Source organism: Burkholderia sp. BCC1993 (assembly GCF_905339865.1).
GTDB lineage: Bacteria > Pseudomonadota > Gammaproteobacteria > Burkholderiales > Burkholderiaceae > Burkholderia.
The window spans coordinates 1-225286 of the sequence record NZ_CAJPGZ010000014.1 but is presented as its reverse complement, the minus strand read 5'-3'; the positions used below and the strand labels follow the sequence as shown (position 1 = coordinate 225286).

Genomic DNA, 225286 nt, shown 5'->3' with positions numbered 1-225286 from the left:
GATCTCGTACACGCGCTTGAGCGTCGCGGGGCGCGCGGTCAGCACGAACACGCGGTCGGCGAGCGCGATCGCCTCCTCGAGATCGTGCGTGACGAACACGACCGAGCCCTTGTTCGCGGACCACAGCTGCAGCAGTTCGTCCTGCATCAGCGTGCGCGTCTGCATGTCGAGCGCGGAGAACGGCTCGTCCATCAGCAGGATTTCCGGCTGGTTGATGAAGGTCTGCGCGAGCGCGACGCGCTTCCTCATCCCGCCGGAGAGCTGGTGCGGGTAGTGTTTCGTGAATTTGTCGAGGCCGACCTTGCGGATCCATTCCTCGGCCTGCGTATACGCGACGTCCTTCGAGCGGCCGCGAAACAGCGGGCCCGCCGCGACGTTGTCGATCACGTTGCGCCACGGGAACACGGCGTCGGCCTGGAACACGAAGCCGATGCGCGGATCGATCCCGTCGACCGGGCGGTTCATCACGCGCACCTCGCCGGAAGCCGGTTTCAACAGCCCGGTGATCAGGTTCAGCGTGGTCGACTTGCCGCAGCCGGTCGGCCCGACGATCGCGATGAACTCGCCGCGCGCGACGCTCATGCTGAAGTCGCGCAGCGCGACGGTGGCCTTGCCTTCCGGCGAAATGAAGCGGCACGACACATTGCGAAACTCGATCGCCGGTGTGCTCGGAGAAACTGCCTGGGTCATCGCATTCGTCCTGCGGGTGAGGAGGGCGCCGCATCGTGGCGGCGCCGGGCCGGTCAGCCGGGCCGGAACGGGGAACGCGCGGCGACGGGATCGCCGCCGCCGGCGCCGATATCGATTACTTCGCGTTCACGAAATCGTTGGTGTAGGTGCGCGCCAGGTCGATGTGCTTGCCCTTCACCGACGGGTTGAACGCCGACAGCACCTTCAGCACGGTCGCCGGGCCGTCGGCCGGCATCTTCGCATCGGCGGTGTACATCGGCAGCGATGCCTTCAGCGCGGACACGTACAGCGCCTTGTCCTTCTGGTAGTCGGCCGGCATCTTCGCGGCGATCTCCTCGGCGCTGTGCGTGTGGATGAACTGCATCGTCTTCGCGAACGCGTGCGCGAGCTTGGTGGCTTCGGCCTTGTGCGAATCGGCCCACGCCGACTGCACGTACAGGCTCGCGGCCGGATAGGTGCCGCCGAGCGCGGCGCGCGTGCCTTCCAGCGTGCGCAGGTCGACCAGCACCTTCGCGTCGCCCATCTTCTCGAGCGCGGACACCGTCGGCTCGGTCGTCATCCCGGCGTCGATGCGGCCCTGCTTGATCGCGGCGATGAAGCTCGCGTCGGCGCCGACCGGCAGCATCGTGTACTGCGTCGACGGCACGCCGTGCGCGAGCGCGAGATATTGCGTGAGGAAGCTCGTCGACGAGCCGAGGCCCGTCACGCCGAGCGTCTTGCCCTTCGCGTCGGCCATCGACTTGAACGTCGGCGCGGCCTTGGTCGACACCATCTCGACCTCGCCCGGCACCTGGCCGAACACGGCGATCGCCTTCACGTCCTTGCCCTTGCTCTGGAGGTCGATCGTATGGTCGTAGAAGCCGACGACGCCCTGCACGGCGCCCGCCAGCAGCTCGTTCTCGGCGTCGACGCCGGCCGGCTGCGACAGCAGCTCGACGTCGAGCCCTTCGGCCTTGAAGTTGCCGAGCTCCTGCGTGAGCCGCGCGGGCAGGTAGATCAGCTTCGCGATCCCGCCGACCATGATCGTGATCTTGCCGCCGTCGTCGGCGAAAGCGGGGTGAGCGGCGAGCGCGCAGTTCAGGCTGGCTGCCACGGCGAGGGTGCGCAGGATGGGTCGCATCGGGGTCGTCTCCTTCGTTGTATTCGTATGGCGCGATGCTTGCTGCATCGTCCTGACGAGTATAGGAAGGCGAAACCTTCTGCAACCTTTCGCGGGGTGGCGGTTCTTTTAGGGGTTTTCCAGCAATCGGCGGCTCAAGCGGCCTGGCGCCACCCGATCAACACCCGCCCCATCGCATCCAGCCCCATCTCGAACAGATGCGACACGAACGGCACGAGGTTCGGGATCATCAGTTGCACGAGCAACAGCCCGACCAGCATCGTGACCGGAAAGCCGATCTGGAAGATGCCGATCTGCGGTGCCGCGCGGTTCAGGATCCCGAGCGCGAGGTTCGCGATCAGCAGCGCCGCGACCACCGGCAGCGCGAGCAGGAGCCCCATTTCGAACACGGTCGCGCCGAACGCGGCCAGCGTGCGCCAGCCGGGCGCGTGCAGCAGGTCGGCCGACACCGGCAGCGTCTGGAACGACGCGGCCAGCGCCGCGAACACCTGCAGGTGGCCGTCCACCGCGAGAAACGCGAGCATCGCGATCGCGTTCAGGAAGCGGCCCATCGCCGGCGTCGCGCCGTTCGAATGCGGGTCGAAGAAAGTCGCGAAGCCGAGCCCCATCGACAGGCCGATGAAGTCGCCGGCCGCCTCGACGGCCGCGAACACGATCTGCATCGTGAAGCCCATCGCGGCGCCGATCAGGAACTGCGTGACGACGATCCAGATGCCCTGCGCGGAGAACACCGTGACGCCCGGCATCGCGCCGAGCGTCGGCGCGACGACCAGCGCCATGAATGCGGCGATGCCGATCTTCACGCGCACCGGCACCGCCGCATGGCCGACCACGGGTGCCGTCGCGACGAGCGCGAGCATCCGCACGAACGGCCACAGAAAGGCCGTCAGCCAGCCGTTGAGCTGCGCGTAGGTAACCGAGAACATCGTGGCGGAACGGAGCCTGGCGCGCCGCTCAGCCGGCGCCGAGCGTCGCGACGTGCAGCAGCGTCTGCCGCAGGTAGTCGAGCATCGTCGTCAGCATCCACGGGCCGGCGATCACGAGCGTCGCGGCCACCGCGAGCAGCTTCGGGATGAACGACAGCGTCGATTCGTTAATCTGCGTCGCGGCCTGGAACAGGCTCACGACAAGGCCGACCGCGAGCGCGACCAGCAGCAACGGGGCGGCCAGCAGCAGGCCGACCATCATCGCCTGGTGCGCCAGCGTCATCACCTGTTCGGGTGTCATCGTGCGCTTCCTCCGCTTACGTGAAGCTCTGCGCGAGCGAGCCGATCAGGAGCTGCCAGCCGTCGACCAGCACGAACAGCATCAGCTTGAACGGCAGCGACACGGTGGACGGCGACACCATCATCATCCCCATCGACATCAGCACGCTCGCGACGACCATGTCGATGATCAGGAACGGGATGAAGATCGTGAAGCCGATCTGGAAGCCGGTCTTCAGCTCGCTCGTGACGAACGCGGGCACCAGCAGCGACAGCGGCACGTCTTCCGGGCCCTGCATCGGCGCGGCCTTCGAGATCTTCGCGAACAGCGCGAGATCGGTCTCGCGGGTCTGCTTCAGCATGAAGGTCTTGAACGGCGCGACGCCGCGCTGCACGGCCTGCTCCATCGGCATCGAGCCGTCGGAAAACGGCTTGTAGCCGTCGCTGTACGCGCGGTCGAGCACCGGCGACATCACGAAGAAGGTGAGGAACATCGCGAGGCCGACCAGCACCTGGTTCGGCGGCGTCGTCGCGGTGCCGAGCGCCTGGCGCAGCAGCGACAGCACGATGATGATGCGCGTGAAGCTCGTCATCATCAGCAGCATCGCCGGCAGGAACGACAGCATCGTGAGCAGCAGCATCGTCTGCACGCTCAGCGAATAGGTGGTGCCGCCGTTCGGGCCCGGGCTGGTGTTGAACGCGGGCAGGCCGGCCGCCTGCGCGCACGCGAGCGCCGGGGCGGCGCAGAGGATCAGCGCGGGCGCGAAGCGCGCCGCGCGACGCAGGAATTCGTGTTTCATCGGAATGCGAGTACGGAAAGAGGGCGCGACGCCATGTCAGCGGTCCTTGCCGCGTCCGAAGCGCTTCGCGGCTTCGCCCGCGAGCGCGTCGCGAAACCGCGCGCCGAACGTGCCCGGCTGGCCGCCGCCGGATGCGGTGCCCCCGACGGGTGCCTCGACCGTCGCGGTGGCCGCCGCCGAGCCGGCCGGCAGCGTATGCAGCAGCCGCACGTTGCCCGGCGCGACGCCGAGCACGAGCCAGGTGTCGCCGATCTCGACGATCGTCGCGCTTTCCTTCGCGCCGAGCCCTACGCTCGACACGACCTTCAGCGGGCCGCCGCGCCGCGCGGGCTGGAACCCGAAGCGGCGCGCGAGCCACGCGCAGCCGAACACGAGGCCGATCACGAGCGCGAGCCCGACGAGCGTCTGCAGCACCGCGCCGACGCCGAGCGACGGCACGGCCGAACCGACCGTCACGCTCGATGCGATGGCGCCGGCGTTGTTCACCGCGTTCATGTCGGCGGCGCCGGCCGGCGCGCACGCAAGCGACGCGGCAACGGCTGCCGCCGCCGCGATCGCGAACAGGCGCGCGCGGCGGCCGGACGTCACGTCGTTCATCGATTCAGCTTCCGGATCCGTTCGGCCGGCGTGATGATGTCGGTCAGCCGGATGCCGAACTTGTCGTTGACGACCACGACCTCGCCCTGCGCGATCAGGCAGCCGTTCACGAGCACGTCCATCGGCTCGCCGGCGAGGCCGTCGAGCTCGACGACCGACCCCTGCGCGAGCTGCAGCAGGTTGCGGATCGCGATCTTCGTGCGGCCGAGCTCCACGGTCATCTTGACCGGGATGTCGAGAATCATCTCGATGTCGTTGTGCGTCGAGCTGGCCGCGGCCTTCGACAGCGGCTGGAACACGCCGGCGCCGGTCGCGCCCGCCTGCACCGGCTGCTGGTTCTGCTCGGCGAGCGCGGCCGCCCAGTCGTCCAGGCCCGAATCCTCTTCCGCGGCGGCGGGTGCCGCCTGCACGGCCGCGGCCGATTCCGCGAGGGCCGCGTCGGCGAGTGCCTGCGGGTCGAGTTCGGTCGTCGGGTTCAGCTCACTCATATCCACCTTCCTTCATCGTGTCGCCCGCGCTGATCATCTTCTGTACGCGCAACGCATATTGACCATTGAAAATGCCGTAGCCGCATTCCATCACCGGCACGCCGTCGACCTTCGCGGTGATCGTGTCCGCGATCTCCAGCGGCAGCACGTCGCCCGCTCGCAGGTTCAGGATCTTCTCGAACGTCGACGGGATCTCGGCGAGATCCGCGGTCAGCTCGACCTCGGCCGACTGCACCTGCTGCGACAGCACGCGCACCCAGCGGCGGTCGACTTCGAGCGCCTCGCCCTGGATCGGCGACGCGAGCACGTCGCGGATCGGCTCGACCATCGAGTACGGCATGCAGATGTGCAGCGTGCCGCCCGTCGGCCCGAACTCGATCGAGAACTGCGTGACGATCACGATCTCGTTCGGCGTCGCGACGTTCGCGAACTGCGTGTGCATCTCCGAGCGCACGAATTCGAACTGCAGCGGCCGCACGCTCTTCCACGCGGTCGTGTAGTGCTCGAACACGAGGTTCAGCAGCTTGCCGATGATCCGCTGCTCGGTGGCCGTGAAGTCGCGGCCCTCGACGCGGGTGTGGAAACGCCCGTCGCCGCCGAACAGGTTGTCGACGACGAAGAACACGAGGTTCGGGTCGAACACGAACAGCGACGTGCCGCGCAGCGGCTTCACGTGCACCAGGTTCAGGTTCGTCGGGATCGGCAGGTTGCGGGTGAACTCGCTGTACTTCAGCACCTTCACCTGGCTCACGGAGATTTCCGCCGTGCGCCGCATGAAGTTGAAGATGCCGATCCGCAAGAGGCGCGCGAAGCGGTCGTTGATGATCTCGAGGCCGGGCATCCGGCCGCGGACGATCCGCTCCTGCGTCGCGATGTTGTAGGGGCGGACGCCCGACGTATCGCGCTGCTCGTCGATTGCGTCGGTTTCGCCCGTGACGCCCTTGAGGAGGGCGTCGACCTCCTCCTGGGACATGAACTCCTGGTGGCCCATGCGCGCTCCTTTTCCGGCCGCGTTACTGGACGACGAATTCGGTGAACAGCACGTCGTCGACCTTCGCGCGCTGGTTGCCCGGCTGCGTCGGCTGTTCGATCAGCTCACGCAGCTCCTTCGCGAGCGAACGCTTGCCGTCCGGCGTCGCGAGATCCTCGGGATGCTTGTTCGACAGCGCGAGCAGGATCCGGCTGCGGGTCTCCGGCATGCGCGCGGTCAGCTGCTCCTGCGCCTTCGGGTCGGTGAGCTTCAGCGACAGGCCGACGCGCAGGTAGTGCTGCACGCCGTCGTCCGACTGCAGGTTGACGGTGAGCGGGTCGAGCGGGAAGAACACCGGGGCGGCCAGCGGCGCCGGTTCGGCGGGCGCGCTCGCATGGCCGACGCCGGTCTTGCTCAGGAACACGTACATGCCGCCCGCGGCGGCGGCCGCTGCGCCCAGTGCGATGACGGCGATGAGCGCGATGCGCTTGAACTTGCCGGACGAAGCCGGCTTGTCGGCAGTCGGGTTTGCGGTCGTGGAGGCCATGTGAATGCGTGCGTGATGTCTCGTAGCATGCATTGTTCGGCATCCGGGCCGAGCCCGATGGGCGGAAAAGAGGGGGGAATTGCGGCTATCTCAGCCGATTGTCGGCCGGGTGTCGGCCGGGTATCGGCGCGTTGCAGGGTGCGAGCGGCGGGAAAAAAGCGTCTGCGAGGGGTGAGGCAGGCGACCGGCGGGCATCCGGGCCTTCAGGCGGGAAGGGCGGGCAGCGGCGCCCGCCCGCGCATCGTCAGATCGGCAGCAGCGACAGCAGCGGCGCGATCAGCACCATCGCGACGCCCGCGATCATCATCGTGAGGCTCGACACGACGCCTTCCTCGCTGCCAATCTCGCGTGCCTTCGCCGTGCCCACGCCGTGTGCGGCCGCGCCGAACAGCGCGCCGCGCGCGAGCCGCGTGCGCATCGGCACCAGCGCAAGAACGATCTCGCCGAGCAGCATCCCGCAGATGCCGGTCGCGATCACGAACAGCGCGGTGAGATCCTTCGGCGCGTGGATCTTGTCGGACACGGCGAGTGCGAACGGGGTCGAAACCGAGCGCGTCATCAGCGAGCGCTGCAGCTCGGGCGACAGGTGCAGCAGCTTCGCGAGCAGCAGCGACCCGCACACACCCGCGCCGATCCCGACCGCGACGCCGACCGACAGCGACAGCCAGTGGCGGCGGATCAGGTCGCGATACTCGTAGATCGGCACCGCGAACGCGATCGTCGCCGGGCCGAGCAGCCACATCAACCAGCGCGTGTCGCGGAAGTAGACCGAATACGGGATGCCGGTCAGCACGACGAGCAGCGCCAGCACGCCCGGCACGAACACGAGCGGCGAGAACAGCAGCGTCTTCCTGTATGCGTAGAGCCGCTTCGACACGAAATACAGGACGACCGTCAGCACGAAGCAGCCGACGGAAATCGCGGTATTCACCCGGTCGGCGGACAGGTTCGACAGCAGCGCAAGCATCGCAGGCTCCGGCTCAGTGGGCCGACACGGTCGCGAGGCGCGCGCGGCGGCGCTCGGCGAACACACGCTGCGCGGCGAGCCGGCGCTCGAGCTTCGCGGCGAGGTCGACCGCCACCGCCACCGCGACCATCACGAACGCGGTGCCGGCGAGCATGACCAGCGCGATGCGCCAGCCGTCCTCGCGGAACAGCCCGCCGTACTGGACGGCCGCGACGGCGGCCGGCACGAAGAACAGCAGCATGTCGGACAGCAGCCAGTTCGCGCCGTCCTTCACCCACGCAGGCGCGACGCGGCCCGAGAACAGCAGCGCGAGCAGCACCGCGAGGCCGACGACGCCGGACGGCACCGGCAACCCGACCGCGCGCACGGCCCAGTCGACCGCCATCCACAGCACGCCGAGCGCGGCGGCCTGCAGCACGATCCGGCCCGTACGCGCAACGTTGCCCGCGGCGGCGGCGGGGCGGGCGGCGGCAGTAGCGATCGGCTTGGTCATGGCGGGCTCCATACAGATATTGCGTTGATGGTGTGAGTATAGGGTTTCCCCTAACCATAAATAAAATGACTTGTCTCTATCCTTGTCATTCCAATTCGGAATTCATCTTGGTTCGTTGCACCAACTTGGGGAGTCATCGATGGAATTGCGCGCGCTGCGGTACTTCGTCGAGGTGGTCCGTCAGCAGAGCTTCACGGCGGCCGCCGACCGGTTGTTCGTCACGCAGCCGACCATCAGCAAGATGGTGAAGGCGCTCGAGGACGAGATCGGCTCGCCGCTGTTGCTGCGCGACGGCCGGCAGATGGTGCTGACCGACGCGGGGCGGATCGTGTTCCAGCGCGGCCAGGACGTGCTCGCCGCGCAGGCGCAGCTGCAGTCGGAGTTGAAGGATCTGGGCACGCTCGGGCGCGGCGAGCTGACGATCGGCATTCCGCCGCTCGGCGGGTCGCTGTTCACGCCGATCATCGCCGCGTACAAGCAGCGTTATCCGAACATCGAGCTGAAGCTGTTCGAGCAGGGCGCGCGGATGATCGAGGCCGCGCTGATGTCGGGCGAGCTCGAGCTCGGCGGGCTGCTGGAGCCGGTCGATCCCGCCACGTTCGAACGACTGCCGATGGTACGCGCGCCGCTGTGGCTGGTCGCGCCGCGCGAGTCGCGCTGGGAGGATCACACGGCCGTGCCGCTCGCCGATCTGGCGCGCGAGTCGTTCGTGTTCTACGCGGAAAGCCTCGCGCTGCACGACGCGGTGCTCGACGCGTGCCGGCAGGTCGGCTTCACGCCGTCGATCGTGAGCCGCAGCGGTCATTGGGATTTCATGGCCGCGCTGGTGCACGCGGGGGTCGGCATCGCGCTGTTGCCGGAGCCGTACTGCCGGCGGCTCGATGCGCGGCAGTTCACGTGCCGGCCGATCGTCGAGCCGGAGATCACCTGGGCGATCGCGCTCGGCTGGCTGAAGAAGGGTTACCTGTCGCACGCGGCGCGGGCGTGGCTCGACGTCGCGCGGGCGACGCTGCCGATCGCGTCGGGCGACGATCTGGCCTTCGGCGGGTTGCGGGCGCGGGAGTGAGGCGCGCGGCGCGGGCAGAAATCAGACGTGCTGAATCGGGCCCGCGTACCGCGCAACGGTGTGGTCGTGCGTGAGCAGCGATACACCTTCCGAAATTGCCTGCGCGATCAATAGCCGATCGAACGGATCGCGATGGACCGCCGGCAACTGCTCGACGCAGAGAACGTGCGCGCTCGTGATCGGCAATTCCACGTAGCCGACATCGAGCAGGTTGCGACGGAGCACATGGGGGTCGACCTGGAAATCGTCCCGATCCAGTCCACGCTTGATCACGATTTCCCAGAGGCTCACGACACTGAAAAACAGGGTATGAGCCGGATCCTGAATGATCGACCGGGCGCTGCTCGGTAGTTCCGCAGCGTCGGCCGCCGCCCAAAGGAGCAGATGGGTGTCGAGCAGGACTTTCACGCGTCGCCCTCGAACAGCTTCCGAATGGCCTCGTCACCCATCGTGTCGAAATCGTCGGGAACCTGAATCTGTCCCTTCATGAAGCCGATCCGAGCCGGGGGAACGGCTTCAGGCGCATTGATCGGCACCACCTTGACGAGCGGCTTGCCGGCTTTCGCGATCACGAATGGTTCGCCCGCGTGGACGGCTTCGTCAATCAAACGCGACAGATTCGTCTTCGCGTCATGCATGTTGTAGGTCTGCATTACCTCATCCCGTGTGAACTAAGTTCAGTAATTCACTTAGCTTAGTCCGAATGGAACGGGCTTGCAAGACGGACAAGGTCAAGCGAAAACGGTCCAGCCTCCGCGTTCAGTGCCCCATCGCCGGCCCCGCGCCTTTCCTCGGCTTCGTGATCCACACGAGCGCCGCGAGCGCGATGAACACGCCCGCCGACAGATGGAAGAAATCGTTGGTCGCCATCATGAAGCCCTGCTGCGTGACGAGCTGGTTGAGCTGCGCGTTGGCCGTCTGCCCGACGATCCCGAGCTGCGCGAGCGCGCCCTGGTAGTCGGTCGTGTTCTGCGCGTAGATGCTCACCGATTCCGACAGCCGCGCGTGGTGATAGATCGCATCGTTCTCCCAGAACGTCGAGCTGGCCGCGGTGCCGATCGCGCCGGACAGCGTGCGCAGGAAGTTCGACAGCCCGGACGCGCTCGCGAGCCGCTCGTCGGAGATGCTCGACAGCGTGATCGTCGTCATCGGCACGAAGAAGCACGCGACGCCGATCCCCTGCACGAGCCGCGGCAGGATCACGTGGTTGAACGGCACGTCGAGCGTGAACGTCGAATTCCAGACCGACACGCCCGCGAACACGATGAACGCGAAGCTCGCGACCATCCGCAGGTCGAGCCGGTGCATGTTGCGCCCGATCAGCGGCGACAGCACCAGCGCGAGCAGCCCGACCGGCGCAGTCGCGAGGCCGGCCTTGCCGGCCGTGTAGCCCATCACCGTCTGCAGCCACAGCGGGAAGATCACGACCGAGCCGAAGAACGCCATGAAGCCGAACGAGATGATCAGCGCGCCGAGCGCGAAGTTGCGGTCCTTGAACAGCGACAGGTCGACCACCGGCTCCTTCTCGGTTGCTTCCCACACGAGCATGAACGCGATCGACACGACCGCGATCAGCGCGAGCGCGACGATGAAGCTCGAGTTGAACCAGTCGCGGTCCTTGCCGAGGTCCAGCATCATCTGCAGGCACGACACGCCGATCACGAGCAGCGCGAGGCCGATCGCGTCGATCCGCTGCTTCGTCGTCTTCGTCTCGCGGCCGCGCAGCAGGAAGTACGCGCAGGCCGCGGAGAAGATGCCGATCGGCAGATTGATGTAGAAGATCCACGGCCACGTGTAGTTGTCGCTGATCCAGCCGCCCAGCAACGGGCCGAAGATCGGCGCGACGATCACCGTCATCGCCCATAGCCCGAGCGCGAGCCCGCGCTTCGCGGGCGGGTAGCTGCGCATCAGGATCGTCTGCGACAGCGGCACCATCGGCCCGGACACGAGGCCCTGCAGCAGCCGGAACGCGATCAACGTCTCGAAGTTCGACGCGAGGCCGCACAGCGCCGACGCGATCGTGAACGCCAGCACCGACATCGTGAACAGGCGCACCTCGCCGACCCGCCGTGCGAGCCAGCCGGTCAGCGGCACCGCGATCGCGGACGCAACCGAATACGACGAGATCACCCACGTGCCTTCGCTCGTCGCGACGCCGAGGCTGCCCGAGATGGTCGGCACCGCGACGTTCGCGATCGACGTGTCGAGCACTTCCATGAAGGTGCCGAGCGCGAGCCCGACGGTGAGGAGCGCGAGCGCGCCGCCGGTGAGCGGCGCGGGTTGGGCGGCAGGTGGCGCGGCGGATGCCGTGGTGGCGGACATCGGAATCTCCTAGACGCGGCGCGCGCAGCGCGCCGGCACAACACACGGGCGCGCCCTATCGCACGGCCCGGACGGGTGGAACGGGTGAGGGGAGAGACGGAGCACGTGCCTTGTCATCTTCTGCCCAGACAGAGAAATAAGCGAATGCTTAACCTAGACATCGGGCCTCCTGCGCTCAGCAATCCGGTTCGTCGGGCTTCGGGCAGCCGGCGTCGCCGGGCCCGTTCGCGATGAACCGTTGCAGCAGGCCGGTGAGCAGCGCGAGTTCGTCGGCCGAGAAACCGGCGAGCTGCGCGTTCAACGCGGTCGCGATCAGCGACGGCAGCGCGCGGGCCGCCTCGGCGCCGCGCTCGGTCAGCGTCAGCTCGATCACGCGGCGGTCCTGTTCGCTGCGCGAGCGCGCGACCAGGCCCTTGCGCTCGAGGCGGTCGAGCATCCGGGTCATCGAACCGCTGTCGTACGACATCTTGCGCGACAGCTCGAACGGCGTGCGCGCATAGCCGCGCGACAGCAGCAGGATCACGCCGATCTGCTGCGCGGTGAGGTCGTACGGCTCGAGTGCGCGGTCCATTCGCTCGACGAGCGCCTGCCGGGCCTTGGTCAGGTAATAACCGAGGCTCGTTTCCAGTGCGATGGTGTCGGGATCGTAGAGGCCGCCGTTCATGCGAATTGCGCGCGCAGCAACAGTGCGTTTCAGGTCAAAACGCGCCCAGTATCTTGAAAAATGATTGCTTAGTCAATATTATTTCAGGCAACCAGTTACGACGTGCATGCTGCACTGCCGGAGACGATGTTCTGACCGCTCAGCCCGCGCTGCCGGGCACCCCGAGGATGTTCGCGATGCTGTTCCTGAAAAATGCCGCCGGCGCGCTGCGCCGCAACCTGACCGATACCGCTCATCATGTGTTCTCCGGGCCGCATCGCGGCTGGAAGATCGCGCTGTACGTGACGATGCTGGTGGTGCCGGGCGGATCGCTCGCGGCGCTCGGGTTCGCCTGGTTCGATCATCGCCGGCAGCGCAACGCGAAGGGCGCCGCCCGCCGCACGAGCCGGCCGGCGGCCACGGAGCCGTCGACATGGCGGTCCGCCGCCGATCCCGTCCCGGTACCCGCGCGCTGCCACTGACACCGCCCGCTCCCGTCATCCCGACCGAATGCCGGCCGCACCCCGCGGCCCGGCGTCGTCTGCGCCGCATTCGTCGCCTGCCTCGAGCGCAAGCGATCCGTAATGACCGGTAAACCGGCCGGCCGCGCCGGTAACACATTCGTGCCGCCGCGCACCGTACCCTTAGGGCTGCGCGGCGTTCCCGCCGTCAGTTACCATTTGTCCGCCAGCGGCACGACGACCGCATCGCGCGACGCCGCTCGCCGGCCGCAGCATCCCGACAGGAAAACCACCATGCCGTACGCTCCCCTCCCGCGCGCCCTTCGCCCGCTGAGCGCCGCCGTCGCCGTCGCGACGGCCGTGCTGCTCGCCGGCTGCGCCGTCGGGCCCGACTATCACCGGCCCGACACGTCGATCCCCGCCGCCTTCAAGGAAGCGCCGGCCGGCTGGAAGGTCGCGCAGCCCGCCGATCGCACCGACCGCGGTCCGTGGTGGAGCGTCTACCACGACCCGCAGCTCGACGCGCTGGTCGGCAAGCTCAACGCATCGAACCAGACCATCGCGCAATCGGCCGCCGCGTACCGGCAGGCCCGCGCGCTCGTCGCCGAAGCGCGTGCCGCGTACTTCCCGACCGTCGGGCTGACCGCGTCGGGCTCGCGCTCCCGCACGGGGCGCGCGTCCACGTCGTCGAGCGCGTCGGGTTTCGGCAGCAGTTCGTCGATCAGCAACAGCTACAGCGTCGGCCTCGATGCGAGCTGGGAACCCGACCTGTGGGGCAAGGTGAGCCGCACCGTCAGCGCGCAGCGCGCCGGCGAAGCGGCCGCCGCGGCCGATCTCGCGAACGCGCGGCTGTCGCAGCAGGCGCTGCTCGCGCAGACTTACTTCCAGCTGCGCACCGCCGATGCGCTGCAGAAGCTGCTCGACGACACCGTGAAGTCGTACGGCGAATCGCTGAAGCTCACGCAGAACCAGTACGCGCAGGGCGTCGCCGCGCGCGCGGACGTGATCCAGGCGCAGACGCAGCTGCAGAGCGCGCAGGCCGCGGCGATCGACAACGGCGTCGCGCGCGCGCAGTACGAGCATGCGATCGCGACGCTGATCGGCGAACCGGCATCGACGTTCTCGCTGGCGCCGAACCCGCTCGCGGCGGAGCCGCCGATCACGCCGGTCGACGTGCCGTCCGCGCTGCTCGAGCGCCGGCCCGACATCGCGGCGGCCGAGCGCCGCGCGGCGGCCGCGAACGAGCAGATCGGCGTCGCGATCGCCGCGTTCTTCCCGACGCTTACGCTGTCGGCCACCGGCGGCTTCCAGAGCTCGGTGTGGTCGCAACTGTTCACGCTGCCCGCGCGGTTCTGGACGGTTGGCCCGCAACTCGCGGCGACGCTGTTCGACGCCGGCCTGCGCGCCGCGCAAACGGATGCCGCGCGCGCGACCTACGACCAGGACGTCGCCGCGTACCGCCTCGCGGTGCTCACTGCGTTCCAGGACGTCGAGGACAACCTCGCGTCGCAGCGCATCCTCGCGCAGGAAGTCGACGTGCAGCGGCAGGCCGTCGACAGCGCCCAGCACGCGCTCGCGATCGTCACGAACCAGTACAAGGCCGGCACGGTCGCCTACCTGAACGTGCTGACCGCGCAGACCACCGCGTTCACCGCGCAGCAGAAGCTCGCGACGATCGCCGGCCAGCGGATGGTGTCGTCGGTCGGGCTCGTGAAGGCGCTCGGCGGCGGCTGGGATGCGTCGGACATGGCGCGCGAAACGGGCGACGTGGCGGCACCGGCACCGGCATCCGGTGCGGCGGCGCCGGCCGCGACCGCACCGTCGGCCGCCGTGCCGCTCGCGCAGAAGTAAGACGGAAAGGAGAGGGTGGCGCGCGTCAGCGCGTCGCGTCGCCGAAGATCAGCGACACTTCGTTGTTGCCGATCGGATGGCCGAGCAGGTTCAGCAGCCCCGCGAGGTTCGCCTGCTGCTCGGGCGCCGCATGCGCGGTGCCGCGAAACGAACCCTGGCCGGGGCCGAAGCTGCCGTGCCCGTCGAGGAACAGCGGGCCCTGCGTCGTCGACAGGTCGAGATCGGCGCCCGGGCCCTTCGCCTGCAGCACTGCGCGATACGACCCGAGCGGCTTCACGCGCGACACGCGCGAACTCATCGAATCGATCGTCACCGTCAGCTGGCCGAACGCGTTGTTGCCGATCATCCGCCAGTCGGTCCAGCCGAGCCGCACGTCACCCTGCAGGTCGAGCGTGTTGAACGGCGTGCCGAGCCCGGCAAGCAGCGACGCGGGCACGGCCATCGCGCCCGCCGACAGCACCGCGCCACGCCACGTCGCGTCGAGCGTGACGGCGTCGGGCATCGCCTCGGTCTGCCGCATGCGCATCTGCACACGCCCGGCCAGGAGCGGCCAGAAGCCCGTGGTCCATTCGACCCGGCCCGGCAGCAGCGTTGCCGCGCTCTGGTCCGCGCCCGGTGCGAGCATCAGCGTGCCCGACCCGTGCCACAACGATCCGTCCGGATCGACGAGGTTCACGTGGCCGCCGGTCGCGCGCGCGAACTGCGGCGCGATCCACGCGGCCGGCGCGAGCGCGACGAGCGTCAGCGCCGTCGCGAACCCGCCTGCCACCACCCACGGCAATGCGGCGACGAGCCGCCTGATCCCTGGCCTCATCGGCCGACCGTCGCTGGTTTCATCCACTGCGTCATTTCTGCGTCGAGGGTTGCATCACGGCCGTCAGGTCGACCTGGCCGTCTTCCTTCAGTCCGGTCACGTGCGCTTCGCCGACCTGCACCTTGAACTGCCGGCGCGCGTCGTCGAGCCACTGCGTCCACACCGGAAACGATGCGTTCTTCATCTGGACCTGCACGCCGTTGCCGACGACCTGCACCTGTGCGCCCTGCAGCCCGTGATCGGACAGCGACGCGGTGAGCGCGTCCTTCAGCGCAAGACCGGTCGGCGCGACGCCTTGCGCCGCGGCCGTCAACGACTTCGCCTCGTTGGCCTGCGCGGTCATCTGCGCGAGCTCCTGGCGCATCGTCGGCAGCGCGCGCCGAATCCGCGCACGGCCTTCCTCCGCGGGCGACCACAGCACCGAATACGCGATCGCGACGGCCAGCACGGCGCCGCCCCAGCCGAGCAGCGTCCGCTCGCGCGGCGTGCGCTCGCCCCAGAACTGGGCCAGCGTCTGGGTCAGTTGTTCCGTCTTCATGAGCGGCTCCGGATCGTCCATTTGCCGGTGCTGCTGTCGACTTCGCCGGTCAGCCCGTTGCGCGCGAGACGCTGCGGGAAATCGGGGTCGACCTTGACCTCCGGCTTGAAGCCGACGTCGAGCCGCCGGTCGTGATAATCGAGCGACGCGATACCGTTCAGCGGCAGCGCGCCCATCGAACGCGACAGCCCGCTCGACAGCGCGAGGAAATCGTTCGGCGACAGCTCGCCCGCCGCGAGGCGCAGCTGGTCGAGCTGACGCTGCATCTGCGCGGGCGGATCGAGCACCGTCGTCGTCTTCGGGAAGGCCGACAGCAGCGTCTCGGTGATCTGCGCGGACAGCGCGTCGCGCTCGCGCGACAGCTTCCACCAGTGCAGGTTCATCCCGATCACCGCGACGCCGAGCGTAGCCGCGGCGAGTGCGATCGGCACGCGCAGGCGCTTCAGCGTCGCGCGGTCGAAGCGCCACGGCTGCGATTCGAACTCGAACTGGCACAGATCGAAGCGCTCGGTCAGCGCACGCCGCGCGAACGCGTCGAACGGCAGCGGCTGCGCGCCCGGCAGCAGCGGGCCGTCGGCGCGACCGACCGACGCGAGGCGCGGCTCCGCGCCCGGTTCGCCGAGTTCGTACAGTTCGACGTCGCCGCCGCCCGCGAGCGCGGCAAGCGTGCCGCCTGCGCGCGACGCGGGCGCCGCGAACCCTTCGCCGAGCGCGCCGCGCGCGACCGCGAATTCGAGACGCGGCGCACCGGCCGCGGCCGGCTGCGCGCCGGCTTCCACGAGCACCGGTTCGATCGCCGTCGTGAGGCCGAGCACCGCGGCCACCGCGGTCGGGCGCGCGAGCGGCTCGACCGCATCCGTGATCGCGTCGGCTTGCGTGGCCTCACCGTCGGCATGCGCATCCGGTGCTGCTTCCGCCGCCGGCGCGCGCGGTGCGGGCAGGCAGCGCGTCGCGGGCACCGCGCTCAGGTGCCGGTGGCCGGCCGCGGTGAACGCATCGCAGATCGCGCGGAACCACGCGCGGTCGACGACGGCCAGCACGCGGCGGCCGTCGGGCAGCGCGACCGGATCGAGCGCGATATGGCAGCCGAGCGGATCCTGGATCAGCTGATCCTCGACGATGTTCGGCAGCGCCTGGCGCAGCTTCGGCCCCTTGAGCGGCGGCACGGTCGCGGCCAGCAGCAGCACGTCGCGCGCGGCGACGATCAGCACCGTCGCGTTCGCGCGCGGCAGCAGCGCGAGCGCGGCGCGGCCCGCGCGCTGCACCTGGCCGGCCTTGTCCACGAGCGTGAACGGCAGCTCGGGCCACTGCCATTCCTGCAACGGCACGGCCGGCTCGCGCGGCGGCAAAGAAACAATCAGCGTGCTCAAGAGCTCCTCTCCCGGATGGCGTCGTTATAGCTGGTCGCGGATGCGCACGACCCGCGTCGAGTGCGTGGTCGGATCACGATACACGAGCGAGGTGCGATCGACCTCCGCGCGATCGTGCTGAATCCGGCCATGCACGATGAAGTAACTCGAATTGACGTCGACGAGGCTCGAGTCGATCGTCACGTTCGGCGCGCCGGCGCCGCGCAGCGCGAGCTGCACGTCGCCGACGTTGCGGAAAAACACGGTCTCGCGCCGCGATACGAGCGCCTGCGCGGACGACACGCTCATCCCCGGCATCAGCGCCGCGATCACCTCGGCCGGCGCGGTGTTCATGTTCACCGGCGTCGTGGTCGGCAGCACGGTGACGAACGGGCGCAGCCGCGCGACCATTTCGGGCGTGACGCCGTCGACGTCGAGCAGGCTGTCGACGCCGGTCATCACGAGCGGCGCGGGCCCGCGGTCGCTGTCGGACATCCCCGGCTCGTCGGTGACGTTGCCGGTCATGTCGCCGCCGGGCACCGGCGCGGTCGCGGCCGTACCGGCGCCGGGCAGCGCCGGCGTCTGGAAACGCGTCGCCGAGTGCATCAGGCCCGCGCGCATCTGCAGCGCGATCCGCTTCGCGAGCGCGCCGTCGTAGCCGAGGGTCGTCAACAGCCGCTGGAACGCCTTGAGCTGCATCGCGTTGAGCTGCAGCACGCCGGGCGCCGGCGACGACACGAGGTTGCGCAGGTTGTACTTCGCCTGCGCGTCCTCGATCGATCCGGAGATGTAGGTGTCTTCGCCGCCGTTGTCGTTCGGCGCGCCGATCCGGCCGAGGAAATCCGACAGCTTGGTCTTCGCGATCGGCACGGCCCAGATCCCGCCGAGATAGGTGATGCCGGGCGCCGTGTCGCCCTCGGAGCGCAGGATCATGCGCGTCCAGTCGAGCGCGCCGCGTGCGACCCACTGCGCCTGCGCGATCACGCGCTGGTTCTCGATGCGGCGAATCTGCACCTGCTGGCGCCACAGCATCCCCGACACGAGGATCGCCGACAGCGCGACGACGAGCAGCGCGGTGATGATCGCCGCGCCGCGCTCGCGGCGGCCGCGTGCGGCGCCACGCGCGGCGAACCGGGTACGGTGAGGGCGCGCGCGCATCGTCATTCCCCGACGAGGAAGATGCGCGTGACGGGCACGCGCAGCGACGTCGCGCCGATGCTGACCTGCAGCCCCGTCACCGCCCGCGCCGGCGGCGCGTTGCCGATCTGCGGCACCTTCAGCGCATCGTTGTTCTGCGTGAGCGCGTCGTTGGCCGTCTGCAGGTTGGTGGTCCAGCCGACGCGCGGCACGTACAGCTTCGCGTCGATCGCACCGACGCCGCCCATCAGCGCGACCCAGCTCCAGCCGTCGACGCTGCTGTCCTTCAGCACGTCGCGCAGGCGGTTCGCGTCGTCGAGCGGCGGCGATGCATAGCGCACGACGCGCCCGCCGGCGATCCGGTAGCGGACCACCTGCAGCCGCGGCGCGGCGCCCGGCACGTCGAGCTCGCGGACGATCTGCAGCGTGTTGCCGGCGACGCCGATCGCCGGCTGGCCGGCTTCGTCGTCGGTCGCGGCGAGCCGCGCGTCGATGCGCATCTGGTCGAACATCTGCGCGAACACGCGCTCGTCTTCCATCGCGGCCGCAACCTTGTCGCGGCCGCGCATGATCTGGTCGAGCCCGCGCCACGACAGGATCGCGACCACCGCGAGGATCGCGATCGCGATCATCAGTTCGATCAGCGTGAAGCCTCGCACGCGGCGCGAGCCGGCGGCGCGCAGGGGCCGGCGCGGCATCGGCGCGTCAGAGCGGACGGCTGGTTTCATTCGCGACCACCGTCACCATTTGCGCGAGCACGCCGGCGCGCCCCGGCGTGCTCACCGACATCTGCACGCGCCGGAACACCGGGTTCGGCGTCGTGCTCACGCGCTGCGTGCAGACCAGCTGCAGGTTGCCCTGCGAACAGTCGAAGCTCTGTTCGCCGACCTCCGGCCACGCATGCGTGAGGCGCAGTTGCGCGAGCGCGTTGTCGGCACTCCAGCCGGCGAGCAGCCGGCGGTGGAGATCGGATGCATTGGTCGCCATCGTGCCGACCGCGCGGATCGACGCGGCGAGCGCGACCGCGATGATCGCGAGCGCGACCAGCACCTCGATCATCGTGAAGCCACGCGCCCCGACGAGGCCGGCCGCAGGCCGGTCTCCGGAGGAAGTGCTCCTGGGGTGCCCCGAAGGAAGTCCCCTTGGGGGGCGGGAAGCGGCCGGAAAGGGCAGGCGACGACGCATCGTCATTGCACCTCGTAGCGGCCGTTGCCGGTGCCGACGATCGTCGCGCTGCCGACCGCCGAATGCAGCGTCACGCGCACCGGCGTGTCGATGCTTTCCGTACCGAACACGACGCGGCTCGCGCGCGTGTCGGATCCGGGATAGTCGACATCGGCGCCCGTGACGCCGCCGTCCCAGTCGCGCGGACGCAGCACGTCGTCGCGCAGCGTGTGCCAGCCGTCGGGCGAGCTCACGTCGAAACGGAAACCGTGCGCGGTCGGCTGCCACGCGATCGGGCGCGCGCGTACCTGCGCTTCGTCGCCGGCCGTCTCGAACAGCAGCGCGATGCGCTGCGCTTCCTCGCGCAGGTCGGTGCGCGGATTGCGCGTCAGCGACAGCGACGCGAGCGACACCAGCAGGCCCGCGATCACGAGCACGACCAGCATCTCGAGCAGCGTGAAGCCGCGTGCGTGCGCGCGTGCCGCGGTCACGGCCGCGCCGCGCCGCACGCGGCCGTCGCGGCCGTCGCGGGCATCGCGGCGAGCGCGAGCGGAGCGCAAGGGCGTGCGAAGGGCGGGCATGAAGTGAAGAACGGGGAGAACGTCGGGACGGTCAGCGCAGGCTTACTGCCACGAACCGATGTCGGAATCGTTGCTCTCGCCGCCTTCCTTGCCGTCGGCGCCGTAGCTGAACACGTCGATCTCGCCGTGCACGCCCGGGTTCAGGTACTTGTACCCGTTGCCCCACGGATCGTTCGGCAGGCGCTCGAGATAGCCGCCGTCCTTCCAGTTGTTCGGGATCGGATCGGTGGTCGGCCTCTGGGTCAGCGCGTTCAGGCCCTGCTCCTGGGTCGGATAGCGGCCGTTGTCGAGCCGGTACAGCTTGAGCCCCTGCATGATCGTGCCGATGTCCTGCTTCGCGGCGATACGGCGCGCCTCGTCGGGACGGCTCATGATCTTCGGCACGATCAGTGCCGCCAGGATCCCGAGGATCGCGACCACCACCATGATCTCGATCAGCGTGAAACCGCGCTGACGGCGCACGGCCGCATTACGGCGAGTGATCCACGTTTGCATGACTGACTACCTCTTCCAAAAAATGTCGTCGATTAAGTGACGCACCCGGCGCATTCCGGACGTTTGCCTGACGGCCAGCTTCCGTTTCCCCCGGGCGCGGAGCACGCATTGTAAGGCGCGCACTGCCGAGGGCTTTCACCCAACGCAAATTTCATATACATCCGTACAATAGCGCGCATGAACGCGCTCTCGATCCGGATCCTCTCCCTAGCCCTCTTCGCGGGTTTGTGCGCGACGGCCACCTACTGGGTCGTCACGCTGTCGGCCCGCGAAGCGCCGCTGCCCGCCGCCGCCGCGCGGTTGCCGATCCGCACCGAGGACGCCGCCGCGCTCTTCGGCGGCCAGCTCGACAAGAATCCCGTGCAGGACATCCACCTGTTCGGCATTCTCGCGCTCGATCATGGCGGCGCCGCGATTGTCGGCATCGGCGGCGAGCCGCCGCGCGCCGTGTCGCTCGGCGCGGAGCTCGCGCCCGGCGCGAAGCTCGCCGAAGTGCGCAGCCGCTCGATCATCGTCGACCGCAACGGCGCCCGCGCCGAAGTCCAGCTCCCCGCGAACACGCCGTCCCCCGCGATCTACATGCGTTGAACGGCGGTGGCCTGACCGGCGGTCAGGCCGTCACTGCACCATGTTGTTCAGCTCGATGATCGGCAGCATCACGGCCAGCACGATCACGAGCACGATCCCGCCCATCGCCAGGATCAAGAGCGGCTCGAGCAGGCTCGTCAGGAACATCGTGCGCCGCTCGAGCTCGCGTGCCTCGCCTTCCGCCGCGCGATCGAGCATCGTCGTCACGTCGCCCGTCGCCTCGCCGGAGCGGATCAGGTGCACGAGCACCGGCGGAAACGTCTTCACGTTGTTCAGCGCGCGCGACAGCGCGGAGCCTTCGCGCACGCGCACGATCGCGTCGTCGATGTTCGCGCGCATCGCGCGGTTCGACAGCGTCTCGCCGGCCGCCTGCAGTGCGCGCAGGATCGGCACGCCGGCCGCGGTCAGGATGCCGAGCGTGCTCGCGAAGCGCACGGTGTTGTAGCCGCGCACGAGCTTGCCCGCGAGCGGCGCGGTCAGCACCCAGCGGTCGAACGCGAGCCTGGGCCCGTCGCGCGACAGCGTCGCCTTCACGACCCACACGACGAGCGCAGCCGCGATCAGGATCGCCCACCACCAGTGCCGCACGAAATCCGACAGCGCCATCATCACGACCGTGAGGATCGGCAGCTGCTGCTTCGTGCTCGCGAACACGTTGACGACCTGCGGCACGACGTAGCTCAGCAGGAACGTGACGATGCCGAACGCGATCAGTGTGACGATCCCCGGATACGTGAACGCGAGCAGGATCTTCTGCTTCAGCGCGTTGCTCTGTTCGATGTAGTCGGCAAGGCGCGACAGCACGATGCCGAGCTTGCCGGTGTGCTCGCCCGCCGCGACGAGCGCGCGATAGATTTCCGGAAAGTCGCGCGGATGCTGGCCCAGCGCATTCGCGAGCGAGTGGCCGCCGAGCACTTCCGCGCGGATCGCGGCCATCAGTTCGCGGATGTAGTCGCGCTCGGCCTGCTCGGTGAGCACGCCGAGCGCCTCGTCGAGCGGCAGCCCCGCGATCAGCAGGCTCGCGAGCTGGCGCGTGAGGATCGCCTGCTCGCGCTGCGACAGCTTGCGGCCGAACGCGAGGCGCTGCGAGCGCGCGCCGCGGCTCGCGCTGGCGGCCGGCTCGACCACCAGCGGCGTGAGCCCCTGCGTGCGCAGCTGGCCGCGCGCGGCGCGCGCGCTGTCGGCATCGATCACGCCCTTCTGCGCGCGCCCGGCCGAATCGATTGCTTCGAAACGGAATGCCGACATCGCGCTATGCGCCTCCCGTCACGCGCAGCACTTCCTCGAGCGACGTCGCACCGGCCGCGAGCCAGCGCTCGGCGTCGTCGCGCAGCGTGCGCATCCCTTCCGCGCGGCCCGCGGCGAGAATCTCCGCGTCGGCCGCGTTGCGGTGGATCAGCGTGCGGATCGAATCGTCGACCACCAGCAGTTCGTATACGCCGCGCCGGCCCGTGTAGCCCGAATGCCCGCACTTGTCGCAGCCGACCGGATGCCACACGGTGCGGCCTTCCTCGTGCCGTTCTTCCTTGCAGACCGGGCAGAGCTGCCGCACCAGGCGCTGCGCGAGCACGCCGAGCAGCGACGACGCGAGCAGGTACGGCTCGACGCCCATGTCGGTCAGGCGCGTGACGGCGGACGCCGCATCGTTGGTATGCAGCGTCGCGAGCACGAGGTGGCCCGTGAGCGACGCCTGCACCGCGATCTGCGCGGTTTCGAGGTCGCGGATTTCGCCGATCATGATCACGTCCGGGTCCTGGCGCAGGATCGAACGCAGCGCGCGGGCGAAGGTCATCCCGATCCGCTCGTTCACCTGCGTCTGGCCGATGCCGGACAGGTCGTATTCGATCGGATCCTCGACGGTCATGATGTTGGTCGTCGCCGTTTCGAGCCGCGACATCGACGCATACAGCGTCGTCGTCTTGCCCGAACCGGTCGGGCCCGTCACCAGCACGATGCCGTGCGGGCGGCCGATCAGCTTGTCGAACTGGACGAGCGTGTCGCGGCCCATCCCGAGCGCTTCGAGGTTCAGGCGCTGCGCATCCTTTTCCAGCAGACGCAGCACCGCGCGCTCGCCGTGCCCGGTCGGCAGCGTCGACACGCGCACGTCGACCGGCCGGCCGCCGACGCGCAGCGTGATGCGGCCGTCCTGCGGCAGGCGTTTCTCGGCGATGTCGAGCTGCGCCATGATCTTGATCCGCGAGATCAGCGCGCCGTGCAGCGCCTTCTTCGGGCGCACGACGTCGCGCAGCGTGCCGTCGACGCGAAAGCGCACGACCGATGCATTCTCGAACGGCTCGATGTGGATGTCCGAGGCCTGTTCGCGCGCCGCTTGCGTGAGCAGCGCGTTGATCATCCGGATGATCGGCGCATCGTCTTCCGATTCGAGCAGATCCTCGACTTCGGGAATGTCCTGCATCAGCCGCGACAGGTCGACTTCACCCTCGACCTCGCCGACGATCTGCGCCGCGCTGCCGTCCTGGCGCGCATAGGCCTGGTTGATCGCCTGCGCGAGCTCGTCGGCCGGCACACGATGCACGGAGATCGAGCCGAAGTTGCGCGCGATTTCGGCGAGCGCCGCATCGTTCGTGCGTTCGCTGATCCACACCTCGAGCGTGTCGTCGAGCTGGTGCGCGATCAGCACCTGGCCGCTCTTCGCGAAGCCGTACGGCAACAGGCGCGCGGCGAGCGGCGACGGCGGCTGCCGATCGCCGGGCGTGCCGTCGTGAGCGGAGGACGCGAGCACGTCGCTCACTGCGAGGCTCCCGGCGTGGCGGTCAGCGGCTGTTGCGGCACGCTCCGCGGCTGCGCGGGCGTTGCCTCCGGCAGCGGCTGGGCCGGCACCGGCGCCACCTGGCGTTGCAGCTGCTGACGGCGCATCTTGTCGAGATCGAACAGGTTCCCGGCCGGCGTGCCGCCCTGGCTCGGGCCGAGCGGCATCGGCGGGACGACCGGATCGTCCTTGTCGCGGATCACATTGTTGTCTGACTTGTACGCGCCCGTCACGCCCTGGATGTAGTCATAGCGGTTGGCCGTGACTTCCTGCGCGGTGCCGCGATCGGAGATGATCACGGGGCGCAGGAACACCATCAGGTTGGTTTTCGCGCGCACCTTCGATTCCGAACGGAACAGCTGGCCGATCCATGGAATGTCGCCGAGCAGCGGGACCTTGCTGTTCGATACCTGATAGTTGTCCTGCATCAAGCCGCCGAGCACGATGATCTCGCCGTTGTCGGCCAGGATCGTCGACTGGATCGAGCGCTTCGTGAAGGTCGGGCCGGTCTGCGCGCTGGTGGTCCCGCTGACGACCGCCGAATCCTCCGTATAGAGTTGCAGCTTCAGAATCCCGCCGTCGGTGATCTGCGGCTTCACGTGCAGCGTCAGGCCGACGTCGCGACGGTCGTAGGTATTGAATGCGTTGCTCGTCGTGCCGCTCGTCAGGTTCGAATACGAGCCGGTTGCGATCGGCACGTTCTGGCCGACCACGATCTTCGCTTCCTCGTTGTCGAGCGTGATCAGGTTCGGCGTCGACAGCACGTTCGCATCGCTCACCCCCGCAAAGTATTGCAGCAGCGCGCCGAGCCCCTGCACGCCGAACATGTTGTGCAGCCAGCCGATGTTGAGCCCCTGGGACAACTGCCCGAGGTTGGAGGCCAGCCCGCCTCCGGTGATCCCGCCGGCCGCGTTGGCTACACCGCCGGCCGTCAGGTTGATGATGCTGTTGCCCAGGCCCAGCCCGGGGTTCAGGTTCGTGCCGCCGAGAAACTGGCCGCTCGCCACCTGCCACTGGATGCCGAGGTTGCCCTGCGTCGTCGAGTTCAGCTCGACGATCAGCGCTTCGATATAGACCTGCGCACGCCGTGCGTCGAGCTGGTCGATCACCGAGCGCAGGTTGCGGTAGACCGGGTCGGACGCGGTGATGATCAGCGAGTTGGTCGCCGAGTCGGCCTGGATCATCCCGCCCGGCTGGTTGTCGTCGCTCTTTTCCTTGTCGCCGCCGAGCAGGCCGCCCGTGCCGAGGCCGCCGCTGGACGAGCCGCTGCCGCCGTAGGCCGACGAAGACGAACCGCCGAGGCCGCCCGACGGCAGCGGCGGGGTGCCCGACGTGCCGGTCGAGAAGTTGCCGCTCTGCGACGAGCCGCCGCCCTGGTTGAAGCTGTTCGCGTCGTTGGACGACGCCGACGAACCGCTGTCGCCGCTGCTCTTGCCGAGCATCCCGCGCAGCGTCTTCGCGAGCTTCACCGCGTCGGCGTTGCGCAGCGGCACGACGTGCATGTTGCCGGGCACCGCGCTCGGCGCGTCGAGCTGCTGCACGAGGCGCTTCGCGGCCGCGAGGCGCGACGCGCTCGACGCGCGCAGCATCAGCGAGTTGGTGCGCGGGTCGGCCGTGACCGACACCTTCAGCGTCGCGTCGCTGTTGCCGATCGCGCCCGGGTCGAGCATCTTCTGCAGCTGCGCGGCGAGGTCGATCGCGTTCGCGTTGCGCAGCGGCACGACCTGGACCTGCGCGCCCGCGGCGCTGTCGACGCCCGAGATGATCTGCGCAATGCGGCGCACGTTGTCCGCGTAGTCGGTGACGACGATCGTGTTGTTCGCCGGGTAGGCGGTGACCGTGTTGTTCGGCGAGATCAGCGGCCGCAGCACCGGCAGCAGGTTGTTCGCCGATTCGTTGCGCAGCTCGAACACCTGCGTGATGACCTGGTCGCCGCGCGCCTGCGGCGCATTGCCGACATAGGTCGGCACGCCCTGCAGCTTCGCGTCGGCTTCCGGCACGACCTTCAGCACCCCGTGATCCTGCACGAGCGCGAAACCCTGCATGCGCAGCGCCGACTGCAGCGTCTTCAGCGCCTGGTCTTCCGGCACCGGACGTTCGGCCACGAGATTGAGCTGCCCCTTCACGCGGGGGTCGACGATGATGGTCTTGCCGGTTGCGGCACCGATCGCCTTGGCGACCTGGTCGATGTCCGCATTCACGAAATTGAGCGTGACCTGAGCGTAGGCGGCCTGCGAGACGATGATGCCGGCGACGATCAGGGTCGTCGCGATGCGCCGCATAACGAAGCGATTTCTTGTCATGGATGATTGGGTCGATGCCGGCTCAGGCCACTTCCGGCGGTAGTGCTGGGATCCAGGTCCTAAAGAGGCGACATTAGCAGCTTTTCATGTCCGAAATATCACATTGAGCCGAGGACTGTCTCACAAACGACATGTATCCGGCGCACCGTATGCAATATGTAAGATTTAGGCGCCGCCTCGGCATGCCGTCCATCGCCGTCGTTTATGCGATGAATCGACACGAAAATGCGGTATAAACGGGCAGCCGTGGTTCGCATCTCGCCACGTGACGGACTCTCGGTATGATACGGGCGGCACGTTTCCAGTCGCACGAATAACGGACACGGGTTTTCCCGGTCCTTGCGCCCATTCCTTTCGTTTTCCGCACCATGAACAGACGGTTCGCTTCGATCGCGTTGATCGCCGCCGGCGTGTGGTTCGCCTGCGGAAGCGCACGCGCGGATTGTTTCGACGAGGCCGCCCGCTACCAGAAGGTCAATCCGCTGATCCTGCGCGCGATCGCGTGGCAGGAGTCGCGCAACCGGCCCGACGCGCTGAACAAGAATACGAACGGCTCGGTCGACTACGGCCTGATGCAGATCAATTCGATCCACCTGCCGACGCTGTCGCGCTACGGCATCGGCCGCGACACGCTGATGCAGCCGTGCAAGAACGTCTACATCGCCGCGTGGCACCTGCGCCAGAAGATGAATCGCTACGGCAACACATGGCAGGCCGTCGGTGCCTATCATTCGGAAACGCCGTCGCTGCGCGACAAGTATGCGCGGCAGATCGCCGGGATCCTGACGCAGTGGAAGCTGATGCCGCCCGAGCAGTGACGCCGCGCCGCAGCGCGGGCCGACGCCGTGCCGCTCGGCCGGCGCGCGTTTGATGCACAATGCGGATCTCACGCCGCGGTTTCGACCGGCTCCGGGCCGATCGCGCCCCGTCAGGACGCCGCGGCCGCTTTTCCCTCTTTTCCGTTGGTGCAAATCGTTATGAATCCGGCAATGAACCAGCCGTTGCCCGTCACCGTGCTGTCCGGTTTCCTCGGCGCCGGCAAGACCACGCTGCTCAATCACATCCTCGCGAACCGCGCAGGCCTGAAAGTCGCCGTGATCGTCAACGATCTCGCGGCGGTCAACATCGACGCGTCGCTCGTACGCGATGCGCAGGCGCTGTCGCATGTCGAGGAACGCCTCGTCGAGATGTCGAACGGCTGCATCTGCTGCACGCTGCGCGACGACCTGCTCGTCGAGATCCGCAATCTCGCGGCGGATGGCCGCTTCGACGCGATCGTGATCGAATCGACCGGCATCGCGGAGCCGATGCCGATCGCCGAAACCTTCACGTTCGTCGACGACGACGGCGCATCGCTGTCGAACGTCGCGCGGCTCGACACGCTCGTCACCGTGGTCGACGCCTACAATTTCCTGCGCGACTACGGTTCCGACGACGCGCTCGCGACACGCGGCATCGCCGCATCGGACGAAGACGATCGCACGCTCGTCGAGCTGCTGATCGAGCAGATCGAGTTCTGCGACGTGCTCGTGATCAACAAGACCGACCTCGTCGGCGCGGAAGAACTCGCGCGCCTGCAGCACATCCTCGCGCGGCTCAACCCGCGCGCGCATCAGGTCGTGTCGACGTTCGGCAACGTGCCGCTCGAGGAAGTGCTGAACACCGGCCGCTTCGATTTCGACGAGGCCGCGAATGCGCCGGGCTGGCTCGCGTCGCTCGATCACGATCACACGCATTGCGACGATCCCGAGTGTCACGATCCGCATCATGCGCACGTGCATGGCGAAGCCGACGAATTCGGCATCGGCAATTTTGTTTACCGCGCGCGCCGGCCGTTTCATCCGGCACGGCTCTGGGCGCTGCTGCATCAGGAGTGGCCGGGCGTGCTGCGCAGCAAGGGCTTCTTCTGGCTCGCGACGCGCAACGACATCGCGGGCTCGCTGTCGCAGGCGGGCGGCGTATGCCGGCATGGCCCGGCAGGCCTCTGGTGGGCCGCGCAGGATCGCGCGGAATGGCCGGACGACGACGAGTTGCTCGCCGAAATTCGCACGGAGTGGCAGGGCGACCTCGACGACCGCTCGGTCGGCGATCGTCGTCAGGAACTGGTGCTGATCGGCATCGGGCTCGATGCCGACGCATGGCGCGCGAAACTCGACGCAAGCCTGCTCACCGATGCGGAATTCGCGCTCGGCGCGGCGCAATGGAGCGCGTTCGACGATCCGTTCCCGGTGTGGGATGTCGATGCGCACGACGACGACGATCCCGGCGACACGCAGATCGTGCACGCGTAATACGCGGTAAAAACGGCCTGCGAAAGGCAACCGTTAAATCTTGCAAGAGTGGCGCGAACTGTGGCGAAAATGCCGCGCGCGCCCAACAAAAAACCCGCCGAACGGCGGGTTTTTTTCCTGGAACAGGCGCTGGATTAACGCTTGTTGACGGCGTCCTTGAACGCCTTGCCAGCCGTGAACTTGACCGTCTTGGCTGCCGGGATCTTGATGGTTTCGCCGGTCTTCGGGTTGCGGCCCGTACGTGCTGCGCGCTTGCCCGAACCGAAGCTGCCGAAGCCGATCAGCTGAACCGCATCACCCTTCGACACGGCCTTCTTGATGACTTCGAGCAGCGTGTCCAGCGTTTCGCCGGTTTGAGCCTTGCTGGCGCCCGTTTGGGCGGCGACGGCGTCGATCAGTTCCTGTTTGTTCATTAAGGTTCCTTTTTCAGGTTAGGTTTGACACGAACAGCGCGAACGCGCCGATTATACGTGCGCGAACCGTGCCGTCGAGAGTCAGACTTCGACGGCACAGCGCCGAATCCTGGCCCGCGCGACGTGCCGTCCGGTTTGCCGGAAGGCCACCCCGCGGTACGGCGTTGCTATGATAGCGCAGCGCAAACCCAATAACGACAAGGGTTTCAAAGATTTTCATCGGTATTTCGCCGAATGAATCGTCGATTGCCCGTTTTTTGACCTGCGCCAACCTGACGGGATACGCAGCCGGGTCCGCCGCCGCGCAACGCCGTTGGTTTTTGCCAACGGCCCGTCGGACACCTCCGCGCAATCCCTTGCCAGGCTTGGCTACCACGTTTTTTGTTTCGCATGCCAGACCGACTCGTTCCCGCCACGCTCGCCCGCCGCGACGACGGCATTCTCGTCTCGCCCGAGTACGGCGAGCTCCCTCGCGACGCGTCGCGCGCACGCGCGCACGCGAACCGGATGCTGGCCGGCAACCGGCTGCCGGCCCGCTGGCAGGGCCGCCGCACGTTCACGATCGTCGAGACGGGATTCGGCGCGGGCGGCCATTTTCTCGCGACGTGGGCCGCGTGGCGCGACGATCCCGCGCGCTGCGAGCGGCTGCATGTCGTCGCGGTCGAACCGCATCCGTTCTCGCGCGAGGACCTGCGCCGCGCCGTTTCGCATATCGTTGCGGACGCAACCATATCGGAAAATGCAGACGCGCTGGTCGACGCGTGGCCGATGCAAGTGCCCGGCCTGCATCGGCTCGAATTCGACGAAGGGCGCGTGGTGCTCACGCTTGCATTCGGCGATGCGCGCGACCTGCTGCAACGGCTCGTCGCGCGCGCCGATGCGTTCTATCTCGGCAACGTCGTGTCCGCCGGGTACGGCGATCTGCTGTCGGCCGACGTGGCGCGCACACTCGCGCGCCTCGCCGGCGAAGGCGCGACCTATGCAACGCATTCGCGCGACGATGCCGTGAAACAAGCGCTCGAGGAAACGGGTTTCACGAGTCGCGACGTCGACGATTGCGCCGGCGAACCCGCACTGCGCGTCGGCGAATACGCACCGCGCTGGCGGATGCGCCGGCACGAACCGCCGCGCGCATTGCCGGTTGCCGCGCGCGACGCGATCGTGATCGGCGCGGGCCTGGCCGGCTGCGCGGTCGTCGAACGGCTCGCCGCGCGTGGCTGGAACGTCACGCTGATCGAGCGGCACGCGCGGATCGCGAGCGACGCATCGGGCAATCCGGCCGGCGTATTCCATCCACTGATGACGCGCGACGACAACGTCGCGAGCCGCCTCACGCGCAGCGGTTTCCTGCATGCGCTCGCACGCTGGCGCGCGCTCGAGCATGCGGGCCATGGGTTTGCGCGCAGCACGCGCGGGATGATCCATCTCGCGGAATCGGCCGACGATTTCGTGCGGATGCGCGATGCGTTCGACGCGCTCGGCGCACCGTCCGACTACGTGTCGCTGCTCGACACCGGCGCCGCGCGCGCGCATCTGAACCTGCCGGTCGCACATGGCGGCCTGCTGTTTCCGCACGGCGGCGCCGTCTGGCCGGCCGGGCTCTGCGCCGCACAAGTCGCGGCGGCCGCTGAACGCGTGACACTGCTCGCCGGCACCGAAGTCGCGCGACTCGAGCGCGATGGCGACACGTGGCGCGCCGTCGATGCGGCAGGCGCGACGCTCGCCGAGGCGCCGGTCGTCGTGCTCGCGAACGCGGGCGACGCCGTGCGTCTCGCGGGCCTGCGGCACGTCGCGCTGCAGCCGGTGCGCGGCCAGCTCACGCTGCTGCCGCCCGGCAGCACGGCACCGCTGCCGTGCCCCGCGATCGGCGACGGCTATGCGGTACCGCTCGACGACGGCACGCTGCTGATCGGCGCGACGTTCGAACCCGACGACCTCGATCCGGCGATGCGCACCGCCGGACATGTCGAAAATATCGAGCGCGTCCGGCATCTGCTGCCCGGCCTGATCGGCGAGCTACCGGACGTCGATACGCTGCGCGGGCGCGTCGCGTTTCGCTGGGTCGTCGCCGACCGCGTGCCGGTGATCGGCCCGCTTGCCGACGAAGCGCAGGCCGTCGCGAACGCACGCGCGCTGAGCGGTGCGAAGGCGCGCGACCTGCCGCGCACCGCGGGCCTCTACGGCGCATTCGGCTACGGTTCCCGCGGCCTCGTGTGGGCCGCGCTCGGCGCCGAACTGATCGCGTCGCAACTCGAAGGCGAGCCGCTGCCGCTCGAGCGCGAACTCGCCGATGCCGTCGACCCGGCCCGGTTCCTGATCCGCGCGCTGCGCGGCCGCCAGATCGGCTGATCTCGTCAGCCGAATCCTCACAGACCTTCGATTTTTCCGCGCAAGGTTATCCACGCGACACTGTGGATAACCGCGCGGAATCCGCACGCACTTCGTGTGCAATCACAGTGGACGTAAACTGGGCAACTCGGCACAGCTGTGAAACGGTCGAAAGTTGCCCAACTCAAACCCCTGTGAGCAAACAGCCTGTGCAACGGGTTATGGCCGCGCCAACACCTTGATCTTGTTGCGTAAACTGAAGTTATCCACAGAACTGTGAGCGCCTTGTTAACTTCTACTACGTATATATACAAGTAAACCATTGAAACCAAAGACCTGTGGCGCCTCACAGCGCCGCGAGTCGATTCAATCGGTTCCGGAGCTAAAAAGCTGTGGCACAATCGGTTTCCTTCGCGTTCGTTCGGCCAAGCGCCGGACATGCTTCAATGGAACGGTCGGCTCGATTTCGAATCTGAATCATCGAGACTGCGCAGTCCGTTCACACACCAGGCCGACAATCCAGATCGGCAGCCTGAACGACAGTTCCGCCGGACGGCGGAAAGAGGCGGATCCCATGTCCCGCCGTCGTCGACCACAACATTCACACTCGGGGCGATACCCAGCCGGCGCGCATCTCATTTCTGACGCTTGACCCGCGCCGCTGGCGATTGCTTCCAAAGGAGAAGTCACCACGATGAAGTCGGCGTTCTCATTCCTGCCCAATTGGCCGCTCGCGCCGGATGCCGTGTTCTGGGCCGGGCTCGCGTTGTTCGCGGCCGGTCTGTGTGGCGAGCTGTGCTATCGCGCATGGCGGCTGCCGCGCATCACCGGGTATGCGGTGATCGGTCTCATCGCCGGTTCGTTCGGATTCGGCGTGATCGACGCGAGCACCGACGAAACCTCGCGGCTGCTGATCGACGTCGCGCTCGGCCTGCTGCTGTTCGAGCTCGGCAGCCGTCTCGACCTGAAATGGATCCGCCGCAATCCGTGGCTCATTGCGTCGAGCCTGGCCGAGGCGACGCTGACGTTCGTGCTCGTGCTGTTCGTGATGCTCGCGCTCGGCGTGTCGGGCATGGTCGCGCTCGTGTTGTCGGCAATCGCGATCGCAACGTCGCCGTCGATGGTGATCCAGCTCAAGACCGAGCTGCGCGCGGAAGGGCAGGTGTCGCAGCGCCTCATCACGCTGACCGCGCTGAACAGCGTGTACGCGATCGTGCTGACCAAGCTCGTCACGAGCTGGCTCCACCAGGAAGCGTACGGGAACGTTTTCGCGACGATCCTGCAACCCGCCTACCTGATCGCCGGTTCGTTCATCGTCGCGTACCTGGTCGCGCGGGCGTGCAATTACCTGTTCCGCCACATGACCGCGACGATGCGCGACGAGCATTCGTTCGTCGCGCTGTTCGGGCTCGTGATGCTCGCGATCGCGGTCGCGCAGGCGCTGAAGCTGTCGACGCTGCTCACGCTGCTGCTCGCCGGCATCATAGTGAAGAACCTCGAAGCGCGGCCGCAGCTGTGGCCCGAACATTTCGGCACGGCCGGCTGGCTGCTGACGGTGATCCTGTTCGTGCTGACGCTCACGTCGTTCACGTGGGGCGACATCGCGCTCGGCGGCCTGCTCGCGATCGCGCTGATCGTCACGCGGCTCGCCGCCAAGCTCGCCGGCGTCGTCGCGTTCGCGAAGCCGAGCGGGCTCGGGATGAAGCAGGGCGTCGCGCTCGGCATCGCGCTGACACCGATGTCCGCGCTGTCGTACCTGCTCGTCGACGACACCTACCAGCTCTATCCGAATTTCGACCCGCACCTGCGCGCGATCGTGATGTGCACGATCGTGATCCTGCAGCTCGTCAGCCCGTTCGTCGTCTACCGCTGCCTGTCGGCGGTCAGCGAACGCAGCGACAGAAACTGATTCCGGAACCTGCCATGGCACTCGAAACCTTCGTCAATTCCGAACCGTTCACGTTCGGCGTCGAACTGGAGATCCAGGTCGTCAACACGCACAACTACGACCTGACCAAGGCTGCATCGGACCTGATGCGCCTGATCCAGGGCGAGACCTTCCCCGGCAACATCACGCCGGAAATCACCGAGAGCATGATCGAGCTGTCGACCGGCATCTGCCATTCGCACGAGCAGGCGGTCTCCGAGCTGCACGCGATCCGCGACGTGCTCGTGAAGGCGGCCGACCAGCTCAACGTCGGGCTCGCCGGCGGCGGCACGCACGCGTTCCAGCAGTGGAGCGACCGGCAGATCTACGACGCGCCGCGCTTCCAGTACATCTCCGAGCTGTACGGCTATCTCGCGAAGCAGTTCACCGTGTTCGGCCAGCACGTGCACATCGGCTGTCCCGATCCGGACAGCGCGCTGTTCCTGCTGCACTCGATGTCGCGCTTCATTCCGCACTTCATCGCGCTGTCCGCGTCGTCGCCGTTCGTGCAGAACGTCGACACCGGTTTCCATTCGGCGCGCCTGAATTCGGTGTTCGCGTTCCCGCTGTCGGGCCGCGCGCCGTTCGTGCTGACCTGGGACAGCTTCGAGGAGTACTTCACGAAGATGGTCAACACGGGCGTCGTCAACTCGATGAAGGACTTTTACTGGGACATCCGGCCGAAGCCCGGCTACGGGACGATCGAGGTGCGCGTGATGGACACGCCGCTATCGGTCGACCGCGCGGCCGCGATCGCGTGCTACATCCAGACGCTCGCGCGCTACCTGCTGACCGACCGGCCGCTGAAGCTGTCGGAGGACGACTATCTCGTCTACACATTCAACCGTTTCGAAGCCTGCCGCTTCGGGCTCGAGGGCACCTGCGTCAATCCTCAGACCGGTGAGCGCCGCACGATCGCGGAAGACATCCTCGACACGCTCGACCGGATCGCGCCGCATGCGGCCGCGCTCGGCTCGCGCGCGGCACTCGACGAGATCGGTGCGCTCGCGAAGGCGCGCGTGAATGACGCATCGTGGTTGAGAACCGTTTTCAAACAGGAAAAATCGCTGAACGAGACGGTCCGCCAGCAGTGCCTGCGCTGGCGTGAATGAAAAAATGTTTTGCAGATTACAGGCTCGACCGCGCGGCGATTCGCTGAATGCTGGTCGACGCCGATTCGGGCGTTCCGCGTCGCCAGTCCTCCTGAAAATCTGTGGATAACTGGATATTCTGCTGCAAAGTCAACGCACTGCGGTATGGATAACCCGGTGGATCGGCACCAGCCGCACGATGGCCGATTCGAACAGGAAAATGTTTGCGCGTTGCGCCGTGGAGCCGGCAGAGATTGCCGGCACAACGAAAAAATCTGGTTATCCAGCGATTTTCCACAGAATGAAGGGGATAACTTAGCTGTGCGATTTTCCGCTCTCGCTTAGAATGTCGGCTTTGCGGACACCGGAACGACCTGTGTCTCACCGGTCGCCGCGAACGCGACCGCCGCGTGTGCCTCGCGACGGCCGTGTCGACGCTCCTCAGCGAGCGTCTGTTTTGAGATAGACATTCGATCTCCACACTACGGCTGCTCGGCAATCCGGGCGGCGGCAAAGCGAAAAGACTATGAGCGAAGGCGTTTACGGGAATCAGGCTTCGGGACGTGTGACCCACAGCTTGCTGCGGTTGAGTACGGCCATGCGAAGCCAGGCATGGGATTGGGCGGAAGGCGCGGGCCTCACGCCGACGCAGGGCGAGATCCTCGTGCTGCTGCTGCAACGCAAGGGCCCGATGCGGCTCGGCGAGATCGCGCGCGAGACGCAGCTCACGGCTGCGACCACCAGCGATGCGGTCAGCACGCTCGAGACGAAGGGGCTCGTCGAGAAGCGCCGCGCACTGGACGACGGCCGAGCGCTTGCCGTGCGCCTGTCGGCCCGCGGCCGTACCGCGGCGAAGAAGGCGCTGCAATGGCCGGAATTCCTGACGAAGGCGGTCGGCAAGCTCGGCGCGGACGAGCAGGGCGCGCTGTACCGCGCGCTGCTGAAGACGCTGCGCGAACTGCAGGTGGCCGGTGCGACGCCGCCGCAGCGCATGTGCCTGACGTGCGCGCATTTCCAGCCGGGCAAGCAGTCGAAGAAGACCGTGCATTACTGCGCGGCGCTCGACCTGTCGATGGCCGACAGCGATCTGCGTCTCGACTGTTCGGTGCAGGAAGAAGCCGACGCGGCAACGCAAAAGAAGACCTGGAAGGTATTCGCCGGCTGACGTCCGTCGATCGACCGGGAGGCCGATGATGAACGCTGAAGTGGTGGCGATCCGCCACGTGCATTTCGAGGACCTCGGCAGCTTCGAGCAGGTGCTCGGGGAGCGCGGGCGGCGGGTGCGCTACGTCGACGTCGGCGCGTCGCGCGTCGAGGTGCTCGACGCGCTCAAGCCGTCGCTGCTCGTGATGCTCGGCGGGCCGCTCAGCGTGTACGAGGACGCGCAGTATCCGTCGATCGCGCCGCTCGCGGCGCTCGTGCGCCAGCGTATCGACGCCGGGCTGCCGATCCTCGGCATCTGCCTGGGGGCGCAGTTCATCGCCCGCGCGCTCGGTGCGCGCGTCTATCCGGCTGCGCAGAAGGAACTCGGCTGGGCGCCGCTGACGCTCACCGACGCAGGCCGCGCGTCGCCGCTGCGCCATCTCGACGGCGCGGCGACCTCGATGCTGCACTGGCACGGCGATACGTTCGACCTGCCGGGCGGCGCGATCCATCTCGCTTCGACACCGGCCTGCCGCCACCAGGCGTTCGCGTGGGGGCAGCACGTGCTGGCGCTGCAATGCCATCCCGAAATCCGTGCCGACCGCTTCGAACCCTGGCTGATCGGCAACGCCGGCGAAATCGCGTCGACGCCCGGCATCGACGCACGCCAGCTGCGCGCCGACACCGTGCAGCACGGTCCCGCGCTGGAGACGGCCGCGCGACGCATGTTCGCGGAGTGGCTCGACAGCGTCGGGCTTTGATCCCGAGCGAGCGGCACCGCGCGTGACCGGCCCGCAGGCCTTGCCGGCCGGCGCGCCGCTGCATGCCGCGTGCGCGCGGCATCGCTGCCGGCGGCACGCCGGCGCCACCTGACCATCCGCTTACTGCCGAACCGGCCGCCAGCAGGCTTCGAGCCCGCATGCTACGCTCGTCCGCTGTTTCCCTTTCCTGGCGAGCGGCATCCATGACTGCGCTGTTTTCTCCGTTCACGCTGCGCGGCGTGACCCTTCCGAACCGGATCGTGATCTCCCCGATGTGCCAGTACTCGGCCGAGCGCGGCGAGGCGACCGACTGGCACATGATTCACCTCGGCCATCTCGCGCTATCGGGCGCGGGCCTGCTCTGCATCGAAGCGACCGCGGTCGAACCGGAAGGGCGCATCACGGCTGGCGACCTCGGTTTGTGGGACGACGCGACCGAAGCAGCGCTCAAGCCCGTGCTGGCGGCGATCCGCAAGCATTCGCCGGTCCGCATCGCGATGCAGCTGTCGCACGCGGGGCGCAAGGCGTCGAGCGAGGTGCCGTGGAAGGGCGGCCAGCTCGTGTCCGTCGCCGATGGCGGCTGGCTGCCGCATGCGCCGTCGGCCCTGCCGCACAAGGACGGCGAGACGCCGCCGCTCGCGCTCGACGCGGCCGGCCTGAACCGGATCCGCGACGCGTTCGCGGCCAGCGCGAAGCGTGCCGCGCGCCTCGGCATCGATGCGATCGAGGTGCATGCGGCGCACGGCTACCTGCTGCATCAGTTCCTGTCGCCGCTTTCGAACCAGCGTACCGACGAATACGGCGGCTCGCGCGAAAACCGGATGCGCTTTCCGCTCGAGATCTTCGAGATCGTGCGCGCGGCGTTTCCGGCGGACCGGCCGGTCGGCGTGCGCGTGTCGGCGACCGACTGGGTCGAGGGTGGCTGGGAACTCGAGGACACGATCGCGTTTGCGCATGAGCTGAAGCAGCGCGGCTGCGACTGGATCGACGTGTCGTCCGGCGGCGTGTCGCCGCTGCAGAAGATACCGCTGTCGCCCGGTTACCAGGTGCCGTTCGCGCAGGCGGTGAAGCGCGCGGTCGGGATGCCGACGATCGCGGTCGGCCTGATCAACGATCCCGCGCATGCGAACCGGCTGATCGAGTCGGGCGACGCCGATTTCGTCGCGATGGCACGCGCGATGCTGTACGACCCGCGCTGGCCGTGGCATGCGGCTGCCGAGCTCGGCGCGCAGGTGTCGGCGCCGCCGCAGTACTGGCGTTCGCAGCCGCGCGAGCACAAGGCGTTGTTCGGCGACATCGCATTCGGCCAGCGCTGAGCGTCATGCGCGCAATATTGCGCGCGATGTTGAGCGAAGCAATCTTGAACGTGTAGGATGCGGGTGATTCGCCGCATGTCCCGACGCGGCACCGACCGGTGCCGCGTTTTCGTTTTGCGCGACGCAGGGCCGTGCAAAACGAAAGCGCGGCCGTCTTCCATTCAAGTCGTCTTCAAAGGATTCGTTCGATGAGTTCACGCAGGATCGCGGTACGCCGCTCGGGAGTTCACGGCAAGGGCGTGTTCGCGGTGGAGCCGATCAAGGCCGGCGAACGCGTAGTGGAATACAAGGGCGAGCGAATTTCGTGGAAGGAAGCGCTGCGCCGCCATCCGCACGACCCGAACGAGCCGAACCATACGTTCTACTTCGCACTGGAAGAGGGCGGGGTGATCGACGGCAAGATCGACGGCAACAGCGCGCGCTGGATCAACCATTCGTGCGCGCCGAACTGCGAGGCCGAGGAGAACAAGGGCCGCGTGTTCATCCACGCACTGCGCGACATCGGGCCGGAAGAAGAGCTGTTCTACGACTACGGCCTCGTGATCGACGAGAAGCTGACGAAGAAACTCAAGCGGGAATACGCGTGCCATTGCGGCGCGATCGCATGCCGCGGCACGCTGCTCGCCACGCCGGACGACGCCGGCAAGAAGAAAAAGAAGAAGGACAGGAAGGACGGCAAGTCCGAGTCCGGCGCGAAGGACAAGAAAAAGAAGAAGTGACCGGCGAGGCCGCGCATCGCGCGCGGCTGCTTCACCGCCGGATGGCCGCCGCGCGGCCGTCCGTTCCGCCCCATACGTGCCAGCGCGCGCGACTCAGTGCGTCGGCGCGGCGGCCGGCGTCTCGCTCGCCGGCTTCCCGGTGCGCTTGGCGAGCGGCACCCGCACCACGAAGCGCGAACCGCCTTCCGATGCATCCTCGTACGACACCGTGCCGCCGTGCATCGCGATGATGTCGTGCACGATCGCGAGCCCGAGCCCGGCGCCCGTCTCGACGCCGTTGCCGCTTTGCGCGTCGCCACGGAAGAAGCGCTTGAACAGGTCGGCCTGCTGATTGGCCGGCACGCCCGGGCCGTTGTCCTCGACGACGATCTCGGCGGCCGGCTCGCCGGTCTCGAGCGCGCCGCGCGCGACGTTCACCGTGATCCGCGCCCCGTCCGGCCGGGCGAGCGGCACGTATTTCAACGCATTGTCGAGCAGGTTCGCGATCACCTCGCGCAGCAGCACGGGGTTGCCGCGCACGTTCAGCGTTTCGTCTTCGCCGGGATCGTCGCTGCGCTGGAAGCCGAGGTCGACATGCGACGCGAGCGCGCGCGGCACCCATTCGGCACCCGTCTCGAACGCCATCGCGGCCAGGTCGACGTCGACGAAACGCGCGGCCTGTTCGCCCGGCTCCGCGCGCGCGAGCGACAGCAGCTGGTTCGACAGCCGCACCGCGCGGTCGGCGGCCGCGCGCAGTTCGCGCACCGCGGCATAGGTCTGCTGCGGGTCGCGCGCGACGGCGGCCTGCTCGGCATGCAGCTTCACGGCCGTGAGCGGCGTGCGCAGCTGGTGCGCGGCATCGGCGATGAACTTGCGCTGCGCGTCGAGCGCGGTCTTCAGGCGGCCGAGCAGCGCGTTCATCGCGCTCGTCAGCGGCCGGATTTCGAGCGGCACGTCGGTTTCGTCGACCGGCTCCAGCGACGTGTGGGTCTGCCGGTTCAGCGAATCGGCGAGATGCGTGAGCGGGCCGAGCTGCTGGTTCACGACGCGCCACACGATGCCCCAGCCCGCGAGCAGCAGCAGCAGCAGCGGCATCATGATCGCGACGAGGAATTCGGCCGCGATCCGGTAGCGGTGCCGCACCGGCTGCGCGACTTCGACCACCATCGGCCGGCCGCCGTCGACTTCCTCGACGCGCACCTGCGCGACCCGCACCGCGCGGTTGTCGTACTCGGCCTCGAACACGTACGCGTGATGCATGCGGCGCACGTTGATGCCCCGCAGCGGCAGTTTCGGATCGCCGGCGAGTTCCTGCTCGCCGTCGCTGATCCGGTAGATCAGCGCCTCGGCCGGATCGGAGAACATCGCCTGCGCGAGCGGCGGCACCGTGAACGGCGCGTCGGGGCCGGCGATCTGGATCTGTTTGGAGATGGCGGTCGCGAGATCGGCGAGCGAGCGGTCGATCACGTGTTGCGTGTATTGCCACGCGAGCCAGTAGGCGATCAGGCCGCTCATCAGCGCGAGCATCGACAGCGGCGCGGCGAGGCGCCGGAGCAGCGAGCGGCGCAGGCTGGTGGTGACAGCCGGATCAGAAGACATTTCGACGGGTAAATGGATAAGCGCCGCTCACGGGGAGCGGCGCGGACGCGCGCCGGACGGCGACGCGGGCAGGGCGGCTCGCCGGCGGCGCGCGGCCGGCCGGCGTGCGGCGCCGCTCAGACGCTCGCGGTCTGGCGGATTTCCTGCAGCAGATAGCCGAAGCCGCGCACCGTGACGATTTCGACGCGGCACTGCTCGAGTTTCTTGCGCACGCGGTGCACGTAGACTTCGATGGCGGTGTCGCCGAGATCGCCGCCGAAATGCGTGAGGTGATCCTGCAGCTGGGCCTTGCTGACGACGCGGCCGTGACGCAGCAGCAGCATTTCCAGCACCGCGAATTCGCGCGGCGACAGTTCGAGCGGCTTGTCGTCGTTGAAGATGCGGCGATCGACGCCCGACAGGCGGACGCCGCCGAGCGACACTTCCGGACGCGGCATGTCGCTGTGCGGGCCGCTGCGGCGCATCACCGCGCGGATGCGCGCTTCGAGCTCGGCCGGCTCGAACGGCTTGAGCATGTAGTCGTCGGCGCCGGAGTTCAGGCCCTGAATCCGGTCGTTCAGTTCGTCGCGCGCGGTCAGCACGATGACCGGCGTGTGGCGGTTGGTCTGGCGGAAACGCGTGAGCAGCGTCATCCCGTCGATGCCCGGCAGGCCGAGGTCGAGGATCACGAGTTCGTGGCGGTTCTGTGCCAGCGCCTGTTCGGCAAAGATGCCGTCATGCACCATGTCGACGGTGAAGCCAGCCTGCTCGAGGCTGCTCTGGATACCGCGTGCGATGGGGCGGTCGTCTTCGATCAGAAGGAGTCGCATGAAGTTCGCTCAAGTACAATGGGTTGGCGGTTCAGGCACGCGGACAGCACGACGCCGTTTCCACAGGGGCGCCGCATCGCCTGACATCAAGCATGGCGGCCAGCGAACGATTAAATCCAATCATGTCCGATATTTCGATCCACGACCTCGAAGCCGCGATCAATTTCTGGCGCGCCCGCTCGCCGTCGAGCGGCGACGAACTCAAACTCTGCGAAGAGGCCAGCGCGCTCTCCAAGCCGTATGCGCTGCTGATTGTACAGCGCGCAAGCGCGCTGCAACTGGAAGGTTTGGACCCCAGGGCGCGGAAAGCGTACGAGACTTACATGCGCCTTAAGGATGGCTTGGAAAGCTGAAGGCTTTCGCTGAGTACATCCTAGAAAACGTTCATCGAAATGAAAAGTTGACGCGCCGCGCGTTGAAAGACGCGCGGCGGTAGAGGACGACCTCAGGCGGCCGGTTGGGTGTGTGCGCACACCTGGTCGATGAACGTCGCGAGCGCGATGTCGCGCTCGGTCAGGCCGTCCGCATCGTGGGTCGACAGCGTCACGTCGACGCGGTTGTATACGTTGAACCATTCCGGATGGTGGTTCATTTCCTGCGCCTTGATCGCGACGCGCGTCATGAAGCCGAAGGCCTCGTTGAAATCGGCGAAGCGCAGGCTGCGCTGGATCGCGTCGCGGCCCGGCACGGCCGTCCAGTGCGGCAGGCCTTCGAGCCGGGTCTTGCGTTCTTCTGATGTGAGCTTGTGGATCATGTTGCACCTCGTTCGGTAACGGCGCCCGCACGCGGGCAAAGGCCACGCGGCAAAGCCGGTACCGGTCATTGTTTCATAGTTGGGCGACGGGCATCCGGGGACGGGCATCGGAAGGCGGGCATCGGAAGGCGAGCGCCGGCGCGCGAATCACGCCGGCGTGGCCCGCGGCCTTACGCGTCCGCGTCGTCCGGCCAGCCTTCGCCCGTGCCGCGATGCAGCACGAGATCGCCATCGCATACCGCGCCGGCCGGGAATTCGGGTAGCGCGGCCAGCCGGTCGGCCAGCGCGCGGCCGTCGACGTCGGCCAGCGCGAACAGCTGCGCGAAATCGTCGATCACGAAGTAGGTCTTCTGGAACGTGTCGATCCGGTACCGCGTGCGCATCACGCGCTCGAGGTCGAAACCGAGCCGGTTCGGCGCCGCGCTTTCGAGACTGTAGAGGCTCTCGCCCTTGCTCGACACGATCCCGGCGCCGTAGATCGACAGCCCGTTCGTGCCGTGCGGATCGCGGATCAGGCCGAATTCCACCGTATACCAGTAGAGGCGCGCCAGCCGCGCGAGCGCCGCTTCGTCGTCCGCGACCGCGAGCGCGGTGCGGCCGTAGGCCTGCATGTAGTCGGCGAACACCGGTTCGATCAGCAGCGGCACGTGGCCGAACAGGTCGTGGAAGCAGTCGGGTTCCTGCAGGTAGTCGAGCTGGTCCGGGCGGCGCATCCACCAGGTGACCGGAAACCGCCGGTTCGCGAGGTGCTCGAAGAACACGCGATCGGGCACGAGGCCCGGCACCGCGACGATTTCCCAGCCGGTGGCCGGCTTCAGCTGGCGGTTCACGTCGGCGAACGACGGCACGCGATCGGCCGGCAGGTCGATCTTCCCGAGCCCGGCGACGAACGCGTCGCACGCGCGACCGCGCAGCAGCGCCGACTGGCGCGCATAGAGCTGCTGCCACACCGCGTGGTCGACCTGGCCGTAGCGTTCGAGCGGCTGGTCGATGGTGAAATCGGCGCGGGTTTCGAGGCCCGCATCGAACTGCTCCTGCAGTTTCGCGGTGACGACGGTGGACATGGTGAGGCTCTGCACGCTGTGATTGGGAACCATGCAAGTGTAGAGCGGTGGACATGCGGAATGGGCGCAAAGACGGCGTTGATTCGCTTGATGATGCGATAATCGCGCATCAAAACCGGAATCAATGCGGAGCATGCTCATGCTGGAACTCGATCACTTCGATCTCGCGCTTCTCGACGTGCTGCAGCGCTTCGGTCGCGCGACGCACCAGCAGCTCGGCGAGGAGGTGCCGCTGTCGCCGTCGCAGATCGGCCGGCGGCTGCAGCGGCTCGAGGCGGCCGGCGTGATCGAAGGCTATCGCGTGATGTTGCGCCCCGAAAAGCTCGGGCTCGGCGTCACCGCGTTCACGAGCCTGAAGCTCAAGCACCACGGCGATTCGATCATCGAGCAGTTCCAGCAGCAGATCGACGTGCTGCCCGAGGTGCTGGAATGCCATGCGGTGGTCGGCGATGCCGACTATCTGCTGCGGATCGTCGCGCCGGATCTCAACGCGCTGTCGCAGTTCGTGATGAAGAAGCTGATGCGCGTGCCGGGCGTCGACAGCGTGCGCTCGAACATCGTGCTGACGACGTTCAAACGCAACGGCGCGCTGCCGCTCGCGCACCTGGCGCCCGGTGCCGCGTGACGCGGCGGCAGGGCTGGCGGCGGGGCGCAAGGCGCCGCCGCGGATAGGGCTCGATCAGGCCGCTTCGGATTGCGCGTCGGCGTTCAGCAGGTCGACGTATGCGACTGCGACGAGATCCTCGTGCGCCACGCCGAGCTTCGCGAACACGTCATGCGCCTCGGCTTCGCCGCCGGCTTCGTCGTCGTCGGGGCCAAGCACCACTTCCAGTTCGATGAAGTCGCCGAGGCCGTCGACGCGGTCGAGGTGGATCCGCGTGCGGCCGACGAGGTACACGTGCCGTTCCTTCGTCACGATGCCGCGCGTGGTCAGCGCGGTCGCAAGCAGCGAGTGCATCGCGTCCGGGTTCGTCACCGGGCTGCGCGTGTAGTACGACGCTTTCGGACCGTCGCGATCGTCGCGCTGGTAGAAGATCAGTTCGGCCGGCGTGCCGTCTTCGAAGCGGCGCAGCTTCAGCCGGCCGCGCGGAACGTCGTAGAAGAAATCCTGCTGGCGGTAGAAGAGCGGTGCTTCGGTTGCGAGCGTCGCTGCGCGTTCGCGCAGCTGGTCGAATTCGCGGGCGCGGGCTTTGATCTCGATGTTGCGGGCCATGCGGGTCTCCTTCAATCAGGGGTCTCGCGGTGTGCGAACGGACAATCTAGCAAAAAGCCTGCGATGGTGGCGTGACGAGCGACTGGCGCGCGGCAACGCGACGCGGAGCGGGCGATTGGGGCTCGTATGTGATTTCGCCGGTCATGCGCGGGCGCGCTGGCGATTTGCGATTCGCGAGATCCGCCGGAAACGCCGGAAACGCCGGAGACGCCGGAGACGCCGGAGATGCCGGAGATGCCGGAGATGCCGGAGATGCCGGAGACGCCGGAGACACCGGAGACACCGGAGACACCGGAGACGCAGGGATGCAGGGATGCAGGGATGCAGGGATGCAGGGATGCAGGGACGCCGGGACGCAGAGGAGCAGGAATAGCAGGAAGCGTCAGGCGCAAAAGTCCACTGCACGACCCGTCACACCGACATCAGCCACGCTCATATCGCCCACTGCGTCTCGATCAGCCGCAGCGCGGCCGCGATCGCCGGTTCGTCGCGCCGCTCGACGAGCGCCACGAAGGTCAGCTCGGTCGGCACCGTCACGCGTTCGACGATCGTCAGCGCGTGCGCGTGCGCTTCGGCCAGCGCGGTCGAGTCCCGCGCGAGCGTCAACCCGATCCCCGATTTCACGAGATCGAGCATCGACTGCTCCTGGTCGACCTCGGCGACCTTCACCGGCTGCGCGCCGGCCGCCGCGAACAGCCGCGACAGCAGCCGGTGATGGGCGGACGCCGGCGGCGTCCAGATCCACGGCAGCGCGGCGAGCGCTCGCCAGTCGTGCGCGCGCTGTACGCGCTCCTTCCAGCCGGCCGGCGCGAGCACGCGGTACTGGAAACGCGTGAGCGTGACCGTGTGGAACAGCGTGTCGTCGCGCGGATCGTCCTCGCCGGGCCGGCCGATGTAGTAGCCGACGTCGAGCGCCCGCGCGCGCACCTGCTCGAGCACCCAGCCGGACATCCCGTGCCGCAGCGCGGTTTCTATCTGCGGATGGGTTTCGACCAGCGCGCGCAGGAAGCCGCCGAGCCGCAGGAAACCGGGGTCGAGGATCGTGCCGATCCGCAATCGGCCGCGCACCTCGTGCCGCAGCGCGGCAGCGGCGCGCTGCACGTCGGCGGCTGCGGCCAGCGCGCGCTCCGCGTGCGGCAGCAGCGTCTGGCCGTCGCGTGTGAGCGCGAGCCCGCGCGACGTGCGCGTGAACAGCGTGACGCCGAGCGTTTCCTGCAGATGCTTGATCTGCAGGCTGACGGCCGGCTGCGTCAGGTGCAACTGCACGGCGGCGCGCGTCAGGTTGCCTTCGCGGGCGACCGTCGCGAACGCACGGAGCAGGGTGAGATCCATCGTCGTGATATGAGCGCAGCTTATAACGCAGTTCAGCATAACTCATTGGATCGGTGGACGGCAGGCGGAGTACGCTTCATCGATCGCGTCGCCTGCGACGCACTATGCTGAAAACGACGCGCGGGATTGCGCCGCGCGGGGCACAACAATGCGCTTTGCATGGGGCACGAGTAAGCGCTGAAGTGCAAACTCCATCCAGCCACGTCATGGGACCCGAGTAAGCGCTGAAGCGCTAACTCGAGTCGACCGCCGTGGGGATGGAGTAAGCGCTGAAGCGCCAACTCCATCCAGCCACGCCATGGGACCCGAGTAAGCGCTGAAGCGCTAACTCGGGTCGACAGGAGACACGTCGTGACGACTCAACGCACGCTCGAGGGCGAATTCGATTACGTGATCGTCGGCGCGGGCACCGCAGGCTGCGTGCTCGCGAACCGCCTGACCGAGGATCCCGAGATCCGCGTGCTGCTGCTCGAAGCGGGCGGCAAGGACGACTATCACTGGATCCACATCCCGGTCGGCTATCTGTACTGCATCGGCAATCCACGCACGGACTGGCTGTACAAGACACAGCCGGAGGCGGCGCTCAACGGCCGCGCACTGTCGTATCCGCGCGGTCGCGTGCTCGGCGGCTGCTCGTCGATCAACGGGATGATCTACATGCGCGGCCAGCGCGAGGATTACGACAGCTGGGCACAGGAAACCGGCGACGCGGGCTGGTCGTGGGACAGCGTGCTGCCGATCTTCAAGCGCAGCGAGGACCACCACGCGGGTGCGAGCGACGCACACGGCGCGGGCGGCTACTGGCGCGTCGAGAAGCAGCGGCTGCGCTGGGAGATCCTCGAATCGTTCGCGCAGGCCGCGCAGCAGACGGGCATCCCGGCGACCGACGATTTCAACCGCGGCGACAACACCGGGGTCGGCTATTTCGAGGTGAACCAGAAGCGCGGCGTGCGCTGGAATACGTCGAAGGCGTTCCTGCGGCCCGCGATGACGCGCCCGAACCTGACCGTGATCACCGGCGCGCATGCGCAGCGCGTGATCTTCGACGGGCGGCGCGCGTTCGGCGTCGAGTATCGCGGCGGCGGCACCGACTACGTCGCGCACGCACGCGCCGAAGTGCTGCTGACCGCCGGCGCGGTGAATTCGCCGCAGCTGCTCGAACTGTCGGGCATCGGTGCGGGCGCACGGCTGCAGGCGCTCGGCATCGACGTCGTGCAGGATCTGCCGGGCGTCGGCGAGAACCTGCAGGATCACCTGCAGCTGCGGATGGCGTTTCGCGTCGAAGGCGTGCGCACGTTGAACACGCTGTCCGCGCACTGGTGGGGCAAGCTCATGATCGGCGCCGAATACGCGCTGCTGCAGCGCGGGCCGATGTCGATGGCGCCGTCGCAGCTCGGCGCGTTCGCAAAATCCGATCCCGACGATCCCGCGCTCACGCGCCCCGATCTCGAATATCACGTGCAGCCGCTGTCGCTCGAGCGCTTCGGCGAGCCGCTGCACAGCTTCAACGCCTTTACGGCGTCCGTCTGCCATCTGCGGCCGAGTTCGCGCGGCAGCGTGCATATCGCGAGCCCCGATGCCGGCGTGGCGCCGTCGATCGCACCGAACTATCTGTCGACCGGCCACGATCGCCAGGTCGCCGCGAACGCGCTGCGACTCACGCGCCGGATCGCATCCGCGCCGGCGCTCGCACGTTACCGCCCGGAGGAGATCCTGCCGGGCGCGCGATACCGGACCGAAGCCGAACTGATCGAAGCGGCGGGCGCGGTCGGCACGACGATCTTCCATCCGGTCGGTACGTGCCGGATGGGGCGCGCGGACGACGCGCGTGCCGTCGTCGACAGCAGGCTGCGCGTGCGCGGCATCGCCGGGCTGCGGATCGTCGACGCATCGGTGATGCCGTTCATCACGTCGGGCAACACGAATTCGCCGACGCTGATGATCGCCGAGCGCGCGAGCGACATGATCCGAGCCGATCGACGCGCGGCGCACGACGCGACGCACGCAGGAACGGACGCGGCGATGACGGCTGCGTGACACCAGGCTGACGCGCACGCCAGCGGGGCGTCATCCGGGCGCCCGCTGGTTCGCTATGCGAAACAAGCCGACGCGTGCGGATCGCAACGAATCGACGACACGCACGGCGATTGCGTCGCGAACCGCGCATTGCCCGCAGCGTTTTTGCCGCGCGACGACAACGGCGATTGCGTCGCGAACCGCGCATTGCCCGCAGCGTTTTTGCCGCGCGACGACATGACGCGCGGCGTAACGTGCGCGTGTTCGCGCAGGCACGCGTCGTGCGATCGTGCGACCGTCGATGATGCACGTGTCAAAAAAAGACGTCGAAAATTCGCGCTCAGCCGCGCCCGATATGGCAGCCAGCCCTATAAGTGCAAATCCCGATGATTGCACTGCACCAACGGCGCGACAATGTTGCGCAGTGTGCATACGCGTCGGCGCGGGAGACCACCCTCGAGGCGTAATACGGCGCCCCGGGGGCAGCCCGCAGATCCGCGGACTTGTTCGCGGCCGCTTGCGCGAATCTTCCCGGTGCTTCGCCTGACTTCGTACGGAAGGGAACATGATTCTCGGCGACACGATTCTCGAAACACGCGGATTGACGAAGGAATTCAGGGGCTTCACCGCCGTGAACGGTGTCAACCTGCGTGTGCGCCGCGGTGCGATCCATGCGTTGATCGGACCGAACGGTGCGGGCAAGACCACCTGCTTCAACCTGCTGACCAAGTTCCTGACACCGACGGCCGGCCAGATCGTCTTCAACGGGATCGACATCACCGACGAGCGGCCCGCGCAGGTCGCGCGGCGCGGCATCATCCGTTCCTTCCAGATCTCGGCGGTATTCCCGCACCTGACCGCGTTGCAGAACGTGCGCCTCGGCCTGCAGCGCGCGCTCGGCACCGAGTTCCATTTCTGGCGCAGCGAGCGCACGTTGCAGCGCCTCGACGATCGGGCGATGGATCTCCTCACGCAGGTCGGCCTCACCGATTTCGCGCACGTGCCGACGGTCGAACTCGCATACGGCCGCAAGCGCGCGCTCGAGATCGCGACGACGCTCGCGATGGAACCCGAACTGATGCTGCTCGACGAGCCCACGCAAGGGATGGGCCACGAGGACGTCGATCGCGTGACCGCGCTGATCAAGAAGGTGGCGAGCGGCCGCACGATCCTGATGGTCGAGCACAACATGAACGTGATCGCGGGCATCTCCGACACGATCACCGTCCTGCAACGCGGCGAGGTGCTGGCCGAGGGCTCGTATGCGGAAGTGTCGAAGAATCCGCTGGTGATCGAGGCCTACATGGGTAGCGCCGATGCGGCGCTCGCGGGGGCGCACGCATGAAGCACAGCGAACGGGAGGAACGCGAATTGAGCGGCGTCGAGAGCGGCGCGCCCGCGCTGGAGATCACGGGCCTCGAGGCCTGGTACGGGGAATCCCACATATTGCACGGTGTCGACCTGAGCGTTCATCGCGGCGAGGTCGTCACGCTGCTCGGCCGCAACGGCGCGGGCCGCACCACGACGCTGCGCGCGATCATGGGCCTCACCGGCCGCCGCAGCGGCTCGATCAAGGTTTCGGGCAACGAGACGATCGGCCTCGCGACGCACCGCATCGCGCATTTCGGCGTCGGCTATTGCCCGGAGGAGCGCGGAATCTTCTCGAGCCTGTCGTGCGAGGAGAACCTGATGCTGCCGCCGCCGATCGGCCCGCGCGAGCACGCGATGTCGCTCGACGAGATCTACGCGATGTTCCCGAACCTCGCGTCGCGCCGGCAGAGCCAGGGCACGCGGCTGTCCGGCGGCGAGCAGCAGATGCTCGCGGTGGCGCGGATCCTGCGCACCGGCGCGAACCTGCTGCTGCTCGATGAAATTTCCGAAGGCCTCGCGCCGGTGATCGTGCAGGCGCTCGCGCGCATGATCATCGCGCTGAAGGCGCGCGGCTACACGGTCGTGATGGTCGAACAGAATTTCCGCTTCGCCGCGCCGCTCGCCGATCGCTTCTACGTGATGGAACATGGCCGCATCGTCGAGCATTTCCGCTCATCCGAACTGGAAGGCAAGATGCCGATCCTTCACGACCTGCTCGGGGTGTGACGCCGCCCCGTTTCCCTTGCCGCTAGCCGTGGCGGCCTACGAACAACCACAACGCATCAGAACAACAGGAGACGTCAATGAAAATGAAGACCCTCGCACACGCGTGTCTGGCGGTCGCGACCGCAGCGTTCACCGCCGGCGCCGCACACGCCGCGGATAGCGTGAAGATCGGCTTCATCACCGACATGTCGGGGCTGTACGCGGACATCGACGGGCAGGGCGGCCTCGAGGCGATCCGGATGGCGGTCGCCGACTTCGGCGGCAAGGTGCTCGGCAAGCCGATCGAGGTCGTTTATGCCGATCACCAGAACAAGGCGGACATCGCCGCGTCGAAGGCGCGCGAATGGATGGACCGCGGCGGGCTCGACCTGCTGGTCGGCGGCACGAACTCCGCGACCGCGCTGTCGATGAACCAGGTCGCGGCCGAGAAGAAGAAGGTCTACATCAACATCGGCGCGGGCGCCGACACGTTGACCAACGAGCAGTGCACGCCGTACACGGTCCACTACGCATACGACACGATGGCGCTCGCGAAGGGCACCGGCTCGGCGGTGGTGAAGCAGGGCGGCAAGAGCTGGTTCTTCCTGACCGCCGACTACGCATTCGGCAAGGCGCTCGAGAAGAACACGTCGGACGTCGTGAAGGCGAGCGGCGGCCAGGTGCTCGGCACGGTGCGGCACCCGCTGTCGGCGTCGGACTTCTCGTCGTTCCTGCTGCAGGCGCAGTCGTCCAAGGCGCAGATCCTCGGCCTCGCGAACGCGGGCGGCGACACGATCAACTCGATCAAGGCCGCGAAGGAGTTCGGCATCACGAAGACGATGAAGATCGCCGCGCTGCTGATGTTCATCAACGACGTGCACAGCCTCGGCCTCGAGACGACGCAAGGCCTCGTGCTGACCGACAGTTGGTACTGGAACCGCGACGCGACAGCGCGCCAGTGGGCGCAGCGCTACTTCGGCAAGATGAAGAAGATGCCGTCGAGCCTGCAGGCGGCCGACTACTCGTCGGTGACGACCTACCTGAAGGCAGTCCAGGCGGCCGGCACGACCGACTCCGACAAGGTGATGGCCGAGCTGAAGAAGGCGAAGATCAACGACTTCTACGCGAAGGGCTACATCCGCCAGGACGGCAGCATGATTCACGACATGTACCTGATGGAAGTGAAGAAGCCGTCGGAATCGAAGGAGCCGTGGGACTACTACAAGGTGCTCGCGACGATTCCGGGCGAGCAGGCGTTCACGACCAAGCAGGAGACGCGCTGCGCGGCATGGAAGTAAGCGCGGCCGCAGCGGCCGCAGCGGCCGCAGCGATGTGGCCGCTGCACCGCCCGCGTGCGCGACGGCATGACGGTTGCGCACGCAACGAAACTCATTCGGACGGCTAAGTCGATGGAAATCTTTGGCATTCCGTTGCCGGCGATGCTGAGCCAGTTGCTGCTCGGGCTCGTCAACGGCTCGTTCTACGCGATCCTGAGCCTCGGGCTGGCGGTGATCTTCGGGCTGCTCAACGTGATCAACTTCGCGCACGGCGCGCTGTTCATGCTGGGCGCGATGCTCGCGTGGATGGGGCTGTCGTATTTCGGGTTGCCGTACTGGGCAATGCTTGCGCTCGCGCCGCTGATCGTCGGCGCGTTCGGGATCCTGGTCGAGCGCTCGATGCTGCGCTGGCTGTACAAGCTCGATCACCTGTACGGGCTGCTGCTCACGTTCGGCCTCACGCTCGTCGTCGAAGGCGTGTTCCGCTCGATCTACGGGTCGTCCGGCCAGCCGTACGACGTGCCGTCGCAGCTGTCCGGCGCGACCAATCTCGGCTTCATGTTCCTGCCGAACTACCGCGCGTGGGTGGTCGTCGCGTCGCTCGCGGTGTGTCTCGCGACCTGGTTCGTGATCGAGAAGACGCGCCTGGGCGCCTATCTGCGCGCGGGCACCGAGAACCCGAAGCTCGTCGAGGCGTTCGGCGTGAACGTGCCGATGATGATCACGCTCACCTACGGCTTCGGCGTCGCGCTCGCGGCATTCGCGGGCGTGCTCGCGGCGCCGGTGATCCAGGTGTCGCCGCTGATGGGCCAGCCGATGATCATCACCGTGTTCGCGGTGGTCGTGATCGGCGGGATGGGCTCGATTCTCGGCTCGATCATCACCGGGCTGCTGCTCGGCGTGATCGAGGGTTTCACGCGCGTGTTCTATCCGGAAGCGTCGGCCACGGTGGTGTTCGTGATCATGGCGATCGTGCTGCTGATCCGCCCGGCTGGCCTGTTCGGCAAGGAAAAATGATGCAGAGAAAAGTGCTCTACGGCGTGCTGCTCGCCGCACTGCTCGCAGCACCCTTCATCGGCGCGTATCCGGTGTTCGTGATGAAGGTGCTCACGTTCGCGCTGTTCGCGGCCGCGTTCAACCTGCTGATCGGCTATACGGGGCTGCTGTCGTTCGGCCATGCGATGTTCCTCGCGACCGCCGGCTACGCGACCGGCTATACGATCCAGACGCTCGGCTTCACGCCGGAGCTCGGCGTGCTCGTCGGCACCTTCGCCGCGACGCTGCTCGGGCTCGTCGTCGGCCTGTTCGCGATCCGCCGGCAGGGCATCTACTTCGCGATGATCACGCTCGCGTTTGCGCAGATGGTCTATTTCATCTACCTGCAGGCACCGTTCACGCACGGCGAGGACGGCCTGCAGGGCGTGCCGCGCGGGCATCTGTTCGGGCTCGTCGACCTGTCGAACGACGTCGCGCTCTACTACGTCGTGCTCGCGGTGATCGTCGCGGCGTGCGCGTTCATCGTGCGCATCGTGCACTCGCCGTTCGGCCAGGTGCTCGTCGCGATCAAGGAAAACGAGGCGCGCGCGATCTCGCTCGGCTACGACACCGACCGCTTCAAGCTGCTCGCGTTCATCCTGTCGGCCGGGCTCGCGGGGCTGGCCGGTTCGCTGAAGGTGCTGGTGCTCGGCTTCGAGACGCTGTCCGACGCGTACTGGACGATGTCGGGCCTCGTCGTGCTGATGACGCTGGTCGGCGGGATGGGCACGCTGTTCGGGCCGTTGCTCGGCGCGGCGCTGATCGTCGCGCTGGAGGACCGGCTCGGCGACATCGGCGAATGGCTCGCGTCGGTGACGGGCATCGGCTGGTTCCACTCGCTCGGCGAATCGGCGACGATCGTCACCGGGCTGATCTTCATCGCATGCGTGCTTGCGTTCCGGCGCGGGATCGTCGGCGAGATGGTCGCACGGGTCAAGACGCTCAGGCCGTCCTGATTGCAGCGCGCCGGGCGTGGCGACGCGTTGATGCGAAGCACCATCCGGCGCGGCCGGGAAGGGCGTCGCGGCGGCCTCGGGACGGTGCCGCGCGGCAAGGCTGGCGCCCCATTTTCGTGCGGCGATGCACCATAGGGGTAAATGCTAAGTTGTCGCAGGGTGAAAGGTCCTTTAATCTTCGTTTCAGTTCTGATGCACCGCGAAACGGATTTGCAGGTGGAGAACGAGGAGACAATCGAGGCACAAAGTGCCCGGACCCTAAAGCGCTGTTGGACGGAATCCAACAGCGCTTTTTCATTTGTGTGCGCGAATTTCCATTAATGGTGCAGGCGAGTGGCGCCGCGTTTCGCGCGCCCGTGTTCTGCCTCACCTCGCCTCGCTCGCGTTTCATCCCGTCCCCCGTTTTCGTCCAATCCTGCCGGTCGATCGCCGCTGGCGCGCAGCCGCGTGCATGCCGTCCGGGCTTACCCGGTTGGCGTGCGCAAAAAGCGTCCGTTACACTCAGCTTTCGCCGACCGTGCGGTCGGGAAAATAGTCGGCAGTTCTCCTACAAGCAAAATGCAGAAGAGGGAGTGCGGTTGGATGAGAAGCGTGGGACGATGGATCGGGGTGCGAGGGGCGGCTGGCGCCGCTCGTTCGGGGGCGGGGGTGCATCGGTATGCTGCGGCTTTCACGAGCCGTCCTGCGGCCGGTATGCGCGTTCTGGCTCGATTGCCCGGCACGGTGGCTTCTCCGATCGTTGCGTTCGCATCCGACGCGTCGTTCGGATTCGCATGAACGGCCGGTTTTCCGATCGTGTGCCGCACACTTGCGGAGCCGAACCAGGCTCGGCCAGCCGACCTTCCCGCGATCGTTGCGTTCGCATCGATCGCGTCTCGCGCAACGCTGCGTTTCTCCGTTCCCTTCATCCTGACGACATTGCTGCCGCGCATCGTGGCGGTCGAACGACCGTTTCGGAACGCGCCGCGGCGCGGGCGTGCTCGCTATCGCCGGGGTTCGATTGCGACGCCGGCGTTTCACGGGAAAACGAGCGTAGACGCGGTACGGCGAGATAGTTAATTTATTAACTTGTTTGAGGACCGGGAGCCGCCCGAGCGACCCACGGATTTTTCGAGCAGCGTTTGGAGACAACCTAAATGAAGATGAATCGATGGATGGAGGTTCTGCTGGCCGCGGGCCTCGTGGGTGCGGCGGCCACGGCGTCGGCGCAGGTGAAGATCGGCGTGACGCTGTCGGCCACCGGGCCGGCCGCCTCGCTCGGGATTCCGGAAAAGAACACGATCGCGCTGCTGCCGAAGGAAATCGCGGGCAAGAGCGTCCAGTACATCGTGCTCGACGATGCGTCCGACACGAGCCGCGCGGTGCAGAACGTGCGCAAGCTGATCGACGAGGATCACGTCGACGCGATCATCGGCTCGTCCGTCACGCCGAACTCGCTCGCGATGCTCGATCCGGTGTCGCAGGGCAAGACGCCGACGATCTCGCTCGCGGCGAGCGCGCAGATCATCTCGCCGATGGATGCGAAGCGCGCATGGATGTTCAAGGTGCCGCAGAACGACCAGCTGATGGCCGACGCGATCGCCGGCTACATGGCGAAGCACGGCGTGAAGACGGTCGGCTTCATCGGTTTCGCCGATGCGTACGGCGACAGCTGGTACAAGACGTTCAGCGCGGCGGCCGAGAAGAACGGCCTGAAGCTCGTGTCGAACGAGCGCTTCAACCGCACCGACGCGTCGGTGATGGGGCAGGTGCTGAAGCTGTTGGGCTCGAATCCGGACGCGGTGCTGATCGCCGGTTCGGGCACGCCGGCCGCGCTGCCGGCCAAGACGCTGAAGGAGCGCGGCTACAAGGGCAAGGTGTACCAGACGCACGGCGTCGCGAACAACGACTTCCTGCGCGTGTGCGGCAAGGATTGCGAAGGCGAGATCCTGCCGGCCGGCCCGGTGCTCGTGACCGACCAGCTGCCCGATTCGAATCCGGTGAAGAAGCCGGCGCTCGGCTACAAGGCCGCGTACGAAAAGGCGTACGGGGCGGGTTCGCTGGCGACCTTCGGCGGCCATGCATGGGATGCGGGCCTGCTGCTGCAGCGTGCGATTCCCGACGCGCTGAAGAAGGGCCAGCCGGGCACCGAGGCGTTCCGCGAGGCGCTGCGCGCGTCGCTCGAGAGCGTGAAGGACCTGCCCGTGTCGCACGGTGTGATCAACACGACGGCGACCGATCACAACGGCTTCGACACGCGGGCGCGCGTGATGGTGCAGATCGTCGACGGCAAGTGGAAGCTGCAGGCCGAGTAAGCATCACGTGAAACCGGCGGGCGCGGCGCGAACGGCGCCGTGCGCGCCGTCGGCGGCGCGGCGGTCCGTGCTCGCGCCGCATGGAATGCCGGGAAGCCCGCAGCGCGACACCTGACCCCCGGTCTTGCCGTCCGTGCGCGGGCCGTTCCCGTCGCCGTTTCTCCGCAGCATTCTCGATACACGACACGTATGGATCTCTCGATTGCGGCGATCCTCGCGCAAGACGGCATCACGACCGGCGCCATTTATGCATTGCTGTCGCTGGCGCTCGTGCTGGTGTTTTCCGTCACGCGGGTGATCTTCATTCCCCAGGGCGAGTTCGTCGCCTACGGTGCGCTCACGCTTGCGGCGTTGCAGGCGCAGAAATTTCCCGCCACCTGCTGGCTGCTGTTCGTGATGGGCATCGCGTGCTTCCTGCTGGAAGTCGGCGGCCTGGTCCGCCATCGCGAACGCCGCCATCAGCTCGGCCGCACGCTCGCGACGCTCGGCAGCCGCTACGTGCTGCTGCCGCTCGCGGTGTTCGCGATCTCGCGCAGCTTTGCCGCGCAGCCGCTGCCGATGCTTGCGCAGATCGCGTTGACGCTCGCGATCGTCGTGCCGATGGGGCCGTTCGTCTACCGGCTCGTCTATCAGCCGATCGCCGAAGGCACGACGCTGCTGTTGCTGATCGTGTCGGTCGCCGTCCATTTCGCGATGGTCGGCCTCGGGCTCGTGATGTTCGGCGCGGAAGGCTCGCGCACCAACGGCTTCGCGGATGCGTCGCTGTCGGTCGGCAGCATGACGGTGTCGGTGCAGAGCATCCTCGTGGTCGTGACCGCGCTGGTGCTGATCGGCGCGCTCTACGTGTACTTCGGCCGCACGATCGCCGGCAAGGCGCTGCGCGCGACGTCGGTGAACCGGCTCGGCGCGCGGCTGGTCGGCATCGGCACGACCGAAGCAGGGCGGCTCGCATTCACGCTGGCGGCCGGGCTTGGTGTGCTGTCCGGCATCCTCGTCGGTCCGCTGACGACGATCTATTACGACTCCGGCTTCCTGATCGGCCTGAAGGGTTTCGTGGGCGCGATCATCGGCGGGCTGGTCAGTTACCCGCTCGCGGCCGCCGGCTCGCTGCTGGTCGGCGTGCTCGAATCGTATTCGTCGTTCTGGGCGAGCGCGTACAAGGAAGTGATCGTGTTCACGCTGATCATCCCGGTGCTGCTGTGGCGCAGTTTCGCGACGCCGCATGCGGAAGAGGAAGAGGAGTGACGCGATGAAGACGATGGTACGCAACAAGACTTTCTGGGTGTTTCTCGTGGTGCTGTTCGCGCTGCCGGTGCTGCCCGGCGCGCTGCAGGTGCCCGAATACTGGATCACGCTGCTGAACTACATCGGCCTCTACGCGGTCGTCGCGATCGGGCTCGTGCTGCTGACGGGCGTCGGCGGGATGACGAGCTTCGGGCAGGCCGCGTTCGTCGGCATCGGCGCGTATGCGACCGCATTCCTGACCACGCGATACGGCGTGTCGCCGTGGCTCGCGCTGATCGTCGGCGTCGTGCTGACGGCGCTCGTCGCGCTGGTGCTCGGCGCGGTCACGATGCGCCTGTCCGGGCATTTCCTGCCGCTCGGCACGATCGCGTGGGGGCTCGCGCTGTTCTATCTGTTCGGCAACCTCGAGTTGCTCGGCAAGTACGACGGGATCAACGGGATTCCGGCACTGAACCTGTTCGGCATCGAGCTCGGCAGCGGCCGCAGCCTGTACTTCCTGATTTGGGCCGTCGTGCTGGCCGCGATCGTGTCGGTGCAGAACCTGCTCAACAGCCGGCCCGGCCGCGCGATCCGCGCGCTGCGCGGCGGCGGCGTGATGGCCGAGGCGATGGGCGTGAACACCGCGTGGATGCGCGTCGTGATCTTCACCTACGCGGCCGTGCTCGCCGCGGTATCGGGCTTCCTGTACGCGCACCTGCAGCGCGCGGTGAACCCGACCCCGTTCGGCCTGAACCACGGGATCGAATTCCTGTTCATGGCCGTGGTCGGGGGCGTGTCGCACGTATGGGGCGCGGTGCTCGGTGCGGCGATCCTCACCGTGCTGCAGGACTACCTGCAGACGCTGTTGCCGAAGCTGCTCGGCTCGGAAGGCAACTTCGAGATCATCGTGTTCGGCGTGCTGATGGTGCTGTTGCTGCAGTACGCGCGCCAGGGCGTATGGCCGTTCGTCGCGAAGCTGTTTCCACGCGGGCCGCGCGCACATGTGCCCGACCATGCCGACCCGTTGCCGCAGCGCGCGAAGCCGGTGGCCGGCGAGCCGCTGCTCGTGGTCGACAACGCGCGCAAGCAGTTCGGCGGGCTGGTGGCCGTCAACGACGTCAGTTTCGACGTGAAAGCGGGGCAAATCGTCGGCCTGATCGGCCCGAACGGCGCGGGCAAGTCGACCACGTTCAACCTCGTGACCGGCGTGTTGAAGCCGACCGGCGGCACGATCACGTTCCGCGGCGAGCGGATCAACGGGCTCACGTCGCGCCAGATCGTCCGCCGCGGGATCGGCCGGACGTTCCAGCACGTGAAGCTGCTGCCGACGATGACGGTGCTCGAGAACGTCGCGATCGGCGCGCATTTGCGCGGCCATACGGGCGTCTGGCGCAGCATCGCGCGGCTCAATGCACATGAGGAAGCGCAGTTGCTGGCTGAAGCGGCACGTCAGATCCGCCGCGTCGGGCTGGAGAAACACATGTACGACGAAGCGGGCAGCCTCGCGCTTGGCCAGCAGCGGATTCTCGAAATCGCGCGCGCGCTGTGCTGCGATCCAACGCTGCTGCTGCTCGACGAGCCGGCGGCCGGGCTGCGCTACCAGGAGAAGCAGCAGCTCGCGGACCTGCTGCGGCGCCTGAAGGCCGAAGGGGTGAGCGTGTTGCTCGTGGAACATGACATGGATTTCGTGATGAACCTCACCGACCGGCTGGTGGTGATGGAATTCGGCACGCGGATCGCGGAAGGGCTGCCTCAGGACGTGCAGCAGGATCCGGCGGTGCTCGAAGCGTATCTGGGCGGGGTGGAGTGATGACGGACACGACGATGCCGATTCTCGAGGTACGCGGGCTGGCGGTGCGGTACGGAAAGGTCGAGGCGCTGCACGGTGCGGCGATCAAGGTCGGCGCAGGGCAGATCGTCAGCGTGATCGGCCCGAACGGAGCCGGCAAGTCGACGCTGCTGAACGCGATCATGGGCGCGTTGCCGGTGACCGGGCACGCGTCGGGCGCGATCATTTACCGCGGTAACGACGTAGGCGCATTGCCCGTCGAGCAGCGCGTCGCGCGCGGGATGTGCCTTGTACCGGAAAAGCGCGAGCTGTTCAGCACGATGACCGTCGAGGACAACCTCGTGCTGGGCGCGTATCGCCGCAAGGTCGCGGGTGAGTCGAACTTCCTCGACCAGCTCGATCATGTGTTCACGCTGTTTCCGCGGCTCAAGGAGCGGCGCAAGCAGGCGGCCGGCACGCTGTCGGGCGGCGAACGGCAGATGCTTGCGGTGGGCCGCGCGCTGATGGGTAAGCCCGACCTGCTGATGCTGGACGAGCCGAGCCTCGGGCTGGCGCCGCTGATCGTGAAGGAGATTTTTCATATCATCAGCGCGTTGCGTGGGACGGGCGTCGCGACGCTGCTGATCGAGCAGAACGCGCGGGCCGCGCTACAGATCTCGGACTACGGTTACGTGCTGGAGACCGGCGAGTTTGCGCTGGAAGGGCCGGCCGCCGAACTGGCACAGAATCCGCAGGTAATCGAAACGTACCTGGGGCTGGCGAAGAAAACGGCTTGATGGTTGAGGCGGTTGGCGGGAAACGGGCGGCGTGTTTCACGTGAAACACGCCGTTTTTGTTTTCGGAGGAGGGCGACGTGACGCTGAATCGAGTGTGGGGATAAGTGCCGGGGCAGCCAGCGGAAGCTCTGTGACGAGAGCGGGGCTCATCGCGCCGGGTCGCACAGGGGGTGAGCGTTGTATGTGCGACAGGGGGCGGCCGCCAGAGGGGCGGACGGCACAGGGGATAAGTGTCGGGCGATTGACCGGAAATCCTGTGATCCCACGGTGATGTCGGTTCACGAGCCGCTGCCTGATCCCCGGTTTTGCACAGCTTGACGATGTGCGTTGAGGTCGTGCCAGCGCCGCCAAGACTGGCCAGGCGGCACAGCTCGGCCGATCGGCTGAAAAAATCGGCTAAATGAACGGGCCCTACCATTCGGACGGTCTTCGGGTGAAAAGCGAACCCGCTATAATTCGGCCCATACATTTCTCAGATAGGTTCGTGCGCAGTCCTGCGCGCGGAATCCACCATGCTTTTTCCCACAGAATTTGACGTCATCGTCGTCGGCGGCGGGCACGCAGGCACGGAGGCCGCGTTGGCATCGGCCCGTATGGGTGCGAAGACGCTGCTGCTGACCCATAACATCGAAACGCTCGGGCAGATGAGCTGCAATCCGTCGATCGGCGGCATTGGCAAGGGCCATCTGGTCAAGGAAGTCGATGCGCTCGGCGGCGCGATGGCCGCCGCGACGGACGAGAGCGGTATTCAGTTCCGGATCCTGAATTCGTCGAAAGGCCCGGCCGTGCGCGCGACGCGTGCGCAGGCCGACCGTATCCTGTACAAGGCTGCGATCCGCCATCGGCTCGAGAACCAGCCAAACCTGTGGCTGTTCCAGCAGGCCGTCGACGATCTGATGGTCGAAGGCGACCGCGTGGTGGGCGCCGTCACGCAGATCGGCATCCGCTTCCGCGCACGTGCGGTGGTGCTGACGGCGGGTACCTTCCTCGACGGCAAGATCCACGTCGGCCTGAACAATTACACGGGCGGTCGCGCGGGCGATCCGGCGGCCGTGTCGCTGTCGGCGCGTCTGAAGGAGCTGAAGCTGCCGCAGGGCCGCCTGAAGACCGGTACGCCGCCGCGTATCGACGGCCGCTCGATCGACTTTTCGAAGCTGGACGAGCAGCCGGGCGACCTCGATCCGATCCCGGTGTTTTCGTTCCTGGGCCGTGCGGAGCAACATCCGCAGCAGCTGCCGTGCTGGGTCACGCATACGAACGAGCGCACGCACGACATCATTCGCGGCGGCCTCGACCGGTCGCCTATGTATACAGGCGTGATCGAAGGTGTCGGCCCGCGTTACTGCCCGTCGATCGAGGACAAGATCCACCGGTTCGCGTCGAAGGAATCGCACCAGATCTTCCTCGAGCCGGAAGGGCTGACGACCAATGAGTTCTATCCGAACGGGATTTCGACGAGCCTGCCGTTCGACGTGCAGCTCGAACTCGTGCACTCGATGCGCGGCCTCGAGAACGCGCACATCCTGCGCCCCGGCTATGCGATCGAATACGACTACTTCGATCCGCGCGCGCTGAAGGCATCGCTCGAGACGAAGGCGATCAACGGGTTGTTCTTTGCGGGCCAGATCAACGGCACGACGGGCTATGAAGAAGCGGCCGCTCAAGGCCTGCTGGCCGGTCTGAACGCAGGCCGTTACGTGCAGGAGAAGGACGCATGGTGTCCGCGTCGCGACCAGGCGTACCTTGGCGTGCTGGTCGACGACCTCGTCACGCGTGGCGTGGCCGAGCCGTACCGGATGTTCACGAGCCGTGCCGAGTATCGTCTGAGCCTGCGTGAAGACAATGCGGACATGCGCCTGACCGAGATCGGCCGCGAGCTGGGCTTGGTCGACGACGTGCGCTGGGATGCGTTCAGCCGGAAGCGCGACGCTGTTTCACGTGAAACCGAACGACTGAAGTCGACATGGGTCACGCCGAAGACGCTGCCGCCGGAAGAGGCGACCGCGCTGCTCGGCAAGGCGATCGATCACGAGTACAGCCTCGCGGAGTTGCTGCGTCGCCCGGGTATCAGCTACGACGGCGTGTGCGGCCTGAAGGGCGGCGAATGCGGTCCGGCGGAGCCGCTGGCCGACGATCCGGTGCTGCTCGAGCAGATCAAGGAGCAGGTCGAGATCGGTATCAAATATCAGGGCTATATCGAACGCCAGGCGAGCGAGATCGAGCGCAACGATGCGAGCGAGAACACGCGCCTGCCGGACGGTATCGACTATCGCGAGGTGCGCGGCCTGTCGTTCGAAGTGAGCCAGAAGCTCAACGAGTTCCGGCCGGAAACGATCGGCCAGGCATCGCGGATCTCGGGCGTCACGCCGGCTGCGATCTCTCTGCTGATGGTGCACCTGAAGCGCCGTGGCCTCGGCCGTCGTAATGGCACTGCCGCAGAGGCAACCGAGCAGGGGGACGGCACCGTCCCGACGCAACAATGACGGCGCGTCGCGCGCCGGCGGTTAATCGGGACGTACTTGAACAAATGCTCGTCGACGGCACGGCCGCGCTCGACATCGCATTGACGGATACACAACGCAACCAGCTGCTCGATTACGTCGCGCTGCTCGGCAAGTGGAACGCGGTCTACAACCTGACCGCGATCCGCGACCCGAAGCAGATGCTGATCCAGCACATTCTCGATTCACTTTCCATCGTTCCGCATCTGCGCGACCGTGCATCGGCGCGCGTGCTCGACGTGGGTTCGGGCGGCGGGTTGCCCGGTATCGTGCTGGCGATCGTCCGGCCGGACTGGCAGGTGACGCTGAACGATATCGTGCAGAAGAAGTCTGCATTCCAGACGCAGATGCGTGCGGAGCTGAAGCTCGCGAACCTGTCGGTCGTCACTGGGCGGGTCGAATCGCTGCAGCCGGGCGTCGAAGTGCCGGAAAAATTCGACATGATCGTATCCCGCGCCTTCGCGGATCTATCCGACTTCGTTAAACTTGCTCGACATCTCGTCGCGCCCGGCGGATCGATCTGGGCGATGAAGGGTGTCCACCCGGACGACGAAATTGCACGGCTGCCGGAAGGCAGTCGCGTAAAGCAGACGATGCGGCTGGCGGTACCGATGCTCGATGCCGAACGGCATCTGATCGAGGTCACCGTCGACGAGGCGAATTGAAGGCGCGCGGTAGCGCGCTGTTTGTTTGAAGGTAAAGGGAACACACCAACGATGGCAAAGATCTTCTGCGTTGCGAACCAGAAGGGGGGCGTCGGCAAGACGACGACATCGGTCAATCTCGCCGCAAGCCTTGCAGCGCAGGAGCAACGAGTCCTGCTGATCGATCTCGACCCGCAGGGCAACGCGACGATGGGTAGCGGGATCGACAAGGCCGCCTGCGAGTCGACCGTGTACGAAGTGCTGGTTGACGGCGTCTCGGTGACGGACGCGCGCGTGCGTCCGGAGGGCGTCACGTACGACGTGCTGCCGGCCAACCGCGAGCTGTCGGGTGCCGAGATCGAACTGATCAGCATCGACAACCGCGAGCGTCGGTTGAAGGCTGCGCTCGAGCATGTGGCCGACGACTACGACTTCGTGCTGATCGATTGCCCGCCGACGCTGTCGCTGCTGACGCTGAACGGGCTGTGCGCGGCGCATGGCGTCGTGATCCCGATGCAGTGCGAGTACTTCGCGCTGGAGGGGTTGTCGGATCTCGTCAACACGATCAAGCAGGTCCACGCGAACATGAACCGCGACCTGAAGATCATCGGCTTGTTGCGCGTGATGTTCGATCCGCGCATCACGCTGCAGCAGCAAGTCTCCGATCAACTGAAAGCGCACTTCGGCGACAAGGTGTTCGACGCGGTGATTCCGCGCAACGTGCGCCTCGCGGAAGCGCCGAGTTACGGGTTGCCGGGCGTCGTGTTCGACCGCAACTCGCGCGGTGCGCAGGCGTATCTCCAGTTCGGTGCCGAGATGATCGATCGCGTGCGCGCGTTCGAGGTGTCGTGAGCCGGACATGAGCGAAGCGAGGAAGAAAGACATGAACGCGGTACCAAAGAAGAAGGGCTTGGGACGTGGCCTCGAAGCGCTGCTCGGCGGCAGTGCGGACATCACCGAAGCGGTGAAGATCGAAGGGGCGCCGAACACGCTCGCGCTCGGCAAGCTGCAGGCAGGCAAGTACCAGCCGCGGACGCGGATGGACGAAGGCAGCCTGCAGGAGCTGGCGGCCAGCATTCGCGCGCAAGGCGTGATGCAGCCGATCCTGGTACGGCCCATTTCGACCGATAAATACGAGATCATCGCAGGCGAGCGGCGTTTCCGCGCGGCACGCCTGGCCGGCCTCGACGAAGTGCCGGTGCTCGTGAAGGACGTGTCCGATCAGGCCGCCGCGGCGATGGCGCTGATCGAGAACATCCAGCGCGAGGACCTGAACCCGCTGGAAGAGGCGCACGGTATCCAGCGTCTGCTCGACGAGTTCGGTTTCACGCACGAACAGGCGGCCGAATCGGTCGGCCGTTCGCGCAGCGCGGTATCGAACCTGCTGCGCCTGCTGAACCTCGCCTCGCCGGTGCAGACGATGCTGCTGGCCGGCGATCTCGACATGGGGCACGCGCGTGCGCTGCTCGCGGTCGACGCCGCGACGCAGATCACGCTCGCGCACCAGGTCGTCAACAAGCGCATGTCGGTGCGCGAGACCGAGAAGCTGGTCGCGCATACGACGAAGGAAGCGCCGGCGGTGAAGGCGCGGGCGAAGGATGACGGCGGCCGCGACACGCGCCGTCTCGAGGAAGAGTTGTCCGACCTGCTCGCGTCGACGGTGAAGATCAAGCTCGGCCGCCGCGGGCGAGGGCAGGTGCTGATCGACTTCGGCAACCTCGATGCGCTCGAGGGCATTCTCGCGCGCCTTCGCGGCAACGTCGCGACGGAAGAGTAACGAGGTGCGATTGACGGAGAACACGGGCGCGGCAGCGCCGCGCCGATGGCTCGGATGGCTGATGCAGGAGCCGGTGCTTGCGGTGCTCGCGCTTGCGCTGATTATTCTTCAATGGTTGCGTCCGCAACCAATTGCCACGTTGGTCGGTCTCGTCGACTGGCAGACCGTCGCGACGCTCGCGGGCCTGCTGATGCTGACCAAGGCGCTCGAGCTGTCCGGGTGCCTGATGTGGCTCGCGCATCGCATCGTGCATCACGTGCATTCCGAGCGCGGGCTTGCGATGCTGCTCGTCGTGTTCGCGGCGGCGCTCGCGATGTGGCTCACCAACGATGTCGCGCTGTTCGTCGTCGTGCCGCTGATGGTGTCGCTGCGCATGCTGACGCCGCTGCCTTTCCGGCGGCTCGTGATCGTGGTCGCGCTGGCCGTCAATGCGGGGTCCGTCGCGACTCCGCTCGGCAATCCCCAGAACCTGTTCCTGTGGCAATTGAGCGGCGTGTCGTTCGGGGGCTTCGTCGTCACGCTCGGGCCGCTCGCGCTGGCGCTGATGGCGCTGCTGCTCGTGCTGACGGCGTGTGCGTTTCGCGCGAAGCCGCTCGACCTGTCGGGAGACGTCCAGGCCGTACCCGTCCAGCGCCTGCATGCGTTGCTCGCGGCGGTGCTGTTCGGTGCGTTCGTGCTGCTCGCCGACGCGCACCATCCCGTGCCGGGTCTGATCGCCGTCGTGATCGCGCTGCTGGTGGCAAGACGTGATGCAGTCCTGAAGATCGACTGGCTGCTGCTGCTGATCTTCGTGCTGATGTTCGTCGTGCTGCGCAGCGCGGCCGCGCTGCCCGTCGTCCACGACGCGATCGCGCGAACGCACCTCGATTCGCCGCTGCGCGTGTTTGCGGCAGGCGCGGTGCTGTCACAGGGCATCAGCAACGTGCCGGCGGCGATCCTGCTGTCGGAATTCACGCACGACTGGCGGGCGCTCGCGTTCGGCGTATCGGTCGGCGGTTTCGGTTTCGCGATCGGTTCGCTCGCGAACCTGATCGCGGTGCGTCTCGCGAAGGAGCCGCGCATGTGGCTGCCGTTTCACCTCGTGTCGATCCCGTTCGCGCTCGTGAGCGCCGCATTGGGTGCGTGGTTGCTCATGCGCGGTTAAGCCATGCGGCCGCCTGCGGTGCAGGCGTGCTGCAAGCTTGAAGGGGTGGGGCACAGCATTCGCGGTGGGTGAGAAGCCGGGCTGTTGATAAGTACGGCGATCCACAGTCGATCGACTGTGGCGGCACAACAACTGATTGCAGGCATCGACGCGCTCGCATTCGAGCGTATTTCGCGCATCGCGCTCGACGCGGTGGTCACAGTATTTCCTCTTCTCCGCATCGCTGCGCCGGATCATTTTTTGTGATCGCGTCACAGCGGAATTCCTGCTGCAAACGCGTCGCGCCGGTGTCGCCCGCGCCAGGCGTCGATGCCGCGTCATTGCCTCGTCGCCGGACTTTTTCGGGCAAGAAATACCAGTGCAAAAAAGCGACCTTACAACTGTCATCGTACGTCGTGGATTCGCGCGTTTTTCACATGATGAGGCGTCGTTTTACGCAGGTTTTTGTCGCGTCTAAAGCCTTGAATCACTTGCAACTATCGCTTACAATCGCCCGGATTTGTTAGCTAGGCACCCCTGAAAGCTTTCGGAAAGCAGGGGCCGGGTTCAAGGATTTTGCGGAAGATTGCGATGGCGGGTCAGGCGCCGAACGACAGGCACGATGATCACCGAGCGCAACGCACCGCTTCAGCGGCCGGCGAGCGGCGCGAGTCCGATGACGACTGGGATGCCGAGCAGCAAGAGAACAACATCGTTCCGCTCACGCGGACGGAAGCCGAGAGGTTGTTCGGTCCGAACGTGAGCAAGCCGTCGCGCGTGACCCCCTACAAGGTGGTGATCGCGCAGGTGGTCTTGTCCCTGGTTGCAACGCTGGCGTGGTGGCTGTTTTCAAAGTCGCCGGGCGCCGCTGCGCAATCCGCGTTTCTGGGCGGGGCGATCGGCTGGGTGCCAAGCGCGTTGTTCGTGGCACGACTGAAGGCAGGTGGCTCGGCCACCGTGATGAGCTGGGTGATGGGCGAAGCCCTGAAGCTCGGCGTGACGGTCGGGATGTTCGCCGCAGTGGCATACGGCTATGCCGGCGTGCACTGGCCGGCACTCCTCGTCACCTACCTCGTCGTGCTGAAGACGTACTGGATCGCGCTGGCCTGGCGGTAAGCAACAAGCAGCGTGCGGTTTCGACAACGAACCGCGCCGGCCCGTTCCCGCAATAGCGGCAATAGCGTATTGCGGAACGGGGCAAAACGATTTTCGACAATTTGGGTGGCATTAACGATATGGCAGCTAGCGAAGGCACGCGCGGTCCGGATCCGTCCGAGTACATTGCGCACCACTTGCAGAATTTCTCCACCTCGCATCAGACGTCGATTTTCGACATCCACGTCTGGAACCTTGACACGTTGTTCTGGTCGATCGTGTGCGGCATCGTGACGATCCTCCTGCTGCGTCTGGCCGCCCGCAAGGCGACGTCGGGCGTGCCGGGCCGTTTCCAGTGCGCAATCGAGATGCTCGTCGAAATGGTCGAAGACCAATCGAAGGCCATCGTCCACGGCAACCGCACCTTCATCGCTCCGCTCGCCCTCACGGTGTTCGTGTGGGTCGCGCTGATGAACGCCCTCGACTTCCTCCCGGTCGACCTGCCGGGCCGCGTGATCGGCCTGCTCGGTCTGTCGGACGTGATTTCCCACCATCGCATCGTCCCGACGGCCGACCTGAACGGCACGCTCGGCATCGCGCTCGGCGTGTTCGTCCTGATGATCTACTACAGCATCAAGATCAAGGGCGCGGGCGGCTTTGTGCATGAGCTGCTGTCGGCCCCGTTCGGTGCCCACCCGCTGCTGTGGATCCCGAACCTCGCGCTCAACATCGTCGAATATCTCGCGAAGACCGTCTCCCTCGGCATGCGGCTGTTCGGCAACATGTACGCGGGTGAGCTGTTGTTCCTGTTGATCGCCCTGCTCGGCAGCATGTGGAGCTTCGGTGGCGACGCAACGTTCCTCGGCTTCGTTGGTCATGTGATCGCGGGTAGCGTCTGGGCAATCTTCCACATCCTGATTGTTCTGTTGCAGGCATTCATCTTCATGATGCTGACGCTGGTGTATCTCGGCCAAGCGCACGACAAGCACTAAGCGCGGCGTGCAAAAAAGAGTTTCCGTTTTAGTTTTTTAAATCTCAGTTCCAAGTCTTTTCACAAAGGAGTGATCATGCAAGCTTACATCGCCAACATCCAGGGTCTGACCGCCATCGGTATCGGCATCATCATCGGCCTGGGTGCAATCGGCGCCTGTATCGGTATCGCGCTGATGGGTGGCAAGTACATCGAAGCCTGCGCACGTCAGCCGGAACTCATCAACCCGCTGCAAACGAAGATGTTCCTGCTGGCCGGCCTGATCGACGCTGCATTCCTGATCGGCGTGGGTGTCGCAATGCTGTTCGCGTTCGCGAACCCGCTCCTGTCGAAGCTCGTCGCAGGCTAAGGTTCCTCGGAAATATGCGACCGGCGTGAGCCGGCGCAGGGCGGAACGGAGACTTGGGGCGCTGATCGAATGCAACTCGATGAGCGCCTTACCGTTTCATTTTTCCGGAATAGCAGATAAGGAAACACCGTGAATCTCAACGCAACTCTGTTTGCGCAAATGGTCGTGTTCCTGGTCCTCGCGTGGTTCACGATGAAATTCGTGTGGCCGCCGTTGATCAACGCCCTCGACGAACGTTCGAAGAAGATCGCCGACGGCCTCGCCGCCGCGGAGAAGGGCAAGGCGGAACTCGACGCAGCGCACAAGCGCGTGGACCAGGAACTCGCGCAGGCCCGCAACGACGGCCAGCAGCGCATCGCCGACGCTGAAAAGCGTGCGCAGGCGGTCGCCGAGGAAATCAAGGCCAACGCCCAGGCTGAAGCCGCCCGCATCGTCGCCCAGGCGAAAGCGGAAGCAGAACAGCAAATCGTGAAGGCGCGCGAAGCGCTGCGTGGCGAAGTCGCCTCGCTGGCCGTGAAGGGCGCCGAGCAGATCCTGAAGCGCGAAGTCGATCAAACGGCCCACGCCCAACTGCTGAATCAACTGAAAGCCGAGCTCTGATCATGGCCGAACTTGCAACCATCGCCCGCCCTTACGCAGAAGCGCTGTTCCGCGTGGCCGAGGGAGGTGACATCGCCGCCTGGTCCACGCTCGTGCAAGAGCTGGCCCAGGTTGCGCGTCTGCCGGAAGTGCTGTCGGTCGCGTCGAGCCCGAAGGTGACGCGCACGCAAGTAGCCGAGTTGCTGCTTGCTGCGGTGAAGTCGCCGGTCGCGGCCGGCGCCGAAGCGAAGAACTTCGTGCAGATGCTGGTCGACAATCATCGCATCGCGCTGCTGCCGGAAATCGCCGAGCAGTTCGAGGCGCTCAAGAACGAACGTGAAGGTGCAGCCGACGCCGAGATCGTGAGCGCGTTCCCGCTGAACGGCGCGGATCTCGAAAGCCTCGTCTCTGGCCTCGAACGCAAGTTCAAGCGCAAGCTGAAGCCGACGGTCGAAGTCGATTCGTCGCTGATCGGCGGCGTGCGCGTGACGGTCGGCGACGAAGTGCTCGACACCTCGGTTCGCGCGCGCCTCGCATCGATGCAGGCTGCCTTGACCGCCTGAGCGCCACGCCGGCACGCAACAGAATTGACTATCAGGAGCGAATAATGCAACTCAATCCCTCTGAGATCAGCGAGCTGATCAAGAGCCGGATCCAGGGCCTTGAAGCGAGCGCAGACGTTCGCAACCAGGGCACCGTGATCTCCGTGACCGACGGTATCGTGCGTATCCACGGCCTGTCGGACGTGATGCAGGGCGAAATGCTCGAGTTTCCGGGCAACACGTTCGGCCTCGCGCTGAACCTCGAGCGCGACTCGGTCGGCGCGGTGATTCTCGGCGAATACGAACACATCTCGGAAGGCGACATCGTCAAGACGACGGGCCGCATTCTCGAAGTCCCGGTTGGTCCGGAACTCGTCGGCCGCGTGGTCGATGCGCTCGGCAACCCGATCGACGGCAAGGGCCCGGTCAACGCGAAGCTGACCGACGCGATCGAAAAGATCGCCCCGGGCGTGATCTGGCGTAAGTCGGTGTCGCAGCCGGTGCAGACGGGCATCAAGTCGATCGACGCAATGGTGCCGATCGGCCGTGGCCAGCGTGAGCTGATCATCGGCGACCGTCAGTGCGGCAAGACCGCGGTGGCGCTCGACGCGATCATCAACCAGAAGGGCAAGGACCTGATCTGTATCTACGTCGCGATCGGCCAGAAGGCTTCGTCGATCATGAACGTGGTTCGCAAGCTCGAAGAAACGGGCGCGATGGAATACACGATCGTCGTCGCCGCTTCGGCTTCGGATTCGGCAGCGATGCAGTACCTCGCACCGTACGCCGGCTGCACGATGGGCGAATACTTCCGCGACCGTGGCCAAGACGCACTGATCATTTATGACGACTTGACCAAGCAAGCGTGGGCATACCGTCAGATCTCGCTGCTGCTGCGCCGCCCGCCGGGCCGTGAAGCGTACCCGGGCGACGTGTTCTATCTGCACTCGCGTCTGCTCGAGCGTGCTGCTCGCGTGTCGGAAGAGTACGTCGAGAAGTTCACGAACGGCGAAGTGAAGGGCAAGAGCGGCTCGCTGACGGCACTGCCGGTCATCGAAACGCAGGCTGGCGACGTGACCGCGTTCGTTCCGACGAACGTGATCTCGATTACCGACGGCCAGATCTTCCTGGAAACCGACCTGTTCAACGCAGGCATCCGCCCGGCAATCAACGCCGGCGTGTCGGTGTCGCGAGTCGGTGGCGCCGCTCAGACGAAGGTCGTGAAGAAGCTGTCGGGCGGTATCCGTACCGACCTCGCGCAGTACCGTGAACTGGCCGCATTCGCGCAGTTCGCATCGGACCTCGACGAAGCGACCCGCAAGCAGCTCGAGCGCGGCCGCCGCGTGACGGAACTGCTGAAGCAGCCGCAGTACCAGCCGCTGCAGGTGTGGGAACTGGCCGTGTCGCTGTACGCCGCGAACAACGGTTACCTCGACGATCTCGACGTCAAGCAAGTGCTGTCGTTCGAGAAGGGCCTGCGCGACAACCTGAAGACCAGCCACGCTGACCTCATCAAGCGCATCGAAGACACCAAGGATCTCTCGAAGGACGACGAAGGCGCGCTGCGCTCGGCGATCGAATCCTTCAAGAAGTCCGGTGCCTATTGATCCGCGAGTGACACACTGAGGCCGCGCGGGTGCTGATGCGCCCGCGCCGCTTCGGTCAAGGAGCAAGCTATGGCTGGAATGAAGGAAATTCGCGGCAAGATCAAGAGCGTGCAGAACACGCGCAAGATCACGAAGGCGATGGAGATGGTGGCTGCATCGAAGATGCGTCGCGCGCAGGAACGCATGCGCGCCGCTCGTCCGTACGCAGACAAGGTCCGTGCCATCGCCGCGCACATGAGCCGTGCGAACCCGGAGTACCGCCACCCGTTCATGGTGGCAAACGACGGCGCGCAGACGGCCGGCATCATCCTCGTCACGACGGACAAGGGTCTGTGCGGCGGTCTGAACACCAACGTGCTGCGTGCGACGGTGCAGAAGTTCAAGGAGCTGGAAGAGAAGGGCCAGAAGGTCGAAGCCACCGCGATCGGTAGCAAGGGCCTCGGGTTCCTGAACCGCTTCGGCGCGAAGGTGATGTCGCAGGTCGTGCACCTCGGCGACACCCCGCATCTGGACAAGCTGATCGGCGCCGTGAAGACGCAGCTCGATCTGTACTCGGAAGGCAAGCTGTCGGCGGTTTATATCGCTTACACGCGCTTCGTCAACACGATGAAGCAGGAAGCCGTGATCGAGCAGCTGCTGCCGCTGTCGTCGGAACACTTCGAAGCCGATGACGGTACGCCGGCCACGTCGTGGGACTACATCTACGAGCCGGACGCGCAGGCAGTCGTCGACGAACTGCTCGTGCGTTACGTCGAGGCGCTGGTGTACCAGGCCGTCGCGGAGAACATGGCGTCCGAGCAATCGGCGCGGATGGTCGCGATGAAGGCCGCGTCCGACAACGCGAAGACGGTGATCAGCGAACTGCAGCTCGTGTACAACAAGAGCCGCCAGGCCGCGATTACGAAAGAACTGTCGGAGATCGTCGGCGGCGCAGCCGCTGTTTAAGCGCGCGCCACGGACGACAACTGCGCCTTTGCGCGAGTAAAGAATCAGGTATTTAAAGGAAAAGCGATGAGTACTGCTGCTTTGGTAGAAGGCAAGATCGTACAGTGCATCGGCGCCGTTATCGACGTGGAATTCCCGCGCGACAGCATGCCGAAGATCTACGACGCGCTCATTCTCGATGGCTCGGAACTGACGCTCGAAGTCCAGCAGCAGCTGGGCGACGGCGTGGTCCGTACCATTTGTCTGGGTGCATCCGACGGCCTGCGCCGCGGCCTGACCGTGAAGAACACGAGCAAGCCGATTTCGGTTCCGGTCGGCAAGCCGACCCTCGGTCGTATCATGGACGTGCTCGGCCGTCCGATCGACGAAGCCGGCCCGATCGAGAGCGAAACGACGCGTTCGATCCACCAGAAGGCTCCGGCGTTCGACGAACTGTCGCCGTCGACCGAACTGCTCGAAACGGGTATCAAGGTTATCGACCTGATCTGCCCGTTCGCAAAGGGCGGCAAGGTTGGCCTGTTCGGCGGTGCTGGCGTGGGCAAGACCGTCAACATGATGGAGCTCATCAACAACATCGCGAAGGAACACGGCGGTTACTCCGTGTTCGCGGGCGTGGGCGAGCGTACCCGTGAAGGGAACGACTTCTACCACGAAATGAAGGACTCGAACGTTCTCGACAAGGTCGCGCTGGTGTACGGCCAGATGAACGAGCCGCCGGGCAACCGTCTGCGCGTCGCGCTGACCGGCCTGACGATGGCCGAGCACTTCCGTGACGAAGGCCTCGACGTGCTGTTCTTCGTCGACAATATCTACCGTTTCACGCTGGCCGGTACCGAAGTGTCGGCACTGCTCGGCCGTATGCCGTCGGCAGTGGGCTATCAGCCGACGCTGGCTGAAGAAATGGGCAAGCTGCAAGAGCGCATCACGTCGACCAAGAAGGGCTCGATTACGTCGGTTCAGGCCGTGTACGTCCCTGCGGACGACTTGACCGACCCGTCGCCGGCAACCACCTTCGGCCACCTGGACGCAACCGTCGTTCTGTCGCGTGACATCGCTTCGCTGGGTATCTACCCGGCGGTCGACCCGCTCGACTCGACGTCGCGCCAGATCGACCCGAACGTGATCGGTGAAGAACACTACTCGATCACCCGTCGCGTTCAGCAGACGCTGCAGCGCTACAAGGAACTGCGCGACATCATCGCGATTCTGGGCATGGACGAACTGTCGCCGGAAGACAAGCTGTCGGTCGCACGTGCGCGTAAGATCCAGCGTTTCCTGTCGCAGCCGTTCCACGTCGCTGAAGTGTTCACGGGCTCGCCGGGCAAGTACGTGCCGCTGAAGGAAACGATCCGTGGCTTCAAGATGATCGTCGACGGCGAGTGCGACCACCTGCCGGAACAGGCGTTCTACATGGTCGGCACGATCGACGAAGCCTTCGAAAAGGCCAAGAAGATCTCGTAAGGGTCAGGCGTAACGCAGCGGGCGCCGGTACGTTCGTGACGGATACCGTGATGGTATCCGTTCGCGGACAGGCGCCCACGGAATACGCTCAACCCGCCGTGCATGGGATCGGAGTAAGCGCTCGAGTGCTCGCTTCGATCGACAGGAGTCGATATGGCAACCATCAAAGTAGACGTCGTCAGCGCGGAAGAGCAGATCTTCTCGGGCGAGGCGAAATTCGTCGCGCTGCCGGGCGAAACGGGTGAGCTGGGCATTCTGCCGGGCCACACGCCGCTCATCACCCGGATTCGTCCGGGTGCGGTGCGCATCGAAGTCGAGGGCGGCAACGACGAATTCGTGTTCGTCGCAGGCGGCATTCTCGAAGTGCAGCCGGGCGCCGTGACGGTGCTCGCCGATACCGCGATCCGCGGCAAGGACCTCGACGCGGCGAAAGCCGAGGAAGCGCGCAAGCGTGCCGAGGAAACGCTGCAGAACGCGAAGTCGGACCTCGACCTCGCAAAGGCGCAATCCGAGCTCGCGACCGCGATGGCGCAGCTCGAAGCGATCCAGCGTCTGGCGAAGATCCGCAGCCGGCACTGAGCCGCGCGCGCGTATCCCGCGAAAAGAAAGCAGCCTTCGGGCTGCTTTTTTTTCGCCCGTCGGTTTCGTCTGTTTTTTGCGGGCCGGATCGTATCGTCCGGTCGTGCTATTTCATCCGTCCGCCGCGATTTGCTGTCAGAGTGTCGTCAGCAGAGCGCGGCATCATCCGGGCAGAGGCAGTCCGCCGCGATCGTGGCGGAGCAGGCACGCGCGCGAGCCGCGCGCCGGGCCGATCAGACAAAACGGACGGAGACATCGATGGCAGCAGACCTTGGCAAGGGGGCGCTGATCGCGCCCGAAAACGGACTGTCGTACGTGCGCGGCGCGACCGACGTGCCGCTATCCGAAGCGACGATCAGCCGGTTCCTGCTCGACACGGCCGGCCGCTTTCCCGATCGTCCGGCCGTCGTGTTCCGCGAACAGCAGGTGCGCTGGACCTGGCGCGAATTCGCACACGAGGTCGACGTGCTCGCGGCGGGCCTTGCGGCGCTCGGGATCGTGAAGGGCGATTGCGTCGGCATCTGGTCGCCGAACCGCAGCGAATGGCTGCTCACGCAGTTCGCGACCGCGCGGATCGGCGCGGTGCTCGTCAACATCAACCCGGCCTACCGGCTCGCGGAACTCGAATACGCGCTGAACAAGGTCGGCTGCAAGGCCGTGATCGCGGCCGAGCGCTTCAAGACGTCCGCGTACGTCGAGATGCTGCAGACCATCGCGCCGGAGCTGGCGAGCGCGACGCCGGGCGACCTGCACGCGGCGCGCGTGCCGAGCCTGCGCACGGTCGTGTCGATGGGTGAGGCGGCGCCGGCCGGCATGTTCCGCTTTGCCGATGTGATGGCGCGCGGCCGCGACACGCTCGATGTCGCGCGGCTCGACGCGATCGGCGCGACGCTCACGGCCACCGAGCCGATCAACATCCAGTTCACGAGCGGCACGACCGGCAGCCCGAAGGGCGCGACGCTCACGCACCGCAACGTCGTCAACAACGCACGCTCGATCGCGGCGGCGATGCGCTTCAGCGAACAGGATTCGCTCTGCATCCCGGTGCCGCTGTATCACTGCTTCGGGATGGTGCTGGCCGTGCTCGCGTGCGTGTCGAAGGGCGCGGCGATGGTGTTTCCCGGCGAGGCGTTCGATCCGGTCGCGACGCTCGCGGCCGTGGCCGACGAACGCTGTACCGCGCTGCATGGCGTGCCGACGATGTTCATCGCGGAGCTCGATCATCCGGACTTCGCGAAGTTCGACCTGTCGACGCTGCGCACCGGCATCATGGCCGGCTCGCCGTGCCCGATCGAGACGATGAAGCGCGTCGTGTCGCAGATGCATTTGTCGGAGATCACGATCGCGTACGGGATGACGGAGACGAGCCCCGTGTCGTTCCAGAGCTCGACCGACGATCCGCTCGAGAAGCGCACGACGACGGTCGGGCGCATCCAGCCGCACCTGGAGGTGAAGATCGTCGATCCGAACGGCGAGATCGTGCCGGTCGGCGCGACGGGCGAGCTGTGCACGAAGGGCTATTCGGTGATGCTCGGCTATTGGGACGACGACGCGAAGACGCGCGAGGTGCTGGTCGACGGCTGGATGCATACGGGCGACCTCGCGACGCTCGACGCGGACGGCTACTGCAACATCGTCGGCCGGCTGAAGGACATGGTGATCCGCGGTGGCGAGAACGTGTATCCGCGCGAGATCGAGGAATTCCTGTTCAGGCATCCGAAGATTCAGAGCGCGCAGGTGTTCGGCGTGCCCGATGCGAAGTACGGCGAGGAGCTGTGCGCGTGGATCGTGCTGCGCGCGGACGAGCAGATGACCGAGGACGACGTGCGCGCGTTCTGCAGCGGCCAGATCGCGCACTACAAGATTCCGCGCTACATCCGCTTCGTCGACGAGCTGCCGATGACGGTGACGGGCAAGGTGCAGAAGTTCGTGATGCGCGACCGGATGATCGAGGAACTGAAGCTGGACGTGCAGAAGACCGCGTGAGAGGACCAGTTGGCCCGGCGGCAGGAAAAAACGCGGCGGCCTGCGGGCCGTTGCGTTTTCGATGGACGAAAAAAAGCGGGCTTATTAGCCCGCTAAAAACCACACGCTACGGGGTTAGCGCGAGGAGACCAAAGATGAAACCGGATCCGGCGGGGAGCCGGAAACGACTCCAACAGGGATGCCCCTCGGAAGGGCTTCGGTACGTGACCGACTGGCTCGCAGCGCTTCGCGTCCGCTCACACTTGGCACACGAGACCGCATCCGTGTTGAAACCGTTGAGGCCATTGTGGGCGAATTGCTCACCCCTCGCGGTAACAAAGTGTTTCAGGTTGTAACGCCCGCCAGATAAGGCTTTCCGGGATTTTTTGCTGTTTTCGGGGTCCTGAAAAAGGTCATATTTACTTATCTTTTCCGCAGAGTTTTCAGCGGTTGCACATAATGCGTTTTTCATGCGTATCGGCATCAATGAATGGCCGATTTACACGCCCGAATGTGCATCGCGCGGCAGATACCGCATATGACGACTCATTCGTCAGAAAGATTTTGAAACGTGATCGGCGCGCGCGGTAGTCGGCCATTCGGCCGATTTGCGCGGTTTTCCGCCTGCAGCCCGCTGCGCCGATGTGTAACGGCGGTGCAGCGGACGGCTACCGCCGCCCGCGCCCCGTTCGCCGGCCGCAATAGCGGGGTCGTGTCTGCTATCGACCGCCGTTGCCGCCCGCGATCGCGCTTACTTCAGCCACTTGTCGGCGATCGCCTGGTATTCGCCGGTCGACAGCGCGAGGTGCAGCCACTGGTCGACGTACTGCTGGAACACGACGTCGCCGCGCGGCACCATGTACGCCTTTTCACCGAACTGGAACGGCTTGTCCGGGTGCACCGAGCACAGGCCCGGATTCAGCTTTTGCTGCAGCAGCGTCTCGGATGCGTCCGTCACCATGACGTCCGCCTTGCCCGCGAGGATCTGCTTGAAGATCGTCACGTTGTCAGGGTAGACGGTCAGGTTCGCGCGCGTGAAGAACTGCTTCGCGAAGCGCTCGTTGGTGCCGCCCGGGTTCACGATCACGCGGGTCTCGGGCCGGTCGATCTGCGCGACGGTCTGGTACTTGTCGGCGTCCGCGCAGCGCACGATCGGCGTCTTGCCGTCGACCACGTACGGCTGCGTGAAGAACACGCGCTTCTGGCGCTCGAGCGTCGTCGACACGCCGCCCACCGCGATATCGCACTTCGCAACGAAGTCGTTGGTGAGGTTCGACCAGCTCGTCTTCACGAAGTCGGCCTTCACGCCGAGCGATTTCGCGAGCGACTCGGCCATGTCGATGTCGATGCCCTCGAAGCGGCTGTCGCTCCGGTAGTACGAGTACGGCTTGTAGTCGCCCGTCGTGCACACGCGCAGCGTGCCGCGGGCGAGCACGTCGTCGAGCCGCGAGCCGGCTGCAGCGGCTGACGCCGGCGCTGTCGTGGCCGTACCCTGCGCGTGCGCGGCGGCGCAGCAAAGCAGGGTGGCGGCGGCGAGCGCGGCCCGCGCGGCCCGCGTGGCAAGTGTCTTCATCGGTCTCCTCCGTGGATCGGTTCGATATCAGCGTCCGATCATAACGGAGCCATCGCGCGCGTCATATGGCCGCCATCGCATCGACATACGCAGCCGTGCGGCCCCGCTCCGGTAAAATGCCGCTTTGCCCTCGCATCGTCGCTCCTACCGTGGCCCATACCCTGCTCAACGACACCTTCCTGCGTGCGCTTCTGCGCGAGCCGACCGACTACACGCCGATCTGGCTGATGCGCCAGGCCGGCCGCTACCTGCCCGAGTACAACGCGACGCGCGCGCGCGCCGGCAGCTTCCTCGGCCTCGCGAAGAATCCCGATTACGCGACCGAAGTGACGCTGCAGCCGCTCGAGCGCTTCCCGCTCGACGCCGCGATCCTGTTCTCGGACATCCTGACGATTCCCGACGCGATGGGCCTCGGCCTCGACTTCCAGGTCGGCGAAGGGCCGAAGTTCGCGCATCCGGTGCGCACCGAGGCCGATGTCGCGAAGCTCGCGGTGCCCGACATCGAGGAAACGCTCGGCTACGTGACGGGCGCCGTGCGCGAGATTCGCCGCGCGCTGACCGACGGCCAGGGCCGCCAGCGCGTGCCGCTGATCGGCTTCTCGGGCAGCCCGTGGACGCTCGCGTGCTACATGGTCGAAGGCGGCGGGTCGGACGACTTCCGCACGGTGAAGTCGATGGCGTATTCGCGCCCCGACCTGATGCACCGCATCCTCGACGTGAACGCGCAGGCTGTGGCCGCGTACCTGAACGCGCAGATCGAAGCCGGCGCGCAGGCCGTGATGATCTTCGATACGTGGGGCGGCGCGCTGGCGGACGGCGCATACCAGCGCTTCTCGCTGGACTACATCCGTCGCGTGGTCGCGCAACTGAAGCGCGAGCATGACGGCGAGCGCGTGCCGGTGATCACGTTCACGAAGGGCGGCGGGCTGTGGCTCGAGGAAATCGCGGCGACCGGCGTCGACGCGGTCGGGCTCGACTGGACGGTCAACCTCGGCGCCGCGCGCGAACGCGTCGCGGGGCGCGTCGCGCTGCAGGGCAACCTCGACCCGACGATCCTGTTTGCGCCGCCGGCCGCGGTGCGCGAGCAGGCGCGCGCGGTACTCGACAGCTACGGCAATCATCCCGGCCACGTATTCAACCTCGGCCACGGCATCTCGCAGTTCACGTCGCCCGATCACGTCGCCGAGCTCGTCGACGAAGTGCACACCCACAGCCGCAAGATCCGTAGCGGAGCGGCGGGCTGAGCGCAAGCGCTGTCATGCTGCACTGCGGGGTGACAGCGTTTCGCTGTCCGCGCTAAACAGGGCGCAACCCCGCCCAGGTTGCCGATCCATGGCTTGTCAAGACTTGACTTATGCACATTTTCCACGTTGCAGCGCGGTAGAGCCCTGTATCGGTCGAATTGTCTCGCTATGGTTGGGTAATTTGAATAGCAGCCTTATGGAATAAGGCTCCGCGGGGCGCGGCACACGGCGGCCGGAAACAGCGGAAAGCACGGCCCCGCGCGCTTTGCGGCGATTGGACGGGGAGTTCTCAACAAAGTTATCCACAGGCTGGTCAGGGTATACGGCGATTCCTAATGCGAATCCAAAACTTAGCGCCGAATCTGAAGGTTTACTTTAAGTTCGCCACCGTGATGCGGACTCGGATGCAAGTCGTCCGTGCGCTGTGCGCTGCCGCCGGAGCGCGGTGATGGACGGCACCTACCTGCGGGTCGCCCTCGACCATCCGCTCGCCACCCTGTTCGACTACCGCTGCGACGTCCAGCCGGCGCCCGAGCCCGGCACCCTCGTGCAGGTGCCGTTCGGCAAGCGGCAGGTCGTCGGCCTCGTCTGCGAAGTGACGACTCACACCGACGTGCCGCCGTCCCGCTTGCGGGCGATCGACGCGATCTGTACCGAGCTGCCGCCGCTGGCGCCGGACTGGCTTGCGCTCGTCTCCTTCGCGGCCGACTACTACCAGCGCGGTCGCGGTGAAGTCGCGCTGCCGGCGTTGCCGCAGGCGCTGCGCGACGCGGAGCGCTGGGGGCGGCTGCTGGCGCCCGAGGTGCGTCACCGGCTGACCGAAGCCGGCCGCACGGCGCTGCCCGATGCACTGCCCGCGCGCGGGGCCGCGTTGCGGCGGCTCGCGCAGGCACTCGCCGACACCGATTCGCTGACGCTGCCCGATGCGCGCGCATTGCATCCGAAGGCGGCGGCCACGCTCGACGACTGGGCGGCGCGCGGCTGGGTCGCGATCGAGGAAATCGGCTGGGCCGACGCAGCTGTGCCCAAAGCTGTGGATAACCTGTCGACAACCGGTGGACGAACTGTGCCGCCGGCGCTCACCGACCAGCAGGCCGAGGCGCTCGACGCGATCCGCGCCGCGCAGGGCTTCGCGCCGTTCCTGCTGCATGGCGTGACCGGCAGCGGCAAGACCGAGGTGTATCTGCATGCGCTCGCCGCGTTGCTCGATGCGCGGCCCGACGCGCAGGCGCTCGTGCTGGTACCCGAAATCAACCTGACGCCGCAGTTCGAGGCCGCGTTTCGCGCGCGCTTCGCGGGCACGCTCGCCGACGACGCGATCGTCACGCTGCACAGCGGGCTCGCCGAAGGCGAACGGGCGCGCAACTGGCTCGCCGCGCACACGGGCCGCGCGCGGATCGTGCTCGGCACGCGGCTCGCGGTGCTCGCGTCGCTGCCGACGCTCGCGCTGATCGTCGTCGACGAGGAGCACGAGCCCGCGTACAAGCAGCAGGAAGGGCTGCGCTATTCGGCGCGCGATCTCGCGGTGTGGCGCGCGAAGCATCTCGGCATTCCGGTCGTGCTCGGTTCGGCGACACCGTCGCTCGAGACCTGGTGGCAGGCCGAGCAGGGGCGCTACACGCGCCTCACGCTGTCGCGCCGCGCGGTGGCCGACGCGACGCTGCCGACCGTGCGGCTGATCGATCTCGAAGAGGAGCGGCGGCGCGGGCGCGCGTCGATGGGCGGGCTGTCGGGGCCGCTCGTCGCGGCGCTGAAGGCGCGGCTCGAGCGCGGCGAGCAGAGCCTCGTGTTCCTGAACCGGCGCGGCTACGCACCGCAGCTTGCGTGCGACGCGTGCGGCTGGGTCGCCGGTTGCCCGCGCTGCAGCGCCTATGTCGTGCTGCACAAACCCGAGCACGCGTTGCGCTGCCATCACTGCGGCTGGGAAGCGCGCATTCCGCGTTCGTGCCCGGAATGCGGGAACGTCGACATCGCGCCGCTCGGGCGCGGCACGCAGCGCATCGAGGAGGCGCTCGCCGAGGCCGTGCCGGGCGCACGGATCCTGCGGATCGACGCGGACAGCACGCGGCGCAAGGGCAGTGCGCAGGCGCTGTTCTCGGATGTGCACGCCGGTGAAGTCGACATTCTGGTCGGCACGCAGATGATCGCGAAGGGGCACGACTTCCAGCGCGTGTCGCTCGTCGGCGTGCTCAATGCCGACACCGCGCTGTTCTCGCACGACTTCCGCGCGAGCGAGCGGCTGTTCGCGCAGCTGATGCAGGTGAGCGGCCGCGCGGGGCGCGCGGGGCTGCCGGGCGAGGTGCTCGTGCAGACGCGTTATCCGCGTCACGCGCTGTATCACGCGCTCGGCCGGCAGGATTACGTCGGCTTCGCGAACTCGACGCTCGGCGAGCGCCGCGACGCGCACCTGCCACCGTTCGTCTACCAGGCGCTGCTGCGCGCCGAAGGGCGCACGCTCGACGCGGCGCTCGCGTTCCTGCTGCAGGCCGCGGCCGCGTTGCCGGGGCTGCCGGGTGCCGATCGCGTGACCGTGTACGACGCGGTGCCGATGACGATCGTGAAGGTCGCGAACGTCCACCGCGCGCAACTGCTGCTCGAAAGCGCGTCGCGGGCCGCGCTGCAGCACGCGCTGCGCGCATGGCAGCCGGAACTGCGTGCGCTGAAGGGCGTGCTGCGCTGGAGCGTCGAGGTCGATCCGCTGGATATCTGAGTGGTGCGGCGGCGGTCGTCGTGTCGCGCGCCGCTTCCTCGGCATCGAGCCGGCCGAGCTGCCGAGCTGCCGAGCTGCCGAGCTGCCGAGCTGCCGAGCTGCCGAGCTGCCGAGCTGCCGAGCTGCCGAGCTGCCGACCCGCCGACCCGCCGACCCGCCGACCCGCCGACCCGCCGACCCGCCGACCCGCCGACCCGCCGACCCGCCGACCCGCCGACCCGCCGACCCGCCGACCCCGCCGAGCGGCATGCAATCCCTGCCGGACGCGCGTTCCATACCTGCCTGCGGTACCCGCCGTTCCGGCCAGTGCAACCCGTCTTTCCCCTCCGCCGCGCACACCGAAGGTTGCCCACGCGCGCCAACTCGCCCTCGATCAGGGAAAACACCGATCCGCCGACCACGGGCAACCCCTAGGTTGCGACCTTATAAGTGGCTGATTATATTGAGTAACTTCGAGGTGCAACCAATCTCTTAATTCGGTTGCACCTTTTTATTGCGTGCCGTAGGATTTCGCGCATCCTCTCACACCACATTGCCGGGCTCGCACCGGCGCACGAACCCACCATGGCAAGCACGACTCTTGGCGTCAAAGTCGACGACCTTCTCCGCTCGCGCCTGAAAGACGCGGCAGCGCGTCTCGAGCGCACTCCCCACTGGCTGATCAAGCAGGCGATCTTCGCGTACCTCGAGCGGATCGAGCACGGCCAGCTGCCGCCCGAACTGTCGGGCAGCAGCGGTGTGACGGAGCTCGCCGACGGCCAGACGCCGGACGGTGACGACGACAACTCGCCGCATCCGTTCCTCGAGTTCGCCCAGAACGTGCAGCCGCAATCGGTGCTGCGCGCGGCGATCACGGCCGCATATCGCCGCCCCGAACCGGAATGCGTGCCGTTCCTGCTTGGCCAGGCGCGCCTGCCGGCGAACCTGCAGGCCGACGTGCAGACGCTCGCGACGCAGCTCGTCGAGGCGCTGCGCGAGAAGAGTTCGGGCGGCGGCGTCGAAGGGCTGATCCACGAGTTCTCGCTGTCGAGCCAGGAAGGCGTCGCGCTGATGTGTCTGGCCGAAGCGCTGTTGCGGATCCCCGATCGCGCGACGCGCGATGCGCTGATTCGCGACAAGATCAGCAAGGGCGACTGGCGCTCGCACGTCGGCCACGCACCGTCGCTGTTCGTGAACGCGGCGACCTGGGGGCTGATGATCACCGGCAAGCTCGTGACGACCAACAGCGAAGCGGGCCTGTCGTCGGCGCTCACGCGCCTGATCGGCCGTGGCGGCGAACCGCTGATCCGCAAGGGCGTCGACATGGCGATGCGCCTGATGGGCGAGCAGTTCGTCACCGGCGAGACGATTTCCGAGGCGCTGGCCAACAGCCGCAAGTACGAAGCGCGCGGCTTCCGCTACTCGTACGACATGCTCGGCGAAGCGGCGACGACCGAAGAGGACGCGCAGCGCTACTACGCGTCGTACGAGCAGGCGATCCACGCGATCGGCAAGGCGGCCGGCGGCCGCGGCATCTACGAAGGCCCGGGCATCTCGATCAAGCTGTCGGCGCTGCACGCGCGCTACTCGCGCTCGCAGCAGGACCGCACGATGAGCGAGCTGCTGCCGCGCGTGCGTGCGCTTGCGCTGCTCGCGCGCCGCTACGACATCGGCCTGAACATCGACGCGGAAGAAGCCGACCGTCTCGAGCTGTCGCTCGACCTGCTGGAAGCGCTGTGCTTCGATCCGGAACTCGCGGGCTGGAACGGCATCGGCTTCGTCGTGCAGGGTTACCAGAAGCGCTGCCCGTTCGTGATCGACTACCTGATCGACCTCGCGCGCCGCAGCCGTCACCGCCTGATGATCCGCCTGGTGAAGGGCGCGTACTGGGACACCGAAATCAAGCGTGCGCAGGTCGACGGCCTCGAAGGCTATCCGGTCTACACGCGCAAGATCTACACGGACGTGTCGTATCTCGCGTGCGCGAAGAAGCTGCTCGCGGCGCCGGATGCCGTCTATCCGCAGTTCGCGACGCACAACGCGCACACGCTGGCCGCGATCTACCAGCTCGCGGGCCAGAACTACTACCCGGGCCAGTACGAATTCCAGTGTCTGCACGGGATGGGCGAGCCGCTGTACGAGGAAGTCACGGGCCGCGACAAGCTGAACCGTCCGTGCCGCGTGTACGCGCCGGTCGGCACGCACGAGACGCTGCTCGCGTACCTGGTGCGCCGCCTGCTGGAAAACGGCGCGAACACGTCGTTCGTGAACCGCATCGCCGATAAGACCGTGCCGGTGAAGGAACTGGTCGCCGATCCGGTCGACGAAGCGTCGAAGGTCGTGCCGCTCGGCGCGCCGCACGCGAAGATCCCCCTGCCGCGCAACCTGTACGGCGACGAGCGTCCCAACTCGATGGGCCTCGACCTGTCGAACGAACACCGTCTCGCATCGCTGTCGTCCGCGCTGCTCGCGAGCGCGCACTTCCCGTGGCGCGCGGCGCCGATGCTCGACGACGACTCGCTCGCCGACGCACCGGCACGCGACGTGCGCAACCCGGCCGATCAGCGCGACCTGGTCGGCACGGTCAGCGAAGCGACGGCCGAGCACGTGAGCGCGGCGCTCGCGCACGCGGTGGCCGCCGCGCCGATCTGGCAGGCGACGCCGGTCGATGCGCGCGCCGACTGCCTGGTGCGCGCGGCCGACCTGCTCGAAGCGCAGATGCACACGCTGATGGGCCTGATCGTGCGCGAAGCCGGCAAGTCGCTGCCGAACGCGATCGCTGAAATCCGCGAAGCAGTCGACTTCCTGCGCTACTACGCGGCGCAGATCCGCGACGAATTCTCGAACGACACGCACCGTCCGCTCGGCCCCGTGGTCTGTATCAGCCCGTGGAACTTCCCGCTCGCGATCTTCATGGGCCAGGTGGCCGCTGCGCTCGCGGCCGGCAACACGGTGCTCGCGAAGCCGGCCGAACAGACGCCGCTGATCGCCGCCCAGGCCGTGCGCCTGCTGCGCGAGGCCGGCGTGCCGGCCGGCGCGGTGCAGCTGCTGCCGGGCACGGGCGAGACCGTCGGCGCGGCGCTGGTCGCCGATCCGCGCACGCGTGCGGTGATGTTCACCGGCTCGACCGAAGTCGCGCGCCTGATCAACAAGACGCTGTCCGCGCGCCTCGACCCGGACGGCAAGCCGATTCCGCTGATCGCGGAAACGGGCGGCCAGAACGCGATGATCGTCGACTCGTCGGCGCTCGCGGAGCAGGTCGTCGCGGACGTGATGCAGTCGTCGTTCGACTCGGCCGGTCAACGGTGTTCGGCGCTGCGCGTTCTGTGTCTGCAGGACGATGTCGCGGACCGCACGCTGACGATGCTGAAGGGCGCGATGCACGAGCTGGCGCTCGGCAACCCGGACCGGTTGTCGACCGACGTCGGCCCGGTGATCGACGGCGAAGCGAAGCAGACGATCGACACGCACGTCGCGACGATGACGGACAAGGGTCACACGGTCACGCAACTGCCGGCGCCCGATGCATGCGCGCACGGCACGTTCGTGCCGCCGACGCTGATCGAGATCGGCAGCATCGACGAGCTGAAGCGTGAAGTGTTCGGCCCCGTGCTGCACGTCGTGCGCTATCGCCGCAGCCAGCTTGACAAGCTGCTCGAGCAGATCCGCGCGACGGGTTACGGCCTGACGCTCGGCATCCACACGCGGATCGACGAGACGATCGCGCACGTGATCTCGAACGCGCACGTCGGCAACATCTACGTGAACCGCAACGTGATCGGCGCGGTGGTCGGCGTGCAGCCGTTCGGCGGCGAAGGGCTGTCGGGCACGGGCCCGAAGGCCGGCGGCGCGCTGTACCTGCAGCGCCTGCTCGCGACGCGTCCGTCGGGCCTGCCGCGTTCGCTCGCGCAGACGCTGATCGCGGACGGCGCGGTCGATGGCGAACAGCGCGGCAACCCGGCGACGGCGCTGACCGCGCTGCGCGACTGGCTGATCGAGCAACGCGAACCGGCGCTGGCCGCCCGCTGCGACGGCTACCTGGCGCAGGTGCCGGCCGGTGCGACCGCGGTGCTGACCGGCCCGACGGGCGAGCGAAACACGTATACACTCGGCCCGCGCGGCACGGTGCTGTGTGTCGCGGCAACGCCGAGCGGCGCGCGCGCGCAGTTCGCGGCGGTGCTGGCGACGGGCAACCGCGCGCTGTTCGCCGGTGCCGCGGGCGAGGCGCTGGTGGCCGCGCTGCCGGCTGCGCTGAAGGCGCATGCGGCCGTGCGCAAGCAGGCCGACGCGCCGTTCGACGCGGTGCTGTTCGAAGGCGACAGCGACGAGCTGCAGACGCTCGTGAAGGACGTCGCGCAGCGGCCGGGCCCGATCGTGTCGGTGCAGGGCGTGTCGGCGGGCGCGTTCGAGAACGGCGATGCGGAAGACTACGCGCTCGAGCGCCTGCTGACCGAGCGCTCGGTGAGCGTGAACACGGCCGCGGCGGGCGGCAACGCGAATTTGATGACGATCGGCTGACCATCCTTGCCGTTCGGATCAATCAAAGGAAGCGGCAAGGCGATCCCGAAGCCGCTCCATTTACCCTGGTACCAAGGAGAAGCTATGCAACACACGATGAAAAAGCTGGCAGGCGCGACGTTCGTCGCTGTCATGTCGCTGGCGGGGACGGCCCATGCGGATGACGTGAAGATCGGTTACGCAGGGCCGATGACGGGCGCCCAGGCTCACTACGGCAAGGATATGCAGAACGGGATCGCGCTCGCGCTGGAAGACTTCAACGCGACCAGCCCGAAGATCGGCGGCAAGCCGGTGAAGTTCGTGCTCGAGACGCAGGACGACCAGGCTGACCCGCGCACCGGCACGACGGTCGCGCAGAAGCTCGTCGACGACGGCATCAAGGGCATGCTCGGCCATTTCAACTCGGGCACGACGATTCCCGCTTCGCGCATCTACGCGAACGCCGGCATTCCGGAAATCGCGATGGCGACGGCGCCGGAATACACGCAGCAGGGTTACAAGACGACCTTCCGCATGATGACGTCCGACACGCAGCAGGGCTCGGTGGCGGGCACCTTCGCGTCGAAGGATCTCGGCATGAAGAAGATCGCGATCGTCGACGACCGCACGGCCTACGGCCAGGGTCTCGCCGACCAGTTCGAGAAGGCCGCGAAGGCCGGCGGCGCGACGATCGTCGACCGTGAATTCACGAATGACAAGGCGGTCGACTTCAAGGCGATCCTGACCAAGCTGAAGGCCGCGAAGCCGGACCTCGTCTACTACGGCGGCGCGGATTCGCAGGCAGCGCCGATGGTCAAGCAGATGAAGACGCTCGGCATCGCCGCACCGCTGATGAGCGGCGAAATGGTGAAGACGCCGACGTTCCTGAAGATCGCGGGCAACGCGGCCGACGGCACGATCGCGTCGCTGGCAGGCCTGCCGCTCGAAGAAATGCCGGGCGGCAAGACCTACGCCGACAAGTACAAGAAGCGCTTCGGCGAAGACGTGCAGACGTACTCGCCGTACGCGTACGACGGCGCGATGGCGATGCTGAACGCGATGAAGAAGGCCGATTCGACCGATCCGGCGAAGTACCTGCCGGTGCTCGCGAAGACCGACATGGCCGGCGTCACGTCGTCGCACGTTGCGTACGACGCGAAGGGCGACCTGAAGAACGGCGGCATCACGATGTACAAGGTCGAGAAGGGCGAGTGGAAGCCGCTGAAGAGCATCGGCGGCAAGTAAGCATGGCGTGAGCGCGGGCGGGGGCGTCGCAACGTCCCGTCCCGCATCTCGCGCGAAAAAGCCATCGGGCCGTCGGGTCCGGTGGCTTTTTCTTTGGCTTCGGCGCTACTCGCGTCGCGTGCGCAGCAGGAACTTCTGCAGCTTGCCGGTCGGCGTGCGTGGCAGCGTTTCCGCGAACACGAATTCGCGCGGAATCTTGTACGCGGCGAGCCGCTCGCCGCAGAACGCGCGCAGCGCATCCGCATCGGGCGCAGCGCTCGCGCGCAGCACGACGTGCGCGACGACCGTCTCGCCCCAGTCCGGATGCGGGACGCCGACGACGGCCGCTTCCGCGATGTCCGGATGCGCGTCGAGCACGTCCTCCACTTCTTTCGAATAGACGTTCTCGCCGCCCGTCACGATCATGTCCTTCAGCCGGTCGACGATGAACAGGTAGCCATCCTGATCGATCCGCGCGATGTCGCCGGTGCGATACCAGCCGTCCGGCGCGAATGCGGCGCGCGTCGCGGCCGGGTCGTCGAGATAGCCGAGCATCATGCTGTCGGCCTTCAGCCAGATCTCGCCGGTGTCGCCCGGCAGCGCGTCGGCGCCATTGCTCCGCACGACCCGCAGGTCGACGCCGGGGCCGCCCTGGTGACCGATCGAGCCGGCCTTCGCGATCTGCTCGTCCGGATACAGCGTGGTGCCGGCCGGGCCCGTTTCCGTCATCCCGTACACCTGGAAAAACGCGTTGCTGCGATACGCATGCGCGAGCCGTTCGGCCTGCGCGGCGCCGATCGGGCCGCCGCCATACAGCCATGCGCGCACGCTCGACAGGTCGAACGCCGCGAAGCGCTCGATCGTGTCGAGCGGCAGCGTATACGACACCGGCGCGCCGAAATACAGCGTCACGCGTTCGCGCTCGACGGCCTGCAGGAAGCGCAGCGGATGGTATTCGCGCAGCAGCACGACGGTGCCGCCTGCGTACAGCGTGCCGCCGAACCAGTTGTTCAGCGGCGACGAATGCCAGATCGGCATCGCCATCAGCGTGCGTTCGTTGCGGCCGATGCCGGTCGCGAGTGCCGCCTGCATGGCTGCGAGCGTCACGGCGCGATGGCTGTGCACGCAGCCTTTCGGGCGGCCGGTCGTGCCGGACGTGTAGAGGATCTGCGCGACGTCGCCGTCGGCCGGCTCGATGCCCGCGACGCCGTCCATCGCCGCGCGCATCGCGTCGAAGTTCGGCGTGCCGGCGGCGTCGCCTTCGGTGACGAGCCGCCGCACCGGATGGATCACGCGCGCCAGCACCGGCGCGAGCGCCGCGTCGAACAGGAGCACCTTGCTGCCGCTGTGCTCGAGCACGTAGTCGACTTCCGGCGCCTGCAGCTTGTGGTTGATCGGCACGAACGCGGCGCCGAGCCGCCACGCGCCGAACATCAGGTCGACGAACGCGGGCGTGTTCAGGCACATCGCGGCGACGCGGTCGCCGGCCGCGACGCCGAGTGCGCTCAGCACGGCCGCTGCGCGATGCGAGCGCTCGCGCGCGGCGGCGTACGTGACCGCCGTGTCGTCGTGGATCAGGAACGGCTTGTCGGGCGTCGCACGGGCGGCGCGGTCGAGGGCGGCGACGAGGTTCATCATGGCTCCACGCGAGGAGAACGAGGGGGGCGTCAGGCCGGGTACGCGCGCTGCAGCAGCGCGGCGACGTCGAGCGCGTGCGGGTCGAAGCCGCCCGCGATGCGGCCCCAGTCGGGCGCGGCGAGCCGGGTCGCGACGAATACGTCGGCGACGAACGCGGGCGCGTCGCGCCGCAGCAGGCACGCCTGCGCGACCAGCGCGAGCCGTTGCGCGAACACTCGCGCCGACGCCTCGAGCGTGTCGGCCGGCGCCGCGAGCATCGCGCGCAGCGTATCCAGCGCCGCGCGGATGCGCGGTTCGCCCGCGCCGAGGTCGGCCAGTTCGGCGAGCAGCGCCGCGGCCGCGTCGGGCTCGCGCGACACCGCGCGCAGCACGTCGAGGCACATCACGTTGCCGGAGCCTTCCCAGATCGAGTTGACCGGCGCTTCGCGGAACAGGCGCGCGATCGGGCCGTCGTCGACGTAGCCGTTGCCGCCGAACACTTCCATCACCTCGCCGGTCAGCTCGACCGCGCGCTTGCAGACCCAGAATTTCGCGGCGGGCGTGACGATCCGCTTCCACGCGCGTTCGCGCGGCGCGTCGTCGCGCTCGAACGCGTCGGCCAGGCGCATCGCGAGCACGAGCGCGGCCTCGCTTTCGAGCGCGAGATCGGCGAGCACGGTGCGCATCAGCGGCTGCTCGGCGAGCGCGCGGCCGAACGCGTGGCGCCGCCGCGTGTACGCGATCGCCTGCACGACGCCCTGGCGCAGCATCGCCGCGCTGCCGAGCACGCAGTTCAGCCGCGTGTAGGTGGCCATCTCGAGGATGGTCGGAATGCCGCGGCCTTCGTCGCCGAGCATGATCCCCCATGCGTCGTTCAGCTCGATCTCGCTGCTCGAGTTGCTGCGGTTGCCGATCTTGTTCTTCAGCCGCTGGATCTCGACCGCATTCTTCGTGCTGTCGGGCCGCCAGCGCGGCACGTAGAAGCACGACGGGCTGCCCGCTTCGGTGCGCGCGACGACCAGGTGCGCGTCGCACATCGGCGCGGAGAAGAACCACTTGTGGCCGCGCAGCCGGTATTCGCCGCCGCGCCCGCCCGCGCCGACCGGAGTCGCCAGCGTCGTGTTCGCGCGCACGTCGGAGCCGCCCTGTTTCTCGGTCATCCCCATGCCGAACCAGATCGAGCGCTTGTCGGCGACCGGCACGTCGCGCGGATCGTAGTCGTCGCTGTACAGCTTGTCGCGCAGCAGGCCCCACAGCGCGGGCTCCTTCTGCAGTACCGGAATCGCGGCCTGCGTCATCGTCGCCGGGCACAGCGTGCCGGCCTCGATCTGGCCGTGCAGGTAGAAGCCGGCCGCGGTCGCGGCCCAGCGGCCGGGGCGCGTGTCGCGGAACGCGAGCGACACGAAGCCCTCGTTGCGGTACATGCCGAGCAGCGTGTGCCAGGCCGGATGGAAGTCGACGCGGTCGATGCGCCGGCCGCGCCGGTCGAACGCGTTCAGTTCCGGCGCGTGGCGGTTCGCTTCGTCGGCGAGCTGTGCGGTGTCGGCGCTGCCGAGCCGCGCGCCGTACGCGTCGAGCCGCGGCACGGCCCAGTCGGCGCCCGCGCGGGCGAGTGCGTCGCGCAGCGCGACATCGGTGGCGAAGAGGTTATAGTCGACCAGTTCGTCGAACTGGTTCGTGACGGCTTGGGTCGATTCGGTCATCGGGCTGTCTCCGGTCTCGTGCGTCGCGGTCTGCCGGTCAAACGCGTTTCCGCTGAATTTCAGAGTAGCAAATATGCCGCCGCGACATGTTCAGGTTCCGGCGCCGCCCGGCCAGCCGGCGGCGCAACCCGCGCCCGCGCTGCGTCGCCGGCCGCGCCAGTCGCGCGCGCAGGTCACGTCCGACGCGCTGCAGCAGGCCTTCGTTCAGCTTTTGCTCGAGCGCGGCTACGCGAAGGCAACGATTCGCGAGATCGCGGCCGTCGCGGGCGTAAGCGTCGGCACCTTCTACGAATACTTCGGCGACAAGCAGAGCCTCGCCGCACTGTGCATCCACCGGCGCGTGCTGGCGCTGGCCGACCGGCTGCGCGATGCGGCGCACGGGCTGCGCGGCGCGCCGCGCGCCGAGCTCGCGGCCGCGCTCGCCGACCTGCAGGTCGACGCGATCGGTGCCGACGCCGCGCTGTGGGGCGCGTTCTTCGCGCTGGAGCGGCAGGTGTCGCCGCTCGCCGCGTACCGGCGGCATTACGACGCCTTTGTCGCGCTGTGGCGCGACGCGCTCGCGCAGGCCGCCGATCCGCCGCCGGCCGCGCGGCTCGACGGGATCGCCCGGATGGCGCATGCGGTCTGCTACGGCGGCGTGTCCCAGGCGCTGCTCACGCTCGGGCCGGCACTGGACCTCGATGCGTTGCGCGGCGAGTTGCGGGCCGTGCTGAGCGCCTACCTGGCGGCCGCGGGCGCGTGACGCGCGGCGTGGCCGCGCGCGTCTAGGGGAAATGCCCGATTCGCATGCATTGCCGGTCACTCGACCTTGGCGTCGAGCCTTGCGCATGGCCGCTCATGAGAAAAATGCATGGCCGCCATGACGAACTTTCGGTTGTCCGCCGATATTGACTCGGGCTAAATCATTCCGCATGAGACCGGCCGCGCGCATCGCACGCGGCCGGCCCGAAGGACATCAGAAGGAGAACTCATGCGAAGCGCCACCAGGCCCCGTTCGAAACTGCCGGACGTCGGGACGACGATCTTCACGGTGATCGGCCAGCTTGCCGCACAGCACGATGCGCTGAACCTGTCGCAGGGCGCGCCGAATTTCGCGCCGGATCCGGCGCTCGTCGACGGCGTCGCGCGCGCGATGCGCGACGGCCACAACCAGTACGCGCCGATGGCCGGCCTCGCGTCGCTGCGCGAACGGCTCGCGGAGAAGACGGAGGCGCTGTACGGTACGCGCTACGACCCGGGCACCGAGATCACGGTGATCGCGAGCGCGAGCGAAGGGCTCTACGCGGCGATCAGCGCGCTCGTGCATCCGGGCGACGAAGTGATCTATTTCGAGCCGTCGTTCGACAGCTATGCGCCGATCGTGCGGATGCAGGGCGCGACGCCGGTCGCGATCAAGCTGTCGGCCGAACATTTCCGCGTGAACTGGGACGAAGTGGCCGCCGCGATCACGCCGCGCACGCGGATGATCGTCGTCAATACGCCGCACAACCCGACCGCGACCGTGTTCTCCGCCGACGATCTCGAACGGCTCGCGCAGCTCACGCGCGATACCGGCATCGTGGTGCTGTCGGACGAGGTCTACGAGCACGTCGTGTTCGACGGTGCGCAGCACCAGAGCGTCGCGCGTCACCGCGAGCTGGCCGAGCGCAGCGTGATCGTGTCGTCGTTCGGCAAGTCGTTCCACGTGACGGGCTGGCGGGTCGGCCATTGCGTCGCGCCGGCCGAACTGATGGACGAGATCCGCAAGGTGCACCAGTTCATGGTGTTTTCGGCCGATACGCCGATGCAGGTCGCGTTCGCGGAGATCCTCGCGCGGCCGGAAAGCTATCTCGGCCTGTCGGCGTTCTACCAGGCCAAGCGCGACCTGCTGGCGCGCGAGCTGGCCGGGTCGCGCTTCGAGTTGCTGCCGAGCGAAGGCTCGTTCTTCATGCTCGCGCGGTTCCGGCACTTCTCGGACGAGCGCGACAGCGACTTCGTGCTGCGCCTGATCCGCGATGCGCGCGTCGCGACGATTCCGCTGTCGGCGTTCTATACCGACGGCACCGACGCGGGCGTGATCCGCCTCAGTTTCTCGAAGGACGACGCGACGCTGATCGAGGGCGCGCGGCGGTTGCGTTCGCTGTAATCGCGGGCGCGGCCCGCACCCAAGCAGGCGACGTGTACGTCGCACCGAAAGTCACGGACGGGACCGGCGCACTTGCCGAAGCGCGGCGCCGACCGGCCAGCCAGGAGATCACGATGAAGCATGCACACACCCTCAAACTCGCGTTCGCATTCGCGTGCGCGCTCGGCTCCGGCGCGGCATCGGCCGACGGGCAAACGCTGCGTTTCGGCCTCGAGGCGCAATACCCGCCGTTCGAGTCGAAGGCGCCGAACGGCGACCTGCAGGGCTTCGACATCGACGTCGGCAACGCCGTCTGCCAGACCGCGAAGCTGTCGTGCAAGTGGGTCGAGACGTCGTTCGACGGGCTCATTCCCGCGCTGCAGGGCCGCAAGTTCGACGCGATCAACTCGGCGATGAACGCGACCGAGCAGCGGCGCCAGGCGATCGACTTCACGACGATCATCTACCGCGTGCCGACGCAGCTGATCGCGCGCACCGGCAGCGGCCTGCTGCCGACGCCGGAAGCGCTGAAGGGCAAGCGCGTCGGCGTGCTGCAGGCGTCGATCCAGGAAACCTACGCGAAGGCGCACTGGGAGCCGGCCGGCGTGTCGATCGTCGCGTACCAGGACCAGAACCAGGTGTATGCCGACCTCGTGTCGGGCCGCCTCGACGCGACGCTGGTGCTTGCGCCGGCCGGCCAGCGCGGCTTCCTGTCGCGCCCGGACGGCAAGGGCTTCGCGTTCGTCGGCCAGCCGGTGCGCGACGACCGCATTCTCGGCAGCGGGATCGCGTTCGGCCTGCGCAAGGGCGACGACGCGCTGAAGGGCAAACTCGATGCGGCGATCGACAAGCTGAAGGCGGACGGCACGGTGAAGTCGCTCGGCCAGAAGTACTTCGGCGACATCGACATCTCCACCAAGTAAGCGGACGCGCGCGATGCAGACCCTGGAGACGGCCGCCGCGCGTTGCGGCCACGATGCGGCGGCGCCGGCGGACGACGCGCTCGAGGCGGCGCTCGTCGCCGCGCTGGGCGACACGCTGGTCACGCGGGCGGCCGAGATCGATCCGCGCTACTTCACCGCGTACAACGAGTCGGCCGGTGTGCGGCCGCGCGCGCTGGTGCGGCCGCGCAGCGTCGACGACGTGTCGCGCACGCTCGCGCTGTGCACGCGGCTCGGGCAGCCGGTCGTGCCGCAGGGCGGCCTCACCGGGCTCGCGCGCGGCGCGGTCGCGCTGGGCGGCGAGATCGTGCTGTCGATGGAGCGTTTCGCGGGCGTCGAGTCGATCGACGCGGCGGCGGGCACGATGACGGTGCGCGCCGGGACGCCGCTGCAGACGGTGCAGGAGGCCGCGGACGCGGCGGGCTTCACGTTCGGTGTCGATCTCGGCGCTCGCGGCTCGTGCCAGATCGGCGGCATGCTCGCGACCAACGCGGGCGGCACGCGCGCGATCCGTTACGGCATGATGCGCGAGCAGGTGCTCGGCCTGGAAGCCGTGCTCGCCGACGGCACCGTCGTGTCGTCGATGAACCGGATGCTGAAGAACAACGCGGGCTACGACCTGAAGCAGCTGTTCATCGGCAGCGAAGGCACGCTCGGCATCGTCACGCGTGCCGTGCTGCGGCTGCATCCGAAGCTGGCCGCGCCGGCCACCGCGCTCTGTCGCGTGCACGGCTACGATGCCGTCGTCGGGTTGTGGAACCGTCTGCGCGCACTGCCCGAGCTCGTCAGTTTCGAAGCGATGTGGCCGGCCTTCTACGAATACGTGGCGCGTCATACGCCCGGCGTCGTCGCACCGTTCGCGGGCGACGGCGGCTTCGCGGTGCTGATCGAGTGCGCGACGAGCGCACCGGGCGGCGATGCACGCGCGGCGCTGGAAAACGGCCTGGCGGATGCAATCGACGCGGGGCTCGTGGACGATGCGGCGCTTGCGACGTCGGAGCGGCAGGCGCGCGACTTGTGGACACTGCGCGAAGGCCTCGCAATCGATGCGCTGCCGCACCTGGTGAACTTCGACGTGAGCCTGCCGACGGGCGAACTCGGCCTGTTCGCCGAGCGCTGCGAAGCGGCATTGCGCGCGGCCTGGCCCGACATCGTGTGCCTGTGCTTCGGCCACGTCGGCGATGGCAACGTGCATATCGGCGTTTCGCTCGACGGCATGCGCGATGCGGACGCCGATGCGATCGATCGCTGCGTCTACACGGTCGTCCGGGACATGGGCGGCTCGGTGTCGGCGGAGCACGGCATCGGGGTGCTCAAGCGCGCCTATCTCGCGCACACGCGCAGCGAAGCCGAAATCGGCCTGATGCGGCGCCTGAAGGCCGCGCTCGATCCCGCCGGCGTGCTCAACCCCGGCAAGGTGCTTTGAGCGGCGCGGGCCGATGGCTGCGCGTCAGCCGTCGACCCAGCGCAGCGCGCCGATCTTCAGGTGTTCGACGACGCTGCGCGCCCAGTCGAGCTCCGCGTTCAGCAGCACGAGCGCATGCTCGTTCTGCAGCAGGAACAGGCGCGGCACCTGGTCGTTCTGCGCGGCGTTGCGCAGCGACTCGAGACGTTCGCGTTCGGCTTCGAGCGCGGCGATGCGGTGCTCGAGTTGCCGGCGGGCATCGTCGGCATCGAGCAGGGGCAGGAACGCGAGGCCGGCGCCGAATGCCGGAAACTCGCGCGCGGGCTCGGCGAGCAGCGCATGCAGCCATGCCTGGCCGGCCGTATGTCCGGCTTCGGTCAGCGTGTACAGCGTGCGCTCGGGAAACGCGCCGTCGCGCTCGGTGTCGTGCACGGCGATCAACCCGTCGCGCAGCAGCCGGTCGATCGTCTGGTAAAGGCTCGTGCGCTGCCGCACATTGACGACTTCGTCGTAGCCGCGCGCCTTCAGCTGCTGCAGCATTCCGTACGGATGCATCGGCGTTTCGGTGAGCGTCGCGAGGACCGCGAGTGCGAGCGGAGACGGGCGGCTGGTTGACATGAATAGTTATGTTATGTCTAGTAAGAATATAACTAGTATCAACTAGACTATCATATTCCACAAGGGTTTCAGCCGAGGTGCGAGCGCTTTGCGGCCGGCGCGACGGTTTCCATCGTCGCGAGACCGTGCACGATTCCACAGTCCTCGACCGAATGTTCGCCGACACACTGGCGGCGCAATTCGGTGAGCTGGTCGCGCAGATGTGTCAGTTCCGCGAGGCGCGCATCGACGTGGCCGATGTGTTCGTCGAGCAGCGCGTTGATCGAATCGCACGGGTCGGCCGGCGTGTCGGTGAGCTGCAGCAGCGCGCGGATTTCGTCGTGCGCCATGTCGAGCGCGCGGCAGTTGCGGATGAAGCGCAGCCGTTCGACGTGCACGTCGGTGTAGTTGCGGTAGTTCGAATCGGTGCGCTCCGCATCCGGCATCAGCCCCTCCTTCTCGTAGAAGCGGATCGTTTCGGGCGTGCAGCGGGCCGCCTTGGCCAGTTCGCCGATCTTCATGGCTTTCTCCTTTGCAAGGGTTGACCTTGTAGTGGCTTCAGGGTGTTAACTGTACTCCGTCAAGCCATAGAGGAGGTTGTCATGACCGACGCGCAGCGTACCCACGACCCACGACACCGTCATGCCGGCGGCGCCGAGACCTGCTGCGCCGATGCGCGCGACCCGCAGGCGGCGACCGTTGGCGACGCGGCGCCGGCGGCCGGCGAGCACGCGCACGGCGACGCGGCGGCGCGCGACGGGCAGTCGCGCGGATGCGGCCACGACCACGATCACGCATCGGCGCACGTCGCCGGGCACGACCACGATGACCATGCCGGCCACGCGCACGGCGCCGGGCATGAGCACGGCGCGGCGTGCTCGCACGACCACGCGGCACACGACCATGCCGCGCATGACCATGCTGATCACGATCACGATCACGATCACGATCACGATCACGATCACGACCACGACCACGACCACGACCACGACCACGACCACGACCACGCGGCCGGCGCCTGCTGCGCGCCGGCCGCGCTGACGCTCGCACCGCTGCCGGCCGCGCGCGCGACCGCCTCGGGTCACGTGCGCTCCGCGTTCCGGATCATGCAGATGGACTGCCCGACCGAGGAAACGCTGATCCGCAAGAAGCTCGGCGGGATGCAGCAGGTGTCGGCGCTCGAATTCAACCTGATGCAGCGAATGCTGACCGTCGACCACGTGGCCGGTGCGCAGCCTGCGATCGAAAGCGCGATCCGTACGCTCGGGATGACGCCGGAGGCCGCGTCGGCCGACGCGCCGGCAACGCCGGTCGCGCCGCCGCCCGCGAAGCCGTGGTGGCCGCTCGCGGTGGCCGGCGTCGCCGCGATCGCGTCCGAGGCCGTAAGCTGGGCCGGCCTGCCGGTGTGGCTGTCGGCGGTGCTGGCGCTCGCGGCGGTGCTCACGTGCGGGCTGACCACCTACAAGAAGGGCTGGATCGCGATTCGCAACGGCAACCTGAACATCAACGCGCTGATGAGCATCGCGGTGACGGGCGCGATGGCGATCGGCCAGTGGCCGGAAGCCGCGATGGTGATGGTGCTGTTCACGATCGCCGAGCTGATCGAGGCGAAGTCGCTCGATCGCGCGCGCAATGCGATCCAGGGCCTGATGCAGCTCGCACCGGACACCGCGACCGTGCAGGACATCGACGGCACGTGGCGCACGATCGAGGCCGCGCAGGTCGCGCTCGGCGCGATCGTGCGCGTGAAGCCGGGCGAGCGGATCGGGCTGGACGGCGAGGTGGTCGCGGGCCGCTCGACGGTGAACCAGGCGCCGATCACCGGCGAGAGCCTGCCGGTCGACAAGACGGCAGGCGATGCGGTGTACGCGGGCACGATCAACGAAGCGGGTTCGTTCGACTATCGCGTGACGGCGGTTGCCGCCAACTCGACGCTCGCGCGGATCATCCACGCGGTCGAGGAAGCGCAGGGTGCGAAGGCGCCGACGCAGCGCTTCGTCGACCAGTTCGCACGCGTCTATACGCCGATCGTGTTCGCGGTCGCGCTGCTGGTCGCGGTGGCGCCGCCGCTCGTCATGGGCGGCGCGTGGCACGACTGGATCTACCGCGCGCTGGTGCTGCTCGTGATCGCGTGCCCGTGCGCGCTGGTGATCTCGACGCCGGTGACGATCGTGTCGGGGCTCGCGGCCGCGGCCCGGCGCGGGATTCTCGTGAAGGGCGGCGTGTATCTGGAAGAAGGCCGCAAGCTCGCGTGGCTCGCGCTCGACAAGACCGGCACGATCACGCACGGCAAGCCGGTGCAGACCGATTTCGACCTGCATGCGACGGACCTCGACGCGGCGCGCGTGCGTCACCTCGGTGCGAGCCTCGCGGCGCGCTCCGATCATCCGGTGTCGCAGGCGATCGCCGCGGCGGCGCGTGATGCGCAGACGGCGGCGTTTGCCGACGTAGAGGAGTTCGAAGCACTCGTCGGGCGCGGTGTGCGCGGCACGATCGACGGCGCGCGCTACTGGCTCGGCAACCACCGGCTCGTCGAGGAGCTCGAACGCTGCTCGCCGGCGCTGGAGGCGAAGCTCGACGCACTCGAGCGGCAGGGCAAGAGCGTCGTGATGCTGGTCGACGACACGCGTGTGCTCGGCATCTTCGCGGTGGCCGACACGATCAAGGACACCAGCCGCGCGGCGATCGCCGACCTGCACGCGCTCGGCATCCGCACCGCGATGCTGACCGGCGACAACCCGCACACCGCGCAGGCAATCGCGCAGCAGGCCGGCATCGACGATGCGCGCGGCAACCAGTTGCCCGAGGACAAGCTCGCGGCGGTCGAGGAACTGTCGGCGGGCGGCGCGGGCGCGGTCGGGATGGTCGGCGACGGGATCAACGACGCACCGGCGCTCGCGCGCGCCGACATCGGTTTCGCGATGGGCGCGATGGGCACCGACACGGCGATCGAGACAGCCGACGTCGCGCTGATGGACGACGACCTGCGCAAGATTCCCGCGTTCGTGCGGCTGTCGCGCGCGACGCACCGCGTGCTGGTGCAGAACATTGGCTTCGCGCTCGGCGTGAAGATCGTGTTCCTCGGCCTGACGGTCGCGGGGCTCGGCACGATGTGGATGGCGGTGTTCGCCGATGCGGGCGCGAGCCTGATCGTCGTCGGCAACGGCTTGCGGCTGCTGTCGAAGACGGGCGTGTTCGACAGCGCGCGGACGCAGTGACGAGGAGCGGGCGATGAGCTTTCTGAAACGGATCCTGGGCGGCCACGGAGGCGGTCACGGCGGGGGTGGCCACGGCGGTGGGCATGGAAGCGGCCACGGTAGCGGCGAGCATCATGGCGGAGCGGGCCGGGAAGGCCATGGCGGCCACGATGCGCGCGGCCGCGATCGTCACGGCTGGGGCCGGCAGCCGTCGGCCGACGCGCAGGGCGGCCCGGGCAGCAACGTGCCGCTGCGTCAGTTCGCCTGTGCCGGCTGCGGCGCCATCAACGCGGCGGATGCGCGATTCTGCGCGCAGTGTGGTGTAGCGCAGCGGGGCAAGGCATGCAGCCGCTGCCACGCGGCGCTGGCCGCTGACGCGCGCTTCTGTCCGGGCTGCGGCACGCAGGCCGGGTAAGGCTCGATCGCCGGCCTTGTTGGCTGGCGTGACGGCCGACCTTCAAGGACGGTATGACGCCTGCAACGGGCGTCGCCAGGCACGGCGTGCGGGCTCGCTACGAGCTTCCGAGCTTCCGAGCCCCCGAGCCCGGGACCTGCCGCTCAACGCAGCGGCAAATGAATCTCGGTGCGCAGGTCGGCCGGCGCCGCATCCATCGGCGTATTCAGATACAGCTCGAACGGCGGCGCGTCCGCGGCTTCGCGGCCCGAGTGACGCAGCCAGTCGCCGTACAGCCACTGGTAAGCAGTCTTGAGGTCCGCATACGGCCCCGTATGCAGCAGCACCGCATACTCGCCGCCCGCGATCGTGATGCGCTCGACCGGCGGCGCCGGCTCGACGTCCGGCGCAGCGTCGGCCGGCACGAAGCACGCTTTCGCTCGCAATTGCGCTTCGGGCGTGGTGTTCGGATCGTCGTAGAAGATCCCGATCATCTTCGCGCCGGGGCCGATCAACCCGTGCTGCCCGACCCACGCGCCGATCTGCCCGAACGCGTCGCCGACCTTCAGGTAAGCGCCGGTATGCGCCACCGCGTAACCGCGCAGTTCCGGCTGCCGCCGGATCTCGACTTCATGCTTGAACATGTCTTCCTCTCCTCGCTGTAACGGATAGATCGGCCGGTGGACCCCGGCGCGACGGTGCTGCGCGGGCGGCACGCCGTAAGCATCCCGAAATGCGCGTGCGAACGCGTGCGTCGAACCGTAGCCGGCGCGCCGGGCGATCGCGTCGAGCGGCAGCGCCGTGCAGACGAGGTCCTCCGACGCGCGCACGATCCGCATCCGCCGCACCGTCAGCACGATCGACTCGCCGTACAGCGCGCGATAGACGCGCTGCCAGTGATACGGCGACAGGCACGCGATGTCGGCGAGCCGGTTCAGGTCGAGCGTGTCGTCGAGGTGCGTGCGGATGTGGTCGTGAACGCGCGCGATGCGTGCTGCATAGCGGGCCCACGCGGGCGTTTCGGCTTTCGTTTCGACGGTCATGCGTGCGTCCCCCGGCAGGAATCGACGTCACGGTAGCACGCCGCCGATTGATAAATCTTGCGGAGATGCGTAGGTGCACCGAATCCGCCCCTTTTTAATTGCGCCGAAATGGGGTCTCGTCCCCGCCGAGATATGTCTAAAGTTAAAGACGGTGAAATCGGGTAATCGCGTCATTTTTCTCGGGTAAGTTGCTTGGGGCGGCAACGCACGGTTTTTCGAAGTACGCAGGTAGTTCGTCGATGTTCAATCGCAACGCCACGTTTTTCGGGAGAAGAAGAAATGGATGCTTCCAGCTTCATCACGTCGCTGCAGACCACGCTAGGCGGATACCTGCCGAAGATTGCCGGCGCGATCGGCATCCTGGTGATCGGCTGGCTGATCGCCGTCGCGGTGCGGGCCGGCGCGCTCCGGCTGCTCAACGCGCTGAAGGTCGATCAGCGGATCAACGAAAGCACCGGCCAGGGCGCGTACGTCGAGCGGATCATCGCCGGCGGGCTGTTCTGGCTCGTGCTGCTCGTCACCGCGGTGGGCATCTTCAACGTGCTCAACCTGTACGCGGTGTCCAATCCGTTCTCGCTGCTCGTCACCCACATCGTCAACTACCTGCCGAACCTGATCGGCGGCGCGGCGCTGACGCTGATCGCGTGGCTGATCGCATCGCTCTTGCGCAGCCTCGCGAACCGTGCGCTGAAGGCGAGCAAGGTCGACGACAAGCTGTCCGAAAGCGCGGGCATGCAGCCGATGAGCGGCTATCTCGGCGACGTGCTGTTCTGGCTCGTGATCCTGATGTTCCTGCCGGCGATTCTCGCGTCGTTCGCGCTGTCCGGCCTGCTGTCGCCGGTGCAGGGAATGGTCGACAGGCTGCTCGCGATCGTGCCGAACCTGTTCGCGGCCGCGGTGATCGGCTTCGTCGGCTGGGTCGTCGCGCGCGTGCTGCGCGGCCTCGTGACGAACCTGCTGGTTGCCGCCGGTGCCGATCGCCTCACGCAGGGTCTCGACAGCCCGACGCCGGTGCGCGTGTCGAGCCTGATCGGCACCATCGTCTACGTGTTCGTGTTCGTGCCGACGCTGATCTCCGCGCTCGACGCGCTGAAGATCGACGCGATCTCGATTCCCGCCACCAACATGCTGAACCAGTTCCTCGGCGCGGTGCCGGACATCGTCGCGGCGATCGTGATCGTGCTCGTCACGTTCTATTTCGCGCGCTTCGTCGCGTCGCTCGCGCAGAAGCTGCTGGAAGCCGCCGGCGCCGACGGGCTGCCGGCCGTGCTCGGCGTCGAGCGCGTGTTCTCGGGGATCCTGCAGCCGTCGGTGCTGGTCGCGCGGCTGATCGTGTTCTTCGCGATGCTGTTCGCGTCGGTCGAGGCCGCGAACCGGCTCGGCTTCACGCAGGTGCGCGACGTCGTCACGCTGTTCATCGAATTCGGCGGCCATGTGCTGACGGGCGGCGTGATCCTCGTGATCGGCGTGTGGCTCGCGGGCCTCGCGCGCCGCGTGATCGAGCAGGCCGACCGCGAGCACAGCGTGCTGTTCGCACGGATCGCGCAGTTCGCGATCCTCGGCCTGGTGTTCGCGATGGGGCTGCGCGCGATGGGCATCGCCAACGAGATCGTGCAGCTCGCGTTCGGCCTCGTGCTCGGCGCGATCGCGGTGGCGGTCGCGCTGTCGTTCGGCCTCGGCGGCCGCGAGGCGGCCGGCAAGCTGCTCGACCGCTGGTTCAACCAGCGCAGCGGCGGTCAGTAACGCCAGTGACGCGTCGGCCGTCCGGCCGCTTCGCGCGGCCGGACGGCGTGTGCATGACGCTCGTGGAGAGCCGAGCGCCGAGAGCCGAGAGCCGAGAAGCCGAGAAGCCGAGAAGCCGAGAAGCCGAGAAGCCGAGAAGCCGAGAAGCCGAGAAGCCGAGAAGCCGAGAAGCCGAGAAGCCGAGAGCCGAGAGCCAAGTGCCAAGTGCCAAGTGCCAAGTGCCAAGTGCCAAGTGCCAAGTGCCAAGTGCCAAGTGCCAAGTGCCAAGCGCCCACCGCCCACCGCCCACCGCCCACCGCCCACCGCCCACCGCCCACCGCCCACCGTTGCCGTCGGCGAAACGTCAGCCGTCATCTTTGCCGAATTTCGATAACACGTCGTTTAATGACTCTCTAGCATCGATTCTCAGTCGCGCGGGCCCGCAGGCCGGCGCCTTTCAGGAGAATCCGATGAAAGCAGAGTCGAATGGCCGGCCCGCCGCCGGCGCCAAGTCGTCCGGCCAGCCCGCGCTGCAGCAGACGCTTGGGACCTGGCAACTGTGGGGCATCGCGGTCGGCCTCGTGATTTCAGGCGAATACTTCGGCTGGAGCTACGGCTGGGCGAGCGCCGGCACGCTGGGTTTCGTCGTCACCGCGCTGTTCGTCGCGGCGATGTACACCACCTTCATCTTCAGCTTCACCGAGCTGACGACGTCGATCCCGCACGCGGGCGGCCCGTTCGCGTATGCGCGCCGCGCGTTCGGCCCGACGGGCGGCTATCTCGCCGGCGCGGCGACGCTCGTCGAGTTCGTGTTCGCGCCGCCCGCGATCGCGCTCGCGATCGGCGCGTACCTGCACGTGCAGTTTCCGGGGCTCGAACCGAAACACGCGGCGATGGGCGCGTATCTCGTGTTCATGGCGCTGAACATCGTCGGCGTGCAGATCGCCGCGACGTTCGAGCTGGTCGTCACGCTGTTCGCGATCTTCGAGCTGCTGGTGTTCATGGGCGTCGTGTCGCCGGGCTTCGCGTGGAGCAACTTCATGAAGGGCGGCTGGTCGGGCGCCGATCATTTCAGCGTTGGCGCATTCCACGGCATGTTCGCCGCGATCCCGTTCGCGATCTGGTTCTTCCTCGCGATCGAAGGCGTCGCGATGGCCGCCGAGGAAGCGAAGAACCCGAAGCGCTCGATCCCGATCGCGTACGTGGCCGGCATCCTGACGCTCGTCATCCTCGCGATCGGCGTGATGGTGTTCGCCGGCGGCGCGGGTGACTGGACCAAGCTCGCGAACATCAACGACCCGCTGCCGCAGGCGATGAAGTACATCGTCGGCGCGAACAGCGGCTGGATGCACATGCTCGTGTGGCTCGGGCTGTTCGGGCTCGTCGCGTCGTTCCACGGGATCATCCTCGGCTATTCGCGCCAGATCTTCGCGCTGGCCCGCGAAGGTTATCTGCCGGAGTGGCTCGGCAAGGTGCATCCGCGCTTCAAGACGCCGCATCGCGCGATTCTCGCGGGCGGCGTGGTCGGCATCGCCGCGATCTACAGCGACGAGCTGATCCAGTTCGGCGGCCAGACGCTCACCGCGAACATCGTGACGATGTCGGTGTTCGGCGCGATCGTGATGTATATCGTAAGCATGGCGGCGCTGTTCAAGCTGCGCCGCTCGCAGCCGAACCTGGAGCGGCCGTTCCGCGCGCCGCTGTACCCGTTCTTCCCGGCATTCGCGATCGTTGCAGCCCTGATTTGCCTTGCGACGATGGTGTACTTCAACGGGCTGGTGGCGATGGTGTTCATCGCGTTCCTCGCGCTCGGCTACGCGTACTTCCTCGCGACCCGTTCGCAGCGTGCGAGCGCACCGGGCGACGCGCTGCTCGAGGAATGAGGATGGCCGACCCGAACGGCCGTTCGTGACGGCATGCGGCGCGCCCCGTCGAACGGGCGCGCCGTCGGCGTCAGGCAAGGCAAGGACTGGCAAGGAGATTCGAACGATGTCCTACACGGAGACGATCGGCCCGCGCACGTACCGTTTCGCGGACCTGAAGACGCTGCTCGCGAAGGCGAGCCCGCTGCGCTCGGGCGACCAGCTCGCCGGCGTCGCGGCGGCGAGCGAGGAGGAGCGCGTGGCCGCGAAGATCGCGCTCGCGGGCGTGCCGCTGAAGGCGTTCCTGAACGAAGCGCTGATTCCATACGAACACGACGAGGTCACGCGCCTGATCCTCGACGATCACGACGCGGCCGCGTTCGCGGAGATCTCGCACCTCACCGTCGGCGACTTCCGCAACTGGCTGCTGTCGCCCGCGGCCGACGGCGCCGCGCTCGAACGGATCGCACCGGGCCTCACGCCCGAGATGGTCGCGGCCGTGTCGAAGCTGATGCGCAACCAGGACCTGATCGCGGCCGCGCGCAAGCGCCGCGTCGTCACGCGCTTTCGCAACACGGTCGGGCTGGCCGGCCGGATGTCGGTGCGGCTGCAGCCGAACCATCCGACCGACGACGTGAAGGGCATTGCCGCGTCGATGCTCGACGGGCTGATGTACGGCTGCGGCGACGCGATGATCGGCATCAACCCGGCGACCGACAGCCTCGCGGCGATCGTGAAGCTGCTCGCGATGATCGACGGGTTCCGCGAACGCTACGGCGTGCCGACGCAGTCGTGCGTGCTCACGCACGTGACCAACACGATCGCGGCGATCGAGAAGGGCGCGCCGGTCGACCTGGTGTTCCAGTCGATCGCGGGCACCGAGAAGGCGAACGCGAGCTTCGGGATCTCGCTCGCGCTGCTCGGCGAGGCGCGCGAGGCCGCGTTGTCGCTCAAGCGCGGCACCGTCGGCAACAACCTGATGTACTTCGAGACGGGGCAAGGCAGCGCGCTGTCGGCGAACGCGCATTTCGGCGTCGACCAGCAGACCTGCGAGGTGCGCGCGTATGCGGTCGCGCGCAAGTTCGATCCGTTCCTCGTGAACACGGTGGTCGGCTTCATCGGGCCCGAATACCTGTACGACGGCAAGCAGATCATCCGCGCGGGGCTCGAGGATCACTTCTGCGGCAAGCTGCTCGGCGTGCCGATGGGCTGCGACATCTGCTACACGAATCACGCGGAAGCCGACCAGGACGACATGGACACGCTGCTGACGCTGCTCGGTGCGGCCGGCATCAACTTCATCATGGGGATTCCGGGTGCGGACGACGTGATGCTGAACTACCAGAGCACGTCGTTTCACGACCAGCTGTACGTGCGCGAGGTGCTCGGCCTGCGCCGCGCGCCCGAGTTCGAGGAATGGCTGGAGACGATGGAGATCGCCGACGCGCACGGCGCGCTGCGCGCCGCGAGCGCGCGCGTGCCGCTGCTCGCGGGCGCGAACGACTGGATGGGGATTTCGGCATGAGCGACGCCGTCGAAAAGAACCCGTGGGCGCAGCTGAAGTCGTTCACGAACGCGCGGATCGCGCTCGGCCGCGCGGGCAGCAGCCTGCCGACCGCGCCGCTGCTCGCGTTCAACCTGTCGCACGCGCAGGCGCGCGACGCGGTGCACCAGCCGCTCGACGCGGACGCGCTGCGCCGCGAGATCGACGCGGCCGGCTTCGCGACGCTCGGCGTGCAGAGCGCGGCGCCCGACCGCCAGCACTACCTGCGCCGGCCCGATCTCGGCCGCAAGCTGTCCGATGACGGACGCGCGCTGCTGGCCGGTTACGGCGCGGCGCTCGACGACGCGCCCGAGGTGGTGTTCGTGGTCGGCGACGGGCTGTCGGCGTTCGCGGCCGCGAAGCAGGCGCTGCCGCTGCTGCAGGCCGTGTGCCCGCGGCTCGAAGCGGACGGCTGGCGGATCGGCCCGGTGGTGGTCGCGACGCAGGCGCGCGTCGCGCTCGGCGACGAGATCGGCGAACTGCTGCGCGCGCAGGTCGTCGCGATGCTGATCGGCGAACGGCCGGGGCTCAGCTCGCCGGACAGCCTCGGCGTATACCTGACGTGGGCGCCGAAGGTCGGCTGCCACGACGCGCTGCGCAACTGCATCTCGAACGTGCGGCCCGAAGGGCTGCCGCATGCCGCGGCCGCGCACAAGCTGCATTACCTGATGACGCACGCGCGCCGGCTTGGCCTCACGGGCGTCGGGCTGAAGGACGACAGCGATGCGCTGTTGCCGCAGGCGGAAGCGGAGCGGATCGGCGCGGATTGATGCGGATTGATGCGGATTGAGGCGGATTGAGGCGGATCGATGGCGCGACCGCGCCGTCCGTCTACTTGAACAACCGCTCGCACAGGAAGTCGACGAACACGCGCAGCTTCGGCGACAGCTGCCGGCTCGACGGCCACACGATCGAGAACTGCCCCGGCGCGATCCGGTAAGCGTCGAGCACCGTGACGAGCGCGCCCGTGTCCAGCGCGTCGCGCGCGAGGAAATCGGGCATGTAGCCGATGCCGAGCCCCGCCATGACCGCACCGCGCAGCGCTTCCATGTTGTTGCAGGTCATCGCGGTGCGCAGCTTCAGCGGCGTGCCGTCGTCGGCGGCGAGCGCCCAGTCCTGCAGCTTGCCGGTGGTCGGGAAGCAGTAGCGCACGCAATCGTGCGCTTCGAGATCGCGCGGCGCCTGCGGCGTGCCGGCCTGCGCGAGATACGCGGGCGTCGCGCACAGCACGAACGCGAACGGGCCGAGCCGCCGCGACATCAGGCTCGAATCCGACAGCGGGCCGCTGCGGATCACCGCGTCGAAGCCGCCTTCGACGACATCGACCATCCGGTCGTTGAAATCCAGGTCGAGCTCGACGTCCGGATAGCGCAGCCTGAATTCGGGCAGCACCGGCAGCAGGAACCGGTAGCCGATCACCGGCAGGCTCACGCGCAGCTTGCCGCGCGGGCGCTGCGCGGCGGCCGTCACGGTCGCCTCCGCATCGCGAAAATCCTCGAGGATCCGCTGGCAGCGTTCGTAGAAATGGCGCCCTTCGTCGGTCAGCGTGACGCGCCGCGTCGTGCGGTTGAACAGGCGCACGCCGAGCGACTGCTCGAGCCGCGCGATCGTCTTGCCGACGGCGGAGGCCGAGATGCCGAGCGCGCGGCCGGCCGCGACGAAGCTGAGCGCTTCGGCGGTGCGGACGAAGGCGGCGATGCCGTTCAGGTTTTCCATCGACGTAGGCGGGCAAGCGGATGCGATGCAGTGAATTGAGGAATTTTAGTCCGTTATATACGGAGTCTCGCGTTGTTTTTCGGTGATTGAATCGAAATTATCCTTGATCGCGCTTGAGGCGCATCCGCGCCGGCTTTTCGAGGAGCAATGATGGATCACCCGTTTTCAGCCGATTCAGTCACGTCGGCACGCCGGCGCACGTGGGTGCTGGCCGCCGTCTGCATGGCCGCCGTCGCGCTGCCGCTGTCGTTTTCGGGCGGCGCGGTCGCGACGCCCGCGATCGGCCGCGACCTGCACGGCGGCCCGGTCGCGATGAACTGGATCACCAACGCGTTCATGCTCGCGTTCGGCAGTTTCCTGATGGCGGCGGGCGCGCTGGCCGACCAGTTCGGCCGCAAGCGCGTGTTCGCGATCGGCGTCGGCGGCTTCACGCTGATGTCGGTTGCGCTCGCGTTCGCGCCGTCGATGCTCGCGGTCGACCTGCTGCGCGGCGCGCAAGGGCTCGCGGCGGCCGCGGCGCTCGCGGGCGGCACGGCCGCGCTGGCGCAGGAGTTCGACGGCGCGGCGCGCACGCGTGCGTTCAGCCTGCTCGGCACGACCTTCGGCATCGGGCTCGCGTTCGGGCCGGTGCTCGCCGGCTGGCTGATCGCGCACGGTGGCTGGCGTGCGATCTTCGTCACGGGCGCGGCGGCCGGCATGCTGTCGCTCGGGTTCGGGTTGCCGCGCATGCACGAGTCGCGAGATCCGCGCGCGACGGGGCTCGACTGGCCCGGCACCGCAGCGTTCACCGCCGCGCTCACGCTGTTCACGTTCGGCGTGATCGAGGCGCCCGCGCGCGGCTGGACGCATCCGCTCGTCGTTGCGCTGCTGGCGTGCGCGGCGCTCGGCGCGTGCGCATTCGTCGCGATCGAGACGCGCGTCGCGCGGCCGATGCTCGACCTGTCGCTGTTCCGGATTCCGCGCTTCGTCGGTGTTCAGGTGCTGCCGGTGTCGACCTGCTGCTGCTACATCGTGCTGCTCGTCGTGCTGCCGCTGCGCTTCATCGGCATCGACGGCTTCAGCGAAATCGACGCGGGCTGGCTGATGCTCGCGATCTCCGCGCCGATGCTCGTCGTGCCGCTCGTCGCGGCGACGCTCACGCGCTGGCTGTCGGCCGGCGTGATCTCGGGGCTCGGGCTCCTGCTCGCGGCGGCGGGCCTCGTGTGGCTGGGCGTCGCGCTGCGCGGCGGCGCGGGGCCGGCGGCGATCGCGCCGATGCTCGCGATCGGCATCGGGGCCGGCATGCCGTGGGGGCTGATGGACGGGCTGTCGGTCAGCGTCGTGCCGAAGGAGCGCGCGGGGATGGCGACCGGGATCTTCAGTACGACGCGCGTGGCGGGCGAGGGGATCGCGCTCGCGATCGCCGGCGCGGTGCTGGCGACCCTCGCGCACGCCGATTTGCGGCAGGCGACGGCGGGGACATCCGACGCGGCGCTGCGGGCGGCCGCGCGCCTCGCGACCGGCGATCTCGCCGGTGCGGCGGCCGGGTTGCCGGGCGTCGGTCGTGCGGCGCTGCTCGCGAGCTATGTGCATGCATTCGATCGGCTGCTGATCGGGCTCGCGGTCGTCACGGTGCTGTGTGCGGTCGTGGTGTTCGCGTTTCTCGGTGCGCGGCCGGCGGTGGCGGAAGCGCGCGGCGATGACGGCGAACAGGCGCATACCGACGCGCGGGCGCGTCGCCGGACCGAACCGGCTTGCGTGGAGGCAAGCGGGCGGTGAGTGTGCGGTGAGCGAGGCGTCGTCGGGGGCGTGCAGGTCGGCAATCGCGGACCGCGCGCCCGGGCATTCTGCGATCGCGCGAATCCGTGTACCGACGATCGGCCCCGCGCGCGAATGACCGGAGGGCGTTGCGTCGCCGGGCACGCGTTCATCGGGAACGGCGCCGGCGTGCTCCTGCACCGACGACTCGCTCGGCGCGTCACGTTTGCGCAAGCGGCCGTAGTGCCTCATCGGCCCATGCGCGCCCGCCTTGCCGCGACGACGGCATGGTGCTGCGCCTCACGCCAGCACGAGCGGCGGCAGTCCCGCATCGGCCCGCGCGTGCGCGCTTTCCACGTCAACGACCACATAACGCGGCGCATCCGGCCACAGCTGCGCGCGGCTTCGCGCCTCTTCGTCGATCGTCGCGCGCCCCTGCACGAGCCACGTCGTCTGCCGGACGAAATCGACGAACAGCAGCGCGATCGCCGGATTTACGAGCAGGTTGCCGATCGTGTTGAACAGGTTGTTGCCCGCGAAGTCGGGCAGCACGAGCGTGCGGCGATCGGGCAGGTCGACGAGCGGGGCGAACGAACCGTCCGCGCGCGGCTGCCGGCCGCGATACGAGCAGTCGGCGTCGCCCGTCGCGTTCGCGGTCGCGACGATCAGGAATGCCTGCGAATGGATGAACGCGACGGCATCGTCGCTCAAGGGGCCCGGTTGGTTCATGGTTCGGTCGGCGCGTGGCCGATGCGTGCGGATCCGCGTTCCGCACGCAAGCGACATGCCACGCGGCGAGCGTGGCGCGCAGCGGGGCGTACGCAGGTGCGCTGTGAAAAATCCGAACACCCGTCGTACCCGCTGTGCCGTCCCGGTGTTCAGAATCGGGACACTCGTGTTCCGTGCGCCGGCATCGCCCCCGGCGGGCGGCCGGACGCACCGCTCCTGTTCCGTTTGTGCCCGGTTTGGCACGCATGTTGCGTAAGCCGTGCAGCGCGATCCAACCGGCGCTGCATTCACACAAGCACGATGAACAGGAGACATGTATGAACCCGTTTGACCTGAAACAACTGGGCCTCGACGTCGAATACCCGTACCGTCAGCAATACGACAACTACATCGGCGGCAAGTGGGTTCCGCCGGTGAAGGGCGAGTATTTCGAGAACGTGTCGCCGATCAACGGCAAGCCGTTCTGCCGCGTGCCGCGCTCCGGCGCCGACGACATCGAGGTCGCACTCGATGCCGCGCACGCCGCGCGCCGCAAGTGGGGCAAGACGTCGGTCACCGAGCGCGCGAACCTGCTGCTCGCCGCCGCCGACCGGATGGAAAAGAACCTGAAGCTGCTCGCGGTGGCCGAGACGATCGACAACGGCAAGCCGCTGCGCGAGACGATGGCGGCCGACCTGCCGCTCGCGATCGACCACTTCCGCTATTTCGCGGGCTGCATCCGCGCACAGGAAGGCGGCATCTCCGAGATCGACGACAACACCGTCGCGTATCACTTCCACGAGCCGCTCGGCGTCGTCGGCCAGATCATCCCGTGGAACTTCCCGCTGCTGATGGCCGCGTGGAAGCTCGCACCGGCGCTCGCGGCCGGCTGCTGCGTGGTGATGAAGCCGGCCGAGCAGACGCCCGCGTCGGTGCTGGTGCTGATGGAGCTGATCGGCGACCTGTTCCCGGCCGGCACGATCAACATCGTCAGCGGCTTCGGCAAGGAAGCGGGCGAGGCGCTCGCGACCAGCAAGCGGATCGCGAAGATCGCGTTCACCGGTTCCACGCCGGTCGGCAAGCACATCCTGCGCGCGGCGGCCGAGAGCCTGATCCCGTCGACGGTCGAACTGGGCGGCAAGAGCCCGAACATCTTCTTCGCCGACGTGCTCGACCAGGACGACGCGTTCCTCGACAAGGCGCTCGAAGGCCTCGCGATGTTCGCGCTCAACCAGGGCGAGGTGTGCACGTGCCCGTCGCGGATCCTGATCCAGGAATCGATCTACGAACGCTTCATCGAGAAGGCCGTCGCGCGCGTCGAGCGCATCAAGGGCGGCCACCCGCTCGACCTGCAGACGATGATCGGCGCGCAGGCGTCGCAGCAACAGCTCGACAAGATCCTGTCGTACATCGACATCGGCCGCGACGAAGGCGCGCAATGCCTGACGGGCGGCGAGCGCACGGCACCGGCCGCCGACCTCGGCACGGGCTATTACGTGAAGCCGACGATGCTGTTCGGCAACAACAAGATGCGCGTGTTCCAGGAGGAGATCTTCGGGCCGGTCGCGTCGGTGATGACGTTCAAGGACGAGCAGGAGGCGATCGAACTCGCGAACGACACGTTCTACGGGCTCGGCGCGGGCGTGTGGACGCGCAACGGCACGCGTGCGTACCGGATGGGCCGCGAGGTCGAGGCCGGCCGCGTGTGGACCAACTGCTACCACCTGTATCCGGCGCACGCGGCGTTCGGCGGCTACAAGCAGTCCGGCATCGGCCGCGAGACGCACAAGATGGCGCTGTCGAACTATCAGCAGACGAAGTGCCTGCTGGTCAGCTACCAGGCCGAGGCGCTCGGGTTCTTCTGATCGCCGCAGCAGGGGGCGAAGTGCCGGGGCCGGCCGGGCGGCAGCGCAACGCTGCCCGGGACGGCGGCCGGTGCCGGACGGCAGCGACGCGTCCGGCGCCGGCTTGCCGTGGAAGGTTCGGTGGTCGGGCGCTGGCTGTCCGGCCTTCGGCCGCCGGGCGGCGTCCGCGGCGCGGCGGCAATGCGCTGACGCCGGTTCGTCCGGCACTTCGCCGTTTTCTCGTTTCGACATTCGATACGGGCGTCGGCATCCGCGCCGGCCGGCGCGCGTTCGCGCCCGTATCGCGCCCGTATTGCGCCCCGATGGCCCCGACGGAAACCAGCATGGCAGAACTGCCCGGATCCTATCCGCGTCACCCGGTGTTTCACGCGGGCGAGCTCGACGCGCATCACCGCTTCGGCGTCACCGACGAAGCCGAGCGGATGAGCGACGTCGTGACGACGCGGCTGAACATCGGCGTGCGTCAGTTCGTCGAATCGCAGCCGTTCATGTTCGTCGGCACGACGACCGGCGGCCCGGCCCCGGCGCGCATGAGCTGCGACATCGTGCAGGGCATGCGCGACGCGAACGGCGATCTGTGGCCGGTCGTGCGCGTGATCGACACGAAGACGCTGCGCTTCGCGCTGCCGGCGCACGGCGGCCACCGGCTCGATGCGCTGGCGTGCGACGACTGCGGCGTCGGGCTGCTGTTCATCGATTTCGTGCGCGGCATCCGCTACCGGATCAACGGCCGCGCAACGCTGCGCACCGATCTGCCGGAAGCGGACGCGGCGCCCTGGCGGGCGGGCAGTCCGATCGTCGAACTGGCGGTCGCGCAGGCGTACGGCAACTGCGGCACGCGGGTGGTGCGGTTGCGGCCGGGCGCGTAGCGCGTCGCCGAACTGCCGGCGGCGCGCATGCCGCACCCGCGCGGTGCGCGGCATGCCGCCTCCGGGTGCGCCCGCATGGCGCGCATTGGCTGCACGGCGTTGAATGACGGGCTTGTCGCCGGACCGCGCGATTCGGCACGGGACTTGCGTGTTGGACGCGGTCCCGGGCGGGTGAGGAGAACATGATGGGTCAACGAGTGGAGTGCATGGCCGAGCCGACGGCCGAGGACACGCGGTGCAGCGCGCAGGGCGACGACGCGCTGGCCGGCCAGGCCGTGGTCAGCGTCGCGCACGACGCCGACGAGCAGGCGCGCAACCTGATCGGCTGGCGGCAGACCTACGACCAGCTCGCGGCCGGCCGCTTCGTCGGCACGCTGACCGAGCTGCCGCTCGACACGATGAAGCTGTTTCGCGAATCGACCAGCCACCTGCTGCGGCAGGCGTGCGAGGTGCGCGGCGACGCGTACTGGTTCGGCATCCCGCTGATGAGTGACGGCACCGCGCGGGTCGATGCGTGCCGCATCGGCCCCGGCGCGCTCGCATTCCGGCCCGGCAACGTCGAATTCGAATTGCTGACACCCGCGCAGTTCTCGATCTACGGCGTGGTCGTGCGCGGCGACGTGCTGCGCCGCTACGCGGAGGAAGTCGAACGCCGCGCGCTCGACGAGCGGCTGTTCACGCAGCGCGTGATCCAGATCGGCGATACGCGGCTCGCGCGCCTGTGCGCGCTGCTCGGCGGCCGCCTCGACGGCGCGGCGGCCGCGGGCGGGCCGCTGCCCGACGCGCAGCGCGACGACCTGCAGGCCGAGGTGCTGGCGGCGCTGTTCGACGCGTGCGCGCAACCGGCTGACGACGGCGCGGGCGGCGCCCCGTCGACACGGCGCTGGCTCGTCGAGCAGGCGCGCGAGTACGTGCTCGCCCACCGCACGCGCCCGGTCGGCGTGCCCGAGCTGTGCGAGCAGTTGCATGTGAGCCGGCGCACGCTGCAGTACTGCTTCCAGGACGTGCTCGGCATGGCGCCCGCGACCTATCTGCGCACGCTGCGGCTGAACGGCGCGCGGCGCGACCTGTGCGGGCGGGCGGCCGGTTCGGTGCAGGACGTCGCGGAGGCGTGGGGCTTCTGGCACCTGAGCCAGTTCGCGACCGACTATCGGCGGCTGTTCGGCAAGCGGCCGTCGGAGACGCTGCGCGAGCGGGCGGTGACGGTGGCGGCCGGGTGAGGCGGGCAGCGGCGCGTGGATGCCGCTGTGCGTCCGGTCATCCGGGCGGCTCCCTTTTTTCCATCCCTATCCGGCGGTAGCCGCCGCTTCGCGCGGCGCAGGCCACGGCAAGGCATCCCAGTCGATCGCCCGGTAAGCGGCTTCGACCGCCGCGAGGTCGTCCGGCCGCTCGCTGCGATGCAGCCCGTGCAATGCGTCCGGCACATCGAGCGCGACCGGTACGCAGTGCGGATAGTCGCGCACGCGCAGCGCCGGGCCGATCGTCGTGAAACAGCCGAGCGTCGGCACGTCGAAGCCGTCGGCGAGATGCAGCGCGGCCGTGTCGGGCGCGAACAGCACGCTCGCCCCCCTGACCCAGGCAATGAAGCGCGCGGTATCGGCCGCGTCGCGGCTCACGTCGACATAGGCCGGATGCGCGACGGGGCCGAAGCCGACCACCGGCAGCCCGTAACGCCGCGCGAGCCGCTCCACGAAAGCCGCGCGCAGCGCCGGCGGCACGCTGCGCACCGCGGTGCTCGCGCTCGGGCAGAACAGCACGTACGGCCGCCGCCATTCGGCCGGCAGTGCGGGGAGGGGCAGCCGCGCAAGCCAGCGATTGCGCTTCGCGGCGGCCGGCACCGTGGCCGGATCCGCGCCGAGCGCGTCGAGGAAGAAGTCGATCATCGGCTGCCGCGCGAAAGCGGGCCAGTACAGGTGATTGCCGAGATCGATGCGCGGCGCGTGCGCGGGCAGTGCGTCGGCGGCGCACGGCAGCGCACGCGACGGCGCGACGACGTCGGCGGCGAGCGCATACAGCGCGTCGACGTAGCGCGGCGAGCGGGCCGGCCGGTAGAGCGTGAAGCGCAGGCGGGGATGCATCGCGCGCAGCGCGGCGAGCGCGGTCAGCCCGATCACCGAGTCGCCGAGCGCGACGCCCATTCCATTGATCACGTACACGTCCGCCGTGCGGCCGTAGTCGAGCCGGAACGGCCGGTGGGCGGCGTGCAGCAGGCCGAGCGCCGGCGCGGCCGGCACGTGATTCTCCGCGGGGCCGCCGCCGTGCTCGAGGTCGTAGGGTGCGACGAGCGTGCCGTCGGGCGCGAGCAGCGTGCCCGGATGCGTCAGCGCGTCGTCGTGCGACAGCGCGAGGCCGGCCGGCGCGGCGCGCATTTCCATGGTCACGCGCCGCGCGCGCGGCGGCCCTGCTCGCGGATCTGCTCGAGCGTCGCGGCCGGCGTGCTGGCGTCCTGCGGGATGCGGATCTCGATCAGCGCCGGCAGCCCGCAGGTCAGTGCGCGCTCCAGTGCCGGCGCGAAGTCGGCGGTGCGCTCGACCGTCTCGCCATGCGCGCCGAACGCGCGCGCATACGCGGCGAAATCGGGGTTCGTGAGCCCGGTGCCGTGCACGCGCCCAGGATAGTTGCGCTCCTGATGCATGCGGATCGTGCCGAAATGCCCGTTGTTGACGACGATGGCGACGATGTTCAGCCCGTACTGCATCGCGGTCGCGAGTTCGTTGCCGGCCATCATGAAGCAGCCGTCGCCGGCGAGCGCGACGACGGCCCGCGACGGATACAGCGACTTCGCGGCGAGCGCGGCGGGCAGCCCGTAGCCCATCGCGCCGCTGGTCGGCGCGAGCTGCGAGCGAAAGTGCCGGTACGCGAAGTGGCGATGCAGCCAGATCGCGTAGTTGCCGGCGCCGTTGGTCAGGATCGCGTCGTGCGGCAGGCGCTCGCGCAACTGCACCATCACGTCGCCGAGCTGGACGTCGCCGGGCATCGGCAGCGGCGCGTGCCATTCGCGGTACGCGCGGTGCGCGTCGGCGGCCGTGCCGACCCATGCGGGGTGCGCCGGCGGTTCGAGCGCGGCGAGCGGCGCCGCGATCTCCGGCATCCCGGACACGATCGGCAGGTCGGCCGCATACACGCGGCCGAGTTCGTCCGCGCCCTGGTGCACGTGGATCAGCGTCTGGCGCGTCTTCGGGATGTCGAGCAGCGTATAGCCGCCCGTCGTCGCTTCGCCGAGACGCGGGCCGAGCACCAGCAGCAGGTCGGCGTCGCGGATCCGCTTGCCGAGCGCGGGATTGATCCCGAGACCGACGTCGCCCGCGTAGTTCGGGTGCGCGTTGTCGAAGGTGTCCTGGAAGCGGAACGCGCACGCGACCGGCAGTTGCCAGCGCTCGACGAAGGTGCGCAGGTTCGCGCATGCGTCGGGCGTCCAGCCGCTGCCGCCGACGATCGCGAACGGCCGCTCGGCGCGCGCGAGCCGTTCGCGCAGCTCGTCGATCTGCGCGGCCGACGGCGACGCCGCGACGCGTTTCGCGGCCGGCACGACGGGCTGCGGCGCGCACGCGTCGGACAGCACGTCCTCGGGCAGCGCGAGCACGACCGGGCCGGGCCGGCCGGACGTCGCGACGTGGAATGCATGGCTCAGGTATTCGGGGATGCGGCGCGGGTCGTCGATCTGCGCGACCCATTTCGCCATCTGGCCGAACATCCGGCGGTAGTCGATTTCCTGGAAGGCTTCGCGATCGAGGTGCTCGCGCGCGCATTGGCCGACGAACAGGATCATCGGCGTCGAATCCTGGAACGCGGTGTGCACGCCGATCGACGCGTGGGTCGCGCCGGGCCCGCGCGTGACGAACGCGATGCCGGGACGGCCGGTCAGCTTGCCGACCGCTTCCGCCATGTTCGCGGCCGCCGCCTCGTGGCGGCAGACGACCGTCTGGATCCGCGCGGTGTCGTCCGCCAGCGCATCGAGTACGGCGAGGAAGCTCTCGCCCGGCACGCAGAACACGCGTTCGACGTGATTGGCGAGCAACGCATCGACGAGCAGTCGCGCGCCGGTGGTGGCGCGCGGCTCGAGATCCTTGGAATGCGACATGGGCTGCCGTCTCCCTGGGTAGCGGGATGTACAGCTTACGCTCGTTGGCGGGCCGATGAAAAGTGTCGGAACGCGGGGTGGTTCGCGGCGCGCGTCGTGGCTTCGGGTGGCCGAATGGCCGGCTTGTGTGGGCGTGCGCGAAGGTGAAAAGTGTGCGCTTTTGATGTCGAGCCGGGCGCCTGCCTGGATACCGAAGCAGGATCATGCCGAACGGCACCAGGAGTCGCGTTATGTACACACATGGATTTACATCGCAGACCGCATCGGATAATGTACATCCCATGTACATCCGTGCGGAGATCGACATGCACACCACGAGGGTATTTCGGAACGGCAACTCGCAGGCCGTGCGAATTCCTGCCGACCTCGCCTATGAGCGCAGCGATATCGAACTGGAAATCGAGCGTATCGGTGACGAAATCCGTATTCGACCGATGCGGCGGCCGTTGACCCACGTACTCGAGAAATTCGCGAAATTCGGGCCGGATTTCATGGCCGAAGGTCGCGGCGACCAGGAGCAGGCCGATCGCGAGGAGCTGTAATGCCGCGCTACATGCTCGACACCAACATGTGCATCTATCTGATGAAGAACCAGCCTGAGCAAGTCGCGAAACGATTTGCGCAGTGCTACACGGGGGATGTGGTGATGTCGGCGATCACGTATGCGGAGCTCGAGTACGGCGTCGCCGCATGTGCGAATCCTGCGCGGGAGCGTCGCCATCTCGCCGCGCTGATCGACGATATCCCCGTTGCTCCGTTCGACGTCGCGGCGGCGCAAGTGTACGGTCCGGTCCGCGACGCAACCCGCGAGCGGAAGAAGGATCATCTCGACAAGCTGATCGCCGCGCACGCGGTGTCGCTCGACGTCGCGCTCGTGACCAACAACGAGCGGGATTTCGTCAGCTATCCGGGATTGCGGCTGGAGAACTGGCTGAACGATTAATGTCAGCTGTTGCATCCGACGGTAACGCGGGGCATCGATCCGCCCCGCATGACCGCCGAACCGGGCATCAGCACTCGACGATATTCACCGCCAGCCCGCCGCGCGACGTTTCCTTGTACTTCGTCTTCATGTCGGCGCCCGTCTCGCGCATCGTCTTGATCACCGAGTCGAGCGACACGTAGTGCGAGCCGTCGCCGCGCAGCGCCATGCGCGCTGCATTGACGGCCTTCACCGATGCCATCGCGTTGCGCTCGATGCACGGGATCTGCACCATCCCGCCGACCGGGTCGCAGGTGAGGCCGAGGTTGTGCTCCATCCCGATCTCGGCCGCGTTCTCGACCTGGCGCGGCGTGCCGCCGAGCACGGCCGCGAGCGCGCCCGCCGCCATCGAGCACGCGACGCCCACTTCGCCCTGGCAGCCCACTTCCGCACCCGAAATCGACGCGTTGAGCTTGTACAGAATGCCGATCGCGGCGGCGGTCAGCAGGAAGTCGATCACGCCCTGTTCGTTCGCGCCCGGCGTGAAGCGCGTGTAGTAGTGCAGCACGGCCGGGATGATGCCGGCTGCGCCGTTGGTCGGCGCGGTGACGACGCGGCCGCCGGCCGCGTTTTCCTCGTTGACCGCGATCGCATACAGGTTGATCCAGTCGACCATCGACAGCGGATCCTGCAGCGCCCGCTCGGGATCGCCGGTCAGCGCGCGATACAGTTGCGGCGCGCGGCGCTTGACCTGGAACGGGCCGGGCAGGTTGCCGTCGGCTTCCGGGTTGCCGATCCCGCAGCCGCGCGACACGCACGACTGCATCACGGCCCAGATCTTCAGCAGCCCGTCGCGCGTCTCTTCCTCGGTGTGCCACGCGCGCTCGTTTTCCCACATCAGCTGCGCGATCGACTTGCCGGTCGACTCGGTCAGCGCGAGCAGCTCGGCGCCGGTGCGGAACGGATGCGTCATCTGCTCGGCCGCGCTCAGCACCTTCGTGTTCGGCGCACCGGCCGTCACGACGAAGCCGCCGCCGACCGACAGGTAGGTGCGCTCGATCAGCACGTCGCCGTTCGCGTCGGACGCGCGCAGCTTCATGCCGTTCGGGTGTTCGGGCAGCGCCTGCCGGTAGAACGCGATGTTCTCCTTCAGCACGAACGGCACCGGATGCGTGCCGAGCAGCGCGAGCTTCTTCGACTTGCGGACGTCTTCCAGACGCGCGTCGATCGTCTCGGGATCGACGGTGTCGGGCGCGTCGCCGAGCAGGCCGAGCATCACGCCGCGGTCGGTGCCGTGGCCCTTGCCGGTCGCGCCGAGCGAGCCGTACAGCTCGACCTTCACGTTGGCCGTCGCGTCGAGCATCCCGTCGCGCTCGAGGCCCTGCACGAACATCAGCGCCGCGCGCATCGGTCCGACCGTATGCGAACTGGACGGGCCGATGCCGATCTTGAAGAGGTCAAACACGCTGACTGCCATCTTGATACCTGCCTTGCTTTAAGAATAATGCTAGCGCGCCTGCAATGGCAGGCACGCGGCGAGCCATGCGGGCGGCATGGGGGAGAGTTGCCGCGCGACGCGGGCATAGCGCCCGTCGAGACGCGCGGCCAGATGAAAGAGTTCGGTGGCGTTTTTCGGGTCCCACTGCCCCGTATAACCCGGCAAGCCGGCCTCGCGGCGCTTCGCGTCGAACGGCACCGGCGAATTCACGAATTCCTCGTGCGTTTTCTCGCCGAGCGCGTACGGCACGAGCCAGTCGAGCGCGGCCGCGAGCGTCGCGCCGTTCGCGCCGCGCTCGCGCAGCCAGTTGCGGTTGAAGCGGCGCGCGGCGAGCGCGGCCGTCACCAGCGGCTGCAGGTCGTACACCGCGTAATGCAGCGCATCGCGTTCCTCGAAATCCCAGGTCTTGCCGTCCGGGCCGATGTTGTCGGCGAGATGCTCGACGAACAGCCGCTGCGCGGCGTTCATCATCTTGCGGTCGCCGAGCGTGAACGCGGACAGCGCGATCAGCTTGATCCGGTGGCTCTGCCAGTTGTTGCGCCAGGTGCCGGCGAGCGGGCGCTTCTGCGCGTCGATCTGCGCGACGTAACCGGCACCGAGCTTCGCGATGAACGCCGCCGTCGCGTTGCGCGTCTTGACCGGCAGCGCGCTCGCCGTCATGTCGTATGCGACGATCAGGCTGTCGAAGCGCGTCTCGTCGATCGGGTTGAAGCCCGGCTGGTAGGTCGACACCCATGCGGACAGGAAGCGGTCGACGAGCTGCAGGTAGCGCGGCGCATTGGTCACGCGCCACGCGAGCGCGGCGTCGCGCATCAGCTCCATGTCCTTCAGCGCGTCGGCGCTCTGGTCGTAGATGCCTTCGTGCGGCAGCGTGCCCTCGGTGTGCACGCGCGCCATTGCCTTCGGCTGCTCGCCGATGCGCGCGTCGACGCTGCGGATCAGTGCCTGCACGCCCGGCTCGGCCTGGGTCGTCTCGCTCGCCTGCAATGCGGGCGCCGCGCAGAAATTCATCGCCGCGCGCGCGCTGCCGGCCGTGCCGAGGCCGGCGGCAGCCAACGACAGCGACGCGACGAGCAGCGGCACGACGCGGCGCGGGCGCGGCCGCTCCTGCGTGGCACCCTGGCCCGGAAACATCGGACGCACCATGCGGAACTCCTTGATTGGCTGGATCGCGTGTGATGTTAGCCGGATTGGCGGGCGAGCGTGAATCGATCGGGCAGGCGGCGAACGCAAAAACCGCACGCAACCGAGGGTTGCGTGCGGTGTGGTCACGGCCGGACTCCGGAGCGCGGGGGCGTCAGGCGTATTCCGACATCGGCACGCACGAGCAGAACAGGTTGCGGTCGCCGTAGGCGTTGTCCGCACGGCCGACCGGCGGCCAGTACTTGTTCGTGCCGAGCGACGCGACCGGGTACGCCGCCTGCTCGCGCGAGTACGCGTGCGGCCATTCGTTCGCGGTGACGACGGCAGCCGTGTGCGGCGCGTGACGCAGCGGGTTGTCCTCGCGGTCGGCGCGACCTTCCTCGACGGCACGGATTTCCTCGCGGATCGCGATCATCGCGGCGATGAAGCGGTCGAGTTCTTCCTGCGATTCCGATTCCGTCGGCTCGACCATCAGCGTGCCCGGCACCGGGAAGCTCATCGTCGGCGCATGGAAGCCGTAATCCATCAGGCGCTTCGCGACGTCGTCGACGCTGATGCCGCTCGTTTCCTTGAGCGGGCGCAGGTCGAGGATGCACTCGTGCGCGACCAGCCCGCCGGGGCCCGAATACAGCACCGGATAGTGCGGTGCGAGGCGCTTCGCGATGTAGTTCGCGTTGAGGATCGCGGTTTCCGTCGCGGCGGTCAGGTTCTTCGCGCCCATCATCGCGATGTACATCCACGAGATCGGCAGGATCGACGCCGAGCCGTACGGCGCGGCCGACACCGCGCCGATGCCGTCTTCCGCACGCGCGTAGCCGGTCGAACGCTGGTTCGGCAGGAACTTCGCAAGGTGCGCGCCGACCGCGACCGGGCCGACGCCCGGGCCGCCGCCGCCGTGCGGGATGCAGAAGGTCTTGTGCAGGTTCAGGTGCGACACGTCGCCACCGAACTGGCCCGGCGCGGTCAGGCCGACCATCGCGTTCATGTTCGCGCCGTCGACGTACACCTGGCCGCCGTGCGCATGCACGATCTCGCAGATCTCGCGGACGTTCTGCTCGAACACGCCGTGCGTCGACGGATACGTGATCATGATCGCCGCGAGGTCGTTCGCGTGCTGCTCGGCCTTCGCCTTCAGGTCGGCGATGTCGACGTTGCCCTGCGCGTCGCACGCGACGACCACGACCTTCATGCCGGCCATGTGCGCCGACGCCGGGTTCGTGCCGTGCGCGGAGGCCGGGATCAGGCATACGTCGCGATGCGCTTCGCCGCGCGATGCGTGGTAAGCGTGGATGATCAGCAGGCCCGCGTACTCGCCCTGCGAGCCGGCGTTCGGCTGCAGCGACACGGCCGCATAGCCGGTCGCGGCGACGAGCATCTGCTCGAGCTGGTCGATCATCTCGCGATAGCCGACGGTCTGCTCGGCCGGCGCGAACGGGTGGATCCGGCCGAATTCGGGCCACGTGACCGGCAGCATTTCCGACGTCGCGTTCAGCTTCATCGTGCACGAGCCGAGCGGGATCATCGAGCGGTCGAGCGCGAGATCCTTGTCCGACAGGCTGCGCAGGTAGCGCAGCATTTCGGTTTCGGAATGGTGGCGGTTGAACACGTGGTGCGTCAGGTACGCGCTCGTGCGCTCGAGGCCGGCCGGCAGCACGGCGACGCCGCCGAGGCCCGCGTCCAGCGCGTCCACGGTCGGCGCCGTGCCGCCCGCGGCCTGCGCGAACACGGCGAGGAGATCGGCGAGGTCGTCGCGGGTCGTCGTTTCGTCGACCGACACGCCGACTTGCGTGTCGCTCACGCGACGCAGGTTGATGCGCTTGGCCTTCGCGAATTCGTGGACCTGCGCGGTGCGCGAGCCGGTATCGATCGTCAGCGTGTCGAAGAACGTGTCGTTGACGGTCGTGAAGCCGAGCTGCTTCACGCCGGCGGCGAACAGTGCCGCGATGCGGTTCACGCGCAGCGCGATCGTCTTCAGGCCGTGCGGGCCGTGGTAGACCGCGTACATGCTCGCCATGATCGCGAGCAGCGCCTGCGCGGTACACACGTTCGAGGTCGCCTTCTCGCGGCGGATGTGCTGCTCGCGCGTCTGCAGCGCGAGGCGCAGCGCGGGCTTGCCCTGCGCGTCGACGGTCACGCCGACCAGGCGGCCCGGCATCTGGCGCTTGAATTCGTCACGCACGGCCATGTAAGCGGCGTGCGGGCCGCCGAAGCCCATCGGCACGCCGAAGCGCTGCGTGTTGCCGACCGCGACGTCCGCGCCCCATTCGCCGGGCGGCGTCAGCACGGTCAGTGCGAGCAGGTCGGCCGCGACGACCACATGGCCGCCGGCTGCGTGGATCGCTTCGGTGAGCGCGCGGTAGTCGCGCACGTCGCCGTATACGCCCGGGTACTGGAGCAGCACGCCGAACGCGTTGGCCTGCGCGGCGTCGGCCGCCGGGCCCGTCTTGACCTCGATGCCGATCGGCAGCGCGCGCGTGCGGATCACTTCGAGCGTCTGCGGCAGCACGTCGTCGGCGACGTAGAACACGTTCGACGCCGGCTTGCCGGTGCGCTGCAGCAGCGTCATCGCTTCGGCCGCGGCGGTTGCTTCGTCCAGCAGCGATGCGTTCGAGATCGCGAGGCCCGTGAGGTCGGCGACCATCTGCTGGAAGTTCAGGAGCGCCTCGAGGCGACCCTGGGAAATTTCGGGCTGGTACGGCGTGTAGGCCGTGTACCACGCCGGGTTTTCGAGCACGTTGCGCAGAATCACGGCCGGCGTGTGCGAGTCGTAATAGCCCTGGCCGATATACGAGCGGAACACCTGGTTCTGGTCCGCGAGGGCACGCAGCGCGGCGAGGGCTTCGGCCTCGCTCTTCGGTTGCGCGAACGGCCCGAGCGGCAGCGTTTCGGCGCGGCGGATCGCGGCCGGGATCACGGCGTCGATCAGCGCGGCGCGCGACGCGAAGCCGAGCGTGTCGAGCATGGCCTGCTGGCTGGCGGCATCGGGGCCGATGTGGCGTTCTGCGAACGCGTCGTGCGTTTCGAGCGCGGCGAGCGAGAGGGGCGTGCGGTTCATCAGGCGGTCCGGGTGTTCGAGCTTCATGGCGTGACTCTGGTCCCGCGCGGGCCGAGGCCGGCCCCGCGCGGTTCGGGTAAGGAAAATTAGTCGATCAGCTTGCTGTAGGCGTCAGCGTCGATCAGCTTGTCGGTCGAGGCGCCGGCCGCGAGCTTGATCTTGAAGAGCCACACGCCGTATGCGTCGCTGTTCACTTCTTCCGGCGAGTCGGCGGCTTCTTCGTTGATGGCGACGACTTCGCCGGACACCGGCGAGTAGATGTCGGATGCCGCCTTCACCGATTCGACGACGCCGACGGCGTCGCCCGCGTTCACCGACTTGCCGACTTGCGGCAGTTCGAGGAAGACGATGTCGCCGAGCGTGCTCTGCGCGTGATCGGTGATGCCGACCGTCAGCGTGCCGTCGGCTTCGGTGCGGATCCACTCGTGTTCGTCGGTGTACTTCAGATCGGCCGGGACGTTGCTCATCGGATGCTCCTGGATAAAAGGGTGTGTTCGTTATGCTGGCGCGCCGCGGGGGCGCGCCGGGTGTGGTTGCGCCGGGCGCCATTTCCCGGCTTCCCGGGAGGCGGCCTGCCGGTCGCCTCCCGGTCGTTACGCAGCGAGGACCTTGCCGTTGCGCACGAACGGCAGTTTTACCACGCGCGCGGGAAGTTGCTTGTCTCGAATCTGCACATGGACCGTGTCGCCGACCTGGACGGCCGCCGGCACGCGCGCGAACGCGATCGACTCCTGCATCGACGGCGAGAACGTGCCGCTCGTGATCTCGCCTTCGCCGTGCGGCGTGACGACCTTCTGGTGCGCGCGCAGCACGCCGCCCGCCTTGCCGTTTTCCTTCTGCAGGATCAGGCCGACGAACGCGGCGCGCGTGCCGTTTGCCTCGAGCGCGGCGCGGCCGACGAACTCGCGCGGCGCCGACAGGTCGACCGTCCACGCGAGGCCCGCGTCGAGCGGGGACACGGTGTCGTCCATGTCCTGGCCGTACAGGTTCATGCCGGCCTCGAGGCGCAGCGTGTCGCGCGCGCCGAGCCCGCACGGGCGTACGCCGTTTTGCTGCAGTGCGTTCCACAGCGCTTCGACGTGCACGGCCGGGACGATCACTTCGAAGCCGTCTTCGCCGGTGTAGCCGGTACGCGCGACGGTGAGGTCGCCGAACGGCGTGGCGGCGACCTGCGCGGCGTTGAACGGCTTCAGCTCGCTGGTCGCGGCGCGTGCGGAGGGCACCGTCGTCCAGGTCTTTTCACGGGCGTTCGGGCCCTGAACGGCGACGATCGCGAAGTCGCGGCGCGGCGCGATGGTCAGGCCGTAGCCGCCTTGTTCGTTGAGCTGGTTGAACCACGCGATGTCCTTCTCGGCCGTGCCGGCGTTGACGACGACGCGGAAGAAGTCTTCGGTGAAGTAATAGACGATCAGATCGTCGACGACGCCGCCCTGCGGATTGAGCAGGCACGAGTAGAGCGCCTTGCCGGGCGTCTTGAGCTTGCCGACGTTGTTCGCGATCGCGTGCTCGAAGAACGCGCGCACGCGGCTGCCGGTGAAATCGACGACGCACATGTGCGACACGTCGAACATGCCGGCGTCGGTGCGCACGGCTTCGTGTTCTTCGATCTGCGAGCCGTAGTTGACGGGCATGTCCCAGCCGCCGAAGTCGACCATGCGGGCATTGAGCGCGCGGTGCGCGGCGTTGAGCGGGGTGTGATTCAGTGCAGTCATCGAGGCCTCAGGCAAGGCGCTTGCGCGCGGGTCAGAACGGCCATGTGCCAACCGTCGCGGCCTTGGGGCCTGCGAAGCGATCCGGTACATGCCCCTCTGTCCTCGATACCTGAGAGATTGCGCCGCGGCCACAAGCCGGCGAACGCGCGCCCCTTCGGTGGGCAGCCTGCCCGCGCAGCCAATGCGCTGCGGGCTACTGCCGCTCTCCAGAGTGCGGGGAGTGCGGCCCGCGCAATGCGCGGACGGGATTCCCCGACGCGGTCGGTCCTTTTGCCTGAGAGTTTGCGGGTGTGCCCCTTCGGCGGCGCGACCGGCGTTGCTAGCTACGCGGTCACACGCTCTCCCGACGCGTGCGGGCGACTGTACGCGAGCGGGTGGGCATTGTCAATTTGAGCAAAAGAATGTCGCTTCGCGACAAGCGGCGGCGTGCGGCGCCGCCGCTTCTGCCGGCACCGGCGGGCGCCGGCATGGCCGGGATTACTCGCCGATCGCGCGCGCGGCCGTGTCGAGTTCCTGGTTCAGCACGCGCTGCTCGTCGCCGGACAGGCCGCCGTTATGCTGACCCGACATGTCGTTCGCTTCCTGGCGGATCACGTCGAGGCGGTGGTGCAGCTGCGCGCCGTACGGCGGCGGGTAGTAGCCGCCGTTCACGCGCGCGTCGATGCGGCGGTGCAGGTTGTCGATCCGGCCCTGGACCTCCTGCAGGCGATCGTTCGCGACGACCTGCGGATTCGGCCGCGGCGGGGGCGGGGGCGCCTGTCGGGCCGGCCGCTGCGGCTGCACGACACAGGCCGCGAGCGAGGAAACCAGGACGCAGCATGCCGCTGCGCGAATCAACCGTTGCATCACATTCTCCTGACGGTTTGGTGTCGGATCGACTTTTTGAGAAACGCGTCAGACCAGACTACCGCTGACTTTCGTTCCCGCACCATTTGTAACGGAATGTTCGGGGGCGAGCCGCCGTGGCGGCTGGCGGCTGGCGGGTGGCCGGAGCCGGGGGCGGCGCGGCGCGGGATGGCCGCGCTGGCCGGGTCGGCACCGACCCGGCCGGCGGCCGTCAGACGGTGCGACGCACGAACGGTACCCGGCGGCCTTCGTGCTCGCTCTGCGCGGCGAGCTCGATGATCGTCATCACGTCGACGGCGTCCTGCGGCGTGACCGGGAACGGCGCGCCGTCGTGGACCGACGCGGCGAGCGCGCGATAGAACTCCGCGTACTGCCCGTCGAGCGTCGGCACCGGCCGCTCGACCTCGACCTCGACCTCGCCGTCGAGCACGCGCAGCACGCCGGGCGGGTTGCCGCCGCCGAACTCGACGTGATCCGGCGTGAGGCCGGCCTTCAACTGGTCTTCCTGCGTGTCGAGCCCGAACTTCTGGTAGCTGCCGCGCGTGCCGTGCAGCGTGAAGCGCGCGGGCTCGATCGCCGACAGCGCGCTCGCATGCAGCGCGACGTCCTTGTCCGGATAGCCGAGCAGCAGGTGCACGAAATCGGGCGCCGTGCCGTTGTCGCGGCGTGTCTTGACCGTGGCGCTGACTGTTTCCGGCAGCCCGAACAGCGCGAGCGCCTGGTCGATCAGGTGCGGGCCGAGATCGAGCAGCAGGCCGCCGCCGCGTGCGGGCTCCTCGCGCCAGCGCGTGCGCGGCGTCGGCCGGAAGCGGTCGAAGTGCGACGCGAAATAGGTGAGCCGGCCGAGTTCGCCGGATTCGACGATGCGGCGCACGGTGAGGAAGTCGCCGTCCCAGCGGCGGTTGTGGAACGGCGCGAACAGTCGGCTGCGCGCGTTCGCGAGCCGCGCGAGCGCGAGCGCTTCGTCGGCCGTGAGCGTGACGGGCTTGTCGACGACGACGTGGCGGCCGGCCTGGAGCACCTGGCGCGCGAGCGTGAAGTGCGTGTCGTTCGGCGTGGCGATCACCACGCAGTCGATGTCGTCGAGGCCGAGCAGCGTGTCGAGATCGGGGACGATGCGGGCGCCCGGACAGGCGGCGCGCGCGCGATCGGGCTGCCCCGTCGCGATCGCGGCGACCTCGGTGCGGCCGCTCGTGGCGATCACGGGCGCGTGGAACGTCGCGCCGGCGAAACCGAAACCCATCAAACCAATCCTGAGCAATGACGACATGGCAATCCTTGGCTGCGTACGAAACGAAAGGACGGCGCCCCGCGAAGGCGCGCGGACGACCGGCTATTTTGGCATGGCACGGCGGCCTGCACCGGCGCGTTCGGCAAAACGCGCGGCACGATGCGGCGCATGCGCGGCCGCAGCCGGCATTTGGCGCGGGACGGGCTGGCGCTGCACTCGGCAGGCCGCGCGGCCGGCGCCGCGGGGCTCGGGCCGCGCGCTTGCCATCGCGACGGCCGCCCATTGTGACCGATCGGGCCGTGGATGGAGCCGGATTGGCCGTCAGGACAAGGAGGCGAGGGCCGGATCAAGCGCCGAACAGGGAGACGAAAACGACGGCCTGCCGGCGCGGCCCCGTCCGGCGGCGCTCCCGAAAAGCGCGCCGCCGACGTGTTAACATGCGCGTCCTGCCCCGCGTGTCCGCCTGCATTCCAGGCCTGTCGCGCGCGGCATCCTCCCGGCGTTCGCCGTCAACCGCAACATCATCCGCCATCATGTCCGCAGGCCTCAACCCCGCTCAGAACGAAGCGGTGCGCTACCTCGACGGTCCCTGCCTCGTGCTCGCCGGCGCGGGCAGCGGCAAGACCCGCGTGATCACGCAGAAGATCGCGCACCTGATCGAAGCGAAAGGCTTCGAGCCGCGCCACATCGCGGCCGTCACGTTCACGAACAAGGCCGCCGCCGAAATGCGCGAGCGCGTGTCGAAGCTGCTGGAGGGCAAGACGCTCACCACGCCCGGCAAGGAAGGCCGCAAGGTGCCCGTCAACCAGCTCACCGTGTGTACGTTCCACTCGCTCGGCGTGCAGATCCTGCGCCAGGAGGCCGAGCACGTCGGCCTGAAGCCACAGTTCTCGATCATGGATTCGGACGACTGCTTCGGGATGATCCAGGAGCAGATCGGCACCACCGACAAGGGCCTGATCCGCAAGATCCAGAGCACCATCTCGCTGTGGAAGAACGGCCTGATCATGCCCGAGGAGGCGATGACGATCGCGGCCAACGAGGACGAGCACCAGGCGGCGCTGGTCTACCGCAACTACGTCGCGACGCTGCATGCGTACCAGGCGGTCGACTTCGACGACCTGATCCGCCTGCCGGCCGAGCTGTTCGCGAAGAACGAACAGGTGCGCGACCGCTGGCAGAACAAGCTGCGCTACCTGCTGATCGACGAATACCAGGACACCAACGCGTGCCAGTACGAGCTGCTGAAGCTGCTCGCCGGCCCGCGCGCCGCGTTCACGGCGGTGGGCGACGATGACCAGGCGATCTACGGCTGGCGCGGCGCGACGCTCGAGAACCTCGCGCAGCTCGGCAAGGATTTCCCGAAGCTGCACCTCGTCAAGCTCGAGCAGAACTACCGGTCGACGGTGCGAATTCTCACCGCCGCGAATAACGTGATCGCGAACAACCCGAAGCTGTTCGAGAAGAAGCTGTGGTCCGAGCACGGGATGGGCGACTCGATCACCGTCACGCCGTGCAACGACGAGGAGCATGAGGCCGAATCGGTCGTGTTCCGGCTGTCCGCGCACAAGTTCGAGCGGCGCGCGCAGTTCCGCGACTACGCGATCCTGTACCGCGGCAACTTCCAGGCGCGGATCTTCGAGCAGGTGCTGCGGCGCGAGCGGATCCCGTACGTGCTGTCGGGCGGCCAGTCGTTCTTCGACAAGGCCGAGATCAAGGATCTGTGCGCGTACCTGCGCCTGATCGCGAACGCCGACGACGATCCCGCGTTCATCCGCGCGGTCACGACGCCGCGCCGCGGGATCGGCAACACGACGCTCGAGGCGCTCGGCTCGTTCGCGGGCCAGGCGAAGGTGTCGCTGTTCGAGGCCGTGTACATGGGCGGGATCGAGGCGCGGCTGTCCGCGCGGCAGGTCGAGCCGCTCAGGATGTTCTGCGACTTCATCCAGCGCCTGACCGATCGCGCGGACAAGGAGCCCGCGACCGTCGTGCTCGACGACATGATGGAGGCCATTCACTACGAGGCCTACCTGTACGACGCGTTCGACGAGCGGCAGGCGCAGTCGAAGTGGCAGAACGTGCTCGAATTCCTCGAATGGCTGAAGCGCAAGGGCACCAAGCCCGAGACGGAAGCCGTCGACGGCGAGGCCGAAGGCTTCCACAACGCGGACGGGCTTGCGGACACCGGCAAGAACCTGCTCGGCCTGATCCAGACCGTCGCGCTGATGTCGATGCTCGAAGGCAAGGACGAGGATCCGGACGCCGTGCGGCTGTCGACGGTCCATGCGTCGAAGGGGCTCGAGTATCCGCACGTGTTCCTGGTCGGCGTCGAGGAGGGCATCATGCCGCACCGCGGCGGCAGCGAGGACGATGGCCCGATCGACAGCGAGCGGATCGAGGAGGAGCGCCGGCTGATGTACGTTGCGATCACGCGCGCGCAGCGCAGCCTGCACCTGAACTGGTGCAAGAAGCGCAAGCGGGCGCGCGAGACGGTCGTGTGCGAGCCGTCGCGCTTCATTCCCGAGATGGGGCTCGACGAAGCGCCGCCGCCGACCCCGGAGGAAGCGCCGATGACGCCGAAGGACCGGCTCGCGAGCCTGAAGGCGCTGTTGCAGAAGTGAGGCGGCGCGCTTCGGCGCACGGACGCCCGGGCGATCCGGATAAACGAAACCCCCGCGATGCGTGTGCGCCGCGGGGGTTTTTTCTGGCCGGCGGGCGTTACTTCGACGCGTTGACCATGTAGTCGACGGCCGCCTTCACGTCGGTGTCGGACGCGCTCGACCCGCCCTTCGGCGGCATCGCGCCCTTGCCGTGCAGCGCGTAGTTGTAGACGGTATCCATCGATTCCTTCAGGCGCGGCGCCCAGTCTTCCTTGCTGCCGAACTTCGGCGCGCCGAGCACGCCGGCCGCGTGACACGCCTGGCACACTTGCGTGTACAGCGCCTTGCCGGCGGAGGCTGCGTCGGCGCTGGTCGGCGCGGCCGCGGGCTTTTCGCCGGCCTTCGGAATCGCGGCGATCGCGGCCATTGCAGCGGCGGCCTGCGCGTTCGATGCATCGGCGCCCGAAGCGCCTGCCGCACCCGCCGCGCCGCTCGCCGCCGGTGCCGCATTGGCGGCCGGGGCAGCCGGTTCGGGGAAGTTCGCGCCGTCGTTGTTCGCCATGTAGACGATCGCACGCGCGATTTCATAGTCGCTGACGTCGTCGGGGCTCGTGCCGCCGCGCGGCGGCATCGCGCCCTTGCCCGACAGCGCCGTTTTCAGCAGCGTGTCGAAGCCCTGCGAGATGCGCGGTGCCCAGTCGTCCTTGTTGCCGAACTTCGGCGCGCCGGCGGCGCCCGTGCCGTGACAGGTTACGCACACGGCCTTGTAGACTTCCTCGCCGGTCTTGTACGTGCGGGGCGCATTGGCGTCCTTCATGTCGACTTTCGCGAGCGGTGCGATCCGCGCGGCGACCTGTTCGTCGGATAGCGCATCCGTGCCCGCGCCCGAACGGAACGCATGGTTGGCATAAGTGGCAAACAGGACGATCAGGGCGATCGGAATCGCGAATGAGGCGATGACGACGGCAATCAGCTGCCCGGGTGTTTTGACGGGAGATTCGTGGGGTGCTTCGCTCATGCTTGCCTCGTCTCCGTGATTAGGAATTGTGAGCGCGGTGCAACGGCAAAATGGCAGTCCAATGAAGCACGGACGATTATAGACGGAACGTTTACATCACGGCGAGCGGCGCGAAGGCGCGTGTTTACCCGCACGAATTGGAGGCCTGACGGGGTTTCGGCGGGCAAGGTGGACGCGTCTTGGGAAACCGGGTATCCTTGCCGTCTTGCCAATGGTGGGCGGCCGGTTTATTGGGGTCGTTTCACTGTCGTCACTGTCATATGCGCCCGTAGCTCAATGGATAGAGTACTGCCCTCCGAAGGCAGGGGTTGCTGGTTCGATCCCAGCCGGGCGCGCCAAAATTCGAAGTGATGCCAGGTCGATAATACCTGGAAAGATCAAGGCCCTGAGGCGAATGCCAAGGGCCTTTTTTCATTTCGAGCGCAGCCAGGAGCCGCGCTCTGTGCGCCATTTGGCGGAAGCCGGGCGGTGTTGAGTCCAGACGCAACGAGAACTATGCGATGCCTGGAGCAGAGATGGCGGGAAGCGGCTTTCTGCCGGACGTAGGGATGCCGGACGAGTGCACGCCGGCGTTGCGCCGGCAAATCTCGCGCCGTTCACGGCCGGCGCGGCAACACTCGACTGAAGCACGAGATTCACGCGATTCTGGCCGCGCATCAGGTCGAGCGGTGTCCCGCCACCGATCTGGTTGGCAAGAGGGTGCGGGCGCGGCTCGGCGTTCAACCACCGCCGCTGGATGAACGACTGGGTGTCGAGCGGCCACAGCGCGAACTGACCGCCTCGGCGAAGATCTGCGTGCGATGGAACGGGCACCTATGCAAGCGACCATCGACGACGCGCGATTGCGCGTGATGCTGACCTGACGATCACTGGTGTCAACACCGCAGTGGCGCTCGAGCTGCTATCGCGCCCTTGCGCGACCTGGTTACGGGCGTCTTGCGGCTCCGCCTCCCTCGCCAGCGTTGCATGGCAGCATGTCCTTGCGCCCCGTTTCGGGCGTGCCCGAAGCGTATCTGCTGTCGCAGGTTCCTGTGTTCGGAACTGAGGAAGCATTCGGCAGTGGGGTTCGAACTTCCATGCAACGTAGCGCTTTGCGGAGCTTTGGCTGGTCAACCTCGAGTCGGTTGCGAGCCGCGCCCAACTGGTCGGGGCGGTTGCTGCTGCTCGCCTCAAGTTGCTGTTATCGGCAGTCTGCGTGGAAGACTTTAGGCAAATCGTCGATCTATATGATCGTTTGGAAATAAAAGGGCCAAAGTAATACGAATCGTCGAATCTGGCTGAGCATTCTCTAAAGTTTTGCTGCCCTGGACCGTTACCCCTTACAAGGCGGGCGGCAAACAGGCAGCTGCATTGTCCGCTGACGCCACGCTTAACGTGGCATGTAAACGGGCTGATTGCCCTAATAGGAGAATCTCGATGCTCGGAATCAACAGCAACATCAACTCGCTGGTCGCGCAGCAAAACCTCACCGGCTCGCAAAGCGCGCTGTCGCAAGCGATCACCCGCCTGTCGTCGGGCAAGCGCATCAACAGCGCAGCGGACGACGCAGCAGGCCTGGCAATCGCAACCGGCATGCAGACGCAGATCAACGGCCTGAACCAAGGCGTGTCGAACGCCAATGACGGCGTATCGATGGTCCAAACGGCCACGAGCGGCCTGAGCCAGATCACGTCGAGCCTGCAACGTATTCGCACGCTGGCCGTGCAGGCGTCGAATGGCGGCCTGAGCGCAGACAACCGGGCAGCGCTGCAGCAGGAAGTGTCGCAGCAAATCGCGGAAGTGAACCGAATTGCATCGCAAACGCAGTACAACGGCAAGAATGTACTGGATGGGTCTGCGGGTACTGTGTCGTTCCAGGTCGGCGCAAACGTTGGGCAGACTGTCAGCCTCAACCTGACGAAGAGCATGTCTGCCGCGCAACTCGGCGGCGGCGTGGTGCAATCCGGCGCCACGCTCGGCACGTACACGGGCCTCAGCATCAACAGCAATGGCAGCGCGTATGTTGGAACCGGTACGGCAGCGATTACGTCGATCAACGTGCTTTCCGATGGTAACGGCGGCTTCACGTTTACCGATCAGAACAACGCGGCACTGACTGCCGGTGCTGCCGCAGCGCTGTTTGGCGCCGCGACCACGGGTAGCGCGACCGCCCCGTCGGCACTGACGCTGACGCCGCAAGGCGCACTTGCTGCGACTACCGCGGCAACTTCGCAGGCAGCGAGCCTTGCCGGCGCGCAGGCATCGGTTGGTGCAATCAGCGCCACTAGCTCGTCGACTGCAACGGCGTCGCTCCCCGCCGCAAATGCGAAGCTGGGTGAACTGACCGGCTTGAGCCTCAACGAGGACGGTTCGGCATACACTGGCTCGGGCACGGCGGCGGTTACCTCTATCCAGGTTTATGCGGATGGCGCTGGGGGCTTCCGCTTCGGTGAGAACAACGCAGACATCACGGTCGCAGCCAACCAGCACACGACCGGCGACGCAACGGGTATCGGTACGTTGTTCACCGAGTCGCCGAATGCCGGTTTTGGTGATTCGCTGCAAATCAAGGCTGCTGGCGCGTTGAACGTGGGGACTGCCTATGCGGTTCCGGCAAACTTCACGAGCGTGACCAACACGACTGCGAACATCAACGCGAACAACGCGCCGGGCACGGTTGCCGATGTCGACATCAGCACGGCCAATGGTGCAAACCAGGCAATCGAGTCGATCGATAACGCACTGACGACCGTGAACAACCTTCAGGCAAACCTGGGGGCTGCACAGAACCGCTTTACCGCGATCTCCACGACTCAGCAAGCCCAATCGACCGACCTGTCGACTGCACAATCGCAAATCCAGGACGCCAACTTCGCGCAGGAAACGGCGAACCTGAGCAAGGCGCAGGTGCTGCAGCAAGCTGGCATCTCGGTGCTCGCGCAAGCGAACTCGCTGCCGCAGCAAGTGCTGAAGCTCCTGGGCTAATCCAGCCAAGCTTCGCGCAGTTCGCGTTCCACGCGTCATAGGCCTTATCCGGCGCGTGGAACGCAAACCGATCGGGAGGCTTGCCTCCCGATCGGCATTTCAGCCAGATTCAGCGCGGACCGGTTTCCGCCGGCGCTGCCCAAACCAGGAGCCTGTCCATGTCCACCGTATCCGGATCATCGGCCGCCAGCACCACCGCGACGACGACCGCCGCAACCAATGCTGCCCTTCAGCAGGCTGCACAGTCGATCATCAGCGGCTCGACCGGCAATTCGTCGATGGACGTGAGCTCGCTCGTCTCCGCACTCGTCAACTCGAAAGTCGCAGGCCAAGCCGCCGCATTGACTGCCCAACAGACCGCGGACAATACGACGATCTCGGCGTACGGCACGCTTTCCGCCGCCTTGTCGGCACTGCAGGCCGGGCTTACGTCGCTTTCGAACGGCACCACGCTTAATGCGTTCAAGGCAACTGCCAGCGGCAACGGCATCACCGCCACCGCAGGTAGCGGCGCGGTGGCCGGGGTGTATTCCATCGGCGTGTCTCAGATTGCTACCTCGCAGACGCTCTCGTCAGGCGCCTTCAGTGCCACGCAAGCGCTCGGCACCGGCACGATGACGATATCGGTCGGCGGGCAGTCGACCTCGCTCGACATCAACTCGTCGAACAATACGCTGAGCGGCATCGCAGCGGCGATCAACTCGGCGAGCGGCAACCCCGGTGTGACCGCCACCATCGTCAACGGTACCGACGGTTCGCACCTCGTGCTGCGCTCGACTTCGACGGGCGCGGCCAGCACGATCAACGTCGCGATCACGGGCCTTGCGAACGACAAGGGCCTGTCGAGCCTCGGCGTCACCTCGACGCCCGGCTCCGATGTATCCAAAATCAGCTCGACGGGCAGCACGTGGACGCAGACCACGGCAGGTCAGCTCGGCTCCGCGCAGTCGATCACCTCCGGCGCATTCGCGTCGGGTAGCAACCCCGGCACCGGCGCCATGACGATTGCGGTGGGCCGCTCGTCGATGACGCTCAATGTCACCGCAAGCGACACGCTGAACACCATCGCAAGCGCGATCAATGCGTCGAGCAGCAATCCCGGCCTGACCGCCAGCGTGAAGAGTGATGCGAGCGGCGACCACCTCGTGCTGACCGCCACGAATCCGGGCGCGAACAACACGATCAACGTGACGGCCACAGGGGCGCTCTCGAGTCTGTCCGTTTCGTCCACGACCAGCACGTCGACGATCAGCTCAGCCGGCAGCATTGCGTGGTCGCAGAGCAACGCGGGGCAGGACGCCCAGTTCACGATTGACGGGACCGCCGTCACAAGCGCGGCCAACACTGTCACGTCAGCCCTGTCGGGCGTCACACTGAACCTGTCGGCTGCCTCCGTGGACCCGGCGGCCGGTACCACCAGCGCCTCGCCCCAGACGCTGACGATTGCTCAGGACACCACCTCGCAGGCCACGGCGATCAATAACTTCGTCAGCCTGTACAACACGCTCGTCACGACGATGGGCACGCTGACGTCCTTCAGTTCGGGCTCGAAGACGCAAGGTCCGCTGCTCGGCGACTCGACGCTCAACCTGATTCAGAACACGCTCGCGTCGGTCGTCGCCAGCGGCGTCAAGAGCGGCGGCACGACGTCAAGCCTCGGGGCGATCGGTATCTCGCTTCAAGCCGACGGCACGCTGTCTGTCGACAGCACGACGCTCAACAGTGCGCTGCAGAGCAACCAGGCAACCGTCGCCAAGCTCTTCAACTCGACAAACGGCATCGCGGAACAGCTGAACAGCGACATCACGGGCTACCTCGCAAGCAGCGGCCCGATCCAGACGCGCACGAACGCGCTCAACAGCGACCTGACCAACATCTCGAGACAGCAGACCGCGCTGTCGGCCTATCAGGCGCAGCTCACCAGCCAGTATCAGGCGCAGTTCACCGCGCTCAACAGGCTGATGTCGACGATGAACAACAACTCGCAATACCTGACGCAGCTGTTCGGCGGCACCAACAGTCAGGGCGCGTTGTCCGCCAACAAGGGCTGATGAGCCCGGGGAAATCCGATATGGACCAAGCCACGCTGATCGAACGCCTGACGTCGCTCACCCGCGAGATCGAACATGCGGCCGCAATGGCCGACTGGCCCGAGGCTGCGCGCCTCGCCGAGGCACGCTCACCGCTGTTCGCGATGGTGACGCTGACGCAGGATCCGGTGGTACTGGAAGCGCTTCGCAAGATTCAGGCAGCTGACGAGGCGGTGTTCGCGAGCGCGCAGATCGCCCGGACCGAGTTGTCAGCTGAATACCAGGAAGCATTGGGCCGCGTCAGCTCGGCGAGCCAGTATCAGCAGGTCGCGCAGATCTGACGTGGGTGGTGTCGCAACGTCACCGCGACAAAAAAACATACTTGAGGCTTCGTCGGCATTCGGCCCGATTTTTGTGTCGACGCCTGCCGATGGAGTCGATGCCCTGTGAAAACGAGGGGCAAATCCCCGCCCGGCGCAACCACCCGGTCGTCGCACACGACAATCGACAAAAGGATGGTTTTGTCTGTGATTCCCTGATATGATGGCGGGCTGAATTGAGATTTTCTGTCACGCCTATGCCGTTACGGCATTCCTGCTGGCAGTCAAACGCGGCGCTGCACGCGGCTTGTGAAGCGTACCCGCGGTGCTTTGTGCCTCTCTTTTCCGGCCTCCGAGGCCGTATTTCCGCTCGTTTCGCCTGTTGTGGGGACGCCCGGATGGCCGGTGCGTGGCGCTTGGCCGCTACGTTTTTGACCGTTTAAGCAATTTAGGAACGACATGACGACGATTCTTCTGAAAGAAAACGAGCCGTTCGAAGTGGCGATTCGCCGCTTTCGCCGTGCTATCGAAAAAAATGGCCTGATCGCTGAACTGCGCGAACGCCAGTCCTACGAAAAGCCGACCGCAGTCCGCAAGCGCAAGAAGGCGGCAGCCGTCAAGCGCCTGCACAAGCGCCTGCGCAGCCAGATGCTGCCGAAGAAGCTCCACTAAGAGCGTCTACGGTTCGCCGCGAAACGGCGGAGCGTGCTTCGAAAGAAGCCGCTCCGCCGTTTTGCTTTTCGGGGCCGGAAAACGTTGCAGATCGTGGCGGAAAAGTGGCCGATCGACTGCCGGATGGCGGCACGGCGGCACGGCGGTTCCACCGGCGGCCAACGGGTAAGGCCGCCGACGTGTTCACCTGAAAATCGGCGCCGCGTTCGGGCTCGCCTTGCGCGGATCATCTGGCGGCGCGTGCTGACGTGCCGGTGCGGCAAGCCGACCAGCCCCTGGGCTTCGTCGCCGTCAGCCCGCCTTGCGGCGCCGTGCCGGCTGCTGCTTGCCGCCGAGCGCCGCGCATTGGGCGTGACACGGGCAACTGGTCTCGTGGTCGTTGACCATCCCGGTTGCCTGCATCAGCGCATAGCAGATCGTCGAGCCGACGAACTTGCAGCCGTACTCCTTCAGCGCCTTGCTGAGCGCATCCGACTGGGCAGTCGACGCGGGCGCGTCACGATACGACTGCCACGTGTTTTGCACCGGCGTGTGGTCGACGAACGACCACAGGAATTGCGCGAGCGATCCGTGATCCTCGCGAATGCGCTGCACGGCCCGTGCATTGGTTACCGTGGATTCCACCTTCGCACGGTTGCGCACGATGCCGGGGTTCTCGAGCAGCTTCTCGATGCGCTTCGGCGTGAAGCGCGCGACCGCGTCGACATCGAAGTCGGCGAACGCCTCGCGATAGCCGGCGCGCTTGTTCAGGATCGTCGACCACGACAGCCCCGCCTGCGCGCCTTCCAGAATCAGCATTTCGAACAGATGGCGATCGTCATGCGACGGCACGCCCCACTCGGTATCGTGATAGTGAGCATCCGCTTCCGTCTTTACCCAGTTGCACCGCTGCGACATCGCCAGCCTCGTTCCAGTGTCGATTCGATCGTGCCAGCATAGCGGAAGGCCCATTCACGGTATAGCTGGCCGAACGGCAGATGGGCGCGCGGCGCCGATCCGGTTAAGCTTGGCGCCTGTTCGAATCAGTAGGATCAACGCATGACGGCATTCCTTTTTGCGATCGGCATCGACGGCGGCGGCACGGGCACCCGCGCGGTACTCGCCGACCGGCACGGGCGCGAACTCGCGCAGGGGCGCGGCGGCCCGTCGGGGCTCGGCCTCGGCATCGAGCGCGCGTGGGCATCGATCGGCGCGGCCTGTGCCGACGCATTCACGCGGGCGGGGCTCGCGTTCGAGTGGTCGCAGTGCGCGCTCGGCTGCGGGCTTGCGGGTGTCAACAATGCCGCGTGGCTCGCCGCGTTCCGCGCGCAGGCGCCGCTCGACGCACTGGCGATCGAGAGTGACGCTTATACGACCGTCGTCGGCGCGCACGGCGGTGCGCCGGGGCTCATCGTCGCGCTCGGTACGGGCAGCATCGCGGCGGCGCTCGACGCGGCGTGCGACTGCCGCATCGCGGGCGGCTTCGGCTTTCCGTCCGGCGACGAGGCGAGCGGTGCGTGGCTCGGCATGCGCGCGCTCGCGTACGCGCAGCAGGCGCTCGACGGCCGCGTGCCGCGCGACGCGTTTGCCGGCGCGCTGCTCGCGGAAACGGGCGCACACGATCGCGACGCGCTCGTCCAGTGGTCGTGCGATGCGAACCAGACGATCTATGCGCGCCTCGCGCCGATTGTGTTCGCGCACAGCGACCATCCTTATGCGGCGGCACTGATCGCGCAGGCCGGCGACGAGATCGGCAAGATGATCGACGCGCTCGATCCGCAGCAGGCGCTGCCGGTCGCGCTGTGCGGCGGGCTGGCCGACGCGCTGGCACCGGCCGTGCCGGCACGCCATGCGGCGCGGCTGCGCGCGCCGCTCGACGATTCCGCGCACGGCGCGTTGCGGCTCGCGCTGCAGGTGTTGAGTGCGGCTGAAGCGGGGTGAGAGAGTCACGTGGGCGGCGTGCGGTGAGTGGGCCGAGCAGGCCGGGCGGGCCGATCGGGTAAAGCGACGGGCAAGCCGGTTGAGCAGACAAACCGGACCGAGCAGGCTGAGCAGGCTGAGCAGGCTGAGCGGACCGAGCGGACCGAGCGGACCGAGCGGACCGAGCGGACCGAGCGGACCGAGCGGACCGAGCGGACCGAGCGGATCGAGCGGATCGAGCGAACAGAGCGAACAGCCTGCCCCGACCGAACCAGCGCCGCGCCGAAGGCCGAACGCCCTGAACCCGCCCCCCATTTCCCAACCACCCGGCGCGCCCCCGGGCACGACGTTAAAATGGCGGCTCCGCAGCGTCCTGCGCGCCACTCCCCCATCCCCATGTACAAAGTCATCGCCACCGATCTCGACGGCACCCTGCTGAACAGCGACCACCAGCTCGATTCGTACACGATCGAGACCGTCCGCCGGCTCGACCGCGACGGCCTGCAGTTCGTGATCGCGACGGGGCGTCACTATGCGGACGTCGCCGGCATCCGCGACGTGCTCGGCATCCGGCCGTACCTGATCACGTCGAACGGCGCGCGCGTGCATGCGCCGGACGACACGGCGATCCATGCGCAGGACATCGATCCCGCGATCGTCCGCGGCCTCGTGCAGCCGGGCGTGACCGGCACGCACGGGCGCGTGATCGTCAACCTGTTCACCGACCGCGGCTGGCTGATCGACCGCGAAGCGCCGCACCTGCTCGAATTCCACCAGGATTCGGGCTTCCGGTACGACGTGATCGACATGGCCGCGCACGACGGCGCCGACATCGCGAAGGTGCTGTACATCGGCGAGCCGGCCGATCTGGCGGTGGTCGCGGAGCAGATGCGCGTGCAGTTCGGCGATGCGCTGTACGTCACGTACTCGCTGCCCGACTGTCTCGAAGTGATGACCGCCAACGTGTCGAAGGGCCGCGCGCTGCGTACGGTGCTCGCGCGACTCGGCGTCGACGCCGGCCACTGCATCGCGTTCGGCGACAACATGAACGACATCGACCTGCTCGAAACGGCCGGCCACGCGTTCATGATGAACAACGCGAACCCCGACCTGATCGCACACCTGCCGCACATCCCGCGGATCGGCAACAACTTCGATGCGGGCGTGGCCCGCCACCTGCGCACGCTGTTCGCGCTCGAAGGTACGCTCAACGGCGTCGCCGCTTCCTGAGCGGCCATGAAAAACGGGCGCCAGCGGCGCCCGTTCAAATTACCTGCCTCGATGTTGTTCGACAGCGTGAGGCTCGCTGCTCTGCTCGCGTGACCCCGTAGTGTTTTATTCGCTAGTGCGAGCGGATGCGGGCACGAGGCTGACAGCGTCGTCGCGCCCCGCGATCAGCGGGTAGATGATCCCCGCAATTGCCGCGCCGATGATCGGCGCGACCCAGAACAGCCACAGCTGGCCGATCGCCTCGCCGCCCACGAACAGCGCAGGGCCGGTCGAGCGGGCCGGGTTCACCGACGTGTTGGTGACCGGGATCGAGATCAGGTGGATCAACGTCAGGCACAGGCCGATCGCGATCGGCGCGAAGCCGGCCGGCGCGCGCTTGTCGGTGGCGCCGAGAATCACGAACAGGAAGAAGCCCGTCATCACGACTTCGCAGATGAACGCCGCGCCGAGCGAGTAGTGGCCGGGCGAGCGTTCGCCGAAGCCGTTCGTCGCAAAGCCGCTGCCGACGACGTCGAAGCCCGGCTTGCCGGTCGCGATCAGGTACAGCACGAACGCACCGAGCGTCGCGCCGACGACCTGCGCAACGATATACGGCGCGAGATCGCGTGCCGGGAAGCGGCCGGCGACCGTCAGGCCCACGCTGACAGCCGGATTCAGGTGGCAACCCGAAATATGGCCAATCGCGAATGCCATCGTCAGCACGGTCAGGCCGAATGCGAGTGCGACGCCGGCGAAGCCGATGCCGAGGCCCGGAAAGGCGGCGGCCAGCACGGCGCTTCCGCACCCGCCGAGCACCAGCCAGAACGTGCCGAATACCTCTGCAGCCAGACGCTGAGAAAGATTCATGTAAGGATCCCGTTGAAGTGGGTTGAAGACAAACGGATGACCGGATGATTTATTCCGTCACCCCGAATTGGTCTGGATTATAGGAAATGAATCGGCTGGGTGAGGGTCAACGATTGTTAAATTTGAATGGCTGACGAATGGCTTTTATTAGAATAAGTCCGCATTCTCGATATAGCCGATTCGGTTAAAGATGACAGCATTAATTTTGAAGGGCAGTGCGGCAGTGCGGATGACGTAACGGGTGTTGGCGTTCCGGCCGGAGCTGCCGGCGCCGCATCATGGAAAAAGGGAGTCGAAAAATGTCTCAATACGCGAAACTCAAGGCGCAGATCGCCGATCTGCAGGCCCAGGCGGATGACGTGCGTCGCCAGGAAGTGGCGGCGGTGATCGCCGACGTCCAGCGAATGATTGCCGAATATGGCCTGACGGCCCAGGATCTGGGCTTCGCGGAGCGAGCGCGGCGCGGCCGTCCGCCGAAAAAGGCACCGCTGCCCCCGAAATACCGCGACCCGAAGTCGGGTGCAACCTGGAGCGGGCGCGGCAAGCCGCCGAATTGGATCGTCGGGAAAAACCGCGATCGTTTCCTGATCGAATGAGCGCGCAAAAAGAAAGAGCCGCATCGACTGCGGCTCTTTGGCGCCTTTGGGTTTTACGCGCCGATTTCGGCGCGAATTTTACCGAATATTTCTGACGAATTTCGGCGTCAGGCGCTCGCGACGCGACGCAAGGTCGGCCGCTTTGCCGTCGCGCAAAGCGATTCGTAAGTTTCGACATAACGCCGCGCCATCGCTTTCGAGCTGAAACGCGTATCGAAGCGCGCGCGGATCGCGTCGCGCGACAGGCTGTCGATCCGGTGCAGCGCACCGACCGCGCCCTGCACGTCCTCGACGATGAAGCCGGTCACGCCGTCCTCGATCACCTCCGGCACCGAGCCGCGGTTGAACGCGACGACCGGCGTGCCGCAGGCCATCGCCTCGATCATCACCAGGCCGAACGGTTCCGGCCAGTCGATCGGGAACAGCAGCGCCTTGGCGCCGGACAGGAACGCCGGCTTCTGCGCCTCGTTGATCTCGCCGATGAATTCGACATGCGCCTCGCCGAGCAGCGGCTCGATCACTTCCTTGAAGTAGTCGGCGTCGGCCTTGTCGACCTTCGCGGCGATCTTCAGCGGCAGCCCGCTTTGCGCGGCGATCCGGATCGCGGTGTCGACCCGTTTTTCGGGGCAGATCCGGCCGAGGAACGCGAGATATTCGGGCTTCACGTCCGGTTGCGGCGTGAGCAGCGTGTCGGGCAGCCCGTGATACACGGTGCCGGCCCAGGCGGCCTGCGGCAGCGGCTTGCGCTGGTTGTTCGAGATCGACACGACCGGCGCGTCCGGGAAGGCGTCGAACACCGGCTGCAGCTCCGGCAGGTCGAGGCGGCCGTGCAGCGTCGTCACGTACGGCGTGTCGAGGCGCGACATCAGCGGGAACGGCAGGTAGTCGAGGTGGAAGTGCAGCACGTCGAATTCGTGCGCGACACGGGCGACCTGCTCGATCAGGCGCATATGGGGCGCCATCGAGTCGCGGATCGACGGGTCGAGCCGCAGTGCGCGCGGCCATGCCGCCTCGAGACGGGCGGACGTGACGGAGTCGCCGCTCGCGAACAGCGTCACGTCGTGCCCGAGCTCGACGAGCGCCTCGGTGAGGTAGGACACGACACGCTCGGTGCCGCCATAGAGTTTCGGCGGGACAGCTTCGTAAAGCGGCGCGATCTGGGCAATACGCATGGGCGTTCTCCGGTGTCGACCAGCGGAAGCGCTCGAGCGCGCATGCTGGTCCGATGCAGGGTTGCGGAACTCGCCGACGCACGCTGTCTGCGGTACGTGGTCGGGTCCGTGGCGGGGTGCGCGGGACGCCGGGCGGCAAGCTGCGGGGCGGGCCGGCGCGGCTCCCGCCGCCGCCCATTGGAGTCCATTATCGATATCGGCTTCAGGGGTTCGAGTGTTTTTTCAAACACTTAAGGCTTGTTACACCATGAAATACGCGAAAACCCCGATAAAAAGGGTGCGAAAACATAAAACGAGATAGCCACAACTATTGTTGCGCTATCATGAAAAACCACTATAATTTTTACCGATTCAACCTCCGGCAGCCTTGCCGGACGGTCTTCAGCCGGATTCGTCCCATACGGGACCACATCGCCGACGCATTCGCGCCCCATTCGCCCCCGCCGTTCGTTCCCTTTCAATTCGCCTTGTCGGAAAAATTCCTACACGGTTTACAGACAATTCCTGCGTGGCGTGCGCCACTTCGCTGATACCGACATAAATGCCGTTTGGCCAGAATTCGCCTGTAAGACTATAAACGTGCCGGCAGCGCGTCAGCAGGCGCCCGATCGAGCAAACGTTTTCACAATGAAAGGCCAAAGCAAAAGCTCTTAACGGGGGAATCATGAGCGCCACCAGCGAAATGCTCAGTGAGATCAAAGAGGTCAACCTGTCGTACCTCCTCCTCGCGCAGCGCCTGCTGCGGGAAGACAAGGCGATGGGCATGTTCCGCATGGGAGTTTCCCAGGAACTGGCCGACGTGCTCGCGAACCTCACGCTCGCCCAGACCGTGAAGCTCGCCGCGTCGAACCAGATACTGTGCCGTTTCCGCTTCGACGATCACGCGTTGCTGTCGTCGCTCGCCGACAAGGGGCGCAGCGATGTCGTCACGCACGCGCACTCGGCCATCCTGATGGCCGGCCAGCCGGTCGAAAGCATCCGCTGATCCTTCCCCGCCTTGCGTTCGTCCCGGCGTGTCGCGCCGGCGGGCGGCGTATTGGCCATTCATCCGAACAATGTCAGCGGACGGTTATTCACCATGGCAAGCAAAAGCGTCGTGATCGAGGTGAAGGAAATCACCCTCGCCATCGAACTGATCGAACTGGGCGCCCGGCTGCAACTGCTGGAGGCGGAGACGAGCCTGTCGCGTGACCGCCTGATCAAGCTGTACAAGGAACTGAAAGGCGCGTCGCCGCCGAAGGGGATGCTGCCGTTCTCGACCGACTGGTTCATGACGTGGCAGCCGAACATCCACTCGTCGCTGTTCTACAACATCTACCGGTTCATGCAGGACCACGGCCGCTGCGAGCCGATCCAGTCGATCGTGAAAGCGTACCGGCTCTATCTGGAGCACGTGAACCTGTCCGGCGACGAGGCCGCGCTGAGTCTCACGCGCGCGTGGACGCTGGTGCGCTTCTTCGACTCGGGGATGCTGCAGATGACGCCGTGCACGCGCTGCGGCGGCCATTTCGTCGCGCATGCGCATGATCCGCATCAAGGTTTCGTGTGCGGCCTGTGCCAGCCGCCGTCGCGCGCGGGCAAGACCCGCAAGGCGGCCGCCGCACGCGCCGGGCTGGCCGCCGCCGCGGCCTGAACGCCGCCGGGCGGGGCCGGGCGGGGCCGGGCGGGAGCCGCACGCGCGCCGCGCGAACCGGCCCGGGCCTGCTGGTAAACACCGCCGCGCGGTCGCGGCGCGGCCGCCAAAGTTTTTCTGCCGACTGCCGTAAACCTGATTAACGGCGGTCTCCCCGCCGGTCATTCGTGAGGGACAGGCAGTGCTGATTATCGTGGGAACACTCGTGACGCTGTTGTCCGTCTTCGGCGGTTACGCGCTGGCTGGCGGGCATCTGGGCGCATTGGTCCAGCCGCTCGAGATCCTGATGATCACCGGCGCGGGCGTCGGCGCGTTCATCCTCGGCAACGGCATGAAGACCATCAAGGCGACGCTGCGCGTGCTGCCGACGCTCTTCAAGGGCTCGAAGTACACCAAGGACGTCTATATGGAACTGATGGCGCTCCTGTACGTGCTGCTCGCGAAAGCCCGCAAGGAAGGCACGCTGACGCTCGAGGCCGACATCGACGATCCGGACAAGAGCCCGATCTTCACGCAATACCCGAAGATCCTCGCGGATCGCCACATCGTTGAATTCCTGACCGACTACCTGCGCCTGATGGTGGGCGGCAACATGAACGCGTTCGAGATCGAGAGCCTGATGGACGAGGAAATCGAGACGCACCACGCGGAAGGCGAAGGCCCCGCGCACGCGCTGATGCGCGTCGGCGACGCAATGCCGGCGTTCGGGATCGTCGCGGCGGTGATGGGTGTCGTGCATACGATGGCGTCGGCCGACAAGCCGCCCGCGGTGCTCGGCGCGATGATCGCGCAGGCGCTGGTCGGCACGTTCCTCGGGATCCTGCTGTCGTACGGGCTGATCGGGCCGCTCGCGAGCCTCGCGGAGCAGCGCGTCGCCGAGTCGACCAAGATGTTCCAGTGCATCAAGGTGACGATCCTCGCGAGCCTGAACGGCTATGCGCCGGCGATCGCGGTCGAGTTCGGCCGCAAGGTGCTGTTCTCGACCGAGCGGCCGTCGTTTACCGAGCTCGAAGAGCATGTGCGCCGCGTGAAGGCGAAGTGACGCGGAGCATTCGATGAGCAAGAGCAAGGATCGCGCGATCGTCGTCAAACGGGTGGCCCCGCAGAAGAAGGGCCACCACGGCGGCGCCTGGAAGCTCGCGTATGCGGACTTCATGACCGCGATGATGGCGTTCTTCCTGCTGATGTGGCTGCTGAGCTCGGTCACACCGGTGCAGCTGAAGGGGATCGCCGAGTACTTCAACACGCCGCTGAAGGCCGCGCTGTTCGGCAGCGGCGATCGCAGCTCGCAGGACTCGAGCATCATCAACGGCGGCGGCCGCGACCTGTCGAGCCTCGATGCCGGCTCGCTGCGCCGTACCGACGGCACGACGTCGCTCGCCGATCGCGTCGCGAAGGCCGGCGACGACAGGACGCGCTCGCAGGCGCAGGGCGCACAGGACCGGCTCGAGCAGGCGCGCCTGCACGACCTGCAGATCAAGCTGATGGCGGCGATCGAGGCGAATCCGACGCTGCGCCAGTTCAAGCAGCAGATCCGCATCGATTCGACGCTGATGGGGCTGCGCATCGAGATCGTCGATTCGCAGAAGCGGCCGATGTTCGCGATGTCGAGCGACCACGTCGAGCCGTACATGCGCGACATCCTGCGCGAGATCGGCAAGACGCTGAACGACGTGCCGAACCGGATCATCGTCCAGGGCCACACCGACGCGGTGCCGTACGCGGGCGGCGAGGGCGGCTACAGCAACTGGGAACTGTCGGCCGACCGCGCGAACGCGTCGCGCCGCGAGCTGATCGCGGGCGGCATGGACGAGTCGAAGGTGCTGCGCGTGCTCGGCCTCGCGTCGACGCAGAACCTGAACAAGGCCGATCCGCTCGATCCGGAAAACCGCCGGATCAGCGTGATCGTGCTGAACCGCAAATCCGAAGACGCGCTGATGCGCGACGACACGACGACCACGACGCTGTCGGCCGACGCCGCGGGCTCGAAGCAGCTGGCCCAGCAGCTCGACGGCCCGGCGCCGGCCGCGCGACCGGTGCTCGCGAGCGCCGTCGCCGTGGTGCCGAAACCCTGACGTTTCCAAGATTTCGAGACGCGTATGAAACAACCCTCACGCTCACTTCGTTCGCTGCCCGCCGAGGGGGCGGTCAGCCACCTTGGAGCGGTCCTGCGGAGCCCGACATGATCCGAACCATTCTCGCCATCGACGACTCGGCGACCATGCGTGCGCTGCTGCAGGCGACGCTTGCGCAGGCCGGCTACGACGTGACGGTGGCGCCGGACGGCGAAGCCGGCTTCGACATGGCGGCCACCGTGCCGTACGACCTGGTGCTGACCGACCAGAACATGCCGCGCAGGAACGGCCTCGAGGTGATCGCCGCGCTGCGCAAGCTGACCGCGTATGCGGACACGCCGATCCTCGTGCTGACGACCGAAGGCAGCGATGCGTTCAAGGACGCCGCGCGCGACGCGGGCGCGACCGGCTGGATCGAAAAGCCGATCGACCCGGCCGTGCTGGTCGACCTGGTCGCGACGCTGTCCGAGCAGACCGCCTCCTGACATGAACGCGACGAATCCAACCGGTGACCGGGCATGACTCTCGACATCACGCAGTTCTACCAGACTTTTTTCGACGAAGCGGACGAGTTGCTCGCGCAGATGGAGCAACTGCTGTTGAACCTCGACGTCGGCTCGCCGGACCCCGAGGACCTGGCCGCGATCTTCCGCGCCGCGCATTCGATCAAGGGCGGCGCGGCGACGTTCGGCTTTTCCGCGCTGACCGAGACGACCCACATCCTCGAGTCGCTGCTCGACCGCGCGCGCAACCATGAGCTGACGCTGACCAAGGAAATGGTCGACGCGTTCCTCGAGACCAAGGACGTGCTGTCCGACCAGCTGGTCGACTATCGCGCGAGCGCGGAACCGGACGCGGCGGCTGCCGCGACGATCTGCGCGAAGCTCGAACGCCTGAAGGCCGAGAGCGGCGCGGGTGCGCCCGTGGACGTCGCGTCTGCCGCGCCTGCCGTGGAGACTGCACCGGTACCGGCTGTGGCACCGACCGTCACCGCCAGCGACCGTGCGCCCGATCACGTGGTCGAACAGGCGGTCGCGGCCGCGCATCCGGCGGCCGCCGCCGGCACGGACGGCCCGCACCTGAAGATCACGCTCGTCGGCGTCGACGCGAAGGACCAGGCGCTGCTCACCGAGGAACTCGGCAATCTCGGCCGGATCGTCGGCCGCGAGGAAGCGGGCGCCGACCTGACGCTGTGGCTCGAATCGGACGTGCCGTCCGACGATATCGTCGCCGTGTGCTGCTTCGTGATCGACGACAGCCAGATCCGCATCGCGCGCGGCACCGCGCCGGCCGCACTGGCGGCGCCTGCCGCCACGCCGGCCGCCGTCGAACCGGTCGTCGTCGAACCGGTCGCCGCGCCGGTACCGGCCGCGCGGGTCGAGGTGTTCGCGCAAGCCGCCGGTTCCGCCCCGGCCGCCGCCGCACCGCAAGCGCAGCCGAGCGCCGCCGCGCAACCGGCGCCGCAACAGGCATCGCAACAGGCATCGCAACCGCACGCCGAACCCGCCGCGCAGGCTGCCCAGGCTGCCGCGCACCACGACGACAAGCGTCCGCGCCCGGCCGCCGCCGCAGCGGGCGCCGAAGGCAGCTCGATCCGCGTCGGCGTCGAGAAGGTCGACCAGCTGATCAACCTCGTCGGCGAGCTCGTGATCACGCAGGCGATGCTCGCGGAAACCGCGAGCGCGTTCGATCCGGCGCTGCACGACCGCCTGTTCAACGGGATGGCGCAGCTCGAGCGCAATGCGCGCGACCTGCAGGAAGCGGTGATGTCGATCCGCATGATGCCGATGGACTACGTGTTCAGCCGCTTCCCGCGGCTCGTGCGCGACCTCGCCGGCAAGCTCGGCAAGCAGGTCGAACTGGTCACGTTCGGCCAGGCGACCGAGCTCGACAAGAGCCTGATCGAGCGGATCATCGACCCGCTCACGCACCTCGTGCGCAACAGCCTCGATCACGGGATCGAGACGGTCGACAAGCGCGTCGCCGCCGGCAAGGACGGCGTCGGCCAGCTCGTGCTGTCGGCCGCGCATCACGGCGGCAACATCGTGATCGAGGTCAGCGACGACGGCGCGGGCCTGAACCGCGAGCGGATCCTCGCGAAGGCCGCGAAGCAGGGCATGCAGATTTCCGAAAACATCAGTGACGACGAAGTCTGGCAGCTGATCTTCGCGCCGGGCTTCTCGACCGCCGAGACCGTGACCGACGTGTCGGGCCGCGGCGTCGGGATGGACGTCGTGAAGCGCAACATCCAGTCGATGGGCGGCCACGTCGAGATCACGTCGCAGGCCGGTCGCGGCACGACCACGCGGATCGTGCTGCCGCTCACGCTGGCGATCCTCGACGGGATGTCGGTGAAGGTCGGCAGCGAGATCTTCATCCTGCCGCTGAACTTCGTGATGGAGTCGCTGCAGCCGTCGAACGACGACATCTACACGGTCGGCAACGGCGAGCGCGTGGTGCGCGTGCGCGGCGAATACCTGCCGCTCGTCGCGCTGCACGAGGTGTTCTCGGTCGAGGACGCGCGCACCGATCCGACCCAGGGGATCGTCACGATCATGGAAACCGAGGGGCGCCGCTTCGCGATGCTGATCGACGAGCTGGTCGGCCAGCAGCAGGTGGTCGTGAAGAACCTCGAAACCAACTACCGCAAGGTGCACGGCATCTCGGCGGCGACCATTCTCGGCGACGGCAGTGTCGCGCTGATCGTCGACGTCGCGGCGCTGAACCGCGAAACCCGTGCGACGCACGGCGCCCGAGCCGGCGCCGAGCTCGCCATTTTCTGACTCTCGCCATTCAACCGATTGGGGGCAAACGTGTCCGCTGAAGTCCAAATGATCAATCCGGCCGCGGCGAACGCGGCCAATGCGACCCCCGGCCGCCGCGACGCCGTGCAGGGTGATGCGACGGGCCAGGAATTCCTCGTCTTCACGCTCGGCGACGAGGAGTACGGGATCGACATCCTGAAGGTGCAGGAAATCCGCGGCTACGACAGCGTCACGCGCATCGCGAACGCGCCGGACTTCATCAAGGGCGTGATCAACCTGCGCGGGATCATCGTGCCGATCGTCGACATGCGGATCAAGTTCCATCTCGGCCGCGTCGAGTACGACCACCAGACGGTGGTGATCATCCTGAACGTGTCGAACCGCGTGGTCGGGATGGTGGTCGACGGCGTGTCGGACGTGCTGACGCTGCAGACCGACCAGATCATGCCGGCGCCGGAATTCGGCGCGACGCTCACGACCGAGTACCTCACGGGCCTCGGCACGGTCGACGGCCGGATGCTGATCCTGATGGACATCGAGAAGCTGATGTCGAGCCGGGAAATGGCGCTGATCGAGACGCTCGGCGGGTAAGCGCGCCGCGCGCGCAGCAATTTCGGGAGAATCTGCAATGTTGCATAACTGGTCGATCCGCACGACGCTCACGGCCGTCGGACTCATCCTCGTGTGCCTGGCCGCCGCGGTCGGCGGGCTCGGCCTCTACGCGCTCGATCGCGCGAGCCGCTCGCTCGACGAGATTGCGCACGTCGACTTGCCGGCGATTCACACGCTCGACGACACGTCGTCGTACCTGCTGCGCGCACGCGTGTCGCTCGACCGCTTCCGCTCGCTGACCGAGGCCGGCAACACGGCCGACGCGAGCAAGGTGCTCGACCGCGCGCAGGAGCTGTACGCGAAGTCGAACCAGAACTGGCAGGCGTTCCAGGCCACGCCGAAGCTCGGCGTCGAGCAGGCGCTCGTCGACGAGCTCACCGCACGCTATACGACGATCGTGAAGGAAGGCGTCGAGCCCGAGTTCGCGGCCGCGCGCGCGGGCGACATGGCCGCGTATCACGCGGTCGCCGACACGAAGATCAGCCCGATGTTCGTCGCGTACGACCAGGCGGCATCGGCCGTGGTCGCGTCGCTGCAGAAGCGCGCGGAGGAACGCCAGACCGCGACGCAGTCGCAGATCTCGCTGATGATCGGCCTGATCGCGGCCGGCATCGCGATCGCGTTCGTCGTCGTGATCGCGATCCGCTTCGCGCTGCGCGGGCTGATCGTGAAGCCGCTCGAGGACGCGATCGCGCACTTCGAGCGGATCGCCGGCGGCGACCTCACGCAGCCGGTGAACGTGATCAGCAGCAACGAGATCGGCCGCCTGTTCGGCGGCATCAAGCGGATGCAGGACGCCGTGACGACGATGGTGCAGTCCGTGCATCGCGGCACCGAATCGATCGACGTCGGCGCGCGCGAGATCTCGACCGGCAACACCGACCTGTCGCAGCGCACCGAGGAGCAGGCCGCGTCGCTGCAGGAAACCGCATCGAGCATGGAGCAGCTGACCGGCACCGTGCGGCAGAACGCGGAGAACGCGCGGCAGGCGAGCCAGCTCGCGGTGAACGCGTCCGACATCGCGACGCAGGGCGGCGACGTGGTCGGCCAGGTCGTGTCGACGATGCAGGACATCGCGGCCAGCTCGGGCAAGGTCGTCGACATCATCGGCACGATCGAAGGCATCGCGTTCCAGACCAACATCCTCGCGCTGAACGCGGCGGTCGAAGCCGCGCGCGCGGGCGAGCAGGGCCGCGGCTTCGCGGTGGTCGCGGGCGAGGTGCGCTCGCTGGCGCAGCGCAGCGCGAGCGCCGCGAAGGAAATCAAGCAGCTGATCGGCGATTCGGCCGAGAAGGTCGACAGCGGGTCGGCGCTCGTCGCGCGGGCCGGCTCGACGATGGACGAGATCGTGCAGGCCGTGCGCCGCGTGACCGACATCATGGGCGAGATCAGCGCCGCGTCGGACGAGCAGTCGACCGGCATCGAGCAGGTCAATCGTGCGGTCGGCCAGATGGATTCCGTCACGCAGCAGAACGCGGCGCTCGTCGAGCAGGCCGCGGCGGCCGCCGCGTCGCTCGAGGAGCAGACGCGCCAGATGAAGGCGGTCGTGTCGGCGTGGCGCGTCGCGGGCGGCATCGCGCTCGCGCCGGCGCGCGGCGCCGCACGCCCGGCCGCATACGCACCGGCGCCGGCGCTGGCGTCGCCGTCGGAACGCCGCCACGAAGCCGCGCCGGCCGCACTGCCGGCACCGCAGGCGGCCGTTCAGCCGGCGCGCCGCGCGTCGCCTGCACCCGCGTCGCATACGTCGCATGCATCGGCACCGGTCGCGAGCCACGAAACGAAGCGTGCGTCGGACGCCGCCGCACGCGTAGCGAAGGAAGCGCCGGCCGCGGGCGGCTACGGCCCGCGTCTCGCGAAGGCGGCCGCCGCACCGGTGCACAAGCCGGCCGCCAAGCCCGCGCTGGTGCGTCCGGCGCTGAGCGGCGAGAAGCCGGCGCTGGCCGCGGCCGGCACGTCCGATGACGACTGGGAGACCTTCTAAGCCATGCCGTCCGCGCGCGCACCGTTTCGACCCGATGCACCGGATGCCTCGCCCCGCGCGGGCGAGCCGGGGCGCGACTTCGCGTTCACTGGCGCGGATTTCGCACGCATCCGCGCGCTGATTCATCAACGCGCGGGCATCTCGCTGTCCGAGCACAAGCGCGACATGGCGTACAGCCGGCTCGCGCGCCGGCTGCGCGCCCGCGGCCTCGACACGTTCCGCGACTACCTCGACCTGCTCGAGCAGGAGGGCGATCCGCTCGAGTGGGAGGCGTTCACCAACGCGCTGACGACGAACCTGACCGCGTTCTTCCGCGAGTCGCACCATTTCCCGATCCTGGCCGACTTCGTGAAGGGGCGCGCGGCGCCCGTGTCGGTGTGGTGCTCGGCGGCGTCGACCGGCGAGGAGCCTTACTCGATCGCGATCACGCTGATCGAGGCGCTCGGCGAATCGGCCGCGCGCGGCGCATCGATCCTCGCGACCGACCTCGACACGCAGGTGCTCGCGAAGGCCGAGGCCGGCATCTATACGTACGATCAGGTCAAGCACCTGAGCCCGGAGCGGCTCAAGCGCTTCTTCCTGAAGGGCACCGGCGCGCAGGCCGGCCGCGTGAAGGTGCGCCCGGAGCTGCGCGCGATGATCCGCTTCGAGCAGCTGAACCTGACCGATGCCGACTACGGGATCGCGAAGCCGTTCGACGCGATCTTCTGCCGCAACGTGATGATCTATTTCGACAAGCCGACGCAGGGGCAGGTGCTGTCGCGCTTCGAGCCGCTCGTGAAGCCGGGCGGGCTGCTGTTCGCCGGGCATTCGGAGAATTTCACCTACGTCTCGCAGGCGTTCCGGTTGCGCGGGCAGACGGTGTACGAACTGACGCGCGCCCCGAAGGAAGTGCCCTTGGGGCACGATGCCGCGCCGGGCCTGCGTCCGCGCGGCGCGGCGCCGGCCGCGGCGGTGCCGCCGCGCGCCCATGCGCGTGCCGCGGGCGCCGCGCCCGCTTACGGAGAACGCGGATGAGCGCGCTGCCGATCGCCACCAATCGTTACTTCGACAACCACTTCGAACGCCCCGGCGTGAAGCTGCTGCCGAACGAGTTCTACACGACGTCCGAGGACATGGTGCTGATGACCGTGCTCGGCTCGTGCGTCGCCGCGTGCCTGCACGACCCGATCGCGGGCATCGGCGGGATGAATCACTTCATGCTGCCCGACGACGGCGCCGACGCCGGCGCAGCCGCATCGGAGTCGATGCGCTACGGCGCGTACGCGATGGAAGTGCTGATCAACGAACTGATCAAGGCCGGCGGGCGCCGCGAGCGCATCGAGGCGAAGGTGTTCGGCGGCGCGGCCGTGCTGGCGGGGATGACGACCATCAACATCGGCGACCGCAACGCGGATTTCGTGCGCCGTTATCTGGCGCTCGAGCGCATCCGCATCACCGCGGAGGACCTGCAGGGCGTGCACCCGCGCAAGGTCGCGTTCATGCCGCGCAGCGGCCGCGCGATGGTGAAGAAGCTGCGGCTGCAGGTGCCGGGCGTGACCGAGCGCGAAGCCGCGCTGGCGCGCGAGGCCGACCGCGTGCACGCCGCCCGGACGCGCGCGCACGTCGAGCTGTTCGCGGCGAAGCGGCCGGCCGCGCCGCCGCCGGCACGCCCGCGCATCGAGCTGTTCGGCGCACGCGGTGGCGCAGGCGCGCAGCCGGCGAACGCGAAGGCCGGCAGCCCGAACGCCGCCAGCCCGAACACCGCCAGCCCGTACGCGGCCAACCATTCGAGAAAGCAGGAGGCATGACCGCAGTGCAGAAGATCAAAGTGTTGTGCGTCGACGATTCGGCGCTGATCCGCAGCCTGATGACGGAGATCATCAACAGCCAGCCCGACATGACGGTGTGCGCGACCGCGCCCGATCCGCTCGTCGCACGCGATCTCATCAAGCAGCACAACCCGGACGTCCTGACGCTGGACGTCGAAATGCCGCGCATGGACGGGCTCGACTTCCTCGAGAAGCTGATGCGCCTGCGGCCGATGCCGGTCGTGATGGTGTCGTCGCTGACCGAGCGCGGCTCCGAGATCACGCTGCGCGCGCTCGAACTCGGCGCGGTGGATTTCGTCACGAAGCCGCGCGTCGGGATCCGCGACGGCATGCTCGACTACGCGGAAAAGCTCGCGGACAAGATCCGCGCGGCGTCGCGCGCCCGCGTGCGCCAGGCGCCGCAGCCGCAGGCCGCGGCGCGCACCGTGAGCGGCCAGCCGGCCGCGCCGATGATCAACAACCCGCTCGTCAGTACCGAGAAGCTGATCATCATCGGCGCATCGACGGGCGGCACCGAGGCGATCCGCGAGGTGCTGACGCCGCTGCCGCCGGATGCGCCGGCGGTGCTGATCGCGCAGCACATGCCGCCCGGCTTCACGAAGTCCTTCGCGCAGCGGCTGAACGGCCTGTGCCGGATCGCGGTGAAGGAAGCCGAGCACGGCGAGCGCGTGCTGCCGGGCCATGCGTACATCGCGCCGGGCCATGCGCACCTGCTGCTCGCGCGTAGCGGCGCGAACTACATCGCGCAGCTGTCCGACGAGCCGCCGGTGAACCGCCACCGGCCGTCGGTCGACGTGCTGTTCCGCTCGGCGGCGCAGCACGCGGGCAAGAACGCGATCGGCGTGATCCTCACGGGGATGGGCCGCGACGGCGCGGCCGGCCTGCTGGACATGAAGCGCGCGGGCGCCCACACGTTCGCGCAGGACGAGGCGAGCTGCATCGTGTTCGGGATGCCGCGCGAGGCAATCGCGCTCGGCGGTGCGGACGAGGTCGCGCCGCTTGCGGAAATGAGCCGGCGCGTGATGGCGCGGCTGGCGACGATGGGTGACCGCGTGCAACGCGTCTGAATGAAATGTCACGGGGCACGTGCGAAGCCGCGGGCCCCGACGGTAACGAATCTGCAAAGGAACGACGATGGACAAGAGCATGAAAATCCTGGTGGTGGACGATTTCCCGACGATGCGCCGGATCGTCCGCAACCTGCTCAAGGAATTGGGCTACACGAACGTCGACGAAGCCGAGGACGGCGCGGCCGGCCTCGCGCGGTTGCGCGGCGGCGGCTTCGACTTCGTGATCTCGGACTGGAACATGCCGAACCTCGACGGCCTCGCGATGCTGAAGGAAATCCGCGCGGACGCGACGCTCACGCATCTGCCGGTGCTGATGGTCACGGCCGAGTCGAAGAAGGAGAACATCATCGCGGCCGCGCAGGCCGGCGCGAGCGGCTACGTCGTGAAACCGTTCACGGCCGCGACGCTCGACGAGAAGCTGAACAAGATCATCGACAAGATGGCCAAGGCCGGGAGCTGACGTGAACGAGCCGATCCATGCGGCGCTCGCCGGCGCTGCGTTCAGCGCCGACGGTCACGCCGAAGGCGCCGATTACGCGAGCGACCGGATCCTCGCGCGCATCGGCCACGTCACGCGCGCGCTGCGCGATTCGATGCGCGAGCTCGGGCTCGACAAGCATGTCGAGCGCGCGGCGGAAGCCGTGCCCGATGCACGCGACCGGCTGCGCTACGTGGCGACGATGACCGAGCAGGCGGCCGAGCGCGTGCTGAACGCGATCGAGGTCGCGAAGCCGGTGCAGGCGCGCATCCAGAACGAGGCCGAGGCGCTCGACGCGCGCTGGGCGCAGTGGTACGCGACGCCGATCGAGCATGCGGAAGTGCGCGAGCTGATGGACGACACGCGCACGTTCCTGCGCGCGCTGCCCGAAGCGACGTCCGCGACCAGCGCGCAGCTGCTCGAGATCATGCTCGCGCAGGATTTCCAGGATCTGACCGGGCAGGTGATCAAGAAGATCATGGACATGGTCTATCTGATCGAGCAGCAGCTGCTCACCGTGCTCGTCGAGAACATCGCGCCCGAGCGGCGCGAGCAGTTCGCGGCGACCGCGGCCGCGCTCGCGGCCGAGCAGATCAGCGCGACCGGCAGCCCCGAGTCGCTGCTGAACGGGCCGCAGATCGCACCGGAAGGCAAGTCCGACGTCGTGCAGGACCAGGCGCAGGTCGACGACCTGCTCGCGAGTCTCGGCTTCTGACCGTGCCGCACCGCACGCCACCGGGCCGCTCCCGTTCGCGGAGCGCCCGGTGCGCGTGGCTTTCACCCTGCCTCTCCCGCCGAGTCCCCCGCGCGCGGGTCGTGCCGCGCGTCATGCTGCGCCGCGTCATGCATCGTCGAATTGACACTCCGACACACTCCGCAGGCATACTACGCATCAGCAGCAACGAAGCGTCAATCTTAAGACTTTGATTTGTTGGCCCGCGGCGCCGCGACTGATGGCGGCACCGCCGGCAACGAAGCCAGTCCCTTTGGGGGGGAACGTGAAGCTGAAACGCTTGGGCTGGGCCGCCGCGCACGCGACGGCTGCAATGGGTGTGCTGTGGGCCGTCCACGCACAGGCCGAACTGGGCGGCGCACCGATGTCGCCGCCGGCGGACGATCACGCCGCCACGGTGCGCGCGCTGCAGCGCGCGATGCGCTCCGCCGACGGCGCTCAGGCGAGCGCGGCCGCCTACACCGTCCGCGAGATCACGCTCGGATCGGGCACCGTCATCCACGAATACGCGAGCGCGGCCGGCACCGTGTTCGGCCTCGCCTGGCGCGGGCCGAGCATGCCGGACCTCGAGTCGCTGCTCGGCAGCTATTTCCCGCAGTACACCGCCGGCGTCCAGGCCGCGCATGCGGCGCGCGGCTGGCGCGCGCCCGTGTCCGTCGACACGAGCGGCCTCGTGATCCGCACGGGCGGCCACATGGGCGCCTTCGCGGGCCAGGCGTGGCTGCCGGCGGCGCTGCCTGCCGGGCTGACCGGCAACGACATCCAGTGACAGCGGGAGAGCGATCTTGAGAATTCCTCGTACCTTCAGGCGCTGGCTCGGGCTGCTGAGCGTCGCGGCCGTGACGGCCATGCTCGTGACCGCCTGCGGCGGCGGCGATGACAACGGCAGCGGCAGCGGCGGCGGCAATGGCGGCGGCTCCAACGTATCGGACGGCAATACCGCGAACACGGCCGTGATCACGGTCGGCACCGGCGTCGCGCACGTGATCAACATCCCGACCGTCAACGTGAAGATCTGCGTGCCGGGCACGACGAACTGCCAGGTGGTCAACAACGTGCTCGTCGACACCGCGTCGTACGGGCTGCGGCTGGTCAGCAGCGCGCTGTCGTCGGGCGTGTTGAACAACCTGCCGCAGACGACGAGCGGCGGCGCGCCGGTCGCCGAGTGCGGCAAGTTCGTGTCGAGCTTCACGTGGGGCTCGGTGCGTACCGTCGACCTGTCGATCGGTACCGAGCAGGCGGGTTCGCTGCCGGTGCAGATCATCGGCGATCTCGGCACGACCAACGTGCCGAGCTCGTGCTCGAACAACGGCGCCAGGACGTCGGCCAACACGGCGAGCGACCTCGGTGCGAACGGCATCCTCGGCATCGGGCCGGCGCCGGTCGATTGCGGCACGAGCTGCGCGACGTCGACGTCGGCGACGTCCAACAACTACTACGCGTGCCCGAACGGCAATGCGAGCTGCGCCGTGACGCTGGTGCCGGTCGCGCAGCAGGTGGCCAACCCGGTCCATCGCTTCGCGACCGACAACAACGGCGTGATCGTGCAGATGCCGAACATCTCGAGCAGCGGGCAGGGCAGCGCGACGGGCCTGCTGACGTTCGGGATCGGCACGCAGGGCAACAACGCGCTGGGGGCGTCGACGGTGCTGACGTCGACGACGACGGGCGACGTGAGCGCGACGTTCCTCGGCGGCAACGTGACCGCGTTCTTCGATACGGGCTCGAACGCGTACTTCTTCAACGATTCGGCGCAGAAGGCCTGCTCGACCAACACGCAGTTCTACTGCCCGTCGTCGACGACCACCTATACGGCGACGCTGACCGGCCAGAACGGGAAGTCGGGCGGCGTGTCGATGCCCGTCGCGAATGCCGATTCGCTGTTCGCGAATGCGTCGACGTTCGCGTTCAACGACATCGCCGGCCCGTTCGGCGCGGCCGGCTGGCTCGATCTCGGCATGCCGCACTTCTACGGCAAGACGATCTACTTCGGGATGGACCGGACCGCGACCGGCGGCGCGCAGCCTTACGTCGCGTTCTGATCGCGCACGAGCGGCAGCAGCAGGAAGGGGGCGAGCGATCGCCCCCTTTTTTTATGGTTCAACCCGGATTACCGGGGAACGCCGCGCCAGCGCCTACGATATAAGACCGGCACCGGTGCCGGCACGACATCGAGGAGACAGCGCCATGAGCCAGCGTATCCAACGCATCACGCCGTTTCTGTGGTTCGACCACGACGCCGAGGCGGCCGCCCGCTTCTACGTGTCGGTGTTCGACGACGCGCGCATCCTGCACGTCGCCCGTTACGGCAAGTCCGGCGCGCAGGCGTCGGGCCAAGCGGAGGGCGCGGTGATGACGGTGTCGTTCGAACTGGACGGGCAGGCGTTTCTCGCGCTGAACGGCGGCCCGGCGTTCCCGCTCACACCGGCTGTGTCGTTCGTCGTCAACTGCCGCGACCAGCAGGAGATCGACCGCTACTGGGCGGCCCTGGCCGAAGGCGGCGACGAGCGCGCGCAGCAGTGCGGCTGGCTGCGCGACCGCTTCGGCGTGTCGTGGCAGGTGGTGCCCGTGCAGATGCCCGAACTGATGGCGGGCGACCCGGCACGCGCCGAACGCGTGATGGCGCAGGTGATGAAGATGAAGAAGCTCGATCTCGGCGCGCTGCAGCAGGCGGCGGCCGGCTAGCGAACGCCGGCCGGGACGTGCCGTTTTCGACGTGCGCACGCGACGTCCGACGATATTCCCGGCCGGTCGGTCAATCAGCGCGGAACGATCGTTTCGATTATCGATAGAGATACGTTTCACGCTGGTGTAATCAAGTCATGGATTATCTTGCTGCGATTTCCGTCAGATCGTCGCGATTATAAAAATGACGTGACATGCGCGTCGGCGATACGGCATGCGGCCGCTGCGGCCGCTCCGGTAATGCGAGAGCCGGCGCGCGAGCTGGTCGGCACGCGAAAGGAGATGCGATGCGAAGAAATTCAAACTTATAATGCCCGCGTTGTTTCCGGGGGCATCGATATAAAACATGAGGGCAATAAGATGAATTTCAGTGAAGCCGTTCGTGCCGCACTCAATCAATACGCGAAATTCGAGGGCCGCGCGCGCCGCGCGGAATACTGGTATTTCGCGTTGCTCACGAGCGTCGTGTCGATCCTCTGCCAGGTGATCACCATGGTGGGGCGCGACACGAGCGCAATCTCGCTGCTGCTGATGATCGTCGCGGCCGTCGTGTCGCTCGCGCTGGTGCTGCCGAGCCTCGCGGTCACCGTCCGCCGCCTGCACGATACGGGCCGCTCGGGCTGGTTCCTGCTGATCGCGCTCATTCCGCTCGTCGGCGGGATTCTGCTGCTCGTGTGGATGTGCTCGCGCGGTACCAACGGCCCGAATCGTTTCGGCTCGGATCCGATTCCGGCGATCTGAGCGCCGCCCGCCCCGACGCGCGACGCCGTCGTGTCGGGGCGGGGCGACGATCGCTTCGCGGCTGCCTTGCTTCGCCGCTTCGCCGCTTGGCGGCTTGGCGGATCCCACGCTTCACCGTTTCCCCATTTCCCGCTTCACACCTTCATCCACGCCACTACGCCACTACGCCACCACGTCGCCACGTCGCCACGTCGCCACGTCGCCACGTCGCCACGTCGCCACGTCGCCACGTCGCCACGTCGCCACGTCGCCACGTCGCCACCCCGCCACCCCGCCACCCCGCCACCCCGCCACCCCGCCACCCCGCCACCCCGCCACCCCGCCACCCCGCAACCCCGCAACCCAGCAACCCCGCAACCCCGCAACCCAGCAACCCCGCCACCACACCCGCCCGCGAACGCAGTTTCCATCGTCTCCCCGCGCGCCGCACCCGCCCGCCGGCTACCCGCCGGCTGCTCGCCGCCCCCGCTCGCCCGATTCCTCGAAATACCCCCCTTTCCCGGCTTTGCTCGACCGATCGGCGTTTGACGGGCGCATGAATAATCGGTGTCACTGGAAAACGGCATTTCGCCGTACCCGACTGGAGGCCCCGTGGCAGACGAGAGCGATCTCGACAGAACCGAAGCCGCCACTCCGAGGCGTCGCGAGAAGGCGCGCGAGGAGGGGCAGGTCGCGCGTTCGCGCGAGCTGGCTTCGTTCGCGCTGCTCGCGGCCGGGTTCTACGGCGCGTGGCTGCTCGCGGGTCCGTCGGGCGCCCACCTCCAGACGATGCTGCGTGGCGCATTCGCGTTCGACCGCGCCACCGCGTTCGACACGCACCGGATGCTGTCGGCGGCCGGCAGCGCAAGCCTCGAGGGTCTCGCCGCGCTGCTGCCGATCCTCGCGCTCACCGGCCTCGCCGCGCTGCTCGCGCCGATGGCGCTCGGCGGCTGGCTGATCTCGCAGAAGACCTTCGAGCTGAAGTTCGACCGCCTGAACCCGATCTCGGGCCTGGGCCGGATCTTCTCGATCCAGGGGCCGATCCAGCTCGGGATGTCGCTCGCGAAGACGCTCGTCGTCGGCGGGATCGGCGGGATTGCGATCTGGCGCAGCAAGGACGAGCTGCTCGGCCTCGCGACCCAGCCGCTCGGCTCGGCGCTCGCCGATGCGATGCATCTGGTCGCCGTGTGCTGCGGCACGACGGTCGCCGGGATGCTGGTGGTCGCCGCGCTCGATGTGCCTTACCAACTCTGGCAGTACAACAAGAAGTTGCGCATGACGAAGGAAGAAGTGAAGCGCGAGCATCGCGAGAACGAAGGCGATCCGCACGTGAAGGGCCGCATCCGCCAGCAGCAGCGCGCGATCGCGCGGCGCCGGATGATGGCCGCCGTGCCGAAGGCCGACGTGGTCGTCACGAACCCGACGCACTTCGCCGTCGCGCTGCAGTACACGGACGGCGAGATGCGCGCGCCGAAGGTCGTCGCGAAGGGCGTGAACCTCGTCGCCGCGCGCATCCGCGAACTCGCGGCCGAGCACAACGTGCCGCTGCTCGAGGCGCCGCCGCTCGCGCGTGCGCTGTATCACAACGTCGAACTCGAACGCGAGATTCCCGGCTCGCTGTACTCGGCCGTCGCCGAGGTGCTCGCGTGGGTCTACCAGCTGCGGCGCTTCCGCTCGGAAGGCGGCGCGTTCCCGGCCGCGCCGGTCGATCTCGACGTGCCGGCCGACCTCGACAAGGGGTCGTCGGTATCGGCCGACGACGAGCGTGAAGAAGCCGAAGACACGCTCGGCAAGCAAGGGAACGCAGCATGAGCACCCCGACCACCGGCCTGTTCGCCAAACGCCCGAACCCGTTCGCGGGCACCAACCTGCGCTCGCTCGCGGGCCCGATCCTCATCTGCATGATCCTGGGGATGATGATCCTGCCGCTGCCGCCGCTGCTGCTGGATCTGCTGTTCACGTTCAACATCGCGCTGTCGGTGATGGTGCTGCTCGTCAGCATGTACACGATGAAACCGCTCGACTTCGCGGCGTTCCCGAGCGTGCTGCTGTTCTCGACGCTGTTGCGGCTGTCGCTGAACGTCGCGTCGACGCGCGTCGTGCTGCTCGAAGGCCATACGGGGCCGGACGCCGCCGGCCAGGTGATCGAGGCGTTCGGCCACTTCCTCGTCGGCGGCAACTTCGCGGTCGGCATCGTTGTGTTCGTGATCCTGATGATAATCAACTTCATGGTGATCACGAAGGGTGCGGGGCGGATCGCCGAAGTGTCCGCGCGCTTCACGCTCGACGCGATGCCCGGCAAGCAGATGGCGATCGACGCCGACCTGAACGCCGGCCTCATCAACGAGGAACAGGCGCGCAAGCGCCGCCTCGCCGTGTCGCAGGAAGCCGAGTTCTACGGGTCGATGGACGGCGCGTCGAAGTTCGTGCGCGGCGACGCGATCGCCGGCCTGATCATCATGGCGATCAACGTGATCGGCGGGCTGATCGTCGGGATGGTGCAGCACGACATGAGCTTCGCCGCGGCCGGCACAAACTACACGCTGCTGACGATCGGCGACGGCCTCGTCGCGCAGATCCCGTCGCTCGTGATCTCGACCGCGGCCGGCGTGATCGTGTCGCGCGTCGCGACCGACGAGGACATCGGCACGCAGATCACCGGCCAGCTGTTCACCAACCCGCGCGTGCTCAACATCACCGGCGCGATCATCGTGCTGATGGGACTGATCCCGGGCATGCCGCACGTCGCGTTCCTCGCCCTCGGCGGCGGTGCGATCTGGCTGGCCCGCACGCAGACGCGTCGCGCAGCGGCCCGCGTGGCGGCCGGCGACGTGACCGAGATCGCACCGCCCGCCGCGCTGCCGGGCGACAGCCACGAGGCGACCTGGGACGACGTGCAGCTGATCGATCCGCTCGGCCTCGAAGTCGGCTACCGGCTGATCCCGCTCGTCGACAAGAACAGCGACGGCGAGCTGCTCAAGCGCATCAAGAGCATCCGCAAGAAATTCGCGCAGGAAATCGGCTTCCTGCCGCCGGTGATCCACATCCGCGACAACCTCGAGCTGCGGCCGAATGCATACCGGATCGCGCTGAAGGGCGTCGAGGTCGGCACGGGCGAAGTGTTCCCGGGCCAGTGGCTCGCGATCAACCCGGGCCAGGTGACGGCCGCGCTGCCGGGCGCCACGACGCAGGACCCGGCGTTCGGGTTGCCGGCCGTGTGGATCGACGTCGCGATGCGCGAGCAGGCGCAGGTGTACGGCTACACGGTCGTCGATGCGAGCACGGTCGTCGCGACCCACCTGAACCATCTGGTCGTGCAGCACGCGGCCGAGCTGCTCGGCCGCCAGGAAGTGCAGTCGCTCGTCGAGCGCACCGGCAAGGATGCACCGTCGCTCGTCGAGGACCTCGTGCCGAAGACGATCTCGCTGACGACGCTGCAGAAAGTGCTGCAGAACCTGCTCGAGGAAGGCGTGCCGATCCGCGACATGCGCACGATCCTCGAGGCCGTGTCCGAACACGCGGGCCGCGGCGACGCGTACGAGATCACCGCCGCGGTGCGGCTGTCGCTCGGCCGGGCGATCACGCAGCAGTGGTATCCGGGCGCGGGCGAGATGCAGGTGATGGGCCTCGATTCGAATCTCGAGCGCGTGCTGTCGCAGGCGCTCGCCACCGGCGCGAACCCGGGCCTCGAACCCGGCCTCGCGCACAACCTTCTGACCGGCACGCAGCAAGCGATGCTGCGTCAACAGAATCTCGGGCTGCCGCCCGTGCTGCTGGTGCAGCACGCGCTGCGCGCGATGCTCGCGCGTTTCCTGCGCCGCAGCCTGCCGCAACTGAAAGTGCTGTCGTATGCCGAAGTGCCGGATACGCGCACGATCAAAGTCGTTAACGTCATCGGGGGTTCCGCTTGAACATTCGCAAATTCACCGGCGCGACCAGCCGCGACGCGCTTCGCCTCGTGCGCGAGGCACTGGGTGCCGACGCCGTCGTGCTGTCGAACCGCACGCTCGATGACGGCAGTGTCGAAATCGTCGCGCTCGCCGATTCGGATCTCGCCGCGGTCACGCCGCCGGCCGCGGCCCGAGCGCGCAGCCTCGCGCCGCGCACGCCGGAATCCGTGCCGGCCGCAGCCGTGCCGGGCATCGTGTCGCGCCCGGGTGCCGCGCACGCGCGCCCGACCGTCAATCCGTATGCGGCAGGCGAGGGCGGGCTCCCGGACGTGTTTTCTTCGGTGTTCGGCGCGCGCGCCGAAGCGACGGAGCCGGCCGCGGAATCGACCGCCTTCGACGCAGATGCCGACGCGCACGCAACGGCTGCGGCATCGGCTGCGCCGGTTGCGCCGATCACCGCTGCCGGCACGCTGGCGGCATCGTCCGAACCCGCGCCGTGGCTCGTCGAGCACGCGAAGCGCCTGACCCAACAGCGCGAAGCGCTGATCGCCCGCGCGCAGGCCGCCCCGGCCGCCCCGCAAGCGCCGGCCCGCACGCAGCACGACGCCGCACCCGCGACGCCGGCCGCCTGGGCGCGCGACATCGTGCGCGACGCCGAGCGCCGGATGCCGTCCGCCGCTGCCGCGACGGCCCGCCAGGGCGAAACGAGCGCCGCGAAGCCGGCCGAACGCCCGCGCCTGTCCGCCGAGGCCGCCGCCGCGGTGGCCGACGCGGTGAAGGCGCGCGTCGAGAGCATCGTCAACGACACGGTGATGCACGAGCTCGGCGCGATGCGCGGGATGATGGAAGCGCAGTTCGACAGCCTGATGTGGCACGACCGCCAGCGCCGCAGCCCGGTGCACGGCGCGCTGACCAAGCACCTGTTCTCGGCCGGCTTCTCCGCGCAGCTGGTGCGCATGCTGGTCGACAACCTGCCGTCCGGCGACGGCGCGCAGACCTTCGAGCAGGCCGCCGACTGGGCGCAGTCGGTGCTCGCGGCGAACCTGCCGGTGCTCGGGAACGAAGACGCGCTGATGGAGCGCGGCGGCGTGTTCGCGCTGATGGGGCCGACCGGCGTCGGCAAGACGACCACCACCGCGAAGCTCGCCGCGCGCTGCGTGATGCGCTTCGGCGCGAGCAAGGTCGCGCTGCTGACCACCGACAGCTACCGGATCGGCGGCCACGAGCAGCTGCGCATCTTCGGCAAGATCCTCGGCGTCCCCGTGCACGCGGTGAAGGATGCGGGCGATCTCGAGCTCGCGCTGTCCGAGCTGCGCAACAAGCACATCGTGCTGATCGACACGATCGGCATGAGCCAGCGCGACCGCGCGCTGTCCGACCAGATCGCGATGCTGCACGGTGCGAACGCGCCGGTGCAGCGCCTGCTGCTGCTCAACGCGACGAGCCACGGCGACACGCTCAACGAGGTCGTCCAGGCCTACCGCAGCGCGGCCGACCATCCGCACGCGGCACACCCCGATCTCGCCGGCTGCATCCTGACCAAGCTCGACGAGGCGACCCACCTCGGCGGCGTGCTCGACACGGTGATCCGCTACAAGCTGCCGGTCCACTACGTGTCGACCGGCCAGAAGGTGCCGGAGAACCTGTACGTCGCGTCGACCAAATTCCTGCTGAAGAGCGCGTTCTGCGTGCCGCGCGACGGCTCGCCCTTCGTGCCGCAAGACGAAGACATGCCGACGCTGCTGTCCGCACTGACCGCACGTTCCACCGCCGAGCTGCACGAGGTGCGATTTGGATAAACGGATCATCGACCAGGCCGAAGGGCTGCGGCGCCTGCTGGCCGGGCGCGCGTCGCGCATCGTCACGGTGACGGGCGGGCCGGCGGGCGTCGGCTGCACGTCCACCGTCGTGAACATCGCGGCGGCGCTGACCGCGCTCGGCAAGGACGTGCTCGTCGTCGACGAGCGCGCCGACGTGCACTCGGCCGCGGCGACGCTCACGGGCGCCTGGCTGCGCGACGGCGAACGCACGCGCGTCGCCGCCGGCTTCGGCCTGTGCGCGGCCGCGCGGCTCGCGCGGGACGGCTACAGCGACACGCAGCTGAGCGACTTCATCGACGGCCAGGCCGACATCGTGCTGGTCGACGCGCAGCTCGGTGCCGACGGCGGGTTCTCCGCGCTCGCGCGCGAGGCGCACGACGTGCTGATCGTCACGCGGGTCGCCGCGCAGGCGATCACCGAGGCGTACGCGTGCATGAAGCGCCTGCATTTCGCGCACGCGGTCGCGCAGTTCCGCGTGCTGACCAATCACGTCGGCAGCCACGCCGACGCCAGGACCGCATTCGACAACCTCGCGGGCGTCGCGAGCCGCTACCTGACGGTGTCGATCGCCGACGCCGGCTGCGTGAACGCCGATCCGCTCGTCGAGCATGCGCGCGACCTGATGCATACCGCGGTCGACGCGTTTCCGTCGTCGGCCGCCGCGCGCGATTACCGGCAGATTGCCGCCGACCTGCTGTACTGGCCGATGCGCCCGAGCGCGGGCGCGGGGCGCGCCGTGCATGCGGGCGGCAAGCCGTCTTACGAGGCGGGTGCGGCGCACGCCGCGTGAGCGCCACCGCAAGGAGAGAGCCATGATGTACAACGCTCAGGGAAAGATGACCCAGGCCGACGTGCTCGCGCAATACGCGCCGCTCGTGCGGCGCCTGGGGCTGCAGCTCGTCGCGAAGATGCCGGCGAGCGTCGACCTCGACGACCTGATCCAGGCCGGCATGATCGGCCTGATGGACGCGGCCGGCCGCTACAAGGAAGACCAGGGCGCGCAGTTCGAGACCTATGCGACCCAGCGCATCCGCGGCGCGATGCTCGACGAGCTGCGCAGCAACGACTGGCTGCCGCGCAGCCTGCGCAAGACGTCGCGCGAGGTCGAGCACGCGGTGCACCAGGTCGAGCAGCAGCTCGGCCGCTCGGCGAGCGAGACCGAGATCGCGCAGCACTTGAAGATGCCGCTCGACGAATACCAGGGGATGCTGCAGGACCTGCACGGCAGCCAGCTCATCTATTACGAGGATTTCGACCGCGCGGCCGACGACGAGCCGTTCCTCGACCGCTATCGCGTCGATCATGCCGATCCGCTGTCGGCGCTGCTCGACGACCACCTGCGCGAGGCGCTCGTCGACGCGATCGACCGGCTGCCCGAGCGGGAGAAGCTGCTGATGTCGCTGTACTACGAGCGCGGGCTGAACCTGCGCGAGATCGGCGCGGTGCTCGAGGTCAGCGAGTCGCGCGTGTGCCAGCTGCACAGCCAGGCCGTCGCGCGCCTGCGCGCGCGGTTGCGCGAACAGGCGTGGGTCGGCGCGGAGAACTGACCCTTTCATTGCGCCCACACGCGCGCCGATGCCGCGCGCGGCGCGCATTTCCCGCGCCGATTTGCTACAATCCCTCCCGTTTTCCGAGGAGCGTTGCGACGGACCATCCTGCGTCCGCCAGGCTCGGAAAGCTTCACCAAGCAGCCGTGCGGCGATATTTGCACCGGCCCCGCTTCCTGAACGGCGCTCACGTCACCAATTTCTAGAACTTTTTTAGAAAGGAGGGCGTGATGAACGCCATTATCGATTCCCAGGCTTCCAAGGATTACATCGTCGCCGACATGGCGCTTGCCGGCTGGGGCCGCAAGGAACTGAACATCGCCGAGACCGAAATGCCGGGCCTCGTGCAGATCCGCGACGAATACAAGGCGCAGCAGCCGCTGAAGGGCGCGCGCATCGCCGGTTCGCTGCACATGACGATCCAGACCGGCGTGCTGATCGAGACGCTGAAGGCGCTCGGCGCGGACGTGCGCTGGGCGTCGTGCAACATCTTCTCGACGCAGGACCACGCCGCGGCCGCGATCGTCGAAGCCGGCACGCCGGTGTTCGCGTTCAAGGGCGAGTCGCTCGACGAATACTGGGAGTTCTCGCACCGCATCTTCGAATGGCCGAACGGCGAATTCGCGAACATGATCCTGGACGACGGCGGCGACGCAACGCTGCTGCTGATCCTCGGCTCGAAGGCCGAGAAGGACCGTTCGGTGATCGCGAAGCCGACCAACGAGGAAGAAGTCGCGCTCTTCAAGTCGATCGCGAAGCACCTCGACGCGGACCCGACCTGGTACTCGACGCGCCTCGCGCACATCAAGGGCGTGACCGAGGAAACCACGACCGGCGTGCACCGCCTGTACCAGATGGAAAAGGACGGCCGCCTGCCGTTCCCGGCGTTCAACGTGAACGACTCGGTCACGAAGTCGAAGTTCGATAACCTGTACGGCTGCCGCGAGTCGCTCGTCGACGGCATCAAGCGCGCGACCGACGTGATGATCGCGGGCAAGGTCGCGGTCGTCGCGGGCTACGGCGACGTGGGCAAGGGCTGCGCGCAGTCGCTGCGCGGCCTCGGCGCGACCGTGTGGGTCACCGAAATCGATCCGATCTGCGCGCTGCAGGCGGCGATGGAAGGCTACCGCGTCGTGACGATGGAATACGCGGCCGACAAGGCCGACATCTTCGTGACGGCGACCGGCAACTACCACGTGATCAACCACGATCACATGAAGGCGATGCGCCACAACGCGATCGTCTGCAACATCGGTCACTTCGACTCGGAAATCGACGTCGCGTCGACGCGCCAGTACCAGTGGGAAAACATCAAGCCGCAGGTCGACCACATCATCTTCCCGGACGGCAAGCGCGTGATCCTGCTGGCCGAAGGCCGCCTCGTGAACCTCGGCTGCGCGACCGGCCACCCGTCGTTCGTGATGTCGAACTCGTTCGCGAACCAGACGCTCGCGCAGATCGAGCTGTTCGTGCGCGGCAACGAGTACGAGAACAAGGTGTACGTGCTGCCGAAGCATCTCGATGAAAAGGTCGCGCGCCTGCACCTCGCGCGCATCGGCGCGAACCTGTCCGTGCTGTCGGACGAACAGGCTTCGTACATCGGCGTGCAGAAGGACGGCCCGTTCAAGCCGAACCACTACCGCTACTGATGCGCCGCCGCCGCCGTGCCGCGTGCGTCCCGCATCGGGCGGGCGCGGTACGGCGGCACGGTGCCGGATCGCCGGCCGTCGCGTCATGTCCGCCGCTGCGCCGGCACGCATGGCGGCCGGCGGCGGTCACCGAGCATTGATCGACCCGATCGACCAGATCGACAACCGAACCGGAGCCCTCCATGAGCGTCATCCTCACCTGGGTCATCAACGCCCTCGCGCTGCTGATCATCACGTACCTCGTGCCGTCGATCCACATCAAGAGCTTCGGCACCGCGCTGATCATCGCGGTCGTGCTCGGCCTGATCAACACGGTGATCCGGCCGGTGCTGATCCTGCTGACGCTGCCGGTCACGATCGTCACGCTCGGGGTGTTCATCCTCGTCGTGAACGCGCTGTGCTTCTGGTTCGCGTCGTCGCTGCTGAAGGGTTTCGAGGTGTCGGGTTTCTGGTCGGCGTTCTTCGGTTCGATCCTGTACAGCATCGTGTCGTGGCTGCTGTCCGCGCTGATCTTCGGGCAGCGCGACATCGGCTGACGGCCGAGCCCACTCTTGCGAATCATGAAATCGATCGAACTTTCGTTTGAATTCTTCCCGCCGAAGACGGCGGAGGGCGTCGAGAAGCTGCGCGCGACGCGTGCGCAGCTGCTGCCGCTGAAGCCGAAATTCGTCTCCGTGACGTTCGGCGCCGGCGGCTCGACGCAGCAGGGCACGCTCGATACCGTGCTCGACATGCAGAAGGACGGCCTCGAGGCCGCGCCGCACCTGTCGTGCATCGGCTCGTCGCGCGACAACCTGCGCGCGATCCTCGACCAGTACCGCTCGCACGGCATCCGGCATATCGTCGCGCTGCGCGGCGACCTGCCGTCGGGGATGGGCGCGGTCGGCGAGCTGCGCTATGCGTCCGAGCTCGTCAGCTTCATCCGCGCCGAGCATGGCGACTGGTTCCACATCGAAGTCGCCGGCTATCCGGAATACCATCCGCAATCGCGCTCGCCGAAGGCCGATCTCGAGAACTTCGCGCGCAAGGTGAAAGCCGGCGCGAATTCCGCGATCACGCAATACTTCTTCAACGCCGACGCGTATTTCCGCTTCGTCGAGGATGCGCGCAAGCTGGGGGTGGACGTGCCGATCGTGCCGGGCATCATGCCGATCACGAACTTCTCGCAGCTGATGCGCTTCTCGGAAATGTGCGGCGCGGAAGTGCCGCGCTGGGTCGCGCGCCGGCTCGAGAGCTTCGGCGACGATCGCGACGCGATCCGTGCGTTCGGCGCGGACGTCGTCACGAGCCTGTGCCAGCGCCTGATCGACGCGGGCGTGCCGGGCCTGCACTTCTATACGCTGAACGCGGCGGCCGCGACGCGGACGATCTGCGAACGGCTCTCGATGTAAGCGTCATCACGCGGTTGCATGCGTCAAAAGCCCCGTCGGCAAAACCGGCGGGGCTTTTTTTCGCTGCCGGTCCGCCGGTCCGCCGGTCGGCCGGTCCGCCCGCCACGCCGGCGTCAGCGCTGCGCCTGCATCAGCGGCGGGCGCCGGTCGAACCACGGCCGCGCCTGTTCGAGCTGGCGCGCGAGTTTCAGCAGCAACGCATCGTCGGCGTGGCGCGCGACGAACTGCACGCCGATCGGCAGCCCGCGCGCGTTCCACCAGAGCGGCACCGACATCGCCGGCTGGCCCGTCAGGTTGAACAGCTCGGTGCAGCCGGCCCACGCGAACGCCTTCTCCGACGCTTTCGCGAGCATTTCGCGCAGCAGCGGCTTCACCGGCAGCGCGCCGAGCAGCTTCATCTGCGCGGCTTCGAGTGGCGTCGGCTGCAGCTCGCCGATCTTGACCGGCGGCCCCGCGAGCGTCGCGCACATGATCGCGTCGTAGCGCGACACGAGGCCCGCGACCTGCACGGTGAGCTGGCGCTGCCATTCGAGCACGTCCGGCAGGCGCGCGCGGGCGACGCGCTTGCCGACGACGGCCATCGCCCACGTCGCCGGCTCGAACTCCGCGCGCTTCGGCGTGCGCCCGGTCAGCGCGCGCGCACCCAGCACCAGCTCCTCGGCGATCGTCGCCCACAGCGTGAGAAAGGTTTCGGCCGCGCGCGCGTAGTCGATGTGCAGCGTCGCCGGTTCGACGTGATGGCCGAGCGATTCGACCAGCGCGGCCGCGTCGTCGAGCGCCGCGCGCGTGTCGCCGGCGAGCGCCGGCGCGAGCATCGGGTCGACGACGAGGCCGATCCGCAGCGGGCCGGGCGGCGTGTCGAGCGCGCCCAGAAAGGTGCCGGGCGCGCCGGGCGGCAGCGTCTGGCCGGTCGTTACGTCGAGCAGCAGCGCACTGTCGCGCACGCTGCGCGACACCGCATGCTGGACGACCAGCTCGCCGTTCGACGGCAGGTCGACCAGCACCGGATTGCGGCTCGGCTTCAACCCGAACAGCCCGCAGCACGACGCGGGGATCCGGATCGAGCCGCCGCCGTCGGACGCATGCGCGAGCGGCACGATGCCGGCCGCGACGGCCGCGGCCGCGCCGCCGCTCGAGCCGCCGGGCGTGTGATCGATGTCCCACGGATTGCGGCACGCGCCGAACAGCTCGGGTTCGGTGTACGGCATCTGGCCGATTTCCGACGTGTTGGTCTTGCCGAACACGTTGAGCCCTGCCGCGCGGCTGCGCGCGATCAGCGGCGAATCGTCGGCGGGGGCGAAGTAGCGGTAGTGCCGGCTGCCCATCGACAGCGGCAGCCCGGCGACCGCCGCGCCCAGATCCTTGACGAGATACGGGACGCCCGCGAACGGCGCGTCGGTGCCGGTGTCGCCGGGCTGCTCCGTGCGCTTGCGCGCGGCGTCGTAGTCCTGCAGCACGATCGCGTTGATCGCGCCGTTCACCGCTTCGGCCTGGCCGATCGCGGCGTCGAGCAGTTCGCGCGGGCTCGCCTTGCGTTCGCGCACGAGCGTGGCGAGGCCGATCGCGTCATGCGCGAGATAGTCCGAGTGCATCGCAGTCACCCCCGTTGTGACTTGTGGCGATGAAAGGAGGATAACGCGGGCCCGGCGCGCCGGACCCGCTGCCGGCGGCCTTTACAGGTGCTCGGCGAGGAACGTCAGCGTGCGGCCGTGCGCGAGCGCCGCCGCGCGCTGGTTGTACGACGCGCGGTCGGTGCAGTTGAAGCCGTGCTCGGCGCCCGGGTACAGGTGGAACGACGCGTTGTCGCGGCCCGCGAACGCGGCCTTCACCTGCTCGACGGCGGCGAGCGGGATTCCGTGATCGTTCTCCGCGTAGTGGAACAGGATCGGCTGCGTGATCTTGCCCGCGAGGTCGAGCGCACTCTGGATGCCGCCGCCGTAATAGGCGACCGCCGTATCGACCTTGCCGGCCGCGGCCGCGCGGTACGCGAGCTGGCCGCCGAAGCAGTAGCCGATCGCGGCGACCTTGCCGGCGACTTCGGGGCGCGCGCGCAACGCGTCGGCCGCCGCGCCGATGTCCGCGACCGCGAGGCCGACGTCGGTCTTCTTCATCAGCTCGATGCCCTTGTCGCGATCGGCGCCTTCGTAGGTCAGCTCGACGCGCGGCTGCGTGCGCCAGAACACGTCCGGCGCGAGCGCGACGAAGCCGTCGGCTGCGTACTGGTCGGCGACCGCGCGAATGTGCGAGTTCACGCCGAAGATTTCCTGGACGATGATGACGGCGGGGCCCTTGCCGCGCTTGGGCAGCGCGAGATAGCCGCCGAAGCTGTCGTTACCGGTCGGGATGTCGATCCATTGGGCTGTCACGTTGGAACTCCTGGCGAACGGGCGCGCGACATGCGCGCCGCGGATGGAAATAGGGGCGGCCCAGTGTGCCACCAATCCTGCGACGCTGCAGCGCGCGCAAGCGGCGCGCCGGCCGGGTGTGCGCGGCTCGAACCCGCGTGCCGAACCCGCTTCTCGCGCAGCGATCGTTTCGATCTCGATTATTCATTTTTCGGCGGCGTGCGGCTTCGATAGAGTCGACGTGTCGGCCTTTACAAAGCGCTTTCGCGCATCGTCCCCGAAGGATTCGCCATGCCAGCCCGTGCATTTTCCACCCCGTTTTCCGAACGCTTCGGCCTGCGCCTGCCGCTCGTGCAGGCGCCGATGGTCGGCGCGACCACGGCCGCGATGGTCGCGGCCGCGTCCAACGCCGGCGCGCTCGGCAGTCTCGGCGCCGGTGCGTTCGAGCCGGACCGTCTCGCGACCGAAGTCGCCGCGATTCGCGCGGCGACTTCGCGTCCGTTCGCCGTGAACCTGTTCGTGTTGCCCGAGGCCGCGCCCGACGCGGCGACCGTCGCTCGCGCGCTCGCGGCAATCGATCCGTTGAACGCGATACTCGGGCTGCCGCCGGGCAGCACGCCCGCGCGTTACGCGCCCGACTTCCGCGCGCAGTTCGACGCGCTCGTCGCGCTGCGCGTGCCGGTCGCGAGTTTCACGTTCGGCGTGCTCGACGCGGCCGACGTCGCGCGCCTGAAGGCCGCCGGCACTTACGTGATCGGCACCGCGACGCACGTCGCCGAAGGGCTCGCGTGGCGGGCGGCCGGCGCCGACGCGCTGTCCGCGCAGGGCGCCGAAGCCGGCGGCCATCGCGGTACCTTCATCGGCCCCGCCGACGATGCGCTGATCGGCACGCTCGCGCTGGTGCCGCAACTCGTCGATGCGATCGGGCTGCCCGTGCTCGCCGCGGGCGGCATCATGGACGGCCGCGGGATCGCCGCCGCGCTCGCGCTCGGCGCGCAGGGCGCGCAGCTCGGCACCGCGTTCCTGACGTGTGAGGAAAGCGCGATCGCGGCGGACTGGAAAGCGCGGCTGCTCGCGAGCGCCGATACGTCGACGCAGGTCACGCGCGCGATCACCGGCCGCCATGCGCGTGGATTGCGCAATGCGCTGATGATGCGGCTCGGCGAACACGTGGCCGATGCCGCGCCGTATCCGGTGCAGAACGCGCTGACCCAGCCGCTGCGCCAGGCTGCCGCGCGCGCGAATGACGGCGACTATCTGTCGCTGTGGGCCGGGCAGGGCGCGCCGCTCGCCAGGCGGCGCGACGCCTCGCTGACGACGTCGCAGCTCGTCGACGCGCTCGACGCCGAATGGCGCGCGGTGCCTGCGTAAACGATTCGACGACCGCCGGAGCGGCTCGCGTCGGCGCACGAAACGCGCGCGTTGTCACGCGCGTTTCATTCAATGATCCCGGGCACAAAATACCGAATCGAAATGACCCGGGAATGCTTTAAATCAACCTTTCGCGCGACCGTGCGAAATTAGCGGAAACCCTTATCCGGCGGGGCTCGCAGCGATATTCGAGCAATCACTCCAAAGTGCCCGTATCGGTAGTGTTCCCACTACCCCAAAAAAGTCCCACAAATTAATTTGATCACCTACACTTGCGCGCAAGTACGGGCGGGCGGCTGCTAAAAGCGGCTGCTTCCCACGTGCTTGAGGCCAAGTGCATGAACGATGCAACCGGCGAATCGTCCAGTGAATGCAAACACAGGGATGGCAGCGGGGCACCGGGCGATGGCGTTTATTGGGACCGAAACTGGAGACTTACATGAATATCAAGATGCAAAAGCTGTTGCCGATCACCGCAGCGGCGATGCTGTGCGTTGCAGCGGCAAGCAACGCGGCCGCCGATCAAGTCGTCAAGATCGGCCACGTCGCGCCCTTGACGGGCGGTATTGCACACCTGGGCAAGGACAACGAAAACGGTGCACGTCTCGCGGTCGAGGAGATCAACGCCAAGGGTCTCACGATCGGCGGCCAGAAAATCACGCTGCAACTCGACCCGCAGGATGACGCGGCCGACCCGCGGCAGGCCACGCAGGTTGCGCAGAAGCTCGTCGACGACAAGGTCGTCGCCGTCATCGGCCACCTGAACTCGGGCACGTCGATCCCGGCCTCGAAGATCTACAGCGATGCGGGCATCGTGCAGATCTCGCCGTCGGCGACCAACCCGGCCTACACGCAGCAAGGCTTCAAGACCACGTATCGCGTGGTGGCGACCGATGCGCAGCAGGGCCCGGCACTCGCGAACTACGCGCACTCGAAGGGCATCAAGAGCGTGGCGGTGGTCGACGATTCGACCGCATACGGCCAGGGTCTCGCGAACGAGTTCGAGAAGAAGGCGAAGGCACTCGGCCTGAAGGTGGTGTCGCACGACGCGACGAACGACAAGGCGGTCGACTTCCGCGCGATTCTGACCAAGATCAAGGGTGAGAATCCGGACGCGATCATGTACGGCGGCATGGACGCCACCGGCGGCCCGTTCGCGAAGCAGGCGAAGCAGCTTGGCGTGCGCGCGAAGATCCTCGCGGGCGACGGCGTGTGCACGGAAAAGCTGGCCGACCTGGCCGGCGACGCGACCGACAACATCGTGTGCTCGGAAGCGGGCGCTTCGCTCGAGAAGATGCCGGGCGGCAGCGCGTTCAAGGCGAAGTTCGAGAAGCGCTTCGGCCAGCCGATCCAGATCTACGCACCGTTCACGTATGACGCCGTGTACATCGTCGTCGACGCGATGAAGCGTTCGAACTCGACGGATCCGGCGAAGATCGTCTCGGCGATGCCGGCGACGAACTACACGGGCGTGATCGGCACGACGACCTTCGACTCGAAGGGCGACCTGCAGCACGGCGTGATCTCGCTGTACAACTACAAGAGCGGCAAGAAGACGCTGCTCGACGAAGTGAAGATGTAAGCTGAACTGCGGTCGACAGAAGGGGTGAAAGCGCGCCTGCGGCAACGCAGGCGCGCTTTCTTTTTGGCGTGCCCGCCGCGCGGTCAGATCTTCAGGTGTGCGAGGACCTTCGGCGCGATGGCCGCAACGAGTGCCGCGCACAGCGCGACGACCGCCAGCCCGATGGTCAGGTTCGCGGTCTGCGCGACCGCGCCGATCGCGACCGGACCGAACAGCAGTCCGAAATACGCGAGCCCGGCCACGTGCGCGAGGCCTTCGGCCGCGTGGATGCCTTTCACGCGCGCGGCGGCGGCGAACAGCACGGGCATCATGTTCGCGAGGCCGAGGCCCATCAGCGTGAAGCCCGTCAGCACGGCGATCGGGTTCGGCAGCAGCAGTGCGCCGATCATCCCGGCGCACGCGAGCGACGCGCTCGCGAACACGAGCTGCGGCGCGCCGAAGCGCGCGCGCACCGCGTCGCCGGCGAAACGCGCGATCGCCATCCCGCCGGAGAACGCCGCATACGCGGCGCTCGCGAGCGCGGGGCTCGCCGCGACGACGTCGCGCATGTAGACGGTCGCCCAGTCGTACATCGCGCCTTCGGCGATCAGTGCGATCAGCGCGATGCCGCCGAGCATCCACAGCGCGGGCGAGCGCCAGCGGTTGCCGCCGCCATGCGCGTGTTCGTGATGCGGCACGTGCGGCAGCACGGACGGGCTCGCGGCGAGCAGCACCGCGGCGCTGACGGCCGCCGCGAGCGCGAGATGCACGGCCGGCGCCATGCCGGCCGACAGCAGCGCGCCGCCGGCCGCCGCCCCCGACATTCCGCCGATGCTGAACATCCCGTGCAGCGACGACATGATCGGCTTGCCGAGCGCGATCTCGACCGCGCTCGCCTCGGCATTCATCGCGACGTCGAGCGTCGCCATCGAGAAGCCGAACAGCGCGAGCACGACGAGCAGCATCCAGTAATCGGGGGCGACGAGGATCAGCGCCGCGCAGGCGGCCATCACGAGCCCGCCCGCGAGGCACGCGGTGCGCGAGCCGACGCGCGCGATCCAGCGCGCGATCGTCAGCATCGCGGCGATCGAGCCGCCCGCGACCGCGAATAGCGCGATCGACAGCAGCCCCGGGCTCAACGCGAACTTGTCGCGCACGGTCGGCACGTGCACGCCCCACGACGCGTACAGCATCCCGGCGACGAAGAACAGCGCCATCGTGGCCGTGCGTGCGCGCTGGCGGACCGGCAACGCCAGCACGCGATGCGCGTCGGGCGGTGCGGAAAAATCGGACGAGGATCGGGAGGAGGATTCGGACACGGAACGCTCTTGAATGGACAATGCGCGGGCGCGTCGCGCCCGTCGGATTCGTCCGATTCTATCGAACCGTTTACGGTCTTGCCGGCGCGCTGGCCGTCCGGCCGATGGTGATCGGCGCGCACACCGCTTGCACGGGGCGCGTCGGCCATCCGGCCGATGCCCGGCAAGCCGCCGCCGCGGGTAACATCGATGCGCAGGCGGCGTGCCCGACGCGTTTCGGTGCGGCGCGCCTTCGCCACCGTTGCCCCCAGGCCTTCCGATCGCAGGAGTCACCGTGAACATCGATCCCGTCCTTGCCCTGCACCTGCTGCATCGCTGCGCGCTCGGCACGCTCGCGACCCACGCGCGCGACCCGCAAGGCTTTCCCTATCCGACGGTCGTGCCGTTCGCACCCGATGCGAATCATCGGCCCGTGATTCTCGTGAGCGGCCTCGCCGAGCACACACGCAACCTCGCCGCCGATCCGCGCGCGGGCTTCCTCGTCGTCGACGCGCCGGACGGCGACGTGCTGAACGCGGAGCGCGCGACGCTGCTCGGCCGCTTCGTGCCGCTCGGCGACGCGCCGCATGCCGCCGCGCGCTACCTGCGCTACGAACCCGACGCCGCGCGCTATCTCGCGCTGGGCGATTTCACGTTCTGGGCGCTCGATATCGAGCGGCTGCGCTATATCGGCGGATTCGGCCGGATGGGCTGGGTGGACGGCACCGGCCTCGATGCGCTGCCGCCGCTCGGGTTCGACGACGAACGGGCGCTGTGGGACGCGTACGACTCGAGCGATGCGCGCCGCGCCGGGCTCGACCTGCTCGGCGTCGACCGCCACGGCGCCGACTGGCGCTGCGACGGCCGCCGTGTGCGCACGCCGTTCGACCCGGTGCCGGGCGATGCCGGCGCGCTGCGCGAGCGGTTGATGGACTGCGCGCGGGATGTGACGTGAGGCCGCGGATACCGCTTTGTCTGTTTAGCGTCTCGCGCCGTACGATTTTCGCAAACATGTCGCCGGATGAAAGCTTTGATTTTTCCGAATGCGGGTAATTGCGTATGCTGATAGGCCTATTTCCGGATCGGTAATGTCCTAATCTCTATGCAAGCGCGTAAAAATTTGAGAAAAGGCCGTGGACGGTCAAAATGACATGCGTGAATTACAATTGGTCTCGGGATTTTCATGAATCCTGCTTCTATCAAATCTTTTTTGTGCTAATCTCTGCCTTCAAAATCCGAGGCACAAATATTTCATGAATGGTGAGCCGGCTGCAGATCGGCGCCATTGGTCATATCGAAAGGGAAACTATGTCTTCTTACAAGGACCTGCTGGCCCAGCGGGAGAAGCTGGAGAAGCAAATCGAAGAAGCGAAGTCGCGCGAATACGCCGAAGTGCTGAATGACGTGAAGCAGAAAATTGCCGACTACGGCTTTTCGCTCGCCGATCTCGGCCTCAGCCGCGCGAAGGCAGGTAAGGTCGGTCGTCCGCGCGCAGGCGTGGCAGCGAAGTACCGCGATCCGGAAACGGGCGCGACGTGGTCGGGCCGCGGCAAGCCGCCGCGCTGGATCGCCGGCAAGGACCGCGAACAGTTCACGATTTAAACAACTGTTTACATCGTTGCCTCGAAAAGAGCCGCGTATCCGTGCAGGAGCGCGGCTTTTTTGTATCGTGGAATCGGAATGTATGCGTTCTGTCATGAATATGTCAGAAACGGCGCGTGAATGAAAATGCGACCCGTTCGCATAAGCGATTGATTTAAATGGAAAATTTTGGGTTATCGGAATGCCCCGCGAGGGTCGTTTGGTAGAATTACGTATCCCAACCGATATCTCGCATTTCATGTCCACGTTTTCCGACGACGCACAAAGCGCAGATAAGCACGCGGTCGCGCGCAAGAGCACCCTCGTCAGTATTGTGCTGAATGTGGTGCTTGCGACGTTTCAGATCGTCGTCGGCGTGGTTGCGCATTCGCAGGCATTGATTGCCGACGGTATCCATTCGATTTCCGATTTGATCTCGGATTTTGTCGTACTGGTTGCGAATCGTCATAGTGGCGCATCGCCGGATGCCGATCACAATTACGGACACAGCCGCTACGAGACCGTCGCGTCGCTGTTTCTCGGCGCGATCCTGATCGCGGTCGGTATCGGCATGCTCTGGCGCGCGGGCAACCGTCTCGTGAATCTCGAAAACATCCCGGCCGTCCATTTTTCCGCGCTGATCGTCGCGCTCACGGTGCTCGTGTCGAAAGAGGCGTTGTTCCGCTACATGCTGCGCGAGGCGCGGCGCGTGCGTTCGGCGATGCTCGTCGCGAACGCATGGCATGCGCGCTCGGACGCCGCATCGTCGCTCGTCGTTGCGATCGGCATCGTCGGCAGTCTCGCCGGCGTGCGGCTGCTCGACCCGATCGCCGCCGCGATCGTCGGCTTCATGGTCGCGCGCATGGGCTGGACGTTCGGCTATGACGCGCTGCAGGACCTGTCGGATCGCGCACTCGGCACCACCGACACGGCCGAGATCCGCGCGTTGCTCGCCGCGACGCCGGGCGTGCGCGACGTGCACGACCTGCGCACGCGCAAGATGGGCGATGCGGCGCTCGTCGACGCGCACATCCTCGTCGATCCGATGATCTCCGTCTCCGAAGGGCATTACATCGCGGAGACCGCACGCGCACGCGTGCTGCGCGACCCGCGCGTGCTCGACGCGCTGATTCACGTCGATCCCGAGAACGACGCGGCGCGCCGTCCGGCGCTCGCACTGCCGCCGCGTGCCGAGATCGCGGCGCGGCTCGAGGCCGCGCTCGCGCAGCGCGGGCTGCATCCGGCCGCGATCAACCTGCACTACCTGAGCACGGGGCTCGAGATCGACGTGACGCTCGACGCCGGCGCGGGCGATACCGACGCGGCACTGGCCGGCCGGCTCGATGTCGACGCGCTGAAGCGCCAGTTCGGCGCGCGCCGGATCGGCTTCACGCGCGGGCTGCCGGCGCAGGCGTGAGCGGCGCCCGCGACCGCGGGCCGCGCGTTACAGCGGCAGTTGCGTGTCGAACTTGATTTCGCGCAGCACGACGCTCGTGCGCACCTGCGACACGGCCGGGATCTTGAAGATCCGTTCGTGCAGGAAGACGTCGTAGGCCTTGATGTCGGGGGCGACGATCTTGAGGATGTAATCGGCTTCGCCCGTCGTGCTGTAGCACTCGGTGACTTCCGGGCAGGTCGCGATCTCGCGCTCGAACTGTTCGACGCCGCCTTCGTTGTGGCGGGTCAGGTGCACGTGCGCGAGCGCACAGACGTGCAGGCCGAGCTTCTCGCGATCGAGCAGCGCGGTGTAGCGCTGGATCACGCCGGACTGTTCCATGTCCTTGATGCGGCGCCAGCACGGCGTACTCGACAGGCCGACCTGGTCGGAGATTTCCTGCACGGAACGGCGCGCGTCGAGCTGCAACAGGCGAAGGATTTTTTGCGAAAAGGAATCGAGCGTCACCTGCGCCTCCATGCGGCAGCTACAACACGCTGAATGTTAGAGGGCCGGGAAAGGAAAGGCAATCTGGCGGCGCGCCGTTGAGCGAGATTCGCTAATTTGCCCGCGGATCCGTTGGGTTTTGTCCCGCCCCCGCCTGTTCCGACCGATCGGTGTCGGCCACCGCGAGGCCCGCGAGCGCGGCCTGCTGGCGGCGCAGGTCGGCGAGCATGTTGCAGAACAGCGCGCCTTGCTCGATCGCATCGTCGAGCGCGACATGCGTATGCGGATGATCGTCGAACCAGTGCTTCGGAAAGCGCGGCTTGATCGCCTTGCGGTACGGCAGGCCCGTCATCGCGAACGCGAGCGTCTTGATGTCGAGCGCCGACCACGAGAACGGGCAGCGTCCGGCGAAGTGCATCATGTACCAGAACATGAACGTGAAATCGAAGCCGGCCGGCATCGCGACGAACACCGGCTTGCCGGGCAGCGCCTCGACCCATTCGACGTACGCGACGAGCGCGGCCGCCGGCGCCTGCAGGTCGCGCCGGCACGCGGCCCACGCTTCCGGCTCCGTCTTCCACCACGCTTCCTGCACCGGATGGGCCTGCGCGCCGGGCAGCGTCTCGAGGTTCGCGGAGAACGTCGCGATCAGCTGCTTGTCCTCCGTATAGGCAGCCGACGCGAAGCTCAGCATCGAGTGCGGGCCGGGAATCGGCCCGTCGGCCTCGACGTCGGTGCTGACGTAGATTTCGGGGATGGCGGTCTGGTTCATCCGAACACCTTGTCGGACACGAACGGATTCGTGCGGCGCTCGTCGCCGAAGGTCGACACCGGGCCGTGGCCCGGCACGAACGTGACGTCGTCGCCGAGCGGCCACAGTTTCTCCTTGATCGAGCGCACGAGGTCCGCGTGGTTGCCGCGCGGGAAATCGGTGCGGCCGATCGAGCCGGCGAACAGCACGTCGCCGACGATCGCGACGCGATGCGCGCGGCTGAAGAACACGACGTGGCCGGGCGTGTGGCCGGGGCAGTGATAGACCTCGAGCGTCTCGTCGCCGAACTGCACGGTGTCGCCGTCGTTCAGCCAATGGTCCGGCTCGAACGTTTCGGCGGCCGGGAAGCCGAAGCGCTGGCTCTGCATCGGCAGTTGCTCGATCCAGAAGCGCTCGTCTTCCTGCGGTCCCACGATCGGCACGCCGTAGTGCGTCGCGAGTGCCTTCGCGCCCGCGCAGTGATCGACGTGGCCGTGCGTGAGCAGCACCTTCTCGACCTGCACGTTCTGCCGCGCGATCTCCTGTTCGATCCGTTCGAGATCGCCGCCCGGATCGACGACGGCGGCGCGGCCGGTCTTTTCGCAGACGAGCAGCGAGCAGTTCTGCTGGAACGGCGTGACCGGAATGAGCGTGACTTTCATGGAGACACCGGCGGCTAAAAGGAGCGATTGTACCGGTCGCGCGCGCGGCCTGCCGGTCCCGCGGTGCGGTGTCGGACGCGCTCGTGCGGGCAATCTCCGAGCATCCCGATTGTTACAGCCATAGTGAGAATCAATGGTCCGGACGGGGTCCTTTTCGAGACAGGCTTTTGGTTTATGTATAATGCGCCCCATTGCGCGTGAATTTCACGCAATTCACTGGTGTTTCGACCCCGTTAAATGAGGTGTCGGATTCACCGTCAAGCATCGACCGCCGGGGAGTCCGGCGGTGTATCCAGCACCGAGCATTCGGTGCTCACGTCTTGTCCGGCCGGGTGCTGCGCGCCCGTCTGCGGCCTTGCTGCCGCGCCGCCGGATGAGGCCTGTGCCGCCGTTCCTGTGCGTTGGCTGTACGCGACGCGCGCGAACGTGAAAGCCATGTTCGATGGCGGCATGTGGGGTCTGGTCAGGCTGCCGGGGACAGGTTGCGCCAGACGTGAAAACTAATCAGGACGGTTGCGGCAGAGACGAAAGCCGCGCCCATGCTAGCCGCCTGCTCGCGTAGCCGAGCGGGGCGTGCACGCATTTGCCGTCCGGGCCGCGTATCTGCGTTGTTCAGCAGCGTTGTATCGGTGCGGCCCGAACCAGAAGGCGACACGTCGATGAATTTTCGATTTCCGACTCGATTCGGGACCATTGCTTTATTTTTTGCGCTGACGGGCTGTGCGGTGCCACCCAGCCAGACCACCGGCAGCGCCAACCAGAAGAACGCGGCCAACAAGACGGCCGCGGCCGCGAAAGCGGATGACGACAAGCAGCAACTGAATTTCGATTCCGCGCTGGCAACGATGCCGGCTGCCGACAGCAAGGACGCGAAGAAGTCGTCGCTGGCGGACGCCGAGCCGATCGACGGCAAGGATGTGTCCGACTTCCGCCAGACGGGCCGGGCATCGTGGTATGGCCGGGATTTCCACGGCCGCCGCACCGCGAACGGCGAGCGCTTCAACATGAACGCGCTGACCGCCGCGCACCGCACGCTGCCGCTGTCGTCGTACATCAAGGTGACGAACGCGTCGACCGGCAAGTGGGTCGTCGTGAAGGTCAACGATCGCGGGCCGTACAAGCGCGGCCGCGTGCTCGACCTGTCGTATGCCGCTGCCCGGATGATCGGCCTCGTGCATGCCGGCACGGGCCGCGTGAAGATCGAAGGGCTGTCGCCGCAGGAAGCGCGCGAGGCACGCGACGAAATGTTGGCGTCGGTCTCGGCGAGGTAACACGGCGGTTCGTCCGCCTACGCAAAAGGGCTGCCTTCGGGCAGCCCTTTTGCGTTTCCGCGTGCCGGGCGGCGGAGGCCGCCCGCGCTCGCGCGTCAGCCTTCCTTCAGCACCAGCGCGCGCGCATACAGCGCGTTGCGCGACGCGCCCGTCAGCGCGGCCGCGAGCTTCGCCGCGCTCTTCACCGGCACTTCTTCCAGCAGCAGCTTGAGCAGCGCGTCGTGCGCGGTGTCGTCGGCTTCGCCGCCGTCGGCCGGCGCGCCTTCCACGACCAGCACGAACTCGCCGCGCTGCCGGTTCGCATCGCCGTCGAGCCAGCTCTGTCCTTCGGCCAGGGTGCCCTGGAACAGCTGCTCGTGTAGCTTGGTGAGCTCGCGCGCGATCAGCAGCCGGCGCGCGGGGCCGAACGCGTCGGCGAGGGCGGCGACGGTGTCCGCGATCCGGTGCGGCGCTTCGTAGAACACCAGCGCGTACGGGTGCCGCACGAGCGCCTGCAGCGCGTTCGCACGTTGCTTCGCCTTCGGCGGCAGGAAGCCCGCGAACGTGAACGCGCCCGCCCAGTCGCCCGCCACGCTCAGCGCGGTCACGGCCGCGCTCGCGCCCGGCAGCGGAATCACCGCGAAGCCGGCCGCGCGCACGGCGTCGACGAGCCGCGCGCCGGGGTCCGAAATGCCGGGCGTGCCGGCGTCCGATACGTACGCGACGCGTTCGCCGGCGCGCAGCAGCTCGATCACGCGCAGCGCGGCTTCGCGTTCGTTGTGCTCATGCACGGCGACGAGCGGTTTCGAGATGCCGTAGCGGGCCAGCAGCTGGCCCGTGTTGCGGGTGTCTTCGGCCGCGATGCGGTCGGCGAGGCCGAGCACGTGCAGCGCGCGCAGCGTGATGTCGGCGGTGTTGCCGATCGGCGTCGCGACCACGTAGAGCGCGGCGTGCGGGTAGTGCTGCGTTTGCGCGAGTTCGAGGAGGGCAGTCATGGCAGGCAATGCGCGCAATCGCGGCGCAAGCGGAACAAGGACGGCATTGTGCCACGCCGCGCCGGCCGCGCCGGGCGGCGAGCGCGGTTTGCCGCGCGGCGGCGGCAATTTTTCCGGCACGGCGCGATCCAGGTCGGTTGGCGCGGCGTTCGAGCAGCGCGCGCGGCAGTTCCTGGAGCGCCGCGGTCTCGCCTTCGTCGCGGCGAACGTGACGATGCGCGGCGGCGAACTCGACCTCGTGATGCGCACGCCCGACGGCACGCTCGTGTTCGTCGAGGTGCGCGCGCGACGCAGCACCCGGCACGGCGGCGCGGCCGCGAGCGTCGGCTGGCGCAAGCGGCGGCGTCTGGTCAAGGCCGCGCTTCATTTCTGGGTACGGCATGGCGCGGGTGCCGCGTGCCGTTTCGACGTCGTCGCGTTCGAGGCCGGCCGGCTCGAGTGGCTGCGCGATGCATTTCGTGCCGACGATGCGTAGCCGCGAGCTGTGACCAGATGTAAAGAGTTCTTGTCATACCCCCGGAGAGGGTGCCGGAGTGCGGTAAACTCGCCGCACCCATGACGTTGCGCGCGGTGTGCCCACGCGCCCAGTTCACCAGGAATCGATGTCAGTCGAACGTATTCAGCAACATTTCCGCGACAGCGCCGCGCTACACGCCGAAGCGGCCGACGCGCTGTCGCTGCCGATCGCAGCCGCGGTCGATGCGATGTTCGCCGCGCTGGCGAACGGCAACAAGATCGTCGCGTGCGGGGACGGCCCGTCGGCCGCCGCCGCGCACTACCTCGCCGTGTCGCTCGTCGGCGGCTTCGAGCGCGAGCGTCCGGGCCTGCCCGCGATCGCGCTGGCCACCGATGCGTCGCAGGGCGGCCTCATGGGGGCATCCGCCGCCGACCAGCTGTTCGCGCAGCAGGTGCGCGTGCTCGGGCAGACCGGCGACATCCTGCTGGTGCTCGACGCGAGCGGCGCGTCGCCGCGCGTGCTGGCCGCGATCGACGAGGCGCACGAGCGCGAGATGACCGTCGTCGCGCTGACGGGCGGCGACGGCCACGCCGTCGCGGCCGCGCTGTCCGATACCGATATTCCGATCAGCGTGCCCGCCTCGCGCGCGGCGCGCGTCCACGAAGTCCATCTGCTGACCATCCACTGCCTGTGCGACGGCATCGACGCGATGCTGCTGGGTGAGGATTGAACGAAGGAGAGCCGTCGATGAACCAAAGCCGCGTCAAACAGACGCTCGTCAGAACCACGTTGCTCGCCGCGCTGACGGCGGGCCTCGCGATGTCGCTGCAGGGTTGCGTGCTCGGCGTGCTGGGTGCGGCGGCCGGCGGCGGTGCGCTGATCGCGACCGATCGCCGTACGCTCGGCGCGCAGACCGAGGATCGCGAGATCCAGGTCAAGTCGCTCACGCAGATCAACAACGGGCTGCCGGACCAGTCGCACGTGAACGTGACGGTGTTCAACCGTCGCGTGCTGCTGACGGGCGAAGTGCCGAACGACGCATCGAAGCAGCGCGCCGAGGAAATCGTGCGCGGCATCAACAACGTGAGCGCGATCGTCAACGAGTTGTCGGTGGAGCCGGCGTCGTCGCTGTCGTCGCGCGCGAACGACTCGTATCTCGAAGGGCGCGTGAAGTCCGAGTTCATCGCGACGAAGGGGCTGTCGGCGAACTACTACAAGGTCGTCAGCGAGCGCGGCAACATCTACCTGCTGGGTCTCGTGACGGTCGACGAAGGCAATCGCGGCGCGGATGCGGCGAGCCAGGTGCCGGGTGTCGAGAAGGTCGTGAAGGTGTTCCAGTACATCCAGCCGCAGGACGCGCAGGCATTGCAGGCCGCGTCGCCGAGCGGGGCATCCGGCGCGCAGCCCGCTGCCGCGCCCGCGGATGCCGCGACGGTCGGTGCCGTGCCCGATGCGTCGGTCCAGTCCACGCCGCTGCAACCGCCGGCGCCGATCTCGAATTCGTCGAGCGTGCATCCGGGTAACCCGAAGGCCACGCCGCAATGAAGTCGACGCAGATGAAGTTGAAGCAATGGATGGTGCAGGGCGCCGCGACGGCCGCGCTCGCGGCCGGCGCGCTCGGCACGGCGCATGCGGACGTCGGCGACGGCCTGAAGGTCGCGCGCAGCAATGCCTGCATGGGCTGCCACGCAGTGGACCGCAAGCTCGTCGGTCCGTCGTTCAAGGACATCGCCGCCCGCTACAAGTCCGATCCGCAGGCTGTCGCGAAGCTGTCGAAGAAGGTGAAGGACGGTGGCTCCGGCGTGTGGGGCGCGATTCCGATGCCGGCGCACCCGCGCATGAGCGACGCGGATCTGCGCTCCGTGGTCGAATGGGTGCTGGCCGGCGCGCCGTCGAAGTGACGCGTCGGGGGTGACGGAACCCCTATTGCCAAGCGCGGAAATGCATGTGTATGATGGTTGTCTGTTGGGGCGGTAGCTCAGCTGGGAGAGCGTCGCGTTCGCAATGCGAAGGTCGGGAGTTCGATCCTCCTCCGCTCCACCAACGGATTCCGAAGGGCTCGGTCGCAAGACCGGGCCCTTTTGTTTTTCCGCGTGTCCGCTCCGCCGCCATCACCCCCGCCCGAAACTCGGCCGCTTCGGATCGTAAGTCCACCCCGGCACCAGATACCGCATCGCCATCGCATCATCACGCGCCGTGCCGCCGACCTCGCGATACAGCGCATGCGCGGCCTCGACCTGCGCCATGTCGAGCTCGATCCCGAGCCCCGGCCGCTCCGGCACGGCCACCCGGCCGCCGACGATCTCGAGCGGCTCGCGCGTGAGCCGCGCGTCGCCTTCCTGCCAGATCCAGTGCGTGTCGATCGCGGTGATCGTGCCGGGCGCCGCCGCGGCCGCATGCGTGAACATCGCGAGCGACACGTCGAAGTGGTTGTTCGAGTGCGAACCCCACGTGAGCCCCCAGTCGCGGCACAGCTGCGCGAGCCGCACCGAGCCCTGCATCGTCCAGAAGTGCGGATCGGCGAGCGGGATGTCGACCGCCTGCAGCCGCACTGCATGATCCATCTGCCGCCAGTCGGTCGCGATCATGTTGGTCGCGGTCGGGATGCCGGTCGCCCGCCGGAACTCGGCCATCACCTCGCGGCCAGAATAACCGGCTTCCGGCCCGCACGGATCCTCCGCGTACGCGAGCAGATGACCTTGCCCGCGGCACAGCGCGACCGCTTCGTCGAGCGACCACGCGCCGTTCGGGTCGAGCGTCGCACGCGCGTCGGGAAAGCGCGCCTTGATCGCCGCGATCGCTTCCATCTCGTCCGAGCCGGCCATCACGCCGCCCTTCAGCTTGAAATCGGCGAAGCCGTAGCGCTCGACCGCGGCCTCGGCCTGCTGCGCGATCGCGGCCGGTGTGAGCGCCGCTTCGTTGCGCAGCCGGAACCACGGATCGGCCGCGTGCGTCTCGTCGCGATACGGCAGGTCGGTGCGCCGCCGCTCGCCGATGTAGAACAGGTACGCGAGCATCGGCACCGCGTCGCGCTGCTGGCCTTCGCCGAGCAGCGCCGCGACCGGCACGTCGAGATGCTGGCCGAGCAGGTCGAGCAGCGCGGCCTCGATCGCGGTGATCACGTTGTCGAGCCGCAGATTGATCTCGTGCGGCTGGCGCAGCACGGCCGCCTCGCCGGCCGACGTCACCTCGTGCCGGATCGTGCGGCCGGCCGTCGCACCGGCGCCGGACAGCGCCGCGCGCACCGCGTTGAGCGTCGCCTGGTAACGGCCGATCGACTGACCGACCACGAGATCGGTCATCCGCTCGAGCGCCTGGCGGATGCCTTCGCCGCCGGGCACTTCGCTGACGCCCGTGTGGCCGCTGCTGTCGTCGAGGATCACGAGGTTGCGCGTGAAATACGGCGCGTGCGCGCCGCACAGGTTCAGCAGCATGCTGTCGCGGCCGGCGACGGGGATCACCTGCATGCGCGTGACGCGCGGCGTGCCGGCACGGCGGGATTCGGACATCGGTTCGCTCCTGGTTCCGGTGATGCACGGGCCGCCGGATCCGCCGGCGCGGCCCGCGTCGTTCAGTTCAGCTCGACGCGGCGGATCTCGCCGACGACGAACAGGTAGCAGATCACGGCGACGAGCGCGTGCGCGACGACGTACACCAGCGCGCCGTTGAACGAGCCGCTGGTGTCGACGATATAGCCGATCGCGATCGGCGTCGTGATGCTGGAAAGATTGCCGCACGTGTTGAGCAGCGCGCCGCTCAGGCCCGCGATCTGGCGCGGCGCGGTGTCGGCGTTGACGGCCCAGCCGAGCGCGCCGAGCCCCTTGCCGAAGAACGACAGCGCCATGAACAGCACGACCAGCACGTGCGAATCGGTGTAGTTGCAGACGATCATCGACATCGACAGCAGCATGCCGATCACGATCGGCACCTTGCGCGCGACCGACAGCGACTGACCCTGCTTGAGCAGCGCGTCGGACACGATGCCGCCGAGAATCCCGCCGAGGAAGCCGCACACGGCCGGGATCGACGCGACGAGCCCCGCGTTGAGGATCGACATCCCGCGCGCCTGCACGAGATAGACGGGGAACCACGTGATGAAGAAGTAGGTGAGCGCGTTGATGCAGTACTGCGCGACGTACACGCCGACGAGCATCCGGTTCCTCAGCAGCGCCTTCACGTGACGCATCGACGGCCCGCCGTCGCGCGCGCCGGTCGCCTGGTCGATGTTGACGAGCGCACCGCCTTCGGCGAGGTAGTCGAGCTCCGCGCCGTTGATACGCGGGTGCACCTTCGGGTCGTACATCGTGCGGTTCCACACCAGCACGAACGCGAAGCCGAGCACGCCCATCACCGCAAACACCGACTGCCAGCCGTACGTGTGCACGAGCCAGCCCATCAGCGGCGCGAACACGACGGTCGCCGCGTACTGCGCGGCATTGAAGATCGCGGACGCGGTGCCGCGCTCCGCGGCCGGGAACCAGGTGGACACGATCCGGCTGTTGGCCGGGAACGACGGCGCCTCGGCCGCGCCGACCAGGAAGCGCAATCCGAACAGCAGCGCGAACGCGGCCGCGCCGCCGAAGAAGCCGATGCCGCCTTGCAGCAGCGTGAACAGCGACCAGAAGAAGATGCTGAACGCATAGACGATGCGCGACCCGAAGCGGTCGAGCAGCCAGCCGCCCGGCAGTTGCGCGATCACGTACGACCAGCCGAACGCCGAGAAGATGAAGCCCATCTGCACGTGGCTCAGGTGCAGCGCGCGGGCCAGCGCCGGGCCCGCGATCGCGATCGCCGCGCGATCCGCGTAGTTGATCGTCGTGACCGCGAACAGCACGGTCAGCACGAGCCAGCGCACGCGGGTGCGCCGGGCCGTTGCCGACGCGGCCGCCGGCAATGCTTGAAGCGGATTCATCAGTGTCTCCTCCGAAGGGCGGAAGGTGCCGTCGTGCGGCTGCGCGTCGGGTGCGCGCGTTTTTTCGTGGTGGTGTTGCCGGCCGGAGGCCGGACGCCGGACGCCGATGCCCGGGGCAGGGCGTCCGGATCATTCTGTCACGGCGAAATATGCGCTTTCATGCCAATTACTGACTTGATCGATTCAGGAATTGAATCGATTGGGTGTGGGCGCGAAGAATTGTGAGCGCGAATCGCCGGAAGGCCCGTTCACGCGTGCGCGTCGTCCGGGTCGGCGCCGTGGTGGGCCGCGACGTGTTCCGCGAGAAACTCGACCGCGGCGCGCACGCCAGGCAACTGGCCGCGCCGGTGCGGCATCAGCAGTGTGGTCGTGACGGTGCCGGCCCGCCAGCCGGGCAGCACGCGCACGAGCGCGCCCGACGCGAGCGCGGCGCCGGCGATCCAGTCGGGCAGGCATGCGATTCCGAGGCCGGCCGTCGCGGCCTGCAGCAGCAGCGTCGACTCGTCCGCCTGCATCCGGATGCGCGGGGCGACTTCGACGGTGTCGCCGGCACGCTGCAGCCGCCATGGCTGAGGACCCGGATGAAGCCCGTCGTGCCGCGCGAGGTCGGTCGGCGCGTCCGGTGTGCCGGCACGCGCGAGATATGCCGCCGACGCAACGGCGACGATCGGCGACGTGGCCAGCGGCCGTTGCACGAGTGCGGAATCGGGAAGCGGCGCGAAATGACTGCGGACCGCGATGTCGAAGCCTTCCTGCGCGATGTCGACGAGCCGGTCACTCGCGTGAATCTGCAGCAGCAGCTTCGGGTGCGCGATCGCCAGTGCCGGCAGGCACGGCGCGAGGATGTGCTGCGCCACCGGCACCGAACTCGTGATCCGCACGACACCGGCCGGTTCGGCCGCCTGCCGCAGCACGGCGTCGCGCGCGCTTTCGGCCTCGATCACCGCCGCGCGCGCATGCTCGAAGAATTCGACGCCGACCGGCGTCAGCCGGAAGCTGCGCGACGTGCGATGCACGAGCCGCGCGCCGAGTGTGCGCTCGAGTTCGGCTACGCGCTTGCTGACCGTCGATTTCGGCAGGTCGAGCCGACGTGCGGCCGCCGACATGCTGCCCGCGTCGACCGCCTGTACGAAGAGATAGAGATCGTTCAGATTCACTGTCAGCGTCCACCAGGAGAAACGACGGGTTTCGATTCTAGCGGCTACTGCGCGATCGTTCGTCATGGGAGCATGATTGCTCGATCAACTTCTGCGAAATCCCCATGTCTCCGATCCTTCTCTACGGCATTCCCGCCGGCTGCTCGTTCGGCTCGATCGTCGCGCTCGAATGGGCTGGCCGGCCTTACCGGCTGTCGCGCATCACGATGCCGGGCCTCGTGACGAGCGACGCCTTCCTCGCGCTGAACCCCGCGGCCGAGACGCCGGCGTTCGTGACCGCGAACGGCGACGTGCTGACCGAAAGCGTCGCGATCCTCGGCCATGTCGGCGCACAGGCACTCGACAGCGGCCTTGCGTTCCGCCAGGGCAGCGCGGATTTCGACCGTCTGAACCGCATGCTCGCGTGGTTGAACACGACGTTCTTCAGCGCGTTCGGCGCGCTCTGGTACGTGTACGAACACGGCGCCGAAGGCGCCGAGAAAGCCGTGCTGCAGGCATACGGTCGCGGCAAGGTGCTGAAGGCGCACCGTCACCTCGAAGCGCTGCTCGAGCGCGGCGACGGTCCGTGGCTGCTCGGCGCGCAACGCACGCTGGCCGACGCGTATTTCGCGGGAATCGCCCGCTGGGCGGACTATCACGCTGTGTTCGAGCAGGATGCGTTTCCGCACGTCGCCGCGCTGCGCGCACGGCTCGCCGACGACGCCGGCGTGCAGTTCGCCCACGCGATCGAGGAAAACCGGCCGCTACCGGCGTCGTCGGCATTCGCAGGGCATGTGTCGCTCGACGATGCGCTCGCCAGCGCGCGCGTGACCGCGATGCCGGCCGCGACGCCCTGAAGACCGGACAGCGCGCTCACCCGACGCGCGCATGGCGTCGGCAAATTTTTACCAGGGTGATATTGACATTCTATTTATACCCGGATAAAAATGGCGTCTTCCGATTTCTGCCCATGGGCGACCACGATGACGCTCTCCACGCTTCTCCCTTCCTACACGGCGTTCGACGGCCACCGGCGCGTCGCGTCGGGCCCGCTCGCGACGGTGGCGGTCGCGGTCCGGCAGGCGGCCGGCGACGCCATGTCCGGCACGATCGTGATCTTCGACGACGCGACCGGCCGCTCGATCGACCTCGACCTGCGCGGCACGGCGGACGATATCCGCGCGCGTTACCCGGCGGCGCCGGGCGATGCATCCGCGCCCGCAGGCGAGGGGGGCGGGGCGGGCGAACAACGCGGCCGAGGCCGTCCGAAGCTCGGCGTCGTCTCGCGCGAGGTCACGTTGCTGCCGCGTCACTGGGCGTGGCTCGCCGCGCAGCCGGGCGGCGCGTCCGTCGCGCTGCGCAAGCTCGTCGAGGACGCGCGGCGCACGCATGCGGAGGCCGACCGGCGCCGCGACGCGCAGGCGCGCGCCTATCACTTCATGTCGGCGATCGCGGGCGACCTGCCCGGTTTCGAGGAGGCCGCGCGCGCGCTGTATGCGAACGACCTCGCGCGGCTGGCCGAGTGGGTCGCCGGCTGGCCGGACGACGTGCGCGACCATGCGCTCGCGCTGGCGCGAGGCGATCTGCCGCCGTCGACCGAAGACTGCTGACGGAGCACACGACGCGATGACGACGTTCGATCTGAACCGCGGCGCGATCGCGCCGGTCGCCGATGAAGTCGACCTCGTCGACCTGCGCGTGACCGGCACGATCCCGCCCGAACTCGACGGCACGCTGCTGCGCAACGGCCCGAATCCGCCGGGCGGCCGTTTCGAAGGCAACGACGTGCTGTCGTGGTGGCCGGAAGCGGCGATGCTGCACGCGATCGCGTTCGAACGCGGCCGCGCAACGGGTTACCGGAACCGCTGGGCCCGCACGCGCCGCTGGGCCGATGTTCACGCGCCGGAGCAGGCGATGCATCTGCCCGACACGAATCCGAACGTGAACGTGCTGCAGCACGCGGGCGAATTGCTCGCGCTGGCCGAAGGCGGTGCGCCGCTCGCGATCACGGCCGCGCTCGACACGCTCGGTGCGCCCGCGCGGCACGCGGCGTGCGGCGGCGCGATGACCGCGCATCCGAAGGTCGATCCGGTGACGGGCGAACTGATCCTGTTTCGCGCGGACTGGCGCGCGCCGTGGCTGCGCTACGGTGTCGCGGACGCGCAGGGCGTGCAGCGCGTCGACCTCACGGTCGACGTGCGCGCGCCATCGATGATGCACGACCTCGCGATCACCGAGACCCGCAGCCTGCTGCTCGACCTGAACGTGGGTTACGACTTCGCGATGCTGAAGCAGGGGCACCGGATGCCGCTGCGCTGGCACGACGACCGCGACGCGCGGATCGGCGTGATGCCGCGCCACGGCGGCGACGTGCGCTGGTTCGGGATCGAGCCGTGCTTCATCCAGCACGTGGTGAACGCGTACGACTGCGATGCGTCGTGCATCGTGCTCGATGCGGTGCGCTATCCGTGGTTCCTGCGGCTCGACGCGCGTACCGGCCGGTTCGCCGACAACCCGGTCGGCGAACTGTGGCGCTACGTGATCGATACCGCGAACGGGCTGGTCGACGAGGGGCCGCTCGCCGATGGCGGCATCGAGCTGCCGCGCATCAACGAAAGCCGGACCGGGCGCCGCTACCGTTACCTGTATGCGGTCGAGCAGCCGAACCACACCGAGATGCGCGGCGTGATGCGCTTCGATCACGTGCGGGGCACGACGACGCGTTATGCGGTGCCGGCCGGCGACCAGAACGGCGAGCCGGTGTTCGTGCCGCGCTCGGGCGGCACCGACGAGGACGACGGCTGGCTGCTGGTGGTGGTCTACCGCGCGGCGACGGATACGAGCGACGTCGTGATCCTCGAGGCGCGCGCGATCGACGCGGCGCCGGTCGCGACCGTGCACCTGCCGCGCCGCGTACCGGCCGGGTTCCACGGCGCGTGGGTGCCGCGCGAGCGCCGGGCCTGAGCGGCCGCGCGCGTCACCGCGCGCGCAGCGCGTCGACGATGTTCAGCCGCGCGGCGCGCATCGCCGGCAGGAACCCGCCGACGAGCCCCATCACGAGCGAGAACAGCAGCGTCTTCACGACGATCGCGGGCGTCAGCACGAAACGGAACGACAGGTCGGAGAAGGTCTGGAAGTTGGTCGTCGAGAACGACGCGAACTCCATCAGCGACGCGCACGCGAGCCCCGCGACGCCGCCGACGAAGCCGAGCAGCAGCGCCTCCAGCAGGAACGCGGCGAGCACGTTCATGCGCTTGAAGCCGAGCGCGCGCAGCGTGCCGATCTCGGCGGTGCGGTTCGCGACCGATGCATACATCGTGATCATCGCGCCGATCATCGCGGCGATCGAGAAGATCGTCGACAGCGTGATGCCGAGGATGTTGATGAAGGTCGACAGCGCCCTCGACTGGTCGCCGTAAAACGTCTGCTCGCGCTTCGCTTCGTCGGTCAGCCGCGGGTCGACGTCGATGTCGGCCTTGAAGCGCGCGAAGCCGTCGGCGCTCGGGATGCGCAGCACCATCGACGAATAGCTGGTGCGCCGGAACGACTGCATCAGCTGGTCGACGTCGCCCCAGATCTCCGAATCGAAGCCGCTGCCGCCCGCGTCGAAGATGCCGACGACGGTCCAGTCGCGCTGCGCGAAATGCAGGCGGTCGCCGAGCTGCGTGCCGCTGAAGCCTTTCGCGATCGCGCTGCCGACGACGATCTCCGACGAGCCCGGCGCGAACGTGCGGCCGGCCACGAGCTTCACGCGCGGGCGCAGCGCGAGGCCGGCCGGCGACACGCCGCGGATCACGACGTTGGACGGCTTGCCGGTCGACGTCTTCACGAGCGAAATCAGCACGACGGCTTCCTTCGACACCTGCGGCCGGCCGTCCGGGCCGAGCGCGACGGCCGGATGCATCTCGAGCGCGTTGGCCTGCTGGTGGTCGATCGCGCTCTGGATCTCGGTTTCCGCGCCCTTGCGGATCACCACGGCGTTGTCCGGTTCGCCGGTCGACACGAGCGTCTGCGTGAGCCCCGCGTCGAGCATCTGCACGGTCGCGAACACGAAGATCACGAGCGCCATCCCGCCCGCGGTGAGCGCGGTGGTGAGCCGCCGGGTCCACAGGTTGCGCGCGATGTAGGTGAGCGGAATGGCCATCGATGCGTGCCTCTAGCCGATCGCCCGCAGGCCTTCGACCACGCGCACGCGCGCCGCCTGCCACGCCGGCACCAGCGCGGCCGCGAAGCCGACCGCGATCGAGCACGCGGCCTGCAGCGCCATCGTCCCGGCCGACACCTTGAACACCGGAAAGATGCCGCCCGCGGCCTGCTTGAAGAGGCTCGCGGCCGGCGGCGTCGCGAGCATCCCGAGCCCGCCGCCGATCACCGCGATCACGACCGATTCGCCGAACACGAGCAGCGCGAGAAAGCCGGGGCCGAAGCCGAGCGCCTTCAGCGTCGCATATTCGGCTGTGCGTTCGCGCGCGCTCATCGCCATCGCGTTCGCCATCACGGCCATGATGATCAGGATCACCACGTACGACACGACGCGGATCGCCGCGATGATCTGGTTCGACATCGCGACGAAGCCGAGCTGGAACGCCTGTTCGGTCTCGGTCAGCGTTTCGGCGAGCGAGTTCCTGAACACCGCGTCGACGTTGCGCGCGATCGCGGCGCCGTCGTCCGGGTGCGCGACGCCGAGCACGAACACGCCGACCTGGTCGGCCTGCTTCGGCGTGCGCTTGCGCACCGTCTCGTTCAGGTAGTCCCAGTGGAACACCAGCTGGCGCGTGATCGTCGAGTCGTCGCGGCCGTCGAGAATGCCGCGCACGACGAAATCCCACGTGCCCGGATAGATCGTGCCCTTCAGCGGAATCACGTCGCCGACCTTGAAGCCGAACTGCGTCGCGAGCTGGCGCCCGACGAGGCAGCCGCGGCGGTCGCGGTCGTAGTCGGCGCGCTGCTGCGCCGGGAGGATGAATTCCGGATACAGGTCGAGGTAGTTCTCCGACACAGCGAAGCTCGCGAAGAAGTTCTTCGGGTCGCGGTAGATGCCGCCGAACCAGTTCGAGCGGACCACGGCCGTCACGCCGTCGACGCCGCGGATCCGGTTCTCGTAGCTGACCGGCAGCGGGAACACGAGCGAGATCGCGTTGCGCGTGACGAGCCGGCCGCTCGACGCGGCGGCCGCGCCCGCGTACCACGCGTCGACGACGGTATGCAGCAGCCCGAACGCCAGCACCGCGATGGTCAGCCCGAGCACGGTCAGCAGCGTGCGCAGCCGGTGCCGCAGCGCGTTGCGCGCGATCAGCTTCAACACCATCATCGTGCGCGCTCCCGTCCGTCAGACGGCGTGCCCATCGATCAACTCTCCTTTTTCCAGATGCACGAGCGACTGCGCGGCGGCAGCCGCGTGCGCATCGTGGGTCACCATGATGATCGTCTTGCCGAGCTCGGCGTTCATCCGCTGCAGCATCGCGAGCACGTCGGTGGCCGACGCGCGGTCGAGGTCGCCGGTCGGCTCGTCGGCGACGATCAGCACCGGGTCGGTGATCAACGCGCGCGCGATCGCGACGCGTTGCTGCTGGCCGCCCGACAGCTCGGACGGGTAATGGCTGGTCCGGTCGCCGAGATTCACCATGTCGAGCACCAGCTCGACGCGCTCGCGCCGTTCGCGGCGCGACAGGTGCGTGAGCATCAGCGGCAGCTCGACGTTCTCGAACGCGGTGAGCACCGGCATCAGGTTGTAGAACTGGAAGATGAAGCCGACGTTCGCCGCGCGCCATTCGGCCAGTTGCGCTTCCTCGAGCCGCGAGATGTCGAGCCCGCCCACGCGCAGCTCGCCGCTGTCGGGCCGATCGATGCCGGCGACGAGATTGAGCAGTGTGCTCTTGCCGGAACCCGACGGCCCCATCAGCGCGACGAAGTCGCCTTCGCCGATGTCGAGCGTGATGTCGGTCAGCACCGGCACGACCTGGTTGCCGCGCCGGTACGACTTCGCGACGTGGCTGATCTCGACGAGGGGCGGCGAGGCGTCGTTCACGCGCGCCACGCTACTTCTTCGCGACGGCGACTTTCGCGCCGTCCTTCAGCTTCACGCCCGGCGCGAGCACGACCGTGTCGCCGGGCTTCACGCCGCGGATCGCGACGAGTTCGCCGATCCGCGCGCCTCGGGTCACCGCCGTCGCACGCACGGTGTCGTCCTTCACGACGAACACGACCGGCCGGCCGTCGCGCTCGACCACCGCGCTCGCCTGCACGGCCGTCACCGGCTGCCGGTCCTGCGGCGACGCGGGCTTCGACAGGAACGCGATCTTCGCGCTCATGTCGGGCAGCACGCGCTCGTCGCGGTCGACGAAACGCACCTTCACCAGCACCGTCGCCTTCGAGCGGTCGACGGTCGGCACGATGCGCGACACGCGGCCCGCGAAGCGCGTGTCGGGCAACGCGTCGAGCTGGATCTCGCACGGCTGCTCCGCGCGGATCTTCGCGATGTTCGATTCGGCGACGTCGGCCTCGACTTCGAGCGTGTCCATGTCGGCGATCGTCACGACCGCGCCCTTGCTGTCCGACGCGGACGAGAACGGCGTGATGTTGTCGCCGACGTTCGCGTGCTTCGCGAGTACGATCCCGTCGAACGGCGCGCGGATCACCGTCTGGTCGACCGCGACCTGCGCGGCCTGCGCGTTCGCTGCGGCGGATGCGATCGCGGCCTGGTCGCTGTTGACCGACGCGCGCGCCTTGTTCACGCGGGCCGTGTCGGTGTCGAGCTGCGCGGCCGGCACCGCGCCCTTCGGCGCGAGCACCGCGGTGCGGCGCAGCGCGATCTCGGCGTCCTTCAGTTCCGCCTGTGCGACGCCGAGGTTGGCGCGGGAGACCTTCTCCTGCGCGAGCGCTTGCGCCAGCGACGCTTCGACGTCGCGGCTTTCGAGCCGCGCGATGATCTCGTCCTTCTTCACGCGCGTGCCCTCGAGCACGCCGAGCCATTCGACGCGACCCTGGCCCTTCGACGCGACCGCCGCCTTGCGCTGCGGCACGACGTAGCCGGTCGCGTTGAGCTGGGTGTCGTTCTGGTATGGGTAGGCGGACGTGACGGAGGTCGTGTCGACCGTCGGCCGGCCGGTGAGCGCCAGCGCGGCGACGATCGCGACGATGATGAGCGCGGCGGCGACCGCATAGCGGACCCACCGGCGCCGGCGTGGCGCGGGTGCGATCGGACGCCGGTCGATTTTCAGTTTGTCCAGATTGTGATCGGGCAATTTGGGCGCCTTGCGACGGCGGCGGTCTCGTGACCGGCCGCGTCCGGTTGGGACGGAAGGAGGCCAGTATAGCGTCGGGGCGACGGGCGCGAGAGCCGGTTTGTCGGACGATTGACGCACGTCCCGGCGGCGCGTCGCGCGGGCGCGAAACCCGTGCCCCCGGGGAAACCCGAACGATGCAAGCTGCATGTCAACTCGCCGTGCGGGCGATGCGTTATGGAGCCTGTGCGTCAGTATTTGCCGAGGCGGAAAGGCGAGAGCCGACCCGCCCGGCGGCGACCGGCAACCCGGCGCGACTGATGTTCCGATGCGGATGCCTCGCATCTCTTACCGGTACGTTTGACTTTTTCTCCGCTAAAGGAAGAACAATGAAGAAGACGCTCGCTTCGATCATGACCGCAGCATTCGCTCTCGCATCGGTTTCGGCATTCGCACAGGCGTCGGCGCCGGCAGCCGACACGATGGCTCCCGCTTCCGCACCGATGAAGAAGGATCACAGCAAGCCGAAGCACCAGCTGAAGCAACACGGTTCGGCCAAGGGCAAGGCGAAGGCCGCAGCCGCTTCGGCAGCCGGCACGAACGACGCAGGCGCGCAGAACTAAGCACGCTTCACCGGGCCGGCGCGGCCGGCCCCCTGTCGCGAAACCCCGCACGCTCCGGCCTGCGGGGTTTTGTTTTTTCAGGCGTCCGCCACGTCCGGAACGTCGAGGGCATCGGGCGGCGGCGCGCGCATCGCATCGACCACCGCGCGCATGCGCCGCCAGTGCGACCCTTCCCAGAACACGCGCCGGCACACGTCGCACGCGGCAAAGCGCCGGTGCCGCTGCCGGACGCCGGCCGGCACGCGCGGCGCGGCGTCCGCCGCATCGAGTGCGTGCAGCGGCGCGTTGCAGCGCAGGCACAGCCGGAACGGCCGCATGTGCGGCGCGAGGTCGAGCCGCGCGAACAGCTCGCGCAGCTGCGCGTCCGGCTGCTGCGCATGCAGGTAGCAGCCGCGCACGACCGCGCGGCGCTTCAGCAGCTCGCGGTCGCGGGTCAGCACGATCCGGCCTTCGCGCGCGGCGAGCGCGACGAGTTCGTCGTCGCGGTAGTGGTTGTCGTAGCAGGTGTCGAAGCCGGCGAGGCGCAGCAGCTGCGCGAGGCCGCCGAGATGCGCGTCGGCGACGAAGCGCCAGCGGTCCGGTTGCGGCAGCGGCGATGCCGCCGGCTGCGCGCGTTCCGGATGGATGTCGACGCGGTCGCCGTCGCCGAGCGCCCGGTCGAGGGCGGCCGGTGCGCCGTTCACGCAGAGCCGGCCGATTTCCGTATGCGGGACGCCGAGCGCCTCGATCGCATGCTTGACCGTCGCGTCGCGCGCAAACGCATGCGCGAACGCGCAATCGCGCTGCTCGCGCGCGAGAAACGCGTTCAGTTCGCCGTGGAAGCGGAAGGTCGCGGTCGCCATTGGCGCAGTATCGCACCGCGCACGGCCGGCCGCCGGGGCTGCAGGCCGCCGCCATCTGTGTTTAACCCCCCGCTTCACGGGTCGAAGGAGCGGGGAAATGGATCTCGGATTTATCGGGCTGGGCGAAATGGGGCAGGCGATTGCGACGAACCTGCTGAAGGCGGGGCACGCCGTGCGGGTCTGGAACCGGTCGCGCGAGCGCGCCGAGCCGCTCGCCGCGCTGGGCGCGCAGATCGTCGCGACGCCGGCCGATGCGTTTCGCGGCGATGCCGTGTTCTCGATGCTCGCCGACGACGCGGCCGCGCGCGAAGTATTCGACGACGCGCTGCTCGCGCAGGCGCCGCGCGGCCTGATCCACGTGAACATGGCGACGGTGTCGGTCGCGCTCGCCGAGTCGCTCGCGCACTCGCATGCGTCGCGCGGCCTCGAGTACGTCGCCGCGCCCGTGATGGGGCGCCCGGACGTCGCGGCCGCCGCGCGCCTGACGATCATGGCCGGCGGCCCGGCCGAGGCGATCGACCGCGTGCAGCCGCTGTTCGACGCGATCGGCCAGAAGACCTGGCGGTTCGGCTCGCTGCCGCAGCATGCGAACGTCGCGAAGATCGCGGCCAATTTCACGCTCGCGTCGGCGATCGAGACGCTCGGCGAGGCGTCCGCGCTGCTCGGCGCGCACGGCGTCGCGATGCGCGATTTCCTCGACGTGATCACGAACAGCGTGTTCCCGGGGCCGGTCTACGCAGGCTACGGCGGGATGATCGCCGAGCGCAGCTACGAACCCGCGCGCTTCAAGGCGCGCCTCGGGCTGAAGGACGTGCGGCTCGCGCTGGAGGCCGGCGACGCGGCGTCGGTGCCGCTGCCGGTGGCGAGCGTCGTACGCGACAGCCTGCTCGATGCGCTCGCGCACGGCGGCGGCGAACAGGACTTCGCGGTGCTCGGCGAAGTCGCGCTGCGCCGCGCGGGCCGCTGAGCCGGCGCGGGACAGAAACGCCGCGCGCGCGGCATAATCGACATTTCAATTCTCTTTCGGTCGGGGCGGTCATGAACCTGCATACGTGGTGGCTTTTCGTGGCGACGGTGTTCGTCGTGTCGGCGATTCCGGGTCCGAACATGCTGCTCGTGATGACGCACGGCGCGCGGCACGGGCTGCGCCGTTCGGCGTCGACGATGGCCGGCTGCCTGAGCGCGCTGGTGCTGATGCTCGCGGTGTCCGCGGCGGGGCTCGGGGCGGTCCTCGAGGCGTGGCCGGCGACGTTCGATGCGTTGCGCTTCGCGGGCGCCGCCTACCTGATCTATCTCGGCGTGAAGGCGTGGCGCGCACGCGTCGACGACGCGCCGGCCGCGGACGTCGATGCGGTTTCGCAAGGCGCGTCGGCATCGCGCTGGGCGCTGTTCCGCAATGGTTTCCTGGTCGCGGGCAGCAACCCGAAGGCGATCCTGTTCGCGGCCGCGCTGCTGCCGCAGTTCATCAACGCAGCCGAGCCGACGCTGCCGCAGTTCGGCATCCTCGTCGTCACGTTCGCGGTGATCGAGGTCAGCTGGTATCTCGTCTACGCGTCGTTCGGCACGCGCATCGGCGCGACGCTGAAGAGCCAGAGCGTCGCGAAGCTCTTCAACCGGCTGACGGGCGGCATCTTCGTCGGCTTCGGCGCGATGATGGCGCTGGTCCGTCACTGATTTCGGCCCGCGCGGCCCGCCGGACGCCCCGCGCCTCGTCAGAGGGCGGGGCGTTTTCATATCCGGGCCCGCGTTACGCGCGCGGCCACGCGGCGGTGCCGGTCCGGCGCCCGCCCGACAAGCCGAACGCCGCGGCCGCGCCCGCGAACGCGAAGCCGACGCCGCACACGGCGCTCCACCCGCCCCACGCCCATGCGCTGCCCGCCAGCGCCGCGCCGAGCGCGCCGCCGACGAAGAACAACCCGACGAACAGCCCGTTCAGCCGCCCGCGTGCGGCCGGGTTCAGCAGGTTGATTTCCCGGCGCCCGATCGTCTGGTCGACGATCACGCCCGCGTCGAGCAGCGCCGCGCCGCCGGCCAGCAGCGCCAGCGCGACGCCGCGATGCGCGTGCGCATCGAAGCCGAACCAGCCGGCGCCGGCGATGCCGAGCACGGTGAGCGCCGCGAGCATCGTCACGTGCGCGATGCGCTGCGCGGCCGGGCCGTGGCCACGATCGCCGGCACGGCCGGCCAGCGGCGTGACGATCGCGCCGCTCGCGCCGGCGAACGCGAACAGCGCGATGCCGTGCAGGTCGAGGCCGAACGGCGGCTGCGCGAGCCGCAGCCCGACGGCGGTCCAGAACGCGCTGAACGCGGCCATCGCGAGCGCGGCCGACAGCGCATGCCGGCGCAGCACCGCTTCGTCGGCCAGCAGCCGGCCCATCGACGCGAGCAGCGCGCGATAGCCGGCCGCGGCCGGCGGCACGCGCGGCGGCAAGCGCAGCGCGAGCACCGCCGCGATCGCCGCGTTCGCGAGCGCGGCCAGCGCGTAGAACGCGCGCCAGCCGGCCGTGCCCGCGATCAGGCTGGCGAGCGGCCGTGACAGCAGGATGCCGAGCATCAGCCCGCTCATCACGTTGCCGACCGCGCGGCCGCGCTGCGCTTCGGGCGCCATCGACGCGGCCATCGGCACCAGCATCTGGATCACGCTCGACGCGGCGCCGGCGGCCAGCGTCGCGAGCAGGAAGACGGTGCCGGACCGCGTGAACGCCGGCAGCGCGAGCGCGGCCGCGCACGCGACGAGCGTCGCGACGATCAGCCGGCGGTTCTCGAGCAGGTCGACGAGCGGCACGAGCAGCACGAGGCCGGCTGCGTAGCCGAGTTGCGGCAGCATCGCGACGAGGCCCGCGAGACCGGGCGGCAGGTGCAGGTCGGCGCTGATCGGGCCCGTCAGCGGTTGCGCGGCGAACAGGTCCATCACGATCACGCCGACCGTCGCGGCGAAGAAGAGCGTCATGCCAGTGCTCAGCACGGGCGGTGCACCGCGCGCGGCGCGGCCGGGGGCGGGGCGGGAGTCGGCAGGGCAGTTCATTGGAAGCCTGGGGGCGTCGAGCGAAGGAATCTCCATCGTAGGTGCCGGATGTTTATGCGACAATTGAAATATGTCTAACATAATTATGCGAGTTTGCTTTGAATACGCGTGATCTCCAGGCGTTCGTCGCGGTGGTCGACAGCGGGTCGATGGTCGCAGCCGCGGCGAAGCTCCATCTGACGCAGCCGGGCCTCACGCGACGCGTGCAGAACCTTGAGACGCTCTTGGGCATGCCGCTGCTCGAGCGGCAGAGCAAGCCGCTGAAGCCGACCGCCGCCGGGCGCGACGTCTATGCGCTCGCGCGCAACGTGCTGGGTGCGGTCGACGCATTGATGGCAGCCGGCGCGCCCGACAGCGAGCCGTCGGGCGAACTGCGCATCGGCGTGCCACCGTTCCTGTCCGAGCTGGCGCTCGAGCGGCCGATCGACCGGCTGCGCGACGCGTTTCCGCGGCTGACGCTGCGCGTGACGGCCGGCTGGTCGCCGGCGCTCGTGCAGGGCATCGAGCGCGGCACGCTCGATGTCGCGGCGGTCATGGTGCCGGCCAGCGCGGCGCTGCCCGACACGCTGACGGCCACGCCGCTCGGCACGCAGCCGACGGTGCTCGTCGCCGCGCGCGATTTCCCGCTGCCGGCCGGCCCGCTGTCGCTCGACGTGCTGTCGGGTTTTCCGTGGGTGCTGAGCCAGGACGGCTGCGGGATGCGTTCGGCACTGAGCCGTGCGCTCGGCGCCGCGGGGCTGCCGTTCGACGTCGCGGTCGAGGCGTTCGGCTCGGAGCTGCAGCTGTCGCTCGTCGCGCGCGGTGCCGGCATCGGGATCGCGTCGCCGAACGCACTGGCGCGCAGCAAGCATCGCGATGCGCTGAGGGTGGTGGAAACGGCGGGGCTGGAAACGCGGATCAACGTGTGGATCGTGCACGGCGCGCTGCCGGGCCGCCTGACGCGGCCGGTCGCGCTGCTGCGCGACACGCTGGGCGAGGTGCTCGATCGGGAGAACGGGAAGGGGTCGGATTCGAACTAGCGATCTAGAGTGTGCATTCGAGGGAAAATCCTTATTTTCTCTACGGAAATGTTGCAATGCGGAAACTGATTCGCTATAGTTACACCTGTCTCCTCCATGTCTCCTCTGATATGGATTCAGCCCGCCTCTTAGGCGGGCTTTTTTTTGCCCGCGTTTTTTGCGCGGGCCGTCCACTCGTCTTCCGTCGCCGGCGTCAGAACTTGTAGGTCATCCCGACGTAGCTGATGATCGGGTCGGCCTTCAGGTCCGATTTCGACTCGGAGAGCACCGTGCCGTCGGCCGCCTTGATCGTCACCGTCGACGTCGTCTTCAGCGGGATGTAGGTCACCGACGCGATCAGCCCGAAATGCTCGGTCATGTTGTACTGCAGGCCGGCGTTGAACACCGGCTGCCATGACGACGACGCCTTCGCTTCCACCGATGTCGTACCCGGCTTGCCCGCGCCCGCGGCGAGAATCGCGCCGAGGTTGTCCTGCGTCTGCTTGATGAAGTTCGTGTTGAGCTGCAGGTCGCTGAACCAGTTGTACGACACGCCGAGGCCGAGGAACGGCCGGAACTTCGCGGTCGCCTGTCCGAAGTAGTACTGCAGCAGCACGGCCGGGCTCCACTGCCGCACGCTCTTCACGATCGGGTTCACCGATGCGAGGCCGATGTTCTGCGTGCCGAGCGCGCCGGCCGGGCCGGGCGGCTTGATCGTGCCTTGACCCGACACCTTGAACACCGGCGGCACGCCCGCCACCGACGTGACCGCGATGTGGTCGGTCAGGAAGTGGCTGACCGTCAGGCCGACCGTGTCGGCGCCGCTCGTACGCAGCCCGGTGCCCGGCGACGTGAACGACGGCGGCAGCCGCAGCGGCGTGTTGATCGGCGTCGGCGCGACGTTGGTCGTCATCGGCGTACTGCTCTGCTGCGGCATCACGTGGAACCAGCCCAGCGTGACGACGTTGCTGCCGGCGCTCTGCGCGTGCGCCGCGAGCGGCGCCAGGGCGGCGGCGCCGGCCGCCGCGCAGAGAAGGGTTTTCTTCATCACGGCTTCCCTCGCTTACTGGACGAACGCGCCGATCGTGAAATACGGCGTCGAACCCGCGTTGTCGAGGAAACCGAATACGCCACCCGTGAAGATGAACTTGCCGGTCGGCGACGTGCTGCCCGAACCCGTGTGGATCGTCGTGACCGTGCCCGGCACCTTCTGCGTGTAGTCCAGGTCGAGCGGGGTCGCGAGCGAGGCCTGCGACGGCTGGAACGGATCGAGCAGCGTGGCCTGGTTGTTGATCAGCGCGGTGGTCCGGTAGTCGAACTGGCTGTCTACGCCGATGTATTCGCCGTTTTGCGACCCGGCCGCGATCGCGGTCTGCGGCGCGAGGATCGAGATGCTCGATTCGTCGTCGGCGGTCAGGCCCGGCACGCCGTTGCTGTCGGGCGTCGGGTTCGGGTTCGCGACACCCGTGCGCACGAGGATCGGCACCAGCTGGTTGCGCAGCTTGCCGACGATCATGAAGCCCTTGCCTTGCGGCGTCGCCGACAGCGTCGGCTTCAGCTGGCTCCGGTAATTGTTGCTCTGGAACGCGCCGCTACCGTCGGCCGACTGCACGAAGTTCGTGCCCTGCTGCGTGCACGCGCCGCCGGCGAACTGGCCGGTCGTGTCGCACTTGGTCCACGTGCCGTCCGCGTTGATCGTCACCTTCGCATCGATCGATGCCGGCGCGAATTTCTGCGACGGCACTTCGCCGAAGCCGATGTGGCTGTACGTGCCCGCGACCTTCGTGATGTCGGTTTCGATCGACGAGAAGCCGATGAACGGGTAGTACGGGAATTTCGTGTCGGGCACCGCGGCCTGGCCGAGCACGCCGTCGAACTGGATCTCCTTGCCGGGAATCGTGCCGCCCGCGACACCGAAGCCGACGAAGATGCGCGCCGGACGCGACGCATCGAGGCTCGCGCCGTTCAGCCGGAATGCGCACTGGTTCAGCTTGTTGGTCGGCAGCAGCGTTTCCTGCGTGAGCGTGCCGCTGTCGACGGTGCCCGCGCGGGTCGGCGTGACGGTGCCGGTCTTTTGCGGCACCGGCGATTCGACATAGGTGACCTGCCAGGTCATCTTGGTCGTGTCGAGCTGGACCTTGGCCAGTTCGCCGCTGCCCGCGCCGCCGGTAAACACGGTGCTGTAGTCGAGCGTTGCCGGGCAGAGCCGGTCTTCGACGAGCGGGGGCGGGTTGTCGCTGCCGCCGCCGCATGCGGAAAGAAGGGGGGCGGCAAGGGCCGCCGCCAGAACGAGGTTGCGCTTCATGTTGCTCCTCCAGATTTGTCTTGTCGGGCGGCCGGCTCCCTGTCGGCCGCTTCTGTTGCTTGTGCTCGTGCTGCTGCGCCGTGCCGGGCGCCGTCGTTGCGTGCCTTCCCTGCATCCCGCGGCGGCGCGCCGGCCGCCGCCTCCTCGATCGCTACTTGCTGATCTGCGCGCCCACGCCGAAGTACGGTGTCGACGACGTGCTCGAGTTCGCCGACGTCGACGTGACGCCGCCGTTCACCGTGCCCTGGATCAGCGCCGCGTACAGGCCGCCCGTCGCGATCACCACGCCCGATGCGGACGGATAGGTCGCACCGCTCGCCGGTGTCGTCGTCGTGTTCAGCAGGCCCGGCGTTCCCTGGCCGTAGTCGAGGGTGAAGGCGTCTTCCTCGGCCTGCGTGGTCGGGTTGATGAACGACGCGTTGCTGCCGCGGATCAGTGCCGCCGTGTACTTGAAGTTCGAATCCGCGCCCGCGTAGCCGCCGTCGATCGCGCCCGACTGGATCGCCGTTGCCTTGCCGAGCACCGCGATGCCCGATTCGTCGTCGACCTTGGCGTCGGTGTGCAGCGCGAGGTCGGTGCCCAGATACACGTAGCCCGTGCGGACCACCACCGGCACGGTCGCGCCGTTGAGCTGGCCGATGACCATGTGCGCGGTCGCCGACTTGCCGGTCGTGCCGACGATCGGCAGCGCCGTCTGCGGCAGGATCTGCGGCGCCTTCGTGCTGTCGAGGTAGCCGCCGTTCGCGGTGTTGACGGTCCACGGATCGCCGGTCGTCTGGCAGCCCCCCGCGCTCGTCGACGTGCACGCGCCGTTCGCATCGAACGTCTCGCTCGAATTCGTGCCCTTCGTCGCGTAGTTGCCCGACGGCACGAGGTGGTAGAGCAGCGCGTTGTAGGTGCCCGGCAGCTTCGTGAGGTCGGTCGTCGTGTTCGCGAAGCCGAGGAACGGGTAGAAGTCGAAGTGGCGGTTCGGCACCTGGCCGACGTTCTTGTAGATCGGGACGCCGGCGACGGTGATCGTCAGCCCGTCGTACTGCACCGTCGCGCCGGGGATGCCGCCGCCCGCGACGCCCATGCCGACCAGCAGCATCGGCGGGTTCGCCTGGTTGAAGTCGGCAGCCGTCGAATAGGTCGAGCCGTTCGGTGCCTTGCCCGAACCCGGCGTGAAGACGAACGCGCAGCGCGTCTGCTCCGCGGTCGGCAGCGCGCCGGTCGGCGGGTGGATGACCTTGCCGGTGATCGTGGTGCCGGCGCGGCTCGGCGTGACCGTGCCGGTCGCGAGCGGAATCGGCGATTCGAGCCACTTGAGCGTGTACGTCATCGCGACGGCGTCGATGTTGACGCTGACGATCTCGCCGCTGCCGGCGCCGCCGAGGTAGGTGCTCTTCACGATGTCGGCATCGGCCGGGCACAGCGCGCCGTTGACGGGCTGCGACGGCGGCGGCCCTTGCGTGCCGCAGCTCGATCCGGAACATTGGGGGGCCTCGATCGGCGCGGGCGAGCCGCCGTCCCCTCCACCACAGGCAATCAGGAAAGGGGCGATGGCAAAGGCCGTTGCCACCCCCTTCGATAAGGCGTGCGACATGCCGCTGTCTCCAATCGTTTAATTGTGCGAGCTAATGTCGCTGCCTGGATTTTTGCTGTCAATTGATGAACTCGTCTAAAAAAGACGATTGAAACAACGCGTGGCCGATGATTCCTTGCGGGATAGCGATTTCAGTAAGAATTAAAACGCGCGGAGAGCGCTAGAGTGCTGCCGGAGTGGGGCGGCTGCCACGCACGGACGGCGCTCGAGGCCTTCACGCGTATAACGGCAGCGTTTAAAGCGGCGGTATCCGGTTTATCCCTATTCGGGATTGACTGGAGAAAGGAGGTAAATTAATTCGCCGGTAATTACGCAATGGAAAGCTTGTAAATATTTGTAAATGCGTGATCCGGATTTTATTTATTGCTTGATACGGGCAAATAAAAAGCCGGCCAGCGGCCGGCTTTGCATCGCATGCAAGTTGAATCAGCGCTTGAGGCCTGCATCCTCGGCGGCGCCGATGTTGAGGTTCATGCACTGGATCGCGGCGCCCGATGCGCCCTTGCCCAGGTTGTCGAGGCGCGCGACCGTGACGAAGCGCTCTTCGTTGCCGAACACGAACAGGTCGACGCGGTTCGTGTCGTTGTTCGCCTGCACGTCGAAGAAGCCGCTGTCGAGGTTCGCATCCGCGTTGAACGGCGCGACGCGCACGAACGGCTCGTCCGCGTAGTACTCGGCGAACACGCGCTGCACGTCCTGCGGCGTTGCGCGCTTCGCGAGCTGTTCGGGCGAGAAGTAGGTCGTCACGGCCAGGCCCTTCAGGAACGGCCCGACGATCGGCGTGAAGATCGGCGCGTGCGCGAGGCCCGTGTGCGCGGCCATTTCCGGCAGGTGCTTGTGCGCCAGCGCGAGCGCGTACGGACGCGGGCTCGCGAGCTTGCCGCCCGGCGCCGCGTTTTCGTATTCGGCGATCATCGACTTGCCGCCGCCGCTGTAGCCGGTGATCGAGTAGCTGTGCGCGGCGAAGGTCGGCGCGACGATGCCGGCATCCACGAGCGGACGCATCGCGAGCACGAAGGCCGAGGCGTGGCAGCCCGGCACGGCGATGCGCTTCGATGTGCGAATCTTCTCGCGCTGCGCGCGGGTCAGTTCCGGCAGGCCGTATGCCCAGTCGGCGCTCGTGCGGAACGCGGTGCTCGCGTCGATCAGCGTCGTGTTCGGGTTCTCGACCAGCGATGCCGATTCGCGCGATGCGACGTCCGGCAGGCAAAGGAACGTGACGTCCGACGCATTGATCAGGCGGCGGCGCTCGTCGACGTCCTTGCGCTTCGCTTCATCGATGCGCAGGATCTCGATGTCGTTGCGCGCCGACAGGTATTCGAAGATCTTGAGGCCGGTCGTACCTTCCTGGCCGTCGACAAAAACTTTGGTGCTCATTTCGCTCTCACTGAATGAAACGGGAGCCGCGGCGCCCTGAAACCGCCATTTTAAGACGTCATCCGGCGGGCCTGCACCGCACGGGGCGAAAAAAAGACGGCCCGCGGGCCGTCTTGTGTCCCTCTCATGCGCCTGCGCCGCGTTGCCGTGTCACCGGCGGCGCGAGCGCTCGCGCGTGCCGCCGCGTTCAGCGGCCGCCGGCCAGCCAGCGGGCGGTCGCTTCGGCGACGCGCCGCCCGAACGCCTTCGCGGTCTCGAGGTCGCCGGGCAGCGGGCCCTCGTCGGGCGTCGCGTCCGCCGGCGACTGCGCGAGCAGGCCCGTGAAGCCGCCGACGTAGTTGATGTCGTTGCGGGTGGCCGCCTTCGAGTTGGCCGGCATCATGCCCGTGCCGACCCACACCATCCCATGTTGCATCGCCAGCGTGACGAAATACTGAATCGTCGAGAACTTGTCGCCGTTCATCGTCGCGGAGTTCGTGAAGCCCGCGGCGATCTTGTCCTTCCATTTCTGCGTGAACCACGGTTTCGACGTGGCATCGGCGAACTGCTTGAACTGCGCGGACGGGCCGCCCATGTAGGTCGGCGCGCCGAAGACGATCGCGTCTGCCGCGTCGAGCGCGGCCCAGCCCGCGTCGTCGAGCTCGCCGACGGCGATCAGGCGTGCGGTGGCGCCGGCGTCCTGCGCGCCTGCATGGACGGCGTCGGCCAGTTTCTGCGTGTGACCGTAGCCGCTGTGATAGACGATGACGATGTTCGACATGAAGCGTTCTCCGGAAGGGGACGAAACGGCGGGCACCGCGGCCAGCCGCGTCACGCGCCGCGGTCGGGCGGCGCGACAGATGCGCGGCGGGATGCCGCGACCGGTGCAGCCGAGTCTAGCAAGCCGAAATGACGGGAGAAAAGCGCGCGGGCGGCGCACAGAAATTCGCAGGCGCGGACAATCGCGACCGGCGACCGGCGACCGGCGACCGGCGACCGGCGACCGGCGACCGGCGACCGGCGACCGGCGACCGGCGACCGGCGACCGGCGACCGGCGACCGGCGAGCGGCGACCGGCGACCGGCGAGCGGCGACCGGCGACCGGCGACCGGCGACCGGCGAGCGGCGACCGGCAACCGGCAACCGGCAACCGGCAACCGGCAACCGGCAACACACGGCACACGACAAACCAAACGGCGGGCCCGCGAGCGCTTATTGCCCGTACGTGACCGTGAGCTGTGCGGTGCCGATCGTCAGCGTGCCGATCTCGTGCTCGAACATCGGGGCGGGGCGCCCTTGCGCGATGCGCAGGTCCGTGCCCTTCAGCGCGTAGACGGTGATCACGTAGTGGTGCGGCTTGCCGGGCGGCGGGCACGGACCGCCGTAGCCATCGATCCCGAAGTCGTTGCGCGCCTCGCTCGCACCGATGCGACGCAGGAAGCCCGACGCGCTCGCGTCGGCCGGCAGGCTCGTGACGCTCGCCGGGATGCCGGCGACGGCCCAGTGCCACCAGCCGTGCCCCGGTGCATCGGGATCGAAGATCGTGATCGCGTAGCCGCGCGTGCCGGGCGGCGGGTTGCGCCACCTGAGCTGAGGCGAACGGTTGTCGCCCTTGCAGTCGCCGCGGTCGAACACGTTCGCGGCGCCGACGCGCCCGCCGGGCGTCAGCTCGTCGCTCGACACGGTGAACGGGCCTTCCGCGCGCGCGGGCAGGGTGGTGAACGCAGCGCACGCGGCGGCGGCGCAGAGCAGGACGGCGATGAACGGAGACGAACGACCCGGGGACGCAGGCGAAGTGATCCGGCGATCCACACGCATATGGCGCTTCTCCCGTCACGTGGGCCGGGCCGATGCTCCCGGCATTGTTGGCGTTGGGCGTTGCCCGCGCAGCTGATGGCGGCGATGGATCAAGTCTAGCATTAGGGTTCGATGAGCGATGCACGCCGTGACCCGCGATTCGGGCCGGCCGCGATGCCGATCGACGGACGAAAAAAAACCGCTCGCGACCACGCGAGCGGTTTTTTCAGCCAGGGTGCCGGCTGCGTGCCGGCTCGGCGTTATTCCTTCGGGGCCGTCGCGCCGCCGTGCGCGGCCGACCACTCGGCCGGCGCGTGCAGGAACTTCTCGACTTCGTCGAGCGTCTTGGTCTCGAAGTAGCCCGACGCCTTCGCGACGCGCAGCACGTCCCACCACGTCGCCAGTGCGTGCAGGTCGACGTCGATGTCCTTCAGGACCGACACGCTTTCCTTGAAGATGTTGTAGTGGAACAGCACGAAGCAGTGGTTCACCGTCGCGCCCGCGGTGCGCAGCGCGTTGACGAAGTTGATCTTGCTACGGCTGTCGGTCGTCAGGTCTTCCACCAGCAGCACGCGCGAGCCTTCTTCCAGATGGCCTTCGATCTGCGCGTTGCGGCCGAAGCCCTTCGGTTTCTTGCGCACGTACTGCATCGGCACCATCATGCGGTCCGCGAGCCATGCCGCGAACGGGATGCCGGCCGTCTCGCCGCCCGCCACCGAGTCGATCTGCTCGAAGCCGACGTCGCGCATGATCGTCGTTTCCGCCATTTCCATCAGCGCACGACGCACGCGCGGATACGAGATCAGCTTGCGGCAGTCGATGTAGACGGGGCTTGCCCAGCCGGACGTGAAGATGAACGGTTTTTCGGCATTGAAGTGCACCGCCTGCACTTCGAGCAGGATTTTGGCGGTCGTATCCGAGATCGACTGACGATCGTAGCCTGTCATGGGCATTCCTTGGGTGATGAGCGAAGAGCGGGCGCGGGCCCGGTGGCGCAGCAAGGGGAACCGGCCCGAGGGGCCGGGGTGCGATCGACGGGCCACTCAACAATCAATCGGGCCACTCCTGTCGCATCGCTGCGCGCGTAGCCCGCTATTTTACCCGATTCAGGCCGGTTTTCGGCGGAATTCGCGCAGGTTCGGTGCGGGGCTCACCACCGGCGAAACAAACGGGGCGCGACCAGCTCGATGCTGATGGCGAGGATGCCGCGCTGCACCAACAGGCGTCATTTAGGGGGTGTACACTAGGCGACCCTTAGAAATCGTTCAGTACTTTGTACTTTCCTCTTGCCACCCGCCAAGGTTCGATGGCGTGCCGACCCGGCGCGTCGCGTGCCGTCTCGCAGTCGACCATCCCCTCGATTCAAGCAGACGCGGCCCAAGGTGCGCTGTACTGAACCGTCAAAATTCGCATGTCTCTCGCAGGTCAATCATGGACGAACAACTGAAGCAGGCCGCTCTCGCTTATCACCTGAACCCGAAACCCGGCAAGATTTCGGTCACCCCGACCAAGCCGCTGTCGAACCAGCTCGATCTGTCGCTCGCGTATTCGCCGGGCGTCGCCGCGGCGTGCGAGGCGATCCACGCCGATCCGCTCGACGCGCAGAAGTACACGTCGCGCGGCAACCTCGTCGGCGTCATCACGAACGGCACGGCTGTGCTGGGCCTCGGCAACATCGGCCCGCTGGCTGCGAAGCCGGTGATGGAAGGCAAGGGCTGCCTGTTCAAGAAATTCGCGGGCATCGACGTGTTCGACATCGAACTGTCGGAGTCCGACCCCGACAAGCTCGTCGAGGCGATCGCGATGCTTGAGCCGACGCTCGGCGGCATCAACCTCGAGGACATCAAGGCGCCGGAATGCTTCTACATCGAGCAGAAGCTGCGCGAGCGCATGAAGATCCCCGTCTTCCACGACGACCAGCACGGCACCGCGATCATCGCGTCGGCCGCGATCCTGAACGGCCTGAAGGTGGTCGGCAAGAAGCTGTCCGAAGTGAAGCTCGTGTGTTCCGGCGCGGGCGCGGCAGCGATCGCGTGTCTGGACCTGCTGGTGAACCTCGGCCTGACGAAGTCGAACATCCTCGTCGCCGATTCGAAGGGCGTGATCTACGAAGGCCGCGGCAACCTCGATCCGTCGAAGCAGCGCTATGCGGCGACCACCGACGCCCGCACGCTCGCCGACGCGATCGTCGGCGCGGACGTGTTCCTCGGCTGCTCGAGCGCGGGCGTGCTGAAGCAGGACATGGTCAAGACGATGGGCGACCGCCCGCTGATCCTGGCGCTCGCGAACCCGGAACCGGAAATCCGCCCGGAAGACGCGAAGGCCGTGCGTCCGGACGCGATCGTCGCGACCGGCCGTTCGGACTACCCGAACCAGGTCAACAACGTGCTGTGCTTCCCGTTCATCTTCCGCGGCGCGCTCGACGTCGGCGCGACGACGATCACGGAAGAAATGAAGCTCGCGTGCGTGCGCGCGATCGCCGAGCTGGCCCAGGAAACCGACCAGAGCGAGGAAGTCGCGAAGGCATATGAAGGCCACTCGCTCGAGTTCGGGCCGGACTACCTGATTCCGAAGCCGTTCGATCCGCGCCTGATCATCAAGATCGCGCCGGCCGTCGCGCAAGCCGCGATGGATTCGGGCGTCGCCACGCGTCCGATCCAGGACATGGACGCATACCGCGAGCAACTCGGCGCGACCGTCTACCGCACCGGCATGGTGATGCGCCCGGTGTTCGCGACCGCGAAGACGAAGCAGGCGCGCATCGTGTTCGCCGAGGGCGAGGACGAGCGCGTGCTGCGCGCCGCGCAGTTCGTGCTGCAGGAAAAGATCGCGAAGCCGATCATCGTCGGCCGTCCGTCGGTCGTCGAGATGCGCTTGCAGAAGATCGGCTCGAAGCTGAAGGCCGGCGTCGACTTCGAGATCGTGAATCCGGAAGACGACACGCGCTACCACCGCTACTGGCAGGCATACCACGAGATCGGCGCACGTGACGGCGTCACGCCGGAAGTCGCGAAGGCCGCGCTGCGCAAGTTCAACACGCTGATCGGCGCGATGCTCGTGCACCTGGGCGACGCGGACGGCATGATCTGCGGGATGATCGACACGTACCACACGCACCTGAAGTTCATCGAGCAGGTGCTGGGCCGTGCGCAGGGCGCCGAGCACTACGCGGCGATGAACCTGCTGATGCTGCCGGGCCGCAACCTGTTCCTGTGCGACACGTACGTGAACGAAGTGCCGAGCGCGGAACAGCTCGCCGACATGACGATCCAGGCGGCCGCCGAGATCGAGCGTTTCGGCATTGCGCCGAAGGCCGCGCTGCTGTCGAACTCGAACTTCGGCAGTGCGCCGTCGGCGTCGTCGCGCCGCATGGCCGAGGCCCGCAAGCTGATCAGCGAGCGTGCGCCGAACCTCGAAGTCGACGGCGAAATGCACGGTGACGCGGCGCTGTCGGAAGCGGTCCGCAAGGCCGCGTTCCCGGGCACGACGCTGTCGGGCGAAGCGAACCTGCTGATCATGCCGAACGTCGAAGCGGCGAACATCGCGTACAACCTGCTGAAGATGGTCGGCGGCGAAGGCGTGACGGTCGGCCCGTTCCTGCTCGGCGCGGCGAAGCCGGTCCACATCCTGACGCCGGCCGCGACCGTGCGCCGGATCATCAACATGACGGCAGTGGCCGCCGCGAACGCGAACACGAAGTAAGTTCGTGCCCGCGTGCGCTGCGCATCGCGCGCGGCGCAATGAAAAACGCCACGGAACCTGCGTTCCGTGGCGTTTTTTTCATGCGTTTCTTCTTGAACCAGCCGCCGGCAGGACGGCGGCGGGCGCCCCGACCGCGAACGCCCGCCACGCACCGTTACGCGACCTGCTGATGCGACTGGCCGCCCGCCGGCGAACGCCACTTCGCGAGCAGCGTGTCCCACTTCTGGCGTACCGCGCGCAGGTTGTTCTCCTTCACGTGGCCGTAGCCGCGAATGCCGTCCGGCAGCGCCGCGAGCTCGAGCGCGAGCGGGCGGTTGGCCGCGTTCAGCTTGCCGAGCACTTCGCCGATCAGCGCTTTGTACTCGCCGATCAGCGCGCGCTCGGTGCGGCGCTCCGCGGTGCGGCCGAACGGGTCGAGCCCGGTGCCGCGCAGGAACTTCGCCTTCGCGAGCAGCCGGAACGCCGACAGCATCCACGGGCCGTACGCCTTCTTCACGAGATGGCCGTGTGCGTCCGTCTTCGCGAACAGCGGCGGCGCGAGGTGGAACTTCAGTTTCCAGTCGCCTTCGAACTGCGCGGTCAGGCGCGCGAGGAACGCGGGATCGGATTGCAGCCGCGCGACCTCGTACTCGTCCTTGTACGCCATCAGCTTGAACAGGTTGCGCGCGACCGCTTCGGTCAGCGGCTCCTGCACGGCGTCGCCGTCCGCCAGCGCGCGTTCGGCCGCCCGCACCGTGTCGACGAAGGCCGCATAGCGCGACGCGTACGCGGCATTCTGGTACGCGGTGAGGAAGTCCACGCGCTTCGCGATCAATGCGTCGACCGCCTTCTTCGTGTGCAGCGCGATCACCGTGGCGCCCTGCGCGTGGCGTGCATCGCCGGCCGCGGCCTGCTTCACGCTCGCGAGGTCGTGCGCGGCGCGGCGGCCCCAGTCGAACGCCGCGCGGTTCTTCTCGACCGACACCGCGTTCAGCTCGATCGCGCGTTCGAGCGACGCGAGCGTGAGCGGCAGCCAGCCTTTCTGCCACGCGTAGCCGAGCACGAACGGGTTCGTGTAGATCGCGTCGCCGAGCAGCGCGACCGCGAAGCGGTTCGCGTCGATGAAATCGACGGCTTCGCCGGCCGCCGCGCGGATGTCGTTCTCCGCGGACAGGCCCGGGAACGCCCAGTTCGGGTTCTTGATGAACTCGGCCGTCGGCGTCTGCGCGCTGTTGACGACCACGCGCGTCGTGTCGTGCCGCATCCGCGACGTGCATTCGTCGCCGGCCGTGACGATCGCGTCGCAGCCGATCACGAGGTCGGCTTCGCCCATCGCGATCCGCGTCGCGTGGATGTCGGTCGGCGCGTGCGAGATCTGCACGTGGCTCATCACGGCGCCGCCCTTCTGCGCGAGGCCCGTGACGTCGAGTACGGTCACGCCCTTGTTCTCCAGGTGCGCGGCCATCCCGAGCAGCGCGCCGATCGTGACGACGCCCGTGCCGCCGACGCCCGTGACGAGCACGCCGTACGCACGGTCGATCGCCGGCAGCGTCGGCTCCGGAATCGGCGGCAGCGCGCCGCCGTCGACCGACACGGCCTTCGGCTTCTTCAGCTGGCCGCCTTCGACCGTGACGAAGCTCGGGCAGAAGCCCTTCACGCACGAGAAGTCCTTGTTGCAGCTCGACTGGTTGATCTGGCGCTTCGTGCCGAATTCCGTTTCGAGCGGCTCGACCGACAGGCAGTTCGACTGCACCGAGCAGTCGCCGCAGCCTTCGCACACAGCGTCGTTGATCACGACGCGCTTCGCCGGATCCGGATACGTGCCGCGCTTGCGGCGGCGGCGCTTCTCGGTCGCGCAGGTCTGGTCGTAGATCAGGATCGTCGTGCCTTCGATCTCGCGCAGCTCGCGCTGCACGTCGTCGAGCTGGTCGCGGTGATGAATCGTCACGCCCGGTGCGAGCAGGGCTTTCTGGCTGTCGTACTTCTCCGGCTCGTCGGTGACGATCACGATCTTCTTCGCGCCTTCCGACGCGAGCTGGTGCGTGATCTGCGGCACCGTCAGCACGCCGTCGACCGGCTGGCCGCCCGTCATCGCCACGGCATCGTTGTAGAGGATCTTGTAGGTGATGTTCGCCTTCGACGAGATCGCCGCGCGCACCGCCAGCAGGCCCGAGTGGAAATAGGTGCCGTCGCCGAGGTTCGCGAACACGTGCTTCTCGTCCGTGAACGGCGCCTGGCCGATCCACGGCACGCCTTCGCCGCCCATCTGGCTGAAGGTGCTCGTGCTGCGGTCCATCCACACCGTCATGTAGTGGCAGCCGATCCCGGCGATCGCGCGCGAGCCCTCCGGCACGTTGGTCGACGTGTTGTGCGGGCAGCCCGAGCAGAACCACGGCTTGCGCTCGGTCTGCACGTGCGGCTTCGCGAGCGCCATTTCCTTCGCGTTGATCACCGCGAGCCGTGCGGCGATGCGCGCGCGCACGTCGGACGGCAGCTCGAACTTCTCGAGACGCGTCGCGATCGCCTTCGCGATGATCGCGGGCGACAGCTCGTAGTGCGCGGGCAGCAGCCAGTTGCCCATCGGCACCGACCATTCGCCGCCGGCGCCGTCCTTCTCGTCGAACTTGCCGAACACGCGCGGGCGCTGCGCATCGGGCCAGTTGTACAACTCTTCCTTGATCGCGTATTCGAGGATCTGGCGCTTTTCCTCGACAACGAGGATTTCGTCGAGGCCGCGCGCGAACGCCTGCGCGCCCTGCGCTTCGAGCGGCCACACGCAGCCGACCTTGTAGAGCCGGATGCCGATCCGCGCGCAGGTTTCGTCGTCGAGGCCGAGATCCGTCAGCGCCTGGCGCACGTCGAGGTACGCCTTGCCGCCCGTCATGATCCCGAAGCGCGCATTCGGCGAGTCGATCTCGATCCGGTCGAGCTTGTTCGCGCGCACATAGGCGAGCGCCGCGTACCACTTGTAGTCGAGCAGCCGTGCTTCCTGCACGAGCGGCGGGTCCGGCCAGCGGATGTTCAGGCCGCCTTCCGGCACGATGAAGTCGGTCGGCAGCACGATTTCGGTGCGATGCGGGTCGATGTCGACCGACGCCGACGATTCGACCACGTCCGTCACGCACTTGAGCGCGACCCACAGGCCCGAGTAGCGGCTCATCGCCCAGCCGTGCAGGCCGAAGTCGAGATATTCCTGCACGTTCGACGGGAACAGCACCGGCAGCCCGCAGGCCTTGAAGATGTGTTCGGACTGGTGCGCGAGCGTCGACGATTTCGCTGCGTGGTCGTCGCCGGCGAGCACGAGCACGCCGCCGTGCTGCGACGAGCCGGCCGAGTTCGCGTGCTTGAAGACGTCGCCGGTGCGGTCGACGCCCGGGCCCTTGCCGTACCACATGCCGAACACGCCGTCGTGCTTCGCGCCGGGGTACAGGTTGACCTGCTGCGAGCCCCACACGGCGGTGGCGGCGAGATCTTCGTTGAGGCCGGGCTGAAAGACGATCTGGTGGGCCGCCAGGTGCTGCTTGGCTTTCCAGAGCGACAGATCGAGGCCGCCGAGCGGCGAGCCGCGGTAGCCGGAAATGAAGCCGGCCGTATTGAGGCCGGCGGCGCGGTCGCGTTCCTGCTGGAGCATCGGCAGGCGCACGAGCGCCTGGATGCCGCTCATGTACGCGCGGCCGCGTTCGAGCGTGTATTTGTCGTCAAGCGTGACGGACTTCAGCGCGGCTTCAAGCGACGCGCGTTGGCCTGCGTCTAGCGGGGCATTCATTAACAGTCTCCTCCACCCAGTTTGGGATCACCAAAGCTTCGATTGCGTCGACGTCTTGTGGACGTGTCAGCAGTGGCCGGCATATTGGCCGGTTTTAGCTGATGGTAGCACTGGTATAAACCCGCCGACCACCGGCCGGCGTGCCGCGGCACGCCGACGAAATGGCGCGACGATGCGTTACATCATGTAAAGGCATGTAAAGCCACGCCCATCATCGTACAAATGCCGTTAATCTTGTCGGCCTGCCGGAGGTGCCCGGTCGCGTCGGCTCGCTTCGACGCAACCGGGGAGGCGCCGGCAGTTTTACAGGAGGTGCAATGAACACACGTCATATCCAGAGTTTCCTGATCGTGTCCGCCGCGTTCTTCGCGATGACCGGCCCGGTGCACGCGCGCGGCGCGAGCGCACTGGCGGCAGCCGGCGCGCAGATGCGTCAGATCGCGCCGGTGCAGGATGCCGACGCACAGCCGGCGGCCGCGCGTGCCGTCGTGTCGAAGGCGAACGTGCGTTGATCCGTTCGCGCGGCCGCCGGGCCGCGCCGGGACGACGAAAGGGCGGGAATCGCAGGATTCCCGCCCTTTTTCTTTGTGCCGGCGATGTACGCGCGGACGCCCGGGCCAGCCGGGTGCCGCGCGGCCTTCTGCGTCAGGCCTTGTCCTGGACCACGCCGCGGCGGATCTGGTCGAGCTCGATCGATTCGAACAGCGCCTTGAAGTTGCCTTCGCCGAAGCCCTGGTTGCCCTTGCGCTGGATGATCTCGAAGAAGATCGGGCCGATCTGGTTCTCGGTGAAGATCTGCAGCAGCAGGTCGTCGCGGGCGCCGTCGATCAGGATCTTGCGCTTCTTCAGCTCGTCCAGCGATTCGCCGTGGTTCGGCACGCGGCGGTCGACCAGCTCGTAATACGTGTCGATCGTGTCGAGCAGCTTCACTTCCTTGCCGCGCAGGCCGTCGACCGCGCCGTAGATGTCGTTCGTGCCGAGCGCGATGTGCTGGATGCCTTCGCCGTGATAGGCGTCGAGGTATTCCTGGATCTGGCCGGCCGTGTCCGAGCCTTCCTCGTTGATCGGAATCCGGATCTTGCCGCACGGCGATGTCATCGCCTTCGACTTCACGCCCGTCACCTTGCCTTCGATGTCGAAATAGCGCACTTCGCGGAAGTTGAACAGGCGCTCGTAGAACTCGGCCCATTCCTGCATGCGGCCGCGATGCACGTTGTGCGTCAGGTGGTCGATGTAGGTGAGGCCGTGGCCGACCGGGTTCGGGTTTGCGCCGGCGATCGGTTCGAAGTCGACGTCATAGATGCTGATGTCGCCGATCGCGCCCGGCTGCGCGCCGTTCTTGCCGCGCCAGCGGTCGACGAAATAGATCAGCGAATCGCCGATGCCCTTGATCGCCGGGATGTTCAGCTCCATCGGGCCCGTCTTGTTGTCGAAGCCCCACGCGCCGAGTTCGAGCGCGTGCTGATAAGCCTTCGCGGCGTCCTGCACGCGGAACGCGATCGCGCAGATCGACGGGCCGTGCAGGCGCGCGAAGCGCTGCGCGAACGAATCGGGCTCGGCGTTGATGATGAAGTTGATGTCGCCCTGGCGGTAGACCGTCACGTCCTTGTGACGATGGCGGGCGATCGCGGTGAAACCCATCCGTTCGAACAGTTGTCCGAGCGCTTTCGGATCCGGGGCGGTGTATTCGATGAATTCGAAGCCGTCGGTGCCGACGGGGTTGTCCCAGTTGGGGATCTGCATGTCGTGTCTCCTGTGCGGGGCGATCGGCCGGCGCGACGTGCGCGTGCGCGGCCCGGTTCGATGTCGAACGCGGCGCACGTGTCGGCGTGCGCAACGAATCGGTACGTGCGACAAAGTGTAGCGGGCGGGCGCGAGCGAAAACTTGCGAACTTAATCGTCCCTGCCTACGATGGCGCAATTTCCAGTCTAGAAATAATCAACGGAGGGCAGAAAATGGCGCAAGCCGAATTGGATGCCATCGACCGGCGGATTCTCGCGATTCTTCAGGAGAACGGCCGCCTGTCGAACCAGGAGATCGCCGAGCGCGTGAACCTGTCGCCGAGCCCGTGCCTGCGGCGGATCCGGCGGCTCGAGGAGATCGGCGTGATCACCGGCTACGTCGCGCTGCTCGATCCGCAGAAGCTCGGGCTCGACCTGCTGGCGTACGTGAGCGTGCGGCTCGAGAAGCGTGGTGGCCTGGCGCCGGTCCGTGCCGACGAGACGTCGGCGCGCGCGGGTGCGACCCACGCGGAACTGTTCCGCGCGGCCGTGCAGACCTGGCCGGAAGTGGTCGCGTGTCATGCGATGACGGGCGACATGGATTACCTGCTTCGCGTGCAGGTCGAGGACATGGCGCACTTCTCCCGCTTCGTGCAGGAGCACTTGCTGCACCATCCGTCGGTGATCGACGTGAAGACGAGCTTCTCGCTCGAGTGCTTCAAGGAGACGACGGCGTTGCCGATCCGCTCGGTGCGCTAGCGCGCGGCGCAGGGAAGGCGAGAAGGAAGGGAAGGCCGGGCGCCCCGCAGGGCAGCCCGGTCGGCCGATGTTACGCCGTCAGCGCGGCGGGCATCAACGATTCGATGAACTTCGACGTGCGGTGCGCCTGGCGCTTGAGCGCATAGTCGAACACCGCGGCCTGTTCCTGCAGCATCTCGGCGACGATCGTCGAGTGGTCGGCCGGCGGCAGCGACAGGTACGCATCGGCTTCGCCGTACGCGTATTCGATCCGCATCCCGGATTTCTTCGCGATGTGCATCATCGTCGCGTTGCGCGACAGGCAATGCATGTACAGCATCGTCACGCGGGTGTTGCGGCTGCGGATCGCCGCGCGCTCGAACAGCTTCGAGCCGACGCCGCGGCCGCGGGCGCTTTCGAGCACCGACACGCCGAATTCGGCCGTGCGCTTGTCGCCCTCGGCGGGCAGGTACGCCAGGTGGCCGACGCCGATCAGTTCGAGCGCATGGTCGAACACGCCGAACACCGTGTCGCGACCGAAGTCGATCGTACGGACATAGTTCTCGATCACGTGGTCGGGCACCATCTGGCCGAAGCGCAGCAGGCGGTCCTCTTCGTTGAGCGAGAGAAAGTGGGTGAGCATTCGCTCACGGTCTTTGGAAGCCAGTTCCCTGACGAGAACCGGCGCAGTACCGGCGTGGCCGACTGCATCGGCACGGCGGTTGAGTTGCGTGTTCATCGTGGGTTCCTCAGTCTGTAGCCGCACAAGCAGCTTGTGCAATGCAACAGCATTTTACCCGAGCGGGTTGGGGAAAACCCGTATTTGACGTTATTTGTGCCGAGGGGAAATTCTAAATCCGCTTAGTTAATTTGATATCTATTTGATTTATAAGGAATTTAAAATTCATCACATGAAATGCGCAGCGGCCTGTCGCAGTGTGCCCGCCGCGCAACGCATGCTGCCGCGCGGCAATCACGCGCCGGACGACAGCCCGTGGTCCATCAGGTCGATCACCTGCTCGGCGAAGTCGCGGTAGCCGAGGCGGCCGCCCGGCTTGAGCCACGTGAACGTCCAGTTGATCATCCCGAACACCATCATCGTGACCGACGTCTGGTTTTCCTTCGAGATCCGGTCCGGATAGGCGCGCGCGAGCTGGCGCGCGAATGCCGCGACGATGTCGCGCTGGCGGTCGAGCACGATTTCGCGCTGAGCGTCCTCGAGATACTTCACGTCGTTGAGCAGCGCGACATGGCGGCTGTGCGACGTCTCGTACTCGGCGAGGAACGCGCGCACCAGCTCGGCGAACGCGTCGCGCTCGCTGAGGCTGCGCCGCTGGCTCGCGCCTTCGACCTCGGCGATGATCAGCATCAACCGCTTCGTGTAGCGGTCGAGCAGGTCGAACAGGATCGCTTCCTTGCTCTCGTAATAGTGATAGAGACGTGCCTTCGACGTGCCGCTCGCGGTCGCGAGATCGGACATCGACGTGCTCGGGTAGCTCGTCTGCGCGAATTTCTCGGCGGCGAGATCGAGGATCTGCTCGCGCTGGGATTCGTGGTCGGGCGCTCGGGTACGGGCCATGGTCGAATGCGAAAGAGTAGCGTTAGCGAGGCGCGGCTGGCGCGCGCACCTGCGTGGAAGAAAGGGCGGCCGGCGCGTCGTCCTGCAGCTCGAGCCGGCCGGCTGCCGCGAGTTCGCGGCAGCGCCACCAGGCGATCGAGTCGCTGACGAACAGCCCGCCGCGGTCGGCGCCGGCCATGATGCCGCCGACGACGCGTCGCGCGGGCAGCCAGCCGGTTTCCGCGTGCGCGACGATCAGCGCGTCGAGGTCCGCGTATTGGCCGCTCTTGATGGTATTGCTGACCCAGTAGCGCAACTCGGCATTCAGGTGCTTCGCCTCCTGCCATTCGAGTGCGAGGCGGCCGATGCGCAGCACCGAGATCGGTGCGGCCACCGGCCGTTTGCGCGCGAGCGCCGCCGGCGAGAACATCCCGGTCGAACAGGCCTGGTCGGTGCGGGTCAGCGCGGCGCGCTCGGGAGCGTCGAGATCGGCGGCCGACAGTCGCACCTCGTTCAGGCGCTGCGGCACGTTGCGCAGGTGATAGGCGACGCGGCGCAGCAGCAGCTTGTCGCCGACGCTCGGCGCGTGCCAGACGACCACCTGGCCCGTCTCCATCGCGAGCTGGTCGAGGCGGGCGAATTCGCCTTCGATTTCCGCGTTCCAGTCGGGAATCGGGTCGCCGAGCACGCGCTGCCAGAAGGCGGCGCGCGTGTCGGGCGTCTCGTCGGCGCCCTTCAGCGGACCGACCGCGAGATCGTCGAGCAATCCGACGACGCGCTCGTCGCGTCCGGCTTGCGCGAGGGCCTCGCGCAGCGACGCGGCGGCGGTGCCGCCCTGAATCACGTGAATGGTACTCATCGGTCTGTCGTCAACAAAAGAAAACCGCCGGCCGGGCGGACGTGAAGACGTCCAGCCGGCCGGCGGCCCCTAGTGTAAGCGAGATGTGTGACGACGAGAAACCGTCGCGCCGCGCCGGCGCGACGTCGCTCAACGCTCGTCGAAGCTGACGACGACCTTGTCGCTGATCGGGTGGCATTGGCACGTGAGCACGAAGCCGTCCTTCACTTCGTGTTCCTCGAGCGTGTAGTTCTTCTCCATCCGGACCTCGCCTTCGACCACCTTCGCCCGGCACGTGCAGCACACGCCGCCCTTGCACGCGTACGGCAGCGCGAGGCCCGCGCGCAGGCCGACGTCGAGCAGGCTCACGCCTTCGTACGGCAGGCGCAGCTTGCGTTTCTTGCCGTCGAGCACGATTTCGAGGTCGGCGGCCGGCGTCTGGTCGGTGATCTCGACGACGGGCGCGCCCGCCTGCGGCAGCGGCGTGCCGAAGCGTTCGACGTGCACTTTCGCCGGCGGCACGCCGGCTGCCTTCAGCGCGGCTTCGGCCGCGTCCATCATCGGCGCCGGGCCGCAGATGAACGCTTCGTCGATTGCGTCGGCCGGCGTCAGCGTCGCGAGGAATTCCGCGCATTTCGCCTGGTCGAGCACACCGTTGAACAGCTCGACGTCCTGCTGGTCGTCCGACAGCACGTGGTACAGGACGAAGCGGCTCATGTAGCGGTTCTTCAGGTCCTCGAGTTCCTCCGCGAACATGATCGCGTCGACGCTGCGGTTGCCGTAGATCAACGTGAACGTGCTGCGCGGTTCGAGTTCGAGCGTCGTCTTCACGATCGCGAGCACCGGCGTGATGCCCGACCCGCCGGAGAATGCGACGTACTGCTTGCCGTGGTCCGCGTTCAGATGCGTGAAGAAGCGGCCGTCCGGTGTCATCACGTCGATCGTGTGACCCGGCTGCAGCGTGTCGAACGCGAAGTTCGAGAAACGGCCGCCGCGCACGCGCTTGATGCCGATGCGCAGTTCGCCGTCGCGGTCGTAGTCGGTCGTGCCGACGCAGATCGAGTACGACCGGCGCGTTTCCTCGCCGTCGATGTGGGTCTTCAGCGTGACGAACTGGCCCTGCGTGAAGCGGTACGCGTCGCGCAGCTCGGGCGGCACGTCGAAGGAGACGGTAACGGCGTCGGCGGTCTCGGGCCGCACGTCGCGGATACGCAGCGGGTGAAATTGCGGGGTCGACGACCCCCGCCGGGCCGCCCCAAGGGGGGCGTCGGCCCCCTCGGGGGGCAGCGAATGAAGAGAGCGTGGGGGCTGTTTCATTTCAGTAAGGTTTGAAGTAGTCGAAGGGTTCGCGGCAGTCGACGCAGCGATACAGCGCCTTGCAGGCCGTGGAAGCGAATTGCGCGAGACGCTCGGTGCGGGCGGACCCGCAGCGCGGGCACACGGGCGCCGCGACGGGACGCGGCACGAAGCGCACGACGTTTTCCCGCGGCGCGGCGCTGCCGCACTGGCCGACGGGCGGCGCGATGCCGTACGCGCGCAGCTTGTCGCGCGCTTCCTGCGTGATCCAGTCGGTCGTCCACGCGGGGGCGAGCACCGTCTCGATCCGGTGCGGCGGCAGGTCGGCGGCCTGCATTGCCGCGGCGATGTCCTCGGCGATCTGCGACATCGCCGGGCAGCCGGAGTAGGTCGGCGTGATCACGACTTCGAGCTGGCCGTCGTCCGCGCGACGGACGTCGCGCAGGATGCCGAGCTCGCGGATCGACACGACCGGAATCTCGGGATCGGGCACGGCTTCGAGCACGTCCCACGCGCGCGTGAGCAACGGATCGCTGTGGTGCGCGGCGGGTGTCGGGTCGGCGGGGGCGGCGGTCTGGACGGACATCGTCGGGCTCCGTTGGGGCGGCGGGTTACCAGGTCGCGCCGGGGTGCTGGCGCGCGAGGCTCTGCATTTCCGCGAGCAGGTAGCCCATGTGCTCCGAGTGCTCGCCCTGCTTGCCGGTCGTCACGTGCTGCACGGGCGCCGGCAGGGTGAGCGTCGCTTCCGCGAGCGCTTCGTCCACGTCCGCGCGCCATGCGGCTTCGAGTGCGGCCGGTGCCGGGCCGATGCCCGATGCGCAGACCGCGTCGTCGATCGCGTCGGCCGCGAAGCATTCGCGCGTGTACGGAATCAGGTAGTCGAGCGCGGCCTGCGCGCGGCGATGCGACTCGTCGGTGCCGTCGCCGAGGCGCACCAGCCATTCGCGCGCGTGCTGCACGTGATAGCGGGTCTCCTTCACCGATTTCGCGGCGATCGCGGCCAGTTGCGCGTCCGTCGACGTTTCGAGCGCGGTCCACACGTGCAGCATCAGCGTCGCGTAGAGGAAGTTGCGCACGATCGTCACCGCGTAGTCCTTGTCGGCGTGCGCGGTGCCGGCGATCGGGCCGTAGTGCGGCAGCTCGGCGAGCGTGAAGTTCGCGAACTCGCGCTCGGTGCGGAAGTACGCGTAATCGTTTTCCGTCTTCGCCGCGCCGTTCAGCTGGCGCTCGAGTTCGGCTGCGTGCGTATACAGCATGCGGGCCTGGCCGATGAGGTCGAGGCTCATGTTGGTGAGCGCGATGTCTTCCTCGAGGATCGGGCCGTGGCCGCACCATTCGGCGTTGCGCTGACCGAGGATCAGCGCGTTGTCCGCGAGGCGCAGCACGTAGGAGAGGTGTTCGGGCGTGATCGTCATGGCGCGGGCGTTACATGTGGTTGACTTCGTCGGGCAGCGTGTAGAACGTCGGGTGACGGTAGATCTTGTCGCCGGCCGGTTCGAACAGCTCGGCCTTCTCGGCCGGATCCGACGCGGTGATCGCCGACGACGGCACCACCCAGATGCTCACGCCTTCCTGGCGGCGCGTGTAGACGTCGCGCGCCATGCGCAGCGCCATCGACGCGTCGGCCGCGTGCAGGCTGCCGCAATGCTTGTGGTCGAGGCCCTGCTTGCTGCGCACGAACACTTCCCAGATCGGCCATTCCTTGTTCATCACTCTCTCCTGAATCCTGTATTCGATGGTTGCCGCTCAGGCGGCGTGCTGTTCGGCGCGGGCGCGGCGCTTCGCCTCGTGCGCGAGCGCGGCTTCGCGCACCCATGCGCCGTCGTCGTGCGCTTTCACGCGGGTTGCGAGGCGTTCCTTGTTGCACGGGCCGTCGCCGTTGACGACGCGCCAGAATTCGTCCCAGTCGATCGCGCCGTAGTCGTGGTGGCCGCGCGCCTCATTCCATTTCAGGTCGGGGTCGGGCAGCGTCACGCCGAGCACCTTCGCCTGGTCGACCGTGGCGTCGACGAACTTCTGCCGCAGGTCGTCGTTCGTGATCCGCTTGATGCCCCATTTCGCGGACTGGTTGCTGTGGACCGAATCGGCGTCGCTCGGGCCGAACATCATCAGCACCGGCCACCACCAGCGGTTCACCGCCTGCTGGACCATCGCACGCTGCGCGTCGGTGCCCTTCATCATCGACAGCAGCGCATCGAAGCCCTGGCGCTGGTGGAACGACTCTTCCTTGCACACGCGGATCATCGCGCGCGCGTACGGGCCGTACGTGCAGCGGCACAGCGGGATCTGGTTCATGATCGCGGCGCCGTCGACGAGCCAGCCGATCACGCCGACGTCGGCCCAGGTCGGCGTTGGGTAGTTGAAGATGCTCGAGTATTTCGCCTTGCCGGCGTGGAGCGCGTCGATCAGCGAATCGCGCGAGACGCCGAGCGTTTCCGCCGCGCTATACAGATAGAGGCCGTGACCGGCTTCGTCCTGCACCTTCGCGAGCAGGATCGCCTTGCGCTTCAGGCTCGGCGCGCGCGAGACCCAGTTGCCTTCCGGCAGCATGCCGACGACTTCCGAGTGCGCGTGCTGCGAGATCTGGCGCACCAGCGTCTTGCGATAGGCGTCGGGCATCCAGTCCTGCGGTTCGATCTTGCCGTCCGCGGCCATGACCGCGTCGAACCGCGCCTGCTCGGGCGACTCGGCTGCGGCGTCGAGCGATGCGACGTTGCCGGGGATGTCGAGGGATTGCGTGTACATGGCGGAGGATCTCGTCCGGTTGAATGTGTGCGAAGTATAAACCAACCGACCGGTCGGTTAATAAATTTCTCACGGATTTGCGGCGAGACTCGGGTAAACGTGGGGCGTCGGGGCGCGATCGCCAGGCAGGAAGGCGTGCCGGCGCGTGAGACGGGCGGCTTCTGCGGCACAATGCCCGCTTTCCGATAAGGATTTCGCCGATGTCATTTCGAAGCAGTTTCGTCGCGACCGTGCTGGGCGCGTCCGTTTTCCTGTCACCGCTTGCGGCCTCGGCCGCACCGGCCGGGTGGGTCGCCGCGTGGGCGACCGCATTGCAGCCGATTCCCGACCTGGCTGCGCCGCCGCCGCTCTATCGCGCGCCCGACGTGGGCGGACGGACCGTCCGGCAGATCGTCTACCCGACGGTGTCGGGGCATGCCGCGCGGATTCGCGTGAGCAATGCGTACGGTCGCGCGCCGCTGGTGATCGAGGGCGCCGGTCTTGCGCGCGCGGGTGACGGCGCGGCGCTTGCCGACGGGGCGAGTGCTGCCGTGCGCTTCGGCGGCAAGGCGTCGGTGACGCTCGCGCCGGGCCAGGAACTCGAAAGCGACGCGGTGGCGATCGACGTGACGGCCGGGCAGCCGTATGCGATCAGTCTGCGGATGGGGACGAACCAGCGGATGACCGTGTGGCACCGCGTGTCGAACCAGCTCAATTACGTATCGGCGCCGGGTGATCACGTGAACGATCCGGGCGGCGGTGCATTCCGTGCGCGCTTTACCCAGTATGCGTGGGTGACCGAGCTGGCCGTCGAGGCAGGGGCCGCGCAGGCGAGTGTCGCCGCGATCGGGGACTCGATCACCGACGGGCTGCGCTCGAGCCTGAACCGCAACCGTCGCTGGCCCGACGCGCTGGCGCGCCGGCTGTCCGCGGCAGGTTCGAATTCGCTGGGCGTCGTGAATCTCGGGATCAGCGGCAACCGTCTGCTGAGCGATTCGGCGTGCTACGGCACGTCGCTGGCGTCGCGGTTCGAGCGGGATGCGCTGTCGCGCGCGGGGGTGAAGGCGGCGATCGTGCTGATCGGTATCAATGACATCAACTTTGCGGCGATGCCGCCGCGCGCGGGGCTCGATTGCGACAACCCGCATACGCAGGTCACGGCGGCGTCGTTGATCGACGGCTATCGCCGGTTGATCGAGGCTGCACACCGCCAGGGGGTGAAGATCTTCGGTGCGACGCTCACGCCCGCGGCGTTGCCGGCCGGGCGCGAGGCGATCCGGCTCGAGGTGAACCGGTGGATCCGAAGCGGCGGCGGGTTCGATGGTGTGGTCGACTTCGACGCGGTACTGCGCGATCCGGCGCGCCCGAGTGTGCTGCAGCGCCGCTACGACAGCGGCGACGGCATTCACCCGAGCGACGCCGGTTACACGGCGATGGCCGACGCGGTGCCGGTGGAGCGGCTGCAGGCTGCGGCTGGCGGCAAGTAAACTCGCCATATATATATATATATATATAGAACGACGGACTGCCGGCCGCTTCAAGGTCGCCGGCGGCACGTGGTCCATCGAACCCCAAGCCCCCGTGCGCGGCAGCGCACGGGGGCTTTTTCAAAATATTTTCACAAAGGGGTTGCGGAGATGAGGGCAGGTGCTTAGAATCACGCCTCTTTCACGCTAACGGAAACACGGCGCGGAGGAAGAAGGGAAGCGGTGCGGTTGAGGGCGGGTGGTAGGAGCCCCGGCGCACACGAAGTTGAACCCCGGT

Annotated in this window: 203 protein-coding genes, 2 tRNA genes, 1 pseudogene and 3 riboswitches (1 of these 209 cut by a window edge); of the genes and pseudogenes, 118 read left to right on the top strand and 88 right to left on the bottom strand. The window is 67.7% G+C overall.

The window, feature by feature from the left end; all coding sequences use genetic code 11:
- The 11 genes from U4Y91_RS24340 to U4Y91_RS24290 form a co-directional block, all read right to left on the bottom strand.
- On the bottom strand, nucleotides 1-690 hold the 5' portion of the coding sequence (locus U4Y91_RS24340) for an ABC transporter ATP-binding protein (RefSeq protein WP_321807199.1). The gene continues 108 nt to the left of window position 1, outside the view; only the first 690 of its 798 coding nucleotides appear in the window; it begins with the start codon at nucleotides 688-690; the stop codon falls past the left edge of the window.
- 115 nt (nucleotides 691-805) lie between these two features.
- Complete coding sequence (locus U4Y91_RS24335; RefSeq protein WP_321807198.1) at nucleotides 806-1810, bottom strand: ABC transporter substrate-binding protein; 1005 nt, start codon at nucleotides 1808-1810, stop codon at nucleotides 806-808.
- Nucleotides 1811-1944: 134 nt separating this feature from the next.
- Nucleotides 1945-2736: a flagellar biosynthetic protein FliR gene (gene fliR / locus U4Y91_RS24330; protein WP_321807197.1), complete on the bottom strand. Its 792-nt coding sequence runs from the start codon at nucleotides 2734-2736 to the stop codon at nucleotides 1945-1947.
- 28 nt (nucleotides 2737-2764) lie between these two features.
- On the bottom strand, nucleotides 2765-3037 hold the full coding sequence (gene fliQ, locus U4Y91_RS24325; RefSeq protein WP_006750427.1) for a flagellar biosynthesis protein FliQ: 273 nt from the start codon (nucleotides 3035-3037) through the stop codon (nucleotides 2765-2767).
- Between the two features lie 16 nt (nucleotides 3038-3053).
- Nucleotides 3054-3815 (bottom strand): flagellar type III secretion system pore protein FliP, encoded by a 762-nt coding sequence (gene fliP, locus U4Y91_RS24320; RefSeq protein WP_321807196.1) that lies wholly within the window; start codon nucleotides 3813-3815, stop codon nucleotides 3054-3056.
- 36 nt (nucleotides 3816-3851) lie between these two features.
- Nucleotides 3852-4412 (bottom strand): flagellar biosynthetic protein FliO, encoded by a 561-nt coding sequence (gene fliO, locus U4Y91_RS24315; protein ID WP_321807195.1) that lies wholly within the window; start codon nucleotides 4410-4412, stop codon nucleotides 3852-3854.
- A complete protein-coding gene (gene fliN / locus U4Y91_RS24310) occupies nucleotides 4409-4900 on the bottom strand; it encodes a flagellar motor switch protein FliN (protein ID WP_321807194.1) in 492 nt (163 codons plus the stop codon). Before fliN ends, fliO begins: the two co-directional genes overlap by 4 nt.
- Complete coding sequence (gene fliM, locus U4Y91_RS24305; protein WP_321807193.1) at nucleotides 4893-5891, bottom strand: flagellar motor switch protein FliM; 999 nt, start codon at nucleotides 5889-5891, stop codon at nucleotides 4893-4895. The genes fliN and fliM overlap by 8 nt, the downstream gene beginning before the upstream one ends.
- A gap of 22 nt (nucleotides 5892-5913) precedes the next feature.
- The gene (gene fliL, locus U4Y91_RS24300) at nucleotides 5914-6450 is read right to left on the bottom strand and encodes a flagellar basal body-associated protein FliL (RefSeq protein ID WP_124486793.1); all 537 of its coding nucleotides are present in this window, start codon (nucleotides 6448-6450) and stop codon (nucleotides 5914-5916) included.
- A 211-nt stretch (nucleotides 6451-6661) separates the two neighbouring features.
- On the bottom strand, nucleotides 6662-7384 hold the full coding sequence (locus U4Y91_RS24295; RefSeq protein ID WP_044845194.1) for an LrgB family protein: 723 nt from the start codon (nucleotides 7382-7384) through the stop codon (nucleotides 6662-6664).
- Nucleotides 7385-7397: 13 nt separating this feature from the next.
- Nucleotides 7398-7877: a CidA/LrgA family protein gene (locus U4Y91_RS24290; RefSeq protein WP_321807192.1), complete on the bottom strand. Its 480-nt coding sequence runs from the start codon at nucleotides 7875-7877 to the stop codon at nucleotides 7398-7400.
- Between the two features lie 139 nt (nucleotides 7878-8016).
- Between U4Y91_RS24290 and U4Y91_RS24285 the strand changes: the two genes are divergently transcribed.
- Nucleotides 8017-8943, top strand: a complete 927-nt coding sequence (locus U4Y91_RS24285) for a LysR family transcriptional regulator (RefSeq protein WP_321807191.1) — start codon at nucleotides 8017-8019, stop codon at nucleotides 8941-8943.
- Nucleotides 8944-8964: 21 nt separating this feature from the next.
- On the opposite strand, the gene U4Y91_RS24280 is transcribed toward U4Y91_RS24285, so the two are convergent.
- From U4Y91_RS24280 to U4Y91_RS24265, 4 genes are all read right to left on the bottom strand, one after another.
- Nucleotides 8965-9351: a type II toxin-antitoxin system VapC family toxin gene (locus U4Y91_RS24280; protein ID WP_321807190.1), complete on the bottom strand. Its 387-nt coding sequence runs from the start codon at nucleotides 9349-9351 to the stop codon at nucleotides 8965-8967.
- Complete coding sequence (locus U4Y91_RS24275) at nucleotides 9348-9596, bottom strand: type II toxin-antitoxin system prevent-host-death family antitoxin (RefSeq protein ID WP_321807189.1); 249 nt, start codon at nucleotides 9594-9596, stop codon at nucleotides 9348-9350. Before U4Y91_RS24275 ends, U4Y91_RS24280 begins: the two co-directional genes overlap by 4 nt.
- A gap of 106 nt (nucleotides 9597-9702) precedes the next feature.
- Nucleotides 9703-11265, bottom strand: a complete 1563-nt coding sequence (locus U4Y91_RS24270; protein WP_321807188.1) for a DHA2 family efflux MFS transporter permease subunit — start codon at nucleotides 11263-11265, stop codon at nucleotides 9703-9705.
- Between the two features lie 175 nt (nucleotides 11266-11440).
- The gene (locus U4Y91_RS24265; protein WP_124613189.1) at nucleotides 11441-11929 is read right to left on the bottom strand and encodes a MarR family winged helix-turn-helix transcriptional regulator; all 489 of its coding nucleotides are present in this window, start codon (nucleotides 11927-11929) and stop codon (nucleotides 11441-11443) included.
- A gap of 176 nt (nucleotides 11930-12105) precedes the next feature.
- On the opposite strand from U4Y91_RS24265, the gene U4Y91_RS24260 reads away from it, so the two are divergent.
- Together U4Y91_RS24260 and U4Y91_RS24255 are read left to right on the top strand one after the other, a co-directional pair.
- Nucleotides 12106-12390, top strand: coding sequence for a multidrug ABC transporter ATPase (locus U4Y91_RS24260; RefSeq protein ID WP_082088525.1), 285 nt, complete (start codon nucleotides 12106-12108; stop codon nucleotides 12388-12390).
- 273 nt (nucleotides 12391-12663) lie between these two features.
- Entirely contained in the window at nucleotides 12664-14220 is a 1557-nt protein-coding gene (locus U4Y91_RS24255) for an efflux transporter outer membrane subunit (protein WP_321807187.1), read from the top strand.
- Nucleotides 14221-14245: 25 nt separating this feature from the next.
- Here the strand turns inward: U4Y91_RS24255 and U4Y91_RS24250 are convergent, their stop codons facing one another.
- From U4Y91_RS24250 to gspG, 8 genes are read right to left on the bottom strand one after another with little or no spacing between them, the layout of a single operon-like run.
- Nucleotides 14246-15034 (bottom strand): type II secretion system protein N, encoded by a 789-nt coding sequence (locus tag U4Y91_RS24250; protein ID WP_321807186.1) that lies wholly within the window; start codon nucleotides 15032-15034, stop codon nucleotides 14246-14248.
- Between the two features lie 31 nt (nucleotides 15035-15065).
- A complete protein-coding gene (locus U4Y91_RS24245; RefSeq protein WP_321807185.1) occupies nucleotides 15066-15572 on the bottom strand; it encodes a type II secretion system protein M in 507 nt (168 codons plus the stop codon).
- On the bottom strand, nucleotides 15569-16942 hold the full coding sequence (gene gspL / locus U4Y91_RS24240; RefSeq protein ID WP_321807184.1) for a type II secretion system protein GspL: 1374 nt from the start codon (nucleotides 16940-16942) through the stop codon (nucleotides 15569-15571). Before gspL ends, U4Y91_RS24245 begins: the two co-directional genes overlap by 4 nt.
- Before the next feature lie 24 nt (nucleotides 16943-16966).
- Entirely contained in the window at nucleotides 16967-18079 is a 1113-nt protein-coding gene (gene gspK / locus U4Y91_RS24235; protein WP_257775099.1) for a type II secretion system minor pseudopilin GspK, read from the bottom strand.
- Nucleotides 18080-18081: 2 nt separating this feature from the next.
- Nucleotides 18082-18786, bottom strand: a complete 705-nt coding sequence (locus U4Y91_RS24230) for a type II secretion system protein J (RefSeq protein WP_321807183.1) — start codon at nucleotides 18784-18786, stop codon at nucleotides 18082-18084.
- Nucleotides 18764-19249: a type II secretion system minor pseudopilin GspI gene (gene gspI / locus U4Y91_RS24225; protein ID WP_321807182.1), complete on the bottom strand. Its 486-nt coding sequence runs from the start codon at nucleotides 19247-19249 to the stop codon at nucleotides 18764-18766. Before gspI ends, U4Y91_RS24230 begins: the two co-directional genes overlap by 23 nt.
- On the bottom strand, nucleotides 19246-19803 hold the full coding sequence (locus U4Y91_RS24220) for a GspH/FimT family pseudopilin (protein WP_321807181.1): 558 nt from the start codon (nucleotides 19801-19803) through the stop codon (nucleotides 19246-19248). The genes gspI and U4Y91_RS24220 overlap by 4 nt, the downstream gene beginning before the upstream one ends.
- Before the next feature lie 42 nt (nucleotides 19804-19845).
- On the bottom strand, nucleotides 19846-20298 hold the full coding sequence (gene gspG / locus U4Y91_RS24215) for a type II secretion system major pseudopilin GspG (RefSeq protein WP_321807180.1): 453 nt from the start codon (nucleotides 20296-20298) through the stop codon (nucleotides 19846-19848).
- Between the two features lie 177 nt (nucleotides 20299-20475).
- Here gspG and U4Y91_RS24210 point away from each other — a divergent pair, with 177 nt between their 5' ends.
- Complete coding sequence (locus U4Y91_RS24210) at nucleotides 20476-20886, top strand: hypothetical protein (protein WP_011882773.1); 411 nt, start codon at nucleotides 20476-20478, stop codon at nucleotides 20884-20886.
- A gap of 30 nt (nucleotides 20887-20916) precedes the next feature.
- Here U4Y91_RS24210 and gspF read toward each other — a convergent pair whose 3' ends face one another.
- From gspF to gspD, 3 genes are read right to left on the bottom strand one after another with little or no spacing between them, the layout of a single operon-like run.
- Entirely contained in the window at nucleotides 20917-22134 is a 1218-nt protein-coding gene (gspF, locus tag U4Y91_RS24205) for a type II secretion system inner membrane protein GspF (RefSeq protein ID WP_321807179.1), read from the bottom strand.
- Between the two features lie 4 nt (nucleotides 22135-22138).
- Complete coding sequence (gene gspE / locus U4Y91_RS24200; protein ID WP_415750487.1) at nucleotides 22139-23638, bottom strand: type II secretion system ATPase GspE; 1500 nt, start codon at nucleotides 23636-23638, stop codon at nucleotides 22139-22141.
- Complete coding sequence (gene gspD, locus U4Y91_RS24195) at nucleotides 23635-25959, bottom strand: type II secretion system secretin GspD (RefSeq protein WP_321807178.1); 2325 nt, start codon at nucleotides 25957-25959, stop codon at nucleotides 23635-23637. The genes gspE and gspD overlap by 4 nt, the downstream gene beginning before the upstream one ends.
- A gap of 368 nt (nucleotides 25960-26327) precedes the next feature.
- On the opposite strand from gspD, the gene U4Y91_RS24190 reads away from it, so the two are divergent.
- Together U4Y91_RS24190 and U4Y91_RS24185 are read left to right on the top strand one after the other, a co-directional pair.
- On the top strand, nucleotides 26328-26777 hold the full coding sequence (locus tag U4Y91_RS24190; protein WP_321807177.1) for a lytic transglycosylase domain-containing protein: 450 nt from the start codon (nucleotides 26328-26330) through the stop codon (nucleotides 26775-26777).
- Between the two features lie 159 nt (nucleotides 26778-26936).
- Entirely contained in the window at nucleotides 26937-28250 is a 1314-nt protein-coding gene (locus U4Y91_RS24185; protein WP_321807176.1) for a GTP-binding protein, read from the top strand.
- A 134-nt stretch (nucleotides 28251-28384) separates the two neighbouring features.
- On the opposite strand, the gene U4Y91_RS24180 is transcribed toward U4Y91_RS24185, so the two are convergent.
- Nucleotides 28385-28663 carry an HU family DNA-binding protein gene (locus U4Y91_RS24180; RefSeq protein WP_006401505.1) on the bottom strand — a complete coding sequence of 93 codons (279 nt, stop codon included), beginning with the start codon at nucleotides 28661-28663 and terminating at the stop codon, nucleotides 28385-28387.
- A 390-nt stretch (nucleotides 28664-29053) separates the two neighbouring features.
- Between U4Y91_RS24180 and mnmC the strand changes: the two genes are divergently transcribed.
- From mnmC to U4Y91_RS24145, 7 genes are all read left to right on the top strand, one after another.
- Nucleotides 29054-31012, top strand: a complete 1959-nt coding sequence (gene mnmC / locus U4Y91_RS24175) for a bifunctional tRNA (5-methylaminomethyl-2-thiouridine)(34)-methyltransferase MnmD/FAD-dependent 5-carboxymethylaminomethyl-2-thiouridine(34) oxidoreductase MnmC (RefSeq protein ID WP_321807175.1) — start codon at nucleotides 29054-29056, stop codon at nucleotides 31010-31012.
- A 673-nt stretch (nucleotides 31013-31685) separates the two neighbouring features.
- On the top strand, nucleotides 31686-32900 hold the full coding sequence (locus U4Y91_RS24170; protein ID WP_044845215.1) for a cation:proton antiporter: 1215 nt from the start codon (nucleotides 31686-31688) through the stop codon (nucleotides 32898-32900).
- A 14-nt stretch (nucleotides 32901-32914) separates the two neighbouring features.
- Nucleotides 32915-34030: a YbdK family carboxylate-amine ligase gene (locus U4Y91_RS24165; RefSeq protein WP_006490006.1), complete on the top strand. Its 1116-nt coding sequence runs from the start codon at nucleotides 32915-32917 to the stop codon at nucleotides 34028-34030.
- A gap of 505 nt (nucleotides 34031-34535) precedes the next feature.
- Nucleotides 34536-35174 carry a MarR family winged helix-turn-helix transcriptional regulator gene (locus U4Y91_RS24160; protein ID WP_124663924.1) on the top strand — a complete coding sequence of 213 codons (639 nt, stop codon included), beginning with the start codon at nucleotides 34536-34538 and terminating at the stop codon, nucleotides 35172-35174.
- Nucleotides 35175-35202: 28 nt separating this feature from the next.
- The gene (locus U4Y91_RS24155; RefSeq protein WP_321807229.1) at nucleotides 35203-35913 is read left to right on the top strand and encodes a glutamine amidotransferase; all 711 of its coding nucleotides are present in this window, start codon (nucleotides 35203-35205) and stop codon (nucleotides 35911-35913) included.
- 203 nt (nucleotides 35914-36116) lie between these two features.
- Nucleotides 36117-37229, top strand: coding sequence for an NADH:flavin oxidoreductase/NADH oxidase (locus U4Y91_RS24150; protein WP_321807174.1), 1113 nt, complete (start codon nucleotides 36117-36119; stop codon nucleotides 37227-37229).
- A gap of 188 nt (nucleotides 37230-37417) precedes the next feature.
- Nucleotides 37418-37948: an SET domain-containing protein gene (locus U4Y91_RS24145; protein ID WP_321807173.1), complete on the top strand. Its 531-nt coding sequence runs from the start codon at nucleotides 37418-37420 to the stop codon at nucleotides 37946-37948.
- Nucleotides 37949-38041: 93 nt separating this feature from the next.
- Here the strand turns inward: U4Y91_RS24145 and U4Y91_RS24140 are convergent, their stop codons facing one another.
- Complete coding sequence (locus tag U4Y91_RS24140; protein WP_124520440.1) at nucleotides 38042-39526, bottom strand: sensor histidine kinase; 1485 nt, start codon at nucleotides 39524-39526, stop codon at nucleotides 38042-38044.
- Between the two features lie 116 nt (nucleotides 39527-39642).
- Nucleotides 39643-40335 (bottom strand): response regulator transcription factor, encoded by a 693-nt coding sequence (locus tag U4Y91_RS24135; protein WP_006401494.1) that lies wholly within the window; start codon nucleotides 40333-40335, stop codon nucleotides 39643-39645.
- A 122-nt stretch (nucleotides 40336-40457) separates the two neighbouring features.
- Between U4Y91_RS24135 and U4Y91_RS24130 the strand changes: the two genes are divergently transcribed.
- On the top strand, nucleotides 40458-40688 hold the full coding sequence (locus U4Y91_RS24130) for a DUF3717 domain-containing protein (RefSeq protein WP_321807228.1): 231 nt from the start codon (nucleotides 40458-40460) through the stop codon (nucleotides 40686-40688).
- Between the two features lie 92 nt (nucleotides 40689-40780).
- Here U4Y91_RS24130 and U4Y91_RS24125 read toward each other — a convergent pair whose 3' ends face one another.
- Both U4Y91_RS24125 and phhA read right to left on the bottom strand, forming a co-directional pair.
- A complete protein-coding gene (locus tag U4Y91_RS24125; protein WP_044845221.1) occupies nucleotides 40781-41089 on the bottom strand; it encodes a 4a-hydroxytetrahydrobiopterin dehydratase in 309 nt (102 codons plus the stop codon).
- 170 nt (nucleotides 41090-41259) lie between these two features.
- Nucleotides 41260-42186: a phenylalanine 4-monooxygenase gene (gene phhA / locus U4Y91_RS24120; protein WP_321807172.1), complete on the bottom strand. Its 927-nt coding sequence runs from the start codon at nucleotides 42184-42186 to the stop codon at nucleotides 41260-41262.
- 106 nt (nucleotides 42187-42292) lie between these two features.
- On the opposite strand from phhA, the gene U4Y91_RS24115 reads away from it, so the two are divergent.
- The gene (locus U4Y91_RS24115) at nucleotides 42293-42778 is read left to right on the top strand and encodes an Lrp/AsnC family transcriptional regulator (protein WP_006408082.1); all 486 of its coding nucleotides are present in this window, start codon (nucleotides 42293-42295) and stop codon (nucleotides 42776-42778) included.
- A gap of 54 nt (nucleotides 42779-42832) precedes the next feature.
- Here U4Y91_RS24115 and U4Y91_RS24110 read toward each other — a convergent pair whose 3' ends face one another.
- Together U4Y91_RS24110 and U4Y91_RS24105 are read right to left on the bottom strand one after the other, a co-directional pair.
- The gene (locus tag U4Y91_RS24110; protein ID WP_257775114.1) at nucleotides 42833-43366 is read right to left on the bottom strand and encodes a class IV adenylate cyclase; all 534 of its coding nucleotides are present in this window, start codon (nucleotides 43364-43366) and stop codon (nucleotides 42833-42835) included.
- Between the two features lie 432 nt (nucleotides 43367-43798).
- Complete coding sequence (locus U4Y91_RS24105; RefSeq protein WP_321807171.1) at nucleotides 43799-44698, bottom strand: LysR family transcriptional regulator; 900 nt, start codon at nucleotides 44696-44698, stop codon at nucleotides 43799-43801.
- A 351-nt stretch (nucleotides 44699-45049) separates the two neighbouring features.
- Here U4Y91_RS24105 and U4Y91_RS24100 point away from each other — a divergent pair, with 351 nt between their 5' ends.
- The 26 genes from U4Y91_RS24100 to U4Y91_RS23975 all read left to right on the top strand — a co-directional run bounded on the left by U4Y91_RS24100 (nucleotide 45050) and on the right by U4Y91_RS23975 (nucleotide 74320).
- On the top strand, nucleotides 45050-46735 hold the full coding sequence (locus tag U4Y91_RS24100) for a GMC family oxidoreductase (RefSeq protein ID WP_321807170.1): 1686 nt from the start codon (nucleotides 45050-45052) through the stop codon (nucleotides 46733-46735).
- A gap of 544 nt (nucleotides 46736-47279) precedes the next feature.
- Nucleotides 47280-48059 carry an ABC transporter ATP-binding protein gene (locus tag U4Y91_RS24095; protein WP_321807169.1) on the top strand — a complete coding sequence of 260 codons (780 nt, stop codon included), beginning with the start codon at nucleotides 47280-47282 and terminating at the stop codon, nucleotides 48057-48059.
- On the top strand, nucleotides 48056-48811 hold the full coding sequence (locus U4Y91_RS24090; protein ID WP_321807168.1) for an ABC transporter ATP-binding protein: 756 nt from the start codon (nucleotides 48056-48058) through the stop codon (nucleotides 48809-48811). The genes U4Y91_RS24095 and U4Y91_RS24090 overlap by 4 nt, the downstream gene beginning before the upstream one ends.
- 77 nt (nucleotides 48812-48888) lie before the next feature.
- A complete protein-coding gene (locus U4Y91_RS24085; protein ID WP_044845227.1) occupies nucleotides 48889-50088 on the top strand; it encodes an ABC transporter substrate-binding protein in 1200 nt (399 codons plus the stop codon).
- A gap of 111 nt (nucleotides 50089-50199) precedes the next feature.
- Nucleotides 50200-51084 carry a branched-chain amino acid ABC transporter permease gene (locus U4Y91_RS24080; protein WP_321807167.1) on the top strand — a complete coding sequence of 295 codons (885 nt, stop codon included), beginning with the start codon at nucleotides 50200-50202 and terminating at the stop codon, nucleotides 51082-51084.
- On the top strand, nucleotides 51084-52058 hold the full coding sequence (locus U4Y91_RS24075) for a branched-chain amino acid ABC transporter permease (RefSeq protein ID WP_321807227.1): 975 nt from the start codon (nucleotides 51084-51086) through the stop codon (nucleotides 52056-52058). The genes U4Y91_RS24080 and U4Y91_RS24075 overlap by 1 nt, the downstream gene beginning before the upstream one ends.
- A 1136-nt stretch (nucleotides 52059-53194) precedes the next feature.
- Nucleotides 53195-54352 carry an ABC transporter substrate-binding protein gene (locus U4Y91_RS24070; RefSeq protein ID WP_044845229.1) on the top strand — a complete coding sequence of 386 codons (1158 nt, stop codon included), beginning with the start codon at nucleotides 53195-53197 and terminating at the stop codon, nucleotides 54350-54352.
- 189 nt (nucleotides 54353-54541) lie between these two features.
- Nucleotides 54542-55597, top strand: coding sequence for a branched-chain amino acid ABC transporter permease (locus tag U4Y91_RS24065; protein ID WP_321807166.1), 1056 nt, complete (start codon nucleotides 54542-54544; stop codon nucleotides 55595-55597).
- Between the two features lie 4 nt (nucleotides 55598-55601).
- Nucleotides 55602-57386: a branched-chain amino acid ABC transporter ATP-binding protein/permease gene (locus U4Y91_RS24060; protein WP_321807165.1), complete on the top strand. Its 1785-nt coding sequence runs from the start codon at nucleotides 55602-55604 to the stop codon at nucleotides 57384-57386.
- Nucleotides 57386-58141 carry an ABC transporter ATP-binding protein gene (locus U4Y91_RS24055; protein ID WP_321807164.1) on the top strand — a complete coding sequence of 252 codons (756 nt, stop codon included), beginning with the start codon at nucleotides 57386-57388 and terminating at the stop codon, nucleotides 58139-58141. Before U4Y91_RS24060 ends, U4Y91_RS24055 begins: the two co-directional genes overlap by 1 nt.
- Nucleotides 58142-58653: 512 nt before the next feature.
- Nucleotides 58654-60624 carry a tRNA uridine-5-carboxymethylaminomethyl(34) synthesis enzyme MnmG gene (mnmG, locus tag U4Y91_RS24050; protein ID WP_321807163.1) on the top strand — a complete coding sequence of 657 codons (1971 nt, stop codon included), beginning with the start codon at nucleotides 58654-58656 and terminating at the stop codon, nucleotides 60622-60624.
- Complete coding sequence (gene rsmG / locus U4Y91_RS24045; protein ID WP_124486820.1) at nucleotides 60621-61307, top strand: 16S rRNA (guanine(527)-N(7))-methyltransferase RsmG; 687 nt, start codon at nucleotides 60621-60623, stop codon at nucleotides 61305-61307. Before mnmG ends, rsmG begins: the two co-directional genes overlap by 4 nt.
- Nucleotides 61308-61358: 51 nt before the next feature.
- Nucleotides 61359-62138 carry a ParA family protein gene (locus tag U4Y91_RS24040; protein ID WP_044845234.1) on the top strand — a complete coding sequence of 260 codons (780 nt, stop codon included), beginning with the start codon at nucleotides 61359-61361 and terminating at the stop codon, nucleotides 62136-62138.
- 31 nt (nucleotides 62139-62169) lie between these two features.
- The gene (locus tag U4Y91_RS24035) at nucleotides 62170-63063 is read left to right on the top strand and encodes a ParB/RepB/Spo0J family partition protein (RefSeq protein WP_321807162.1); all 894 of its coding nucleotides are present in this window, start codon (nucleotides 62170-62172) and stop codon (nucleotides 63061-63063) included.
- A gap of 61 nt (nucleotides 63064-63124) precedes the next feature.
- Nucleotides 63125-64207 carry an SLC13 family permease gene (locus U4Y91_RS24030; protein WP_321807226.1) on the top strand — a complete coding sequence of 361 codons (1083 nt, stop codon included), beginning with the start codon at nucleotides 63125-63127 and terminating at the stop codon, nucleotides 64205-64207.
- A 117-nt stretch (nucleotides 64208-64324) separates the two neighbouring features.
- A complete protein-coding gene (locus tag U4Y91_RS24025; protein ID WP_321807161.1) occupies nucleotides 64325-64453 on the top strand; it encodes a hypothetical protein in 129 nt (42 codons plus the stop codon).
- Between the two features lie 324 nt (nucleotides 64454-64777).
- Nucleotides 64778-65302, top strand: coding sequence for an ATP synthase subunit I (locus U4Y91_RS24020; RefSeq protein ID WP_321807160.1), 525 nt, complete (start codon nucleotides 64778-64780; stop codon nucleotides 65300-65302).
- Between the two features lie 119 nt (nucleotides 65303-65421).
- The gene (gene atpB, locus U4Y91_RS24015; protein WP_321807225.1) at nucleotides 65422-66273 is read left to right on the top strand and encodes a F0F1 ATP synthase subunit A; all 852 of its coding nucleotides are present in this window, start codon (nucleotides 65422-65424) and stop codon (nucleotides 66271-66273) included.
- Nucleotides 66274-66348: 75 nt separating this feature from the next.
- The gene (gene atpE / locus U4Y91_RS24010; protein ID WP_021160442.1) at nucleotides 66349-66621 is read left to right on the top strand and encodes a F0F1 ATP synthase subunit C; all 273 of its coding nucleotides are present in this window, start codon (nucleotides 66349-66351) and stop codon (nucleotides 66619-66621) included.
- Nucleotides 66622-66750: 129 nt separating this feature from the next.
- Nucleotides 66751-67221 (top strand): F0F1 ATP synthase subunit B, encoded by a 471-nt coding sequence (locus U4Y91_RS24005; protein WP_006751767.1) that lies wholly within the window; start codon nucleotides 66751-66753, stop codon nucleotides 67219-67221.
- A gap of 2 nt (nucleotides 67222-67223) precedes the next feature.
- Nucleotides 67224-67763 carry a F0F1 ATP synthase subunit delta gene (locus U4Y91_RS24000; RefSeq protein ID WP_014895498.1) on the top strand — a complete coding sequence of 180 codons (540 nt, stop codon included), beginning with the start codon at nucleotides 67224-67226 and terminating at the stop codon, nucleotides 67761-67763.
- Between the two features lie 44 nt (nucleotides 67764-67807).
- Nucleotides 67808-69349, top strand: coding sequence for a F0F1 ATP synthase subunit alpha (gene atpA, locus U4Y91_RS23995; protein WP_014895499.1), 1542 nt, complete (start codon nucleotides 67808-67810; stop codon nucleotides 69347-69349).
- Nucleotides 69350-69418: 69 nt separating this feature from the next.
- Nucleotides 69419-70294 carry a F0F1 ATP synthase subunit gamma gene (gene atpG / locus U4Y91_RS23990; protein ID WP_057927954.1) on the top strand — a complete coding sequence of 292 codons (876 nt, stop codon included), beginning with the start codon at nucleotides 69419-69421 and terminating at the stop codon, nucleotides 70292-70294.
- Nucleotides 70295-70360: 66 nt separating this feature from the next.
- A complete protein-coding gene (gene atpD, locus U4Y91_RS23985) occupies nucleotides 70361-71755 on the top strand; it encodes a F0F1 ATP synthase subunit beta (RefSeq protein WP_321802036.1) in 1395 nt (464 codons plus the stop codon).
- Between the two features lie 153 nt (nucleotides 71756-71908).
- Complete coding sequence (locus U4Y91_RS23980) at nucleotides 71909-72334, top strand: F0F1 ATP synthase subunit epsilon (RefSeq protein ID WP_006477288.1); 426 nt, start codon at nucleotides 71909-71911, stop codon at nucleotides 72332-72334.
- Nucleotides 72335-72592: 258 nt separating this feature from the next.
- On the top strand, nucleotides 72593-74320 hold the full coding sequence (locus tag U4Y91_RS23975) for an AMP-binding protein (protein WP_321807159.1): 1728 nt from the start codon (nucleotides 72593-72595) through the stop codon (nucleotides 74318-74320).
- Between the two features lie 730 nt (nucleotides 74321-75050).
- Here the strand turns inward: U4Y91_RS23975 and U4Y91_RS23970 are convergent.
- Nucleotides 75051-75872, bottom strand: coding sequence for a transporter substrate-binding domain-containing protein (locus U4Y91_RS23970; RefSeq protein WP_321807158.1), 822 nt, complete (start codon nucleotides 75870-75872; stop codon nucleotides 75051-75053).
- 149 nt (nucleotides 75873-76021) lie between these two features.
- On the opposite strand from U4Y91_RS23970, the gene hemE reads away from it, so the two are divergent.
- From hemE to U4Y91_RS23950, 4 genes are all read left to right on the top strand, one after another.
- Nucleotides 76022-77116 (top strand): uroporphyrinogen decarboxylase, encoded by a 1095-nt coding sequence (gene hemE / locus U4Y91_RS23965; RefSeq protein WP_311766328.1) that lies wholly within the window; start codon nucleotides 76022-76024, stop codon nucleotides 77114-77116.
- Between the two features lie 448 nt (nucleotides 77117-77564).
- Nucleotides 77565-79826 carry a primosomal protein N' gene (locus U4Y91_RS23960; protein WP_321807157.1) on the top strand — a complete coding sequence of 754 codons (2262 nt, stop codon included), beginning with the start codon at nucleotides 77565-77567 and terminating at the stop codon, nucleotides 79824-79826.
- 564 nt (nucleotides 79827-80390) lie between these two features.
- Nucleotides 80391-84323: a trifunctional transcriptional regulator/proline dehydrogenase/L-glutamate gamma-semialdehyde dehydrogenase gene (gene putA / locus U4Y91_RS23955; RefSeq protein ID WP_321807156.1), complete on the top strand. Its 3933-nt coding sequence runs from the start codon at nucleotides 80391-80393 to the stop codon at nucleotides 84321-84323.
- Between the two features lie 84 nt (nucleotides 84324-84407).
- Nucleotides 84408-85547 (top strand): branched-chain amino acid ABC transporter substrate-binding protein, encoded by a 1140-nt coding sequence (locus U4Y91_RS23950; protein ID WP_321807155.1) that lies wholly within the window; start codon nucleotides 84408-84410, stop codon nucleotides 85545-85547.
- A gap of 105 nt (nucleotides 85548-85652) precedes the next feature.
- Here the strand turns inward: U4Y91_RS23950 and U4Y91_RS23945 are convergent, their stop codons facing one another.
- Nucleotides 85653-87161 carry a class I adenylate-forming enzyme family protein gene (locus U4Y91_RS23945; RefSeq protein ID WP_321807224.1) on the bottom strand — a complete coding sequence of 503 codons (1509 nt, stop codon included), beginning with the start codon at nucleotides 87159-87161 and terminating at the stop codon, nucleotides 85653-85655.
- A 32-nt stretch (nucleotides 87162-87193) separates the two neighbouring features.
- Nucleotides 87194-88846 (bottom strand): acyl-CoA dehydrogenase family protein, encoded by a 1653-nt coding sequence (locus U4Y91_RS23940; protein ID WP_321807154.1) that lies wholly within the window; start codon nucleotides 88844-88846, stop codon nucleotides 87194-87196.
- Nucleotides 88847-88919: 73 nt separating this feature from the next.
- On the opposite strand from U4Y91_RS23940, the gene U4Y91_RS23935 reads away from it, so the two are divergent.
- The 4 genes from U4Y91_RS23935 to U4Y91_RS23920 all read left to right on the top strand — a co-directional run bounded on the left by U4Y91_RS23935 (nucleotide 88920) and on the right by U4Y91_RS23920 (nucleotide 93317).
- A complete protein-coding gene (locus tag U4Y91_RS23935) occupies nucleotides 88920-89588 on the top strand; it encodes a TetR/AcrR family transcriptional regulator (protein ID WP_321807153.1) in 669 nt (222 codons plus the stop codon).
- A gap of 228 nt (nucleotides 89589-89816) precedes the next feature.
- Nucleotides 89817-90971 carry a pyridoxal phosphate-dependent aminotransferase gene (locus U4Y91_RS23930; RefSeq protein ID WP_321807152.1) on the top strand — a complete coding sequence of 385 codons (1155 nt, stop codon included), beginning with the start codon at nucleotides 89817-89819 and terminating at the stop codon, nucleotides 90969-90971.
- A 113-nt stretch (nucleotides 90972-91084) separates the two neighbouring features.
- Nucleotides 91085-91873 carry an ABC transporter substrate-binding protein gene (locus U4Y91_RS23925; RefSeq protein ID WP_044849065.1) on the top strand — a complete coding sequence of 263 codons (789 nt, stop codon included), beginning with the start codon at nucleotides 91085-91087 and terminating at the stop codon, nucleotides 91871-91873.
- Between the two features lie 13 nt (nucleotides 91874-91886).
- Entirely contained in the window at nucleotides 91887-93317 is a 1431-nt protein-coding gene (locus U4Y91_RS23920; RefSeq protein WP_321807151.1) for an FAD-binding oxidoreductase, read from the top strand.
- A 24-nt stretch (nucleotides 93318-93341) separates the two neighbouring features.
- Here U4Y91_RS23920 and U4Y91_RS23915 read toward each other — a convergent pair whose 3' ends face one another.
- The 3 genes from U4Y91_RS23915 to U4Y91_RS23905 all read right to left on the bottom strand — a co-directional run bounded on the left by U4Y91_RS23915 (nucleotide 93342) and on the right by U4Y91_RS23905 (nucleotide 94978).
- Complete coding sequence (locus tag U4Y91_RS23915) at nucleotides 93342-93914, bottom strand: PadR family transcriptional regulator (RefSeq protein WP_321807150.1); 573 nt, start codon at nucleotides 93912-93914, stop codon at nucleotides 93342-93344.
- A gap of 68 nt (nucleotides 93915-93982) precedes the next feature.
- Nucleotides 93983-94414, bottom strand: a complete 432-nt coding sequence (gene cadR, locus U4Y91_RS23910; RefSeq protein ID WP_014895515.1) for a Cd(II)/Pb(II)-responsive transcriptional regulator — start codon at nucleotides 94412-94414, stop codon at nucleotides 93983-93985.
- Between the two features lie 45 nt (nucleotides 94415-94459).
- A complete protein-coding gene (locus tag U4Y91_RS23905; protein WP_321807149.1) occupies nucleotides 94460-94978 on the bottom strand; it encodes a hypothetical protein in 519 nt (172 codons plus the stop codon).
- Between the two features lie 27 nt (nucleotides 94979-95005).
- On the opposite strand from U4Y91_RS23905, the gene U4Y91_RS23900 reads away from it, so the two are divergent.
- Together U4Y91_RS23900 and U4Y91_RS23895 are read left to right on the top strand one after the other, a co-directional pair.
- Nucleotides 95006-97111, top strand: coding sequence for a heavy metal translocating P-type ATPase (locus U4Y91_RS23900; RefSeq protein ID WP_321807148.1), 2106 nt, complete (start codon nucleotides 95006-95008; stop codon nucleotides 97109-97111).
- 13 nt (nucleotides 97112-97124) lie between these two features.
- Nucleotides 97125-97505 carry a zinc ribbon domain-containing protein gene (locus U4Y91_RS23895; RefSeq protein WP_321807147.1) on the top strand — a complete coding sequence of 127 codons (381 nt, stop codon included), beginning with the start codon at nucleotides 97125-97127 and terminating at the stop codon, nucleotides 97503-97505.
- 143 nt (nucleotides 97506-97648) lie between these two features.
- Here U4Y91_RS23895 and U4Y91_RS23890 read toward each other — a convergent pair whose 3' ends face one another.
- Nucleotides 97649-98527, bottom strand: a complete 879-nt coding sequence (locus tag U4Y91_RS23890; RefSeq protein ID WP_321807146.1) for an AraC family transcriptional regulator — start codon at nucleotides 98525-98527, stop codon at nucleotides 97649-97651.
- A gap of 279 nt (nucleotides 98528-98806) precedes the next feature.
- Between U4Y91_RS23890 and U4Y91_RS23885 the strand changes: the two genes are divergently transcribed.
- The 4 genes from U4Y91_RS23885 to eutC all read left to right on the top strand — a co-directional run bounded on the left by U4Y91_RS23885 (nucleotide 98807) and on the right by eutC (nucleotide 104424).
- Nucleotides 98807-100270 carry a mechanosensitive ion channel gene (locus tag U4Y91_RS23885; RefSeq protein WP_321807145.1) on the top strand — a complete coding sequence of 488 codons (1464 nt, stop codon included), beginning with the start codon at nucleotides 98807-98809 and terminating at the stop codon, nucleotides 100268-100270.
- Between the two features lie 449 nt (nucleotides 100271-100719).
- Nucleotides 100720-102132: an ethanolamine permease gene (gene eat / locus U4Y91_RS23880; protein ID WP_321807144.1), complete on the top strand. Its 1413-nt coding sequence runs from the start codon at nucleotides 100720-100722 to the stop codon at nucleotides 102130-102132.
- Between the two features lie 106 nt (nucleotides 102133-102238).
- Nucleotides 102239-103636, top strand: coding sequence for an ethanolamine ammonia-lyase subunit EutB (locus U4Y91_RS23875; protein ID WP_044848390.1), 1398 nt, complete (start codon nucleotides 102239-102241; stop codon nucleotides 103634-103636).
- Complete coding sequence (eutC, locus tag U4Y91_RS23870; RefSeq protein ID WP_044848389.1) at nucleotides 103633-104424, top strand: ethanolamine ammonia-lyase subunit EutC; 792 nt, start codon at nucleotides 103633-103635, stop codon at nucleotides 104422-104424. Before U4Y91_RS23875 ends, eutC begins: the two co-directional genes overlap by 4 nt.
- Nucleotides 104425-104485: 61 nt before the next feature.
- Here eutC and U4Y91_RS23865 read toward each other — a convergent pair whose 3' ends face one another.
- On the bottom strand, nucleotides 104486-105370 hold the full coding sequence (locus U4Y91_RS23865) for a LysR family transcriptional regulator (RefSeq protein ID WP_321807143.1): 885 nt from the start codon (nucleotides 105368-105370) through the stop codon (nucleotides 104486-104488).
- A 150-nt stretch (nucleotides 105371-105520) separates the two neighbouring features.
- On the opposite strand from U4Y91_RS23865, the gene U4Y91_RS23860 reads away from it, so the two are divergent.
- The gene (locus U4Y91_RS23860; protein ID WP_321807142.1) at nucleotides 105521-107128 is read left to right on the top strand and encodes an MFS transporter; all 1608 of its coding nucleotides are present in this window, start codon (nucleotides 105521-105523) and stop codon (nucleotides 107126-107128) included.
- 279 nt (nucleotides 107129-107407) lie between these two features.
- On the opposite strand, the gene U4Y91_RS23855 is transcribed toward U4Y91_RS23860, so the two are convergent.
- Nucleotides 107408-107836: a pyridoxamine 5'-phosphate oxidase family protein gene (locus tag U4Y91_RS23855; protein ID WP_321807141.1), complete on the bottom strand. Its 429-nt coding sequence runs from the start codon at nucleotides 107834-107836 to the stop codon at nucleotides 107408-107410.
- Nucleotides 107837-108153: 317 nt separating this feature from the next.
- Between U4Y91_RS23855 and U4Y91_RS23850 the strand changes: the two genes are divergently transcribed.
- The 3 genes from U4Y91_RS23850 (at nucleotide 108154) to U4Y91_RS23840 (ending at nucleotide 111769) form a co-directional block, all read left to right on the top strand.
- Nucleotides 108154-109680, top strand: coding sequence for an aldehyde dehydrogenase family protein (locus tag U4Y91_RS23850; protein ID WP_124520460.1), 1527 nt, complete (start codon nucleotides 108154-108156; stop codon nucleotides 109678-109680).
- Between the two features lie 323 nt (nucleotides 109681-110003).
- Nucleotides 110004-110549: a hypothetical protein gene (locus U4Y91_RS23845; RefSeq protein ID WP_321807140.1), complete on the top strand. Its 546-nt coding sequence runs from the start codon at nucleotides 110004-110006 to the stop codon at nucleotides 110547-110549.
- Between the two features lie 185 nt (nucleotides 110550-110734).
- The gene (locus U4Y91_RS23840; protein WP_321807139.1) at nucleotides 110735-111769 is read left to right on the top strand and encodes a helix-turn-helix domain-containing protein; all 1035 of its coding nucleotides are present in this window, start codon (nucleotides 110735-110737) and stop codon (nucleotides 111767-111769) included.
- 66 nt (nucleotides 111770-111835) lie between these two features.
- Here the strand turns inward: U4Y91_RS23840 and U4Y91_RS23835 are convergent, their stop codons facing one another.
- Both U4Y91_RS23835 and U4Y91_RS23830 read right to left on the bottom strand, forming a co-directional pair.
- Nucleotides 111836-112924, bottom strand: coding sequence for an ADP-heptose--LPS heptosyltransferase (locus U4Y91_RS23835; protein WP_321807138.1), 1089 nt, complete (start codon nucleotides 112922-112924; stop codon nucleotides 111836-111838).
- A gap of 2 nt (nucleotides 112925-112926) precedes the next feature.
- Nucleotides 112927-114630, bottom strand: a complete 1704-nt coding sequence (locus tag U4Y91_RS23830) for a thiamine pyrophosphate-binding protein (protein WP_321807137.1) — start codon at nucleotides 114628-114630, stop codon at nucleotides 112927-112929.
- A 305-nt stretch (nucleotides 114631-114935) separates the two neighbouring features.
- Here U4Y91_RS23830 and U4Y91_RS23825 point away from each other — a divergent pair, with 305 nt between their 5' ends.
- Both U4Y91_RS23825 and U4Y91_RS23820 read left to right on the top strand, forming a co-directional pair.
- Complete coding sequence (locus U4Y91_RS23825) at nucleotides 114936-115172, top strand: type II toxin-antitoxin system VapB family antitoxin (RefSeq protein WP_321807223.1); 237 nt, start codon at nucleotides 114936-114938, stop codon at nucleotides 115170-115172.
- Nucleotides 115172-115573: a type II toxin-antitoxin system VapC family toxin gene (locus U4Y91_RS23820; RefSeq protein WP_321807136.1), complete on the top strand. Its 402-nt coding sequence runs from the start codon at nucleotides 115172-115174 to the stop codon at nucleotides 115571-115573. Before U4Y91_RS23825 ends, U4Y91_RS23820 begins: the two co-directional genes overlap by 1 nt.
- Nucleotides 115574-115640: 67 nt before the next feature.
- On the opposite strand, the gene U4Y91_RS23815 is transcribed toward U4Y91_RS23820, so the two are convergent.
- The 7 genes from U4Y91_RS23815 to U4Y91_RS23785 all read right to left on the bottom strand — a co-directional run bounded on the left by U4Y91_RS23815 (nucleotide 115641) and on the right by U4Y91_RS23785 (nucleotide 125076).
- Nucleotides 115641-117029, bottom strand: coding sequence for an L-serine ammonia-lyase (locus U4Y91_RS23815; RefSeq protein ID WP_321807135.1), 1389 nt, complete (start codon nucleotides 117027-117029; stop codon nucleotides 115641-115643).
- Nucleotides 117030-117059: 30 nt separating this feature from the next.
- On the bottom strand, nucleotides 117060-118196 hold the full coding sequence (locus U4Y91_RS23810; RefSeq protein ID WP_321807134.1) for an alginate lyase family protein: 1137 nt from the start codon (nucleotides 118194-118196) through the stop codon (nucleotides 117060-117062).
- Nucleotides 118197-118347: 151 nt separating this feature from the next.
- Entirely contained in the window at nucleotides 118348-121275 is a 2928-nt protein-coding gene (gene gcvP / locus U4Y91_RS23805) for an aminomethyl-transferring glycine dehydrogenase (RefSeq protein WP_321807133.1), read from the bottom strand.
- Between the two features lie 59 nt (nucleotides 121276-121334).
- Nucleotides 121335-121715, bottom strand: coding sequence for a glycine cleavage system protein GcvH (gene gcvH / locus U4Y91_RS23800; RefSeq protein WP_014895535.1), 381 nt, complete (start codon nucleotides 121713-121715; stop codon nucleotides 121335-121337).
- A 126-nt stretch (nucleotides 121716-121841) separates the two neighbouring features.
- Complete coding sequence (gene gcvT, locus U4Y91_RS23795) at nucleotides 121842-122960, bottom strand: glycine cleavage system aminomethyltransferase GcvT (RefSeq protein WP_321807132.1); 1119 nt, start codon at nucleotides 122958-122960, stop codon at nucleotides 121842-121844.
- Nucleotides 122961-123046: 86 nt separating this feature from the next.
- A riboswitch (glycine riboswitch) is annotated at nucleotides 123047-123180 on the bottom strand.
- Between the two features lie 31 nt (nucleotides 123181-123211).
- Nucleotides 123212-123316, bottom strand: a riboswitch (glycine riboswitch).
- Nucleotides 123317-123437: 121 nt separating this feature from the next.
- Nucleotides 123438-123806: a hypothetical protein gene (locus U4Y91_RS23790; protein WP_044848372.1), complete on the bottom strand. Its 369-nt coding sequence runs from the start codon at nucleotides 123804-123806 to the stop codon at nucleotides 123438-123440.
- A 211-nt stretch (nucleotides 123807-124017) separates the two neighbouring features.
- Nucleotides 124018-125076 (bottom strand): oxidoreductase, encoded by a 1059-nt coding sequence (locus tag U4Y91_RS23785; RefSeq protein ID WP_321807131.1) that lies wholly within the window; start codon nucleotides 125074-125076, stop codon nucleotides 124018-124020.
- 494 nt (nucleotides 125077-125570) lie between these two features.
- Here U4Y91_RS23785 and U4Y91_RS23780 point away from each other — a divergent pair, with 494 nt between their 5' ends.
- Complete coding sequence (locus tag U4Y91_RS23780; RefSeq protein ID WP_321807130.1) at nucleotides 125571-127658, top strand: UvrD-helicase domain-containing protein; 2088 nt, start codon at nucleotides 125571-125573, stop codon at nucleotides 127656-127658.
- A 97-nt stretch (nucleotides 127659-127755) separates the two neighbouring features.
- Here U4Y91_RS23780 and U4Y91_RS23775 read toward each other — a convergent pair whose 3' ends face one another.
- Nucleotides 127756-128655, bottom strand: a complete 900-nt coding sequence (locus tag U4Y91_RS23775) for a c-type cytochrome (protein ID WP_321807129.1) — start codon at nucleotides 128653-128655, stop codon at nucleotides 127756-127758.
- 262 nt (nucleotides 128656-128917) lie between these two features.
- Here U4Y91_RS23775 and U4Y91_RS23770 point away from each other — a divergent pair.
- The 6 genes and pseudogenes from U4Y91_RS23770 (at nucleotide 128918) to rpsU (ending at nucleotide 134641) form a co-directional block, all read left to right on the top strand.
- A tRNA-Arg gene (locus tag U4Y91_RS23770) sits at nucleotides 128918-128993 on the top strand.
- Between the two features lie 1078 nt (nucleotides 128994-130071).
- On the top strand, nucleotides 130072-131619 hold the full coding sequence (locus U4Y91_RS23765; protein ID WP_321807128.1) for a flagellin: 1548 nt from the start codon (nucleotides 130072-130074) through the stop codon (nucleotides 131617-131619).
- A gap of 158 nt (nucleotides 131620-131777) precedes the next feature.
- Nucleotides 131778-132122, top strand: a pseudogene (locus tag U4Y91_RS36780) (flagellar cap protein FliD N-terminal domain-containing protein); the annotation flags it as partial.
- A gap of 111 nt (nucleotides 132123-132233) precedes the next feature.
- Nucleotides 132234-133670 (top strand): flagellar filament capping protein FliD, encoded by a 1437-nt coding sequence (gene fliD / locus U4Y91_RS23760; RefSeq protein ID WP_415750488.1) that lies wholly within the window; start codon nucleotides 132234-132236, stop codon nucleotides 133668-133670.
- A 20-nt stretch (nucleotides 133671-133690) separates the two neighbouring features.
- Nucleotides 133691-133990 (top strand): flagellar protein FliT, encoded by a 300-nt coding sequence (locus U4Y91_RS23755; protein ID WP_321807126.1) that lies wholly within the window; start codon nucleotides 133691-133693, stop codon nucleotides 133988-133990.
- A 438-nt stretch (nucleotides 133991-134428) separates the two neighbouring features.
- Entirely contained in the window at nucleotides 134429-134641 is a 213-nt protein-coding gene (rpsU, locus tag U4Y91_RS23750) for a 30S ribosomal protein S21 (RefSeq protein WP_006401410.1), read from the top strand.
- A gap of 291 nt (nucleotides 134642-134932) precedes the next feature.
- Here the strand turns inward: rpsU and U4Y91_RS23745 are convergent, their stop codons facing one another.
- Complete coding sequence (locus U4Y91_RS23745; RefSeq protein ID WP_321807125.1) at nucleotides 134933-135538, bottom strand: DNA-3-methyladenine glycosylase I; 606 nt, start codon at nucleotides 135536-135538, stop codon at nucleotides 134933-134935.
- Between the two features lie 141 nt (nucleotides 135539-135679).
- On the opposite strand from U4Y91_RS23745, the gene U4Y91_RS23740 reads away from it, so the two are divergent.
- Together U4Y91_RS23740 and U4Y91_RS23735 are read left to right on the top strand one after the other, a co-directional pair.
- Complete coding sequence (locus tag U4Y91_RS23740) at nucleotides 135680-136561, top strand: BadF/BadG/BcrA/BcrD ATPase family protein (RefSeq protein ID WP_321807124.1); 882 nt, start codon at nucleotides 135680-135682, stop codon at nucleotides 136559-136561.
- A 375-nt stretch (nucleotides 136562-136936) separates the two neighbouring features.
- Nucleotides 136937-137770: a Cof-type HAD-IIB family hydrolase gene (locus U4Y91_RS23735; protein ID WP_321807123.1), complete on the top strand. Its 834-nt coding sequence runs from the start codon at nucleotides 136937-136939 to the stop codon at nucleotides 137768-137770.
- A 105-nt stretch (nucleotides 137771-137875) separates the two neighbouring features.
- Here the strand turns inward: U4Y91_RS23735 and aqpZ are convergent, their stop codons facing one another.
- Nucleotides 137876-138616 carry an aquaporin Z gene (gene aqpZ / locus U4Y91_RS23730; protein ID WP_321807122.1) on the bottom strand — a complete coding sequence of 247 codons (741 nt, stop codon included), beginning with the start codon at nucleotides 138614-138616 and terminating at the stop codon, nucleotides 137876-137878.
- 299 nt (nucleotides 138617-138915) lie between these two features.
- Between aqpZ and U4Y91_RS23725 the strand changes: the two genes are divergently transcribed.
- Nucleotides 138916-139212: an H-NS histone family protein gene (locus U4Y91_RS23725; RefSeq protein ID WP_006489320.1), complete on the top strand. Its 297-nt coding sequence runs from the start codon at nucleotides 138916-138918 to the stop codon at nucleotides 139210-139212.
- 107 nt (nucleotides 139213-139319) lie between these two features.
- Here U4Y91_RS23725 and U4Y91_RS23720 read toward each other — a convergent pair whose 3' ends face one another.
- Nucleotides 139320-140384 carry a glycosyltransferase family 4 protein gene (locus U4Y91_RS23720; protein WP_044849179.1) on the bottom strand — a complete coding sequence of 355 codons (1065 nt, stop codon included), beginning with the start codon at nucleotides 140382-140384 and terminating at the stop codon, nucleotides 139320-139322.
- A 664-nt stretch (nucleotides 140385-141048) separates the two neighbouring features.
- Here U4Y91_RS23720 and flhD point away from each other — a divergent pair.
- From flhD to metF, 25 genes are all read left to right on the top strand, one after another.
- The gene (flhD, locus tag U4Y91_RS23715) at nucleotides 141049-141369 is read left to right on the top strand and encodes a flagellar transcriptional regulator FlhD (protein ID WP_321807121.1); all 321 of its coding nucleotides are present in this window, start codon (nucleotides 141049-141051) and stop codon (nucleotides 141367-141369) included.
- A gap of 93 nt (nucleotides 141370-141462) precedes the next feature.
- Complete coding sequence (gene flhC, locus U4Y91_RS23710) at nucleotides 141463-142017, top strand: flagellar transcriptional regulator FlhC (RefSeq protein WP_321807120.1); 555 nt, start codon at nucleotides 141463-141465, stop codon at nucleotides 142015-142017.
- A 181-nt stretch (nucleotides 142018-142198) separates the two neighbouring features.
- Nucleotides 142199-143059, top strand: coding sequence for a flagellar motor stator protein MotA (gene motA, locus U4Y91_RS23705; RefSeq protein WP_044849177.1), 861 nt, complete (start codon nucleotides 142199-142201; stop codon nucleotides 143057-143059).
- Nucleotides 143060-143072: 13 nt separating this feature from the next.
- On the top strand, nucleotides 143073-144092 hold the full coding sequence (gene motB, locus U4Y91_RS23700; RefSeq protein ID WP_321807119.1) for a flagellar motor protein MotB: 1020 nt from the start codon (nucleotides 143073-143075) through the stop codon (nucleotides 144090-144092).
- A gap of 107 nt (nucleotides 144093-144199) precedes the next feature.
- Entirely contained in the window at nucleotides 144200-144577 is a 378-nt protein-coding gene (locus U4Y91_RS23695) for a response regulator (protein WP_321807118.1), read from the top strand.
- A gap of 33 nt (nucleotides 144578-144610) precedes the next feature.
- On the top strand, nucleotides 144611-146875 hold the full coding sequence (gene cheA / locus U4Y91_RS23690; RefSeq protein WP_321807117.1) for a chemotaxis protein CheA: 2265 nt from the start codon (nucleotides 144611-144613) through the stop codon (nucleotides 146873-146875).
- A gap of 48 nt (nucleotides 146876-146923) precedes the next feature.
- Entirely contained in the window at nucleotides 146924-147448 is a 525-nt protein-coding gene (cheW, locus tag U4Y91_RS23685) for a chemotaxis protein CheW (RefSeq protein WP_321807116.1), read from the top strand.
- 37 nt (nucleotides 147449-147485) lie between these two features.
- A complete protein-coding gene (locus U4Y91_RS23680; protein ID WP_321807115.1) occupies nucleotides 147486-149450 on the top strand; it encodes a methyl-accepting chemotaxis protein in 1965 nt (654 codons plus the stop codon).
- 3 nt (nucleotides 149451-149453) lie between these two features.
- Nucleotides 149454-150467 (top strand): CheR family methyltransferase, encoded by a 1014-nt coding sequence (locus tag U4Y91_RS23675; protein ID WP_321807114.1) that lies wholly within the window; start codon nucleotides 149454-149456, stop codon nucleotides 150465-150467.
- On the top strand, nucleotides 150464-151240 hold the full coding sequence (gene cheD / locus U4Y91_RS23670) for a chemoreceptor glutamine deamidase CheD (RefSeq protein ID WP_321807113.1): 777 nt from the start codon (nucleotides 150464-150466) through the stop codon (nucleotides 151238-151240). The genes U4Y91_RS23675 and cheD overlap by 4 nt, the downstream gene beginning before the upstream one ends.
- Nucleotides 151237-152328, top strand: coding sequence for a chemotaxis response regulator protein-glutamate methylesterase (locus U4Y91_RS23665; RefSeq protein ID WP_321807112.1), 1092 nt, complete (start codon nucleotides 151237-151239; stop codon nucleotides 152326-152328). The genes cheD and U4Y91_RS23665 overlap by 4 nt, the downstream gene beginning before the upstream one ends.
- A gap of 67 nt (nucleotides 152329-152395) precedes the next feature.
- On the top strand, nucleotides 152396-152791 hold the full coding sequence (cheY, locus tag U4Y91_RS23660; protein WP_006754880.1) for a chemotaxis response regulator CheY: 396 nt from the start codon (nucleotides 152396-152398) through the stop codon (nucleotides 152789-152791).
- Between the two features lies 1 nt (nucleotide 152792).
- Nucleotides 152793-153524 (top strand): protein phosphatase CheZ, encoded by a 732-nt coding sequence (gene cheZ, locus U4Y91_RS23655; RefSeq protein ID WP_321807111.1) that lies wholly within the window; start codon nucleotides 152793-152795, stop codon nucleotides 153522-153524.
- Between the two features lie 283 nt (nucleotides 153525-153807).
- Nucleotides 153808-154311, top strand: coding sequence for a DUF2844 domain-containing protein (locus tag U4Y91_RS23650; protein WP_124486866.1), 504 nt, complete (start codon nucleotides 153808-153810; stop codon nucleotides 154309-154311).
- 16 nt (nucleotides 154312-154327) lie between these two features.
- Entirely contained in the window at nucleotides 154328-155584 is a 1257-nt protein-coding gene (locus tag U4Y91_RS23645) for a DUF3443 domain-containing protein (protein WP_321807110.1), read from the top strand.
- 145 nt (nucleotides 155585-155729) lie between these two features.
- Nucleotides 155730-156227 (top strand): VOC family protein, encoded by a 498-nt coding sequence (locus tag U4Y91_RS23640; RefSeq protein ID WP_044846372.1) that lies wholly within the window; start codon nucleotides 155730-155732, stop codon nucleotides 156225-156227.
- Nucleotides 156228-156587: 360 nt separating this feature from the next.
- Entirely contained in the window at nucleotides 156588-156968 is a 381-nt protein-coding gene (locus tag U4Y91_RS23635; RefSeq protein WP_321807109.1) for a DUF805 domain-containing protein, read from the top strand.
- A 591-nt stretch (nucleotides 156969-157559) separates the two neighbouring features.
- Nucleotides 157560-158759, top strand: a complete 1200-nt coding sequence (gene flhB, locus U4Y91_RS23630; RefSeq protein ID WP_321807108.1) for a flagellar biosynthesis protein FlhB — start codon at nucleotides 157560-157562, stop codon at nucleotides 158757-158759.
- On the top strand, nucleotides 158756-160858 hold the full coding sequence (gene flhA, locus U4Y91_RS23625; RefSeq protein ID WP_321807107.1) for a flagellar biosynthesis protein FlhA: 2103 nt from the start codon (nucleotides 158756-158758) through the stop codon (nucleotides 160856-160858). Before flhB ends, flhA begins: the two co-directional genes overlap by 4 nt.
- Nucleotides 160855-162636, top strand: a complete 1782-nt coding sequence (gene flhF / locus U4Y91_RS23620) for a flagellar biosynthesis protein FlhF (RefSeq protein WP_321807106.1) — start codon at nucleotides 160855-160857, stop codon at nucleotides 162634-162636. Before flhA ends, flhF begins: the two co-directional genes overlap by 4 nt.
- Complete coding sequence (locus U4Y91_RS23615; protein ID WP_321807105.1) at nucleotides 162629-163447, top strand: MinD/ParA family protein; 819 nt, start codon at nucleotides 162629-162631, stop codon at nucleotides 163445-163447. The genes flhF and U4Y91_RS23615 overlap by 8 nt, the downstream gene beginning before the upstream one ends.
- A gap of 22 nt (nucleotides 163448-163469) precedes the next feature.
- Nucleotides 163470-164204 carry an RNA polymerase sigma factor FliA gene (locus U4Y91_RS23610; protein WP_044846366.1) on the top strand — a complete coding sequence of 245 codons (735 nt, stop codon included), beginning with the start codon at nucleotides 163470-163472 and terminating at the stop codon, nucleotides 164202-164204.
- Between the two features lie 79 nt (nucleotides 164205-164283).
- A riboswitch (S-adenosyl-L-homocysteine riboswitch) is annotated at nucleotides 164284-164400 on the top strand.
- A gap of 34 nt (nucleotides 164401-164434) precedes the next feature.
- Nucleotides 164435-165853, top strand: a complete 1419-nt coding sequence (ahcY, locus tag U4Y91_RS23605; protein WP_321807104.1) for an adenosylhomocysteinase — start codon at nucleotides 164435-164437, stop codon at nucleotides 165851-165853.
- Between the two features lie 182 nt (nucleotides 165854-166035).
- Nucleotides 166036-166389 (top strand): phage holin family protein, encoded by a 354-nt coding sequence (locus U4Y91_RS23600; protein WP_006477367.1) that lies wholly within the window; start codon nucleotides 166036-166038, stop codon nucleotides 166387-166389.
- A 24-nt stretch (nucleotides 166390-166413) separates the two neighbouring features.
- Nucleotides 166414-167244: a methylenetetrahydrofolate reductase [NAD(P)H] gene (gene metF / locus U4Y91_RS23595; protein WP_321807103.1), complete on the top strand. Its 831-nt coding sequence runs from the start codon at nucleotides 166414-166416 to the stop codon at nucleotides 167242-167244.
- Between the two features lie 113 nt (nucleotides 167245-167357).
- Here the strand turns inward: metF and U4Y91_RS23590 are convergent, their stop codons facing one another.
- Both U4Y91_RS23590 and U4Y91_RS23585 read right to left on the bottom strand, forming a co-directional pair.
- Nucleotides 167358-168836, bottom strand: coding sequence for an amidase (locus tag U4Y91_RS23590; RefSeq protein ID WP_321807102.1), 1479 nt, complete (start codon nucleotides 168834-168836; stop codon nucleotides 167358-167360).
- 81 nt (nucleotides 168837-168917) lie between these two features.
- The gene (locus U4Y91_RS23585) at nucleotides 168918-169610 is read right to left on the bottom strand and encodes a dienelactone hydrolase family protein (RefSeq protein ID WP_321807101.1); all 693 of its coding nucleotides are present in this window, start codon (nucleotides 169608-169610) and stop codon (nucleotides 168918-168920) included.
- Nucleotides 169611-169880: 270 nt separating this feature from the next.
- Here U4Y91_RS23585 and U4Y91_RS23580 point away from each other — a divergent pair, with 270 nt between their 5' ends.
- Nucleotides 169881-170960 (top strand): NAD(P)H-dependent flavin oxidoreductase, encoded by a 1080-nt coding sequence (locus U4Y91_RS23580; RefSeq protein WP_321807100.1) that lies wholly within the window; start codon nucleotides 169881-169883, stop codon nucleotides 170958-170960.
- A gap of 439 nt (nucleotides 170961-171399) precedes the next feature.
- The gene (locus U4Y91_RS23575; RefSeq protein WP_321807099.1) at nucleotides 171400-172542 is read left to right on the top strand and encodes a branched-chain amino acid ABC transporter substrate-binding protein; all 1143 of its coding nucleotides are present in this window, start codon (nucleotides 171400-171402) and stop codon (nucleotides 172540-172542) included.
- A gap of 83 nt (nucleotides 172543-172625) precedes the next feature.
- Here U4Y91_RS23575 and U4Y91_RS23570 read toward each other — a convergent pair whose 3' ends face one another.
- The gene (locus tag U4Y91_RS23570) at nucleotides 172626-173840 is read right to left on the bottom strand and encodes an MFS transporter (RefSeq protein ID WP_321807098.1); all 1215 of its coding nucleotides are present in this window, start codon (nucleotides 173838-173840) and stop codon (nucleotides 172626-172628) included.
- Between the two features lie 274 nt (nucleotides 173841-174114).
- Between U4Y91_RS23570 and U4Y91_RS23565 the strand changes: the two genes are divergently transcribed.
- The 3 genes from U4Y91_RS23565 (at nucleotide 174115) to U4Y91_RS23555 (ending at nucleotide 176817) form a co-directional block, all read left to right on the top strand.
- Complete coding sequence (locus U4Y91_RS23565) at nucleotides 174115-174774, top strand: HugZ family protein (RefSeq protein ID WP_321807097.1); 660 nt, start codon at nucleotides 174115-174117, stop codon at nucleotides 174772-174774.
- A 353-nt stretch (nucleotides 174775-175127) separates the two neighbouring features.
- Nucleotides 175128-175421, top strand: coding sequence for an H-NS histone family protein (locus U4Y91_RS23560; RefSeq protein WP_321807222.1), 294 nt, complete (start codon nucleotides 175128-175130; stop codon nucleotides 175419-175421).
- A 238-nt stretch (nucleotides 175422-175659) separates the two neighbouring features.
- Nucleotides 175660-176817, top strand: coding sequence for a cation diffusion facilitator family transporter (locus U4Y91_RS23555; RefSeq protein ID WP_321807096.1), 1158 nt, complete (start codon nucleotides 175660-175662; stop codon nucleotides 176815-176817).
- A gap of 27 nt (nucleotides 176818-176844) precedes the next feature.
- On the opposite strand, the gene U4Y91_RS23550 is transcribed toward U4Y91_RS23555, so the two are convergent.
- From U4Y91_RS23550 to U4Y91_RS23540, 3 genes are all read right to left on the bottom strand, one after another.
- The gene (locus tag U4Y91_RS23550; protein ID WP_006477376.1) at nucleotides 176845-177315 is read right to left on the bottom strand and encodes an Lrp/AsnC family transcriptional regulator; all 471 of its coding nucleotides are present in this window, start codon (nucleotides 177313-177315) and stop codon (nucleotides 176845-176847) included.
- Nucleotides 177316-177394: 79 nt separating this feature from the next.
- On the bottom strand, nucleotides 177395-178054 hold the full coding sequence (locus tag U4Y91_RS23545; protein WP_321807095.1) for an exonuclease: 660 nt from the start codon (nucleotides 178052-178054) through the stop codon (nucleotides 177395-177397).
- On the bottom strand, nucleotides 178051-178695 hold the full coding sequence (locus tag U4Y91_RS23540; RefSeq protein ID WP_044846354.1) for an MBL fold metallo-hydrolase: 645 nt from the start codon (nucleotides 178693-178695) through the stop codon (nucleotides 178051-178053). Before U4Y91_RS23540 ends, U4Y91_RS23545 begins: the two co-directional genes overlap by 4 nt.
- 659 nt (nucleotides 178696-179354) lie before the next feature.
- On the opposite strand from U4Y91_RS23540, the gene U4Y91_RS23535 reads away from it, so the two are divergent.
- Nucleotides 179355-179966, top strand: coding sequence for a septal ring lytic transglycosylase RlpA family protein (locus tag U4Y91_RS23535; protein ID WP_321807094.1), 612 nt, complete (start codon nucleotides 179355-179357; stop codon nucleotides 179964-179966).
- Nucleotides 179967-180061: 95 nt separating this feature from the next.
- On the opposite strand, the gene rsmI is transcribed toward U4Y91_RS23535, so the two are convergent.
- Nucleotides 180062-180940, bottom strand: coding sequence for a 16S rRNA (cytidine(1402)-2'-O)-methyltransferase (gene rsmI / locus U4Y91_RS23530; RefSeq protein WP_321807093.1), 879 nt, complete (start codon nucleotides 180938-180940; stop codon nucleotides 180062-180064).
- 46 nt (nucleotides 180941-180986) lie between these two features.
- Here rsmI and U4Y91_RS23525 point away from each other — a divergent pair, with 46 nt between their 5' ends.
- The 5 genes from U4Y91_RS23525 (at nucleotide 180987) to U4Y91_RS23505 (ending at nucleotide 183440) form a co-directional block, all read left to right on the top strand.
- Nucleotides 180987-181415 (top strand): YraN family protein, encoded by a 429-nt coding sequence (locus U4Y91_RS23525; protein WP_321807221.1) that lies wholly within the window; start codon nucleotides 180987-180989, stop codon nucleotides 181413-181415.
- Between the two features lie 127 nt (nucleotides 181416-181542).
- Nucleotides 181543-182127 (top strand): SIS domain-containing protein, encoded by a 585-nt coding sequence (locus tag U4Y91_RS23520; protein ID WP_257775734.1) that lies wholly within the window; start codon nucleotides 181543-181545, stop codon nucleotides 182125-182127.
- 17 nt (nucleotides 182128-182144) lie between these two features.
- Complete coding sequence (locus U4Y91_RS23515) at nucleotides 182145-182942, top strand: BON domain-containing protein (RefSeq protein ID WP_321807092.1); 798 nt, start codon at nucleotides 182145-182147, stop codon at nucleotides 182940-182942.
- A complete protein-coding gene (locus U4Y91_RS23510) occupies nucleotides 182939-183298 on the top strand; it encodes a c-type cytochrome (RefSeq protein ID WP_321807091.1) in 360 nt (119 codons plus the stop codon). The genes U4Y91_RS23515 and U4Y91_RS23510 overlap by 4 nt, the downstream gene beginning before the upstream one ends.
- Before the next feature lie 66 nt (nucleotides 183299-183364).
- Nucleotides 183365-183440: transfer RNA gene (locus tag U4Y91_RS23505), tRNA-Ala, on the top strand.
- 68 nt (nucleotides 183441-183508) lie between these two features.
- Here the strand turns inward: U4Y91_RS23505 and U4Y91_RS23500 are convergent.
- The 3 genes from U4Y91_RS23500 to U4Y91_RS23490 all read right to left on the bottom strand — a co-directional run bounded on the left by U4Y91_RS23500 (nucleotide 183509) and on the right by U4Y91_RS23490 (nucleotide 187532).
- A complete protein-coding gene (locus tag U4Y91_RS23500; protein ID WP_321807090.1) occupies nucleotides 183509-184906 on the bottom strand; it encodes an enolase C-terminal domain-like protein in 1398 nt (465 codons plus the stop codon).
- Nucleotides 184907-184968: 62 nt separating this feature from the next.
- Nucleotides 184969-186309 (bottom strand): MFS transporter, encoded by a 1341-nt coding sequence (locus tag U4Y91_RS23495; RefSeq protein WP_321807089.1) that lies wholly within the window; start codon nucleotides 186307-186309, stop codon nucleotides 184969-184971.
- Between the two features lie 248 nt (nucleotides 186310-186557).
- On the bottom strand, nucleotides 186558-187532 hold the full coding sequence (locus U4Y91_RS23490) for a LysR substrate-binding domain-containing protein (RefSeq protein ID WP_321807088.1): 975 nt from the start codon (nucleotides 187530-187532) through the stop codon (nucleotides 186558-186560).
- A gap of 38 nt (nucleotides 187533-187570) precedes the next feature.
- Between U4Y91_RS23490 and U4Y91_RS23485 the strand changes: the two genes are divergently transcribed.
- The 3 genes from U4Y91_RS23485 (at nucleotide 187571) to U4Y91_RS23475 (ending at nucleotide 190409) form a co-directional block, all read left to right on the top strand.
- The gene (locus U4Y91_RS23485) at nucleotides 187571-188302 is read left to right on the top strand and encodes a glutathione S-transferase family protein (protein ID WP_321807087.1); all 732 of its coding nucleotides are present in this window, start codon (nucleotides 187571-187573) and stop codon (nucleotides 188300-188302) included.
- Nucleotides 188303-188428: 126 nt separating this feature from the next.
- Nucleotides 188429-189055 carry a DUF2239 family protein gene (locus tag U4Y91_RS23480; RefSeq protein WP_321807086.1) on the top strand — a complete coding sequence of 209 codons (627 nt, stop codon included), beginning with the start codon at nucleotides 188429-188431 and terminating at the stop codon, nucleotides 189053-189055.
- A 16-nt stretch (nucleotides 189056-189071) separates the two neighbouring features.
- Nucleotides 189072-190409 (top strand): carotenoid oxygenase family protein, encoded by a 1338-nt coding sequence (locus U4Y91_RS23475; RefSeq protein ID WP_321807085.1) that lies wholly within the window; start codon nucleotides 189072-189074, stop codon nucleotides 190407-190409.
- Nucleotides 190410-190422: 13 nt separating this feature from the next.
- On the opposite strand, the gene U4Y91_RS23470 is transcribed toward U4Y91_RS23475, so the two are convergent.
- Genes U4Y91_RS23470 through U4Y91_RS23455 form a run of 4 tightly spaced genes read right to left on the bottom strand, consistent with a single transcriptional unit; the run spans nucleotide 190423 to nucleotide 194689 of the window.
- Nucleotides 190423-191589, bottom strand: coding sequence for an ABC transporter permease (locus U4Y91_RS23470; protein ID WP_321807084.1), 1167 nt, complete (start codon nucleotides 191587-191589; stop codon nucleotides 190423-190425).
- Between the two features lie 12 nt (nucleotides 191590-191601).
- A complete protein-coding gene (locus U4Y91_RS23465) occupies nucleotides 191602-192756 on the bottom strand; it encodes an ABC transporter permease (protein ID WP_321807083.1) in 1155 nt (384 codons plus the stop codon).
- Nucleotides 192757-192774: 18 nt separating this feature from the next.
- Entirely contained in the window at nucleotides 192775-193473 is a 699-nt protein-coding gene (locus U4Y91_RS23460; RefSeq protein ID WP_321807082.1) for an ABC transporter ATP-binding protein, read from the bottom strand.
- A 10-nt stretch (nucleotides 193474-193483) separates the two neighbouring features.
- Entirely contained in the window at nucleotides 193484-194689 is a 1206-nt protein-coding gene (locus tag U4Y91_RS23455) for an efflux RND transporter periplasmic adaptor subunit (protein WP_321807081.1), read from the bottom strand.
- Nucleotides 194690-195057: 368 nt separating this feature from the next.
- Here U4Y91_RS23455 and U4Y91_RS23450 point away from each other — a divergent pair, with 368 nt between their 5' ends.
- Nucleotides 195058-195291 (top strand): hypothetical protein, encoded by a 234-nt coding sequence (locus U4Y91_RS23450; protein WP_321807220.1) that lies wholly within the window; start codon nucleotides 195058-195060, stop codon nucleotides 195289-195291.
- Between the two features lie 77 nt (nucleotides 195292-195368).
- On the opposite strand, the gene U4Y91_RS23445 is transcribed toward U4Y91_RS23450, so the two are convergent.
- Nucleotides 195369-196133 (bottom strand): Mut7-C RNAse domain-containing protein, encoded by a 765-nt coding sequence (locus U4Y91_RS23445; RefSeq protein WP_321807080.1) that lies wholly within the window; start codon nucleotides 196131-196133, stop codon nucleotides 195369-195371.
- Between U4Y91_RS23445 and U4Y91_RS23440 the strand changes: the two genes are divergently transcribed.
- Both U4Y91_RS23440 and U4Y91_RS23435 read left to right on the top strand, forming a co-directional pair.
- The gene (locus U4Y91_RS23440) at nucleotides 196027-197100 is read left to right on the top strand and encodes an NAD(P)-dependent oxidoreductase (protein ID WP_321807079.1); all 1074 of its coding nucleotides are present in this window, start codon (nucleotides 196027-196029) and stop codon (nucleotides 197098-197100) included. The genes U4Y91_RS23445 and U4Y91_RS23440 overlap by 107 nt on opposite strands.
- 71 nt (nucleotides 197101-197171) lie before the next feature.
- A complete protein-coding gene (locus U4Y91_RS23435) occupies nucleotides 197172-197807 on the top strand; it encodes a LysE family translocator (RefSeq protein ID WP_321807078.1) in 636 nt (211 codons plus the stop codon).
- Between the two features lie 73 nt (nucleotides 197808-197880).
- On the opposite strand, the gene U4Y91_RS23430 is transcribed toward U4Y91_RS23435, so the two are convergent.
- Complete coding sequence (locus tag U4Y91_RS23430; protein ID WP_321807219.1) at nucleotides 197881-199158, bottom strand: MFS transporter; 1278 nt, start codon at nucleotides 199156-199158, stop codon at nucleotides 197881-197883.
- 98 nt (nucleotides 199159-199256) lie between these two features.
- Between U4Y91_RS23430 and U4Y91_RS23425 the strand changes: the two genes are divergently transcribed.
- A complete protein-coding gene (locus U4Y91_RS23425; RefSeq protein WP_044846334.1) occupies nucleotides 199257-200177 on the top strand; it encodes a LysR family transcriptional regulator in 921 nt (306 codons plus the stop codon).
- A gap of 193 nt (nucleotides 200178-200370) precedes the next feature.
- On the opposite strand, the gene U4Y91_RS23420 is transcribed toward U4Y91_RS23425, so the two are convergent.
- The 7 genes from U4Y91_RS23420 to U4Y91_RS23390 form a co-directional block, all read right to left on the bottom strand.
- On the bottom strand, nucleotides 200371-201204 hold the full coding sequence (locus U4Y91_RS23420) for an OmpW/AlkL family protein (RefSeq protein ID WP_124606433.1): 834 nt from the start codon (nucleotides 201202-201204) through the stop codon (nucleotides 200371-200373).
- A 15-nt stretch (nucleotides 201205-201219) separates the two neighbouring features.
- Entirely contained in the window at nucleotides 201220-202461 is a 1242-nt protein-coding gene (locus U4Y91_RS23415) for a DUF2957 domain-containing protein (protein ID WP_321807077.1), read from the bottom strand.
- A 151-nt stretch (nucleotides 202462-202612) separates the two neighbouring features.
- Nucleotides 202613-204046: a DUF2957 domain-containing protein gene (locus tag U4Y91_RS23410; RefSeq protein ID WP_321807076.1), complete on the bottom strand. Its 1434-nt coding sequence runs from the start codon at nucleotides 204044-204046 to the stop codon at nucleotides 202613-202615.
- A 426-nt stretch (nucleotides 204047-204472) separates the two neighbouring features.
- Nucleotides 204473-205423 (bottom strand): N-acetyl-gamma-glutamyl-phosphate reductase, encoded by a 951-nt coding sequence (gene argC / locus U4Y91_RS23405; protein ID WP_321807075.1) that lies wholly within the window; start codon nucleotides 205421-205423, stop codon nucleotides 204473-204475.
- A 187-nt stretch (nucleotides 205424-205610) separates the two neighbouring features.
- Complete coding sequence (locus U4Y91_RS23400; protein ID WP_044846329.1) at nucleotides 205611-206183, bottom strand: flavodoxin family protein; 573 nt, start codon at nucleotides 206181-206183, stop codon at nucleotides 205611-205613.
- 431 nt (nucleotides 206184-206614) lie between these two features.
- Nucleotides 206615-207220, bottom strand: a complete 606-nt coding sequence (locus U4Y91_RS23395) for a YbhB/YbcL family Raf kinase inhibitor-like protein (protein ID WP_321807074.1) — start codon at nucleotides 207218-207220, stop codon at nucleotides 206615-206617.
- A 239-nt stretch (nucleotides 207221-207459) separates the two neighbouring features.
- On the bottom strand, nucleotides 207460-208146 hold the full coding sequence (locus U4Y91_RS23390) for an orotate phosphoribosyltransferase (protein WP_006752465.1): 687 nt from the start codon (nucleotides 208144-208146) through the stop codon (nucleotides 207460-207462).
- Between the two features lie 484 nt (nucleotides 208147-208630).
- Here U4Y91_RS23390 and U4Y91_RS23385 point away from each other — a divergent pair, with 484 nt between their 5' ends.
- Entirely contained in the window at nucleotides 208631-210901 is a 2271-nt protein-coding gene (locus tag U4Y91_RS23385) for an NADP-dependent malic enzyme (protein WP_321807073.1), read from the top strand.
- A 154-nt stretch (nucleotides 210902-211055) separates the two neighbouring features.
- Here the strand turns inward: U4Y91_RS23385 and U4Y91_RS23380 are convergent, their stop codons facing one another.
- A complete protein-coding gene (locus U4Y91_RS23380; RefSeq protein ID WP_321807072.1) occupies nucleotides 211056-214646 on the bottom strand; it encodes an indolepyruvate ferredoxin oxidoreductase family protein in 3591 nt (1196 codons plus the stop codon).
- Between the two features lie 317 nt (nucleotides 214647-214963).
- On the opposite strand from U4Y91_RS23380, the gene U4Y91_RS23375 reads away from it, so the two are divergent.
- On the top strand, nucleotides 214964-215158 hold the full coding sequence (locus U4Y91_RS23375; protein WP_321807071.1) for a hypothetical protein: 195 nt from the start codon (nucleotides 214964-214966) through the stop codon (nucleotides 215156-215158).
- Nucleotides 215159-215291: 133 nt separating this feature from the next.
- Here the strand turns inward: U4Y91_RS23375 and hppD are convergent, their stop codons facing one another.
- Nucleotides 215292-216389 (bottom strand): 4-hydroxyphenylpyruvate dioxygenase, encoded by a 1098-nt coding sequence (hppD, locus tag U4Y91_RS23370; RefSeq protein ID WP_124571406.1) that lies wholly within the window; start codon nucleotides 216387-216389, stop codon nucleotides 215292-215294.
- 213 nt (nucleotides 216390-216602) lie between these two features.
- On the opposite strand from hppD, the gene U4Y91_RS23365 reads away from it, so the two are divergent.
- The gene (locus U4Y91_RS23365) at nucleotides 216603-217127 is read left to right on the top strand and encodes an Lrp/AsnC family transcriptional regulator (protein ID WP_011655746.1); all 525 of its coding nucleotides are present in this window, start codon (nucleotides 216603-216605) and stop codon (nucleotides 217125-217127) included.
- Between the two features lie 70 nt (nucleotides 217128-217197).
- Here U4Y91_RS23365 and U4Y91_RS23360 read toward each other — a convergent pair whose 3' ends face one another.
- The 8 genes from U4Y91_RS23360 to paaA form a co-directional block, all read right to left on the bottom strand.
- The gene (locus U4Y91_RS23360) at nucleotides 217198-217845 is read right to left on the bottom strand and encodes a GNAT family N-acetyltransferase (protein WP_321807070.1); all 648 of its coding nucleotides are present in this window, start codon (nucleotides 217843-217845) and stop codon (nucleotides 217198-217200) included.
- Nucleotides 217846-218079: 234 nt separating this feature from the next.
- Entirely contained in the window at nucleotides 218080-218685 is a 606-nt protein-coding gene (locus U4Y91_RS23355; protein WP_321807069.1) for a TetR/AcrR family transcriptional regulator, read from the bottom strand.
- Between the two features lie 22 nt (nucleotides 218686-218707).
- Nucleotides 218708-219523, bottom strand: coding sequence for a DUF1835 domain-containing protein (locus U4Y91_RS23350; protein ID WP_321807068.1), 816 nt, complete (start codon nucleotides 219521-219523; stop codon nucleotides 218708-218710).
- A gap of 129 nt (nucleotides 219524-219652) precedes the next feature.
- Nucleotides 219653-220789 carry a 1,2-phenylacetyl-CoA epoxidase subunit PaaE gene (paaE, locus tag U4Y91_RS23345; protein ID WP_321807218.1) on the bottom strand — a complete coding sequence of 379 codons (1137 nt, stop codon included), beginning with the start codon at nucleotides 220787-220789 and terminating at the stop codon, nucleotides 219653-219655.
- Nucleotides 220790-220820: 31 nt separating this feature from the next.
- Nucleotides 220821-221384, bottom strand: coding sequence for a 1,2-phenylacetyl-CoA epoxidase subunit PaaD (gene paaD, locus U4Y91_RS23340; RefSeq protein WP_321807067.1), 564 nt, complete (start codon nucleotides 221382-221384; stop codon nucleotides 220821-220823).
- 25 nt (nucleotides 221385-221409) lie between these two features.
- A complete protein-coding gene (gene paaC, locus U4Y91_RS23335) occupies nucleotides 221410-222213 on the bottom strand; it encodes a 1,2-phenylacetyl-CoA epoxidase subunit PaaC (RefSeq protein ID WP_321807066.1) in 804 nt (267 codons plus the stop codon).
- Nucleotides 222214-222223: 10 nt separating this feature from the next.
- Nucleotides 222224-222508 carry a 1,2-phenylacetyl-CoA epoxidase subunit PaaB gene (gene paaB / locus U4Y91_RS23330; protein ID WP_006752453.1) on the bottom strand — a complete coding sequence of 95 codons (285 nt, stop codon included), beginning with the start codon at nucleotides 222506-222508 and terminating at the stop codon, nucleotides 222224-222226.
- 36 nt (nucleotides 222509-222544) lie between these two features.
- Nucleotides 222545-223543: a 1,2-phenylacetyl-CoA epoxidase subunit PaaA gene (gene paaA / locus U4Y91_RS23325; RefSeq protein WP_321807065.1), complete on the bottom strand. Its 999-nt coding sequence runs from the start codon at nucleotides 223541-223543 to the stop codon at nucleotides 222545-222547.
- Nucleotides 223544-223743: 200 nt separating this feature from the next.
- Here paaA and U4Y91_RS23320 point away from each other — a divergent pair, with 200 nt between their 5' ends.
- Nucleotides 223744-225009 carry an SGNH/GDSL hydrolase family protein gene (locus tag U4Y91_RS23320; RefSeq protein ID WP_321807064.1) on the top strand — a complete coding sequence of 422 codons (1266 nt, stop codon included), beginning with the start codon at nucleotides 223744-223746 and terminating at the stop codon, nucleotides 225007-225009.
- Nucleotides 225010-225286 lie beyond the last annotated feature (277 nt).

What these genes read in the sequence shown, in the direction of transcription:
- U4Y91_RS24335 (WP_321807198.1), bottom strand. Translation starts at nt 1,810, where the DNA reads ATGCGACCCATCCTGCGCACCCTCGCCGTGGCAGCCAGCCTGAACTGC.
- fliR (WP_321807197.1), bottom strand. Translation starts at nt 2,736, where the DNA reads ATGTTCTCGGTTACCTACGCGCAGCTCAACGGCTGGCTGACGGCCTTT.
- fliQ (WP_006750427.1), bottom strand. Translation starts at nt 3,037, where the DNA reads ATGACACCCGAACAGGTGATGACGCTGGCGCACCAGGCGATGATGGTC.
- fliP (WP_321807196.1), bottom strand. Translation starts at nt 3,815, where the DNA reads ATGAAACACGAATTCCTGCGTCGCGCGGCGCGCTTCGCGCCCGCGCTG.
- fliO (WP_321807195.1), bottom strand. Translation starts at nt 4,412, where the DNA reads ATGAACGACGTGACGTCCGGCCGCCGCGCGCGCCTGTTCGCGATCGCG.
- fliN (WP_321807194.1), bottom strand. Translation starts at nt 4,900, where the DNA reads ATGAGTGAGCTGAACCCGACGACCGAACTCGACCCGCAGGCACTCGCC.
- fliM (WP_321807193.1), bottom strand. Translation starts at nt 5,891, where the DNA reads ATGGGCCACCAGGAGTTCATGTCCCAGGAGGAGGTCGACGCCCTCCTC.
- fliL (WP_124486793.1), bottom strand. Translation starts at nt 6,450, where the DNA reads ATGCATGCTACGAGACATCACGCACGCATTCACATGGCCTCCACGACC.
- U4Y91_RS24295 (WP_044845194.1), bottom strand. Translation starts at nt 7,384, where the DNA reads ATGCTTGCGCTGCTGTCGAACCTGTCCGCCGACCGGGTGAATACCGCG.
- U4Y91_RS24290 (WP_321807192.1), bottom strand. Translation starts at nt 7,877, where the DNA reads ATGACCAAGCCGATCGCTACTGCCGCCGCCCGCCCCGCCGCCGCCGCG.
- U4Y91_RS24285 (WP_321807191.1), top strand. Translation starts at nt 8,017, where the DNA reads ATGGAATTGCGCGCGCTGCGGTACTTCGTCGAGGTGGTCCGTCAGCAG.
- U4Y91_RS24275 (WP_321807189.1), bottom strand. Translation starts at nt 9,596, where the DNA reads ATGCAGACCTACAACATGCATGACGCGAAGACGAATCTGTCGCGTTTG.
- U4Y91_RS24270 (WP_321807188.1), bottom strand. Translation starts at nt 11,265, where the DNA reads ATGTCCGCCACCACGGCATCCGCCGCGCCACCTGCCGCCCAACCCGCG.
- U4Y91_RS24265 (WP_124613189.1), bottom strand. Translation starts at nt 11,929, where the DNA reads ATGAACGGCGGCCTCTACGATCCCGACACCATCGCACTGGAAACGAGC.
- U4Y91_RS24260 (WP_082088525.1), top strand. Translation starts at nt 12,106, where the DNA reads ATGCTGTTCCTGAAAAATGCCGCCGGCGCGCTGCGCCGCAACCTGACC.
- U4Y91_RS24255 (WP_321807187.1), top strand. Translation starts at nt 12,664, where the DNA reads ATGCCGTACGCTCCCCTCCCGCGCGCCCTTCGCCCGCTGAGCGCCGCC.
- U4Y91_RS24250 (WP_321807186.1), bottom strand. Translation starts at nt 15,034, where the DNA reads ATGAGGCCAGGGATCAGGCGGCTCGTCGCCGCATTGCCGTGGGTGGTG.
- U4Y91_RS24245 (WP_321807185.1), bottom strand. Translation starts at nt 15,572, where the DNA reads ATGAAGACGGAACAACTGACCCAGACGCTGGCCCAGTTCTGGGGCGAG.
- gspK (WP_257775099.1), bottom strand. Translation starts at nt 18,079, where the DNA reads ATGCGCGCGCGCCCTCACCGTACCCGGTTCGCCGCGCGTGGCGCCGCA.
- U4Y91_RS24230 (WP_321807183.1), bottom strand. Translation starts at nt 18,786, where the DNA reads ATGAAACCAGCCGTCCGCTCTGACGCGCCGATGCCGCGCCGGCCCCTG.
- gspI (WP_321807182.1), bottom strand. Translation starts at nt 19,249, where the DNA reads ATGACGATGCGTCGTCGCCTGCCCTTTCCGGCCGCTTCCCGCCCCCCA.
- U4Y91_RS24220 (WP_321807181.1), bottom strand. Translation starts at nt 19,803, where the DNA reads ATGCCCGCCCTTCGCACGCCCTTGCGCTCCGCTCGCGCTCGCCGCGAT.
- gspG (WP_321807180.1), bottom strand. Translation starts at nt 20,298, where the DNA reads ATGCAAACGTGGATCACTCGCCGTAATGCGGCCGTGCGCCGTCAGCGC.
- U4Y91_RS24210 (WP_011882773.1), top strand. Translation starts at nt 20,476, where the DNA reads ATGAACGCGCTCTCGATCCGGATCCTCTCCCTAGCCCTCTTCGCGGGT.
- gspF (WP_321807179.1), bottom strand. Translation starts at nt 22,134, where the DNA reads ATGTCGGCATTCCGTTTCGAAGCAATCGATTCGGCCGGGCGCGCGCAG.
- gspD (WP_321807178.1), bottom strand. Translation starts at nt 25,959, where the DNA reads ATGACAAGAAATCGCTTCGTTATGCGGCGCATCGCGACGACCCTGATC.
- U4Y91_RS24190 (WP_321807177.1), top strand. Translation starts at nt 26,328, where the DNA reads ATGAACAGACGGTTCGCTTCGATCGCGTTGATCGCCGCCGGCGTGTGG.
- U4Y91_RS24185 (WP_321807176.1), top strand. Translation starts at nt 26,937, where the DNA reads ATGAATCCGGCAATGAACCAGCCGTTGCCCGTCACCGTGCTGTCCGGT.
- U4Y91_RS24180 (WP_006401505.1), bottom strand. Translation starts at nt 28,663, where the DNA reads ATGAACAAACAGGAACTGATCGACGCCGTCGCCGCCCAAACGGGCGCC.
- mnmC (WP_321807175.1), top strand. Translation starts at nt 29,054, where the DNA reads ATGCCAGACCGACTCGTTCCCGCCACGCTCGCCCGCCGCGACGACGGC.
- U4Y91_RS24170 (WP_044845215.1), top strand. Translation starts at nt 31,686, where the DNA reads ATGAAGTCGGCGTTCTCATTCCTGCCCAATTGGCCGCTCGCGCCGGAT.
- U4Y91_RS24165 (WP_006490006.1), top strand. Translation starts at nt 32,915, where the DNA reads ATGGCACTCGAAACCTTCGTCAATTCCGAACCGTTCACGTTCGGCGTC.
- U4Y91_RS24160 (WP_124663924.1), top strand. Translation starts at nt 34,536, where the DNA reads ATGAGCGAAGGCGTTTACGGGAATCAGGCTTCGGGACGTGTGACCCAC.
- U4Y91_RS24155 (WP_321807229.1), top strand. Translation starts at nt 35,203, where the DNA reads ATGAACGCTGAAGTGGTGGCGATCCGCCACGTGCATTTCGAGGACCTC.
- U4Y91_RS24150 (WP_321807174.1), top strand. Translation starts at nt 36,117, where the DNA reads ATGACTGCGCTGTTTTCTCCGTTCACGCTGCGCGGCGTGACCCTTCCG.
- U4Y91_RS24145 (WP_321807173.1), top strand. Translation starts at nt 37,418, where the DNA reads ATGAGTTCACGCAGGATCGCGGTACGCCGCTCGGGAGTTCACGGCAAG.
- U4Y91_RS24140 (WP_124520440.1), bottom strand. Translation starts at nt 39,526, where the DNA reads ATGTCTTCTGATCCGGCTGTCACCACCAGCCTGCGCCGCTCGCTGCTC.
- U4Y91_RS24135 (WP_006401494.1), bottom strand. Translation starts at nt 40,335, where the DNA reads ATGCGACTCCTTCTGATCGAAGACGACCGCCCCATCGCACGCGGTATC.
- U4Y91_RS24130 (WP_321807228.1), top strand. Translation starts at nt 40,458, where the DNA reads ATGTCCGATATTTCGATCCACGACCTCGAAGCCGCGATCAATTTCTGG.
- U4Y91_RS24125 (WP_044845221.1), bottom strand. Translation starts at nt 41,089, where the DNA reads ATGATCCACAAGCTCACATCAGAAGAACGCAAGACCCGGCTCGAAGGC.
- phhA (WP_321807172.1), bottom strand. Translation starts at nt 42,186, where the DNA reads ATGGTTCCCAATCACAGCGTGCAGAGCCTCACCATGTCCACCGTCGTC.
- U4Y91_RS24115 (WP_006408082.1), top strand. Translation starts at nt 42,293, where the DNA reads ATGCTGGAACTCGATCACTTCGATCTCGCGCTTCTCGACGTGCTGCAG.
- U4Y91_RS24110 (WP_257775114.1), bottom strand. Translation starts at nt 43,366, where the DNA reads ATGGCCCGCAACATCGAGATCAAAGCCCGCGCCCGCGAATTCGACCAG.
- U4Y91_RS24105 (WP_321807171.1), bottom strand. Translation starts at nt 44,698, where the DNA reads ATGGATCTCACCCTGCTCCGTGCGTTCGCGACGGTCGCCCGCGAAGGC.
- U4Y91_RS24095 (WP_321807169.1), top strand. Translation starts at nt 47,280, where the DNA reads ATGATTCTCGGCGACACGATTCTCGAAACACGCGGATTGACGAAGGAA.
- U4Y91_RS24090 (WP_321807168.1), top strand. Translation starts at nt 48,056, where the DNA reads ATGAAGCACAGCGAACGGGAGGAACGCGAATTGAGCGGCGTCGAGAGC.
- U4Y91_RS24085 (WP_044845227.1), top strand. Translation starts at nt 48,889, where the DNA reads ATGAAAATGAAGACCCTCGCACACGCGTGTCTGGCGGTCGCGACCGCA.
- U4Y91_RS24080 (WP_321807167.1), top strand. Translation starts at nt 50,200, where the DNA reads ATGGAAATCTTTGGCATTCCGTTGCCGGCGATGCTGAGCCAGTTGCTG.
- U4Y91_RS24075 (WP_321807227.1), top strand. Translation starts at nt 51,084, where the DNA reads ATGCAGAGAAAAGTGCTCTACGGCGTGCTGCTCGCCGCACTGCTCGCA.
- U4Y91_RS24070 (WP_044845229.1), top strand. Translation starts at nt 53,195, where the DNA reads ATGAAGATGAATCGATGGATGGAGGTTCTGCTGGCCGCGGGCCTCGTG.
- U4Y91_RS24065 (WP_321807166.1), top strand. Translation starts at nt 54,542, where the DNA reads ATGGATCTCTCGATTGCGGCGATCCTCGCGCAAGACGGCATCACGACC.
- U4Y91_RS24060 (WP_321807165.1), top strand. Translation starts at nt 55,602, where the DNA reads ATGAAGACGATGGTACGCAACAAGACTTTCTGGGTGTTTCTCGTGGTG.
- U4Y91_RS24055 (WP_321807164.1), top strand. Translation starts at nt 57,386, where the DNA reads ATGACGGACACGACGATGCCGATTCTCGAGGTACGCGGGCTGGCGGTG.
- mnmG (WP_321807163.1), top strand. Translation starts at nt 58,654, where the DNA reads ATGCTTTTTCCCACAGAATTTGACGTCATCGTCGTCGGCGGCGGGCAC.
- rsmG (WP_124486820.1), top strand. Translation starts at nt 60,621, where the DNA reads ATGACGGCGCGTCGCGCGCCGGCGGTTAATCGGGACGTACTTGAACAA.
- U4Y91_RS24040 (WP_044845234.1), top strand. Translation starts at nt 61,359, where the DNA reads ATGGCAAAGATCTTCTGCGTTGCGAACCAGAAGGGGGGCGTCGGCAAG.
- U4Y91_RS24035 (WP_321807162.1), top strand. Translation starts at nt 62,170, where the DNA reads ATGAACGCGGTACCAAAGAAGAAGGGCTTGGGACGTGGCCTCGAAGCG.
- U4Y91_RS24030 (WP_321807226.1), top strand. Translation starts at nt 63,125, where the DNA reads ATGCAGGAGCCGGTGCTTGCGGTGCTCGCGCTTGCGCTGATTATTCTT.
- U4Y91_RS24020 (WP_321807160.1), top strand. Translation starts at nt 64,778, where the DNA reads ATGGCGGGTCAGGCGCCGAACGACAGGCACGATGATCACCGAGCGCAA.
- atpB (WP_321807225.1), top strand. Translation starts at nt 65,422, where the DNA reads ATGGCAGCTAGCGAAGGCACGCGCGGTCCGGATCCGTCCGAGTACATT.
- atpE (WP_021160442.1), top strand. Translation starts at nt 66,349, where the DNA reads ATGCAAGCTTACATCGCCAACATCCAGGGTCTGACCGCCATCGGTATC.
- U4Y91_RS24000 (WP_014895498.1), top strand. Translation starts at nt 67,224, where the DNA reads ATGGCCGAACTTGCAACCATCGCCCGCCCTTACGCAGAAGCGCTGTTC.
- atpA (WP_014895499.1), top strand. Translation starts at nt 67,808, where the DNA reads ATGCAACTCAATCCCTCTGAGATCAGCGAGCTGATCAAGAGCCGGATC.
- atpG (WP_057927954.1), top strand. Translation starts at nt 69,419, where the DNA reads ATGGCTGGAATGAAGGAAATTCGCGGCAAGATCAAGAGCGTGCAGAAC.
- atpD (WP_321802036.1), top strand. Translation starts at nt 70,361, where the DNA reads ATGAGTACTGCTGCTTTGGTAGAAGGCAAGATCGTACAGTGCATCGGC.
- U4Y91_RS23980 (WP_006477288.1), top strand. Translation starts at nt 71,909, where the DNA reads ATGGCAACCATCAAAGTAGACGTCGTCAGCGCGGAAGAGCAGATCTTC.
- U4Y91_RS23975 (WP_321807159.1), top strand. Translation starts at nt 72,593, where the DNA reads ATGGCAGCAGACCTTGGCAAGGGGGCGCTGATCGCGCCCGAAAACGGA.
- U4Y91_RS23970 (WP_321807158.1), bottom strand. Translation starts at nt 75,872, where the DNA reads ATGAAGACACTTGCCACGCGGGCCGCGCGGGCCGCGCTCGCCGCCGCC.
- U4Y91_RS23960 (WP_321807157.1), top strand. Translation starts at nt 77,565, where the DNA reads ATGGACGGCACCTACCTGCGGGTCGCCCTCGACCATCCGCTCGCCACC.
- putA (WP_321807156.1), top strand. Translation starts at nt 80,391, where the DNA reads ATGGCAAGCACGACTCTTGGCGTCAAAGTCGACGACCTTCTCCGCTCG.
- U4Y91_RS23950 (WP_321807155.1), top strand. Translation starts at nt 84,408, where the DNA reads ATGCAACACACGATGAAAAAGCTGGCAGGCGCGACGTTCGTCGCTGTC.
- U4Y91_RS23945 (WP_321807224.1), bottom strand. Translation starts at nt 87,161, where the DNA reads ATGAACCTCGTCGCCGCCCTCGACCGCGCCGCCCGTGCGACGCCCGAC.
- U4Y91_RS23940 (WP_321807154.1), bottom strand. Translation starts at nt 88,846, where the DNA reads ATGACCGAATCGACCCAAGCCGTCACGAACCAGTTCGACGAACTGGTC.
- U4Y91_RS23935 (WP_321807153.1), top strand. Translation starts at nt 88,920, where the DNA reads ATGCCGCCGCGACATGTTCAGGTTCCGGCGCCGCCCGGCCAGCCGGCG.
- U4Y91_RS23930 (WP_321807152.1), top strand. Translation starts at nt 89,817, where the DNA reads ATGCGAAGCGCCACCAGGCCCCGTTCGAAACTGCCGGACGTCGGGACG.
- U4Y91_RS23925 (WP_044849065.1), top strand. Translation starts at nt 91,085, where the DNA reads ATGAAGCATGCACACACCCTCAAACTCGCGTTCGCATTCGCGTGCGCG.
- U4Y91_RS23920 (WP_321807151.1), top strand. Translation starts at nt 91,887, where the DNA reads ATGCAGACCCTGGAGACGGCCGCCGCGCGTTGCGGCCACGATGCGGCG.
- U4Y91_RS23915 (WP_321807150.1), bottom strand. Translation starts at nt 93,914, where the DNA reads ATGTCAACCAGCCGCCCGTCTCCGCTCGCACTCGCGGTCCTCGCGACG.
- cadR (WP_014895515.1), bottom strand. Translation starts at nt 94,414, where the DNA reads ATGAAGATCGGCGAACTGGCCAAGGCGGCCCGCTGCACGCCCGAAACG.
- U4Y91_RS23900 (WP_321807148.1), top strand. Translation starts at nt 95,006, where the DNA reads ATGGACTGCCCGACCGAGGAAACGCTGATCCGCAAGAAGCTCGGCGGG.
- U4Y91_RS23895 (WP_321807147.1), top strand. Translation starts at nt 97,125, where the DNA reads ATGAGCTTTCTGAAACGGATCCTGGGCGGCCACGGAGGCGGTCACGGC.
- U4Y91_RS23890 (WP_321807146.1), bottom strand. Translation starts at nt 98,527, where the DNA reads ATGACCGTCGAAACGAAAGCCGAAACGCCCGCGTGGGCCCGCTATGCA.
- U4Y91_RS23885 (WP_321807145.1), top strand. Translation starts at nt 98,807, where the DNA reads ATGGATGCTTCCAGCTTCATCACGTCGCTGCAGACCACGCTAGGCGGA.
- eat (WP_321807144.1), top strand. Translation starts at nt 100,720, where the DNA reads ATGAAAGCAGAGTCGAATGGCCGGCCCGCCGCCGGCGCCAAGTCGTCC.
- U4Y91_RS23875 (WP_044848390.1), top strand. Translation starts at nt 102,239, where the DNA reads ATGTCCTACACGGAGACGATCGGCCCGCGCACGTACCGTTTCGCGGAC.
- eutC (WP_044848389.1), top strand. Translation starts at nt 103,633, where the DNA reads ATGAGCGACGCCGTCGAAAAGAACCCGTGGGCGCAGCTGAAGTCGTTC.
- U4Y91_RS23865 (WP_321807143.1), bottom strand. Translation starts at nt 105,370, where the DNA reads ATGGAAAACCTGAACGGCATCGCCGCCTTCGTCCGCACCGCCGAAGCG.
- U4Y91_RS23860 (WP_321807142.1), top strand. Translation starts at nt 105,521, where the DNA reads ATGGATCACCCGTTTTCAGCCGATTCAGTCACGTCGGCACGCCGGCGC.
- U4Y91_RS23855 (WP_321807141.1), bottom strand. Translation starts at nt 107,836, where the DNA reads ATGAACCAACCGGGCCCCTTGAGCGACGATGCCGTCGCGTTCATCCAT.
- U4Y91_RS23850 (WP_124520460.1), top strand. Translation starts at nt 108,154, where the DNA reads ATGAACCCGTTTGACCTGAAACAACTGGGCCTCGACGTCGAATACCCG.
- U4Y91_RS23845 (WP_321807140.1), top strand. Translation starts at nt 110,004, where the DNA reads ATGGCAGAACTGCCCGGATCCTATCCGCGTCACCCGGTGTTTCACGCG.
- U4Y91_RS23840 (WP_321807139.1), top strand. Translation starts at nt 110,735, where the DNA reads ATGGGTCAACGAGTGGAGTGCATGGCCGAGCCGACGGCCGAGGACACG.
- U4Y91_RS23835 (WP_321807138.1), bottom strand. Translation starts at nt 112,924, where the DNA reads ATGGAAATGCGCGCCGCGCCGGCCGGCCTCGCGCTGTCGCACGACGAC.
- U4Y91_RS23830 (WP_321807137.1), bottom strand. Translation starts at nt 114,630, where the DNA reads ATGTCGCATTCCAAGGATCTCGAGCCGCGCGCCACCACCGGCGCGCGA.
- U4Y91_RS23825 (WP_321807223.1), top strand. Translation starts at nt 114,936, where the DNA reads ATGCACACCACGAGGGTATTTCGGAACGGCAACTCGCAGGCCGTGCGA.
- U4Y91_RS23820 (WP_321807136.1), top strand. Translation starts at nt 115,172, where the DNA reads ATGCCGCGCTACATGCTCGACACCAACATGTGCATCTATCTGATGAAG.
- U4Y91_RS23815 (WP_321807135.1), bottom strand. Translation starts at nt 117,029, where the DNA reads ATGGCAGTCAGCGTGTTTGACCTCTTCAAGATCGGCATCGGCCCGTCC.
- U4Y91_RS23810 (WP_321807134.1), bottom strand. Translation starts at nt 118,196, where the DNA reads ATGGTGCGTCCGATGTTTCCGGGCCAGGGTGCCACGCAGGAGCGGCCG.
- gcvP (WP_321807133.1), bottom strand. Translation starts at nt 121,275, where the DNA reads ATGAAGCTCGAACACCCGGACCGCCTGATGAACCGCACGCCCCTCTCG.
- gcvH (WP_014895535.1), bottom strand. Translation starts at nt 121,715, where the DNA reads ATGAGCAACGTCCCGGCCGATCTGAAGTACACCGACGAACACGAGTGG.
- gcvT (WP_321807132.1), bottom strand. Translation starts at nt 122,960, where the DNA reads ATGACTGCACTGAATCACACCCCGCTCAACGCCGCGCACCGCGCGCTC.
- U4Y91_RS23790 (WP_044848372.1), bottom strand. Translation starts at nt 123,806, where the DNA reads ATGCAACGGTTGATTCGCGCAGCGGCATGCTGCGTCCTGGTTTCCTCG.
- U4Y91_RS23785 (WP_321807131.1), bottom strand. Translation starts at nt 125,076, where the DNA reads ATGTCGTCATTGCTCAGGATTGGTTTGATGGGTTTCGGTTTCGCCGGC.
- U4Y91_RS23780 (WP_321807130.1), top strand. Translation starts at nt 125,571, where the DNA reads ATGTCCGCAGGCCTCAACCCCGCTCAGAACGAAGCGGTGCGCTACCTC.
- U4Y91_RS23775 (WP_321807129.1), bottom strand. Translation starts at nt 128,655, where the DNA reads ATGAGCGAAGCACCCCACGAATCTCCCGTCAAAACACCCGGGCAGCTG.
- U4Y91_RS23765 (WP_321807128.1), top strand. Translation starts at nt 130,072, where the DNA reads ATGCTCGGAATCAACAGCAACATCAACTCGCTGGTCGCGCAGCAAAAC.
- fliD (WP_415750488.1), top strand. Translation starts at nt 132,234, where the DNA reads ATGACGATATCGGTCGGCGGGCAGTCGACCTCGCTCGACATCAACTCG.
- U4Y91_RS23755 (WP_321807126.1), top strand. Translation starts at nt 133,691, where the DNA reads ATGGACCAAGCCACGCTGATCGAACGCCTGACGTCGCTCACCCGCGAG.
- rpsU (WP_006401410.1), top strand. Translation starts at nt 134,429, where the DNA reads ATGACGACGATTCTTCTGAAAGAAAACGAGCCGTTCGAAGTGGCGATT.
- U4Y91_RS23745 (WP_321807125.1), bottom strand. Translation starts at nt 135,538, where the DNA reads ATGTCGCAGCGGTGCAACTGGGTAAAGACGGAAGCGGATGCTCACTAT.
- U4Y91_RS23740 (WP_321807124.1), top strand. Translation starts at nt 135,680, where the DNA reads ATGACGGCATTCCTTTTTGCGATCGGCATCGACGGCGGCGGCACGGGC.
- U4Y91_RS23735 (WP_321807123.1), top strand. Translation starts at nt 136,937, where the DNA reads ATGTACAAAGTCATCGCCACCGATCTCGACGGCACCCTGCTGAACAGC.
- aqpZ (WP_321807122.1), bottom strand. Translation starts at nt 138,616, where the DNA reads ATGAATCTTTCTCAGCGTCTGGCTGCAGAGGTATTCGGCACGTTCTGG.
- U4Y91_RS23725 (WP_006489320.1), top strand. Translation starts at nt 138,916, where the DNA reads ATGTCTCAATACGCGAAACTCAAGGCGCAGATCGCCGATCTGCAGGCC.
- U4Y91_RS23720 (WP_044849179.1), bottom strand. Translation starts at nt 140,384, where the DNA reads ATGCGTATTGCCCAGATCGCGCCGCTTTACGAAGCTGTCCCGCCGAAA.
- flhD (WP_321807121.1), top strand. Translation starts at nt 141,049, where the DNA reads ATGAGCGCCACCAGCGAAATGCTCAGTGAGATCAAAGAGGTCAACCTG.
- flhC (WP_321807120.1), top strand. Translation starts at nt 141,463, where the DNA reads ATGGCAAGCAAAAGCGTCGTGATCGAGGTGAAGGAAATCACCCTCGCC.
- motB (WP_321807119.1), top strand. Translation starts at nt 143,073, where the DNA reads ATGAGCAAGAGCAAGGATCGCGCGATCGTCGTCAAACGGGTGGCCCCG.
- U4Y91_RS23695 (WP_321807118.1), top strand. Translation starts at nt 144,200, where the DNA reads ATGATCCGAACCATTCTCGCCATCGACGACTCGGCGACCATGCGTGCG.
- cheA (WP_321807117.1), top strand. Translation starts at nt 144,611, where the DNA reads ATGACTCTCGACATCACGCAGTTCTACCAGACTTTTTTCGACGAAGCG.
- cheW (WP_321807116.1), top strand. Translation starts at nt 146,924, where the DNA reads ATGATCAATCCGGCCGCGGCGAACGCGGCCAATGCGACCCCCGGCCGC.
- U4Y91_RS23680 (WP_321807115.1), top strand. Translation starts at nt 147,486, where the DNA reads ATGTTGCATAACTGGTCGATCCGCACGACGCTCACGGCCGTCGGACTC.
- U4Y91_RS23675 (WP_321807114.1), top strand. Translation starts at nt 149,454, where the DNA reads ATGCCGTCCGCGCGCGCACCGTTTCGACCCGATGCACCGGATGCCTCG.
- cheD (WP_321807113.1), top strand. Translation starts at nt 150,464, where the DNA reads ATGAGCGCGCTGCCGATCGCCACCAATCGTTACTTCGACAACCACTTC.
- U4Y91_RS23665 (WP_321807112.1), top strand. Translation starts at nt 151,237, where the DNA reads ATGACCGCAGTGCAGAAGATCAAAGTGTTGTGCGTCGACGATTCGGCG.
- cheY (WP_006754880.1), top strand. Translation starts at nt 152,396, where the DNA reads ATGGACAAGAGCATGAAAATCCTGGTGGTGGACGATTTCCCGACGATG.
- U4Y91_RS23640 (WP_044846372.1), top strand. Translation starts at nt 155,730, where the DNA reads ATGAGCCAGCGTATCCAACGCATCACGCCGTTTCTGTGGTTCGACCAC.
- U4Y91_RS23635 (WP_321807109.1), top strand. Translation starts at nt 156,588, where the DNA reads ATGAATTTCAGTGAAGCCGTTCGTGCCGCACTCAATCAATACGCGAAA.
- flhA (WP_321807107.1), top strand. Translation starts at nt 158,756, where the DNA reads ATGAGCACCCCGACCACCGGCCTGTTCGCCAAACGCCCGAACCCGTTC.
- U4Y91_RS23610 (WP_044846366.1), top strand. Translation starts at nt 163,470, where the DNA reads ATGATGTACAACGCTCAGGGAAAGATGACCCAGGCCGACGTGCTCGCG.
- ahcY (WP_321807104.1), top strand. Translation starts at nt 164,435, where the DNA reads ATGAACGCCATTATCGATTCCCAGGCTTCCAAGGATTACATCGTCGCC.
- U4Y91_RS23600 (WP_006477367.1), top strand. Translation starts at nt 166,036, where the DNA reads ATGAGCGTCATCCTCACCTGGGTCATCAACGCCCTCGCGCTGCTGATC.
- metF (WP_321807103.1), top strand. Translation starts at nt 166,414, where the DNA reads ATGAAATCGATCGAACTTTCGTTTGAATTCTTCCCGCCGAAGACGGCG.
- U4Y91_RS23590 (WP_321807102.1), bottom strand. Translation starts at nt 168,836, where the DNA reads ATGCACTCGGACTATCTCGCGCATGACGCGATCGGCCTCGCCACGCTC.
- U4Y91_RS23580 (WP_321807100.1), top strand. Translation starts at nt 169,881, where the DNA reads ATGCCAGCCCGTGCATTTTCCACCCCGTTTTCCGAACGCTTCGGCCTG.
- U4Y91_RS23575 (WP_321807099.1), top strand. Translation starts at nt 171,400, where the DNA reads ATGAATATCAAGATGCAAAAGCTGTTGCCGATCACCGCAGCGGCGATG.
- U4Y91_RS23560 (WP_321807222.1), top strand. Translation starts at nt 175,128, where the DNA reads ATGTCTTCTTACAAGGACCTGCTGGCCCAGCGGGAGAAGCTGGAGAAG.
- U4Y91_RS23555 (WP_321807096.1), top strand. Translation starts at nt 175,660, where the DNA reads ATGTCCACGTTTTCCGACGACGCACAAAGCGCAGATAAGCACGCGGTC.
- U4Y91_RS23550 (WP_006477376.1), bottom strand. Translation starts at nt 177,315, where the DNA reads ATGGAGGCGCAGGTGACGCTCGATTCCTTTTCGCAAAAAATCCTTCGC.
- U4Y91_RS23545 (WP_321807095.1), bottom strand. Translation starts at nt 178,054, where the DNA reads ATGAACCAGACCGCCATCCCCGAAATCTACGTCAGCACCGACGTCGAG.
- U4Y91_RS23540 (WP_044846354.1), bottom strand. Translation starts at nt 178,695, where the DNA reads ATGAAAGTCACGCTCATTCCGGTCACGCCGTTCCAGCAGAACTGCTCG.
- U4Y91_RS23535 (WP_321807094.1), top strand. Translation starts at nt 179,355, where the DNA reads ATGAATTTTCGATTTCCGACTCGATTCGGGACCATTGCTTTATTTTTT.
- rsmI (WP_321807093.1), bottom strand. Translation starts at nt 180,940, where the DNA reads ATGACTGCCCTCCTCGAACTCGCGCAAACGCAGCACTACCCGCACGCC.
- U4Y91_RS23520 (WP_257775734.1), top strand. Translation starts at nt 181,543, where the DNA reads ATGTCAGTCGAACGTATTCAGCAACATTTCCGCGACAGCGCCGCGCTA.
- U4Y91_RS23515 (WP_321807092.1), top strand. Translation starts at nt 182,145, where the DNA reads ATGAACCAAAGCCGCGTCAAACAGACGCTCGTCAGAACCACGTTGCTC.
- U4Y91_RS23510 (WP_321807091.1), top strand. Translation starts at nt 182,939, where the DNA reads ATGAAGTCGACGCAGATGAAGTTGAAGCAATGGATGGTGCAGGGCGCC.
- U4Y91_RS23500 (WP_321807090.1), bottom strand. Translation starts at nt 184,906, where the DNA reads ATGTCCGAATCCCGCCGTGCCGGCACGCCGCGCGTCACGCGCATGCAG.
- U4Y91_RS23495 (WP_321807089.1), bottom strand. Translation starts at nt 186,309, where the DNA reads ATGAATCCGCTTCAAGCATTGCCGGCGGCCGCGTCGGCAACGGCCCGG.
- U4Y91_RS23490 (WP_321807088.1), bottom strand. Translation starts at nt 187,532, where the DNA reads ATGACGAACGATCGCGCAGTAGCCGCTAGAATCGAAACCCGTCGTTTC.
- U4Y91_RS23485 (WP_321807087.1), top strand. Translation starts at nt 187,571, where the DNA reads ATGTCTCCGATCCTTCTCTACGGCATTCCCGCCGGCTGCTCGTTCGGC.
- U4Y91_RS23480 (WP_321807086.1), top strand. Translation starts at nt 188,429, where the DNA reads ATGACGCTCTCCACGCTTCTCCCTTCCTACACGGCGTTCGACGGCCAC.
- U4Y91_RS23475 (WP_321807085.1), top strand. Translation starts at nt 189,072, where the DNA reads ATGACGACGTTCGATCTGAACCGCGGCGCGATCGCGCCGGTCGCCGAT.
- U4Y91_RS23470 (WP_321807084.1), bottom strand. Translation starts at nt 191,589, where the DNA reads ATGGCCATTCCGCTCACCTACATCGCGCGCAACCTGTGGACCCGGCGG.
- U4Y91_RS23465 (WP_321807083.1), bottom strand. Translation starts at nt 192,756, where the DNA reads ATGATGGTGTTGAAGCTGATCGCGCGCAACGCGCTGCGGCACCGGCTG.
- U4Y91_RS23450 (WP_321807220.1), top strand. Translation starts at nt 195,058, where the DNA reads ATGAAGAAGACGCTCGCTTCGATCATGACCGCAGCATTCGCTCTCGCA.
- U4Y91_RS23445 (WP_321807080.1), bottom strand. Translation starts at nt 196,133, where the DNA reads ATGGCGACCGCGACCTTCCGCTTCCACGGCGAACTGAACGCGTTTCTC.
- U4Y91_RS23435 (WP_321807078.1), top strand. Translation starts at nt 197,172, where the DNA reads ATGAACCTGCATACGTGGTGGCTTTTCGTGGCGACGGTGTTCGTCGTG.
- U4Y91_RS23430 (WP_321807219.1), bottom strand. Translation starts at nt 199,158, where the DNA reads ATGAACTGCCCTGCCGACTCCCGCCCCGCCCCCGGCCGCGCCGCGCGC.
- U4Y91_RS23420 (WP_124606433.1), bottom strand. Translation starts at nt 201,204, where the DNA reads ATGAAGAAAACCCTTCTCTGCGCGGCGGCCGGCGCCGCCGCCCTGGCG.
- U4Y91_RS23415 (WP_321807077.1), bottom strand. Translation starts at nt 202,461, where the DNA reads ATGAAGCGCAACCTCGTTCTGGCGGCGGCCCTTGCCGCCCCCCTTCTT.
- U4Y91_RS23410 (WP_321807076.1), bottom strand. Translation starts at nt 204,046, where the DNA reads ATGTCGCACGCCTTATCGAAGGGGGTGGCAACGGCCTTTGCCATCGCC.
- argC (WP_321807075.1), bottom strand. Translation starts at nt 205,423, where the DNA reads ATGAGCACCAAAGTTTTTGTCGACGGCCAGGAAGGTACGACCGGCCTC.
- U4Y91_RS23400 (WP_044846329.1), bottom strand. Translation starts at nt 206,183, where the DNA reads ATGTCGAACATCGTCATCGTCTATCACAGCGGCTACGGTCACACGCAG.
- U4Y91_RS23395 (WP_321807074.1), bottom strand. Translation starts at nt 207,220, where the DNA reads ATGCGTGTGGATCGCCGGATCACTTCGCCTGCGTCCCCGGGTCGTTCG.
- U4Y91_RS23390 (WP_006752465.1), bottom strand. Translation starts at nt 208,146, where the DNA reads ATGACAGGCTACGATCGTCAGTCGATCTCGGATACGACCGCCAAAATC.
- U4Y91_RS23385 (WP_321807073.1), top strand. Translation starts at nt 208,631, where the DNA reads ATGGACGAACAACTGAAGCAGGCCGCTCTCGCTTATCACCTGAACCCG.
- U4Y91_RS23380 (WP_321807072.1), bottom strand. Translation starts at nt 214,646, where the DNA reads ATGAATGCCCCGCTAGACGCAGGCCAACGCGCGTCGCTTGAAGCCGCG.
- U4Y91_RS23375 (WP_321807071.1), top strand. Translation starts at nt 214,964, where the DNA reads ATGAACACACGTCATATCCAGAGTTTCCTGATCGTGTCCGCCGCGTTC.
- hppD (WP_124571406.1), bottom strand. Translation starts at nt 216,389, where the DNA reads ATGCAGATCCCCAACTGGGACAACCCCGTCGGCACCGACGGCTTCGAA.
- U4Y91_RS23365 (WP_011655746.1), top strand. Translation starts at nt 216,603, where the DNA reads ATGGCGCAAGCCGAATTGGATGCCATCGACCGGCGGATTCTCGCGATT.
- U4Y91_RS23360 (WP_321807070.1), bottom strand. Translation starts at nt 217,845, where the DNA reads ATGAACACGCAACTCAACCGCCGTGCCGATGCAGTCGGCCACGCCGGT.
- U4Y91_RS23355 (WP_321807069.1), bottom strand. Translation starts at nt 218,685, where the DNA reads ATGGCCCGTACCCGAGCGCCCGACCACGAATCCCAGCGCGAGCAGATC.
- U4Y91_RS23350 (WP_321807068.1), bottom strand. Translation starts at nt 219,523, where the DNA reads ATGAGTACCATTCACGTGATTCAGGGCGGCACCGCCGCCGCGTCGCTG.
- paaD (WP_321807067.1), bottom strand. Translation starts at nt 221,384, where the DNA reads ATGTCCGTCCAGACCGCCGCCCCCGCCGACCCGACACCCGCCGCGCAC.
- paaC (WP_321807066.1), bottom strand. Translation starts at nt 222,213, where the DNA reads ATGACGATCACGCCCGAACACCTCTCCTACGTGCTGCGCCTCGCGGAC.
- paaB (WP_006752453.1), bottom strand. Translation starts at nt 222,508, where the DNA reads ATGAACAAGGAATGGCCGATCTGGGAAGTGTTCGTGCGCAGCAAGCAG.
- paaA (WP_321807065.1), bottom strand. Translation starts at nt 223,543, where the DNA reads ATGTACACGCAATCCCTCGACATCCCCGGCAACGTCGCATCGCTCGAC.
- U4Y91_RS23320 (WP_321807064.1), top strand. Translation starts at nt 223,744, where the DNA reads ATGTCATTTCGAAGCAGTTTCGTCGCGACCGTGCTGGGCGCGTCCGTT.